This is a genomic window from Actinomadura sp. NTSP31 (genome assembly GCF_041951385.1).
Taxonomy (GTDB): domain Bacteria; phylum Actinomycetota; class Actinomycetes; order Streptosporangiales; family Streptosporangiaceae; genus Spirillospora; species Spirillospora napierensis.
Genome location: NZ_JBGNUT010000002.1, coordinates 281,685 through 511,357 on the forward strand (window position 1 = coordinate 281,685; position 229,673 = coordinate 511,357).

195 protein-coding genes and 2 pseudogenes (2 of these 197 cut by a window edge) are annotated in these 229,673 nt (G+C 74.2%); 90 read left to right on the forward strand and 107 right to left on the reverse strand.

From position 1 onward, the window contains the following. The 4 genes and pseudogenes from ACA514_RS04140 to ACA514_RS04155 all read right to left on the reverse strand — a co-directional run. Nucleotides 1-1,813, reverse strand: the 5' end (the start) of a protein-coding gene (locus ACA514_RS04140) for a type I polyketide synthase (RefSeq protein ID WP_375039629.1). Its footprint begins 3,728 nt before the window's first position; the window shows 1,813 of its 5,541 coding nt (coding positions 1-1,813); the start codon lies at nt 1,811-1,813; its stop codon lies beyond the left edge, outside the window. Beyond that, a complete protein-coding gene (locus ACA514_RS04145; RefSeq protein ID WP_375039630.1) occupies nt 1,810-3,531 on the reverse strand; it encodes a fatty acyl-AMP ligase in 1,722 nt (573 codons plus the stop codon). Before ACA514_RS04145 ends, ACA514_RS04140 begins: the two co-directional genes overlap by 4 nt. A 201-nt stretch (nt 3,532-3,732) precedes the next feature. After that, nucleotides 3,733-3,894, reverse strand: a pseudogene (locus ACA514_RS04150) (IS5/IS1182 family transposase); the annotation flags it as partial. Nucleotides 3,895-4,142: 248 nt separating this feature from the next. After that, entirely contained in the window at nt 4,143-5,477 is a 1,335-nt protein-coding gene (locus tag ACA514_RS04155; RefSeq protein ID WP_375039631.1) for an MBL fold metallo-hydrolase, read from the reverse strand. A gap of 97 nt (nt 5,478-5,574) precedes the next feature. Between ACA514_RS04155 and ACA514_RS04160 the strand changes: the two genes are divergently transcribed. The 3 genes and pseudogenes from ACA514_RS04160 (at nt 5,575) to ACA514_RS04170 (ending at nt 8,264) form a co-directional block, all read left to right on the forward strand. Then, on the forward strand, nt 5,575-6,231 hold the full coding sequence (locus tag ACA514_RS04160; protein ID WP_375039836.1) for a TetR/AcrR family transcriptional regulator: 657 nt from the start codon (nt 5,575-5,577) through the stop codon (nt 6,229-6,231). Nucleotides 6,232-6,640: 409 nt separating this feature from the next. After that, nucleotides 6,641-7,018, forward strand: a complete 378-nt coding sequence (locus tag ACA514_RS04165) for a hypothetical protein (protein ID WP_375039632.1) — start codon at nt 6,641-6,643, stop codon at nt 7,016-7,018. An 80-nt stretch (nt 7,019-7,098) separates the two neighbouring features. Further along, nucleotides 7,099-8,264: pseudogene (locus tag ACA514_RS04170) on the forward strand (IS3 family transposase). Between the two features lie 919 nt (nt 8,265-9,183). On the opposite strand, the gene ACA514_RS04175 reads toward ACA514_RS04170, so the two are convergent. Then, nucleotides 9,184-10,809 (reverse strand): acyl-CoA dehydrogenase family protein, encoded by a 1,626-nt coding sequence (locus tag ACA514_RS04175; protein ID WP_375039633.1) that lies wholly within the window; start codon nt 10,807-10,809, stop codon nt 9,184-9,186. Nucleotides 10,810-11,000: 191 nt separating this feature from the next. Here ACA514_RS04175 and ACA514_RS04180 point away from each other — a divergent pair, with 191 nt between their 5' ends. Next, nucleotides 11,001-11,717: a DUF1707 domain-containing protein gene (locus ACA514_RS04180; protein WP_375039634.1), complete on the forward strand. Its 717-nt coding sequence runs from the start codon at nt 11,001-11,003 to the stop codon at nt 11,715-11,717. 24 nt (nt 11,718-11,741) lie between these two features. Here the strand turns inward: ACA514_RS04180 and ACA514_RS04185 are convergent, their stop codons facing one another. The 5 genes from ACA514_RS04185 to ACA514_RS04205 all read right to left on the reverse strand — a co-directional run bounded on the left by ACA514_RS04185 (nt 11,742) and on the right by ACA514_RS04205 (nt 15,408). Beyond that, complete coding sequence (locus ACA514_RS04185; protein WP_375039635.1) at nt 11,742-12,017, reverse strand: hypothetical protein; 276 nt, start codon at nt 12,015-12,017, stop codon at nt 11,742-11,744. An 83-nt stretch (nt 12,018-12,100) separates the two neighbouring features. Then, on the reverse strand, nt 12,101-12,847 hold the full coding sequence (locus tag ACA514_RS04190) for a sirohydrochlorin chelatase (protein WP_375039837.1): 747 nt from the start codon (nt 12,845-12,847) through the stop codon (nt 12,101-12,103). A gap of 11 nt (nt 12,848-12,858) precedes the next feature. Next, nucleotides 12,859-13,569: a phosphoadenylyl-sulfate reductase gene (locus tag ACA514_RS04195; protein WP_375039636.1), complete on the reverse strand. Its 711-nt coding sequence runs from the start codon at nt 13,567-13,569 to the stop codon at nt 12,859-12,861. Then, on the reverse strand, nt 13,566-13,727 hold the full coding sequence (locus ACA514_RS04200; RefSeq protein WP_375039637.1) for an Insertion element protein: 162 nt from the start codon (nt 13,725-13,727) through the stop codon (nt 13,566-13,568). The genes ACA514_RS04195 and ACA514_RS04200 overlap by 4 nt, the downstream gene beginning before the upstream one ends. Before the next feature lie 13 nt (nt 13,728-13,740). Continuing rightward, nucleotides 13,741-15,408 (reverse strand): nitrite/sulfite reductase, encoded by a 1,668-nt coding sequence (locus ACA514_RS04205; protein WP_375039638.1) that lies wholly within the window; start codon nt 15,406-15,408, stop codon nt 13,741-13,743. A gap of 835 nt (nt 15,409-16,243) precedes the next feature. Between ACA514_RS04205 and ACA514_RS04210 the strand changes: the two genes are divergently transcribed. The 3 genes from ACA514_RS04210 (at nt 16,244) to ACA514_RS04220 (ending at nt 19,202) form a co-directional block, all read left to right on the forward strand. Continuing rightward, nucleotides 16,244-17,335, forward strand: coding sequence for a YihY/virulence factor BrkB family protein (locus ACA514_RS04210; protein ID WP_375039639.1), 1,092 nt, complete (start codon nt 16,244-16,246; stop codon nt 17,333-17,335). A gap of 55 nt (nt 17,336-17,390) precedes the next feature. Continuing rightward, nucleotides 17,391-18,422 carry a phosphotriesterase gene (locus tag ACA514_RS04215; protein ID WP_375039640.1) on the forward strand — a complete coding sequence of 344 codons (1,032 nt, stop codon included), beginning with the start codon at nt 17,391-17,393 and terminating at the stop codon, nt 18,420-18,422. 69 nt (nt 18,423-18,491) lie between these two features. Further along, nucleotides 18,492-19,202 (forward strand): phosphoribosyltransferase, encoded by a 711-nt coding sequence (locus ACA514_RS04220; protein WP_375039641.1) that lies wholly within the window; start codon nt 18,492-18,494, stop codon nt 19,200-19,202. Between the two features lie 216 nt (nt 19,203-19,418). On the opposite strand, the gene ACA514_RS04225 is transcribed toward ACA514_RS04220, so the two are convergent. From ACA514_RS04225 to ACA514_RS04240, 4 genes are all read right to left on the reverse strand, one after another. Beyond that, a complete protein-coding gene (locus ACA514_RS04225) occupies nt 19,419-19,715 on the reverse strand; it encodes a WhiB family transcriptional regulator (RefSeq protein WP_021600082.1) in 297 nt (98 codons plus the stop codon). A 185-nt stretch (nt 19,716-19,900) separates the two neighbouring features. Beyond that, on the reverse strand, nt 19,901-20,803 hold the full coding sequence (locus tag ACA514_RS04230; RefSeq protein WP_375039642.1) for a sucrase ferredoxin: 903 nt from the start codon (nt 20,801-20,803) through the stop codon (nt 19,901-19,903). Nucleotides 20,804-20,986: 183 nt separating this feature from the next. Continuing rightward, entirely contained in the window at nt 20,987-22,540 is a 1,554-nt protein-coding gene (locus ACA514_RS04235) for a glycerol-3-phosphate dehydrogenase/oxidase (protein ID WP_375039643.1), read from the reverse strand. Further along, nucleotides 22,537-23,145: a TetR/AcrR family transcriptional regulator gene (locus tag ACA514_RS04240; RefSeq protein ID WP_375039644.1), complete on the reverse strand. Its 609-nt coding sequence runs from the start codon at nt 23,143-23,145 to the stop codon at nt 22,537-22,539. Before ACA514_RS04240 ends, ACA514_RS04235 begins: the two co-directional genes overlap by 4 nt. Nucleotides 23,146-23,237: 92 nt before the next feature. Here ACA514_RS04240 and ACA514_RS04245 point away from each other — a divergent pair, with 92 nt between their 5' ends. The 7 genes from ACA514_RS04245 (at nt 23,238) to ACA514_RS04275 (ending at nt 30,765) form a co-directional block, all read left to right on the forward strand. Next, on the forward strand, nt 23,238-24,824 hold the full coding sequence (locus ACA514_RS04245) for an FAD-binding oxidoreductase (protein ID WP_375039838.1): 1,587 nt from the start codon (nt 23,238-23,240) through the stop codon (nt 24,822-24,824). Between the two features lie 5 nt (nt 24,825-24,829). Then, the gene (locus ACA514_RS04250) at nt 24,830-25,738 is read left to right on the forward strand and encodes a diacylglycerol/lipid kinase family protein (RefSeq protein ID WP_375039645.1); all 909 of its coding nucleotides are present in this window, start codon (nt 24,830-24,832) and stop codon (nt 25,736-25,738) included. Between the two features lie 166 nt (nt 25,739-25,904). Next, nucleotides 25,905-26,117 (forward strand): hypothetical protein, encoded by a 213-nt coding sequence (locus ACA514_RS04255; protein ID WP_375039646.1) that lies wholly within the window; start codon nt 25,905-25,907, stop codon nt 26,115-26,117. 10 nt (nt 26,118-26,127) lie between these two features. Continuing rightward, nucleotides 26,128-26,526: a YccF domain-containing protein gene (locus tag ACA514_RS04260; RefSeq protein ID WP_375039647.1), complete on the forward strand. Its 399-nt coding sequence runs from the start codon at nt 26,128-26,130 to the stop codon at nt 26,524-26,526. A 193-nt stretch (nt 26,527-26,719) separates the two neighbouring features. Continuing rightward, nucleotides 26,720-28,234, forward strand: coding sequence for a metallophosphoesterase family protein (locus tag ACA514_RS04265; RefSeq protein WP_375039648.1), 1,515 nt, complete (start codon nt 26,720-26,722; stop codon nt 28,232-28,234). A gap of 177 nt (nt 28,235-28,411) precedes the next feature. After that, a complete protein-coding gene (locus ACA514_RS04270; protein WP_375039649.1) occupies nt 28,412-28,933 on the forward strand; it encodes a DUF4234 domain-containing protein in 522 nt (173 codons plus the stop codon). Between the two features lie 116 nt (nt 28,934-29,049). Further along, entirely contained in the window at nt 29,050-30,765 is a 1,716-nt protein-coding gene (locus tag ACA514_RS04275) for a bifunctional 3'-5' exonuclease/DNA polymerase (RefSeq protein WP_375039650.1), read from the forward strand. Here ACA514_RS04275 and ACA514_RS04280 read toward each other — a convergent pair. Beyond that, on the reverse strand, nt 30,747-31,457 hold the full coding sequence (locus ACA514_RS04280; RefSeq protein WP_375039651.1) for an SGNH/GDSL hydrolase family protein: 711 nt from the start codon (nt 31,455-31,457) through the stop codon (nt 30,747-30,749). The two genes, ACA514_RS04275 and ACA514_RS04280, sit on opposite strands and share 19 nt — an antisense overlap. Nucleotides 31,458-31,468: 11 nt before the next feature. After that, on the reverse strand, nt 31,469-32,857 hold the full coding sequence (locus ACA514_RS04285; RefSeq protein ID WP_375039652.1) for an MFS transporter: 1,389 nt from the start codon (nt 32,855-32,857) through the stop codon (nt 31,469-31,471). Nucleotides 32,858-32,965: 108 nt separating this feature from the next. Here ACA514_RS04285 and ACA514_RS04290 point away from each other — a divergent pair, with 108 nt between their 5' ends. After that, nucleotides 32,966-33,598, forward strand: a complete 633-nt coding sequence (locus ACA514_RS04290) for a TetR/AcrR family transcriptional regulator (protein WP_375039653.1) — start codon at nt 32,966-32,968, stop codon at nt 33,596-33,598. A gap of 7 nt (nt 33,599-33,605) precedes the next feature. Here ACA514_RS04290 and ACA514_RS04295 read toward each other — a convergent pair whose 3' ends face one another. The 10 genes from ACA514_RS04295 to ACA514_RS04340 form a co-directional block, all read right to left on the reverse strand. After that, nucleotides 33,606-34,868 (reverse strand): flavin-dependent oxidoreductase, encoded by a 1,263-nt coding sequence (locus tag ACA514_RS04295; RefSeq protein ID WP_375039654.1) that lies wholly within the window; start codon nt 34,866-34,868, stop codon nt 33,606-33,608. Between the two features lie 14 nt (nt 34,869-34,882). Then, nucleotides 34,883-35,719, reverse strand: coding sequence for an ABC transporter ATP-binding protein (locus ACA514_RS04300; protein WP_375039655.1), 837 nt, complete (start codon nt 35,717-35,719; stop codon nt 34,883-34,885). Between the two features lie 26 nt (nt 35,720-35,745). Beyond that, entirely contained in the window at nt 35,746-36,549 is an 804-nt protein-coding gene (locus ACA514_RS04305) for an ABC transporter permease (RefSeq protein WP_375039656.1), read from the reverse strand. Continuing rightward, entirely contained in the window at nt 36,546-37,322 is a 777-nt protein-coding gene (locus tag ACA514_RS04310; RefSeq protein ID WP_375039657.1) for an ABC transporter permease, read from the reverse strand. The genes ACA514_RS04305 and ACA514_RS04310 overlap by 4 nt, the downstream gene beginning before the upstream one ends. Then, entirely contained in the window at nt 37,319-38,305 is a 987-nt protein-coding gene (locus tag ACA514_RS04315; protein WP_375039658.1) for an ABC transporter substrate-binding protein, read from the reverse strand. The genes ACA514_RS04310 and ACA514_RS04315 overlap by 4 nt, the downstream gene beginning before the upstream one ends. A 217-nt stretch (nt 38,306-38,522) precedes the next feature. Further along, entirely contained in the window at nt 38,523-39,356 is an 834-nt protein-coding gene (locus ACA514_RS04320) for an ABC transporter ATP-binding protein (RefSeq protein WP_375039659.1), read from the reverse strand. Nucleotides 39,357-39,361: 5 nt separating this feature from the next. Further along, entirely contained in the window at nt 39,362-40,969 is a 1,608-nt protein-coding gene (gene mdlC, locus ACA514_RS04325) for a benzoylformate decarboxylase (RefSeq protein WP_375039660.1), read from the reverse strand. Beyond that, nucleotides 40,966-41,814 (reverse strand): ABC transporter permease, encoded by an 849-nt coding sequence (locus ACA514_RS04330; RefSeq protein ID WP_375039661.1) that lies wholly within the window; start codon nt 41,812-41,814, stop codon nt 40,966-40,968. Before ACA514_RS04330 ends, mdlC begins: the two co-directional genes overlap by 4 nt. Then, nucleotides 41,811-42,620, reverse strand: coding sequence for an ABC transporter permease (locus ACA514_RS04335; RefSeq protein WP_375039662.1), 810 nt, complete (start codon nt 42,618-42,620; stop codon nt 41,811-41,813). The genes ACA514_RS04330 and ACA514_RS04335 overlap by 4 nt, the downstream gene beginning before the upstream one ends. Before the next feature lie 21 nt (nt 42,621-42,641). Continuing rightward, nucleotides 42,642-43,622, reverse strand: coding sequence for an ABC transporter substrate-binding protein (locus tag ACA514_RS04340; protein WP_375039663.1), 981 nt, complete (start codon nt 43,620-43,622; stop codon nt 42,642-42,644). A 785-nt stretch (nt 43,623-44,407) separates the two neighbouring features. Between ACA514_RS04340 and ACA514_RS04345 the strand changes: the two genes are divergently transcribed. The 5 genes from ACA514_RS04345 (at nt 44,408) to ACA514_RS04365 (ending at nt 50,404) form a co-directional block, all read left to right on the forward strand. Further along, a complete protein-coding gene (locus tag ACA514_RS04345) occupies nt 44,408-47,887 on the forward strand; it encodes a nitrate- and nitrite sensing domain-containing protein (RefSeq protein ID WP_375039664.1) in 3,480 nt (1,159 codons plus the stop codon). Beyond that, nucleotides 47,884-48,333, forward strand: coding sequence for a roadblock/LC7 domain-containing protein (locus ACA514_RS04350; protein WP_375039665.1), 450 nt, complete (start codon nt 47,884-47,886; stop codon nt 48,331-48,333). The genes ACA514_RS04345 and ACA514_RS04350 overlap by 4 nt, the downstream gene beginning before the upstream one ends. A 30-nt stretch (nt 48,334-48,363) precedes the next feature. Then, nucleotides 48,364-48,810: a DUF742 domain-containing protein gene (locus tag ACA514_RS04355; RefSeq protein ID WP_375039666.1), complete on the forward strand. Its 447-nt coding sequence runs from the start codon at nt 48,364-48,366 to the stop codon at nt 48,808-48,810. 40 nt (nt 48,811-48,850) lie between these two features. After that, entirely contained in the window at nt 48,851-49,468 is a 618-nt protein-coding gene (locus ACA514_RS04360) for an ATP/GTP-binding protein (RefSeq protein ID WP_344268580.1), read from the forward strand. 138 nt (nt 49,469-49,606) lie between these two features. Then, nucleotides 49,607-50,404, forward strand: coding sequence for an SGNH/GDSL hydrolase family protein (locus tag ACA514_RS04365; protein ID WP_375039667.1), 798 nt, complete (start codon nt 49,607-49,609; stop codon nt 50,402-50,404). Here the strand turns inward: ACA514_RS04365 and ACA514_RS04370 are convergent. After that, nucleotides 50,401-50,841 carry an STAS domain-containing protein gene (locus ACA514_RS04370; RefSeq protein ID WP_375039668.1) on the reverse strand — a complete coding sequence of 147 codons (441 nt, stop codon included), beginning with the start codon at nt 50,839-50,841 and terminating at the stop codon, nt 50,401-50,403. The genes ACA514_RS04365 and ACA514_RS04370 overlap by 4 nt on opposite strands. A gap of 154 nt (nt 50,842-50,995) precedes the next feature. On the opposite strand from ACA514_RS04370, the gene ACA514_RS04375 reads away from it, so the two are divergent. Further along, nucleotides 50,996-54,604 (forward strand): AAA family ATPase, encoded by a 3,609-nt coding sequence (locus ACA514_RS04375; protein WP_375039669.1) that lies wholly within the window; start codon nt 50,996-50,998, stop codon nt 54,602-54,604. Nucleotides 54,605-54,668: 64 nt separating this feature from the next. On the opposite strand, the gene ACA514_RS04380 is transcribed toward ACA514_RS04375, so the two are convergent. After that, a complete protein-coding gene (locus tag ACA514_RS04380) occupies nt 54,669-56,609 on the reverse strand; it encodes an ABC transporter ATP-binding protein (protein WP_375039670.1) in 1,941 nt (646 codons plus the stop codon). Nucleotides 56,610-56,871: 262 nt separating this feature from the next. On the opposite strand from ACA514_RS04380, the gene ACA514_RS04385 reads away from it, so the two are divergent. From ACA514_RS04385 to ACA514_RS04410, 6 genes are all read left to right on the forward strand, one after another. After that, complete coding sequence (locus ACA514_RS04385; protein WP_375039671.1) at nt 56,872-58,032, forward strand: LCP family protein; 1,161 nt, start codon at nt 56,872-56,874, stop codon at nt 58,030-58,032. A gap of 55 nt (nt 58,033-58,087) precedes the next feature. Then, nucleotides 58,088-58,384: a hypothetical protein gene (locus ACA514_RS04390; protein WP_344268457.1), complete on the forward strand. Its 297-nt coding sequence runs from the start codon at nt 58,088-58,090 to the stop codon at nt 58,382-58,384. 122 nt (nt 58,385-58,506) lie between these two features. Continuing rightward, nucleotides 58,507-58,665: a hypothetical protein gene (locus ACA514_RS04395; RefSeq protein ID WP_344268455.1), complete on the forward strand. Its 159-nt coding sequence runs from the start codon at nt 58,507-58,509 to the stop codon at nt 58,663-58,665. Nucleotides 58,666-58,836: 171 nt separating this feature from the next. Then, nucleotides 58,837-58,998, forward strand: coding sequence for a hypothetical protein (locus tag ACA514_RS04400; RefSeq protein WP_285917825.1), 162 nt, complete (start codon nt 58,837-58,839; stop codon nt 58,996-58,998). Nucleotides 58,999-59,061: 63 nt separating this feature from the next. Beyond that, complete coding sequence (locus tag ACA514_RS04405) at nt 59,062-59,550, forward strand: glutathione peroxidase (protein ID WP_375039672.1); 489 nt, start codon at nt 59,062-59,064, stop codon at nt 59,548-59,550. A gap of 86 nt (nt 59,551-59,636) precedes the next feature. Next, nucleotides 59,637-60,551 (forward strand): oxidoreductase, encoded by a 915-nt coding sequence (locus ACA514_RS04410; RefSeq protein WP_375039673.1) that lies wholly within the window; start codon nt 59,637-59,639, stop codon nt 60,549-60,551. A 76-nt stretch (nt 60,552-60,627) separates the two neighbouring features. On the opposite strand, the gene ACA514_RS04415 is transcribed toward ACA514_RS04410, so the two are convergent. The 4 genes from ACA514_RS04415 to ACA514_RS04430 all read right to left on the reverse strand — a co-directional run bounded on the left by ACA514_RS04415 (nt 60,628) and on the right by ACA514_RS04430 (nt 66,570). Beyond that, the gene (locus tag ACA514_RS04415; protein ID WP_375039674.1) at nt 60,628-61,170 is read right to left on the reverse strand and encodes a methylated-DNA--[protein]-cysteine S-methyltransferase; all 543 of its coding nucleotides are present in this window, start codon (nt 61,168-61,170) and stop codon (nt 60,628-60,630) included. A gap of 74 nt (nt 61,171-61,244) precedes the next feature. After that, entirely contained in the window at nt 61,245-63,899 is a 2,655-nt protein-coding gene (locus tag ACA514_RS04420) for a DUF6493 family protein (protein WP_375039675.1), read from the reverse strand. Continuing rightward, nucleotides 63,896-65,278 (reverse strand): SWIM zinc finger family protein, encoded by a 1,383-nt coding sequence (locus tag ACA514_RS04425; protein ID WP_375039676.1) that lies wholly within the window; start codon nt 65,276-65,278, stop codon nt 63,896-63,898. The genes ACA514_RS04420 and ACA514_RS04425 overlap by 4 nt, the downstream gene beginning before the upstream one ends. A gap of 50 nt (nt 65,279-65,328) precedes the next feature. Further along, complete coding sequence (locus ACA514_RS04430) at nt 65,329-66,570, reverse strand: hypothetical protein (protein WP_375039677.1); 1,242 nt, start codon at nt 66,568-66,570, stop codon at nt 65,329-65,331. A 64-nt stretch (nt 66,571-66,634) separates the two neighbouring features. On the opposite strand from ACA514_RS04430, the gene ACA514_RS04435 reads away from it, so the two are divergent. From ACA514_RS04435 to ACA514_RS04450, 4 genes are all read left to right on the forward strand, one after another. Continuing rightward, on the forward strand, nt 66,635-67,900 hold the full coding sequence (locus ACA514_RS04435; RefSeq protein ID WP_375039839.1) for a citrate/2-methylcitrate synthase: 1,266 nt from the start codon (nt 66,635-66,637) through the stop codon (nt 67,898-67,900). Nucleotides 67,901-67,970: 70 nt separating this feature from the next. Continuing rightward, on the forward strand, nt 67,971-68,327 hold the full coding sequence (locus tag ACA514_RS04440) for a hypothetical protein (RefSeq protein ID WP_375039678.1): 357 nt from the start codon (nt 67,971-67,973) through the stop codon (nt 68,325-68,327). 94 nt (nt 68,328-68,421) lie between these two features. After that, nucleotides 68,422-68,772, forward strand: a complete 351-nt coding sequence (locus ACA514_RS04445; RefSeq protein WP_375039679.1) for a DUF3817 domain-containing protein — start codon at nt 68,422-68,424, stop codon at nt 68,770-68,772. Nucleotides 68,773-68,876: 104 nt separating this feature from the next. Next, nucleotides 68,877-69,803, forward strand: a complete 927-nt coding sequence (locus ACA514_RS04450; protein WP_375039680.1) for a GNAT family N-acetyltransferase — start codon at nt 68,877-68,879, stop codon at nt 69,801-69,803. Between the two features lie 777 nt (nt 69,804-70,580). Here ACA514_RS04450 and ACA514_RS04455 read toward each other — a convergent pair. Further along, nucleotides 70,581-71,765 carry a PucR family transcriptional regulator gene (locus tag ACA514_RS04455; protein ID WP_375039681.1) on the reverse strand — a complete coding sequence of 395 codons (1,185 nt, stop codon included), beginning with the start codon at nt 71,763-71,765 and terminating at the stop codon, nt 70,581-70,583. A 151-nt stretch (nt 71,766-71,916) separates the two neighbouring features. On the opposite strand from ACA514_RS04455, the gene ACA514_RS04460 reads away from it, so the two are divergent. The 3 genes from ACA514_RS04460 (at nt 71,917) to ACA514_RS04470 (ending at nt 75,068) form a co-directional block, all read left to right on the forward strand. After that, entirely contained in the window at nt 71,917-73,197 is a 1,281-nt protein-coding gene (locus tag ACA514_RS04460) for an MFS transporter (protein WP_375039682.1), read from the forward strand. An 11-nt stretch (nt 73,198-73,208) separates the two neighbouring features. Beyond that, nucleotides 73,209-74,489, forward strand: a complete 1,281-nt coding sequence (locus ACA514_RS04465) for an alkyl sulfatase dimerization domain-containing protein (protein ID WP_375039683.1) — start codon at nt 73,209-73,211, stop codon at nt 74,487-74,489. A 165-nt stretch (nt 74,490-74,654) separates the two neighbouring features. Then, on the forward strand, nt 74,655-75,068 hold the full coding sequence (locus ACA514_RS04470) for a DUF6461 domain-containing protein (RefSeq protein WP_375039684.1): 414 nt from the start codon (nt 74,655-74,657) through the stop codon (nt 75,066-75,068). A 505-nt stretch (nt 75,069-75,573) separates the two neighbouring features. On the opposite strand, the gene ACA514_RS04475 is transcribed toward ACA514_RS04470, so the two are convergent. From ACA514_RS04475 to ACA514_RS04490, 4 genes are all read right to left on the reverse strand, one after another. Then, complete coding sequence (locus ACA514_RS04475; protein WP_375039685.1) at nt 75,574-76,080, reverse strand: NUDIX hydrolase; 507 nt, start codon at nt 76,078-76,080, stop codon at nt 75,574-75,576. 93 nt (nt 76,081-76,173) lie between these two features. After that, entirely contained in the window at nt 76,174-76,392 is a 219-nt protein-coding gene (locus ACA514_RS04480; RefSeq protein ID WP_375039686.1) for a hypothetical protein, read from the reverse strand. Nucleotides 76,393-76,731: 339 nt separating this feature from the next. Beyond that, nucleotides 76,732-77,289, reverse strand: coding sequence for a dihydrofolate reductase family protein (locus tag ACA514_RS04485; RefSeq protein WP_375039687.1), 558 nt, complete (start codon nt 77,287-77,289; stop codon nt 76,732-76,734). 190 nt (nt 77,290-77,479) lie between these two features. Continuing rightward, a complete protein-coding gene (locus ACA514_RS04490) occupies nt 77,480-78,400 on the reverse strand; it encodes an NmrA family NAD(P)-binding protein (RefSeq protein ID WP_375039688.1) in 921 nt (306 codons plus the stop codon). A 79-nt stretch (nt 78,401-78,479) separates the two neighbouring features. Between ACA514_RS04490 and ACA514_RS04495 the strand changes: the two genes are divergently transcribed. Continuing rightward, a complete protein-coding gene (locus ACA514_RS04495; protein WP_375039689.1) occupies nt 78,480-78,911 on the forward strand; it encodes a winged helix-turn-helix transcriptional regulator in 432 nt (143 codons plus the stop codon). A 145-nt stretch (nt 78,912-79,056) separates the two neighbouring features. On the opposite strand, the gene ACA514_RS04500 is transcribed toward ACA514_RS04495, so the two are convergent. Further along, the gene (locus ACA514_RS04500; protein ID WP_375039690.1) at nt 79,057-79,731 is read right to left on the reverse strand and encodes a hypothetical protein; all 675 of its coding nucleotides are present in this window, start codon (nt 79,729-79,731) and stop codon (nt 79,057-79,059) included. A 578-nt stretch (nt 79,732-80,309) separates the two neighbouring features. After that, a complete protein-coding gene (locus ACA514_RS04505; protein WP_375039691.1) occupies nt 80,310-80,909 on the reverse strand; it encodes a TetR/AcrR family transcriptional regulator in 600 nt (199 codons plus the stop codon). A gap of 178 nt (nt 80,910-81,087) precedes the next feature. Between ACA514_RS04505 and ACA514_RS04510 the strand changes: the two genes are divergently transcribed. From ACA514_RS04510 to lon, 4 genes are all read left to right on the forward strand, one after another. Beyond that, nucleotides 81,088-81,954, forward strand: coding sequence for a polysaccharide deacetylase family protein (locus tag ACA514_RS04510; RefSeq protein ID WP_375039692.1), 867 nt, complete (start codon nt 81,088-81,090; stop codon nt 81,952-81,954). A gap of 197 nt (nt 81,955-82,151) precedes the next feature. Next, the gene (gene sigJ, locus ACA514_RS04515) at nt 82,152-83,069 is read left to right on the forward strand and encodes an RNA polymerase sigma factor SigJ (protein ID WP_375039693.1); all 918 of its coding nucleotides are present in this window, start codon (nt 82,152-82,154) and stop codon (nt 83,067-83,069) included. A gap of 4 nt (nt 83,070-83,073) precedes the next feature. Further along, entirely contained in the window at nt 83,074-84,252 is a 1,179-nt protein-coding gene (locus ACA514_RS04520) for an FAD-dependent oxidoreductase (RefSeq protein ID WP_375039694.1), read from the forward strand. A gap of 285 nt (nt 84,253-84,537) precedes the next feature. Continuing rightward, nucleotides 84,538-86,934, forward strand: coding sequence for an endopeptidase La (gene lon, locus ACA514_RS04525; protein ID WP_375039695.1), 2,397 nt, complete (start codon nt 84,538-84,540; stop codon nt 86,932-86,934). A 54-nt stretch (nt 86,935-86,988) separates the two neighbouring features. Here lon and ACA514_RS04530 read toward each other — a convergent pair whose 3' ends face one another. Next, nucleotides 86,989-88,632, reverse strand: coding sequence for a GMC oxidoreductase (locus tag ACA514_RS04530; RefSeq protein ID WP_375039696.1), 1,644 nt, complete (start codon nt 88,630-88,632; stop codon nt 86,989-86,991). Nucleotides 88,633-88,869: 237 nt separating this feature from the next. Here ACA514_RS04530 and ACA514_RS04535 point away from each other — a divergent pair, with 237 nt between their 5' ends. After that, entirely contained in the window at nt 88,870-89,343 is a 474-nt protein-coding gene (locus ACA514_RS04535; RefSeq protein WP_375039697.1) for a VanZ family protein, read from the forward strand. Between the two features lie 66 nt (nt 89,344-89,409). Here the strand turns inward: ACA514_RS04535 and ACA514_RS04540 are convergent, their stop codons facing one another. Then, nucleotides 89,410-90,948, reverse strand: a complete 1,539-nt coding sequence (locus tag ACA514_RS04540; protein ID WP_375039698.1) for a nitroreductase/quinone reductase family protein — start codon at nt 90,946-90,948, stop codon at nt 89,410-89,412. Nucleotides 90,949-91,128: 180 nt separating this feature from the next. Here ACA514_RS04540 and ACA514_RS04545 point away from each other — a divergent pair, with 180 nt between their 5' ends. The 8 genes from ACA514_RS04545 to ACA514_RS04580 all read left to right on the forward strand — a co-directional run bounded on the left by ACA514_RS04545 (nt 91,129) and on the right by ACA514_RS04580 (nt 99,587). Continuing rightward, on the forward strand, nt 91,129-92,127 hold the full coding sequence (locus ACA514_RS04545) for a Gfo/Idh/MocA family oxidoreductase (RefSeq protein WP_375039699.1): 999 nt from the start codon (nt 91,129-91,131) through the stop codon (nt 92,125-92,127). Continuing rightward, on the forward strand, nt 92,124-92,975 hold the full coding sequence (locus ACA514_RS04550; RefSeq protein WP_375039700.1) for a TIM barrel protein: 852 nt from the start codon (nt 92,124-92,126) through the stop codon (nt 92,973-92,975). Before ACA514_RS04545 ends, ACA514_RS04550 begins: the two co-directional genes overlap by 4 nt. Then, the gene (gene iolC / locus ACA514_RS04555) at nt 92,972-93,928 is read left to right on the forward strand and encodes a 5-dehydro-2-deoxygluconokinase (RefSeq protein WP_375039701.1); all 957 of its coding nucleotides are present in this window, start codon (nt 92,972-92,974) and stop codon (nt 93,926-93,928) included. Before ACA514_RS04550 ends, iolC begins: the two co-directional genes overlap by 4 nt. Then, entirely contained in the window at nt 93,925-94,782 is an 858-nt protein-coding gene (gene iolB, locus ACA514_RS04560; protein ID WP_375039702.1) for a 5-deoxy-glucuronate isomerase, read from the forward strand. The genes iolC and iolB overlap by 4 nt, the downstream gene beginning before the upstream one ends. Further along, entirely contained in the window at nt 94,779-96,629 is a 1,851-nt protein-coding gene (gene iolD, locus ACA514_RS04565) for a 3D-(3,5/4)-trihydroxycyclohexane-1,2-dione acylhydrolase (decyclizing) (RefSeq protein WP_375039703.1), read from the forward strand. The genes iolB and iolD overlap by 4 nt, the downstream gene beginning before the upstream one ends. Before the next feature lie 62 nt (nt 96,630-96,691). Beyond that, complete coding sequence (locus ACA514_RS04570) at nt 96,692-97,693, forward strand: sugar ABC transporter substrate-binding protein (RefSeq protein WP_375039704.1); 1,002 nt, start codon at nt 96,692-96,694, stop codon at nt 97,691-97,693. Then, nucleotides 97,690-98,742, forward strand: coding sequence for an ABC transporter permease (locus tag ACA514_RS04575; protein WP_375039705.1), 1,053 nt, complete (start codon nt 97,690-97,692; stop codon nt 98,740-98,742). The genes ACA514_RS04570 and ACA514_RS04575 overlap by 4 nt, the downstream gene beginning before the upstream one ends. Then, nucleotides 98,739-99,587, forward strand: coding sequence for an ATP-binding cassette domain-containing protein (locus tag ACA514_RS04580; RefSeq protein ID WP_375039706.1), 849 nt, complete (start codon nt 98,739-98,741; stop codon nt 99,585-99,587). The genes ACA514_RS04575 and ACA514_RS04580 overlap by 4 nt, the downstream gene beginning before the upstream one ends. A 33-nt stretch (nt 99,588-99,620) precedes the next feature. On the opposite strand, the gene ACA514_RS04585 is transcribed toward ACA514_RS04580, so the two are convergent. From ACA514_RS04585 to ACA514_RS04615, 7 genes are all read right to left on the reverse strand, one after another. Then, nucleotides 99,621-100,382, reverse strand: coding sequence for a phosphotransferase (locus tag ACA514_RS04585; RefSeq protein WP_375039707.1), 762 nt, complete (start codon nt 100,380-100,382; stop codon nt 99,621-99,623). Nucleotides 100,383-100,430: 48 nt separating this feature from the next. Beyond that, nucleotides 100,431-102,119 (reverse strand): serine/threonine-protein kinase, encoded by a 1,689-nt coding sequence (locus ACA514_RS04590; protein ID WP_375039708.1) that lies wholly within the window; start codon nt 102,117-102,119, stop codon nt 100,431-100,433. A 66-nt stretch (nt 102,120-102,185) separates the two neighbouring features. Beyond that, nucleotides 102,186-105,548: a hypothetical protein gene (locus ACA514_RS04595; RefSeq protein WP_375039709.1), complete on the reverse strand. Its 3,363-nt coding sequence runs from the start codon at nt 105,546-105,548 to the stop codon at nt 102,186-102,188. 41 nt (nt 105,549-105,589) lie between these two features. Next, nucleotides 105,590-108,724, reverse strand: coding sequence for a chromosome partitioning protein ParA (locus ACA514_RS04600; RefSeq protein WP_375039710.1), 3,135 nt, complete (start codon nt 108,722-108,724; stop codon nt 105,590-105,592). Beyond that, on the reverse strand, nt 108,721-109,377 hold the full coding sequence (locus tag ACA514_RS04605; protein ID WP_375039711.1) for a hypothetical protein: 657 nt from the start codon (nt 109,375-109,377) through the stop codon (nt 108,721-108,723). Before ACA514_RS04605 ends, ACA514_RS04600 begins: the two co-directional genes overlap by 4 nt. Continuing rightward, entirely contained in the window at nt 109,374-110,180 is an 807-nt protein-coding gene (locus ACA514_RS04610; RefSeq protein ID WP_375039712.1) for a hypothetical protein, read from the reverse strand. The genes ACA514_RS04605 and ACA514_RS04610 overlap by 4 nt, the downstream gene beginning before the upstream one ends. A 2-nt stretch (nt 110,181-110,182) precedes the next feature. Then, complete coding sequence (locus ACA514_RS04615) at nt 110,183-111,388, reverse strand: hypothetical protein (protein WP_375039713.1); 1,206 nt, start codon at nt 111,386-111,388, stop codon at nt 110,183-110,185. 198 nt (nt 111,389-111,586) lie between these two features. Here ACA514_RS04615 and ACA514_RS04620 point away from each other — a divergent pair, with 198 nt between their 5' ends. The 3 genes from ACA514_RS04620 to ACA514_RS04630 all read left to right on the forward strand — a co-directional run bounded on the left by ACA514_RS04620 (nt 111,587) and on the right by ACA514_RS04630 (nt 118,030). After that, nucleotides 111,587-115,267 (forward strand): LuxR C-terminal-related transcriptional regulator, encoded by a 3,681-nt coding sequence (locus tag ACA514_RS04620; protein ID WP_375039714.1) that lies wholly within the window; start codon nt 111,587-111,589, stop codon nt 115,265-115,267. 94 nt (nt 115,268-115,361) lie between these two features. Next, nucleotides 115,362-116,867 carry an AMP-binding protein gene (locus ACA514_RS04625; RefSeq protein ID WP_375039715.1) on the forward strand — a complete coding sequence of 502 codons (1,506 nt, stop codon included), beginning with the start codon at nt 115,362-115,364 and terminating at the stop codon, nt 116,865-116,867. A gap of 245 nt (nt 116,868-117,112) precedes the next feature. After that, nucleotides 117,113-118,030, forward strand: coding sequence for an AMP-binding protein (locus ACA514_RS04630; protein WP_375039716.1), 918 nt, complete (start codon nt 117,113-117,115; stop codon nt 118,028-118,030). A 285-nt stretch (nt 118,031-118,315) separates the two neighbouring features. On the opposite strand, the gene ACA514_RS04635 is transcribed toward ACA514_RS04630, so the two are convergent. The 7 genes from ACA514_RS04635 to ACA514_RS04665 form a co-directional block, all read right to left on the reverse strand. Further along, entirely contained in the window at nt 118,316-118,987 is a 672-nt protein-coding gene (locus tag ACA514_RS04635; RefSeq protein WP_375039717.1) for a response regulator, read from the reverse strand. After that, on the reverse strand, nt 118,984-120,246 hold the full coding sequence (locus tag ACA514_RS04640) for a sensor histidine kinase (protein WP_375039718.1): 1,263 nt from the start codon (nt 120,244-120,246) through the stop codon (nt 118,984-118,986). The genes ACA514_RS04635 and ACA514_RS04640 overlap by 4 nt, the downstream gene beginning before the upstream one ends. A gap of 1 nt (nt 120,247) precedes the next feature. Then, nucleotides 120,248-120,982 (reverse strand): ABC transporter permease, encoded by a 735-nt coding sequence (locus ACA514_RS04645; RefSeq protein WP_375039719.1) that lies wholly within the window; start codon nt 120,980-120,982, stop codon nt 120,248-120,250. Nucleotides 120,983-120,995: 13 nt separating this feature from the next. Then, nucleotides 120,996-121,910: an ABC transporter ATP-binding protein gene (locus ACA514_RS04650; RefSeq protein ID WP_375039720.1), complete on the reverse strand. Its 915-nt coding sequence runs from the start codon at nt 121,908-121,910 to the stop codon at nt 120,996-120,998. Nucleotides 121,911-122,094: 184 nt separating this feature from the next. Continuing rightward, the gene (locus tag ACA514_RS04655) at nt 122,095-123,528 is read right to left on the reverse strand and encodes an aldehyde dehydrogenase (RefSeq protein WP_375039721.1); all 1,434 of its coding nucleotides are present in this window, start codon (nt 123,526-123,528) and stop codon (nt 122,095-122,097) included. 122 nt (nt 123,529-123,650) lie between these two features. Then, nucleotides 123,651-124,085: a deaminase gene (locus tag ACA514_RS04660; protein ID WP_375039840.1), complete on the reverse strand. Its 435-nt coding sequence runs from the start codon at nt 124,083-124,085 to the stop codon at nt 123,651-123,653. A gap of 7 nt (nt 124,086-124,092) precedes the next feature. Then, nucleotides 124,093-124,779, reverse strand: coding sequence for a RibD family protein (locus ACA514_RS04665; RefSeq protein ID WP_375039722.1), 687 nt, complete (start codon nt 124,777-124,779; stop codon nt 124,093-124,095). 264 nt (nt 124,780-125,043) lie between these two features. On the opposite strand from ACA514_RS04665, the gene ACA514_RS04670 reads away from it, so the two are divergent. After that, nucleotides 125,044-126,174: an exonuclease SbcCD subunit D gene (locus tag ACA514_RS04670; protein ID WP_375039723.1), complete on the forward strand. Its 1,131-nt coding sequence runs from the start codon at nt 125,044-125,046 to the stop codon at nt 126,172-126,174. Next, the gene (locus ACA514_RS04675; protein WP_375039724.1) at nt 126,171-129,194 is read left to right on the forward strand and encodes an AAA family ATPase; all 3,024 of its coding nucleotides are present in this window, start codon (nt 126,171-126,173) and stop codon (nt 129,192-129,194) included. The genes ACA514_RS04670 and ACA514_RS04675 overlap by 4 nt, the downstream gene beginning before the upstream one ends. Before the next feature lie 3 nt (nt 129,195-129,197). On the opposite strand, the gene ACA514_RS04680 is transcribed toward ACA514_RS04675, so the two are convergent. Then, nucleotides 129,198-129,989, reverse strand: coding sequence for an SAM-dependent methyltransferase (locus tag ACA514_RS04680; RefSeq protein WP_375039725.1), 792 nt, complete (start codon nt 129,987-129,989; stop codon nt 129,198-129,200). 147 nt (nt 129,990-130,136) lie between these two features. Beyond that, nucleotides 130,137-130,505 (reverse strand): PH domain-containing protein, encoded by a 369-nt coding sequence (locus ACA514_RS04685; protein ID WP_375039726.1) that lies wholly within the window; start codon nt 130,503-130,505, stop codon nt 130,137-130,139. 248 nt (nt 130,506-130,753) lie between these two features. Between ACA514_RS04685 and ACA514_RS04690 the strand changes: the two genes are divergently transcribed. Continuing rightward, nucleotides 130,754-130,951, forward strand: a complete 198-nt coding sequence (locus tag ACA514_RS04690; RefSeq protein WP_375039727.1) for a hypothetical protein — start codon at nt 130,754-130,756, stop codon at nt 130,949-130,951. A 73-nt stretch (nt 130,952-131,024) separates the two neighbouring features. Beyond that, nucleotides 131,025-131,777, forward strand: coding sequence for a hypothetical protein (locus ACA514_RS04695; protein ID WP_375039728.1), 753 nt, complete (start codon nt 131,025-131,027; stop codon nt 131,775-131,777). Here ACA514_RS04695 and ACA514_RS04700 read toward each other — a convergent pair. Then, nucleotides 131,702-132,814 carry an Lrp/AsnC family transcriptional regulator gene (locus ACA514_RS04700; RefSeq protein WP_375039729.1) on the reverse strand — a complete coding sequence of 371 codons (1,113 nt, stop codon included), beginning with the start codon at nt 132,812-132,814 and terminating at the stop codon, nt 131,702-131,704. The two genes, ACA514_RS04695 and ACA514_RS04700, sit on opposite strands and share 76 nt — an antisense overlap. A gap of 127 nt (nt 132,815-132,941) precedes the next feature. On the opposite strand from ACA514_RS04700, the gene ACA514_RS04705 reads away from it, so the two are divergent. The 7 genes from ACA514_RS04705 (at nt 132,942) to ACA514_RS04735 (ending at nt 142,538) form a co-directional block, all read left to right on the forward strand. Continuing rightward, the gene (locus tag ACA514_RS04705) at nt 132,942-134,501 is read left to right on the forward strand and encodes an ABC transporter substrate-binding protein (RefSeq protein WP_375039730.1); all 1,560 of its coding nucleotides are present in this window, start codon (nt 132,942-132,944) and stop codon (nt 134,499-134,501) included. Beyond that, nucleotides 134,501-135,520, forward strand: coding sequence for an ABC transporter permease (locus ACA514_RS04710; protein WP_375039731.1), 1,020 nt, complete (start codon nt 134,501-134,503; stop codon nt 135,518-135,520). Before ACA514_RS04705 ends, ACA514_RS04710 begins: the two co-directional genes overlap by 1 nt. Beyond that, nucleotides 135,517-137,391, forward strand: coding sequence for a dipeptide/oligopeptide/nickel ABC transporter permease/ATP-binding protein (locus ACA514_RS04715; RefSeq protein WP_375039732.1), 1,875 nt, complete (start codon nt 135,517-135,519; stop codon nt 137,389-137,391). The genes ACA514_RS04710 and ACA514_RS04715 overlap by 4 nt, the downstream gene beginning before the upstream one ends. Beyond that, the gene (locus ACA514_RS04720) at nt 137,388-138,197 is read left to right on the forward strand and encodes an ABC transporter ATP-binding protein (RefSeq protein WP_375039733.1); all 810 of its coding nucleotides are present in this window, start codon (nt 137,388-137,390) and stop codon (nt 138,195-138,197) included. Before ACA514_RS04715 ends, ACA514_RS04720 begins: the two co-directional genes overlap by 4 nt. After that, on the forward strand, nt 138,194-139,456 hold the full coding sequence (locus ACA514_RS04725) for an amidohydrolase (RefSeq protein WP_375039734.1): 1,263 nt from the start codon (nt 138,194-138,196) through the stop codon (nt 139,454-139,456). The genes ACA514_RS04720 and ACA514_RS04725 overlap by 4 nt, the downstream gene beginning before the upstream one ends. Continuing rightward, on the forward strand, nt 139,453-141,018 hold the full coding sequence (locus ACA514_RS04730) for an amidohydrolase (protein ID WP_375039735.1): 1,566 nt from the start codon (nt 139,453-139,455) through the stop codon (nt 141,016-141,018). Before ACA514_RS04725 ends, ACA514_RS04730 begins: the two co-directional genes overlap by 4 nt. Before the next feature lie 107 nt (nt 141,019-141,125). Then, on the forward strand, nt 141,126-142,538 hold the full coding sequence (locus ACA514_RS04735) for an amidase (protein ID WP_375039736.1): 1,413 nt from the start codon (nt 141,126-141,128) through the stop codon (nt 142,536-142,538). A gap of 68 nt (nt 142,539-142,606) precedes the next feature. Here the strand turns inward: ACA514_RS04735 and ACA514_RS04740 are convergent, their stop codons facing one another. Further along, a complete protein-coding gene (locus tag ACA514_RS04740; protein ID WP_375039737.1) occupies nt 142,607-144,340 on the reverse strand; it encodes a glycoside hydrolase family 6 protein in 1,734 nt (577 codons plus the stop codon). Between the two features lie 262 nt (nt 144,341-144,602). Here ACA514_RS04740 and ACA514_RS04745 point away from each other — a divergent pair, with 262 nt between their 5' ends. Continuing rightward, entirely contained in the window at nt 144,603-145,649 is a 1,047-nt protein-coding gene (locus ACA514_RS04745; RefSeq protein ID WP_375039738.1) for a LacI family DNA-binding transcriptional regulator, read from the forward strand. Between the two features lie 35 nt (nt 145,650-145,684). Here the strand turns inward: ACA514_RS04745 and ACA514_RS04750 are convergent, their stop codons facing one another. From ACA514_RS04750 to ACA514_RS04775, 6 genes are all read right to left on the reverse strand, one after another. Beyond that, a complete protein-coding gene (locus tag ACA514_RS04750; protein WP_375039739.1) occupies nt 145,685-146,005 on the reverse strand; it encodes a GroES family chaperonin in 321 nt (106 codons plus the stop codon). A 10-nt stretch (nt 146,006-146,015) separates the two neighbouring features. Continuing rightward, nucleotides 146,016-146,924: an NAD-dependent epimerase/dehydratase family protein gene (locus ACA514_RS04755; RefSeq protein ID WP_375039740.1), complete on the reverse strand. Its 909-nt coding sequence runs from the start codon at nt 146,922-146,924 to the stop codon at nt 146,016-146,018. A gap of 62 nt (nt 146,925-146,986) precedes the next feature. Then, on the reverse strand, nt 146,987-147,814 hold the full coding sequence (locus tag ACA514_RS04760; RefSeq protein ID WP_375039741.1) for a serine protease: 828 nt from the start codon (nt 147,812-147,814) through the stop codon (nt 146,987-146,989). Nucleotides 147,815-147,831: 17 nt separating this feature from the next. Beyond that, on the reverse strand, nt 147,832-148,788 hold the full coding sequence (locus ACA514_RS04765; protein ID WP_375039742.1) for a DMT family transporter: 957 nt from the start codon (nt 148,786-148,788) through the stop codon (nt 147,832-147,834). Between the two features lie 123 nt (nt 148,789-148,911). Then, a complete protein-coding gene (locus ACA514_RS04770; protein WP_375039743.1) occupies nt 148,912-149,679 on the reverse strand; it encodes an SDR family NAD(P)-dependent oxidoreductase in 768 nt (255 codons plus the stop codon). Nucleotides 149,680-149,703: 24 nt separating this feature from the next. After that, nucleotides 149,704-151,161 carry a flavin-containing monooxygenase gene (locus ACA514_RS04775; RefSeq protein ID WP_375039744.1) on the reverse strand — a complete coding sequence of 486 codons (1,458 nt, stop codon included), beginning with the start codon at nt 151,159-151,161 and terminating at the stop codon, nt 149,704-149,706. 199 nt (nt 151,162-151,360) lie between these two features. Between ACA514_RS04775 and ACA514_RS04780 the strand changes: the two genes are divergently transcribed. Continuing rightward, nucleotides 151,361-152,836: a DUF4132 domain-containing protein gene (locus tag ACA514_RS04780; protein WP_375039745.1), complete on the forward strand. Its 1,476-nt coding sequence runs from the start codon at nt 151,361-151,363 to the stop codon at nt 152,834-152,836. Nucleotides 152,837-152,881: 45 nt separating this feature from the next. Here the strand turns inward: ACA514_RS04780 and ACA514_RS04785 are convergent, their stop codons facing one another. After that, on the reverse strand, nt 152,882-153,547 hold the full coding sequence (locus tag ACA514_RS04785; RefSeq protein ID WP_375039746.1) for a DNA-binding response regulator: 666 nt from the start codon (nt 153,545-153,547) through the stop codon (nt 152,882-152,884). Nucleotides 153,548-153,635: 88 nt separating this feature from the next. Between ACA514_RS04785 and ACA514_RS04790 the strand changes: the two genes are divergently transcribed. Together ACA514_RS04790 and ACA514_RS04795 are read left to right on the forward strand one after the other, a co-directional pair. Then, the gene (locus tag ACA514_RS04790) at nt 153,636-154,502 is read left to right on the forward strand and encodes an oxidoreductase (RefSeq protein WP_375039747.1); all 867 of its coding nucleotides are present in this window, start codon (nt 153,636-153,638) and stop codon (nt 154,500-154,502) included. A 68-nt stretch (nt 154,503-154,570) separates the two neighbouring features. Next, nucleotides 154,571-155,128 (forward strand): PadR family transcriptional regulator, encoded by a 558-nt coding sequence (locus ACA514_RS04795; protein WP_375039748.1) that lies wholly within the window; start codon nt 154,571-154,573, stop codon nt 155,126-155,128. 16 nt (nt 155,129-155,144) lie between these two features. On the opposite strand, the gene ACA514_RS04800 is transcribed toward ACA514_RS04795, so the two are convergent. Further along, nucleotides 155,145-156,131, reverse strand: a complete 987-nt coding sequence (locus ACA514_RS04800) for a diacylglycerol/lipid kinase family protein (protein WP_375039749.1) — start codon at nt 156,129-156,131, stop codon at nt 155,145-155,147. Nucleotides 156,132-156,295: 164 nt separating this feature from the next. Between ACA514_RS04800 and ACA514_RS04805 the strand changes: the two genes are divergently transcribed. Together ACA514_RS04805 and ACA514_RS04810 are read left to right on the forward strand one after the other, a co-directional pair. Then, nucleotides 156,296-157,240, forward strand: coding sequence for an alpha/beta hydrolase (locus ACA514_RS04805; RefSeq protein ID WP_375039750.1), 945 nt, complete (start codon nt 156,296-156,298; stop codon nt 157,238-157,240). A gap of 17 nt (nt 157,241-157,257) precedes the next feature. Continuing rightward, nucleotides 157,258-158,166, forward strand: a complete 909-nt coding sequence (locus ACA514_RS04810; RefSeq protein WP_375039751.1) for an amidohydrolase family protein — start codon at nt 157,258-157,260, stop codon at nt 158,164-158,166. Nucleotides 158,167-158,170: 4 nt separating this feature from the next. On the opposite strand, the gene ACA514_RS04815 is transcribed toward ACA514_RS04810, so the two are convergent. Genes ACA514_RS04815 through ACA514_RS04825 form a run of 3 tightly spaced genes read right to left on the reverse strand, consistent with a single transcriptional unit; the run spans nt 158,171 to nt 160,670 of the window. Next, nucleotides 158,171-159,187, reverse strand: a complete 1,017-nt coding sequence (locus tag ACA514_RS04815) for a cation diffusion facilitator family transporter (protein WP_375039752.1) — start codon at nt 159,185-159,187, stop codon at nt 158,171-158,173. Beyond that, entirely contained in the window at nt 159,184-159,573 is a 390-nt protein-coding gene (locus ACA514_RS04820) for an ArsR/SmtB family transcription factor (protein ID WP_375039753.1), read from the reverse strand. The genes ACA514_RS04815 and ACA514_RS04820 overlap by 4 nt, the downstream gene beginning before the upstream one ends. Nucleotides 159,574-159,596: 23 nt before the next feature. After that, on the reverse strand, nt 159,597-160,670 hold the full coding sequence (locus ACA514_RS04825) for a DUF6777 domain-containing protein (RefSeq protein WP_375039754.1): 1,074 nt from the start codon (nt 160,668-160,670) through the stop codon (nt 159,597-159,599). Nucleotides 160,671-160,802: 132 nt separating this feature from the next. On the opposite strand from ACA514_RS04825, the gene ACA514_RS04830 reads away from it, so the two are divergent. Beyond that, nucleotides 160,803-162,599, forward strand: a complete 1,797-nt coding sequence (locus ACA514_RS04830; protein WP_375039755.1) for a protein kinase — start codon at nt 160,803-160,805, stop codon at nt 162,597-162,599. Here ACA514_RS04830 and ACA514_RS04835 read toward each other — a convergent pair whose 3' ends face one another. The 6 genes from ACA514_RS04835 to ACA514_RS04860 all read right to left on the reverse strand — a co-directional run bounded on the left by ACA514_RS04835 (nt 162,600) and on the right by ACA514_RS04860 (nt 170,846). Next, nucleotides 162,600-163,742, reverse strand: coding sequence for a VWA domain-containing protein (locus ACA514_RS04835; protein ID WP_375039841.1), 1,143 nt, complete (start codon nt 163,740-163,742; stop codon nt 162,600-162,602). Nucleotides 163,743-163,804: 62 nt separating this feature from the next. Next, nucleotides 163,805-166,099, reverse strand: a complete 2,295-nt coding sequence (locus ACA514_RS04840; RefSeq protein WP_375039756.1) for a DUF5682 family protein — start codon at nt 166,097-166,099, stop codon at nt 163,805-163,807. Next, complete coding sequence (locus ACA514_RS04845; protein WP_375039842.1) at nt 166,060-167,142, reverse strand: AAA family ATPase; 1,083 nt, start codon at nt 167,140-167,142, stop codon at nt 166,060-166,062. Before ACA514_RS04845 ends, ACA514_RS04840 begins: the two co-directional genes overlap by 40 nt. 23 nt (nt 167,143-167,165) lie before the next feature. Next, nucleotides 167,166-168,746 (reverse strand): DUF5691 domain-containing protein, encoded by a 1,581-nt coding sequence (locus tag ACA514_RS04850; RefSeq protein ID WP_375039757.1) that lies wholly within the window; start codon nt 168,744-168,746, stop codon nt 167,166-167,168. Further along, nucleotides 168,743-170,041, reverse strand: coding sequence for an SWIM zinc finger family protein (locus tag ACA514_RS04855; RefSeq protein ID WP_375039758.1), 1,299 nt, complete (start codon nt 170,039-170,041; stop codon nt 168,743-168,745). Before ACA514_RS04855 ends, ACA514_RS04850 begins: the two co-directional genes overlap by 4 nt. 61 nt (nt 170,042-170,102) lie before the next feature. Continuing rightward, nucleotides 170,103-170,846, reverse strand: coding sequence for a M50 family metallopeptidase (locus ACA514_RS04860; protein WP_375039759.1), 744 nt, complete (start codon nt 170,844-170,846; stop codon nt 170,103-170,105). A 360-nt stretch (nt 170,847-171,206) separates the two neighbouring features. On the opposite strand from ACA514_RS04860, the gene ACA514_RS04865 reads away from it, so the two are divergent. The 4 genes from ACA514_RS04865 to ACA514_RS04880 are packed head-to-tail and all read left to right on the forward strand — an operon-like array spanning nt 171,207 to nt 177,667. After that, on the forward strand, nt 171,207-173,369 hold the full coding sequence (locus tag ACA514_RS04865) for a hypothetical protein (protein ID WP_375039760.1): 2,163 nt from the start codon (nt 171,207-171,209) through the stop codon (nt 173,367-173,369). Further along, on the forward strand, nt 173,369-174,352 hold the full coding sequence (locus ACA514_RS04870) for an AAA family ATPase (RefSeq protein ID WP_375039761.1): 984 nt from the start codon (nt 173,369-173,371) through the stop codon (nt 174,350-174,352). Before ACA514_RS04865 ends, ACA514_RS04870 begins: the two co-directional genes overlap by 1 nt. A 1-nt stretch (nt 174,353) precedes the next feature. Further along, nucleotides 174,354-175,484 (forward strand): DUF58 domain-containing protein, encoded by a 1,131-nt coding sequence (locus tag ACA514_RS04875; protein ID WP_375039762.1) that lies wholly within the window; start codon nt 174,354-174,356, stop codon nt 175,482-175,484. Continuing rightward, a complete protein-coding gene (locus ACA514_RS04880; RefSeq protein ID WP_375039763.1) occupies nt 175,481-177,667 on the forward strand; it encodes a DUF3488 and transglutaminase-like domain-containing protein in 2,187 nt (728 codons plus the stop codon). Before ACA514_RS04875 ends, ACA514_RS04880 begins: the two co-directional genes overlap by 4 nt. Here ACA514_RS04880 and ACA514_RS04885 read toward each other — a convergent pair. Then, nucleotides 177,573-178,286: a hypothetical protein gene (locus tag ACA514_RS04885; RefSeq protein ID WP_375039764.1), complete on the reverse strand. Its 714-nt coding sequence runs from the start codon at nt 178,284-178,286 to the stop codon at nt 177,573-177,575. The genes ACA514_RS04880 and ACA514_RS04885 overlap by 95 nt on opposite strands. Nucleotides 178,287-178,303: 17 nt before the next feature. Between ACA514_RS04885 and ACA514_RS04890 the strand changes: the two genes are divergently transcribed. Together ACA514_RS04890 and ACA514_RS04895 are read left to right on the forward strand one after the other, a co-directional pair. After that, nucleotides 178,304-178,498, forward strand: a complete 195-nt coding sequence (locus tag ACA514_RS04890) for a hypothetical protein (RefSeq protein WP_375039765.1) — start codon at nt 178,304-178,306, stop codon at nt 178,496-178,498. After that, nucleotides 178,495-179,445 carry a threonine/serine dehydratase gene (locus ACA514_RS04895; protein ID WP_375039766.1) on the forward strand — a complete coding sequence of 317 codons (951 nt, stop codon included), beginning with the start codon at nt 178,495-178,497 and terminating at the stop codon, nt 179,443-179,445. The genes ACA514_RS04890 and ACA514_RS04895 overlap by 4 nt, the downstream gene beginning before the upstream one ends. Before the next feature lie 34 nt (nt 179,446-179,479). Here the strand turns inward: ACA514_RS04895 and ACA514_RS04900 are convergent, their stop codons facing one another. Beyond that, entirely contained in the window at nt 179,480-181,147 is a 1,668-nt protein-coding gene (locus ACA514_RS04900) for a protein kinase (RefSeq protein WP_375039767.1), read from the reverse strand. Between the two features lie 378 nt (nt 181,148-181,525). Between ACA514_RS04900 and ACA514_RS04905 the strand changes: the two genes are divergently transcribed. Both ACA514_RS04905 and ACA514_RS04910 read left to right on the forward strand, forming a co-directional pair. Continuing rightward, nucleotides 181,526-183,040 (forward strand): hypothetical protein, encoded by a 1,515-nt coding sequence (locus ACA514_RS04905; protein WP_375039768.1) that lies wholly within the window; start codon nt 181,526-181,528, stop codon nt 183,038-183,040. 88 nt (nt 183,041-183,128) lie between these two features. Then, nucleotides 183,129-184,271 (forward strand): CaiB/BaiF CoA transferase family protein, encoded by a 1,143-nt coding sequence (locus ACA514_RS04910; RefSeq protein WP_375039769.1) that lies wholly within the window; start codon nt 183,129-183,131, stop codon nt 184,269-184,271. Nucleotides 184,272-184,319: 48 nt separating this feature from the next. Here the strand turns inward: ACA514_RS04910 and ACA514_RS04915 are convergent, their stop codons facing one another. Both ACA514_RS04915 and ACA514_RS04920 read right to left on the reverse strand, forming a co-directional pair. Then, complete coding sequence (locus tag ACA514_RS04915) at nt 184,320-184,700, reverse strand: cupin (protein ID WP_375039770.1); 381 nt, start codon at nt 184,698-184,700, stop codon at nt 184,320-184,322. Then, nucleotides 184,697-186,139 (reverse strand): MFS transporter, encoded by a 1,443-nt coding sequence (locus tag ACA514_RS04920; RefSeq protein ID WP_375039771.1) that lies wholly within the window; start codon nt 186,137-186,139, stop codon nt 184,697-184,699. Before ACA514_RS04920 ends, ACA514_RS04915 begins: the two co-directional genes overlap by 4 nt. A 55-nt stretch (nt 186,140-186,194) precedes the next feature. Here ACA514_RS04920 and ACA514_RS04925 point away from each other — a divergent pair, with 55 nt between their 5' ends. Beyond that, nucleotides 186,195-186,854 carry a TetR/AcrR family transcriptional regulator gene (locus tag ACA514_RS04925; RefSeq protein WP_375039772.1) on the forward strand — a complete coding sequence of 220 codons (660 nt, stop codon included), beginning with the start codon at nt 186,195-186,197 and terminating at the stop codon, nt 186,852-186,854. A gap of 262 nt (nt 186,855-187,116) precedes the next feature. Then, nucleotides 187,117-187,974 (forward strand): esterase/lipase family protein, encoded by an 858-nt coding sequence (locus ACA514_RS04930; protein WP_375039773.1) that lies wholly within the window; start codon nt 187,117-187,119, stop codon nt 187,972-187,974. Between the two features lie 58 nt (nt 187,975-188,032). Here ACA514_RS04930 and ACA514_RS04935 read toward each other — a convergent pair whose 3' ends face one another. The 7 genes from ACA514_RS04935 to ACA514_RS04965 form a co-directional block, all read right to left on the reverse strand. Continuing rightward, on the reverse strand, nt 188,033-189,172 hold the full coding sequence (locus tag ACA514_RS04935) for an acyl-CoA dehydrogenase family protein (RefSeq protein ID WP_375039774.1): 1,140 nt from the start codon (nt 189,170-189,172) through the stop codon (nt 188,033-188,035). A 34-nt stretch (nt 189,173-189,206) separates the two neighbouring features. Continuing rightward, nucleotides 189,207-189,899: a TetR/AcrR family transcriptional regulator gene (locus ACA514_RS04940; protein ID WP_375039775.1), complete on the reverse strand. Its 693-nt coding sequence runs from the start codon at nt 189,897-189,899 to the stop codon at nt 189,207-189,209. A 39-nt stretch (nt 189,900-189,938) separates the two neighbouring features. Beyond that, entirely contained in the window at nt 189,939-191,192 is a 1,254-nt protein-coding gene (locus ACA514_RS04945; protein WP_375039843.1) for an aspartate aminotransferase family protein, read from the reverse strand. A 69-nt stretch (nt 191,193-191,261) separates the two neighbouring features. Next, complete coding sequence (locus ACA514_RS04950; protein WP_375039776.1) at nt 191,262-191,921, reverse strand: GntR family transcriptional regulator; 660 nt, start codon at nt 191,919-191,921, stop codon at nt 191,262-191,264. Between the two features lie 16 nt (nt 191,922-191,937). Next, on the reverse strand, nt 191,938-192,720 hold the full coding sequence (locus ACA514_RS04955; protein WP_375039777.1) for a maleate cis-trans isomerase: 783 nt from the start codon (nt 192,718-192,720) through the stop codon (nt 191,938-191,940). A gap of 51 nt (nt 192,721-192,771) precedes the next feature. Beyond that, nucleotides 192,772-193,533, reverse strand: coding sequence for an Asp/Glu racemase (locus tag ACA514_RS04960; RefSeq protein ID WP_375039778.1), 762 nt, complete (start codon nt 193,531-193,533; stop codon nt 192,772-192,774). 16 nt (nt 193,534-193,549) lie between these two features. Further along, on the reverse strand, nt 193,550-194,032 hold the full coding sequence (locus ACA514_RS04965; RefSeq protein WP_375039844.1) for a DUF3830 family protein: 483 nt from the start codon (nt 194,030-194,032) through the stop codon (nt 193,550-193,552). 259 nt (nt 194,033-194,291) lie between these two features. Between ACA514_RS04965 and ACA514_RS04970 the strand changes: the two genes are divergently transcribed. Together ACA514_RS04970 and ACA514_RS04975 are read left to right on the forward strand one after the other, a co-directional pair. After that, nucleotides 194,292-195,311 (forward strand): D-2-hydroxyacid dehydrogenase, encoded by a 1,020-nt coding sequence (locus tag ACA514_RS04970; RefSeq protein WP_375039779.1) that lies wholly within the window; start codon nt 194,292-194,294, stop codon nt 195,309-195,311. 5 nt (nt 195,312-195,316) lie between these two features. After that, nucleotides 195,317-196,723: an amidase gene (locus ACA514_RS04975; RefSeq protein WP_375039780.1), complete on the forward strand. Its 1,407-nt coding sequence runs from the start codon at nt 195,317-195,319 to the stop codon at nt 196,721-196,723. Here the strand turns inward: ACA514_RS04975 and ACA514_RS04980 are convergent. Next, a complete protein-coding gene (locus ACA514_RS04980) occupies nt 196,710-197,723 on the reverse strand; it encodes an alcohol dehydrogenase catalytic domain-containing protein (RefSeq protein ID WP_375039781.1) in 1,014 nt (337 codons plus the stop codon). The two genes, ACA514_RS04975 and ACA514_RS04980, sit on opposite strands and share 14 nt — an antisense overlap. A 159-nt stretch (nt 197,724-197,882) precedes the next feature. Here ACA514_RS04980 and ACA514_RS04985 point away from each other — a divergent pair, with 159 nt between their 5' ends. Then, complete coding sequence (locus ACA514_RS04985; protein WP_375039782.1) at nt 197,883-198,578, forward strand: TetR/AcrR family transcriptional regulator; 696 nt, start codon at nt 197,883-197,885, stop codon at nt 198,576-198,578. A gap of 59 nt (nt 198,579-198,637) precedes the next feature. On the opposite strand, the gene ACA514_RS04990 is transcribed toward ACA514_RS04985, so the two are convergent. Both ACA514_RS04990 and ACA514_RS04995 read right to left on the reverse strand, forming a co-directional pair. Beyond that, on the reverse strand, nt 198,638-200,005 hold the full coding sequence (locus ACA514_RS04990; RefSeq protein ID WP_375039783.1) for a hypothetical protein: 1,368 nt from the start codon (nt 200,003-200,005) through the stop codon (nt 198,638-198,640). Nucleotides 200,006-200,063: 58 nt separating this feature from the next. Next, nucleotides 200,064-200,717, reverse strand: a complete 654-nt coding sequence (locus ACA514_RS04995; RefSeq protein ID WP_375039784.1) for a TetR/AcrR family transcriptional regulator — start codon at nt 200,715-200,717, stop codon at nt 200,064-200,066. A gap of 70 nt (nt 200,718-200,787) precedes the next feature. On the opposite strand from ACA514_RS04995, the gene ACA514_RS05000 reads away from it, so the two are divergent. Further along, entirely contained in the window at nt 200,788-201,234 is a 447-nt protein-coding gene (locus tag ACA514_RS05000) for a VOC family protein (protein ID WP_375039785.1), read from the forward strand. Continuing rightward, the gene (locus ACA514_RS05005) at nt 201,231-202,256 is read left to right on the forward strand and encodes an aldo/keto reductase (protein WP_375039786.1); all 1,026 of its coding nucleotides are present in this window, start codon (nt 201,231-201,233) and stop codon (nt 202,254-202,256) included. Before ACA514_RS05000 ends, ACA514_RS05005 begins: the two co-directional genes overlap by 4 nt. A 40-nt stretch (nt 202,257-202,296) precedes the next feature. Here ACA514_RS05005 and ACA514_RS05010 read toward each other — a convergent pair whose 3' ends face one another. The 4 genes from ACA514_RS05010 to ACA514_RS05025 all read right to left on the reverse strand — a co-directional run bounded on the left by ACA514_RS05010 (nt 202,297) and on the right by ACA514_RS05025 (nt 207,657). After that, the gene (locus tag ACA514_RS05010) at nt 202,297-202,959 is read right to left on the reverse strand and encodes a DUF1707 domain-containing protein (RefSeq protein ID WP_375039787.1); all 663 of its coding nucleotides are present in this window, start codon (nt 202,957-202,959) and stop codon (nt 202,297-202,299) included. A 108-nt stretch (nt 202,960-203,067) separates the two neighbouring features. Further along, nucleotides 203,068-205,344 carry an FdhF/YdeP family oxidoreductase gene (locus tag ACA514_RS05015; protein WP_375039788.1) on the reverse strand — a complete coding sequence of 759 codons (2,277 nt, stop codon included), beginning with the start codon at nt 205,342-205,344 and terminating at the stop codon, nt 203,068-203,070. Between the two features lie 114 nt (nt 205,345-205,458). Beyond that, the gene (locus ACA514_RS05020) at nt 205,459-206,544 is read right to left on the reverse strand and encodes a S1C family serine protease (protein ID WP_375039789.1); all 1,086 of its coding nucleotides are present in this window, start codon (nt 206,542-206,544) and stop codon (nt 205,459-205,461) included. Between the two features lie 135 nt (nt 206,545-206,679). Further along, nucleotides 206,680-207,657, reverse strand: a complete 978-nt coding sequence (locus ACA514_RS05025; protein ID WP_375039790.1) for a phosphotriesterase — start codon at nt 207,655-207,657, stop codon at nt 206,680-206,682. Nucleotides 207,658-207,757: 100 nt separating this feature from the next. On the opposite strand from ACA514_RS05025, the gene ACA514_RS05030 reads away from it, so the two are divergent. Next, nucleotides 207,758-208,387: a TetR/AcrR family transcriptional regulator gene (locus ACA514_RS05030; protein ID WP_375039791.1), complete on the forward strand. Its 630-nt coding sequence runs from the start codon at nt 207,758-207,760 to the stop codon at nt 208,385-208,387. A 14-nt stretch (nt 208,388-208,401) separates the two neighbouring features. Here ACA514_RS05030 and ACA514_RS05035 read toward each other — a convergent pair whose 3' ends face one another. The 9 genes from ACA514_RS05035 to grpE all read right to left on the reverse strand — a co-directional run bounded on the left by ACA514_RS05035 (nt 208,402) and on the right by grpE (nt 221,744). Beyond that, complete coding sequence (locus ACA514_RS05035) at nt 208,402-209,304, reverse strand: LLM class flavin-dependent oxidoreductase (protein WP_375039792.1); 903 nt, start codon at nt 209,302-209,304, stop codon at nt 208,402-208,404. 19 nt (nt 209,305-209,323) lie between these two features. Further along, entirely contained in the window at nt 209,324-210,562 is a 1,239-nt protein-coding gene (locus ACA514_RS05040) for a multidrug effflux MFS transporter (protein ID WP_375039793.1), read from the reverse strand. Then, nucleotides 210,555-211,163, reverse strand: a complete 609-nt coding sequence (locus ACA514_RS05045; RefSeq protein WP_375039794.1) for a malonic semialdehyde reductase — start codon at nt 211,161-211,163, stop codon at nt 210,555-210,557. The genes ACA514_RS05040 and ACA514_RS05045 overlap by 8 nt, the downstream gene beginning before the upstream one ends. Nucleotides 211,164-211,288: 125 nt before the next feature. Further along, nucleotides 211,289-213,040 (reverse strand): hypothetical protein, encoded by a 1,752-nt coding sequence (locus ACA514_RS05050; protein WP_375039795.1) that lies wholly within the window; start codon nt 213,038-213,040, stop codon nt 211,289-211,291. Nucleotides 213,041-213,044: 4 nt separating this feature from the next. Then, the gene (locus tag ACA514_RS05055; protein WP_375039796.1) at nt 213,045-215,369 is read right to left on the reverse strand and encodes a hypothetical protein; all 2,325 of its coding nucleotides are present in this window, start codon (nt 215,367-215,369) and stop codon (nt 213,045-213,047) included. Between the two features lie 2 nt (nt 215,370-215,371). Beyond that, nucleotides 215,372-216,628 carry a hypothetical protein gene (locus tag ACA514_RS05060; RefSeq protein WP_375039797.1) on the reverse strand — a complete coding sequence of 419 codons (1,257 nt, stop codon included), beginning with the start codon at nt 216,626-216,628 and terminating at the stop codon, nt 215,372-215,374. After that, complete coding sequence (locus tag ACA514_RS05065; protein WP_375039798.1) at nt 216,628-219,288, reverse strand: hypothetical protein; 2,661 nt, start codon at nt 219,286-219,288, stop codon at nt 216,628-216,630. The genes ACA514_RS05060 and ACA514_RS05065 overlap by 1 nt, the downstream gene beginning before the upstream one ends. Nucleotides 219,289-219,301: 13 nt before the next feature. After that, nucleotides 219,302-220,885, reverse strand: a complete 1,584-nt coding sequence (locus tag ACA514_RS05070; protein WP_375039799.1) for an Hsp70 family protein — start codon at nt 220,883-220,885, stop codon at nt 219,302-219,304. Nucleotides 220,886-220,892: 7 nt separating this feature from the next. Further along, a complete protein-coding gene (gene grpE / locus ACA514_RS05075; protein WP_375039800.1) occupies nt 220,893-221,744 on the reverse strand; it encodes a nucleotide exchange factor GrpE in 852 nt (283 codons plus the stop codon). A gap of 181 nt (nt 221,745-221,925) precedes the next feature. Here grpE and ACA514_RS05080 point away from each other — a divergent pair, with 181 nt between their 5' ends. Both ACA514_RS05080 and ACA514_RS05085 read left to right on the forward strand, forming a co-directional pair. Then, nucleotides 221,926-222,564, forward strand: coding sequence for an ACT domain-containing protein (locus tag ACA514_RS05080; protein ID WP_375039801.1), 639 nt, complete (start codon nt 221,926-221,928; stop codon nt 222,562-222,564). 110 nt (nt 222,565-222,674) lie between these two features. Next, a complete protein-coding gene (locus ACA514_RS05085; RefSeq protein WP_375039802.1) occupies nt 222,675-224,216 on the forward strand; it encodes an AMP-binding protein in 1,542 nt (513 codons plus the stop codon). A 51-nt stretch (nt 224,217-224,267) separates the two neighbouring features. Here the strand turns inward: ACA514_RS05085 and ACA514_RS05090 are convergent, their stop codons facing one another. Next, a complete protein-coding gene (locus ACA514_RS05090; protein ID WP_375039803.1) occupies nt 224,268-225,188 on the reverse strand; it encodes a carbohydrate kinase family protein in 921 nt (306 codons plus the stop codon). 72 nt (nt 225,189-225,260) lie between these two features. Between ACA514_RS05090 and ACA514_RS05095 the strand changes: the two genes are divergently transcribed. Genes ACA514_RS05095 through ACA514_RS05105 form a run of 3 tightly spaced genes read left to right on the forward strand, consistent with a single transcriptional unit; the run spans nt 225,261 to nt 227,204 of the window. Further along, nucleotides 225,261-225,905: a class II aldolase/adducin family protein gene (locus ACA514_RS05095; protein WP_375039804.1), complete on the forward strand. Its 645-nt coding sequence runs from the start codon at nt 225,261-225,263 to the stop codon at nt 225,903-225,905. Nucleotides 225,906-225,938: 33 nt separating this feature from the next. After that, complete coding sequence (locus ACA514_RS05100; protein WP_375039805.1) at nt 225,939-226,742, forward strand: enoyl-CoA hydratase; 804 nt, start codon at nt 225,939-225,941, stop codon at nt 226,740-226,742. A 39-nt stretch (nt 226,743-226,781) separates the two neighbouring features. After that, nucleotides 226,782-227,204 (forward strand): TIGR03668 family PPOX class F420-dependent oxidoreductase, encoded by a 423-nt coding sequence (locus tag ACA514_RS05105; protein WP_375039806.1) that lies wholly within the window; start codon nt 226,782-226,784, stop codon nt 227,202-227,204. Here the strand turns inward: ACA514_RS05105 and ACA514_RS05110 are convergent. The 3 genes from ACA514_RS05110 to ACA514_RS05120 form a co-directional block, all read right to left on the reverse strand. Continuing rightward, nucleotides 227,201-228,001 (reverse strand): alpha/beta fold hydrolase, encoded by an 801-nt coding sequence (locus ACA514_RS05110; protein ID WP_375039807.1) that lies wholly within the window; start codon nt 227,999-228,001, stop codon nt 227,201-227,203. The two genes, ACA514_RS05105 and ACA514_RS05110, sit on opposite strands and share 4 nt — an antisense overlap. Nucleotides 228,002-228,107: 106 nt before the next feature. Continuing rightward, nucleotides 228,108-229,106, reverse strand: a complete 999-nt coding sequence (locus tag ACA514_RS05115; protein WP_375039808.1) for an ADP-ribosylglycohydrolase family protein — start codon at nt 229,104-229,106, stop codon at nt 228,108-228,110. A 15-nt stretch (nt 229,107-229,121) separates the two neighbouring features. Next, nucleotides 229,122-229,673 carry the 3' portion of an AraC family transcriptional regulator gene (locus ACA514_RS05120; protein ID WP_375039809.1) on the reverse strand. 255 nt of this gene lie beyond the right edge of the window, so only the last 552 of its 807 coding nucleotides appear in the window; the start codon falls outside the window, past its right edge; the stop codon is at nt 229,122-229,124.

Consider the following 229,673-nt stretch of genomic DNA (forward strand, 5'->3'; position numbering starts at 1 on the left):
GAGCGCGCAACCGCGACAGCGCTTCGGGCACGGAACGCGCCACGACCGCACCGCGGACCCGGCCGGAGCACCTGCGCGACGACGTGTGCTCGACATCGTGAAGGTCCACCTCGCCGGGCACGTCCTCGATAAAGGCGGCCAGCCGCTCCGCCGCCTCGGCGAGGCGATCGCGGTCAGGGGCGCCGAGGAGCAGCCGTACCGGTGCTCCTTCCCGGTCCACCCCGCTCACCGGGGCGGGCGAAGCCGACTCGACAACGACGTGCGCGTTCGTGCCGCCGAAGCCGAACGAGGAGATTCCGGCCATCCTGCGGCCCTCGGGGCGTGGCCAGGGCATGTCCCGGCTCACCACTTCGATGCCGAGTCGCGCGAAGGGGATGTGCGGATTGGGGCGGCCGAAGTGCAGGTTCCTCGGCAGACGCCGGTGCCAGAGCGCCAGAACGGTCTTGATCAGGCCGGCGATCCCCGCGGCGGCCTCCAGATGCCCGATGTTCGTCTTGACGGATCCCACGTACAGTGGTCGCTCCGCGGGGCGTCCGGCGCCGAGGGCCTCACCCAGCGCCCGCGCCTCGATCGGGTCGCCGAGCAGGGTACCGGTGCCGTGCGCCTCGACGAAGTCGACGTCGCCAGGCGCGACACCGGCGTCGCGGCAGGCGCGGCGGATCACCTCGGCCTGCGCCTCCGGCCGCGGGGCCATGAGACCGTTGGACCGGCCGTCCTGGCCGACGGCGGAACCGCGGATCACCGCGAGGACCCTGTCCCCGTCCCGCAGCGCGGACTCCAGCCTCTTGAGGACCACGACGCCGCAGCCTTCGCCGCGGACGTAACCGTCGGCGTCGGCGCTGAACGCCTTGGAACGGCCGTCCGCCGCCATGGCGCCGGCCCGGTCGAAGGCCGCCGTGATCGTCCCGGAGAGCAGCACGTTCACACCACCGCAGATCGCCGTCTCGCATTCGCCGGAGCGCAGGCTCCGCACGGCGAGATGGACCGCGACCAGCGACGACGAGCAGGCCGTGTCGACGGCCATGCTCGGTCCGCGCAGGTCCAGGGAGTACGACAGCCGGTTGGCCGCGACGCTCATCGCCGAGCCGGTGAGGGCGTGCGGCTCGGGCGCCTCCGCCGAAGAGGGGGCGAAGAGCGCGTGCGCGTGCTCGTTGGAGGAGATGCCCACGAAGACGCCCGTATCGGTTCCGCACAGGGCTTCGGCCGCCAGACCCGCGTGCTCCAGCGCCTCCCAGGAGACCTCCAGCAGCAACCGCTGCTGGGGGTCCATGGCGGCCGCCTCACGAGGTGCGATGCCGAAGAACCGGTCGTCGAATCCGTGCACGTCGTCGAGGAGGCCGGCCCACGAGCCGGTGCCGAGTGATCCGCTGAAGCGGCTCTCGGGGACGCGGCGCACGGCCTCGCCTCCCTCGGACAGCAGGCGCCAGAAGGCGTCGGGCCCGTCGGCTCCGCCCGGGAACCGGCAGCCGATGCCGATCACAGCGACGGAGTCCGTACCGATCGCGCCGCCGCGGGACGGCCCTTCGGCGGGCCGCGCGGCGGCGGGGGCCGACACAGCGGGGGCCGACACGGCGGCGGGCGCGCTCGCCAGCCACGATGCCAGTGCCGCGATGGTGGGCTGCTCCCAGACGACCGTCGCGGGCACCTCCAGGCCGGTGAGCTCTTCCAGTTCTCCGGAGAGGGCCACGGCTTCTTGCGAGGAGAGCCCGAACTCACTGAACGGACGGTGCGGGTCGACTTCGCTCTGCGCGAGCCCGCTGATCTCACCGAGCCTGCGGGTGAGCCAGTCGGTGACTTCCTGCCCGCCGGTCAACGGTCGGCCTCCGGCGCGATGTGACCCGCCAGGTATGCGCGGCGGCATGCCCCGCGCGCGACCTTTCCGCTGCTGGTCACGTTCAAGGTGCCCGGACGGACGACGTCGAAGGCGAGCAGGGTCGTCCCGTGTCGTTCGCTGACCGCGGCGCGGACGCGCGCTTCCAGGGCTCGGATGTCCCGCTCTGCGGACGGGGCGCGCCCCGTGCGCTCGGCCACGACGACGACTCCCGTGCGCCCGTCCCGCGTCACCTCGAAGGCGGCCATCCTGTCAGGACGCAGGTCGGGCGCCGTCTCCCGGATCGTTGCCTCGATGTCGTCGGGATAGTGGTTGCGGCCGTCGACGATGATCAGGTCCTTCAGCCGTCCGCTGACGAACACATCGCCGTCGTACTCGAACCCGAGGTCGCCGGTCCTCAGCCAGCCGGGGACACCGTCCAAGACGGCTCCAAAGGTCTCCGCGGACTCCTCGGCCCGTGCCCAGTAGCCCTGGGCGATGTTCGGCCCGCGCAGCCAGATCTCGCCGACGTTTCCCGGGACGAGAGGCTCGCGGGTGTCGGGATCTACGATGCGTACCTGCTGACCGATGGGCCGGCCGCAGGACACCAAGGAGACGGTGTCCTCGGAGGCCGGCTGCGCGACGCCCTTCTCCAGGGCCTCGCGGGAGAAGTCGCGCGCTGTGGGGTGGCCGCCCGTCTCGGTCGTCGCGGCGAAGACGGTTGCCTCTGCCAGCCCATAGGACGGTCGTAAGACCTCCGGCGTCACCCCGTGCGGTGCGAATGCCTTGGTGAACCGCCGTAAGGTCTCCGCTCTGACCCGCTCGCTGCCGTTCAGGAACACCTTCACCCGGCTCAAGTCGACATGGGTCTCCTCCGGCTGGACCCGCCGCAGCAGCAGGTCGTAAGCGAAGTTCGGCGCAGCCGTGTACACGGGTCCGGGCCGCGACAACAGCGACAGCCAACGCGCCGGCCGCTTGAGGAACGAGACCGGGTCCATGAACTCGGAGGAGAGACCGGTGACGAGGGGCACGCATACCGTCAGCACGAGACCCATGTCGTGGTGGAGCGGCAACCAGCCGACGCACGTCCCATCCTCGGTCGCGCCGAACGCTTCCACGAGTTGGCGGACGTTTGCGATGACGTTGGCGTGGCTGACCATTACACCTCGCGGCGAACGGGTCGACCCGGAGGTGTACTGCAGGTAGGCGAGGTCGCAGTGGCGTCCCTCGAAGCCCTCGCCCCAGCGGGCATAGTCGCCGTCGATCGGAACGATCTCCCTCGGCGGGGGCAGCGTGCCATCGCTGAGCAACTCGGCGGCGTCGCGAACGTCCTTTCGCAGGACCAGCCACACCGTCGGCTCGCAGTCCCGCAGAGCCGCGCCCAGCCGCTCATTGGACGACAGTGATGTCGGAGCGAACAGCGGCACGGCGATGCACCCGGCATACATCGCGCCGATGAACCCGATCACGTAGTCCAGTCCCTCTGGCGCGAGGATCGCGACCCTTTCTCCCGGGTCGGCGACCATCGCCAGGCGGCCGCCGAGGCTCCTGGCGGACTCGATCGTCTGAGCCCTGGTCAGCCGCGAGCGGGCCTCTTCCCCCCCGGGGCCGAAACGTACATGGCTGAACAGCGGACGATCGGGATCCGCAGCCGCTTGCGTTGCGGCATGCCGAATCAAGCTGCCGTCAGCAGTTCCTGACCATGGTTGCGGGCGGTTCATGGCATCAAATCCCGTCCAACGAGGGGGGTGTAGATCGCACAGGCCGGCCGGCGCCCACGATCGGGAGCCAGAAAACAAGATCGCTTGTTAATTATGCAACTCCTCTTCATAAAGTCGCGTCTCCTTCGGCATCACCTGCCGAACTTAATCAGGCAATGTCGACAACATGAGGTGTTTAAGTTTCGTCCTGCATCTGTGGTGTCAAGTGCCCCGCCAGCAGACAGTGGCCCCGCCGGTGAGACGGCGGCTCATCAGGTCGATCATTGCGACGTGGACCATGGCTTCGGATCGGGTCGGCAAGGCGTCGTAGTCGCGTGCCAGGCGGCGGTACAACATCAGCCAGCCGAACGTGCGCTCCACCACTCAGCGCCGCGGTAGCGGCGTTAGGCGGCGGTGGTGACGATCGTTCCCGCACATGCACCGCGCCGTGGTCGAACGCGGCCGGGTCCCGGCGCACCTGCGGTCGTGGGCGGCGTTCTGGCCGACCTACCGGCCCGTGGACATCGGCCCTCCGCTCGCCGGGTGGCCCGGTGCATTTCTGCAACGGGGCCCCTCGGAACTGTGCGTGCCACTCGTCGCGGTACACGGCTCGAGCAAGCTCCGAAGGGCGATTAGGGCTGACTGCGAAGCGCCCCTGCGTTGGCGGGTGCGGTGCCCACGGTGGCAGGAGGTGTGAACAAGGCGAGTTTGGTCACGGTCCGGTGAACCGGGTCGGCCATGATGCATGAGATCGGGGGATTGCGGTGGTTGCTCGGCGCCTGGCCGAGGCGGCGCGGGCCAACCCCGCGCTGCGCGTCGTACGCGTCGAGGGCGCGGGCCACGCGATGGTCGCCGAGCGGTCCGCCGAGCTCACGAAGCTGATCACGGACTTCGCCGACACCGGCCGGCCGCGGCGGGGTGGGGTGGGCTGACCAGGGAGTCCGCCGCCTCCGCGACCTCTTTGACTCCGCAGGGCCTGCCTCGTAGAGGCGGTAGGTGCTCAGGACGTTGAGCCGGTGCAGGTGGCGGCACAGCTCCAGCATTCCGCGCCGGGCGAGCTCAGGCGGAACGTCGTAGGCGGCTATGGCCGCCGCCAGGGCGGGATCGAGATCGTCGGCCCACGGGTCGGTGCAGGCGGCCTCGGTCTCGGCGAGCGTACGTCCCGCCTCCACGGACGCGGCGACCTCGTCGTGCAGGCGTTCGAGGTACGCGACGAGCGCGTCGATGGCGGCCGGGCCGTCGCCCATCGGCCCGTGGCCCGGCACGATGGTGCGCAGCTCGGGTAGCGCCTCCCTCATCCGGCGCAGTGAGCCCACATACGGCTCGGGGCCGCCCTGCATGAGCATGTGGGCGACGCCCGCGTGGCCGAGGAAGTTCCCCGTCCAGGCGGTGCGCGTGTCGGGGATGTACACGATCGTGTCGCCGGGGCCGTTGCCCGGGCCGAAGTGCCAGAGCTGGACGGTGCGGCCGCCGAGGTCGATCTCGGCGAACGAGTCGAAGACCACGTCTGGGGTGCGCCAGCGGGTCACCGTGTCGAGCAGCCCCTCGTCGCCGTGCATGTTCCCCGACCGGACCTTCTTCTCGTAGTCCAGGTCGGTCATGTTCTCCTTGTTGAGCCGCGACGAGACGATGACGACGTCCTCGGGAAAGCCCATGTTCCCGAACGTGTGGTCACCGTGGTACGTCGTGTTGGCCAGGTAGCGCGGCGGCCGGTCGGTGAGCCCGCCGGCGAGGGCCCGGATGCGCGTGGACACCTCGGGCGTGATCCCGGCGTCGACGATGAGAGCGGCGTCGCGGCCGGCGACGAGGCCGTTGTTGTCCTTCGGCGGGAGGGTCGCCATCAGGGCGTACACGCCGTCGGCGAGGCGGTGCGGCGCCAGTGTGAGCCCCCTGGGAGACAGGTTCGGGCCCTGGTAGCCGTCGGGCCGCTCGGCGATCTCGCGGGCCGGGATGGGTGGCTGGGACATCTCGATCACTCCTCGTGCTCCGGAAGCCCGTCGTAAACTAATCGATCGATCGATTATTTTCAAGGGTGGTGATCGGTGATTGGATGTGAACGTGAGCATGACCACCAACGACCGGCCCCGACGGGGGCCGGGGCGTCCGGCGAAGTCCGAGGCGGGCGACACCAAGGCGGCACTCGTCGACGCCGCGCTCCGGCTATTCGCGCAGAACGGCTTCGCGGGCACCTCGATCAGGGCCATCGCGCGGGAGGTCGGGCTGAGCGAGAGCGCCTTGTACGCCCACTTCCCGAGCAAGAAGGCGATCCATGAGGCGGCGATGCGCGTGGCCGGGCCCTTGGTGGCGGTGGTCGCGCTGGAGGAGACGCCGGCCGGGGCAGGCCCGGCGGAGTTCATCCGCGCGTTCACCGACCGGGTCGTCACCGCCTGGGACACCCCGCGGGCTCGGCAGGCCATCGGCCTCGCGGTGCGGGACGGACTGATCCACGACGACGGGCTCAAGGAGGGCATCGATGGGGCGCTCCGCGGCCTCGCCGGAGTGTTCGCCCGCTGGATCGAGGAGGGGCGGATCCGCGACGACCTCGGCTCGCCGGAGGACCTCGCCTATGCCCTGCTGGCGCCGATCGCGCACGCCCGGCTCATGGGGTTGCACGGCGAGGCCACCGCCGGGCAGCGGGGCGACGCGCGCCGCCGGATGACCGCCCACGCCGAGCTGTTCGCCCGGGCCGTGACGGTGCCCCCCTCCGGCGGGGACCGCTGAGTCTCAGCGGCCGCTGCGCACGGGTCGGCCGGGGACCCCGACTCGCATAGGCGACCAGGGCGGCGGGCTCGGAGGGGCCGCCCGCACCTCCTCCTGCGGAGCATGGACTGGTACCTCTCCAGGATCGACGTCGCACGGGAGACCGCCCGCCGGCAGGGATACGGGGGAGTCCGCTGGCCCAAGAGCTCCGGACCGGACGGCCGGGAGAGCCCGGCGGACATCGGGCCGCTGCTCATCTGGCAGCAGCCCCACCCGCTGTACCTGCTGGAACTGCTCTACCGCGCCGTCGGCGACCAAGACCGGGAACCGCTGCTGGAGAAGTTCGGCGACCTGGTGCAGGAGACCGCGCGGTTCATGGCGGACTTCACCGAGGAACGCTCCGGGCGTTCACCACCTGCCCGCGCCGCTCGTGCCCGCGCAGGAGTTCTACGACGCGCGCACCACCGAGGACCCCACGTTCGAGCTGGCCTACTGGTGGTGGGGCCTGGAGATCGCGCAACGCTGGCGCGAGCGGACCGGATCCCCGCGCGACGCGCGGTGGCAGGACGTCCAGGAGCGCCTGGCCCGCCCGCACCAGATCGACGGGCGTTACACGGCGATCGCGACCGAACCCTATCTGCGGCGCGACGACCATCCGGCCATACTGTGCGCGCTCGGCATGGTGCCCGCCTCGCCCCTGATCGACGCCCCGGTGATGGAGACGACGCTCCTGGACGTCTTCGAGAACTGGCAGTGGCCGACGGCGTGGGGCTGGGACTTCCCCGTCATGGCGATGACCGCCACCTGAGCCGTACCGGGTTCGGTGAAGTCCTTGATGTGCCCCGTGTTCGGTGGGGTCGGCTTACTGGAATCCTCATGTCTTTGATCATGAGGAGAGACGCAGGATGCCCAGGAGCTATCCCCCCCGAGTTCCGTCGCAGGGTGCTGGACCTGGTCAGGGCCGGACGGCCGGTCCGGCAGGTGGCCGCGGACCTGCAGATGCCGAGCCAGACCATCTACGTATGGCTCCGTCAGGACCGCATCGATGCCGGTCTGGAGCCGGGGCTGACCTCGGCCGACCAGGCCGAGCTGGTGGCGGCCCGGCGCCGGATCGCGCAGTTGGAGGACGAGCTGGCAGTGACGCGGCGGGCGATCGAGTTGGTGAAGCAGGCGGTGCCCCCAAAAGACGGTTCGAAGCGATCGCGGTGATGGCCGGCGAGGGGCTGCCGATCAAGGTGTGCTGCCGGGTGCTGGGCGTGTCGGAGTCGGGGTTTCACATGTGGCGCAAGCGCCCGCCGTCACCGCGGGCGATCCGGCACGCCTGGCTCACCGAGCAGATCCGCCGCGTGCACGCCGACTCCCGCGGCACCTACGGCGGCAAGCGCGTGCACGCCGAGCTCACCCTCGGCCTGGGCATCGCCGTCGGGCACGGAGCAGTGGAGATGTTGATGCGCCGCGCCGGCCTGCGTGGTCTTCCCGGCAGCCGGCGGCGGCGCCTGATCCACCAGACGCCGACCGCGGCCGACCTGGTGGATCGCCAGTTCGCTCGCAGCGAGCCCGATGAGCTGTGGGTTACCGATATCACCGAGCATCCCACCCGGGAGGGCAAGGTGTACTGCTGCGTGGTGCTGGACGCCTTCTCCCGCAAGGTGGTCGGCTGGTCGATCGACTCCGCGCAGACCGCGACGCTGGTCACCAACGCGCTCGGCATGGCCATCCAGAACCGCCGACCCGCACCCGGCACCATGATCCACTCCGATCACGGGGTTCAGTTCACCTCCTGGGCCTTCACCGAGCGCGCCAAGGACTCCGGCCTGGTCGCCTCGATGGGTTCGATCGGAGACTGCTTCGATAACGCGGTGATCGAGTCGTTCTGGGGCCGGATGCAGGTCGAGCTCCTCAACCGGCAGCGCTGGCGCACCCGGATCGAGCTCGCCAACGCGATCTTCGAGTACCTGGAGATCTTCCACAACCGCCGACGCCGCCACAGCGCCCTGGGGATGCTCAGCCCAGTCGAGTACGAAAGACTTCACTCAGCCCAACTGCTCGCATGAGATTCCGGTATCCCGACACCACGGATCTCGGGACACATCAGGCTTCACCGAACCCGGTACGGCTCAGTACGCGCCGTACCGGGAGTCGCCGTGGGGACAACCCCCGCGTGCGCGGGGAGCACCCCAACAAATCCGATGACACCCGGCCCCTCCCGGGACCACCCCCGCGTGCGCGGGGAGCACACGGTCCCCGTGGTGTGCACGGCGTGCACGGCGGGACCACCCCCGCGCGGGGATGGTCCCCACCCTGGGCCGCCGAAGAACCACCGCTCGCTCTGCTCCCCGCGCAAGCGGGGATGGTCCCCGGCAGATGTAGGTGGACGCGGACGGGAGGGTCTGCTCCCCGCGCACGCGGGGATGGTCCCGTGACACCGAGCCGTGTCGACGACGGGTGAAAACTGACCGCCAGGCGGCGACGAAAGTATCCCTAGGTAATGGTGATCGCGGGGTCGAGGCTTTTTTGGGGAAGGGTTTGGAGGCTGGCGCTGGCTTGATGTAGCCGGTCACGGGTCGCGTCACGCCGGGTCGTGGTCTGTTAAATGACAAACCTCGAGTGCGGTGGAGATAGCCGTCTTCCTCCGGCGTCTCGGACGTCACGGTCCTCGTGGCCGCACTGTACCCCGTCTGGTCCACACTGCAGGCTGAGGAACGCGTACTGGACCAGCGGCGGGGCCAGCGCCGGGTCGGCCATCATCGCCGAGGAGAGCAGGTCAGCCGCCACAGCATTATCCGTTGCGAACGCCAAAGGCCCCCGGTGACCTGCTGCATATCGAGTGGCACTGGGTTGCTCTGGACGCCATTAGTTAAAGGCGGCGGCTGTCCACTAGCCGATTCGTTAGCGGATGATCTTGGTCGGATCGGTCGTGGTCGGGCTCGTGCGGGGCTTGGCTGGCCTGGAGCGCTGATGTTGAGTGGAGGCTCAGCCGAGTTTCGGGGTGGCGCGGTCGATGATCGGGGCGAGGTCCAAGCCGGGCGGGAGGGTGCCGAAGGCGGCGCCCCAGTCGCCGGCGAGGCGGGTGGCGCAGAAGGCGTCGGCGACGGCCGGGTGACCGTGCCTGACCAGCAACGATGCCTGCAGGACGAGTGCTAGACGCTCGGCGACGTGGCGGGCGCGGTACTCGATCGTGGCGGTGTCGGCGAAGCTCTCCTTGGCGTCCTTGATGGCGGCGTCGAGGCGTGGGTCGGCTCCGCGAGCGAGCCCGACTTCGTCGAAGAACGCCTCCAACGTCTGCGGCTGGCCTAGGGTTGCACGCAGGAGATCGAGTGCGGCCACGTTGCCGGAGCCCTCCCAGATGGAGTTCAGGGGGGACTCGCGGAAGAGGCGCGGCATGCCGGACTCCTCGACGTAGCCGTTGCCGCCCAGGCATTCGAGGGACTCGGCGGCGTGCGCCGGCCAGCGCTTGCAGACCCAGTACTTGCCGACCGCGAGGCCGAGCCGCTTGAACGCGGCCTCGGACGCGTCGCCGCGCACCGAGCGGTCCGTGGCGCCGGCGAGCCGCGTCATCAGGACGGTCGCCGCCTCCGACTCGATCGCGAGGTCGGCCAGGACATTGCGCATCAGCGGCTGGTCGATGAGGTACTCGCCGAACGCCTTGCGGTGCGCGGCGTGGTGCACGGCGGTCGTGACGCCCTGGCGCATGCCCGCCGCCGCGCCGATCACGCAGTCGAGCCGGGTCATGTTGACCATCTCGATGATGGTGCGGACGCCGCGTCCCTCGTCGCCGACCCGGTACGCGACCGCGTTCTCGTACTCGACCTCGGACGAGGCGTTGGACTTGTTGCCGAGCTTGTCCTTCAGCCGCATCAGCCGGAGCGGGTTGAGCGTGCCGTCGGGCAGTACGCGGGGGACGAGGAAGCAGGTCAGGCCGTCCGGCGCCTGGGCGAGGGTGAGGAACACGTCGCACATCGGGGCGCTGGTGAACCACTTGTGGCCGACGAGCCGGTACGTGCCGTCCGGCTGGGGTGCGGCCTGCGTGGTGTTGGCGCGGACGTCGGAGCCGCCCTGCTTCTCGGTCATGGACATGCCGGCGAGCAGCGCGTTCTTGGTGAGCGGTGCGCGCAGCCCGAAGTCGTACTCGGGCCTGGCGAGCAGCGGCTCGTACTGCGCGGCCAGTTCGGGGGACTGGCGCAGGGCGGGGACGGCGGCGTACGTCATGGAGATCGGGCAGCCGTGCCCGGCGTCCACGCGCCAGGTGTAGAACTTGGCGGCGCGCGCGACGTGCGCGCCTTCGCGGGGGTCGGCCCAGGGGGCGCCGTGCAGGCCGTGCGTGACCGCGACGGTCATCAGCTCGTGCCACGCCGGGTGGAACTCGACCTCGTCGATGCGGTGCCCGTAGCGGTCGTGGGTGCGCAGGACGGGCGGGTTCTCGTTGGCGAGGCGTCCCCATTCCTGGGCGCGCTCGGTGCCCGCCAGGCGGCCCAGCTCGTGCACGTCCGCGGCGGCCCAGCCGGCGCCCTCGCGCTCCAGCCCGTCGAGGAGGGCGGGGTCGTCGGCCAGGTCGTGCCCGGTGAGCGGGGGGACCTGGTTGAACACCTCGTGGGTCACTGCGCTGCTCCTGTGCTGCGGAGGGACGGGGCGGGGACGCCCCCGGACGCAGCATACCGAACCGGGTTCGGGGTAGTTGAAAGATTGATCATGCCCTGCCGGGGCCGGGCGGGGCATCCTCCTGAAGGGGTGGGACGATCTCGTCCGCGCGGCGGATTGTCCATGCGGCCCGGGGGCATAACTTCGAGACCATGAGTCAGTCCAGTCCGCAGCAGGGGCGGCCCTCGCGTCCGAGCCCTCCGCGGCAGCGGCGACAGGACCTGCACCCCGCGCGGCCCGGTGTCGATCCCTCCGGGACGACCGCCGTGCCCGGCGCGGTCCGGGCCTCCGACGCCGAGCGCGAGACCGTGGTCGAGCGGCTGCGGGTGGCCTCGGTGGAGGGGCGGCTGACCTTCGAGGAGCTCACCGAGCGCACGGAGGCCGCCTACGCGGCCGTCACCCGCACCGATCTCGAGCACATCACCGCCGACCTGCCCGGCATGGGCGCGCCCGGCGCCAATCTCGCGCCGCTGCAGGTCAAGCGGCGGTTCAGCGCCGTCATGGGGGACTGCAAGGAGCGCATCGTCGGCCGCATCGACGGCCCGCTGGAGGCCGTGTCGGTGATGGGCGACGTCGAGCTCGACCTGCGCGGCGCGCAGGTCCCCACCGGCGAGGTGCACATCGCGGCCACCGCCGTGATGGGCGACGTGAAGATCATCGTTCCGGACGGGGTGGCCGTCGAGCTGATGGGCCACGCCTTCCTCGGCGACCGCCGCGTGCAGGTGCGCGAGCCCTGCCCGGGCGAGCGCATGCCCGTCGTCCGGGTCACCGCGAACGCCTTCATGGGCGACGTCAAGATCGTGGACGACGAGCATCACGCCCCGATCCGCGGGGCCGTCGCGTCCTGGTGGCGCGACCGGCGGTCCTGACCGCCGGCCGCGGGCGGGATCGGTTCAGCGGGAATCGTCGGTGCGCTCCGCCTCGCGGACGCCCGCCTCGTCCGGGGGCAGCGCGTCGGGGTGGCCGGAGCGGACGCCGGGCGTGCCGGTGCCGCTGATCGCGTCCTCCTGGCGGGCGTCCCGCTCCGCAGGCTCCTCTCCCGGCACGCTCGCCGGGACGGGGGTGCCCTGAACCGTGCGGCCCCGCGCGTCCGACCCCTGGTTCACCGGCGCGAAGCCGCGGTCGTGCGTCGTCTCGGGCTCGTGTCCTGCATCCTCACGCTCGTCCATGCGGGGCCGCATACCCGGAGCCGGACGCGCCGAACGTGGGAGACCGCCGTCCGTGTCAAGCGCGCGCCGGGGCCCGCCGCGGCTCAGACGGCGGTGGCGGTCCGGCCCTCGGCCGAGCGGACGGCCAGAGCCTCGTCGTAGCGGCGGACGACCAGCTCGGCGACCTCGGGCGCCGCGCCGAGCACCGGCGCGACCGCCGAGGCGCCGGCGGCGAGCGACTCGGCGCGCACCTTGTCCGCGAAGTAGCCGGGCGCCAGGAAGTACGACGCCACCGCCACGCGGGGCGCGCCCGCGTCGCGCAGCGCCGCGACCGCCTCGGCGGGCGTCGGGCGGGACGCCGACGCGAACGCCGGAACGACGCCGCGCCACCCGCGCGAGCGCCACTCGCGCGCCAGCCGCCAGATGGTCGCGTTGGCGGAGGGATCCGACGACCCGGCCGCGACCAGCACCACGGCGGTGCCGGGGTCGCCCGCCTCCACGCCCGCCTCCGCCAGGCGGCGCTCCAGCGCGCCGGTCAGCAGCGGATGCGGGCCCAGCGTCGCGGCGGTCCGCAGCGCCAGCCGGGGCCACCGCGCCCGCACCCGGTTCAGCACGCCCGGAAGGTCGGTCTTGCTGTGGTAGGCGGCCGTCAGCAGCAGCGGCAGCACGACCGCCTCGTCCGCGCCGTCCCCGGCCAGCGCGTCCAGCGCCCGGTCGGGGGCGGGCGGCGCGTGGTCGAGGAACGAGGCCTGGACGGGCAGCCCGGGACGCAGCCCCCGGACGGCCGCCAGCAGCTCGGTGACGGTCGCGGCGGCACGGGGGTCCCTGCTCCCGTGCGCCACCGCGACCATCGGGACGGCGCTCACAGGTGGATGCCGCACTCGGTCTTGCCCAGGCCGGCCCAGCGGCCGCTGCGCGGGTCCTGGCCGGGGGCGACGGGACGGGTGCACGGCTCGCAGCCGATCGAGGGGTAGTCATCGTAGTGCAGCGGGTTGATGATGACCCCGTTGTCCTCGATGTAGCCGTCCATCTCCTCCTGCGACCAGTCGAGGATCGGGTTCACCTTGACCATGCCCCGCTTGCGGTCCCACTCGACGACGCGGCGGTTGCGGCGGCTGGCGGTCTCGTCCCGGCGGATCCCGCTGAACCAGGCCATGTAGCCCTCCAGCGCCCGGCCGAGCGGCTCCACCTTGCGCAGGTGGCAGCACAGGTCGGGGTTGCGGCCGTAGAGGCGGGGGCCGAGCGCGGCCTCCTGCTCCTCGACGGTGCGGGACGGCGTCACGTTGATGACGTTCACCGGGTACACGGCCTCGACCGCGTCGCGGGTGCCGATCGTCTCGGCGAAGTGGTAGCCGGTGTCGACGAACAGCACGTCGATGCCCGGCTTCACCTTCGACACCAGGTGGATCAGCGCGGCGTCGGACATGGACGAGGTGAGGCAGATGCGGTCGCCGAAGGTGGCGACGGCCCACCGGATGACCTCCAGGGTGGGCGCGCCCTCCAGCGCCTCGGCGGCCGATTCGACGATGTCCTCGAGGTCGAGCGTCGGTCTGTCGGTCTCCAGCAGGGTCATCGGGACTCCTTGGTCTCGTGGGCGGGTCCGACACCCAGGAACGTCAGCTGGAAGGAGCGGGCGCAGTCCGGGCAGAACCACGCCCCGTGGCCCTCGAGGGGCTCGAGCTTCTCTTCACCGCAGTACGGGCAGTAGAACGGCGCGGCACGTTCGCTCATTCCGGTCTGCCCGTTACTTGAGGTCGGCTTCGTCGGCGCGCTGCGCCCAGGCGGCGAACGTCTCGCCGTCGGCGCGCTGCTCGTCGAACCTGCGGACGACCCGCTCGACGTAGTCGGTCAGCCCGGCCGACGTGGTCTTCAGGCCGCGGACCTTCTTGCCGAACGAGGCGCCGAGCTGCCCGCCGATGTGGATCTGGAAGCCCTCCACCTGGTCGCCGTTCTCGTCCACGACCAGCTGGCCCTTCAGCCCGATGTCGGCGACCTGGATGCGGGCGCAGGCGTTCGGGCAGCCGTTGACGTTGATCGTCAGCGGCTGGTCGAAGTCCGGCAGGCGCTTCTCCAGCTCGTCCATCAGGTCCATCGCGCGCTGCTTGGTCTCGACGATCGCGAGCTTGCAGTACTCGATGCCGGTGCAGGCCATCGTCTGCCGCCGGAACGTCGACGGCCGGACCTGCAGGTCGTGCTTGGCCAGCTCCTCGGCGAGCGCCTCGGTGTTCTCCTCCGGGACGTCCAGGATGACCATCTTCTGCTCGATGGTCGTGCGGACCCGGCCCGAGCCGTACCGGTCGGCCAGCGCGCCGATGGCGCCGAGCATCTCGCCGTTCACGCGGCCCACCCGCGGCGCGAACCCCACGTAGAAGTTCCCGTCCTGCTGCGGGTGGATCCCGACGTGGTCGCGCTGGGCGCGCGCCGCGGCCGGCTCGGGGCCGTCCGGCAGCGCGTAGCCGAGGTAGTCCTTCTCCAGGACCTCGCGGAACCTCTCCGCGCCCCAGTCCTTCATCAGGAACTTCAGCCGGGCGCGGCTGCGCAGCCGCCGGTACCCGTAGTCGCGGAAGATCGAGGTGACGCCGTGCCAGACCGCGCTGGCCTGCTCCGGCTTCACGAACACCCCGAGGCTCTGCGCGAACATCGGGTTGGTGGACAGCCCGCCGCCGACGAACACTTGGTAGCCGGTCTCGCCCGCCTCGTTCACGACCCCGACGAACGCGATGTCGTTGATCTCGTGGACGGTGCAGTGCGCGGTGCAGCCCGACAGCGCCGTCTTGAACTTGCGGGGCAGGTTGGAGAACTCCGGCGAGCCGATGTAGCGGTCGTGGATCTCGCGCAGCTGCGGCGTCGCGTCGATGACCTCGTCCGCCGCGATCCCGGCCAGCGGGCAGCCGATGATGACGCGCGGCACGTCCCCGCACGCCTCCGTGGTGTGCAGCCCGACCGCCTCCAGCGCCTCCCAGATCGCCGGGACGTCCTCGATGCGCACCCAGTGCAGCTGGACGTTCTGCCGGTCGGTGATGTCGGCGGTGCCGCGCGCGTACCGGGTGGAGATGTCGGCGATGGTGCGCAGCTGCGGCCCGCTGAGCTGGCCGCCGTCGATGCGCACCCGCATCATGAAGTACTTGTCCTCGAGCTCCTCGTCCTCGAGGGCGCCCGTCTTGCCGCCGTCGATGCCCGGCTTGCGCTGGGTGTACAGGCCCATCCACCGGAACCGGCCGCGCAGGTCGGCGGGGTCGATGGAGTCGAAACCGGTCTTGGAGTAGACGTCGATGATCCGGCGGCGGACGTTGAGCCCGTCGTCGTTCTTCTTGTTCTCCTCGTTCTTGTTGAGCGGTTCCCGGTAGCCGAGGGCCCACTGGCCCTCGCCCTTCTTGCGCTTGATCGCGGGTGGCACGGCTCGCGTCCTCATCTGTGGTCGTGAGGGACGCGTAGCGCAGCGGCGCTCTGAGGCAGCCGGCTCGACGCTGAGCAGGATGGAGTCAAAGGTGACGCCGATGCACCACGCGCCCGGCTGAGCAAGGGGGCGTGGTCTGGGGCGTCAGCGACAGATCGCGCTGCGGACGCGGAGGAAGTCGACGTGCCGGCGCTTGGCCAGCAGCGGGTCCGCAGCAGTCATGCCCAAACTCTGACACGGCATCTCGCGGGCTGTCCAGTGACGTCCGGAATGTGGGCGAGTGAGAAGTGTCATCCCTGCCGCTTCCAGTTCACCCGAGGCTCCGCGCCCTGCGTCGCGCCCTGCCCGTCCGGCGAGCGGCTCCCGGGGGCGGGCCCGGACGGCCTCGACGGCTCCGACGGCGTCGCGGGGGCGGCCTTGTGCTGGCAGTCGCACCACGACCCGCCACGGCACTCCCCGTGGTGGCGTTCGCGGCAGGACTGGCATATCACCCTCCTATTGTCACCGATGCGCATCGATGCTCGCGCACCGCCATAACGATCTCGGGCGGTACGGCCGCCGGTGCCGTCGAAACGGGTATGAGCGGGGGATCGGCAGGCGGCCCGGAGCCCGCGCCCGCGGGCGCCCGGACCGCGGAGCGAGCGGCGGAGGGGACCGGCGCGCGACGCGCGGAGCGGACCACGGAAATGGGCGATGCGGAATCTTCCGGGCGGCCCACGCTTTACGGTGGGGCGCTGTGACCACCGTCTCGGACGCCGCAGGCGACTCCCCGACAGACTCTCCGGCGGAGGACTCCGCCGCCGGCGCGGCCGGGAACCATGCGGCTCCCGATCTTGGGCATACCGCTCTCGTGCGTCCTGACCACGCCGCGCGCCTCGCCGCGGGCTCGGCCGCGCGCGTCCGTGCCGCGGCCGCGCGGGTCCGCGCGGCCGCCTGCCGCGCCTGCAGGGCGTTCTGCGCGGCGCTGGGCGTGCTGGCGCGGTCCGGCGGCCCGGTCGGCTGGCGGCTGGTCCGGGGGACGGCCGTCGGGGCGTTCCGGTACCGGGTGACCGGGCTCTCGGCCGAGATCGCGTTCTTCGCGCTGCTGTCGCTGCCGCCGCTGGCCCTCGGGCTGATCGGCACCATGGGCCACTTCCGCGGCGTGATCGGCCCGGAGACGATCGCCGACATCCGCGGCCGGGTGATCGAGAACGCCCAGACCGTGCTGACCGACAACGCGGTGAAGACGGTCGTCGTCCCGCTGCTCGACGACGTGATCCGCGGCGGCAGCCCCGACATCGTGTCGATCAGCTTCGTGCTGTCGCTGTGGGCCGGCTCGCGGGCGGTCAACGTCTGCATCGACACGATCACGATCGCCTACGGGCTGTCCGGCATCCGCGGCGTCATCCGCACCCGCACGCGCGCGTTCGTCCTCTACGTCCTCGCGCTGATCGCGGGGCTGGTCATCGTCCCGCTGCTGGTCGCCGGGCCCACACTGGCGCGACAGGCGGTGCCGGAGAGCGCCACGCTCGTCCAGGTGCTGTACTGGCCGGTCCTGGTGGGCCTGTCGGTGCTGTCGCTGGCGCTGCTCTACCACCAGAGCGTCCCGGTGCGGACGGCCTGGTGGCGCGAGGTGCCCGGCGCGCTGCTGGCGCTGGTGATCTGGGTCGTCGGCAGCCTGTTCCTGCGGATCTACCTGAGCGGGTCGCTGAGCGGGGTGTCGGTGTACGGCTCGCTGGCCGCCGCGATCGCCGTGCTGGCCTGGCTGTACGTGGCGGCGCTCGCGGTGCTGATCGGCGCGACGCTGAACGCCGAGATCGACCGGCTGTGGCCGAGCGCCGGCACCGCGCGGGCGCGCGCCGTGCAGGAGGCGCGGGCCCACCCCGAGGAGCACGGCGAGGACGGGGACGGCGAGCGGGGCGGCCCGGGCGCGACCTCCGTCGACGCCCGGGACGAATGGTAAAAACTGCCACGATTACGGCTCTGAAAAGGCCAAACATGTCGTAGCCTCGCTTCCCATGACCCCCCGAGAGGACACCGGCCGGCTCCGGACCGTGACCGGCACGATCGCGACGTCCGACATCACCGGCCCGGTGCTCTCCCACGAGCACCTGCAGATGGACCTGCGCTGGCCCGCCCGTCCCCAGCAGGTCGACTCGGACCCGGCGCGCTGGCTGGACGAGGAGAAGGGCGTCCAGCGCGAGCTGAACGCGCTGCGCAAGGAGCACGGGCTCGGCCTCGTGGTCGACCTGACCTGCTCGGGCATGGGACGCAACGCCGCCGCGCTGGCCCGCATCAGCGCCGGCTCCCGGGTCGCCGTGGTCGCCGGGACCGGCGTGTTCACCGAGCCGTTCCACCCCGCGTTCGTCCGCGAGGCCCTCGCGGCCGGCGCGGGTCCGGGTCGCTCCGGGGGGACGGCCCCCCATGCGCCCCGGCAGGAGTTCGAAGGGCAGTCCGGCGTCGACCGGCTGGCCGAGCGGCTGCTCGCCGAGATCGGCTTCGGCCTGGACGGCACCAACGCGCTGCCCGGCGTGATCGGCGAGATCGGCACCTGGGGGGAGGCGCCCACCGAGGCCGAGGAGCTGTGCCTGCGGGCCGCCGCCCGCGCCGCCCGCTACTCGGGCCTGTCGGTGGCGACCTACGGCCGCGCCGGCGTGGCCCAGCTGGAGATCCTCACCAGCGCCGGGCTCGCCCCGGACCGGGTCGCGGTCGGCCAGCAGGACCGGGTGGACGACCCCGGCCAGCACCGCAAGATCGCCGAGACCGGCGCCTACGTGTCGTTCGGCACGCTCGGCCTGGCGGGGGAGGACCACGAGGCGGTCGGCGCCCGGGTGCGCGCCGTCATGGACCTGCTGGAGGCCGGGCACGCCGAGCGGGTGCTGCTGAGCACCGGCGTCTCGCGGATGGAGCAGATCGTCCGGTACGGCGGCGCGGGCTACGGCTACCTGTTCGGCACCTTCCTGCCCGCGCTGCGGGCGGCGGGCGCCGACGAGGCGACCCTCGACACGATCCTGCGGGCCAACCCGCTGCGCTGGCTCACCGCCGGCTGAATCCCGGTGCGCACCGGCGGGTAGGGCCCCCAGGGAGTTCTTCCGCGACCCCGGGAGGGGGTGCGCCGAATGTCTTGGCACAGGACGAAGCAGCCGGCCGCGCCGGACGAGGCCGTCGCGCTGCCCTACGCCGACCGCGCCGAGGCGGGCCGGGTGCTCGCGGCGCGGCTCGCGCCGATGGGGCTGGACGGCGCCGTGGTGCTCGCGCTGCCGAGGGGCGGCGTCCCGGTCGGCCATGAGATCGCGCGGCGCCTGGAGTCCCCGCTGGACGTGCTGGTGACCCGCAAGATCGGGTTCCCGCCGCAGCCGGAGCTCGGCGTGGGCGCGATCGCCGAGGGCGGCGAGCCGGTGTTCGACCGCGGGCTGCTGGACCGGCTGGGGCTGACCGAGGACGACATGGCCGCCACGGTGCGCGCCGAACGCGCCGAACTGGACCGGCGCGTGGCGGCCTACCGCGGCGGCCGGAGCCTGCCGGACGTCGCAGGCAGGGCGGTGGTGGTCGTGGACGACGGCCTGGCCACCGGAGGCACCGCGCGCGCCGCCGTACGGGCCCTGCGCGGGCGCGGGCGCGGGCCGTCCCGGCTGGTGCTGGCGGTGCCGGTCGGCGCCGAGGAGACCGTGCGGTCGCTGGCGGCCGAGGTGGACGACCTGGTGGTGCCCGCCGCGCCCGCGGACTTCCGCGCGGTCGGCCAGTGGTACCGCGACTTCGGTCAGCTCACCGACCGCGACGTGACCGGGTGGCTGGAGCGGGCCGGGAATGGGCCCCGCCAATCTCGGTGAAAAAGCCACGCGGACGCGTCCGGTGCGGTAAAAGCGACCGGGCAATTCGGGGGCGTCGCAACACAGATGTGATGCACATGTGACGAACGCCCCGGGCCCGGCCGTCGAAGGCCGGGCCCGGGGCGGACGCAAACGGCCCCGCTGGGCGGGGCCGAATCGTTTACCGGTGGCGTGCCGGGGTGCGCGCTGGGAGCGTTGTGGCGTGCCGTGCGGCGGTCAGGCTGCGTTGGCGCGACGCATGCGACGGCGACGCTCGGAGGCGCGCTCGTCCTCGTTCAGACCGCCCCACGTGCCGTACTTCTCGGGCCGGGACACCGCGTAGTCCAGGCATTCCGTACGGACCGGGCAGCCCATGCAGATCTGCTTGGCCTTGCGCTCGCGAATCTCTCGCTCGGGCTGGCGCTCGCCGTCGGGGCCGAAGAAGAGCACGAGGTCTTCCCCCCGGCACGCCGCGGCGTCCTGCCAGCCCCAGCTGGGACGAGGGAGGTTTGCCTGCCGACGTACCTGAGCCATGGAACACCCACCTTGATTGGTTTCGAACAATTTCGGGACATGGACGCATCGACGTGCTTCGGGTGACATGAGTCAGAAGCGCCGAATGTTCCAACGTCTGGAGTTGCCGCTCTGTTCCCCGCCCGGTTACTCCGGAAACCTGGGGCCGTGCGACAGGGAGACCCTCGAATGGGGCCTCCGAGAGATTACACGAGGGCCGCCTCGTTGAGAAGGGTGAGTTCCGTAACAGCGTAGGTTCTCAGGTTCTCGGCGCACCCCGGACCGCACGCGGGCGGCTCGACGGCCTCCAGGACGACCCGGTAACGGCTCTCCTGGACGGTGACGAGGGTTTCGTAGCGGGATGTCCCGGTGACCGACTCCACGGTCACGGTGTCCAGTTCGAGGTTCCCAGTGTGCGCGCGGACGAAATGCTCCGCGGCCTGCGCCGGTTCCGGGTGCCCGGCGCGCCCGCGCAGCCGGTCGAGCACGACCTCGCCGCGCAGGTACCCCTCGATCGCGGCCACGGCCTGGGCCTCGTCGAGATCGCCGTAGTAGAGCCCGTGTGGAAGACATACCAGATTCGCTGCGAAACGGTCACCGCCGACATGGGTGGTTTCCCAGACAAGACGGTCAAAACGTCGGGCCAGGGACCGGGCCAGCGGCGCGCCCGTGCGCGCGCAGCAGGCGTTGTGCCGCCCGTGCGTGCAGACCAGCAGCACCGGCTCGGCGAGGCGCTCGCCGAGCCCCGGCGACCGGCCGGCGGCGAGCGCGGCCAGGTCCAGCCCGGCCAGCTCGCGCGGATCGGCCAGCTCCCGCCCCTCGATCCACGCGTCGCGGCCATGCGAGAACCCGGCGTAGACCTGGATCGGCGGGGTCGCCCGGCGCCGTCCCGGCCGCCGGATGAGCTGCGGCCGCACGCCGGCCGCCGGCGCGGCCCGCACCGCCTCGGCCACCGGTCCCGGAGCGGTCAGATCGGCCACCCGCTCGGGCCAGGGGCCCGGGTGCTCGATCAGCAGCCAGGCCCGCGCCTTGGCGGTCGCGCTCGCCAGGCACGGCAGCTTGCCGGTGTGGCTGCCGGGGCAGTGCCCGCAGGCCTTCCCGCGCGTCACGTGTGTCCCCCCGAGCCGGTCTTCCGATCTCTGCCGATTAGGTAAGGGTAACCTAAGCTACCCCGGTCGAACCAGTGGGGTCCCCGAGACTCCAGTGTAATTCGGGATGTATCGGGGCAGTTCGGGCGCGTCTGTGCGTCCTGAGCAACCCCTGAGGAGCCCCTGTGCGGCCGCTGCGGGGCGTCAGTGCAGCGCGGTGCGGGGGAGCAGCGACTCGGCGGCGGGCAGGGCGGCGGCGCGGTCGGCGGGCACCAGGCCGATGCGGGTGCGCCGGTCCAGCAGGTCCCCGGCGTCCAGGGCGCCCTCGTGCAGCGCCCCCCACGCCAGTTCGGCCCCGAGCACCGGCAGCCCCGGGACGACCGGCTCCAGCAGCGCCGGATCGTCCTTCCCCAGCGCGGCCAGCAGCGGCGCCTCCGTCCCGTAGCGCTGGACGAGGCGGCGCGGCGCGTCCAGCGCGTCCAGCCGGTCGCGCGGGGCGGCGCCGACCAGCGGCAGGGAGGCCGTGCGGCTCGGGCCCGCGGGCAGGCCGCGGCCCGCGACCGCGGCGTCCACGGCGTCCTGCGCCATCCGCCGGTACGTGGTCAGCTTGCCGCCGACGATCGTGACGACGCCGTCCGGCGAGGTCAGCACCGCGTGCCGGCGGGACAGGTCGGCGGTGGCGCCGCCGTCGCCGGCGTCGAGCAGCGGGCGGAGGCCGGCGAACGCGCCGAGCACCTCCGAGCGCCGGACCGGCACGTCCAGCGCCGAGCCCAGGATGTCCAGCAGGAAGCCGATCTCGCCGGGCGTCGGCTCCGGCACGTCGGGGATCGGGCCGTCCGCCGGCTCGTCGGTGAGCCCCACGTAGACGCGGCCGTCGCCCTGCGGGATCACGAGCATGAACCGGCTGCCCGCTCCCGGGATCGGGACGTGCATCCCGGCGGACAGCCCGCGCAGCGACTCCGCGCCCAGCACCAGGTGGGTGCCCCGGGACGGCCGCAGCCGCACCCCGTCCACCAGCCCGCCGGCCCAGACCCCGGCCGCGTTGATCACCGCGCGGGCCCGGACGGTGATCTCCCGGCCGGTGACCTCGTCGCGGACGAGCGCGCCGTCGCCGGTCAGCCCGACCGCGCGGCAGCGGGTCAGGATCCGGGCGCCGTGCGCGGCGGCGGTCCGGGCGAGGGCGGTGACCAGGCGCGCGTCGTCGGCGAGCTGCCCGTCCCAGGACAGCAGGCCGCCGCGCAGCCCGTAGGGGCGCAGCGCGGGCGCGAGCCGCAGCGTCTCCACCGCCGACAGCCGGCGCGGGCCGGGCAGCACCGCGCGGGGCGTGCGGGCGGCCAGCCGGAGCGCGTCCCCGGCCAGCAGCCCCGCCCGCGACACCATCGCCCGCGACCGCGGCACCAGCGGCGTCAGCGGCAGCACGAACGGCAGCGCCCGCACCAGGTGCGGCGCCGTCCGGCACATCAGCACGCCGCGCTCGACGGCGCTCTCGTGCGCCACGTCCAGCTGCCCGGACGCCAGGTAGCGCAGCCCGCCGTGGATCAGCTTGGAGCTCCACCGGGACGTGCCGAACGCCAGGTCGTGCGCGTCGATCGCGGCGACCGACAGGCCCCGGGACGCGGCGTCCAGCGCGGCGCCGGCGCCGGTCGCGCCGAGCCCGACGACCAGGACGTCCACCACCTCGCCGGGCAGGGCGGCGAGTTCGCGTTCGCGGCGGCCGGCGTTGAGGGACGAGCGGAGCGGGGCGGGGGCGGCGGTCACGGGGCGAGCATCCTGTCCAGGATGTGGCGGAGTTCGGCGTCGAAGGCGTCGGCGGGGAGCTCGGGGTCGGTCTCGTCGATGACGATCTGCGCGGACAGCCCGAAGGACTGCACGACCAGCAGCAGCGCGCGGGCCTGCCGGCCCGGGTGGCCGGCCCGGACCGTGCCGTCGGCGTGCCCGGCGGCCAGCGCCTCCTCGAACAGCTCGAGGAAGGCCTGCTGGCTGGCGCCGCAGCGGTCCAGCAGGTAGGGCAGCAGCGCCTCCGGGTCGACCTCGACGATCTTGCGGAGCAGCGGGTGGTCGCGGAACGTGCGCACGCCGGCGACCAGGCCCTCCACCAGCCGGGGCCGGACGGGGCGGCCGTCGTCGGGGGGCTGCATCGCGGTGCCGATCGCGGTCCACTCGCGGGTCATCAGGTCGGCCACGATCGTGCGGACGTCCGGCCAGCGGCGGTACAGCGTCATCCGGGAGACCCCGGCGCGGCGGGCGATGTCGGTGAGCGTGGTGCGGCGCACGCCGACGGCCAGCACGCAGTCGCGGGCGGCGTCCAGCACGGCGTCGTCGGCGGTCCGGGCCGCCGACCTGTTGTGACGATTCGACGTCATATGTCACAGTGTAAGGCACGGCAACGCGGTGCCGGCGAGCGGCCCGCCGAAGGGGAGGCGCCTTGACGACCAGGACGGGGCGGACGCGCGACATGCTCTGGAGCGGCTGGGGCGACCCGGCCGAGGCCGCGCCGCTGCCGGCGGCGGTGGTCGGGCTGCTGCGCGACCTGCTCGGAGTGAAGACCGGCGACGCGGCGCCCGTCGCCCTCGCGGACGTCGAGGTCGCGGCCCCCCGGCTCACCGGCGGCGACCTCGCCGCGCTCGCCGATGCGGTCGGTGCGGAGCACGTCCGCACCGACGCCGAGGCGCGCGTCCGGCACACCCGCGGCAAGTCGACCCCCGACCTCGTGCGCATCCGCGCCGGCGAGGCGTCCGACGCGCCCGACGCGGTCGTCCTGCCCGGCTCCCACGACGAGGTCCTCGCCGCGCTGCGGGCCTGCGCGGCGCGGCGGATCGCGGTCGTCCCGTTCGGCGGCGGCACCTCGGTGGTCGGCGGGCTGGCGCCCGAGGGGGTGGACGCGTTCGTCGCGCTCGACCTGCGGCGCATGGACGCCCTGGTCTCCGTCGACGAGGTCTCCCGCACGGCCGTCATACAGCCGGGCCTGCGCGCGCCCCGCGCCGAGGAACTGCTCGGCGAGCGCGGCTACACGCTCGGGCACTTCCCGCAGTCGTTCGAGTGGGCGTCGATCGGCGGGTTCGCCGCCGCCCGGTCCAGCGGGCAGGCGTCCGCCGGATACGGCCGGTTCGACGACATGGTCGTCGGGCTCACCGTCGCCACCCCGGAGGGCACCCTCGACGTCGGCCGGGCGCCGAAGTCGGCCGCCGGGCCCGACCTGCGCCAGCTCGTCCTCGGCTCCGAGGGCGCGTTCGGCGTGATCACCTCGGTGACGGTGCGGATCAAGCCCGTCCCGCCGGAGAAGGCGTACGAGGGCTGGCGGTTCGCCTCGTTCGCCGACGGCACCGCGGCGCTGCGGCGGCTCGCCCAGGACGGGCCGGCGCCGGTGGTGCTGCGGCTGTCCGACGAGACCGAGACCATGATCGGCCTGGCCGACCCCGCGGCGATCGGCGGCGGCTCGTCGGCCGCCGGCTGCCTCGCCGTCCTCGGCTACGAGGGCACCGCCGAGGAGATCGCCGAACGCCGCGCCCGGACCGCCGCCGTGCTGCGCGAGGCGGGCGGCGAGCCGCTCGGCGCCGAACCGGGCGAGAAGTGGGCGCGCGGCCGGTTCAACGCCCCCTACCTGCGCGACTCGCTGCTCGACGCCGGCGCGTTCGCCGAGACGCTGGAGACGGCCGCGTTCTGGTCCGCCGTCCCGGACCTGTACGAGGCCGTCCGGTGCGCGCTGATCGGCGCGCTGTCCGGCGCGGGCACGCCGCCGCTGGTCATGTGCCACATCTCGCACGTCTACCCGGCGGGCGCGTCCCTGTACTTCACGGTCGTCTCCGCGCAGGGCGAGGACCCCGTCGCGCACTGGGACGCGGCGAAGCGGGCCGCGTCCGACGCGATCATCGACGCGGGCGGGACGATCAGCCATCATCACGGCGTGGGCACCGACCACCGCGACTGGTACGCCCGGGAGATCGGCCCGCTCGGCGCCGAGATCCTGCGGGCCGTCAAGCGGCGGCTCGACCCGGCCGGGATCCTCAACCCCGGCGTCCTCGTCCCGCCTCCCGGGGAGTAGCCGCCATGCCGCACCAGACGCCCGAGACGCCGCCGCGCGCCTTCACCGCGATCGTCAACCCGGCCGCCGGCGGATCGGCGTCCGCGTCCTCGCTGATCCCGCTCGCCCGGCTGCTGCGCGAGGCCGGCGCCGACGTCGCCGTCGAGTACAGCCGCGGCCTGGAGCACGCGCACACGCTCGCGCGCGGCGCCGCCGAGGCCGGCCGGACCGTCCTCGGCGTCGGCGGCGACGGCATGGTCGGCTGCGTTGGCGGCGCGCTCGCCGGCACCGGCGCGGTTCTCGGCATCGTGCCCGCCGGGCGCGGCAACGACTTCGCCCGCCAGCTCGGCGTCCCGTCCGATCCGGAGGAGCTCGCCGCGCTGCTGCTGCACGGGGAGCCGCGCGCGGTCGACGCCATCGAGGCCAACGGCACGCCCGTCCTCGGCAGCGTCTACGCCGGGGTGGACGCCGTCGCCAACGCCAACGCCAACAAGACCCGGCTGCTGCGCGGGTCGGCGGCCTACTACGTCGGGGCGCTGCGCGCGATCGCGTCCTGGCGGGCGGCCGACTACCGGGTGACCGTGGACGGCGAGGAGCACCGCCGCGAGGGATACACCGTCGTCGCCGCGAACTCCGGCTACTACGGGTTCGGCAAGCACATCGCGCCGGACGCCCGGGTGGACGACGGCCTGCTCGACGTGGTGCTCATCCGGCACGCCCCCCGGACGCTGTTCTTCGCGGTGATGCGGGAGCTGGCGGACGGCACCCACGTCCGGCGGCCGCAGGTGGAGGTGCTGCGCGGCCGGGAGGTGCGGATCGAGCTGGCCGGGCCGCCCGGCCGGACGCTGCCCTACGGCGCGGACGGGGAACTGCCCGGCGTGCTGCCGGTGACCGCGAAGGTGATGCCCGGCGCCCTCCGCGTCCTGGCCCCCTGACCGGCCGCGCTTCCGTCCCCGCAGAAATGCCTGGTGACCTGCGCGGACACGATGGTCCCCGGTTTTTGGACCTTCGTTTGGGGCGGTTTACACGCCCATTACGGCCCTCCGTATAACGTCAATTACGTCCCGCTTTCGGGACCTTGGGGCCGTCTGTGGAGGCATCATGAGAAGGCGATCACTCGCCGTTCTGGGGGGACTCATGATGGCCACGGGCGCCCTCCGCGTGGTGGCGCCGGCGTCTCTGGGGGTGGCGCCGGCGCCCACCACGGTCCGGTTCCGGTTCGGCGCGGCCCGCCCCGTCCCGATCCGGAGCCTCACCGCGCCCGCCCCGCGCCGCCCGGCGGTTCCCACCGCGGCGCGGGCGGCCGGCCTCTAGGGTTGGGCGGGTGCGCACCCTCCTCAACCTCATCTGGCTCGTGCTGTCCGGCTTCTGGCTCGCGATCGGGTACGCGATCGCCGGGATCATCTGCTGCGTGCTGATCATCACGATCCCGTTCGGCATCGCCTCGTTCCGGATCGCGATGTACACGCTCTGGCCGTTCGGGTACACGGTGGCGCGCCGCGCCGACGCCGGCGCGGGCTCGGCGATCGGCAACGTCATCTGGGTGATCGTGGCGGGCTGGTGGCTCGCCCTCGGGCACCTGTTCACCGGCATCGCGCTCTGCGTCACGATCATCGGCATCCCGTTCGGCATCGCCAACTTCAAGCTGATCCCGATCTCGCTGCTGCCGCTCGGGCGGGAGATCGTGCCGTCCGGCGACCCCCACCGCTTCGGCGCCGCCTGACCGGCCCGCCCGCCAGGTCCGCCCGCCCGGCAGGTCCGCCCCCGACCGGTCCGTCCGGCAGGTCCGGCAGGTCCGGCAGGTCCGTCCCCGACCGGTCCGCGACACGCTCGGCGCCACGCGGGCCGGTTGCTTGACGGCCGAGACCGCTCCGGACAATCTGTGCACACCCCCTCACTCCCGCCGGAGGCCCCCCGTGTGCGCCGAGCAAGCCGCCGCCCCCGAGAACTCCCGCGTGTCCGAAGCGGGCGCGGGATGGGCGTGCGGCCGGCCGGGCACCTTCCGGGACCTGCTGCCCGAGCAGGTCCCCGACTTCTCCTGGCGCCGCCCGAAGATCCTCTGGCGGTCCCGCAACGACGTCGTGGCGCGGCTGTTCGGCGACCCGTCCAACGCCATCCGCCGCCGGGCCGTCGCCGCGCTCCGCGAACGCGGCACGCCCGCGGCGTTCACCGTCCACCGCTCGGAACCGGAGTTCTCGTTCGTCCTCATGGGCGACACCGGCGAGGGCGACCGGTCGCAGTACGCCGTGGTGCCGCCGCTGCTGCACGCCTCCGCGGGCACCGACTTCATGGTCGTCGCCAGTGACGTCATCTATCCGACGGGCGACGCGGGCGACTACCCCGAGAAGTTCTACCGGCCTTACCGGGACTATCCCGCCCCCATCTACGCCGTCCCCGGCAACCATGACTGGTACGACGGCCTGCGCGGCTTCCTGCACGTCTTCTGCGGCCTGGACGGCGACTGCTCGCCCCAGTGGCGGGGCGTGCTCGCGTTCGTCCCGCGCCTGTTCTGGCGCCGTTCCGGGGAGGTCGACCAGCGCGAGCTGGCGGAGGCCCGCGCGCTCTACCGGGGCGGCCCCGGCCAGCAGGCCGTCCAGCCCGGGCCGTACTGGGCGATCGACACGCCCTCGCTGCGCATCATCGGCATCGACACCGGGATCACCGGCGGCATCGACCGCGAGCAGGGCGAGTGGCTGCGCGAGGTGTCCGCCGGGCCCAAGCCGAAGATGCTGGTCACCGGCAAGCCCCTGTACGTGGACGGCGAGCACCACCCCGGGCCCGTCGAGGGCGGCGGGACGGTCGACGAGATCGTCCGCGACCCGGCGCACCACTACGTGCTCGCGGTCGGCGGCGACATCCACAACTACCAGCGCTACCCGGTGAAGGTGGACGCGAGCGGGCGCGTCGTCCAGTACCTCGTGGCGGGCGGCGGCGGGGCGTTCATGCACGCGACGCACACCATCCCGCGCGCCGACGTGGTGGAGGAGAAGGACTTCCGCTGCTACCCGCTGCGCGGCGACTCCCTGTCGCGCTACAGCCAGCTGTACGGGCGCTGGCTCCGGATGCCGGGGCTCTTCGATCTCACCCCGGAGGAGGCCACGGCCGTCATCCGGTCGCGGGTGGGCATCGAGCCGGGCCGCGGTTACGACGGGCTCCAGCCGTCGCGGCGTGCCCGTTTCGTCGCCTCCGTTCTCGGTGTTCCGCGCGGCGGCCGGCGCCGTTCCCGGTTCCTGCGGCTGCCGGTGCGCCGGATGCCGCAGCGGTTCCGCTCGGAAATGGCCGACTGGGACAGCCCGCCGTTCTTCAAGAGCTTCCTGCGCCTGGACGTGACCGAGTCCGCGATCCGGATCCGGTGCTTCGCGGCGACCGGCTGCGGCGACCACGAGACCGCGCCGCCGGTCGAGGACGAGGTGACGATCGCGCTGCACTGAGGCGCATGGGGCGGGCCGGTCGGGCGGCGGATTGGAGAATTCGCCAGAATGTCGACAAAATGCGTCGTGTTGCCCCCCGACGTGCTCGAATGCCGTTACAGTCTCAGCTCACCGCACCGGTGACCGGTAACGGACGGTCGGCCGATGAAACGACCGCGTCCACAGGAGAGCGACTCGATGAGTTACCCCCAGCAGGGTCAGGGCCAGCCTTACCAGCAGCAGCAACAGCAGCAGGCCTACCAGGGCGGCTACGCGCCGGCCCCGGCACAGCAACAGCAGCAGCAGGCCGTCGCCCGCGGCGCCGGCTACAACATGAAGCGCCGCAACCCGGTCGGCGCCTGGCTCGGCCTGCCGATCATCACGCTCGGCGTGTACGGCCTCGTGTGGACCTTCAAGGTCCACGACGAGCTCTACAAGTACGACCAGCGCACCGGCGACGCCGCCACCAACGCGCTGCTGTCGATGATCTTCGGCTTCGTCACCCTCGGCATCTGGCCGCTGGTCATGTGGTGCAAGCTCGGCGGCCGCATCGCCCAGGCGCAGCGCGCCGCGGGCCTGCCCGCCACCTGCAGCGGAGGCATGGGCTTCCTGCTCGGCATCTTCGGCTTCGGCGTGCTGTACTACCAGCTCCAGCTCAACAAGGTCACCGACCGCTACGGCGACACCCCCGCGGGCCAGCAGGTCTCCCTCGTCGCGTGACCTGACCTCGACACCCCGCGAGGGGGGCCGCGGCCCTGGCCCCCTGGGAACGACGACGACCCTCCTCCGCCACCGCGGAGGGGGGTTTTGTCGTGGGTACGCGCGAGAATGGGGGCGTGAGGGTTGCGGTGGCCTCGGACGGCGGAGGCGGGGGCGAGCTGCGGCCGCTGGCCGAGGACGGCACGCCCGCCGGAGCGGCGTACGCCGTCGCCGACCTGGTCGGCGAGATCGCCGCGCGCGAGCGGGCGGACGCGCCGCGGTGGGTGTGGGCGTCGACCGCGCGGCTGTATCCCCGGCTGGTGGAGGCGGGCGTGCGCGTCGCCCGCTGCCACGACCTGGAGCTGGTCGAGAACCTCCTGCTGGGGCACGCGGGCCGCTACGGGGAGCCGCGCTCCGTCCGCGCGGCCTCGGCGCGGCTGCGCGGGGAGCCGGTCCCGCCCGATCCGCCGCCCGCGCAGGAGGCGTCCGCGCAGCCGTCGCTGTTCGGCGACGACGGGGACCGCGCGTCGCCTGCCGACGATCTCGGGCGGATCGTCGAGGTGCACGCGGCGCAGCAGCGCGCCGCCGCCGGGCTGGCCGGGTTCGCGCTGCTGGCCGCCGCCGAGTCCGCCGGGGCGCTGGTGGCCGCCGAGATGGGCTTCGACGGGCTGCCGTGGTCGGCCGCCGAGCACGACGCGCTGCTCACCGAGCTGCTCGGCCCGCGCCCGTCCGGCGGGCTGCGCCCGCGCCGGCTGCAGGACCTCGCCGACCGGATCAACACCGCGTTCGGGTCGCGCACGCACGTCAACCCCGACTCGCCCGCGCAGATCCTCAAGGCGTTCGCGGCGGCGGGGCTGCCGATCCCGTCCACGCGCGCGCACGTGCTCAAGGGCGTCGACCACCCGGCCGTCCCGCTGCTGCTGGAGTACAAGGAGCTCGCCCGGCTCCACACCGCGCACGGCTGGGCATGGCTCGACACATGGGTGAGTGAGGGGCGGTTCCGGCCCGAGTACGTGGTGGGCGGCGTGGTGTCCGGGCGGTGGGCGACCAACGGCGGCGGCGCCCTGCAGATCCCGCGGGTGCTGCGCAGGGCCGTGGTAGCCGACCCCGGATGGTGCCTGGTCGTGGCGGACGCCGCGCAGCTCGAACCGCGCGTCCTCGCGGCCCTCGCGGGCGACCGCGCGTTCGCCGACGCCGCGGCCCACGGCGACCTGTACGAGGCGCTGTCGGACGCGTTCCGCTCGGACGAGGCCACCGGCGGCCTGCCCGCGCGCGCGAAGGCGAAGCTCGCGCTGCTGTCGGCGATGTACGGCGGCGGGACGGGCGAGGCCGTGCAGCTGCTCGGCGTGCTGAAGAGCCGGTTCCCCGACGCGTTCGAGTACGTCGAGGCCGCCGCCCGCGCGGGGGAGCGCGGCCGGCTCGTCCGGTCGCTGCTCGGCCGGACCTGCCCGCCGCCGTCGGCCGGCTGGCGCGAGCTGACCCTGGCCGGCGACGACGACCGCGACGCGCCCGAGGCGCCGCCGGGCGGCGGGCGGCGGTCCGCGACGGCGGCGCAGGCGCTGCGCAGCCGGGGCCGCTTCACCCGCAACTTCGTCGTCCAGGCGACGGCGGCCGACTGGGCCCTGGCGCTGCTCGGCTCGCTGCGCCGCCGCCTTACCGCCCTCGGCCCGCCGCGCCTGGTCTTCTTCCAGCACGACGAGGTGATCGTGCACGCCCCGGCGGAGCTCGCGGACGCCGTCACCGAGGCCGTCCGCGCCTCCGCCGAGGAGGCGCGGAGCCTGCTGTTCGGCGCCACGCCGGTCGTCTTCCCGATGGAGGTCGCGGTCGTCGACCGCTACGCCGACGCCAAGTGAGCGGCGAGCGCGCGGATGGTGTTCGCGGCCGCGAACGCGTGGCCCCGCGCGTTCAGATGCAGCTGGTCGCCGCTGTAGATGCCGGGGTCGGCCGCGACCGGATGGCCCGGCGGGTTGTCGACGTGGCAGGCGCCGTGCTCCGCCGCCACGTCGGCGGCCAGGGCGTTCAGCCGCCGGGTGCGCGACGACATGACCTCGCGGTAGCGGGACGGCCCGAGCCCGGCGGCGGTGATGTCCAGCAGCCCGATCGTGACGACGTCCGCGCCGGCGGACCGGAACGCTCCGACCATCGCGGCCAGCTCGCGGCGCACCTCGTCCTCGTCGAAGTGCGGGCGGAGCATGTCGTTGCCGCCGGCCACCACGAACGCGAGGTCGGGCCCGAAGTCCAGCGCCGGGCCGAGCTGGCCGGCCCTGACCCGCGCGGCGACCAGGTCGCGGCGGCCGAGGTTGAGCGCGGTGAACCCGCCGGTCACGGCGCCGAGGGCCTCCTCGACGCGGTCGGTCCACGACAGGTCGCGGTAGCCGGGGACCGGGTCGCGGACGCCCTCGGCGACGCTGTCCCCGATCGTCGCCATCCGCTTCCAGGGCGCGTCGGCCAGCAGCGCGGCGGCCTCGGCGGCGGGCAGGACGGCCGGGTCCGTCCATTCGGTCAGCATCTGGGCCGGTGCCCCGGTCGGCGTCGTGTCGGTCATGTCGTCTCCTATCAGGACGAGGTGGGCCGGACGGTCAGGAACGCTCCCGCGAGCGCGGCGCCCGCGGCGGCGAGCGTGCAGAACAGGTAGACGGCGGTGTAGTCGTCGTGCACCGCCCGGTCCGGCAGCAGCGCGGCGAGCGCGGCGATGCCGAGCGCGCCGCCGAGCTGGCGGGCCGTGGTGTTGAGGCCGGTGGCGCCGGCGAAGCGCTGCGGACCGGCCGACAGCGCGGCGGCCGACGCGGTGCCGGTGGTGAGCATCCCCATGCCCGTCCCGGCCACCAGCCCGAGCGGGAGCCAGAACGTGAGGAAGTGCGGTTCGGGCGGGAGCCCGGCGACCGCCCAGACCCCCGTCGCCACCATGATCAGCGCGCCTCCCGTCACGGCGGGGCGGACGCCGATGCGCGCGGTGAGGCGGCCCATCGCGATCGCGGCGGCGGTGGCGGTGAACGCCCCGGGCGTCGAGGCGAGACCGGCCTTGAGGATCGAGTAGTGCCACTGGCCGGTCAGGTAGAGCACGCCGAGCAGCAGCCAGGAGTACAGCGCCGTCCCGTACAGGAACGAGGCGGTGTTGGCGAGGGCGAACCCGCGCTCGCGCCACATCCGGATCTCCAGCGCGGGCACCGGATGCCGCGCCGACCGCCACAGCGCCAGGCCGGTCAGGACGGCGCCGCCGAGCAGCAGCGCGAGCGTGCGGGCGTCGGTCCAGCCCCAGTCGCCCGACTGGGTCACGCCGAGCGCGATCCCGCCGACGCCGGCGCCGAGCAGGACCGTCCCGGCGAGGTCGGGCAGCCGTCCGGCGGTGCCGGTGGCGCGCGGCAGCCGCAGCCCGCCGAGCAGCATCGCCAGGCCGAACGGGACGTTGATGACGAACAGCGCACGCCAGCCGAACTGGTCCACCAGGACGCCGCCGAGCCCGGGGCCGACGGCGGCGGCGAACGCGCCCGCCGCGCTCCACAGGCCGATGGCGCCGGCGCGCCGCCCGGCGGGGGTGTCGTGCAGCAGCAGCGCGAGGGACGCGGGGATCATCGCGGCCGCGGTGGCGCCCTGCACGCCGCGCGTCGCGAGCAGGACGGGGACGTTCGGCGCCGCCGCGCAGGCCAGCGAGGCGAGCGTGAACAGCCCGGTGCCCCACAGGTAGAGCGAGCGGCGCCCGGCCAGGTCGGCGAGCCGGCCGGCGGGGGCGAGCAGCGCGGCGAACAGCACCGCGTAGAGGGTGACGACCCAGGTCAGCCCGGACAGCGAGGTGCCGGGGAAGTCGGCGTGCAGGTCGGGGACGGCGAGGTTGGCGACGGTGGCGTCGAGCATGGCCAGGAACGTCGCGCCGGCGGCGAGCCACGGCACGGCCCGCCGGGTGCCCGCCGCGGCGGGCGGCGCCGCGGTGGTCTCTGCGGTGGTCATGGGGGAGTGCCTCCAAAAAAAGAACGAACGGTCGTACAATCTTCTTCGGAGGCCGCTCCCGTCAAGGGGTTCGCGGCGTTGACTTTGAACGAACGGTCGTGCAGATTAATGGGCGTGAGCACCGACGGACGGCTCCTCAAGGGGGAGCGGACGCGCACGGTCATCCTCGGCCGGGCCGCCGACATCGCCTCGGCCGAGGGCCTGGAGGGCCTGTCGATCGGCCGCCTCGCCACCGAGCTGCGGATCAGCAAGAGCGGCGTGTTCACGCACTTCGGCTCCAAGGAGGAACTGCAGCTCGCGACCGTCGCCAAGGCCGTCGAGGTGTTCCGCGAGCACGTGGTCGCGCCCGCGCTCGCCGTCCCCGCGGGGCTCGGCCGCGTCCGGGCCCTCCTGGAGGCGTGGCGGCGCTACCAGCGGGAGCCGGTCTTCCCCGGCGGGTGCTTCTTCCACTCGACGATGGCCGAGTTCGACGCCCGCCCGGGCCGGGTCCGCGACGCCATCGCCGCGTCCCAGCGCGACTGGCGCGGCTTCCTGGAGCGCTGCCTGCGCGAGGCCCGCGAACGCGGCGACATCGACGCGTCCGCCGACGTCCCGCAGCTCGCCTTCGAGCTGGACGCCCTCTGCCGCACCGGCGCCGGGCACGCCCTGCTCCACGACGACCCGTCGCTGTACGACCGCGCGACCCGCGCCGTGGAGGCCCGGCTGGCGGCCGTCACCACCGGCGCCGGCCGCGAGCGCTGAGCGGGCGTCAGCGCACGACGCTGTAGGACGGCCGGCCGTTGAGCGTCTCGGCGTCGATGAACGACGTCCTGCGGTAGGCGCCGGTGAGCGTGGTCAGCTCCTCGGGCGTCAGGACGTCCTCGATGGCCTCGAAGCCGTCCGGGGCGCGCTCGCCGACCATCCGCAGGATCCGCTCCGCCGGCATGTCGCGGCAGGCCAGCACGACCGCGTTCACCGTCTCGCGGCGCGCCCGCTCGTAGCCCAGCAGCCCCTCGCCGGGATCGGCCGCGCGGGCCAGCTCGTACGCCAGCACGCGCGCGTCCAGGACGGCCTGGGAGCCGCCGTTGGAGCCGATCGGGTACATCGGGTGCGCGGCGTCGCCGAGCAGGGTCACCCGGCCGAACGTCCACCGGTCCAGCGGCTCGCGGTCCACCATCGGGTACTCGAGGATCTCCGGGGACGCGGCGATCAGCGCCGGGACGTCGAGCCAGTCGAAGGTCCAGTCCGCGAAGTGCGGGAGGACGTCCTCCAGCCGGCCCGTCCGGTTCCAGTCCGCGGCCGTCTCCAGCCGGTCGCCCGGGAGCTTGACCTCGGCGACCCAGTTCAGCAGGGCCTTCCCGCGCCGCTCGGCGCGCATCGAGATCGGGTAGACGACCATCTTGGACGCCGCGTTGCTGCCCGCGACGGCCAGGGTCCGGCCGGTGAGGAACGGCTCGGACTCGGTGACGCCGCGCCACATCCGGATGCCGTTCCACAGGGGCGCGGGCTCGTCCGGGTACAGCTGCGCGCGGACGGTGGAGTGCAGGCCGTCGGCGCCGACCAGCACGTCCGCCCGGACCGTCTCGGCCGTGCCGGACGTCCGGTCCAGCAGCCGGACGCGCACCCCGGCGCCGTCCTGCTCGAAGCCTTCCAGCACCGTGCCGGTGCGGACGGCGTCCTTGCCGAGCCGGGACAGCACCGTGTCGAGCAGCGCCATCTGCAGCTCGCCCCGGTGGACGGAGTACTGCGGCCAGTCGTAGCCGAGGGCGCGGCCGCGCGGATCGGCCCAGATCCGCCCGCCGAACCGGTCGAAATGCACCATTTCCGCGGTGGGGACGCCGATGTCGGCGAGGTCCTCGCCGAGGCCCAGCTCGGTGAGCTCGCGGACCGCGTGCGGCAGCAGGTTGATGCCGACGCCGAGCGGCCGCAGCCGCCGCGCCGCGTCCACCACGAGCGCCTCGATCCCGGCCTCGTGCAGGCTCAACGCGGTGGTGAGCCCGCCGATCCCGGCCCCGGCGATGAGTACGCGCATGCACTCATGATCTCTTATCCGGCGCCCGTCTCCGGTTGGTCGTCCGGATCCGGCCCGCCGGCCGCGGCGAGCCCCTCCGCGGGCGCGGCCCCCGGGACCCGGGCGCCGCCGCGGACCAGCCGGCCGACCTCCGCGCGCAGCCGGACGAACTCCGGCAGGCCGCGCGTCTCGATCTGGTCCCGGGACGCGGGCAGCCCCACCGGGATGTCGGCGTGCACGCGGGCCGGCGACCGGTTCAGCACGACGACCCGGTCGCCGACGTAGACGCTCTCGTCGATGTCGTGGGTGACCAGCAAGATCGTGATCTTCGCGGCCCGGTGCACCTGGAGCACGAGGTCCTCCAAATCCTCCCGGGTCTGCGCGTCCACGGAGCCGAACGGCTCGTCCATCAGCAGCAGCGACGGCCGGTAGGCCAGGGCCCGGGCGATCGACACGCGCTGCTGCATGCCGCCCGACAGCTGCCAGGGGTACTTGCGGGCCGCGTCGTGCAGGCCGACCGAGTCCAGCGCCTTCTCGGCGGCGGCGCGGCGCGCGGCCCGGGACCCGCCGCGCCGGCGCAGCGGCATCGCGACGTTGTCGCGGACGGTCAGCCAGGGGAACAGCGAGCGGCTGTAGTCCTGGAACACGACGGCGAGGTCGGCCGGCACGCCGTCGACCGGCGCGCCGTTCATCTCCAGCGTGCCGCCGGTCGGCCTGATCAGCCCGGCGATGCAGCGCAGCAGGGTGGACTTGCCGCACCCGGACGGGCCGACGATGCTAAGCAGCTGGCCGTCCGGGACGGTGAGGTCGAGCCCGTCGAGCGCCGTCTGCCCGCCGGTGTAGGTGTGCGTGAGGCCGGTGATCCGGAGCATCGCGGACGCCTTTTCTGTGGAGGGGGTCAGTTCGTCAGCCGCTGCGCGCCGGCGTGCCAGGCGAGCAGCCGCCGTTCCAGGAGCATGAAGACGCCGTTGAACAGCAGGCCGAGGACGCCGAGCATGACGATCCCGGCCCACATCGTCGGCGGCTCGAAGGCGCGCTGGGCGTCCAGCAGCTCGGCCCCGATGCCGGTGGTGCTGCCGACGATCTCCGACAGCACCATGAGGATCAGCGCGAACGACAGCGCGACGCGCAGCCCCGCGAAGATCTTCGGCGCCGCCGCCGGCAGGATGATCATCAGCAGCCGGCGGGGCCGGGAGACGCCGAAGACGCGGGCGGTGTCCAGCTGCAGCGGCTCCACCGAGCGGACGCCGTCGGCGGTGTTCAGCAGGACCGGCCACACCACCCCGAACGCGATCGTGACGATCTGCATGGTGGTGCCGATCTTGAACACGACGATGAAGAACGGCAGCAGCGTCGGCGGCGGCACCGCGCGCAGGAACTGCAGCACCGGGTCCAGCAGGTCGTTCAGGACCCGGGACCGGCCGATCGCCGCGCCGAGCGCGACCCCGGCCGCGCCGGCGGCGGCCCACCCGACGAACAGGTGGGCGAGGCTGCTGGAGAAGTCGTCCACCGCGTTCCCGTTCAGGAACGCCCGCGAGGCGGGGCCGGAGAACCACACGTCGTGCAGCGCCTCGACGATCTTCGTGGGCGGCGGGAAGTACGTCTCGTCCAGCACCGACGTGGCGACCTGCCACACCACCGCCGCGAGCGCGACGAGCCACACCCGCTCGGCGAGCCCGCGGACCGGCCGCGCGGCCCTCATGCGATCCCCTCGACGCGGGCGGTGTGCCAGCGGAACGCGACCCGCTCCAGCCCGAGCAGCGCGGCGTTGGCGAGCAGCCCGAGCACTCCGGCCCAGCAGGCGCCGGCCAGCATCAGGTCGGTGCGCCCGCCGCCCTGCTGCGTCTCGGCCAGGTAGATCCCGATGCCGTCGTCCCCGCCGATCAGCAGCTCGGTGCTGATCAGCACGACGAGGGCGACCGAGGCGGCGATCCGCACCCCGGTGGCGATGAACGGGGCGGCGCTCGGCAGCGACACCCGCCACAGCACCGACGGCGCCGAGAACCCGAAGCCGCGCAGCGTGTCCTTGGCCACCGGGTCGACGTCGCGCAGCGCGTACAGGGTGTTGATGAGGATCGGCCACAGGCAGGCGTAGAAGATCAGCGACAGGTTGGTCCGCGCGGGGGTGCTGAACACCAGCGCGGCGAGCGGGATCAGCGCGACCGACGGGACGGGGCGGCACAGCTCGACCAGCGCGCGGGACGCGGTGCCGAGCAGCGGCACCGACCCGAGCAGCACGCCGAGCGGCACCGCCGCGAGCACCGCCAGCAGCAGCCCGAACAGCCATTCGCGCACGGTCGCGCCGACGTCGGTCAGGAACTCGCGGTCGACCGCGAGCCTGCCGGCCTCCTTCAGCACGGTCGAGGCCGGCGGAAGCGAGGTCTCGTCCACGAGGCCGGAGCGGCTGACGGCCTCCAGCACGCCGATCACCACGACCACCCCGGCCGCGCCGAGGACGATGCGGCGAGGGGTCATGAAGTCGGGGCCAGCAGCAGCGGCTTCACGTCCATCTTCTTGCCGATGTACCCGAACTGCTGCATGACGTCGGGCACGCGCTGCAGGCGGGTCGCGTCGAGGGACGTCGGGTAGGTGCCGTAGCTCATGCTCGCGGCGACCTGGGCGTCGATCCCCTTGGCGTAGGTGGGCACGATCTGCTCGACGAGCTTGCGGTCGGCGGCCATGCCCTCGCCCCTGACCAGCGCCTGCCGGAACGCGGCGACCGTCTTGGGGTTCTTGTCGGCGAACCTCGCCAGGGCGGCGTAGCCCGCGATCGGGAACTGCGCGGTCGGGCCGCTGGACAGGTCGGCGATCATCCGGGCGCCCATGGTCCGCTGCATCTGGGTGCCGAACGGCTCGATCGCCTGGACGGCGTCGACGCTCTTGTTCTTCAGCGCCGCCTCCATGTTCGGCGGCGGGATCTCGACGAAGTTCTTGTCCTCGTCGAGCGCGACGCCCTGCGCCTGGGCCGCCGCCCGCACCAGCAGCGTGCTGACGTTCCGCTTGGTGTTGACGCCGATCTTCTTGCCGGTCAGGTCCTTGATCGTGCGGTACGGGGAGTCGCCGCGCACCATCAGCGTGTGGGTCTTCGGCGCGCCCTGGAAGCCGTCGGCGACGACCTTCGGCTTGAACCCCGGGTCCTTGGACGCGGCGGTGAACAGCGACACGTAGTTGCCGAAGGTGATGTCGAGCTGGCCGCTCCTGAGCAGCGGGATGGCCTCCGCGCCGCCGCTGACGACCCGCGTCTTGACGGTCAGTCCCGCGGCCTTGAACAGGCCCTTCTGGATCGCGATCTGCAGCGGCGCGGTGTCGGCGATCGTCATGGTGCCGACGGTGATCGTGGACTCCTCGAGCCCGGTTGCCGATTTCTTGTCGTCCGAGCCGCCGCACGCGGTGGCCGAGAGCGCGACCGCGACGGCGAGCGCGCCGCCGAGGGCGGCGCGGGGGAGGGGGGCGGGCATGGGCGACGCTCCATTGCGGGAGGGGCGGCCGGCGGATAACTGATCTTTCGATGAGTGCGGGGAGCGTAGCGCATCGCCTGCCGGATCGCGGGAGAAATGAGGCGTATGTAGCGATATGAGGAGAAAATTGTGAACAGAATTGTTCCGCCGTTTCGGTGCGCGGAAAGCACGGGACCCCGGCCGCGCGATGCGACCGGGGTCCCTCGGGGCGTGCGCGCTACTTCTTCGCGGGCTCCTTCACGGAGGCGCCGTCATCGGCCGCAACGGCCTCCGCGTCGGCGGCGTCCGCCGGCTCGGAGTCCTTGACGACGCCGCGGACCAGGCGTCCCACCTCGGCCCTAAGCCGCACGAACTCCGCGTCGGCCCGGGTGCCTATCTGGTCGCGGCCGGCCGGCAGCGTGACGGGCAGCTCCGAGCGGACCCGGCCGGGGTTGCGGGCGAGCACCACGACCCGGTCGCCCAGGTAGACGCTCTCGTCGATGTCGTGCGTGACCAGCAGGATCGTCATGCCCTCGGCCCGGTGCACCTGCAGGACCAGGTCCTCCAGGTCCTCGCGGGTCTGCGCGTCGACCGAGCCGAACGGCTCGTCCATCAGCATCAGCGCCGGCCGGTAGGCCAGCGCGCGGGCGATCGACACCCGCTGCTGCATCCCGCCCGACAGCTGCCACGGGTACTTGCCCGCCGCGTCCTTGAGCCCGACCGACGCGAGCGCCTCGACGGCGCGGGCGCGGCGCTCGGCCTTGCCGAGCCCGCGGCGGCGCAGCGGCAGCGCCACGTTGTCGCGCACCGTCAGCCACGGCAGCAGCGAGCGGCTGTAGTCCTGGAAGACCACGGCCAGGTCGTCGGGCACGCCGTCGATGGGCGCGCCCTTCAGCACGACCTTGCCCTCGCTCGCCGGGATGAGCCCGGCGATGCAGCGCAGCAGCGTCGACTTGCCGCACCCCGAAGGCCCGACGATCGTGACCAGTTCGCCCTCGCCGACCTTCAGGTCGATGCCCTCCAGGACGCGGTGCGCCCCGTAGGAGTGGCCCAGTCCGGTTATCTCCAGCATCGTGATCACAGTACCTCGGGCTCGTCGTACATTGCGGCGTTATCGGCCGCAACGCGCACGCTGACGATGAAGGGCCCGTCGTGGCCGAGGGCCTCTTCCAGCGCGGCGTCCACGTCGGCGGCGCCGGCCACCGCCCGGCCGGGGCAGCCGAGCCCCCGGGCGAGCGTGACGAAGTCGATGCCGGAGATGTCGGCGCCCGGGATCGAGTCCAGGCCGATGCGCCGGCCGAGCCCCCTGATGGCGCCGTACCCGCCGTTGTCGAGGACGATCACCGTCATCGGCAGCCGGCGCTGCACGGCCGTCCACAGCGCCTGCACCGAGTACATGATCGCGCCGTCGCCGAGCACGCAGACGATCCGCTCGCCGGAGGAGGCGAGCGCGCGGCCGACCCCCATCGGCAGGCTCCAGCCGAGGACGCCGCTGCCCATGGTGAGGAACGAGCCGGGCCTGCCGAACGGCAGCCGGGCGTGGAACATGTCCCGGTGGCTCGGGATCTCCTCCACGACGACGGCGTCCTCGGGCAGCCGCTCGCGCAGCGACTCGATCACCAGCGCGGCGTCGATCGGGTCGGAGACCTGCGGCGGGGAGAGCCGCTCCCGCGGCCCGGGCACCGGCCGGTCGGCCTTCTCGACCAGTTCGAGCAGGCCCGCCACACCCGCGCGGACGGTGGTGAGCACGCTGGTGCCGACCGGCGCCCACGCGGTCTGCGACGGGTCGCAGTCGAAGTGGAACAGCCGCGCGCCCTCCGGGATGTACGGGCCCTCGCTGTGCACGTGGTAGTTGAACACCGGCGCGCCGAGCACCAGGACGACGTCGTGCCCCTCCAGGCGCGCCGCGAGATGGTCGCGGACCGGCGGCAGGAACCCCTGGAACAGCGCGTGGTCCTCGGGGAAGCCGGACCGCCCCGACAGCGGGCTGATCCACACCGGCGCGCAGGCGCGTTCGGCCAGCTCCACCACGAGGGACGTCGCGTCCTCGTCCTCCACGCCGTGCCCGACGACGATGACGGGGCTCTCGGCGCCGTTGAGCGCTTCGGCGGTCTCCCGCAGCCCGGCGGGGTCGGGCGCGAACGCGGTCCGCACCTCCCGGTGCGGGATCGGCTCGGCCGGCTGGTCCCAGTCGTCCTCGGGCACCGACAGGAAGACCGGGCCGCGCGGCGGGGTCATCGCCACCCGGTAGGCCTCCGCGAACGCGGCCGGGACGTCCTCGGCGCGCGCCGTCTGCCTGCTCCACTTCACGTAGGGGCGGGGGAAGGTCTCGGGCTCGTCCGCCCCGAGGAACGGCCGGGTCGGCAGCATCGCCCGGGTCTGCTGCCCGGCGACGATGACCATCGGGATCCGGTCGCGGTAGGCGTTGAACACCGCGCCGAGGGCGTGCCCGACGCCGCCCGCGGAGTGCAGGTTGACGAGGGCCGCGGTGCCCTTCGCGAGGGCGTGGCCCGCGGCCGCGCCGACCGCCACGATCTCCTGGAGGCCGAGGACGTAGTCGAAGTCCGCCGGGAAGTCGCGGAACATCCGCAGCTCGGTGGAGCCGGGGTTGCCGAAGACGGTGGTCATCCCGGTCCTCCGGCAGAAGTCGAACACCGCGTCCCGGACGGTGAACTCCGTCGTCATTGATCCGCCTTTCGCGCGCCGCGGTGCCAGCGAAGGACCCGCCGCTCCACCGCGAGCAGAATCGTGTTGAGCAGGTAGCCGAGGATGCCGAGCAGCACGATCACCGACCACAGGGTCGGCAGGTCGGACTGGCTCTGCGCGTTGGTCAGCTCGAAGCCGAGGCCGTCGGACGTGCCCGGGAGCAGCTCGGAGAAGACCATGAGGATCAGCGACAGCGACAGCGCCAGCCGCAGCCCCGCGAAGATCTTCGGCAGCGACGCGGGGAGGATGACGAACCTGATCCGCTCGAACGCCGACAGCCGGAACGCCTCGGCCGTGGCCATCTGCATCTGGTCGACGCTGCGCGCCCCGTCGGCGGTGTTGAGCAGGATGGGCCAGATGGCGCTGAAGATGATGGACGCCACCTGCATCTGCGTGCCGAACTCGAAGAGCACGATGAACACCGGCACGAGGGTGGGCGGCGGGATGACCCGCGCGAACTGCAGCAGCGGCTCCAGGTAGGCGAGGACGCGCTCCGAGCGGCCGAGCGCGATGCCGAGGACGACCCCGGCGACGACGCACACCGCCAGCGAGAACGCCATCCGGGCCAGGCTGGGCGCGATGGAGTCGCCGGCCTCGGCGTTCAGGAACAGGTGGGTCGGCGGGCCGGAGAACCACAGGTCCCGCATCCGCTCGGCGATCTTCGAGGGCGGCGGGAAGAACGGGCTGTCGGAGGCGCGGGTCGCCGCCTCCCAGCAGGCGACGAGGACGGCCAGGGGCAGCCAGCGGTGCAGCAGCCCGCGGGCCAGCCGGCCGGCCCGCCCGCCGCGCCGGGCGGCGGGCGCGCTGAGGGTCGCCGCCGTCACGATGCACCACTCCTTTGCGCCTTGTGCCAGCGGAACGCGCGGTTCTCGGCCTGCACCAGCAGGGTGTCGATGACCAGGCCGAGGCAGCCGGCCCACAGCGTCCCGGCGAGGACGTCGCGGGAGCCGTCGGGGGCGGTGCCGGCCTGGGCGATGAACATGCCGAGGCCGTCGCCGAAGCCGGAGAGGATCTCGGTGCCGACGGCGAGGATGAGCGCGATCGAGGCGGCGAGCCGCACGCCGGTCGCGATGAAGGGGGCGGCGCTCGGCAGCGAGACCCGCAGCAGCACCTGGAGCCGGCCGAACCCGAAGCTGCGCAGGGTCTCCTTGGCCGTGGGGTCGACGTCGTCCAGTCCGTACATGGTGTTGAACAGGATGGGCCAGCTGCAGGCGTAGACGATGAGCGGCACCTCCATGTTGAGCCCGGAGCCGAGCACCAGCCCGGCCAGCGGGATCAGCGCGACGGAGGGGATCGGCCGCAGGAACTCCACGATCGCGCGGACCGCGGTGTTCACCGCCGGGACGCTGCCGAGCAGCAGCCCGAGCGGGACGGAGATCGCGATGGCGAGGAGCATCCCGAGCGCCCACGCGGTGAGCGTCACCCGCACGTTGAACAGGAAGGTGGAGTCGCCGAACAGTTCGAGCGCGCGGCCGGTGATGCTGGAGGCGGGGGGCAGATAGGAACGGTCCACGATGCCGGCCCGCCCGAGGGCCTCGCTCGCCAGGAACAGGACCGCCACCCCGGCGGCCCCCCGCGCCCACCTGCCGGGGCGCGAGAGGCCGCGGGGCGGCGTCGTCTGGTTGGCCATGGGTGAATCAGCGTCCCGCCGTCACGACGTCGGCTGGAAGAGGATCGTCTTCAGGTCCGGCTTCTGCTGGAGCAGCTTCTCGGTGCTCATCAGGTCGACGATCCGCTGCATGCGCGTGGCGTTCAGCGAGGTCGAGTAGCCGGGCATGGTGATCACCTTGGCCACCTGGGCGTCGATCTTGGAGTAGCTCGGCAGCACCTCCTCGACGCGCTTGCGGTCGCCGGTCGCGATCTTCTGCGCCGCGATGATGGCGCGCTGGAAGGCCGCGGCCGTCTTCGGGTTCTTCTTGACGAAGTCCTGCGTGCTGACGTAGCCGCTGATCGGGGTGTCGGTGATCGGCTCGGTGCCGCCGTCGACGGCGACCCGCGCGCCGAGCTTCTTCTCGGTGTCGGAGGAGAAGGGCTCCACGGTGTGGATGGCGTCGACCTGCCCCTTCTCCAGGGCGGTGGCCATCTGCGGGAAGGGCACCTGGACGTACTTGACCTTCGACGGGTCGGCGTTGTTGGCCTTGAGGATCGCGTCCAGCGTGAGCGACTGGATGTTGTTCAGGATGTTGACCGCGACCTTCTTGCCCTCCAGGTCCTTGGGGGACTTGATCGAGGACTTGGGCATGACCAGCACGTCCATCATGTGCGAGGTCATGGTGGTGCCCTCGGCCAGGATGCTCAGCTTGAGCGCGCCCTTCTCGTTGGCCTGCAGGAACGAGACGTAGTTGGCGCCGGAGATGACGTCGACCTCGCCCTTGGAGAGCGCGGGCAGGGCCAGGGTGCTCTGCGCGATCGGCTTGATCTTGACGTCCAGCCCCTCCTTCTGGAAGAGCTTCTCCTTCTGCGCGATGTAGACGGCGGCGCTGTCCACGAGCGGCAGGGCGGCGACCGTCACGGTCTTCTTCTCGAGTCCGTTGCCGCCGCCCGAGTCGTCCGAGTCTCCGCAGGCGGCGGTGAGGGACGCGACCAGGGCGAGGGCGCTGAGCAGCGCGAAAAGACGTCTGGATTGCCGCATGGGCACTCCTTAACTCAACAGGGGGAAGTTGCTTCGGCAGGGATCGGGCAAAGCAGGGCATGTGAGCCAGGGGGAACGACTGCAGCCACCACTCCCGCCGCGCCTGAAGATCACGTGCGTCGGGAGAGTATCGCGGACTAGGCGTCTTGGGGGGTTTGGCTCCGAATTGCGTGACTCTCTTGTGTCCTGGCGAAGGCCGGCGGCCGGCGCCGGGCGGAGGGTGTCTCCGCTGGTGGGGACGGTGGCCGGGGGCCGGATCGGCGGGCTCGCGGCGGACCGGCCCTACCGCCGGGTAGGCGTTCCGCATGGCGTTCGATATGGCGTCGAATAAGCGCCGCATTCCCCTTGTTTTACGGGGTTCCCGCGCTTGTTGTGACAATCCATCGCCAGTCGAATGCGGAGTGTGAGCGGGTCGTGGGACGCCGGTCGGGCGGGGCGGCCCGATCGGGGGATGGGCGCGGGAGGAACAGGTGAGGTTACGGTATGCGATTGCCCAATTACAGAACGTCCGGGCGCGGAGAGTGACATTCCATACTCGCGGAAACGGACATATAGGCATGAACCTACGATTGCCGCATTGGTCCCTATGGTCTCGCATATGGTCCTTTGCGGCCTATCCGTGGATGTGCTGCAATGTCGTGCGCCGGAGGTGGAGACGATGTTGCTTTAACCCTTCGCGCCGATGGGGCTACGGAGTGTGTGCGGCATCGTGAGGGAGAGGGTGTTGACGGCGGATGCAACCAAGCGACGTGGGTCGCGACCGTGCTCGGCCTGGTGACGTCGAGGTGCGGTCGGACCAGCCGGCACGGCCAGAGCGCCCGCCGCGACCGGGCGGGCGGCTCCGCCTGCGCAACTGGCGGGTCCCGCAGCGCCTGATCGTGCTGATCCTGGTCCCCACGCTCGCCGCCGTCGTGCTGGCCGGCCTGCGGATCTTCGACTCGGTCGGGAAGGCGCAGAGCTACGGCCGCGTCGAGCACATGGCGGAGCTCGGCGAGGGCATCGCCCAGTTCGTCCAGGAGTTCACCGCGGAGCGCGACGAGGCCGTCGAGTACATCACCGCCGGCCGGCCGGCCTCCATGCAGCCGGCCCTGCAGGCCCAGCAGCGGCGGACCGACGCGCAGGTCGTGCCGGTGCGCACGGCCGCGTCCCGCATCGGCGGCTCCTACGGGTCCGAGGCCGTCCGCGACGCCACCGGGGTCGACAGCCGGCTCGACGGCGTCAAGGCGCTGCGCTCCCTGGTGACCGGGACCAAGGTCCCGGCCTTCATCGTCCTGCAGAAGTACACCGACTCCGCGCAGGAGATGATCGCCGTCCTGGACGGGATCTCGCAGAACGTCGCCGACGACCGGCTCGCGGAGTCCAGCCGGGCGCTCGGCGCGCTGGCCCGCGCGAAGGAGGCCGTCTCCCGCGAGCGCGCCATCCTGCTCATCGGCGCGCGGGAGGGACGGCTCGTCACCGACGAGCTGAACCAGCTCACCGCGGCGCGCGCGCAGGAGGACAGCGAGCTCGCCGCCTTCCGTGACTCCGCGTCCCTGGAGCAGACCCAGCGGTACGAGGACACCGTCGTCGGTCCCAAGATCGACCAGGCCCGTGACGTGCGGCAGCGGGTGATCGCGGCGGCCGGCGCGAACGGCGGCGTGCTGCCGAGTGCGCTGCGCTCCACCCGCGCGGCCAAGACGATGCGCACCGCGATGACCTCGATGGTCGACCAGATGCGCCAGGTCGAGCAGCGGCTCGCCGCCGAGATCCGCGCGCACAGCGACGAGCAGGGCACGTCCGCGCGCAACGCGACGATCCTCGACTCGGCGCTCGTCGCCGTGCTGCTGGTCATCGTGCTGCTGATCACCATCGTGATGGCCCGGTCGCTGGTGCGCCCGCTGCGCCGGCTGCAGTCCGGCGCGCTGGAGGTCGCCAGCACCCGGCTGCCCGGGCTGGTCGACCGGCTGCGCGACCCCGAGGCGGCCGCCGGCGGCATCGAGGTCGCCCCGATCGAGATCGACTCCACCGACGAGATCGGCCAGGTCGCGCGCGCCTTCGACGAGGTCCACCGCGAGGCGGTCCGGCTGGCGGCCGACGAGGCCGTGCTGCGCGGCAACATCAACGCGATGTTCGTCAACCTGTCGCGGCGCAGCCAGTCGCTGATCGAGCGGCAGCTGAAGCTGATCGAGGAGCTGGAGCAGAGCGAGCGCGACGAGGAGCAGCTCGGCAGCCTCTTCCGCCTGGACCACCTCGCCACCCGCATGCGCCGCAACTGCGAGAACCTGCTGGTCCTCGGCGGCCAGGAGCAGGCCCGCCGGTGGAACAAGCCCGTCCCGCTGATCGACGTCGTCCGCGCCTCGCTGTCGGAGGTCGAGCAGTACGAGCGGGTGGCGCTGCGCGTCCAGGGCGACATGACCGTCGCCGGGCCCGTCGTCAACGACCTCGTCCACCTGCTGGCCGAGCTGGTGGAGAACGCCCTGGTGTTCTCCTCCGAGCACACCAAGGTCACCGTCTCCGGGCAGCTGCTCAGCGGCGGCGGCTCCATGCTGCAGATCACCGACAACGGCGTCGGGATGTCGCCGGAGGAGCTGGAGCAGGCGAACTGGCGGCTGGCGAACCCGCCCGTCATCGACTTCTCCGCCGCCCGGCGCATGGGCCTGTTCGTGGTCGGCCGCCTGGCCGTCCGGCACGGCATCCGGGTCGAACTGCGGGCCGCGCAGGGCGGCGGGCTCACCGCGTTCGTCGTGCTGCCGGACGCGGCGGTCACCCCGGGCGAGCCCGCCGGCGTCGGCGTCGGCGCGCGCGGCCTCGGCGCCCGCGACAGCGGCGCCCACGGCCAGCTCGCCGCGCTCACCACGACGGGGGCCGAACCGCCCTCCGCCGGTTCGAGCGGCGCGTTCCGCCAGGACGACTTCGGTACCGCCGCCGGGCTCGGCGCGGGCACCGGCGGCAACCCGATGGTCGGCCACACCGGTCCGCTGCGGCCGCTGCGCGGCGCCACCGGGCCGCAGCCGGCGATGGGCGCGCCCTACCCGCCGGCCGACGGCACCGGGGGGCAGTCGCCCCTCTCGACCGGGCCGCTGACCCCCGCCGCCGGAACCGGGGCGCACGCGGCCGGCACGGGGGCGCACGCCGCGTTCCCGAACACCGGCCCGCTGCCCGCGGTGCCGCCGCCCCCGCGCGAGCCCGCGGACGCCGCGCCGCCGGACGACCCGTACGGCGTCCCCGGCGACCGGCCGGCGCCGCGCGACCTGCCCGTCCGGCGTCCCGGCGCCCAGCTGCGCGGCCGGCAGGCCGACAACGGGCCGCGGGACAACGTGTTCGAGCCCCCGAGCGAGCGGACGCAGCAGCCCCCGGCCAACGGGTTCCGCGACGCGGCCGACCGGCGCACCGGTCCGCTGCCCGTGGTCCCGGAGGCCCAGCCCGTGGTGCCCGAGCCGGGCGCCCGGCGCCAGCAGATCCCCTGGGAGACCGGGCCGCTCGAGCAGGTCCCCGGGGAGGCCGGGCCGCGGGGCGACGGCTCCCGCAACGGGGCGCCCGCCGGCAGGCGCGGCGGGGGAGAGCCGCAGCGGCCCCGGGACGCCGTCCCGGAGCACCGCGGCGCCGACCCGTCCGGCTACGAGCAGAACGGCTACGAGCGGAACGGCTACGACCAGGGCGGTTACGAGCAGGGCGGCTACGACCAGGGCGGCTACGACCAGGGCGGCTACGAATCGAACGGCTACGAGCAGGGCGGCTACGAGCAGCCCGCTCCCGCCGCGCGGCAGGCGCCGCCGGCCGCGTCCGCCGGGCCCCGGCGGCCGCGCGTGCCGGAGCGTTCGCCGATCTTCGACGCGATGCAGTCGGAATGGTTCCAGCGCCGGACGGGAGGGGACGTGGGCGAGGATCCGGTCAAGGGCTGGGAGTCTCCGGCGGACGAGGGCTTCCGTGCGGCCGAGGCCGCCCGCGAGCCCGTCGCGAGCAGCCGCACGCAGGTCGGGCTGCCCAAGCGCGTCCCCGGAAAGAACCGCATTCCCGGGGCGGTGGGCCGCACCCCGGCCGCCGCGGGCGGGCCGCCCCAGCCGGCGGCGCAGCCGCCGGCGGCCGCGGGACGGACGCAGCCGGTGCCGCGCCCCGGCGGGCCCGTCCAGGACCAGCAAGCGTCCGGCCAGTCGGCCGACGTCGTGCGCAACCGTTTCGCGAGCCTGCAGCGCGGCGTCCATCGGGGCCGCAACGAGGCGCGGGGCGGCGGCACGTCAGGTGAGGTGCCGTCACAGGGTGACGGCGAGACAGGAGGCACCCGGTGAGCGGGCAGGATCTCAACTGGTTGGTGACGAACTTCGCGGACCGTGTCGCGAAGGTCGCGCACGCCGTCGTGGTCTCCTCCGACGGATTGCCGATGGCCTACTCCTCGGGCTTCCCGCCCGAGCGGGCGGACCAGCTCTCGGCGATCGCCTCGGGGTTGATGAGCCTGACCCAGGGCGCGGCGAAGATCTTCGACGCGGGCGGTGTGAACCAGACGGTCGTGGAGATGGACCGCGGCCTGCTGTTCGTCATGTCGATCGCGAACGGGTCGGTGTTCGCGGTGCTGGCGGCGCCCGACTGCGACCTCGGGCTCGTCGCGTACGAGATGACGCTGCTGGTGGAGCGGGTGGGCCGGGTGCTGACCCCGGCGCTGCGCGCGCAGGAGCAGCAGCAGCCCTACGGCGGCCCCTCGGTGACCGAGATGGGCGCCGGGCCCGCCCGCTTTTGACCGTGACTGACTCTGACGGAGGTCGGCGACATGGATCGAGGCAGTCCCTTCGGAGGCGGTCCGGGGGTGCCGGGGCGCTGGTCCGGTGAGCCGCGCTCGGTGCAGGACAGGCCGGCCGGGCGGGACGAGGGCGACACCAGCTCGCTGGTGCGCCCGTACGCGGTGACCGGCGGGCGCACCAAGCCGCGCTACGACCTGGCGATCGAGGCGCTGGTCACCGCCGCGCCCTACCCGCCGCGCGATGTGTCCATGCTGACCCCGGAGTACCGGGCGATCATGGACCTGTGCCGGTCGGCCCGCTCGGTGGCCGAGGTGTCCGCGCTGCTGCGGATGCCGCTGGGCGTGGCCCGCGTGCTCGTCGCGGACATGGCCATGGAAGGGCTCCTGCGCCTGCACCAGTCGACCCCCACGACGGCCGGCGGCCAGCCGGACCTCCGCTTGCTAGAAAGGGTGCTCAGTGGCCTTCGGAAGCTCTGACCAGGTCCCGCCCCCGGGGCCGCACGGACCCGAGGCCGAGCTGACCTCGGTAAAGATCGTCGTCGGCGGCGGGTTCGGCGTCGGCAAGACCACCTTCGTCGGGTCGGTCTCGGAGATCATGCCGCTCACCACCGAGGCGGTGATGACCGCGGCCAGCGCCGACGTGGACGACCTGTCGGCCGTCCCGGACAAGACGACCACCACGGTCGCGATGGACTTCGGCCGCGTGTCGCTGGACAGCGAGCTGATCCTGTACCTGTTCGGCACCCCGGGGCAGCACCGCTTCTGGTTCATGTGGGACGACCTGGTGCGCGGCGCGATCGGCGCGGTCGTGCTGGTCGACACCCGGCGGCTGGAGGACTGCTTCGCGGCGGTCGACTACTTCGAGGAGCTCGGCCTGCCGTTCGTGGTGGGCGTCAACGGGTTCCACGGCGAGTTCCAGTACGCGGTCGAGGACATCCGCGACGCGCTGTCGATCAGCGCGCACGTGCCGATCGTGCAGTGCGACGCGCGCAGCCGCGAGTCCACCAAGCAGGTGCTGATCACGCTGGTGCAGCACGCGATGTCGGTGCACGGCGTCGGCGCGCAGGCCGCCGCGCCCGCGCCGCCCGCCGCCCCCGGCGGCCAGCTGGGCTCGGCGTCGCCGAGCTGGACCTGACGCCGGCCCGGATCCCGGGCCGGCTCCGCCGCCCCCGCCCTGGCCGGCCGGTGTCGGATGTCCCACACCGCCCGTGGTTACGGTCGCGTAGATTGTGTGCACGATGCATGATTGTCCGACGTGACCGACATTGAACGAATGCCAGGGCTTGCGATGGACGAACTGGAGAAGATCCGTACGTACGTGGCCATCGGCGACAGCTTCACCGAGGGCCTGAACGATCCCTACCCCGGCGAGAACGACCGTTTCCGCGGCTGGGCCGACCGGCTCGCCGAGCATCTGGCCGAGCACGGCCCGGGCCTGCGCTACGCCAACCTCGCGGTGCGCGGCAAGCTCGTCCGGCAGATCGTGGACGAGCAGGTCCCGCGGGCCGTCGAGCTCGCGCCCGACCTCGTGACGTTCTGCGCGGGCGGCAACGACATGATCCGGCCCGGCGCCGACCCGGACGCGCTCGCGGTCGTCTTCGACGACGCCGTCCGGCGGCTGCGCGCCACCGGCTCCCGCGTGGTGGTCTTCACCGGCTTCGACACCCGCGGGATGCGCACCGGCGGCCGCATCCGCGGCAAGGCCGCCACCTACAACATGCACCTGCGCGCCATCGCCGACCGCCGCGGCTGCTCGGTCGTCGACCTGTGGTCGCTGCGGATCTTCAACGACCCGCGCGCCTGGTACGAGGACCGGCTGCACCTGTCGCCCGAGGGGCACCGCCGCATGGCGCTGTTCGTCGCCGGCGTCATCGGCGTCCCGGTGAAGGAGGACTGGCGCGAGCCGTGGCCGCCCCCCGAGCCCGCCGACTGGCTCTCCTCGCGCCGCGAGGACCTGCACTGGGCCCGCGCCTACCTCCTCCCGTGGATCGGCCGCCGGGCCACCGGCCGGTCCTCCGGCGACGGCCGCGCCCCCAAGCGCCCGGCTCTCACGGAGCTCGGCGAACGCTAGCGGGCGGGCCGGGAGGACCCGTGCCGCGCGGCCGGGGGGCCCGGGGGCTCGTCCCCCCGGTCGAGCTCGCGGGCGGGGTTCGGGGCGGCCGCGCGGTCGTCCGCCGACAGGGCCGCCTCGAGCGTCGCCTGGACGGGGATGCGGCGGTGCAGTCCGGTGATCTCCAGGGTGCGGCGGACGATGGGACGGGGGCCGGCCAGGGTGAGGCTGCCCCCGGCGGCCGTGGCCGCCTTGTAGCAGCCGACGATGACCGACAGGCCCTGGGAGTCCATGAACTCCAGATCCGCGAGGTCGAGGATGAGGTGGTCGCCGTGCTCGCGGCGCGCGGCGTCCAGGCGCCGGCGCAGCTCGTCCGAGCCGGCGATATCGAGCTCGCCGCGCAGCCGCACGACGGCGCGGCCGGCGTGCGAGCGGGCGGTCACTTCAAGCGGTGGCACCGGGGGGTTCCCCCTCCTGTCAGCAGGCGTCCGCCGGCACGGGTGCCCGGGCAGACGTTTTCCATATGACAACTATCGCCGAGGAGAGGCCGTGTGCCAACCCGGCGCGACGGGGTGTGCGTGATCGCGCCGGGTCGTAGGGTGCTTGCCAGACGTGACGTCGCCCCCCGCCGCAGAGGAGAAGGACCAGGTGCGTTCCCCCCGGCTGCCGGACCATCTCGAGCTGCTGCTCACCGAGGAGCCCGTGCTCGACGTGTACGCCCACGGACCATGGCGCGTGCCCGACGGGCTTTACGAGCGGATGCGGGAGCGGGCGGTCGCCTACAACGCCGACCCGCGGGCGGCGCTGCTGTCGCGGCGGCTGAGCGACTTCTACGGCGAGGGGACGAGCGCGGCGGGCGCCGAGCAGTGGTCGCTGCTGACGTTCCTGCTCGGCGCGTCGGCGGTGCGCGGCGGGTCGCGCGGGGACGTCGACTACGAGGTGCTGTCGGACTTCCTGGCCACGCCGGAGCCGGCCGTCCGCGATCCGGCCGCGTGGTTCACCCAGGGCGGGCGGTGGCGCCCGCCGGGCCTGTGGCTGCCCGAGCCGGCCGGTGACGACCGCGAGCTGCGCACCGCGATGCTGACCCTGGCCCGCGACGGGCTCGACGTCTTCGACGGCCTGGAGCCGCTGGAGCGGCGCCGCCGGGCGCTGATGGGCCTGTTCGACCGGCGGGCCGCCGACCCGGAGCTGCTCGAGCTGGACCTGACCGTCCCGCAGGAGCGGCTGGAGGAGCTGTGGGCCGCCGGCCTGACCGACGAGGAGCTGGCGGCCCTGCCGGAGCTGTCCGGGCCCGTCGGATACCTCGGCTGGGCGTGCGAGGGACTGGACGCCGCGCACGCGCGCTTGGCGGAGGCCGTCCTGGACGGCGACGGCGCGGACGCCGCACTGGCCAAGGTGCTGCTGGCGGCCGAGGCGACGTCCGTCCCCGCGGAGCTGTCGGTCGCGCTGGGGATCGACCGCTACCAGGCGCTGGAGGAACGGTTCCGCGCCGTCCGCGGCGGGTTCTCCGTCGAGGCGTGGCAGCAGGACGTGCGCGCCTGGCTCGCGCGGGGACTGGTCGCCGGCGAGGCGGACGCGGCGCGGGCCTGGCTGGACATGGCGGTCCGGATCACCGGCGCGGTGCAGGGCCTGCCGGACGCGGCGACGAGCCCGCGCTGCCGCGTCCCGGTGCGCCCGTTCCAGTCCGATCTGCGACGGTTGTTCGCGGCGCGCCGCGTCGCCAACCCGCTGGTCGCCGTGTTCGCCCCGGACGCGCCGGGCGAGACCCGCCCGGAGGACTCGCCCGCCCCCGCCGAGGCCCCCGACGACGCGCTGGTCGGGCAGCCGGAGCTGGCGCGGGCGGTGCAGGACGCGCTCGCGGCGCGGCTCGCGGGGGAGCGGCCCGTCCGGCTGCTGATCGCCGGGCCGGAGGGCACCGGCAAGGGGACCGCCGCCGAGCTGCTGGAACGGCGGCTCGCCGCGGGCGGCGCCGTGCGCGAGGCGCTGTGGATCTCCGACCAGGTGTTCGCCTCGCTGAGCGTGAGCGACGCCGCCCTCTGGCTCCAGGCCCGCGTCCGCGACTGCGTCGAGGGCCGGATGCTGCTGGTCATCGACGACCTGGAGCGGCTGGTCACCTACGAGCGGTGCGGCGCGGCGGCGGTCGAGGAACTGCGCCGGCTCATGGCCCGCTCGCCGCGCCTCGACGTCGTCGCGCTGTGCCGCACGGGCGGCGACCGGCGGCTCTTCGACGCCAACCCGGCGCTCGTCCGGGCCTTCGACGTGGCCCGCACGCACGACTTCGCCGACGGCGACTTCGCCGAGCTGTTCACCCGGGCCGTGCTGGCCCGCGGCGCCGCGGTGCCCGCCGACGTCGCCGCGACCGCCGGGGTCCTGCTCAGCCGCACGCCGCCGCTGCTGAACCTGCGCGGCGCGCGGCTGGCCGAGCACACCGCGGCGCAGTGCGTCGCGTCCGCGCGGGCCCGCGCCGGCGGCGGCGACCCGGAGGTCACCGCCGCGGACCTGCCGCAGCGGCTCATCCCGGGCCGTCCCGCCGAGACCGACCCGTTCGCCGAGCTCGCCGCCTGCGCCGGGATCGCGCCGGTCAAGCGGGAGGTGGACGCGCTGGTCGCCGAGGCCAAGGCGGCCCGGCTGCGCCGCGAGGCGGGGATGGCGCTCGCCGCCCGCCCGCGGAACCTGGTCTTCACCGGCAACCCGGGCACCGGCAAGACGAAGGTCGCGCGGATCCTCGGCCGGATCTACGCCGGGCTCGGCGTCCTGTCGTCCGGGCACATGGTGGAGGTCGAGCGCGCCGACCTGCTCGGCGAGTACGCCAGCGAGAGCGTGCTGCGGGTGCGCCGCGCCGTGGAGCAGGCGCTCGGCGGCGTCCTGGTCGTCCGGGACGCGCACGCGTTCGTCGCGGCGGCCGTGGACGCCGCGCGCGGCCGGGAGGTCCTGGACGTGCTGCTGACCACCGTCCAGGCGCACACCGACGACCTCGTGGTGGTGCTCACCGGGCCGCAGGCGGAGATGAACGGGCTGCTGAAGTCCCATCCCGACCTCGCCGCGCTGTTCCCCCGGACCGTGCCCTTCCCCGACCTCACCGACGACGAGCTGGTGCAGGTCTTCGCCGCCAAGGCCGCCGACGGCGGGTTCACGCCCGCCCCCGGCGTGCTGGACAAGGTGCGGGCGCTGGCCCAGGCCGCGCCGCGCGACCACGGCTTCGGCAACGCCCGCATCATGATCCACCTGCTGGACCGGGCGGTGGCGATGCAGGGCCGCCGCGTGCTCGCCGACGGGATCGTCGACGAGACCGAGTCGCTCGACGAGATCCTGCCCGAGGACGTCCCGGACACCCTCGGCCGCGGCGGCGGGGACGTCTCGGCCGACCCGCTCGGCGAGATCGGCCGGCTGATCGGCCTCAAGGACATCAAGCGGCAGGTGGACGCGCTGGTCGCCGAGGTCCGCGCCGAGCAGATGCGCCGCGACGCCGGCGTGCCGCTGACCGTCCCGACCCGGCACATGGTGTTCATGGGCAACCCGGGCACCGCGAAGACGACCATCGCCCGGCTGATCGCGGCCGTCTACGCGCGGCTCGGCCTGCTCTCGTCCGGGCACCTGGTCGAGGTGACCCGCGCCGACCTCGTCGCCGAGTTCATCGGGCAGACCGCCCCGCGGGTGCGCGCCGCGGTCGAGCGGGCCCTCGGCGGCGTGCTGTTCATCGACGAGGCGTACGCGCTGACCTCGGCGGGCGGCGGCGACCAGCGCGACTTCGGCCACGAGGCGATCGCCGAGCTGCTGCGGCTCATGGAGGAGCACCGCGCCGACCTGGTCGTCATCGTGGCCGGCTACGACGCGGAGATGGAGCGCTTCCTGAAGTCCAACCCCGGCCTGGAGTCGCGCTTCCCGCAGATCCTGCGCTTCCCCGACTACTCCGACGACGAGCTGGTCACGATCTTCGAGCTGATGGCGGCGACGGCCGGCTTCACCCTCGCCGCCGGCGTGCCCGCCGCGCTGCGCCGGCTCGTCGCCGCCCAGCCGCGCGGCTCCTCCTTCGGCAACGCCCGCCTCGTCCGCAACCTGCTGGACGCCGCGATCTCCCGCCAGGCGCAGCGCATCACCGCCGCCCACGACGAGGACCCCGCCGCCACCGACCCGGCCGAGATCCGCCTCCTCCGCCCCGAGGACCTCCCCGAGAGCCCCCCGGCCGACACCGACCCCAACAGATTCGGCCCCTACCTCTGACACGCACGACCTCGACACCCGGTCACGGGCGGGCACGTGGAGCGCCAGCGGAGCGGGAAACGGCCTACCGACCGCGACGGGAGGTTCCAGGGGGGTCGTCCCCCCTGGGCAGATAAGCGCGGGACTGGAGGGTGTAGAGGTCGGCGTAGAGGCCGCCCTGCGCCATGAGGGCGGCGTGGTCGCCCTCCTCGATGACCTTGCCGCGCTCCAGGACGTAGATGCGGTCGGCGAAGCGGACGCTGGCGAGGCGGTGGGTGATGAGCAGGACGGTGCGCCCGGCGGCGTGGTCGCGGATCCGGTCGAACAGCAGGTGCTCGGCGCGGGCGTCGAGGCTGGCGGTGGGCTCGTCGCAGATCAGCAGCGGGGCGTCCCGGTAGAAGCCGCGGGCCACGGCGAGCCGCTGCCACTGGCCGCCGGACAGCTCGGCGCCGCCCTCGAAGCGGCGGTCCAGGAGGGTGTCGTAGCCGCGGGACAGGTCCGCGACGACCTCCTCGGCGCCGGACGCGCGGGCGGCGGCGAGCACGCCGGGGTCCTCCGGTTCGCCGGTGCGGTGCCGCGGCCCGCGGCCCATGGTGATGTTCTGCCGGGCGGTCATGGGCCAGTGGGTGTACTCCTGCGCGATGACGGCGACGCGGCTCCACACCTCGTGCGGCGGGACGGCGGTGAGGGGGACGTCGTCCCAGAGGACCTCGCCGTGGTCGGGGTCGTAGAGGCCGGCCATGATCCGGGAGAGGGTCGTTTTGCCGGATCCGTTCTCGCCGACGAGCGCGACGACCTCGCCGCGGCGCATCTCCAGCGAGACGCCGCGGAGCGACGGGGCGTCCGAGCCGGGGTAGGTGAAGGTGACGTCGCGGACCCGGATCCGGGCGAACGCGGCGGGCAGGCCGGCGGGCAGGTCGGTAGGCAGGTCGGGGCCGCGCGGCGGGAGGGCGCGGTGCGGGATCCTGGCCTCGGCGGCGTCGCAGAAGGCCAGGTAGTCGCCGAAGTACAGGCCCTCCTCGTAGCACTGGTTCACCGCGAACACGAGGTTGGCCAGGGACGTCTGCCCGCTCCTGATCGCCAGGACGGCGGTGCCGGCGACCGCGAGCGGCACCCAGCCCCGCCACAGCATCAGCCCGAGCGCGATGTAGACGCCGGCGGTCGCGACGCCCTTCAGCACGTCCCCGGTGATCTTCACGTAGGTCTGCCGGCGGGCCAGGTCGAGCTCGACGCGGCGCTGGTGGGCGGCGAACCGGTCGTACTCGGCGAGCAGGAACGGCCGCATGGTGAACGCGCGGACCTCGGCGGCGTGCCGCCGCTCGGTCATCAGGCCGGACAGGATCCACTTGCGGCGGGCCACGCCGACCAGCGCGAGCATCGTCGCGTAGCGCATCCGGGCGCTGCGCACCGACGCCCAGCCCTCCGGCACCGCGGTCAGCAGGAGCAGCGGGAGCAGCAGCGGGTGCAGCACGCCGAGGGTGCCCGCGGCGGCGGCCATGCCGACGGTGCCGGTCAGGACGTCCACGGCGTGCTGGACGACCTGCGGCGCGGCGTTCATGCCGCGGGTCTCGGCGCGCTGGAGGTCGTCCAGGAACGTGGAGTCGTCGAGCGCGGTCAGGTGCGCGGCCGTGGTGGCCTCGTAGAGCCGCAGCTCGACCAGCCGCTGGACCTGCGGTTCCAGCCGGGCCTGCGTCCAGCCGGCGGCGGCCTGGAGCCCGGACCGCAGCGCCGCCGAGGCGGCGACGAGCGCCAGCGACGGCAGCGCGTCGCGGACCCGGCCGGGCGTCGGCCCGGCGCTGAACAGCGCGGTGAGCACGCCGGTCGTGGCGAGCAGCCCGAACGCGGTGAACATCCCGGCCGCGACGTTGAGGGAGACCGTCGCGACCGTGTCCGCGCGGCTCGCCCGCCAGGCCAGCCCGGCCGCCTGCGCGATCACCGCCGGGAGCCGCCGCGCGACGGTGCCCAGCCCGGTCTCGGCGAGCTCGCCGTCCCTGGCATGCCAGACGTGCGCCGAGAGCTCCGGCATTTCGCGATCGGGCCGGTCGTCCGGGTCCGTGCGTTTCGCGGGCGGGAGGTGCCGCTTGCCCGCCAGAAGGAGGATCTTTTCGGCAAAACGTAGTACCGCGCCCATGCGCCGCCCTCCGCACGTATGTACCGCCGAAGGGCAGTGTGCGCCTTTAGGGGGACGTTGTCCGCTTCATATGTCACATAGCGTGGTGATTTGGAGCTGTGGACAATCATGCGCCGGATGGACGCGGCACGCCGCCGCTTTGTCTAAGGTCTACGGCATGACCGATGGCTGGCCCGAGGGTTGGGCGCGTAGGAAGGACGACGGCGTGGCCCGCGACAGGCAACACTCCGTACGCGCGGAGCACCCGCACGCCGCCTACGGGCGCGAGGCCTACGGCGACCCCTACGACGAGCCGTACTCGGGCGACCAGCTCGCCGGAGGCCGGGTGTACCCGGACGGCCCGGCGGGCGGGCCGCCCGCGCGGCGGCGCCGGCGGCGCCGCTGGCCCCGGATCCTCGGCGTGCTCGCCGCCGTCCTGGTCCTGCTGGTCGTCGGCGGCTACTTCTACCTCGACTCGCGGCTCGAGCGGGAGTCGGTCCTGGTCGACTACGCGGGGCGGGTCGGCGACACGCCCGGCACCAACTGGCTGATCGTCGGCTCCGACAGCCGCAAGGGCCTGGACAAGTCGGCCCAGAAGAAGCTCCACACCGGCTACGCGGCCGGGCGGCGCACCGACTCGATGATGCTGATGCACTACGGCGCCGGCGGCACGTCCCTCGTCAGCCTCCCGCGCGACTCCTACGTCCCGATCCCCGGGCACGGCTCGAACAAGCTGAACGCGGCGTTCGCCTTCGGCGGGCCCAAGCTGCTCGCGCAGACCGTGGAGAAGGCCACCGGCGTCCACATCGACCACTACGCCGAGATCGGGTTCAACGGGTTCGTGGGCGTGGTGGACGCCGTCGGCGGCGTCAACATCTGCGTCAAGGAGGACCTCAAGGACCCGAAGGCGGGCATCGACCTCAAGGCCGGCTGCCAGAACCTCAAGGGCAGCGACGCGCTCGGCTACGTCCGGAGCCGCCACTACGCCCGCGCCGACCTGGAGCGCGTCGAGCACCAGCGGCAGTTCTTCGGCGCGCTGATGAAGAAGGCCTCCAGCCCCGCGACGCTCCTCAACCCGTTCCGCAGCGTCCCGCTCGCCCTCCACTCCACCAGCAACTTCCTGGTGGACGACGGCGACCACCTGTACGACCTGGCGCGGATGATGTGGGCGATGCGCGGCGTCAGCAACGGCGGCGTGACGACCACCGTCCCGGTCGGCGGAACCGGGTCCTCGCCGAGCGTCGGCTCCTACATCACCTGGGACAGGACGAAGGCGGCGAAGCTGTTCGGCGCCCTCAAGCAGGGGCAGCCCATCCCGTCCGACCTCGTGCAGAAGTGAGACCCGGGCCCGTCCGCGCCGCCGGTCGCGGGCCCGGCTTGGTTAGAGTCGGGGCATGGCGGATGTGACGCCCGAGGGCGAAGAGGTGGACGACCTGTCGGCGCTGTCGTCCAAGGAACTCCACGACCGTGCGATGGACCTGGCCAAGGAGCGCCGCGACGTCGGCTTCCTGTGGGATCTGCTGCGCGCCATCCCGGCGGCCGCGGCGGCCACCGGCGAGGTCGACCGCGCGGAGTTCGATCTGTTCCACGGGCTGTCGCTGCTGCGCGAGTTCACGCACGCGGGCGAGGGCGACGTCGCCGACGCCCTCCGGCCCTTCTACATCGAGTACCTCGCCGGCCGCGCCGGCTGAGCGGCGTCCGCGCCCCGTCCGGGCCAAGCGGACATGACCTTGTCTTTACCTTCGCTTGATCTCCCTGCACCCCCCCTTGGGCACTACTCTCTGTAGGCATCTGACCGCAGAGGGTGGTTGTAGTGAACAAGAAACATCTGAAGGTGGGCTCTCTCGCCTTTGTGGCGTGGTACGTCATCAGCAAGCCGGAGGGGGCTGCGGGCCTGGTCAACAACGCGCTGAGCGGGCTCGGGAATGCGGCCGTATCGGTGTCGCACTTCATGAACGCCATCTCCACCTAGCGGACGCTCCTCAGGCCCCGTGCCCGCGGCGGGTACGGGGCCCGTCTTCGCGCGCGGTGACCAAGCACTGCCCGTCACGCCACAGTAAAATCCTGCTTTGCGAGAAGACGCGGCTGGGCATCATTGGATCGGGTCAATGTGTCGCTGCGCTACAACAGGGACGGCGTACGGATGAAGAAGAACCTCCGCTATGTGGCCATCGCCTTCGTCATCTTTTACCTCCTGAGCTCACCCCGGGACGCGGCCGGTTTCGTCAACAACGCGTTCACCCAGCTCGGACGGGCCGGCGACCAGGTCGCCGCGTTCGTGTCCAGCCTGGACCTGTCGCCGTGACCCGGTGCGTCCGGGTGGGCGTCCCCGCGGCCCGCGGCGGGGTGATCGCCTAGTATCGGCCACATGTCTTTCTTCGACGTGGAGATCCAGGGTCTGCAGGGCGGGTCGGCGGACCTCGGACAGTACCGGGGCAAGGCCGTGCTCGTCGTCAACGTCGCCTCCAAGTGCGGCCTGACCCCGCAGTACGCCGGCCTGGAGCGGCTGCAGGAGCGGTTCGCCGGGCGCGGCTTCACCGTCCTCGGCGTGCCGTGCAACCAGTTCATGGGCCAGGAGCCCGGCAGCTCCGAGGAGATCGCCGAGTTCTGCTCGGCGACCTACGGGGTCACCTTCCCGATGACCGAGAAGGTCGAGGTCAACGGGGACGGCCGGCACGCGCTGTACGAGGGCCTCGTCGGCACCCCCGACGCCGAGGGGCACACCGGCGACATCCGGTGGAACTTCGAGAAGTTCCTGATCGCCCCGGACGGCGCGGTCGCGGCCCGGTTCGCCCCGCAGACCGAGCCCGAGTCCGCCGACGTCGTCGCCGCCGTCGAGAAGAACCTCCCGGCCTGACCGGCGGTGTGATTCGCGCCACACGGGTTGTCGCTATTGCATCGGGCGTCTAACTTGTGAGGTCGCGATATGACGTGGAGGTGCCCATGAGCGGGTGGACGGCGGCCGACATCCCCGATCTGCACGGCCGGCGGGCGATCGTCACCGGGGCCAACAGCGGCATTGGCTACCACACCGCCCTGCAGCTGGCCCGGCACGGCGCGGCCGTCGTGCTGGCCTGCCGCAGCGCCGAACGCGGCCAGGCCGCCTTCGACCGGATCAGGGCCGCCGCGCCCGGCGCCGACCTGACCCTCGGCGCCCTCGACCTCGCCGACCTGGCGTCGGTGCGCGCGTTCGCGTCCCGGTACGGCGACGCGCCGCTCGACATCCTGGTCAACAACGCGGGCGTCATGGCGCTCCCGCGCCGCACCACCGCCGACGGCTTCGAGATGCAGTTCGGCACGAACCACCTCGGGCACTTCGCGCTCACCGGCCTGCTGCTGCCCGCGCTGCGCGGCGCCGCGTCCGCCCGGGTCGTCACGGTGACCTCCGGAGCCGCCTGGAGCGGCCGGTTCCGCTTCGACGACCTGCAGGGGGAGCGCCGCTACAGCAAGTGGGGCGCCTACGGCCAGGCCAAGCTCGCCAACCTCGTCTTCGCCCGCGAGCTGGACCGCCGCGTCCCCGAAGTCACCAGCGTCGCGGCCCACCCCGGCTACGCCGCCACCAACCTCCAGGAGGCCGGCCCGAAGATGACCGGCAACGCGGTCGCGCAGAAGGCCATGGGCCTCGCCAACGCCGTGGTCGCCCAGCCGGCCGCCGCCGGCGCCCTGCCGTCCCTCTACGCCGCCGTCGCGCCGGACGCCGAGGGCGGCGCCTGCTACGGCCCCCGGGTCCTGCAGTTCCGCGGCAGCCCCGTCAAGGTCGTCACGCCGCCCCAGGCCGCCAAGCCCGGCCTCGGCGACCGCCTCTGGCAGACCTCCGAGTCCCTCACCGGCATCACCTACACCCCCACCCCCGCCTAACCGACCGGGCGGCTCGCCGGGCCGTTCGAGGTCGCGTTCGATCCCGCCGTGCTCACCGGGCCGCGCCGGCGGGAGGTCACGGGGCGCGGGTGAGGTCCCAGTCGAGGGTGGCGGGGAGGGCGCCTTCGAGGGTGAGCAGCCAGCGCTTCACCTCGACGCCGGAGCCGCCGCTGTAGCCGCCGAGCCCGTTCGAGGCGACGACCCGGTGGCACGGGACGATCAGCGGGATCGGGTTGCTCCCCATCACCTGCCCGATGACCTGGGCGTGGACGCCGGTCTCGCTGCGGTCGCCCAGCTCGCCGTAGGTGACCGTCCGCCCGTAGGGGACGGTGTCGTACAGCGTGCTCAGCACCTGCCGCTGGACGTCGCCCGTCAGCCGCCAGTCGATCGGCAGCTCGAACGTCTTCAGGTCGCCGGCGAAGTAGTCGCGCAGCGCCGCGAGCGCCGGGTCGAGCCGGCCGGGCGCGTCCACGACGGGCAGGCCGGTCTTGCGGGCGGCCCGCTCGCGCGCGGCGGGGGTGTCGCGGAAGTCCAGCGACACGATCCCCGTCTCGGTCTCGCTCACGAGCAGCCGCCCCAGCACGGTGTCGACCGTGCCGAACGCGAGGGTCTCGGTCATCGTCGGGTGCTCCCTTCCGGTTCGTTCAGCCTGCCACGCGGGTCCGACATTCACATCAACACCGGGGCGGGCCGTCAGGTTGCGGCCGTGAGGGTCCGGTGCAGCCGGGCGGCCTCCTTCACCAGCCGGCTCGACCCGCCGCGCCCGGCGACGGCCTCCAGTGCGGGGATCGCGCCGCGCGCACCGAGCGTCTCGGCCGTGCGGGTGCCGAGGGCGAGCAGGTCGGGGAGGCCGGTCGGGGCGCGTCCGCCCGGCGCGGGAAGAACCTCGGGCAGTGCGGTGGCGATCGTCGACCAGACGTCCGCGTGCGCGCCGGCGTCGGCGGCGGTGCCGAGCGCCTTCACGACCCGGCCGAGCTTGATGCGGTCGGCGGCGGTGAGCCTGCCGATCGCGGCGCCGGTCTCGGCGGCGGGCATGACGCCGCGCGCGCTTAGGGCGAGCAGGGCGTCCACGGCGTCGGTGCGATGGCGTTCGTGCCGGTTGGCCAGGGTGAAGGCGAGCAGTGTCCCGGTGGCGGCTCCGGCGGGCCCGTCGGCCTCCGCGAGGGCGAGCATCGTCGGGCCCTGCAGCCAGTTCTCGTCGGTCATGCGCGCCTGGTACGGGACGAGGTGGGCGGCGGCGATCTCCCGGTGCGACGGCGTGATCCCCGGCCACCGGGCGAAGAACGAGGAGTACGTCGGCCGCCCGAGGTCCCGCCAGCCCTCTTCGGGAAAGGCGCACAGGCGCGCGACGTCGGTGTCTCCGGGCATGGCGACGGCCGACAGGACGCGGGACGGGAGGCGGAGCGCGCGGTCGCCGAGGGTCGCCTCCGGCTCTGCGAGGATCTCGCACCGGACGTCCGGGTCGGCCGGCGGTCCCTCGGCGAGCCATGCGGCCATCGCCTGCCCGGCCTCGGACGTCAGGCCCTTCGCGCGGGCGGCGGCGGCCGGGTCGATCTCCCGCGGGACGCGGAGCATCGCCTGCGCCAGTTCCGCCCGGCCCGGTTCGGCGCCCGCCGCCTCCAGCCGTTCGAACCGTCCGACGAGCACGTCCGGGTCGAGGTGGCCGGAGGCCGCGGTCGGCGTCGCCAGCAGCACCGGCGCCGTGCCCACGGCGGCGGCGATCTCCCGCCCGCGCAGGGCGAGGAACCGGTCCATCTGCGGGTCGAAGACGGTCCCGCCCTTGCGCGTCCAGCCCTTGACGAACGCGGCGAGCGCCTTGATCAGCCCGCCGGTCGACTTCGGGACGAGGAGGCACCGGACGGCGAGCAGCGGCCAGTTGTCCTCGTGGTGGTTGCCTATCGGCACGTCCGGATTCGCCAGCCAGGGCATCGTGGTCACCACGGGACGCATGGCGTTCCGGGCGGCGTCGATGTCCTCGTAGGCGAACTCCACGAGCGCGGCCAGGAAGCGTTCGACCGCGATTCCGTCCGGGTGCTCGGTGCGCAGCAGGGCGTCGAACTCCCCGGCCAGATCGGAGAGGGAGCCGATCGGCGCGGGCATCTCGCGCGGGACGAACGGGGGCGGCCCGCCCGGCGCCGCGGCCTCGGTGCCGGCGTCCACCGCGCCGAACGATGCGCTGATGGCGGCGCGCAGGTCGCCCGGCAGCCCGGCGGCGGCGTTCCGGACCTCTTCGCGGGCCTCGGCCGACGCCCTGCCGGCATGCTTGACGGCGATCTTGACGGCGCGTTCCCGCAGGTCGAGGACGTCGGACGAGAACACGGCGGTGACGGCGCGGAGCGTGGCGTCCACCCGGTCGCGCTTGCGCGCCGTCCGGTCGGCCCAGCTCAGGCCGGCGCGGACCAGCTTGTTCTCCGGCCGGAACAGCACCGCGCCCGCCGCCTCCTCGAACAGCGGCTCGCCGACCAGCTCCAGCCCGTCGGCCCGGCGGACGGCCCGCAGCGCCAGGTCCGCGACCGTCGACGGCGCGGACGGCAGCAGCCGGGCGTAGTCGCGCACACGCGCGGCGACCTCCTCGTCCGCGGGATCCAGGAGCTCGTGCAACTGCGCGAACCAGCGCAGCTCGTGCGGCGTGCCGCCGCGCAGGAACCGCCGGACGCAGCCGTCGAGCAGCGTGTCGCGGGCGATCCGTCCCGTGGCGGCCAGCTCGGCCAGCGCGTCGGCCCAGGTTCCGCGATCCCCGGCCCACGCCGCGGTGCTCCGGTCGAACGCGAGGGCGGCGCCGACGCCGTCCGCCTCGAACAAGCGGGGGACGAGCGCGTCCAGGAACGGGTCGTCGGCGAGGGCCGTCGGGTCCGCCCCGCCGCTCACCCACATCACGACGAAGGCGTCCGCCGCCGGGGGCGCGGCGTCCGCCGACAGGGTGAGGCCCGCCGCCATGTGCCACCGCGGCAGCGCCTCCTCCGAGAAGTCGGTCACCCGGATGCGCTCGGCGATGCGGCGGCCGGCGTCCGCCCGCCACTCCGCCGGTCGGTGCGCGGTGACCGCGTCCAGGTCCCGGCGCAGCCGGGGGCCCTGGGAGCGCATCCACCACGAGTCGAACTCGCGGCGGCACAGCCAGGCCGCCACGGCGGCGGCCCCGCCGATCGTGCCCGCCCCGGCCAGCATCAGCGGCTGGTGGAAGCCCCTTTCCAGGTCTCCCCACCGGGTCGCGTCGCGCATCTCCTTCAGCCGGCCGGGGAGCCGGTCGGCGACCTCCTTGCGTCCTGCCGTGTCGAGCTCGGAGACCAGGGCCATGACCCGGCCGGTGTCCTTGGCGTCGATCGCGTCGCGGATCTCGTCCCAGCTCATCGCGCCGCCTCCGCGTCCAGCCCGGCGAGGAGCTCGCCGTCGCGCCGGACGATCGTGGCCGCGAGGACGTGCTTGCACGGGCCGCGTTCACCCCGGTGATCGAACCACCACGGGCACGTGCAGGTGACCCGTTCCTCCTCGAACCGGACGCGGCGCTCGCCGCCGTCGGTGGCCACGACCGCCGTGCCGTCGCCGGTGAACCGGACGGCGCCGGTCTCGACCAGCGCCCTCGCCGACCGCAGACGCGGGTTGAGCGCGGCGACGCGCGCCGCGTCGTAGGGCAGCTCGCGGTGGAAGAACGCGGCCTCGGCGGTGTCGAAGCCGACGCGTCCGGACGTGCCGAGCTGCGTCAGCGCCGCCCTCGTCCGCTCGAGCGACAGGCCCGACCGCTCGGACAGCAGGTCCGGGTCCACGCGCGGTTCGAACGACAGCAGCGCGCCGACCAGGTCGGCGTCTCCCGCGACCTCGTCCGCCGCCAGGGCGTCGAGGACCGCGCCCTCGCCGGAGAAACCGCGCGCATGCTCGGGCGACAGCGTCAGGAAGTACCGCATCCCGGGCAGCTCAAGCTCCCACACGCTCGCCACCGGCCCGCTCGCCGCGGCGACGGCCGGCCCGTACGCGCGCAGCGCGCGGGCGAACCGCAGCAGCGGGAGCATGGTCCGCAGCCGGTCCGGCCCGGCCAGGCACACCGCCCCGGGCGCCGGACGCGACGACAGCCGCAGCGTCCGCCCGGCCGGCACCGCCCACAGCGCCCCGCGCTGCCGGGCCGGCAGCGACCGCAGGAACCGCACGGCGTCCGGGCCCTTCAGCTCGGCCCGCGGATCGAACCCGGCCGTGATCACCTGGACCTCGGCGAACCCGCGCAGCCACCGCTCGGGCAGCGGCACCTTCTTCTCCACGACCGCGCCGTCCAGCGTGGTGACCGCCAGCTCCTCGGCACCGACCGCGAGGTGCAGCGGGTCGGACCCGCCGACGCGGGCGAGGGCCTCCCGCAGCGGGCCGTTGACGTCCACGTTGGTGGTGCCGCGTTCGAGCACGTCACCGTCCAGCGCGGGTTCCAGCACGTCGAGCCGCGCGTAGACGCCGCCGCACGCGGAGAACGACTCCATCCGCAGCCGGTCGCCGTTGCAGGTGACCACCGGGTCGCGGAATCCGGTGGGGCGCGGCTGGAAGTAGCGGGTCTTCGCCACGTCGGCCAGCGCGATCAGTGCCGCCGCGGCCGGCGCCGCCTCGGTGAGCACCCCGCTGAAGAAGTGCGGATGGGCCCGCGGCCCCATGCTCGTCGTCCCCCCGGACGTCGACAGCCCGAGAAGGCCGCCGTCCAGCCCGGAGGGACGCGTGTAGGAATACGCCTGTGTCGCCGCAGCACCGCTCGCCATGCCTCCACAAGGTAGAGATCACCGACGACAAAAGCGCTGGAACGGGCGAATCACTCGATGGCGCCCGGGAACAGAAGGGCCAGTTCGCGGGGGTATTCGGCGATGAGGCGGAGTTCGTCGTCGGTGAGGGGCCGGCTGGTCTGAGCGTTGCAGAGCTGGACGAGCTTGAAGGACAGCTCCTCGTCGACGGGTTCGACACCGAGACCGTCCATGACGTGCCGGAATCCGGCCTTGCCGCCGTACTCGCCCGTCAGGACGACCCGGCCGCGCCGGGCGTGCCAGTCGTCGGGGAACGGGCCGAGGGTCTCCTCGTCGTACAGCTCGTAGTTGCCGTGGTCCTTCAGCGCGCCGTCGGCGTGGATGCCCGACTCGTGCGCGAAGGCGTTCCGCCCGACGCCGACCTGGTTGTAGGGGAGCGGCTGGCCGAAGGCGTAGCCCGCCCACAGCGCGAAGCGGCGCGCCCACGACAGGTCGATCGGGTCGCCGATCTCGGCGCCGGTCAGCTGCGGGTCGAAGGCGTGCCGGAACGCGAGGATGGTGGACAGCAGGTCGGCGTTGCCGGAGCGTTCGCCGATGCCGTTGACGCAGGTGTTGATCCAGGCGTCCTGGCCGGCCTGCAGGTCGCCGAGCGCGCCGTGGACGGAGTTGGCGACGGCGAGGCCGAGGTCGTTGTGGCAGTGCGTCTCGACCGGCATGCCGACGGCGGAGGCGAGCTTGGCGAAGCGCTCCCGGATGCGGTCCGGGGTGTCGCCGCCGATGGTGTCGCAGTAGCGGACGCGGTCGGCGCCCGCCTCCTTGGCGGCGAGCGCGAACTCGGTGAGGAAGCCGTCGTCGGTGCGGGAGCCGTCCTCGGCGTTGACCCCGACGGTCCGCGCGCCGCCCGCCTTGGCGGCGCGGACGGCCGCGGTCATCTCGCGGATGACGGCGTCCCGGTCCAGCTTCCCGCGGAACTTGTTCGCGAGCATGTAGTCGGACGTGGAGATGGACAGGTTGTAGTGCGCGAGGCCCTTGCCGCCGGCCCGGACCTGGACGGCCTTCTCCACGTCCTGCGGCACGCCCCGGCACCAGCCCGACAGCCGCAGGTCGCCGAACGCGCCCGCCTCCGCCAGCGCGATCTGCGCCCGGACGTAGGGGACCTCGTGGAACAGGAACGGGAAGCCGATCTCGGACTGCGCGACGCCGAGCCGTCCCAGGTAGAAGTTCACCATCGTCTTGCCGAACTTCGACAGCCCGGTCCGGGCCGTCTGGACGCCGTCGCGGTTGCTGACGTCGAGGAAGTGAATCTGTGGCATGCCCTCAGATTGACATCGGGATCCATATGTATCAATATTGATTAAAATCAATGTCGATGAGGTGATGATGGGCGCGGACGACCAGGTGGCCGGGTGGATCGACGCGGCGGCCGCCGCCGAGCGGCTCGGTGTGAAGCCCGCCACGTTGTACGCCTACGTCAGCCGCGGCGTGCTGCGCCGGCGGCACGCCCCGGACGGCAGGCGCAGCCTGTTCGACGCCGCGCAGGTGGAGGAGCTGGCCCGGCGCGGGAAACCCCGCCGCGGGCCCGGCCCGGGAGAGCTCGCGATCGAGTCCGCGATCACCGCGCTCGGTGGCGACCGGCCCTACTACCGGGGCCGCGACGTCCTCGGCCTCGCGGAGTCCGGCACGTTCGAGGACGTCGCCGGCTGGCTCTGGACGGGCCGCGACGGCGCGGGGGAGGAGCCCTGGCGGGCGCGGGACGAGGGCGTCGCGGCGGCCGTCGCCGCGCAGTCCGGCCTGCCCGAGGGGCTGCTCCCGCTCGACCGCCTCCAGCTGATCGTCGCCGCGCTCGCCGCCGCGGACCCGCTCCGCCACCACCTGGACCCGGAGGGCGTCACCGGCACCGCCCGCTCCCTCATCGCCGGCCTGGTCGAGGCCCTGCCCGCCGTGAACCCGCGTCCGCGACTCGCCGAGGAGGGGGTGGCGGCCCGGTTGTGGGGGAGGCTGTGCCCGCGCCCGCCGGAGGCGGGGACGCTGCGGGCGCTGGAGGCGGCGCTGATCCTGCTGGCCGACCACGAGCTGGCGGCCTCCACGCTGGCGGCGCGCGTGGCCGCGTCGGTGCGCGCCGACCCGTACGCCGTCGTCGCGTCCGGGCTCGGCGTGCTGAGCGGGCCGCTGCACGGCGGCGCGTCCTACGGGGCGGAACGGCTGCTCGCGGAGGTCGCCGCCCCGGCCTCGGCCGCCCAGGTGATCGGCGGGCGGCTGCGCGCCGGCGAGCGCGTCCCCGGCTTCGGACACGTGGTCTACAAGTCGGGCGACGGACGCGCGACGCTGCTGCTGGACCTGGTCCGGGCGGCGGCGCCGGGCCACCCGCGGCTCGCCGCCGCCGAGGCCGTCCTGGACGAGGCGTCCCGGCGCCGGCTGCCCACCGCGAACATCGACTTCGCCGTGGCGGTGCTCGGCGCGGTCGCCGGATTCGTCCCGGGCGCGGGGGAGGCGGTGTTCGCCGTCGCGCGCACCGCCGGATGGATCGCGCACGCCCTGGAGGAGTACGGCGGGGCGCACCCGCTGCGCCCCCGCGCCGTCTACACCGGGCCGCCGCTCCCGGACGCCGCGTCCGCACCGCGCCGGCCCGGGCGGAAACGGTGACCGCCGCCGCGTCCGCGGCCATCCGGGGGTTGTGCGCGGCCGGCGCGGGACCGGGGGTACGCTCGTTGACGTGCGACGGTTCCTCACCCCCGGCTGGCTCGGACTGCATGCGATCGCGGTCCTGCTGTGCGGCGCGTTCATCGGCTTCGGCTGGTGGCAGTACGACCGCGCCCAGGCCGGCAACGACCGCAGCTGGGCGTACACCTTCGAATGGCCGATCTTCGCGATCTTCGTGATCGTGATGTGGATCAAGATGATCCGCGACGAGAAGGCCGGCGTGTCCCCGGCGCCCAGGGTGATCGAGGAGCCGGCCGAGGCCGCGGTCAAGCGCGAGATCATCCGGCAGCAGGAGGAGGAGGACCCCGCGCTCGCGGCCTACAACCGCTACCTCGCGCGGCTCAACTCCCAGACCGACCGGCGCGGCTGACCCGCGCCGCCCGGCGGGCGGCGCCGCGGCCGGCGCGGGGCCGTCCGATGTGTGCGGGCCGCCGGAAGCGGCCGGCCGAGGAAAGGTGTGAACTGTGGAAGGCGCGGTGACCCGGTACCGGATCCTGGCCCTGCTCGTCGGCAGCCTGCTGGTGCTGCTGGTGATCGGCATGATCCTGAAGTACGGTCGGACCGACATGCCCGCGATGGCGGGCATCGTGGCGCCCGTCCACGGGCTGTTCTACATGGTCTACCTGGTGGCGGCCTACGACGTGTGGCGGCGGGCTGACTGGCCGCTGAGCAAGATGGTGCTGATCGTGCTCGGCGGCGTCGTGCCGCTGATGACGTTCTGGGTCGAGCGCAAGGTCGTGACCGAGGCCCGCCAGGTGCGGCCCGCCGGGGCGGCGGAGCCCGAGCCGTCCGGAGCCGACTCCTCCCGCGCCTGACACCTCCCCGCGCCCGGTTCGCCCGGCGTTCGATCCCCCGAGGGCTGGATCATCCGTCCCCCGCGGAGTAACGTTTGACTGAGTCAAACGTGGGAGGTGGCGCGATGGCGGCGTCCGCGGCGGAGGTCGGCACGGTCCGCGGGTTCAACCGGTTCTACACCGGGGTGATCGGGGTGCTCGGCGAGGGGCTGGTGCGCTCGCCCTACTCCCTGACCGAGGCCCGGGTGATCTTCGAACTGGCGCAGCGGGAGGACACCGAGGTGCTGGCCCTGCGCCGCACGCTCGACCTCGACCCCGGCTACCTCAGCCGGATGCTCACCCGCTTCGAGAACGACGGCCTGGTGGTCCGCGAGCGCGCCCCCGGCGACGCCCGCCGGCAGGTCGTCCGGCTCACCGGGCGGGGCCGCGAGGTGCAGGCGATGCTGGACGAGCGGTCCAGCGCCGAGATCAGCACGCTGCTGGAAGGCCTGTCGGAGGACGACCGGCGGCGCCTGCTGGCCGCGATGCGCACCGTCCAGAGCGTCCTCGGCGACCATGCCCGCGCGGACGGCTTCGCCCTGCGCCCGCTCGCCCCCGGCGACCTCGGCTGGGTGGTGGAGCGCAACGGCGCCCTCTATGCCGAGGAGTGCGGCTGGGACCGTACCTACGAGGCCCTCGTCGCCCGGGTCGTGGCCGGCTACGTCGAGGACCACGACCCGGAGCGGGAGAGCGCGTGGATCGCCGAGACCGCCGGTGGCGACCGCGTCGGCGCGGTCTTCTGCGTCCGGCGCGAGGACGACGTCGCCCAGCTGCGCCTGCTGCACGTCGAGCCCGGCACCCGCGGCATGGGCGTCGGCGCCGCGCTGGTCGGCGAGTGCGTCCGGTTCGCCACCGAGGTCGGGTACCGCGAGCTCATGCTGTGGACGACGGCGCTGCAGCGCCCCGCGCACCGCATCTACGAGCGGGCCGGGTTCGTGCTGGAAGAGGAGGAGCCGCCGGTCGCCCGCTTCGGCGACGTGGTGCACGGGCAGGTCTGGCGCAAGAAGCTCTGACCTGCCGGGGTAGGCCCGTTCCGGAGCGCGGCCGCCGGAGCGGGGGCCTGGGAACGAACCGAGGCCCGTGAAGGCGCTCTTGCCTTCACGGGCTCGGTCCCGCAGCGATCCCTTACTGCGTGTGGGCGGCCGGGACGGGGGTCGGACGGAGTTCCGGCCGCCTGGTGCACCGGCGTAGCGCCGGCTTCGATCAGGGCTGATTCCCACCTCCCTCCCGAGCCCGGCCGGACGGGGGCGTGACGGCCCGTCCGGCTTCAGGAGGCGGGCACCACGAGGGCGCCCGGACGGACGGGGGCGTTGGGGCCGGGCCGGCGGCGCAGGTCGGCGGGGCCGCCGGCCCGGCGGTGAGGGGCGCCGGCGCCGCGGGGGCGTACGGCACCGGCGCCCGGTGTTGGTCGCGACGGGAGGCCCGGACCGGTCCGGTGCGGCCGAGGACCCGAGGTGTGTCGCCGCGGCCGGCCGGCAGGGCGCGCGTCGGGGGACGCCGCGTGCCCTGCCGGCCGATCACGGGAACGCCCTCGGCCGCGCCGGCCGGGCCGTACGGCGGACGGTGCGCCGGATCGGTGGGACGCTGCTCACGCTGTGTGCCGGTCATTGCCCACCTCCCCGATCCGACCTGGGACTTTGCCGTCCCAGTGGTCTGCCGTTCACCCTGTGTCACGAACTCGTTGCGGTAAGTACCCGCACGTCATGCGGGCGTAAACCGGGGGTGCCCAAAGAATCATGATCGTCTGGAGGTCTTTGCCGGGGCATTGCCCGCTGACAGGCCGGCGGTCCCTACGCCCGGCCGCCGCGGCCACGGAGCGTGAGCGCGGTGGCGCACAGCAGCATGCCGCGCGTGGTGCGCGGATCGGCGCCGACGAGGCGGGCGATGCGGGCGAGCCGGTTGTCGACGGTGTTGGGATGCACGGCGAGCGCGGCGGCCGCCCGGCGGCGGTCCATGTCGCCGTCGAGGAACGCGCGGAGCGTCTCCAGCAGTTCGGGGTGGGCGTCGAGGGGGTCCAGCGCGGCGGCGACGACGCGGCCGCTGTCGCCGGGGCCGGTCAGGTGGTAGTCGAGCAGGACGTCGCCCAGCTCGTACACGCCGGCGGGCCGTCCGGTGGCCTGCGCGATGCCGGCGATCCGGGCGGCCTGCCGGGACGCGTCCGGGACGTCCGCCGTGCCCTGCGAGCGGGCCGCGCCGGCGATCACGGGCACGTCCGGGGTGCCCGCGCCGACGAGGAGCCGCGCCAGTTCGGGCAGCCGCTCGGCCGCGTGCGACGGCAGCAGGACGCGCACGCCGCGCTCGTCCGGCAGCATCAGCGGTGTGCCCTCGCCGAACCCCTCCAGGCCCGCGCGGATCCGCCGCAGCACGCGGCGCTCCGCGACGCCCGCGTTCGCCGGCCCGTCCTTGAGGCGCAGGTCGAGCACCAGATACGCGTCCGCGAGAGGGATCCCGTACCGGGCCGCGGCCGCACCGGCCGCCTCCCCGGCGAGCAGGGCCCGCGCCACGTCGCGGACGGCCTCGCGCCGCTCGTCCAGCAGCGCCGCCCGCTCCGCCTGGTACGCCTCGGTCACCGCGACGACGACCCGGTTGGTGCCGCGCAACTGGAGGCGGGCCAGCATCAGCAGCGCGTCCGTCTCGTCGGGGCGGGCCTCGGCGACCAGTGCGTCCCAGATGACCTCGGCGCCGATGTGGTACGTGGTCAGCAGCGTCGCCAGGGGGACGCCCTCCTCGGCCCGCTGCGCGGCGCGCTCGCGGAACAGGCGCAGATCGTCCCGGTCGACGGGGGTGCCGGCGGCCATCCGCAGGAACTGCCGGATCGCGTACCGGGCGGTCGCCGCGATCTCCAGGTCCCGCATGTCCGCGGGCAGGTCGGCGTAGTCGGGGATCGCGGCGAAGCGCCGCTCCGCCAGCTCCCGCGCGAGCCGGTTCACCTGCCCCTCGCAGCGCGCCGCTAGCTCCGCCGCGGCCCGCCGCACCCGCTCCTCCTCGATGGCGACCTCCCTGCCGCTGATTGTGACATGTCACAGCCGAAACGGACGAACGCGGGAGAAACGCCGGTTGCCGCCGCGCGCCGCCGGGCGGAAGGGTGATCCGTACCACCCCGCCGTCCGAATGGAGCCCCGTCGCATGGTGGATCCGCCCGCGTCGTCCCGCCGAGCCCGGACGATCCTGGTGCTGCTCGTCCTCTTCATGATGATCAACTTCATGGACAAGACCGTCCTCGGGCTCGCCGGCAAGCACGTCCGGGACGACCTCGGGCTGTCCGACACCGAGTTCGGCTCCCTCGGCAGCGCCTTCTACCTGCTGTTCAGCGTGTCCGGCATCGTCGTCGGCCTCCTCGCCGACCGGGTGCCCGCGCGCCGGCTGCTGGCCGTCCTCGTCGCGGTGTGGAGCGTCTCCCAGCTCGCCGCCGGGCTGCCGGCGGCCGGGCTCGGCGCCCTGCTGGTCACCCGGGTCACGCTCGGCGCGGCCGAGGGCCCCGCGTTCGCGACCGCCAACCACACCGCGTTCGGCTGGTTCCCCGACCGGGAGCGCGCGCTGCCCGGCAGCCTGCTCACCGTCGGCGGCGCGGCCGGCGTCGCGATCGGCGCGCCGCTGCTGGCGGTCGTGGTCACCCGGCTCGGCTGGCGCGCCGCCTTCGCCCTCACCGGCGTCCTCGGCGTGCTGTGGCTGCTCGCCTGGCTCGGCCTCGGCGGCGAGGGCCCGTACGCGTCCCGCGCCGGGACCCCGGCCGACGGGCCCCGCGTCCCCTACCGGCGGCTCCTCACCCGCGGCACCGTCCTCGGCGGCCTCGCGGCGGGCTTCGCCGGGTTCTGGACGATGGCCGTCGCCGTCACCTGGCTCCCGCAGTACCTGCAGCGCGTGCACGGCATCGAGCTGGAGAAGGCGAGCCTGATCGCGGCCGGGACGCAGGTCGTCGGCATCGGGTTCATGCTCGCCGTCGGCTACGCCTCCACCCGGATGATGCGCGCCGGCCGGACGAGCCGGACCGCGCGCGGCGTCCTCGGCGGCGCCGCCGTCGTGACCTCCGGCCTCGCGACGCCGCTGGTCACCCGGGTCGGCGGGGGAGCGGGCCTGATCCTCGTCATGATGATCGCCTTCACCGTCGGGAACGCGTTCTTCGGGCTGATGCAGGCCGCGCTGTCCGAGCTCGTCCCGGCCGCCCGGCGCGGCGCGCTGCTCGGCATCGTCACCGCGGCCGCCTCCACCGCCGGCGCGTTCGGCCCGCTGCTCACCGGCGCGATCGTGGACGCCGCGGCGACCGAGGCGGCCGGCTTCCGGCACGCCTTCGACCTCGGCGCCGCCCTGATGATCTGCGGCGGGCTGCTGGCCGCCGCGCTGATCCGCCCGGCCCACGACCGCGCCTCGCTCGACGCGCCCCCGGCGCCCGCCGTGCTCACCCACTGAAAGGAAGCATCATGGACATCAAGGACTACGCGGACAAGGTCTGGCTCGGCACGGCCGACGACAGCATCGTGCACACCGGCATGGGCGGCTCCGGCGTCATCGAGATCGCCGACGGCCTCGGCTGGCAGCCCGGCTTCGGCAACGTCATCGCCTTCCGCAACGCCGGCGAGCTCATCCTGTTCGACACCGGCAACCAGCTCACCGCCGCGAAGCTGCACGACCGCATCCGCGCCTGGACGCCCGACCCGCTCACCCTCGCCTTCTACTCGCACGGCCACATCGACCACGTCATGGGCATGGGGCCGTTCGACGCCGAGGACGGCCCGCGCACCCAGGTCGTCGCGCACGAGCTCGTCCGCGACCGCTTCGACCGGTACGTCCTGACCGCCGGCTACAACTCGGTGATCAACCAGCGCCAGTTCCAGGCCCCCGACCTGCGCTGGCCCACCGAGTACCGGCACCCCGACGTCACCTACCGCGACGCGCTGACCGTCACCCGCGCCGGCCTCACCTTCGACCTCTTCCACGCCAAGGGGGAGACCGACGACGCCACCGTCGCCTACGTCCCCGAGTACAAGCTGCTGCTGCCCGGCGACCTGTTCATCTGGCTCACCCCCAACTGCGGCAACCCGCAGAAGGTGCAGCGCTACCCCCGCGAGTGGGCGCACGCCCTGCGCCGCATGGCCGCCCTCGGCGCCGAGATCATGATGCCGTCGCACGGCGCGCCGATCTTCGGCGCCGACCGGATCGCCCAGGCGCTCATCGAGACCGCCGAATGGCTGGAGAGCATCATCGACCAGACCCTCGCCATGCTGAACGAGGGCCGCCGCCTCGACGACATCGTGCACGCCGTCGCCCCGCCCGCGCACCTGTCCGACCGCGTCTACCTGCAGGCCAAGTACGACGAGCCCGAGTTCATCGTCCGCAACCTCTGGCGCATGTACGGCGGCTGGTACGACGGCAACCCCGCCCACCTCAAGCCCGCCCGCGACGCCGAGGTCGCCCGCGCCGTCGCGTCCCTGGCCGGCGGAGCCGCCGAGATCGCCGACGCGGCCCGCCGCGCCGCCGCCGGCGGCGACCTGCGCCTGGCCGCCCACCTCGCCGAGATGGCCGTCCAGGCCGACCCGGACGACGCGTCCCTGCACGAGGCCCGCGCCGAGGTCTACGCCGCCCGCGCCGAGTCCGAGCCGTCGCTCATGGCCACGGGCGTCTTCAAGTGGGCCGCCGACGAGTCCCGCCGCGCCACCGGCCAAAAGGAAACCCCCGCCACCCTCGGCAAACTCATCTCCTGACCCATCCTGGAGGGAGACGCCGTGTGTCGCGGCGTCCCCTTCGTGCCAGGTGACGGCGCGCAGAACGGGAGTGGGCCGGCCTTCCGGACTGTCGGCCATGCCTGTTAGCAATGCGCCGTGACGAATCCGATTTCCTGGTCCGACCTGCTCGGCATGTCGGCATCGGTGACCCTGATCGAGACCCGGGACGTCGATGCCGTGGCACGCGCGTACGGCGGCCGCCTGAACGAGGCGCGCCGCGGCGGCCTCGACGAGCTCGGCGATTCCTTCGACGAGGCGGGTCCGCAGGTCGCGGTCCGCCGGGTGGGCGACTGGGTGATCGCCGTCGAGGACAACGGTCACCAGGGCTCCCGGCGTGAGGTGCTGCGCCGTCTCGCCTTGGATGCGCGGGCCGTCAACGTGTACTGGTATCCCGACAATCCAGGCCGCTTCGCTTACGCCGCCGGCGGCCGAGTGCTGACGGCATTCGAGTCGACGTGGCCGGAGCGGCGGAGTGGTGCCGACCCGGACCGTTTCGCCGAGGAGATCGCCGGAATCCCATGGGACGACCCGGCGATCGGCTGCGCGGCGAATTCCTGATCGTCCCGATCACGGAATGGGAGGACGATCTGCCGGACGAGAACTTCCTCGGCGAGGTCGACTCACTGTCCTTCGACGAGCCGCTCATCGGCCACGCCCTTCGTCACGCCGGCACCCCGACCCTGCGCCGGACCGCTCTGGCCGCAGCCCGGTACGCGGCGGAAGCGGTCGGTGCGCTGGAACTTCCAGAGGTCGCCGCCGCGCTCGCGGGACGTCCTGCCGACCTCGGCGCACTCGTCCGCGCATTGACGGACGAGTGGCAGAGGACGCGCGACGGCATGCCGCGCGTGAAGGCCGTCGAGGCGGTGAGGGCGGCGGACGGTCCGAACCCGCTGGCCTCCGCGTACGGCGCGGTCTCCGCCGCCCGCTCCGCCCTCCTCTTCGCCGATCAGCCGTTCGACGGGTTGCGCGTCGTCGTCCCTCGGCCTGCCGCTGCCGGGCCTGGGCGGAACCGTCCAAGCCCCGGGCGTGCTCGCACTCGCGGAACGGCTGACGGGTGTCGCGCTCACCCCGGAGTCTCTGGACGAGCCGCACCTCCTGGTGCCGCTCGCAGGCTGAGCCGGGCGAGGGTGGTGTCGAGGGGCTGGGCGCCGGCGGGCGGCGCGGTGGTGGTGTCCCACCAGCGGATCGCGCTGATCTCGTCGTTGGGGACGAACCGGTGGCGGGCGGTGACCTGCCCGGCGTAGACGGCGGCGTACTCGTCGCGGGCCGGATCGACGAGGCGGAAGCGGGCGTGGCCAACGAGAGCGAGGGCGGGCAGATGCAAGCCGGTCTCTTCGCACAGTTCCCGGACGGCCGCTTGCAGGGAGCTCTCGCCGGGGTCGATCCGGCCGCCCGGAAGCTCCCATTGGCGGCGGTGTCGGTCGAAGACCAGGGGAACGGACGTTCCGTGGCGGACGACGACCAAGGCGGCGGGCATCGGAGCGTCGCTGGGGACCTCGGAAGTGGAAACGGCGGGCAGGAACGCGGTCAGGGCGTTGCCCTCCGCATCCACCGCCAATGCCCGGCCCATGGGAGACAGGGTAGGCGGCGCCCGTTCCGGACGAAGGCTTCCTTGCGGATGGTCGGCGATTCCGGTGGCGCCGCCGACCGGCTGGTCGATGTTCTAGGCATTGAGGGGCGTCTCGCAGAGAGCGCAGACGTAGTGGTCGTCTTTGACGATGTTGCTTTGGCCGCACTGAGGACAGCGGCGGAAGACGATGGGCCGGGTGAACGCGGCCGGGTGGTCGACGCCGGCCCGGTCGAGCGCCGCCGCGACGGCCGGCCAGGAGATGACATCGGGGCAGTACCCGGTCGACTGGTTGCTGATCTCGCCGACGATCAAGCGGCCATGCTCGCGGACGAAGGTGATCTCGCCCGCGCTCAGGACGGGCTCGCCGCCGGCGCACGCGACGTGCTCGCTCCGCCGCGGAGCGAGACGCAGAGTGCCGGTCAGGTCGACGACGAAGGTGAAAGGCTCCGTTCGATCTTCCTCGGGCTGCCGTGCCAGCCAGCCGGCGAGGTCGTCGTGGGAGGTGATGCCTTGCCCGCGGCGGTCGGCCGCGACCTGCTCGAGAATCTCCGCGGGCCCGACGTAGCCGTAGTGCGTCAGGCCGCCGAGGAGGTGTCGGGCATCGACCGATGGTTGTTGCCCGCACCCGCTACGGCGCCAGGAGGAGGACCGTCATCCTGCCGTCCTTCCGTATCGCGTGAGGACGGCGGCGCCGGCCTGCTCGGCCGACAGGCACTCCAGGTACGTGGGCGGGCCGTCGGTGGGGAAGAGCCGCTCGCCGGTGCCGAGGACCGTGGGGAAGGTCAGGAGCCGGTACTCGTCGATCAGATCCTCGGCCATCAGCGCGCGCACGACGCTCACGCTTCCAGTGACGATCACATCGCACCGCTCGCGTTTGACGGCGTCCACCAGGCTGCCATCGATGACCTGGGAGTTCCCCCACGCCGACGCGTCGGTCAGGGTGCGGGAGGCGACCAGCTTCCGGGCGGCGTTCATTCGCGCGGAGAACGGGTCGTCGCGTCCCGGCCAGAGCCGCGAGAACAGCTGCCAGGTCGTCCGCCCCAGCAGCATCACCCCCTCGTCCAGGGTGCTCCCGAGCCGGAACTTGTCCCCGGCGACCGTCTCGGGGCCGTGCCGGAACGCCCAGCCGCCGGTCGGCGTGCCCCCGAACCCGTCCGGGTCGGACACGATTCCGTCCAGAGTGATGAACTGAATGACGATGACGCTCACGATGGACGTCCCTTCGGTCGATGCTCAGCCGTATGTACCGGCGGCACCGACCCGACTCATCGCCTTCGGCGGAACTCGTCGACGGAAATCTTCTCCGGCAGGCCGAGCGCCTCGAACACGCTGCCGGTCTTTCAGGCGCACCGCGCGGAAGGGCCGCGCGGTGCGCCGACGCGTTCGGGGCCGTGGCTGATCAGGTCGCTTGCAGCGGGCGGGCGGTGACCGACCGGGACCGGAAGCCGCCCGCCTCGACCGCCTTGACGAGGAGGTCGCGGACGGACCGGGGCTCGGTCTTCAGCAGGCCGGTCAGGTCGGTGTCGCGGGCTTCCATGAAACCCGCGTTGATGTTCGCGAACAGCGAGAGGGAGTGTCCGGCCTGGTAGGGCTCAAGGCCGAAGGCCGCCAGCCCTTCCCGTGTTTCGCCGAGCGGGATCGGCCGGTAGTCGACCGGACGGCCGAGCGTCTCGGTGAGCATCTCGGCGATGTCCAGGCCCCCGACCGCCGTGACCCCCTCCAGTTCGTACGTCTTCCCGGCGTGACGGCCGCGCCCGCCCGCCGCGAGGTCCTCCTGCGTTTCGGCCGCGACGCGGACCGCCACGTCCGCGAGATCCTCCCTGGCGACGACCGACACCCGGCCCGCCCCCAGCGGGGCGGCGAAGACACCGGTCTCGGCGGCGGAGGCGGCGCCCATCACCGCCAGCCCCACCGGCGTCTCGGCGTACAGCCCGTTGCGCAGGACCGTCACGTCGAACGGCGCCGCGGCCAGGCGCGCCTCGGTCCAGCGGTGCGCCAGCGCGAGCGACGTCAGCTCGCCCGAGCCCGCCAGGCTCGTGTAGACGACATGCCGGACCCCCGCTGCGGCGGCCGCGTCGACCACCGCCCCATGACGGGCCAGGACCACGTCGTCCTCCGCGTACCCGGCGGAGACGAACACCAGCACGTCGACGCCCTGAAAGGCTCCGGCCAGGCTCGCGGGGTCGTCGAAGTCGACCCGGCGAGCGGTCGAGCCGCCGCCGGAGCTGGTGCCCGCCGCCACTTCGAGGCCGTCGACCGCGGACAGGCCGTCCAGGATCAGGCCGCCGAGCGACCCGGAAACACCGGTAACGAGAATCATCGGGACACTCCCTGCGTTGATCAGTGAAAGCAGTTCCGAGGATCCGCGCAAATCGGCGGAGCCGTAAGGAGGCATTCTGATGTCGGTCACGAACACCGCCGTAAGTTCCCAGGTCGACGCGCTTCCCGGGCCTTGCGGCGATGACGACTGCGGTATCCGGGACGTGCTCGACCGGCTCGGCGACCGATGGTCGGTCCTGGTCGTCGTCGAGCTGTCGAAGGGCGTGCGGCGGTTCGGCGAGCTCGAGCGGGCGATCCCGGGGATCTCGCAGCGCATGCTGACGCTGACCACCAAGCGGCTCTGCCGGGACGGCCTGGTCGAGCGGACCGTCTACCCGACCATCCCGCCGCGGACCGACTACCGCCTCACCCCGATGGGGCGCAGCTTCTCCGACGCCGTCCAAGCCCTCGCGGACTGGTCACGCGATCACAAGGAGGCCCTCGGCGACGCCCGCGCCCGCTGGGACGCCGAGGCCGCCGACCCGAACGTGCCCACTGCACGGGCCAGGTAGGTGCGGACGGGGCCAGGCCCGCGCGGACGGCCACGGCAACTACCGAACCGGGGGCGCGGCCGGGCGTCGAAGGCCCTGCGGCGCCGCCGATTCGCGGGCCGTGCCGGCTAGGGCCGGCCGGCGGGGGCTCGGCGCCGGTGCGGGGTCAGGCGGTGGTGCGGGTGATGGTGACGGCCGGGTCCAGCTTGAAGTCGCCGGTGAGGGCGAGGGTGTCGCCGGTCTTGACGGTGCCTCCGAAGCAGCCGGCGGTGACATTGGAGACCGTGCCGCTGGTGAGCTTCAGGGTGTGGGTGCTGTTGGTGTAGGTCGCGGCGAACTTGTTGAGGTAGATGGCGCAGTCGGGGGTGCTGAACGCCACGGTGATCGGAATGCCGTCGGTGTTGGCGGCGGTGAGGGCGGTGGTGCCGGTGGTGGCGTTGTAGCCGGTCGCGGTGTAGTCGATGGTCCCGAAGGCGGGCGTGCCGCCGAAGAAGGTGCTCCGCGTGCCCTGGGAGTCCGCACATGTGCCGAACACGCTGCCGGTCTTGACGACGACCGGGGTGGCGGCGGTGGACGTCAGCTTGGGAACGTGGCCGTACTGCCCGGCCCCGGCGCAGGTGAACAAGGTCTTGCCGGCCGCCGTGCGCAGTGTCACGTCGGCGGTGGACTTGAAGGCGGTGTCGGCGGTGGTGGTGACGCGCCAGGTGCTGGTGGCGGCGTGCGCGGCCGGTGCGGCCAGCGCCAGGGGCACGGCGGCCGCCGAGACGACGGCCGGCAGGGCGCGGAGGGCGCGCGAGCGGCGCGGGGACGTGGCGCCGGAGCGCGAAAAAGTGGAAGGCATGGGGGGTGAAGCCTCCTTGGGGCCGCCTGGAGCGACCAGGGCGCCCGAAGATCAACGAGCGGACGAGGCCACGGTAAAACGATCATCGGTCAAGATCAATACGTGGTTCGGGGCCAATGATCGAAGGCCGTCACCGTGCGCCGCGCCGCCGCTCCGGTGTCCGTTCTGACGCGTGCGCTTTGACGGACCTCATCGCCGATTATGCGTGGGCGACGCTTCGGAATGCGGACGCTTATGATCGCGGCATGGCGTCCGATGCCTTTGATTCGTCCAGCGCCGTGTCCGGCGAGACGGCGGCCGGGGGGCGCGCAATGTCCCGGCTCGTCGCGTGGCTGACAGGGTGGTGGCTCGCCAGCCCGCTCCCGTCGTCGGCCTCGTGGTGGCGTCGACCGGGCGGCGACGCCGGGCGTGCGGGCGCTTCGCCCTGATGGGGTGGAGCAGATTCACCCCAAGGATCGAGAAAGCCATGGCGGGAATGAGCAGGTAGAACAACGCTCTCTGTTTTCCCTTGCTCCACCGCGCCGCTGGACCTTGCACGCGGAGGGGACAGCGAGAGGAGCCCTTGACGTGGATCCTGCTCAGCGCGGCCGCAGCCCGCGCAGGGCGAGGTCGGCGACGCTTTCGGTGAACGCCTCGTCGTGCGGGCCGGGCGCGACCAGGAGGCGGTAGTACAACTGGGCGTAGATGAGATCGATGGCGCGGTACGGGTCGATGTCGGGGGCGACCTGTCCTTCGTCCTGCGCGCGGCGGATCCGGACGGCGACCCGGTCCCTGGCGGGACCGATGAGGCGGTCTCGCAGTTCGATGGCGAGGTCCGGGTCGTGCTGGGCCTCGCCGACGAGCCAGGCCAGCACGGGGCGCGAGTCACCGATCGCGCCGAGCCAGGAGTCCTTGACCATTCGCTTCAGGTCGGCTTCGAAGTCGTCGCTCTGCGCTGATTGGAGGTGCTTGAAAAGCCGGTCCTCCAGGCGCTGTGCCCAGGCGTCCAGGACGACCGCGCCCTTGGACGGCCACCAGCGGTAGATCGTCCGCTTGCCGACGCCCGCGCGCGCCGCGATGCCCTCGATGCTGACCTTCGCCAGGCCGCTCTCGCTGGCCATGGCCAGCGCGGCCTCGAGTATCGCGGCGGTCGCCTGAGGGTTGCGCCGGGCGGGATCGGGCGTGTGCGGAGGGCTCATCTCACCTCGTTTCCATTGGCCCCTCAAGCTACCGCACCCGGGAGACGATCCGGTCCGTGTTGACAGCGCCTCGGTGCACTGCCGTATCGTCCGGAGAGCCGAACCGGTCCGTATCGCGATACGGACCGGTTCGGATCCCGCGCGAGGTGAGCGGGACCCCCCTCCGGAAAGAGATCTCATGCGCAACGAGCTCTACGACTACAGCCCGATCACCGAACGCCCGCCCATCGCCTGGCCCGGAGGGGCCCGCGTAGCGTTCTATGTGGGGCTCAACGTCGAGCACTTCGTGCTGGGCAAACCGTCCACCAGCATCAACCAGGGGACCGCGGAGCTCGTGCCCGACCCGCTGAACCACGGTTGGCGCGACTACGGCCCCCGGGTGGCGATCTGGCGGATGATCGAGGCGTTCGACCGCCACGGCGTACGCCCGAGCGTGCTGCTCAACTCCGACGTCGCCGAGCAGTACCCGCAGATCATCGAGGCCGGCACCGCCCGGGACTGGGCCTGGCTCGCGCACGGCAAGAACAACTCCACCGTGCAGCCCGAGGTGGAGGCGCAGGAACGGGCGTACCTGACCGACGTCGTCGAGACCATCGAGAGGGCCACCGGACGGCGTCCCCGCGGTTGGCTGGGACCGGCCCTGAGCGAAACGTTCCAGACTCCGGCGCTGCTGGCCGAGCTCGGCCTGGACTACCTGCTGGACTGGACCAGCGACGACCAGCCGTACCGGCTGAACGTGCCCGGCATGATGAGCGTCCCGTACACCCTTGAGCTCAACGACCTGGGGCTGTTCACCGCCCACTCCATCAGCGGCCCCGACTTCGTGCAGATCGTCAAGGACCAGCTCGACCAGCTGTACGCCGACTCCGAGCACAGCGGGCGGGTCATGGCCCTGGCCCTGCATCCGTTCGTCACCGGCCAGGCGTTCCGCCTGAAGTACCTCGACCAGGCGCTCGAGTACGTCGTGAACCACCCTGGCGTGTGGAACACCACCAGCGACGACATCGCCGCGCACTACGCCGCCACCGCCGGCCAAGCGACGTGACGCCGGCCAGGACACCACACTTCATCAATCCCGGGCCCTGATTCCTGTAGCAGAGGAACCCCGCGCGAGCGGAGGAGTGGTCGCCGTCGCCGCGCCGCCTACGTCCCGCAGCCGCCTGAAGGGACGGCCGGAAGCACGGCGGCCGCACCGGGCCGTTACGGTTTCCCGTGGTGGCATCGCGGGACGGGAGGCGTGCCGTGGATGGTGAGGAGGACGGGTTCGCCGCCCATCGTGACCTGATGATGGGGGTGGCCTACCGCATGCTCGGCCGGGTGACCGACGCTGAGGACGTGGTGCAGGAGGCGTGGCTGCGCTGGTCCAAGGTCGACGCGGAGGCGGTGGCCGATCCGGAGGCGTTCCTGGTGAAGGTCACCACCCGGCTGGCCATCGACCGGCTCCGCCGGGTGCGGGCCGCCCGCGAGACCTACGTCGGGGAGTGGCTGCCCGAACCGCTCCGCACCGTGGACGACGCCGCCGATGACGTCGTCCGTGCCGAATCGGTGTCGCTGGCGTTGCTGGTGGTCCTGGAGACGCTGTCGCCGCTGGAGCGCGCGGTGTTCGTCCTCCGGGAGATCTTCGGGTTCCCGTACGCGGAGATCGCGGCGACGTTGGACAGGGCCGAACCGGCGGTGCGGCAGCTCGCGTCCCGCGCCAGGGCGAACGTGCGCGCCCGGCGGCCCCGCTTCGACGTGGACCCGATCGTCCACCGCAGGGTCACCGACGCGTTCGTCGGCGCCTGCCTGAACGGGACGCTGGACGGGCTGCTGGCCCTGCTCGCCCCCGACGTCCGCCTGATCGCGGACGGCGGCGGCGAGGCCCTGGCGCCGCGCCGGGTCGTCACCGGCTCCGAACCGGTGGCGCGTTTCCTGCTGCGGGTACTGCGGCTCCGGCCGGGGTTCTTCGACTCGGTCGGGGTGGACGCGACCGCGCCGATCGGGTTCCGGCCGGCCACCGTCAACGGCCTGCCCGCCATCCTGCTCACCGCCGGAGAGCGCGTCGTCGTCTGCTTCCAGCTGGAGGTCACCGACGGCGCGATCAGCGCCTGCTACCTCATCGTCAATCCACGGAAACTCACCGGAGTCCTGTCACAGGACGGCTGGGCGCTGCGTCCTTGATCGCATGACGCGCATCAGTACCACCACCACCACCATCATCGGCGGCGGCATCGCCGGTCTCACCGCGGCGATCGCCTGCGCCGAACGGGGCGCGGACGTCGTCCTGCACGAAGCTCACGCGACCCTCGGCGGACGGGCCCGTTCCACCGCGTCCCCGTACATCGCGAACGACGGAACCCACGCCTTCTACTCCGACGGCGCACCCTGGCGCTGGCTGGCCGCTCGCGGCCTGGCCGGTCCCGCCGCACGGCTCCTGCCGCAGCACCTGGCCGGCCTGCGCTTCCGGCATTCCGGGCGGGTACGCGTCCTGCCGCCGGTGTCGTTCGTCCGGATGCTCACCCTCGGGCGCCGTCCGCTCGCCCCCGCCGACCAGGACTTCCGCACCTGGGCGACCCACCGGTTCGGGACGGAGGCGTTCGAGGCGGCCGCGGGCGTCCTGGGACCGGCCACCTACACCGCCGACCCGGGCGCGCTGTCCGCCGAGTTCGCCCACCAGCGGCTGCTGCGCGTCGCGCGGGCCGGCTACCCCGCCACGCGTTACCCGCGCGGCGGCTGGGGCGCGGTCGTCGACCGCATGGTGCGGCATGCACGTGGGCTGGGCGTGCGCATCCACACCTCGTCCCGGGTCACCGAGCTGCCCGAGGACGGCCCGGTCATCATCGCCACCACCCTGGCCGCCGCTCGTGGTCTCCTGAACGACGACGCCTTGGCCTGGCACAGCGGGCACGCCGTCCTGCTCGACATCGCCGTCCGGCCGGCGCGCACGGATCGCTTCCTGCTGTTCGACCTGGACGAGGGCGGATTCCTTGAGCGTGTCAGTGGAATCGACCCGTCCATGGGGCCGCGGGGCGAAGCGCTGATCCAGGCCGCGATGCCGGTCCGTCCCGGGGAGTCCAAGACGGGGGCCTTGCGGCGGCTCGAGGACCTCTTCGACCTCGCCCTGCCCGGCTGGCCTGATCGCCTGACCTGGCGGCGCGACCAGGCCGCCCTGCACCGCACCGGTGCGCTCGACCTTCCCGGCCGATCCTGGCGTGACCGTCCCGCGATCGACCGGGGGGACGGCCGCTACCTGGCCGGCGACATGACCGCCGCCCCCGGCTTCCTGGCGGAGGTCTCCATCACCAGCGCGCTCAAAGCCGCCCACCTCGCGACCACCCGCGGAAGGCCCGGTCCGTCGCGCTGAGGATGCGCGTCGGACGCACCGCGACCGGGCGTTCCACGACCACGTCCGGGGGCGCCGGCGCGGGCGGAATCGCAAGCTTGGTCCGAACGTTGCACGACCACCCGCGAGTTCGCGCGGACGGGACGGCGGGCCGGCCCGACGCTGATCGCTGAGAGCGAACGTTGCTGAGGAAATTATTAGTTGCTCCGTTTTCTTGAGTGTGTATGACTCAACTTGATGTTGGGTTCCCGGGCGACCGGGACGGTCCCTCCCGAGGGGGCCGCGACGACGGACTTGGAGCTGAGCATGAGCGAGACCCTGACGCTGCCGGTGCTGCCCCTGGACGACGGGGCCGTTCTGCCGGGCATGGTGGTGCCCCTCGACCTGTCCGAGAGCGGCGAGGTCCGGGCGGCCGTCGAGGCCGCGAAGGCGGTGGCGCAGCCCAAGGGGCCGGGCATCCGGTCGGCGGGCAAGCCGCGGGTGCTGCTGGTGCCGCGGGTGAACGGGCAGTACGCCGGCGTGGGCACGCTCGGCGTCATCGAGCAGGAGGGGCGGCTGCCGGGCGGGGAGCCCGGCGTGGTCGTCCGCGGCGTGCAGCGGGTGCGGATCGGGACCGGGACGACCGGACCCGGCGCGGCGCTGTGGGTCGAGGGCGCCGCGATCGAGACGCCGCCGGCGAGCGGGCGCGCGCAGGAGCTGGCCAAGGAGTACAAGGGCCTGGTCAGCGCGATCCTGCAGAAGCGCGGCGCGTGGCAGGTCGTGGACGTCGTGCAGCAGATCGACGACCCCTCGACGCTGGCCGACAACGCCGGGTACGCGCCGTACCTGACGACCGAGCAGAAGGTCGAGGTGCTGGAGACGATCGACGTCGTCGAGCGGCTCGAGCTGGTCATCGGCTGGACGCGCGACCACCTCGCCGAGCTGGACGTGGCGGAGACCATCCGCAAGGACGTCCAGGAGGGCATGGAGAAGACGCAGCGGGAGTTCCTGCTGCGGCAGCAGCAGGAGGCCATCCGCAAGGAGCTGGCCGAGCTGAACGGCGACCCCGCCGACGAGGAGGACGACTACCGGGCCCGGATCGAGGCCGCGAACCTCCCGGAGAAGGTGCGCGAGGCGGCGCTGAAGGAGGTCGACAAGCTGGAGCGGTCGTCCGACGCCTCGCCGGAGGGCGGCTGGATCCGCACCTGGCTGGACACCGTCCTCGACATCCCGTGGAACGAGCGGACCGAGGACGCCTACGACATCGCGGGCGCGCGCGAGATCCTGGACGCCGACCACGCCGGGCTCGACGACGTCAAGGAGCGCATCATCGAGTACCTGGCCGTGCGCAAGCGGCGCGAGGAGCGCGGCCTGGGCGTCGTGGGCGGGCGGCGGAGCGGCGCCGTCCTGGCGCTGACCGGTCCTCCCGGGGTCGGCAAGACCTCGCTGGGCGAGTCGGTCGCGCGGGCGATGGGCCGCCAGTTCGTGCGCGTCGCGCTCGGCGGCGTCCGGGACGAGGCGGAGATCCGCGGTCACCGGCGCACGTACGTGGGGGCGCTGCCGGGCCGGATCGTCCGCGCGATCCGCGAGGCGGGCTCGATGAACCCCGTCGTGCTGCTGGACGAGGTCGACAAGGTCGGCGCGGACTACCGGGGCGACCCGACCGCGGCGCTGCTGGAGGTCCTCGACCCCGAGCAGAACCACACGTTCCGCGACCACTACCTGGAGGTCGAGCTCGACCTGAGCGACGTGCTGTTCCTCGCGACCGCGAACGTGGTGGAGGCGATCCCCGGGCCGCTGCTCGACCGGATGGAGCTCGTCCAGCTGGACGGCTACACCGAGCACGAGAAGGTCACCATCGCCCGCGACCACCTGCTGCCGCGCCAGCTCGACAAGGCCGGGCTGGAGGCGTCGGAGGTGACGTTCGGCGACGACGCGCTGCGGCTGCTGGCGGCGGAGTACACCCGCGAGGCGGGCGTCCGGTCGCTGGACCGGTCGATCGCGCGGGTGCTGCGGAAGGTCGCGGCGAACGTGGCGCTGGAGAAGGCGGCGCTGCCGGTCGCGATCGGCGCGGACAACCTGAAGGACTACCTGGGACGGCCCCGGTTCACCCCGGAGGTCGAGCTCAGCAGGTCGGAGCGGCGGACGGGCGTGCCGGGCGTCGCGACGGGCCTGGCGGTCACCGGCGCGGGCGGCGACGTGCTGTACATCGAGGCGTCGCTGGCCGACAAGGAGACCGGCGACACCGGCGTGACGCTGACCGGGCAGCTCGGCGACGTCATGAAGGAGTCGGCGCGGATCGCGCTCAGCTACCTGCGCTCGCGCGGCGCGGAGCTGGAGCTGCCGGTCGGCGACCTGAAGGACCGCGGCGTGCACGTCCACGTGCCCGCCGGCGCGATCCCGAAGGACGGCCCGAGCGCGGGCATCACCATGACGACCGCGCTGGCGTCGCTGCTGTCGGGGCGGCCGGTCCGGTCGGACGTGGCGATGACCGGCGAGGTGTCGCTGACCGGGCGGGTGCTGCCGATCGGGGGGCTGAAGCAGAAGCTGCTGGCCGCGTCCCGGCTCGGCATCACCACCGCGATCGTGCCGAAGCGCAACGAGCCGGACCTCGAGGACGTCCCGGCCGAGGTGCTGGACACCATGACGGTCCACGCCGTCAGCGACGTCCGGGAGGTGCTGGACCTGGCTCTCGAGCCGGCCACCACGCCCGTGGCGGTCTGATCGGGGAAGGGGAACGCCCGCACCGGAGCTCTCCGGTGCGGGCGTTCCGCGCTGTCAGGCCAGGTCGGTCTTGATGATCTTCTCGATGTTCCGTTCGGCGAGCGCGGTGATCGTGACGAACGGGTTGACGCCGGTGCTGCCGGGGACGAGCGACCCGTCGACCACGTAGAGGCCGGGGTGGCCGGGCAGCCGCCCGTAGCCGTCGGTGGCCTGGCCGAGGACGCAGCCGCCGAGCGGGTGGTAGACGAAGTCGTCGCCCCAGACCTTGCTCGGCCCGAACATGTCCGACCGGTAGACGGTGACCGCCTTGCTGTTGATCTTGTCGAAGACGCGCTTGGCCGCGTCGATCGACGGCTGCGTCCAGGACGACTGCCACGACAGGTCGACCTTGCCGGTGCCGGAGTTGAACGTGAACCTCGCCCGGTTCGGGTTCTTGGTGATCGCCAGGTACAGGCTGACCCACAGCTCCGTCCCGGCCGGGAACGGGGCGATCTCGGCGAAGACCGGGCCGTTCGGGTCGCTCCAGTTGTCGATGCCCATCGCCGGGATCGTGGACTGGTCGGCGCCGGTGGTGTCCCAGATGTGGTTGGCGCGGGCGACCATCACGTTGCCGTTGTTGCCCCATCCGGCGCCCACCGCGTCCGGCAGGTTCGGCAGCCGTCCCTGCGCCTTCATCGCCACCAGCAGCTTGGGCGTGCCGACGCTGCCCGCGGCGAAGAACACCCGGTCCGCCGTGACCGTCTTGCGCGCGACGGTGTTGCCGGCGGTGTCGATCTGCGTCATCTCGACCGTGTAGCCGCCGCCCGGGGCCGGCGCGACGCCCGTGACCGTGTGCAGGGGGCTGATGCTCAGCCGCCCGGTGGCGGCCGCCGCGGCCAGGTACGACTTGTCCAGCGAACGCTTGCCGTAGTTGTTGCCGTAGATGACCTCCTGGGCGAGCGCCGACTTGGGCTTGGTGCCGGCGTCCTCCTGCTTCATGTAGGCGAAGTCGTAGACGTTGGGGACGAACGTGGTCCCGAACCCGGCCGCTTTGGCACTGTCCCGCCCGACGCGTGCGAACTTGTACCACTTCGTGGACTCGAACCAGGACTGGTCGATCGTGGTGACGCCGAGCGCGGCGTTCGCGCGCGGGAAGTACGTGCCGTACATCTCGTCCGCGTTGACCGACGGCAGGATCTCCTCGAAGTACGCGCGCTTGGGCGTGACGGCCATGCCGCCGTTCACCAGCGAGCCGCCGCCGACGCCGCGTCCCTGGTAGACGCGCGTGTGGGCGAACGCCTCCGAGTCGAGGACGCCCGCGTACCGGTCGATGTTCTTGTTGGCGTCGACGCCGAGGAAGTACCCGACGGGCTGGTCGGTCCGGGTGCGTAACCAGAACGAACGCCCGTCCGGCTTGAGCAGCGTGCTGAAGACCTTCCCGTCCGACCCGGGCGACGTCCAGCTCTGCCCCATCTCGACGATGTGCGTGGGGACGCCCGCCTGGGTCAGCCGCAGCGCCGCGACCGCGCCGCCGTACCCGCTGCCGATGACCAGCGCCGGCACCCGGTCGCCGTCCGCGATCGCCTTCCCCGGCGCGGCCGCGGCGGCCGTTCGCCACGACGGCAGGAGCAGTGCCCCCGCCGCGAGCCCCGTACCGGCGAGGAACCGGCGGCGGGTGATTCCCGAATCGACGGCATGCTGCCGCCCATGACCGGCCATAGCGCAACCTCTCTCACTGATGACGTTCCGTGAGGGAGCCTCGCGCCGGGCACCCGCGACCGGTGTGACACCGATCACGCCGAATGATGCGCGTGCTCGGTCCTCCCTGTCAACGCCCGATTTCGGCGCGATTCGGACATGCCCTAACCGGTTACCGGGCCCCTCGCGACGGTGTCCGTAATCCGCGGCGCGCTTAGCCGGCGGTGGAGCGGGGACCAGCGCCAGATGTTGGTGGAAATGTGGCAGCCGGCCGAACGCGGCGAACGGGTCCCCTGGTACGTCGTCGCACTGCGCGCGATCGTCGTGATGATCGCACTGACCATTCTCGGCGTCTTCTTCTATTTCGCGTTCCGGCTCACGCTGACGCCGGTCCACGACCGCGGCCAGGCCGGCGGGAACCTCCACCCCGGGCGCTCGCTCCGCTTCTATCTCGACCGTCCGACAAAGGAGGCGTTCCTGCAGATCGGCGGGAACGTCGCGCTCCTCGCGCCGCTCGGCGTCCTCTTGCCGATCGTCTGGAAATCCCTGCGCGGCCCCCTCCGCCTCGCCCTCCTGACCGGCGCGTTCTCGCTGGCGATCGAGACCGTCCAGGGCGCCGTCGTCATCGGCCGCGCCTTCGACGTCGACGACGTCATCCTCAATGTCGCCGGAGTGCTGATCGCCTACTTCCTCATCGGCCGCCGTCTTTCCAAAAAGGTCCGCGGCTCCTGAGCTCCGAATTCGCATTCTGCTTTCGCCGCCCGCCGGCGACGGACCATATCGGCCGTCTCGGCGCGTTCAGCGGGGGGTGAGGCGGAAGACCCTCAGCTGGCGGTCGGCGCGTTCGACGTAGCGGTCGTAGACGGGCCAGACCGCGGTGAGGCGGGGCCAGGCCTCGGCGCGCTCGGCGTCGTCGAGGAGGTGCGCCGTCACGGGGATGTTGCGTCCGCGGAAGCTGACCTCGGCGTCGGCGTTCTTGATGAGGTTGCCGGTCCAGGCGGGGTGCTTCTCGCGGCCGAAGTTGGACCCGACCACGAGCCAGCCGCCGCCGTCGGGCAGGCAGGCCAGCGGCGTCTGCCGGCGCAGGCCGCTGACGGCGCCGGTGGTGGTGAGGACGAGGCTCGGGACGAGGAGCTGGCCGAGCAGCACCCGCCCGCCGGTCAGCCGGTGCAGGGCCCGGTCGATGGGCGGGACGATCTTCGGGCCGACCTTGGCGAACCAGCCGGCGCCGGAGATCCGCTGGAAGACCGGGCCCAGCGTCCGCTGGATCAGCGGGCCCGCGGTGCGCTGGAGGAAGGTGGGGGCGGGCATCGCGTGCTCCCGGGGGGCGAGCCGGCCGGCCCGGCGCGGGGCGAGATGGCCGCTCCCGGCCAGCCAGCGCAGGCTGTCGGCGACGCTCTCCTCGACGGGGCGCAGCGTGAGGTCGAGGGCGTCCAGGATCGGGCGGTCGTCGGTGGGGACGAGCGTGACCATGAACTCGGCGGCGTCGCGGGTGAGCGGGTAGTCGAACGGCCGGACGCGCTTGGCGGCGTCGAGGGCGGAGCCGAGCGCGAGCATCGCCCGGCTCGGCACGCGGATCCGGCGGCACTTCACGCCGGTCAGCGAGTCGCAGAGGTCGGCCAGCTGCGGCCAGGTGAGGTAGTGGCCGCCGAGCACCCAGCGGCTCGGGCCCTCCCGGGACTCGACGGTCCGGGCCAGGGCGGTGCCGAGATCGCGGACGTCGACGACCGACACGCCGCCGCCGGGCAGCGGCCACAGCTTGCCGAGCGCGCCGGCGAATCCCTCGTTCAGCGCGTCGAGGTGGGGCTGCTCGGGACCGCAGACGCCGCCGGGGTACACGATCGTCACCGGCGCGCCGTCGTCCTGGAGGCCGCGGACGTAGGTCTCGGCGGCCAGCTTGGACCTGCCGTAGTCGGTGCGGGGGCTCGCGAGCGCCGAGTCGGCGGTGATGACGGGCCCGGACGGCGGGACGAAGACCCCGATCGTCGACACGTGCACGACGGGGCCGAGGCCGCGGGCGACGGCCCCGCCGATGACGTTGCGGGTGCCGGTGACGTTGACCTCGACCAGGTCGCCGTGGCCGCCGGTCACGCCGATCGCGGCGGCGGCGTGGATGGCGGCGTCGCAGCCGTCCAGCCCGTCGGCCACGGCGTCGGCGTCGAGCATGTCGCCCGGGACCAGCTCCACCTTCTCGGCCTGGACGCCGATCGCCTCCAGGACCTTGGCCGCCTTGCCGGGGTCGCGGACGAGCGCGCGCGGACGGTGCCCGGCGGCCAGCAGCGCTTGGACGGTGTAAGAGCCGACGAACCCGGAGGCGCCGGTGACGAAGACCCGCATGGACAACAAACTAGCGCTTGGTGTTCGCGGTGCGACAGCCCGGGGCCGGGTGCTCGACAGGCTAGTCGGCCGGGTTTCGGACACTTCATTTACCGGCGGCGCGCATGCCCGGCCGTTGACGGCCTCTGGAACGCTCCAGCACACTCGGGACTCACCTGACCGCCGACCGGGGAGGGCTCCATGAGGATCGGACTGGCCGGCGCGGGGCGCATCGGTGCGCGCCACGCCGCGGCACTGTGCGCACTGCCCGAGGTCGAGGAACTGGTCGTCGCCGACGCGGACGCGGCCCGCGCCCGCGCCCTGGCGGCCAGGCCGTCCGTCCGGGCCGTGGAAGAGGTCGCGGAGCTGTTCACCGCAGGGCTGGACGGGCTCGTCGTGGCCGCCGCGACGGACGCGCACGCCGACCTGGTGGAGCGGGCGCTCGCGGCGGGAATGCCCGTCTTCTGTGAGAAGCCGCTCGCGTCGGATATTGATGGAACGTTCCAAATCGTCGCGTCCGCGAAGAAGGCCGGGGTCCCGGTGCAGGTCGGGTTCCAGCGCCGGTTCGACGCCGGGAACGCCGCCGCCCGCGAGGCGCTCGCGTCCGGGCGGCTCGGCTGGCTGCACACCGTCCGGTCGTGCAGCTTCGACCCGGCGCCGCCGCCCGCCGAGTACGTCCCGACCTCCGGCGGGCTGTTTCGCGACTGCGTCATCCACGACCTCGACCTGATCCGGTTCGTCACCGGCCGGGACGTCGTGCGGGTGATGGCGTCCGGCGCCAACCGCGGCGAGGACTTCTTCCGCGACAGCGGCGACGTCGACACCGGGTCGGCGCTGCTCGTCCTGGACGACGGGACGCTCGCGCAGGTGTCGGCCACCCGGTACAACGCCGCCGGATACGACGCGCGGCTCGAACTGTTCGGCTCCAAGGACAGCATCGTCGCGGGCCTGGACGAGCGGACGCCCGTCACGGCGGTGCCCGAGCACGGCGAGGAGCCCAAGGACCCCTACGCCGGGTTCCTGGAGCGCTTCTCCGACGCCTACGACGCCGAGTTGCGCGCCTTCGTGGACGTGGTCGCCGGGCGCCGCGCCAGCCCGTGCCCGCCGGAGGACGCCCTAGAGGCGTTCTACCTCGCCGAGGCCTGCGAGCTGTCCATGCGGGAGGGCCGCATCGTCGGGGCGGAGGAGGTGCGGCGATGAGGATCGCGGGCGCGCCGATCTCGTGGGGCGTGTGCGAGGTCCCCGGCTGGGGCCACCAGATGGCGCCCGCGCGGGTACTGGCGGAGATGCGCGACCTCGGTCTCGCGGCGACCGAGCTCGGCCCGGACGGGTTCCTGCCGGCGGCGCGGGACGAGCGGGAGGCGCTGCTGTCGTCCTACGGGCTGGGGCTCGTGGGGGCGTTCGTCCCGGTCGTCCTGCACGACCCGGACCGCGACCCGATGCCGGAGATCGAGCGGGCGCTCGACGGCATGGGCGGCGTGCTCGTGCTGGCCGCCGCCACCGGGCTGGACGGCTACGACGGGCGGCCCGCCCTCGGCACCCGGGCCTGGGCGACGCTGCTGTCCAACCTCGACGCGATCACCGCGCGGGCCGCGCGGCGCGGCCGGCTCGTCGCGCTGCACCCGCACGTGGGGACGGTCGTGGAGACCCGGGCCGATGTCGAGCGGGTCCTCGGGGGCAGCGCCGTGCCGCTGTGCCTGGACACCGGGCACCTGCTGGTCGGCGGCACCGACCCGGCGTGGCTGACGCGGTTCGCCGCGGCGCGGATCGCGCACGTCCACCTGAAGGACGTCGACGCCGCGCTCGCCGCCCGCGTGCTCCACGGCGAGACGGCCTACACCGACGCGGTGCGCGGCGGCCTCTACCGGCCGCTCGGCGAGGGGGACGTTGACATCCGCGACATCATCGCGACCCTGGAGGGCGCCGGATACGGAGGCTGGTACGTCATGGAGCAGGACGCCGTGCTGACCGCGGAGCCGCCGCCGGGCGCCGGGCCCTGCGACAACGTCCGCGCCGGCCTGGACTACCTCGCCGGAGTCGCCCGATGACGTACGACCTGATCACGATGGGCCGGGTGAGCGTGGACATCTACCCGGACCAGGTGGGCAGGCCGCTGGAGGACGTGGAGTCGTTCGGGAAGTACCTCGGCGGCAGCCCCACGAACGTCGCGGTGGCGGCGGCCAGGTACGGCCGCCCCACCGCCGTGATCACCCGCACCGGCGCGGACCCGTTCGGCCGGTTCGTCCGCAGGGCGCTGAGGGAGTACGGGGTGGACGACCGGTTCGTCGCGGATGTCCCCGGCCTGCCGACGCCGCTGGCGTTCTGCGAGATCTTCCCGCCTGACGACTTCCCGCTCTACTTCTACCGCTACCCGAAGGCCCCCGACCTGGAGATCCACCCGCACGAGCTGGACCTGGACGCGATCGGGCGGGCCCGAGTCGTGTGGGCGACGGTGACCGGGCTGTCGCAGGAGCCCAGCCGCGAGGCCACCCTGCTCGCACTCGGCGCGCACACCGTGTCCGCCACGACGGGGCACACCGTCATCGACCTCGACTACCGGCCCATGCTGTGGGCCGATCCGGCGGAGGCGCCGCGCTGGGCGGGCGAGGCCCTGGAACGGGCGACGGTGGCGGTCGGCAACCTGGAGGAGTGCGAGGTCGCGGTGGGGGAGCGGGAGCCGGAGGCGGCGGCCCGCGCGATCCTCGACCGCGGCCCGTCCCTCGCCATCGTGAAGATGGGGCCGGACGGCGTGCTCGCCGCGACCCGCGAGCGGACGGTGCGGGTGCCGCCGGTCAAGGTGGACGTGGCGAACGGGCTCGGCGCGGGCGACGCGTTCGGCGGCGCCGTCTGCCACGGCCTGCTCGCCGGCTGGGACCTGGAACGGGTCATCGCGTTCGCGGGCGCGGCCGGGGCGATCGTCGCCTCCCGCATCGCGTGCTCGGCCGCGATGCCCACCGAGGACGAGGTCGACGCGCTGCTGGCGGAAGGGGCGGTCGGATGAAGCATCACCTGCCGGCGGGCACCGCCGTGGAGGGACCCTACGGGGTCGCGGTGACGCCGGAGTCGGCGGGCTGGGCGCACACGGCGCTGCGCGTCCTCGACCTGCCCGACCCGGGCGGCCACACCTTCGGCACCGGCGACTTCGAGATGATCGTCCTGCCGCTGGCCGGGTCGTGCGCGGTGGAGTGCGACGGCGAGCGGTTCGAGCTGGAGGGCCGCGCCGACGTCTTCAGCCGGGTCGGCGACTTCGCCTACGTGCCGCGCGACGCGCGGGTGACCGTGCGGGGGCAGGGCCGGTTCGCGCTGGCCGCGGCCCGCTGCCAGGCGCGCCTCGAACCCCGCTACGGGCCGGCCGAGGACGTCCCGGTCGAGCTGCGCGGCGCGGGCCCGGCGAGCCGGCAGGTCAACAACTTCGGCACGCCCGAGGGGTTCCCGTTCGCCGAGAGGCTGATCGCCTGCGAGGTGCTCACCCCGGGCGGCTGCTGGTCGTCGTTCCCGCCGCACAAGCACGACGAGGAGGGGCCGGACGAGGCGGTCCTCGAAGAGATCTACTACTTCGAGGTCGCCGGGGACGGCATGGCCTACCAGCGCGTCTACGGTACGCCGGAGCGGCCGATCGACGTGCTGGCGGAGGTGCGCGGCGGCGACGTCGTGCTGGTCCCGCACGGCTGGCACGGCCCGTCGATGGCGGTGCCGGGCCACGACCTGTACTACCTGAACGTGATGGCCGGGCCGTCGCCCGAGCGCGCGTGGCGGATCTGCGACGATCCCGCGCACGCGTGGATCCGCGACACCTGGCAGGGGCGGCCGGTCGATCCGCGGCTGCCGCTCACCTCGGCGAAGGGACGGTCATGAGGCTCACGGTCGGGCAGGCCGTCGTCCGATTCCTCGCGGCGCAGTGGTCGGAGCGGGACGGCGCGGAGCGGCGCTTCTTCCCCGGATGCTTCGGCATCTTCGGCCACGGGAACGTCGCGGGAGTCGGGCAGGCGCTGCTGGAGTACGGCGAGGAGATGCCGTACTACATGGCCCGTAACGAGCAGGCGATGGTGCACACCGCGTCGGGATACGCGCGGATGAGCGACCGGTTGTCGACATTCGCGTGCACGACGTCCATCGGGCCGGGCGCGACGAACATGGTCACCGGTGCGGCGCTGGCCACCATCAACCGGCTGCCGGTTCTGCTGTTGCCCGGCGACATCTTCGCGACCCGCCCGGCCAATCCGGTCTTGCAGGAGCTTGAGGACGCCCGCTCCTACGACGCGTCCGTCAACGACTGCTTCAAGCCGGTGTCGAAGTACTGGGACCGCATCAACCGTCCTGAGCAGCTTCCCAGCGCGCTGATGGCGGCGATGCGCGTCCTGACCGATCCTGCGGAAACCGGTGCCGTCACCTTGGCGCTGCCCCAGGACGTCCAAGCGGAGGCGTACGACTGGCCGGACGAGCTGTTCAGGCGCCGTGTCTGGCGCATACCGCGCACGCTCCCGGAGACGGCCGCGCTGGACGAGGCGTCCGCCATCCTCCAAGCGGCCGAACGCCCGCTCATCGTGGCGGGCGGCGGCGTCATCTACTCCGGCGCGACCGACGACCTGCGCGCCTTCGCCGAACGAACCGGCATTCCCGTAGCGGAGACGCAGGCGGGCAAGGGCGCCCTGCCCTGGGACCACGAACGTTCGGTCGGCGCCATAGGCGCGACCGGCACGACCGCCGCGAACGCGCTGGCGCGCGACGCCGACGTCGTCCTCGGCATAGGAACCCGCTACAGCGACTTCACGACCGCGTCCCGCAGCCTGTTCGCCAACCCGCGCGTGCGGTTCGTCAACGTGAACGTGGCGCGGTTCGACGCCGCCAAGCTCGCGGCCACGATGGTCGTGGCGGACGCCCGCGAAGGCATCCGGGGCCTGAACGCCGCGCTCGCCGGCTACGCCGTACCGGACGCCTACCGGCACGAGGCCGCCACCCTGATGGCCCGCTGGAACGCCGCGGTGGACGGGGCGTACGCCCCGCAGGACCGTCCCCGCCCCGCCCAGTCGGAGGTCATCGGCGCCGTCAACGAGGTGAGCGGCCCGCGAGACGTGGTGGTCTGCGCGGCCGGGTCGATGCCGGGCGACCTGCACAAGCTGTGGCGGGCGAGCGACCCCAAGGGCTACCACGTCGAGTACGGCTACTCGTGCATGGGCTACGAGATCGCCGGCGGGCTCGGCGTGAAGATGGCCGACCCGTCCCGCGAGGTGTTCGTCATGGTCGGCGACGGCTCGTACCTGATGATGGCGCAGGAGCTCGCCACGGCCGTCGCCGAGGGCGTCAAGCTGGTCGTCGTGCTCGTGCAGAACCACGGGTTCGCCTCGATCGGGAACCTGTCGGAGTCCGTCGGCGCGCAGCGGTTCGGCACCCGCTACCGCGCCCGGACCGGCACCGGCCTGGACGGCGACCCGCTCCCGGTCGACCTGGCCGCCAACGCCGCCAGCCTCGGCGCCGACGTGCTCCGCGCGTCCGGCGCCGCCGACCTGCGCGAGGCGCTGCGCCGGGCCCGCGAGAGCGACCGGACGACCGTCGTGCACATCGAGACCGACCCGCTGCTCGACGCCCCCGGCAGCGAGGCGTGGTGGGACGTCCCGGTCGCCGAGGTGTCGGCGCTGGACTCCACCCGCGAGGCGCGCGGCCGATATGAGAAGGAGGTCTGGTCGCGCCGCCGCCATCTGTGATCGACTCTCTGGTCCCGGTTCACCTTCTCGGGGAAGAAATGGAGAGCGTCCGTATGACAGGCGTGTTCGCGCGAACGTGGTCCAAGGGCCGTGCACCCGTCAGAGGCCTGGCGGTGCTGGCCGTCGCGGGGATGCTGACGCTCGGCGCGTGCAGCAGCTCCGGCGGAAAGAAGGCCGAGGACAAGGCGACCGGCGGGGCGGGACCCCGGCTGAAGATCGCCATGGTCACCCACTCGGGCGCCGGCGACACCTTCTGGGACATCGTGCAGAAGGGGGCGAAGGCCGCCGCCGCCAAGGACAACGTCCAGTTCCTGTACTCGGCCGACCCCGACGGCGGCAAGCAGGCCCAGCTCGTCCAGACCGCGATCGACCAGAAGGTCGACGGCATCATCGTCACCCTCGCCAAGCCCGACGCGATGAAGGACGTGCTGGCCCGCGCCGCCGCCGCGAAGATCCCCGTCGTGTCGATCAACTCCGGCGCCGAGGACTCGGCGAAGCTCGGCGCGATCGCGCACTTCGGGCAGGACGAGTCGATCGCGGGCGAGGCCGCCGGCGAGCAGCTGGCGAAGACCGGCGTGAAGAAGGCGCTGTGCGTGGTGCACGAGCAGGGCAACGTCGGCCTGGAGAGCCGCTGCGCCGGCGCGAAGAAGACCTTCTCCGGCGACCTGCAGAACCTGTACGTGCAGGGCACCGACATGCCGCAGGTCAAGTCGTCGATCACCGCCAAGCTGCAGGCCGACAAGGGCATCGACGGGATCCTGACGCTCGGCGCCCCGATCGCCGCGACCGCCGTCGACTCGGTCAAGGAGACGAGCAGCAAGGCCAAGGTCGCCACGTTCGACATGAACAAGGACCTGATCGCCTCGATCAAGTCCGGTGACATCGCGTTCGCCGTCGACCAGCAGCCCTACCTGCAGGGCTACGAGGCCGTTGACGAGCTGTGGCTCTACAAGACCAACGGCAACGTGCTCGGCGGCGGCCGGCCCGTGCTGACCGGACCGGCGATCGTCACCAAGGACAACGCCGCCTCGCTGGAGGCCTTCGCCGAACGGGGCACCCGGTGACGCAGACGGTCGCCGAGCCGCCCGCGGCGGTACCGGACGAACGGCTGGCCCGGCAGTCGCCGCTGCGGCGGCTGCTGGGCCGGCCGGAGTTCGGCGCGCTGCTCGGCGCGGTCGCGGTGTTCGTGTTCTTCTCGCTGGTCGCCGACGCGTTCCTGCAGACCGACTCGTTCTCGACCGTGCTGTACGCCAGCTCGACGTTCGGGATCATGGCGGTCGGGGTGTCGCTGCTGATGATCGGCGGCGAGTTCGACCTGTCCGCCGGGGTGATGGTGACGACCGCCGCGCTCGTCACGGCGCTGGTCAGCTACCAGCTCACGCTGAACCTGTGGGTCGGCGTGGCCATCTCCCTCGTCGTGACGCTGGCGATCGGCGCGCTGAACGGCCTGCTCTACATCAGGACGGGCCTGCCGAGCTTCATCGTCACGCTCGCGACGTTCTTCATGCTGGCCGGGGCGAACCTCGGCGTGACGAAGGCGGTCACCGGGAACGTCGCGTCCGACTCCGTCCGGGACATGGACGGCTTCGAGAGCGCGCGGAAGGTCTTCGCGTCCGACGTCGGCATCGGCGGCGTCAACGTCAAGATCACGGTGTTCTGGTGGCTGCTGTTCGTCGCGGTCGCCACCTGGATCCTGCTGCGCACCCGCGCCGGCAACTGGATCTTCGCGGTGGGCGGGTCGGCCGGCAGCGCCCGCGCGGTCGGGGTGCCCGTCGCCCGCACGAAGATCGGCCTGTTCATGGGCGTGGCGTTCTGCGGCTGGTTCTCCGGGATGCACCTGGTGTTCGCGTTCGCCACCGTCCAGTCGGGCGAGGGCGTCGGCAACGAGTTCAACTACATCATCTGCGCGGTCATCGGCGGCTGCCTGCTGACCGGCGGATACGGGTCGGCGATCGGCGCGGCCATCGGCGCGTTCATCTTCGGCATGGTGAACAAGGGCATCGTCTACGCCGAGTGGAACCCCGACTGGTTCCGGTTCTTCCTCGGCGCGATGCTGCTCATCGCCACGGTCGTCAACCTGATCGTGCGGCGCAGAGTGGAGCGGTCGACATGACGGAGGCGAAGGACGCGCCGCTGGTCAGGCTGGACGGCGTCGGCAAGAACTACGGCAACGTCATCGCGCTGCGGGACGTGCGCCTGGAGGCGTCGGCGGGTGAGGTGACCTGCGTGCTCGGCGACAACGGCGCGGGCAAGTCCACCCTCATCAAGATCATCGCCGGGCTGCACCGGCACGACCTCGGCAGCTACGAGGTGGAGGGCGAGCCGGTGGCGTTCTCCTCGCCGCGCGACGCGCTCGACCGCGGCATCGCCACGGTCTACCAGGACCTCGCCGTCGTCCCGCTGATGCCGGTCTGGCGGAACTTCTTCCTCGGCTCGGAGAAGCGCAAGGGGTTCGGCCGCATGGACATCGGCTTCATGCGCCGCACCACCAAGGTCGAGATGGCGGCGATGGGCATCGACCTGCGCGACGTCGACCAGCCCATCGGCACGCTGTCGGGCGGCGAGCGGCAGTGCGTGGCGATCGCCCGCGCCGTCTACTTCGGCGCGAAGGCCCTGGTGCTGGACGAGCCGACGGCCGCGCTCGGCGTCAAGCAGGCCGGGACCGTCCTGCGCTATATCGTGCAGGCGCGCGAACGCGGCCTCGCGGTCGTCTTCATCACCCACAACCCGCACCACGCCTACCCGGTCGGCGACCGCTTCCTGATCCTCAACCGGGGCCGCCCGATCGGCTACCGCACCAAGGCGGAGATCACCCGGGAGGAACTGACCGCGCTCATGGCGGGCGGCGCCGAACTGGAGGAACTCGCCCACGAGCTGGACGCCGCCGCGTCCGGCTCCGGCAGGGCCGCCGCGAGGCAGCTCGCCGAGGGGGCCGAGCACCTCCCCGGCACCGACTGACCGAGGTGCGCGGCCTTCACCGCGCGTCCGGTCTCAAGCGCGCCAGAACGACGGCGGGAGCGTCCGGACCTCCGCGGCGGCCTGCTCCAGCCCCTCGGCGAACGGCCGCAGCGCCGTCTGGCCGCCTTCGACCAGCTGCCGGATGATGGACGCCTGGCGGAGGGCCCGCCCGATGACGACCTCTGCGAGAGCACTGCGGTCACCGTCGTAACCGTAGGCGTCCAGCAGGACGTGCAGGCGCCGCGACCGGTCCTCGAAAGCCGTGAACCCCTGGAACTCGGCGACGTGCCGGGCGTGCAGCGGCACCCAGGTCAGCATCAGATGAGCCAGGTCGAACTCCCGCGACGAGGGCGCGGCGGTGTCCCAGTCGACGAACCCGACGAGACCGCCGTCGTTCCACACCGCGTTGTAGGGCGAGGCGTCGTGATGGCCGATGACCAGGCCGGGCCGCCACGTCCCGGCGAACCAGGTCGCGTCATCGGGCGGGACGAAGCTCGCCGTGGCGTCGTGCAGCCTCCGCATCCACGCGGCGCTCTGCCGCAGCGCCTGGTCCGAATGCGGCCACGCCGGCCACGGGTGACGCTCGCCGATGGTGTCGCCGTGCAGGAACGTCAGGACCTCGCGGCCTCGCTCGTCGAAGCCCAGCACCCGCGGAGCGCCCTCGAACCCGGCCGCTTCCAGATGGCGCAGCACCGCGTGCACGGTGGAGGTCCACCGATTCGCCGGCCGGTGGACGGTGTCGCCGATCCGGACCCCGCCGACGTGCCTGCCTCCGGGCAGCCGTTGCTCTTCCACCCAGGCGTTGTATCCCGCGGCCCCCGGCCCGCGCACCAGGTTTTCGCGTCAGGTCCAGGTCGCCTTTGCGAGGATCTTGTCGAGGTCCGGGGTGTTCCACTCGTCCAGGATGAGGAGCTTGGGCTCCGCCAGGTACCAGAGCCGCTGGACGTAGGTCACGCTGGTGGGCTTGAACTGCTCGGCGCCCTGCAGGACGAGGCAGTGCATGCGCCACTCGCGGTACTGGGCCGTCCGCGTCCCGACTCGGGCGGTGCCCGTGCGGACGGGCTTGGCCCGGTCCGCCTCGGTGCCGATGCCGTTGAGGTCGCCCCGGTGCGGGCAGGTGCGGAAGGCCTCGGTCTCCGGCCCCCAGGGCCCGGCGAGGGAGAAGTTCTCCCAGCCGGTGGACGCGTCGTTGCGCCACGGCTCGCCGATCACCACGAATCCCGGGCAGTTGTTCTGGTAGAGCTTCTTGCCCTTGTCCACTCCCGGGTAGTGGGCGATCGTCGACGGGGAGCACGCGCCGGGGGAGTTCACCCAGTAGTCGCCCTTCGGATCGCCCGGCAGTTTCGTCAGCGGGGAGAGCTTCCAGCTCACCGGGGCCGTGATCGAGAGCGTGCCGAACGACATCCGCTGCCCGGAGGGCGTGGGCGTCGGCGTGGCCGCGGCGGCGACGACGTGGTCGCGGTCGGGGCGGGTCACGGCGTAGACGCCGACGCCGGCGGCGGCGGTGCCGGCGATCGCGGCGCCCGCGATCGCGACGCCCGCCTTGCCGCCGACCGCGGACAGCAGCCCGCCCGAGCCCGTCGCGGCGCCGCCCGTCCCGGTGGCGCCCGCGGCGCCGGCCGCCCCGGCTCCGGCGCCCGCCGCGCCCGCCCCGCCGGGGATCAGGCCCGCGGCGGCGAGGGGGAACAGCGCGGCGAAGGCGGCGGCGGCCACGGCCAGGGTGCGGACGGCGCGCTGCTCCCAGTCCGGGCCGTAGGCCTGGACGGCGATGCGGTCGAGTTCGCCCACGAAGTGCGCGGCGCCCGGCGGGCGGTAGGCGGGGTCCTTCGCCATCCCCTGGAGCACCAGCGCGCGCAGCGGCTCGGGGACCTTCTCCGCCGGGACGGGCGCGGTGGCGTGCTTGCCCATCAACGCCACCCGGTCGTCCGCGCCGTAGGGCCGTTCACCGGTCACGCACTCGTAGAAGACGCAGGTGGCGGCGTAGACGTCGGTGGCCGGGCCGGCGGGGTCGCCGCGCCATTGCTCGGGCGCCATGTAGGCGGGGGTGCCCGACCGGTCGCCCTCTCCGGTCCACACGGCGATGCCGAAGTCGATGAGCTTGCTGAGGCCGTCCGCGCGCACGACGACGTTGGCGGGTTTGTAGTCGCGGTGGACGACCCCGGCGGCGTGCGCGGCGGCCAGCCCGCGCAGCGACCCCTTCAGGACCAGCAGCGACGCCTCGGGGCCGAGGGCGCCGTGCTCGGCCAGGACCCGCTTCAGCGAGACGCCCTCGACCGCCTCCATGATCAGTGCGGTGCCGTCCGCGTGCTCCACGAGCCGGTAGAGCCGCGCCACGTGCGGGTCGTCGACCCGGCCGAGCATCCGGGCCTCGTTGCGGAAGGCGTCCTTGGCGCCGGGGTCGGCGTCGGCCGGCAGGTACTTGATCGCGACGGGCGCGCCGGTCCCGCGGTGCCGGGCCAGCGCCACCCGGCCCTGCGCGCCGCGGCCGAGCTCGCGCACCTCTTCGAATCCGGAAACCCGCCACTGCGTCACCGGGCGCTCCTCATGGTCGTTCCGATCGATCCACCCGTGTGACGCGGCGGGCCGGTGGAAGGTTGGTCATTCCCGTGCGGTGAGGATGCCCCTCGCGGTGAACGCGACGTCGGCCTCCGGGTGGGCGCGCAGGGCGCGGAGCACGGCGCGCCACGCGCCGGGCCAGCCGGCGCGCGGCGCGTGGCCGCCGGTGAGCGCCGCGGCGAACAGGCCGCCGGCGAGGTCCCCGCGTGCCGTGAGGCGTTCCGCGTGCGGGAGCACGTCCTCGGGGTCCGGGGCGTCGTCCGGCACGCCGATGTACTCCGCGAAATCGTCGTCCCAGTCGTCGTCCCTCCAGGGGACGAGGGCCTCGGCGACCTGCCGGGCGGCCAGGACGCCGCCGGTGCAGCGGTCCGCCAGGGCGTCGAGGGCGGTGGACGCGCCGGGCGCGTCCCAGCGGAACGTCGCGGCGGCCAGCTCCCCGGCGAGATGGCCGGGGAGGCGGCCGTCGAGGGCGGCGATGGCGCGGGCGGCGGTGTCGCGGTCGCGGCTCGCCGCGTCGCGCACGGCGCCGACCAGCGCCGACAGCCGCTGGAACGCGGGCAGATCCCGTTCGGCGCCGGCGTCGGGCTCGTCCGGTGCGGCGGCCAGTCCGGCGGCGGCCGTGCCGAGCTCCGGCGCGCCGAACCCGTCGGCGACGCAGCGGACCAGCGCGTCCAGGGCCGGCCGCCAGCCGTGCGCCGCGCCGAGGTCGGTGACGAGATCGGCCAGCACGGACGGGGCGTCCGGTGCCCACGGCGCCCACGGCGGGACGTTCGGGATCGCGGCGTCGCGGGCCTCGGCGTCGTCAGAGCGGGCCACCCGCAGGACCAGGGTGGCGTAGAAGCCGCGGAAGCGCTCCTCGACGCTCAGCGGCGGTGCGCCGAGCACCTGGCGGGCGAGGTCGCGCGGGCCGCCCGCCGCCTCGGCAAGGATCCGTCGCGCGGCGTCCTCGGCGAGGTAGGGGCGGACCGCCGAGACGATCGCGGCGCGGACGTCCCGGTGCTGGCCGGGGTCGTCCCACGCGGCGGCGACGAGGCCGAGAGCGTCCGGGACCCGGTTGCGCAGCAGGATGCGCAGTGCCTCCTTGCGCGCGGTGATCTTCCCCTCCCGCAGTGCGGGGCCGAGCGTCGCCGCAAGAGCCGACGGACGGACGAACCGGGCGGCGCGGGTCATCGCGTACATGGCGACGTGCGCGTGGTCCGTGGCGGCGTGCACGAGCAGGTCCGGCAGCACGGCCTGCGGGGACGCCGTCCATGGCACCGCGGTCAGCGCCGCCCGGCAGAGCCCGTCGTCCGCGGAGGCGAGGTAGGGGCGCAGCCGCGCCGCGTCCACGCCGGGGACGGTGGCGATGGCCCGGACCGCGCCCTCCCGCGCGTGGCCGGGCTGCGTCTCGTCGTCGGCCACGCGGGTGAGCAGGCCGAGGAAGGCGGCGCGCTGCCGGGACGTCCAGCGGCGCATCCATGACGGCTCCATGCGCGGGACGTAGGCGACGTCCGCGCGCTGGAACCGCCCGGACGGGGCGCTCCCGCCGAGCACGAGGCCGAGCAGGTCGGTGCGCTCGCGGGCGATCGTCGCGAGGACGGCCGGCACGGCGACGGCCGAGGCGTCCTTGGCGATGACCCGCTCGACGCGTTCGGCGCGCGCGCCCGGGGGAGCGAGCCACAGTTCGACCGCGTCCCGCAGGACGGCGTCGCTGCGGGCGTCGAGCGCGGCCTCCAGCGCGTCCTGGAGCGGCCGGACGTGGTGCGCCCGGCGGCCCAGCGCGCGCACGAGCAGCAGCGCGAGCCGGTGGTCGTCGCGGCGCGCGCCCGCCTCCAGATAGGGCGCGAGCGTCGCGGCGAGGCGGTGCTCCTGGCCGTGCCGCAGGGCGCGGTCGAGGCGTCCGAGATGGACCGCGCCGGCATGGCCGATGAGCCGCTCGACGAGGTCCAGCCCGAACACGACCAGGTCGGCGTCGTCACGGATCGCGCCCTGCCGGCAGAACGCGGCGGCGATCCGGCCGAGCGCCTGCCGGGTCATGTACGAGCAGTCGCGGGCGGCCAGCGCGTCGTCGGCGAACCGCCCGACCGCCGCCGCGTGCTCGGCGCGCAGCAGCCCCTCCGGGACGTTCGCGAGGGCGTTCAGCGCCGAGTACCGGACGGGGTCCTGCTCGTTGCGCAGCCGGACGAGCGACTCCAGCGTCGCGGTCAGCGTGCCGGGATCGCGGCTGCGGCCCGCGCACGCGATGAGCAGCACGTATCCGGCGGCGCGGTCGTCGGCGTCCGGACGGCGGGTCAGCGCCTCCAGGACCGGCACCGCCTCCTCGTACGGCAGGAAGGCGTTGACGCTCCGGTAACGCGCCGGTGTCTCGGCGATGCGGGCCAGCCGCAGCATCCGCCGCGCCTCCCGGATCCGGACCGCGTGCGGCAGGACGTCCAGGAGCGGCTCGTCCAGTTCGGCGGCCGACAGGTCCACGCCGGCCATCGCCGCGTCGAACACGTGCTCGCGGCGGGACGGCGGGAACGCCTTGAGCAGCAGGCGAAGCGCCGAGCCGTCCTCGCGGACGGCACGGGCCACCCGTGCCGTGCCGTCGTCGTCCAGTTTCGTCAGCCGGTCCCGGACCGACCTGCGCACCAGCAACCGCCGCAGCGATCCCCGGTAACGCTCGGACGTCAGCAGCCGCAGCATGCGGGTCGGCTCGGCGTCCAGCAGCAGTCCTGCCTTCGCGTCGAGGGCGATCGGCAGGCCCCGGCCGGTCCCGTACCGCTCCAGCAGGCCGACGACGCGTCCGGGTTCATGGTTCGCCGCTGCCGCCACACCGGTCCCGTGCAGGGCCCACCAACCGGCGCGAAGCCAATCGCCCGCCTCCGCGAGCCGTCGTTCCGCATAGTCCAGCATGACGCCGGGGTGTGCGCCGCCTAGGGACGCCCAGTTCGGGACGGCGCGCGCTACCGCGTCGATCCGTTCCGCCACGACCTCGGTACTGCAGGTGGGCAGCAGCGCAGCGGCCTCCTGCACGCCCCAGCGGTCGGCGACCGGTCCCACGAGCGCGTCCGCCAGGTCCGTGCGCCACCACTTGCGGACCGCCTCGTAGATGGCCGCGCGGATCGCCGCCGGCGCGTCGCCGAGCCTGGCGAGGAACGGCTCCGGGCCGTCCCCGTAGCGGACCGCCAGCCGGATCGCCGCGCACGCCAGGTCCGCGTCAGGGTCGCCGGTGGCGCGGGCGATGTGCGCCAGCGACGCCCCGTCCCGCACGGCCGCCGCGACGAACAGTGCCAGCGACCGCTCGTAGTGACCGCGCCCCGCCAGCTCGTCGATCAGCGCCGCGAGCTCCGGCGTGCCCGCTTCGGCGCGCAGATCCGCCAGCCGGCGGCAGCGCTCCCCGAACGGCAGCGGTTCGACTTCGGCCAGGAGTTCGTCAGCGCGCATGGCGGGCATCCTGCCGGACCGGCCGACCGGCTTCACGCCATTTACGACGCTTCGCCGGGCATTTCCGGCTCCGCCCGTGCCCGGGTGACCGCCTCCGCCAGCTTCCGGACGCGCGGCTCGTGCTCGTCGTAGCCGACGACCACGGGCGGCTCGTTGTACGGCATCGTGTCGGACGAGCGGCGCAGCTTCACGTACTGCCCGCACGCGTCGATCGCGTACGGCTCCATGTCGTCCTGCAGCGCGCCGATCACCGTGATGCCGTGCGTCTCGCCGATCTTGCGGAACAGCGCGACGGCCTCCTTGCGGTGCTCCTTGCCGAGGTTGCGGCCCAGCTCGTCCAGCACCAGGCAGAGCCGCCCGCCGCCGGAACTGGCCAGCGCCGCCGCGCACACCAGCTTGACCGCCTTCTCGTCCATCAGCGCGGTGTTGGCGCGCCGGTTGTAGGGGACATAGCGCTGACCGTCCGAACGCCGCCACTTCGGCGTCACCCGCCAGCGCCACTCCTGCTCCGGATCGCCCGGTTGCTCCGGAGTCGGGAAGTCGAGCGTCGCGCCGTAGCCGCCGTAGGTCACGTCCAGCTTCTCGAACTCCTCCGACACCCGCTGGAGGCGCGCGCGGATCGCGGCGGTCAGCGCCGTCCGGTGCGCCTCCGCGGCGCCCGCCGCCTCCAGCGCGCCCTTGCGCGCCTTCTCCAGGTCGGCGCGGCGCCCGGACAGCTGCACCTCGATCTGCCGCCGCTGATGCTTCTCGTAGTCCTCCTGCCGGCGCAGATAGCCCTCCAGCGACTTCGCCAGGCGCGGGAACGTCGCCTGCTCGCGGTCGGTGCGGCGACCCTCGCCCTCGGCGCGCTCGCGCAGCAGGAACCGCGTCTCCTCCGGCATGTCCTCATCGGACGGGCCGTCCGGGAACACGCGCCGCATCGCCTCCGACAGGTGCTTCTCCGCCGTATGCCACCACTCGGCGGGCGTCCACGTCGCCTCATCGTCGTCGAGGCCGGACAGCCACTCGGCGGCGCCCTCCCGGGACCCGCCCCACTCCCTCTCCAGCTCCTCCAGCCCGAGCGCCGCCCGCCTGCCGGCCAGCTCCGCGCTCTTGCGCCGCACCTGGTCGCGCTCCCGGTCGTGCGCCTCCTTGCGGCCGCGCAGCCGGTCGACCTCCAGCGCCCGCGTGTCCGCCTTCGCCTGGAGCCGCCGGACGGCCTGCTCCGCCGATCCGAGGCGCGGCCCCAGCTTCGACTCGCTGCTCGCCAGCTCCTCCAACTGCGCGCGCAGCTCCGCCATCCGCGCGTGGACGGCGTCCAGCTCGTCGGCCGCGCGCGCGCCCGTGAGCCGCCGCCCCGCCCGCGCCACGTCGGCGGCCGCGTCGGACGTCGCCTGCCGCGCGTTCTCCAGCGCCTCCTTCGCCGCCTCCAGCGCGGCCCGCGCCGCCTGCACGCGCGCCACCCGCCCGGTCACCGGCTCGGGGAAACCGCCGACGACGACGACGCCCCTCGCGTCGCCGACGAAGGAGCCGAAGAAACGCGCCAGCGGCAGCGCGCACCGCACGCCCTCGGGATGGCCCGCCGCGGCCTCACCGCCCGGGTCCAGCTCCCCGTCCGCCGGGACGATCATCGAGCCGGGCAGGCCCTTCAGCGCGCCGACCGCCGCGTCCAGATCCGCCGTCCCGACCACGACGGCCTCCCGGTACGGCCACAGCGCCGCCTCCCACCGCTCCCGGACGTCCGCCGCCAGCTCCACCGCGTCCAGCAGGCCGACCGCCGCGATCCCCGCCCCGGCCAGCGCCCGGATCTGCGCGGGCGCGCTGCTCTCGCCCGCCTCGGCCTCCGCCAGCGACCGCTCCGCCCGCGCGACCGCGCCGCGCGCCATCCCGAACTCCTGCTGCGCCTCGTCCCGGCGCGCCTCCGCCACCGCCAGCTCCGCCTTCGCGGCGGCGCCGTCCCGGCCGTCGGCCTCCCGCCGCCGCTCCTCCAGCGCCGACACCTGCCGGCGCAGCTCTTCCAGCCGGTTGCGGGCGACCGCCTTGTCCGCGCCCAGCTCGTCGGCCTGCCCCTTCAGCTCGGCCAGCGCCGCGCCCGCCTCGCCGAGCCGCGCGTCCAGCGCACCGCCCGTGAGCTGCTCGATCTCCCGATCCGCCGCCTTCGCCGCCGCGGCCAGCTCCGCGGCTTCGGCGCGCAGCGCCTCCTGCTCGGCGGCGTGCGCGGCGTCGGCCCCGGCCGCGTCCGCCAGCAGCCGCGCCTGCCGCGTCCGCCAGTGCCGCATCGCCGCCGCGACCTCCTCGCGGGCGCGGTCGCGCCGGTCGAAGGTCTTCAGCATCGCCGCCGCCTCGCGCTCCCACTCCGCCAGCCGCTCGGACGCCTCCGCCGCCTTGCCGCGCTCCCGGTGCTCCTCCGCGCGCGACTTGCGCTCGGCCTCCAGCTCCCGGTCCAGCCCGGTCAGCGCCGCGATCGCGCTGAAGATCCGCTCCGGGCTGATCTCGTTCAGCGGCTGCGACAGCAGGTTCGTCGCGACCTTCGACCGCACCGACGTCGACAGGAACGACACGCACCGCACCTGCCCGCCGTACAGGACGCGGCCCAGGTCCTTCGCCACAAGGTCGCGGCGGCCGGCGCTGCGCGGCAGGCTCGCCCACAGCCGGTCGGCGAGCGCGACCCGCCCCGCCTCCGACGGCGCCGACGCCAGGTACACGCCCTCCTGCCAGCGGATCTCCAGGTGGGGCGCGTCCACGTTCACCCGCAGCCACACCGTCACCGCGGTCTCGTCTTCGGTGCCGCCGTCGGTGTCGTCTTCAGTGTCGGCGTCGGTCTGGACCGGCTCGGCGTAATCGAAGACGCCGACGATGTACCCGTGATCGGCGCTCGCCCACTGGCTGTCGCCCTGCGCCGCCAGCTCCGCGTTGAACAGCAGCTCCGCCACCGCGCGCGCGCCCGACGCGAACCGCCACTGCTCGTCGCCCAGCAGCGCCGTGATCGCCGCGATGAACGAGGACTTGCCGGCGCCGTTGGAGTCCTTCGGGCCCTGCCCCGCCACCACGATCAGCGTCCCCGGCACGGTCGGCACCGGATGCGTCGACAGCCGCGAGATGTTCACCGCCTGCACCGCCACCAGCGTCCGGTCGCCGACGACGTTCTCCGCGTCCCGGGCGGGCCCCGGCACCAGCGGTTCCAGCACGGCCGTCATTCGCTCTCCCCCTGCTCGCGTTCCCGGCCCCGCCGCCGCGCCCGGATCGCCGCCGCCAGCGGCGAGTCCGGCCCGGCGGCGAGGATCAGCTCCTCCTGCAGCCGCCTGCGCGCCGCCGGGGTCAGCCGGTGGAACTGCGGCCCCGGCACGAACCCGCCGGAATCGTCCGCACCCGCCTTGACCTGCGACACCAGCCCGGCCAGCCGCAGCCGCCGCAGCGCCGCGTCCAGCTCCCCGACGGGCAGCTGCGTCCGCCGCCTCAGCTCGTCCACCGGCGTCGGATACGGCGACAGCCACGAGTCGTCCTCCAGCAGCCCCGCCGCCCGCGGGATCGCCACCGAATGGATCAGCACCAGCGCCAGCACCGCCCGCTCCTGGACGGGCGGCACGCAGTCCCCGTCCTTCGCCAGCTCGGCCGCGACGTCGTCCCGGTAGCCGGAGATCCACGACGTCTGCTCAGACCGGACCAGCGTCCGGCCGCTCAGCGCGAGCATCTCCCCGACCGTCCGCCGCAGCGCCGGCTCCCGCAGCGCCGGGAACCGCACCTCCGGCACCGGCTCCGCCGCGTGCTCCACCGCCATGTACGCCGCGACCAGCTCCGCCCGCCGCCGCTCGTCATAGCCGCGCAGCAGCCCCTCGAACAGCTCGCTCACCGCCGCTCCCCGGGGCCGTCCCCGCCGCCGGGCGCCCCGTCCGCCGTGTCGCCGGGCGCTGCGTCCGCCGCGTCGCCGGGCGCTGCGTCCGCCGCGTCGCCGGGCGCTGCGTCCGCCGTGCCGCCGGGCGCCGCGTGGGGCGGGTTATCCACAGATGAAGATTTTTCCGCCGTTGGTGCCGGAGGTGCGGCAGTCTCGGTCACGAAGGGTGATCTGAACACCACAGGAGGCGCGGATGACGCATGTTCCCTCACCGGCTCCGCCGGGTCCGCCGACGGTTCCGGGCGCGGGGGTTCGGGAAGGCGGTGCATCAGGGTGCGCAGGGACGACAGGCTCTGCTCGGCCCACAGCGAGACCCGGGGGCCGGGACGCACGGTGCCGCCCCCCTCGCCGGCGCCCTCGTCCAGGAGCAGCCACCCCGTCTCGGCCAGCCGGCGCAGCTCCCCGGTGGCCCAGCGGCGCGCGAGATCGGCGTCGCCTCGCGACATGCCCGCGTAGACGTCCAGGACGGCCGCGACCGTGGACGGCGCTCCCGGCCACGGCGCGTCGTCCAGCCGGGTCCAGCAGCAGCGCAGCGCCGCCGCCAGGACGCGGCGCGCCTGACCCGCGCGGTCCAGCGGCATCGGGGCGGTCTGGTACTCCTCCAGAAGGGCGGGCGTGGCGCCGTCCGGCCAGACCGGCAGCAGCCACACGCGGTCGCCGTCCGCGGCCGCGGCCGTTCCGGCCGGGACGGGATCGGCCGCGGCGACCGACGGGGCGCCGAGCACACGGGCCCGCGCCCGCGCGAGTACCTGCGGGTCCACGGTCACGTCCTCTCGAACCAGCCGGGCGACACCCAGGTGGGCGCGCCCTCCGGGCGGACGTCCAGCCCGTCCGACCAGACGAGCCGGTAGGGCAGCTCGGGGTGCAGATGCGCCGAGGACAGGTCGGCCAGGGTGCGCCGGGCGGTCACCCAGTCCTGCGCGAGGACGTCCTGCACGGCGACCCGGTCGCGACCGCGCAGCACCTCCTCGGCCATGGCGCGGAGCCGTTCCATCGCCGTGACGTCGGAGCCGGTGTCGGACGACAGGCCCCGGTCGGGCACGGACGGGCGCGGCGGCGCGGGGCGCGGGGGCGTCGCGCGGGGCCCGTCCTCCACGGCGGTCACCACGGCGGACGGCTCGTGCCACGGGGCGGCCGCGTCGAACACGAAACCGTCCAGCACCGCCGCCAGCTCCTCGCGGCCGGCGGTGCGGGCGAAGGTCCGCCACGTCTCCGGCGGAAGGAGGGTGAGATTGCGGGTCGTGCCGGCGGAGTCCGACAGGCGCGCGGCCGCGCGGCGGGACGCGTCGCCGTAGGCGTAGATGGCGGCGCGCAGGTCGGTGCACGTGCGGTCGAGCTGCGGCCACCGCCGCAGGATCGCGCCGTGCAGCCGCTCGGCGCGCAGCAGGATCTCCTCCGTGCCCCACAGCTTCGGGGCCTGCTCGCGCAGCTCCTCGATCGTCCCGTTGGTGAGGGTGACGAGCTCGACGCTCCACAGCCGGAACGCGCGGGCCAGGCCGTCCGCGCCGTCGCGGGCCTGCTCCGGCGTCATCCGCGGGTCGGCGACGTTGAGCTGCTCCAGCGCGAGGAGCCGGTGCATCTCGCTCTGCCCGCCGTCCAGCATCATGCGGCGGACGAACATCAGCCCGACCACGCTGGTGAACGAGGCCCGGTAGCGCAGCTGGTTCGGCTTCGGGAACACCTCCCGGACGGCGCCGAGCCCCTTCAGCACCCGCAGCCGGTTCTCGAACACCTCCGCCGGGTAGCGGCGGCACACGTACCGCATCTGCTCGCGGCTCAGCCCGTCCTCGCCGGCGTCGGCGAACGCGGCGAGCAGCGTCTCGGCGACGTCCACCAGCTCGGGGTCGTCCACCACGGCGCCGCTGTCGCGGGCCAGCGCCGCGAACATCTGCCGGTACACGCCCAGCACGGCCTCGCCGACCAGCACGTCGTCGAGGCTGGCGGCCGCGTTCTCGGAGGTGGTCGACACGGCGCACTACGGTACGGCCCCGCGGCGCCCAGGGTGGAATCGGCGGCGGGAACGCCCGCGAAACCGGCACCGCGAAACCGCAGACGTCGCACGCACGGCGATGACACACTCACAGAGCGACCAGGACGTCGCGGGCCGCGCGCCGCAGCAGGGCACGGAACCCGCCGGACCGGACTCTTCGGACATGGCAGGAGAGGCATGACCGAGCCGAACCCTCCCACGGGCCCGAACCCTCCCACCGGGCCGAACCCTCTCCCGAGGACGAACCTCCCCGCCGAGCCCAACGCCTTCGTCGGCCGCGAGCGCGACGCGGCCGACCTGCGCCGCCTCCTGGAGGGCATGCGGGCGGTCACGCTGTGCGGCGCGGGCGGCATCGGCAAGACGCGGCTGGCCCTGCACGTCGCGCGGACGATGCTCGACGCCCATCCCGACGGCGTCTGGTTCGTGGACCTGGCCGGCGTCCGCCCCGACGGCACGCCCGAGCCGGTCGCGCGGCGCGTCGCGGCGGTGCTGGACGTGGCGGAGGAGGACGGCCGCCGGACGGCCGAGACGCTCGCCGACGCGCTGCGCGGGCCGTCGGTGCTGATCGTCCTGGACAACTGCGAGCACGTCGTCGAGGAGTGCGCGGAGCTCACCGGCCTGCTGCTGGCGCGCTGCCCGCGGATGCGGGTGCTGGCGACCAGCCGCGAGCCGCTGCGGATGGCGGGCGAGAACGTGTGGCGGGTGCCGCCGCTGGAGCCGCACGAGGCGGTGCGGCTGTTCACCGACCGCGCCCGCGCGGCCCGTCCCGGGTTCGACGTGACCAGCGGCGTCGAGGACGTCACGCGGGCGCTGGACGGGATGCCGTTGGCGCTGGAGCTGGCGGCGGCGCGCGTCCGGGTGCTGTCGGTGGAGCAGATCGCCGGCCGGCTCGCCGACCGGTTCCGGCTGCTCAGCGCCGGCGACCGGACCGCGCCGCCCCGGCAGCGGACGCTGCGCGCGGCGATCGACTGGAGTCACGACCTGCTCGGCGAACGGGAGCGGACGCTGCTGCGCCGGCTGTCGGTCTTCGCGGGCTGGACCCTGGAGGGGGCCGAGCACGTCTGCGCCGACGCGGCGCTCCCCGCCGAGGACGTCCTGGACCTGTTGACCGCCCTGGTCGACAAGTCGCTGGTGGCCGTCGTGGGGGAGATGGCGGGGCAGGTCCGGTTCCGGCAGCTCGACAGCATCCGCGAGTACGCGGCGGAGCGCCTCGCCGAGGCCGGCGAGGAGGAGACGTTCCGGATGCGGCACCGCGACACCGTGCTGGAAGCCGCGGAAGAGGACGGCAGGCTGGCGGTGGCGGAGCTGCCCGGAGCGTGGGCGGACCGGGTGGCGTTGTTCCGCCGGTACGACGCGGAACTCGGCAACGTCCAGGCGGCGCTCACCTTCTCGCTCGACCGCGGCGACATCGAGAAGGGCCTGCGGCTGTGCACCGCGCTGCGCACCTTCTGGATCGTCCGGGGACGCGTCGCCGAATGGGCCGACCGGATGGACCGATTCCTCACCCGCTCCCACGGCACCGGCGCCCGCACACTGGGCCCGGCGCTGGCGGGCCGCGCGCAACTGGCCGCCGGCGGGCGCGACGCCGCGCAGGCGGCCCGGTACGCGGAGGAGGCGCTCGCGCCCTGCCGAACGGCCGGAAACGCCATCATGACCGCGTCGGCGCTGGTCACGCTGGCCGAGTCGCTGGCCCGCGCGGGCCGGTTCGAGGACGCGGCGCAACGCCTGGACGAGGCCGACGCGATCGCCGCCGGACCCGGCCACGAGTGGGTCCGCGCGTACGCGCGGATCACCCGCGGCTACCTGCTGATCCGCCGCGGCCGCCTGCGCGAGGCGCGCGAGCACCTCGACGCGGGCGCGACGCTGATGCGGGGGATCGGGCAGCTGTGGGGCGCCGCGCACGCCATCATCGGCCTCGGCCGGCTGGCGGAGCTCCGCGGCGACCCCGCCGCCGCCCGCGGCCACTACGCCGAGGTCCTGCCGATCCTGGCGGAGATCGGGGCGCGTCCGGAGATGGCCCGCGCGCTCGCCGGCATCGGCCGCGTCGCGCTGGAACAGCGGGACGCGGCGTCCGCGCGGGAGGCGCTGTCGCGGAGCCTGTCCCTGAGCCGCTCGTCGGGCATCCGCCTCGACGTGGCCCGCGCCCTGGAGGCCTTCGCCGAACTGGTCGCCTTCGAGGGCGACGCGCGCGCGGCGGTGACGCTCGCCGGCGCGGCGTCCGCGCTCCGCGAGGCCACCGGCCGCCAGCCCGGCGCCGGCGCCCGCCGCGAGCGCATGCTCGAACCGATCCGCCGCCGCCTCGGCGAGCCCCTCGTCGCCCAGTTCTGGGGCGAAGGCCGCGCGATGCCCCCCGACGACGCCGTCGACTACGCCCTCCACGCCGGAAACCTTCCGCCCCTCCGCCGCCAAACTGAACCACCGACCGCCGTCCCCGACACACCCCACCCCCCGCCGCCTACCCACAGCCACCCGCCCCGTCCCGAACACAGCCCGCCCCACCCCTCACTCCCTGGCGAGAAGCCGGCAACGGCCAGGCCACAGACGCCCACCCCTGCTCCCGGCATAGGCGCCTCCGGCTCGCCCCGGTCGGAGCAGGACGCCGGTGTCCCATCGAGCGCGGCCGAGGCAGCCGCGGGCGGCACGGGGTCGCCGTCCGCTGCTTTGGGCGCGAGCGCCTCCCATCTTGAACACGGCTCGCCTCGCTCGGAGCAGGATGCGGGTGTCCCATCGAGCGCGGCCGAGGCGGCCGCGGGCGGCACGGGGTCGCCGACCGCTGCTTCAGGCGCGGGCGCGTCCCGCCTTGGGCACGGTTCGCCCCGCTCGGAAGAAGACACGCGTGTCACGTCGTCCGAGGAGGAAGTGGCCTCGGCCGCGCCGGGATCGTCCGCCTCAGCTTCCGGCGCGGGCGCCTCCCGCCTTGAGCACAGTTCAGCTCGGTTGGAGGGGGAGGGGCGTGTCTCGTCAAGCACGGAGGACGCGGTCTCGGCCGGGCATGGATCACCCGCTACTGCTTCCGGCCTGGGCGGCTCCCGTTTTGACGAGAGTTCGTCTCGGTCGGAGGGAGAGGCGCGTGTCACGTCGTCTGGAAAGGAGGCGCCCGCTGGGCAGGGGACGCCCGCCTCTGCTTCCGGTGGGGGGCGCCCTCGGGTGGCGGAGACGGCCCGGCCTGAGCCAGAGGGGTACGAGCCGGTGAACGGGGAGCGGAGCGCCACGGACGCGGTCGGATCTGGTTCCGCAGCCGGGCGGCAATGGGGTGAACGTTCGGCCTGGTCCGAGCGGGATGGCGGTACGCCGGGGGGCGAGGAAGAAGGTTTGGCGGACACCTTCGGTGGGTCTGGCTTTGAAGCGGGGTACGGAGCGCCGCCTGCCGGTAGCCGGGGTGGGGGTTGGCCCGGCGGCGGTAGTCAGGAGGCCGTTGACGGGGACAGGTGGTCCCAGGCCTTCCACGTGGGGGAGAGAGCGAGTTCTTCGGGCGCGCTGAGGCAGACCGAGCGGGACGCCCGGTCTGCCGAGGACGGCGGCGGGCGGTCTGTACCTGGTCCAAGGGGGCGGGACGTCGGCAGAGGCGAAGTGGGAGGTCATGCGGGGGAGGTCGCAGAGCCGGTGCGGCCTGCAAGGGACATGGGCACGGGCGGCGTTGCCCGGCCGCTCACGCCGCCGAGCACCTTGACGGGCCGGGAGCGCGAGGTCGCGCGGCTGGTGGCGCGGGGGCTGACCAATCGCGGGATCGCGGACGAGCTGGTGATCAGTCCGGCGACCGTGGCGCGGCACGTGACGAACATCCTCACCAAACTGGGGTTCTCGTCGCGTGCGCAGATCGCCGCATGGGTCGTCGACACCCTTCCGCCGGAGGACTGAGGGTGTGTACACACCTCGGGGGGAGGGTGAATACGACTCCGCCTGCGTAGTCCGGCGCATGTGCTGGACGCGGCGTCCAACATAGCGTCGGCGCATGATCTCCAACGGTGTGGACGCGGCCGCCGCGTTTCCCGGTGCGACGGTGACCCGGGCCGTGTTCTGCGGCGCCGGCTCCGATCCCGCCAAGGCCGCCCGTCCCGCGGTGGCGGACGCGTCGTCGGGGCGTTCGCTGTCGTACGGGGAGCTGGCCGCGCGGGTGGGGGCCGCCGCGTCCGGGCTCGTCCGGGAGGGGGTGCGGCCGGGGGACGTGGTGGGCCTGCATCTGCCGGGCGGGCCCGAGTTCGTCCTGGCCTTGCACGCGGTCACCGCCGCGGGTGCCGTCCCGTTCCCGGTGGGCGGGCGTCCGGCCGCCGAAGTCGCGCGGCTGCTGGAGGACGCGGGAGTCCGGGCGGCGATCACGTGGCCGGGGCTCGCCGGCGAGGTCCGCGCGCCGGACCGGCGGCTGTTCTGCTTCGGCGCGGAACCCGGCACCGAGCCGTTCGCGACGCTGCTCACCGGGCCGCCTGCTTCGGTTCGCCTCGACCCGTCCCGCGCTCCCGCGCTCGTCGCCTGCACCGGCGGACCGCCCGGGCCGGTCCGGGCGGTCCGGCTCACCCATGCCGAGGTCGTCGCCGGGCTGGTGCGGGTCGCCGAGGCCGGCATGATCGGCAACGCCGACATCGTGCTGACCGCGCTGCCGCTCAGCGACGTCCTCGGCCTGAACGGGGTCCTGAACCCGGCGCTCCGGCTCGGCGCCACGGTCGTCGCCTTCACCGGCGGCGGCCGTCACGACCTGCTGCGTGCGCTGCAACGGTGGCGCGCGACCGTGGCGGTGCTGCCGCCCGCGCTGGTGGAGGCGCTCGGCCGCGATCGCGCGGTGGCCCGCTACGACCTGGGGACGCTGCGCGCCGTGGTCGCGGCCGGCGGGCCGCTCGCCGCCGAGGACGCCCGCGCCGCCGCGGCCCGGTTCGGCTGCCCGGTCCGACAGGCGTACGGCCTCGCCGAAGCCGCCGGCATCACCCACCTCAACCTGCGCGCGGCGGAGGAGGGCACCCTCGACTCCGTCGGGCGCGGGCTGCCCGGCGTGGTGTGGCGCGTGGTCCATCCGCGGACCGGCGCCGTCCAGTCGTCCTACCAGCCGGGCGAGCTGTGCGTACGGCTGCCGGTGGCGCGGACCGCCGCCGTCCCCGCCCGCTGGCTGCCGACCGGTGACTCGGCGTTCGCCGACGACCACGGCCGGGTGTTCGTCCTGGGCCGGGTGGGGCGCGGCCCTGCCGAGCCGCTCGCCGAGCCCGGCGCGGTGCTCGCCGCGCATCCGGCGGTGTCCGACGCCGCCGTCGTGCCCGTCCCCGACGACGATTTCGGCCTCGCCCCGCACGGGTTCGCCGTCGTCACCGACGAGACCTCGGAGGCTGATTTGCTCGCCTACCTGGAGACCCACGTCGCCGAACGCGGCGGAATCGTGACCGTGCACATCGTCGCCGAGATCCCCCGCGAGCCCGACGGGCGCGTGCGGCGCCGCACCCTCCTCGACCGCGCCGGCCTAGGCCGCCTCCCCTGACCCCGCCACGCACAAGGCAACCCACGACTGCCGCCTCGAGGGCGATCCCGCCATGGGCGCGGCGCCGTGTCGGCGTCGGGCTTGGTTTGTGCCGGGGGCGTGGCCTGTGGCCCGGCGGTCGGGGGACCGTCCCTTGTGTTCGGGGGCGGCGGTGGGTGTGCAGTGGGGTGGGCGGGGCGGGCTACATATGTGTCTACACAGTTCTTTGGATGTGGTCGGGGTAGGGCGCGGCGTACGGTCGCCGCATGCTGGACGGAGAGACCGGTGCGGTCGGCGTCACCGAAGCGACGGTGACGCGGATGGTGCTGGCGGCGATGCGGGCGGACGGTGGCCGGACGGCGGTCGTCGACCGCGGGCGGGAGTTGCGCCGCGCGTGGTTCGCGGAGGCCGTGCCGGTGGCGGCGCGAGGGTTGCGGTGGCACGGGGTGCGGGCCGGCGACGTCGGGGCGATCCACCTCGCCGACGCCTGCGACCTCGCGCTGGCCGTGCACGCGGTGGGCGCGGCCGGTGCCGTGCCCGCCCCGCTGCCGCCGGACGCGTCCGCCGAGGACCTCGCCGTGATGATGACCGAGGTGGGTGCGCGCTTCCTGCTGACGGGCGAGGAGACCGCCGCGCGGTCGCTGGCGGCGGCGGACGCGTCCTACGTGCGGCAGGCCTTCGCGTTCGGGGACGTTCCGGGCGCGACCCCGTTCGGCCGGCTGCTGGAGACCGGCGTCGGATCCGGCGAGTCGCCGCCGCCCGATCCGCTGCGTGACACCGCCCTGCGCCTCGCCGGTCCCCGGGAGGACGTCACCCACGCCGACCGGCTCGCGGATCACTACCGTCTCGGCGGCGCGGTCGCGCTCGGCGAGGACGACGTCCTGGTCTGCTGCGGATCGGACGTGCCGGTGCGGACGTGGATCGGTCTCATCGACCTGTGCCTGGTCCAGGGCGCCGCGTTCGCGGGGGTGCCGGAGCCGGACGCCCGCGACCTGCTCGAGGCGATCCTCAAGTACGACGCGACGGCGGTCGTCGTCAGTCCCGCCAAGCTGCGCGCGCTGGCCTTCGATCACGGTGCCGTCCCGATGCCCGGTGTCCGGGTCCTGGTGACCGGCGCGCCGTCCGCCGAGGCCGCGCACGCCTGCCGGGCCCGTCACGGCTGGACGGTCTCACCGCTCTCCTGACCCGCGGAACCGCCCGCGGTACCGCGAGCCCCGCCCGGCTGGATGCCGATGGCATTGCGAGGGCCGTCCGGGGGTGTTGATGGTCTTGTGAGGCTCGTCCCGGAGGACGGTGACGGCGCTGCGAGGGTTGTCCGGGGGGCGGTGGCGGCGGTGCGAGGGTTGTCCGGGGGATGGTGGCGGCGTTGCGAGGGGAGTCCGGGGAGGCGGCGCTGTGAGGGGTGTTCGGTGGGACGCTGCGGCGTCACGCGGCTGTCTGGTGGGGCGGTGACGGCGCCGTGGGGGTGGTCAGGGGGATTTCGGGTTGGGGCGTAGGAGGCCGCGGTCGAAGGCGGCGGCCACCGCGGCGGCGCGGTCGTTGACGCCGAGCTTGCCGTAGATGTGGAGGAGGTGGGTCTTGACGGTGGCCTCGCTGATGAACAGCCGGGCGGCGGTCTCCCGGTTGGTGCCGCCGCGCGCGATCAGGCCGAGGACCTCCAGTTCCCGCGGACTGAGCGGCTCCTCGCCGCGGGGCGGGGCCGGGCGGGCGGCGGTCCGCATCCGGCTCATCAGCCGGGCGGCCACCGACGGGGACAGCACGGACTCGCCGCGCGCGGCGGCGCGGACGGCGCGGAACAGTTCGTCCTGCAGGGCGTCCTTGAGGAGGTAGCCGGTCGCCCCGGCCTCGATCGCGGGGAGCACGTCGCTGTCGGTGTCGTAGGTGGTCAGGACCAGCACCCGGGCGGGCAGGCCGCGCTCGGCCATCCGGGTGATCGCGGTGACGCCGTCGGTGCCTGGCATCCGCAGGTCCATCAGCACCACGTCGGGACGGAGCGTCTCGGCAAGCCGGACCGCCTCGGCGCCGTCGGCGGCCTCGGCGAGCACCTCGAAGCCGGGGTCGCCGGTGAACATGCCGCGCAGCCCGTCGCGCACCACGGGGTGGTCGTCGGCGATGAGCAGCCTGATCACGGGGCCGGTCACGCGGGGTCTCCCACCGGGACGGCCGGCACGCTCGCCGAGATCGCGGTGCCCGCGCCCGGTTCGGACTCGATCGCCAGGGTTCCGGCGACGCGCGCGACGCGGCGGCGCATCGCGGTGAGGCCGTAGCCGCCTGCGGCGGTCGGCGCGACCCGGTCGGGCGCGAACCCGGCGCCGTCGTCGCGGACGTCCAGGGTGATCAGGTCGCCCATGTACGACAGGGTCAGCGCGACGCGGGACGCCTTGGCGTGCTTGGCGACGTTCGCCAGCGCCTCCTGGGCGGTGCGCAGCAGGGTGCCCTCCACCTCCGGATGCATGATCCGTACCGTACCGGTCGTGCTGACCTCGGCGGGGACGCCGTGCAGGGCCGTCCAGCGGCTCGCGACGTCGGCGAGCGCGTCGGGCAGCGCGGAGTCCTCCAGCGGCTGGGGCCGCAGCGCCTGGACGGACCGGCGCGCCTCGGCGAGGCTCTCGCGGGCCATCTGCTGGGCGATGTCCAGGTGGCGCTTCCAGTCGGCGTCCCGGGCGCGGGCCTGCTCGGCCGCCTGGAGCTGGGTGACGACGCCGGCCAGGCCCTGCGCGATGGTGTCGTGGATCTCGCCGGCCATCCGCTGCCGCTCGTCGTGCACGCCGGCCTCGCGGGCCTGCGTGAGCAGCTGGGCGTGCAGTCCGGCGTTCTCCTCCAAGGCCGCCTCCAGCCGCGCGTTCGCCTCGGCCAGCTCGGTGATGATGGCCTTGCGCTGCTGGGTCTCCTCGTCGCCGCGCCAGGCGAACAGGCAGATGCCGCCCGACATCAGCGCGTTCACGGCGAAGATCAGCAGGTAGAGGGGCCAGGACCGGCCGTCGACGCCCCCCGGGCCGCCCATCTGGGCCAGCGCGGCGAGCGCGGCGCAGACGAACACGCCGACGAACCGCACGCGCGGTTTCAGGTAGAACGCGTGCACGTACCCGGTGACGATCGCGAAGCCGTACATCGGGTTCAGCGCGATCAGCGTGCCGAGCAGGCAGACCAGCACGGGGTAGTAGACGCCCACGTGGACGCGGGGCCGGTCCGGCCACTGCGGGTGCAGGGTCGCCATCCAGGCGATCCAGCCGGCCGTCGCCGCGGACAGCCCCAGCTGCAGGGCGACCCTGCCGGCCGACCCGTGGCCGGCCAGCAGGGCCAGCACCGTCGCCAGCGCCAGCGAGACGAACGGGAGGATCCGCAGGACCGACTGCTCGCGCCGTTCCCAGAGGTCGAACCCGGACTGGTGCTCCCGCACGTCACTCCCACCGGAAGAGCCGGGCGGCGCCCCCTGTGGCGACCACCGCGTACACCGCCATTATCACCAGCTGGTAGGGGTGCGGGGTATGGCCCATCCAGGCGTCGCGCATCGTCCTGATGCCGGCGCCGAGCGGGGTGAGGTCGCAGATCCGCTGCAGGGTGTGCGGCATCTGGTCGTAGGGGATGTACACGCCGCCCAGGAACATGCTGGGGAAGAACAGCAGGGCGCCGACCGCGTTGCCGGCGCGCCCGTTCGGCACGACGGCGCTGACGAGCGAGCCGACCGCCAGCAGCGCCAGCAGGCACAGGACGGCGGCGAGCAGGAACCACCCGAAGCCGCGCGGCACGGGGGTGCCGAACGCCGCCGCGCCGACCACGATCATGATCGCGGCGGTCACCGCCGCGGCGCCCGCGTTGATCGCCAGCTGGGCGGTGAGGAGCGCGGACGGCCGGACGGGGGTGGCGCGCATCCGGCGCAGCACGCCGCGCTCGCGGTAGTCCGACAGCACGCTCGGCAGCATGATGAGGCTGAGGATCGCGAACGCGATGCCGGTGCCGAGGACGGCCATGTACTCGGTGGTGGTCTCCCCGCCGAGGTCCTTGGACGGCTGGTCGGCGTCCGGCATCAGCCCGAACCCGAACAGCAGCGCGAGCGGGAGGGCGACGGCGAACAGCGGGGTGAGCACTTCGCGCATCCGCATCCGGAACTCGACGGCGAGGATCTTGCTGAACATGGCGGCGGCTCCTTCAGTCGCGGGCGGACGGCCCGCCGGTCAGGGCGAGGTAGGCGTCGTCGAGGGTGCGCTGGTCGATGCGGAGTTCGGCGACGACGATGTGGTTGCGGGCGAGCGCGGAGGTGACGGCGGTGGCGAAGTCGCCGTGGCCGGTGACGGTCACGTGCGCGCCGGACCGCCGGACGTCGGTGACGCCGGGCAGGCCGGCCAGCAGCGCGAGGTCCAGCTCGTCGACGGGGCGGAACCGCATCCGACCGCCGCCTCCGGTGGCCTCCTCGATGAGCCGCCCGGGGGTGCCGGTGGCGACGATGCGGCCGCCGTCGAGGACGGCGAGCCGGTCGCACAGCTCCTCGGCCTCGTCCATGAAGTGGCTGATGAGGACCACGGTGACGCCGTTCTCGCGGATCCGGCGGATCAGCTCCCAGGTGGCGCGGCGGGCCTGCGGGTCCAGGCCGGTGGTCAGCTCGTCGAGGAATGCGACGCGGGGCGCGCCGACGAGGGCGAGCGCGATGTACAGGCGCTGCGCCTGCCCGCCGGACAGCCTGCGGACGCGGGCGTTGCGCTTGTCCTCAAGGTTCCACTCGGCGAGCAGCTCGGCGGGGTCGCGCGGGGAGGAGTAGAAGGAGGCGTACAGCTCCAGCGCCTCCCGGACCTTGATCGATCCGGGCAGCCCGGTCTGCTGGAGCTGGACGCCGATCAGCTCGTGCAGTCTGCGGCCGTCGGCCCGCGGGTCCAGGCCGAGGACGCGGGCGGTGCCGCCGTCGGGCCGGCGCAGGCCCTCCAGGCACTCGACCGCGGTGGTCTTCCCGGCCCCGTTCGGGCCGAGGATGCCGAAGATCTCGCCCTCCTCGACGGAGAACGACACCCCGTCCAGGGCGATGTGGCCGCCGTACCGCTTGGTGAGGCCGTCCACCTCGATGATCGCCAACGCGTGCTCCTCGGGTCGTCTCGCTGCGACCTCAAGGCTCGCGGAGCGGGGCTCGCGCGCACATCGACCGACCGGCGGTGGGGCGGCTGATCCGGTGCATCAACCGATCGGTGGACGGGCTGAGACGCGGCGTGGCGCCCCCGTGAAGGCGCACCCGGGGGCGGCACGCGGGTCCGGGGAGGCGTCAGGAGGGACGCGGGATGGACTTGTGCTCCAGGTAGGCGTTCAGCCCCTCGGGGCCGAGCTCGCGGCCCAGGCCGCTGTTCTTGAACCCGCCGAACGGGGTGTTCGGGTCGAGGCTGTAGAGGTTCACGCCGCAGCTGCCGGTGCGGATGCGGCGGGCGACCTCGACGCCGTGGTCGACGTCGCCGGTCCAGACCGAGCCGCCGAGGCCGTAGTCGCTGTCGTTGGCGATCCGGATCGCGTCCTCCTCGTCCTCGTAGGGGATCAGGACGAGCACCGGGCCGAAGATCTCCTCCTGGGCGATCCGCATGTCGTTGCGGACGTCGCCGAACACGGTCGGGGCGACGTACCAGCCGCGGTCGTGCGGGCGGTTCAGCCCGCCGGTGATCACCTTGGCGCCCTCGTCCTGGCCGATCCGGATGTAGTTCTCGACGCGCTCCTGCTGCCGCTTGGCGACCAGCGGGCCGATCTCGCTGGAGTAGTCGGCCGGGTCGCCGACGGTGAGGCCGCCGACCATGGCCGCCAGGGCGTCGGCGACCTCGTCGTAGCGGCGGCGGGACGCCAGGATCCGGGTCTGCGCGGCGCACGCCTCGCCATTGTTCATCAGCGAGGCCATCTTGAAGCCCTCGATGGTGGACGCGAGGTCGGCGTCGTCCAGCACGATCGCGGCGGACTTGCCGCCGAGTTCGAGGGTGACCCGCTTGAGCTGCTCGCCGCAGACCGCGCCGATCTTGCGCCCGGCGGCGGTGGAGCCGGTGAAGGACACCTTGTCGACGCCGGGGTGGGCGACCAGGTGGGCGCCGGCCTCGCGGCCCGCCGGGACGATGTTGACGACGCCGTCCGGGATGCCCGCCTCCTTGATCCACTCGGCCAGCAGGTAGCTGTCGAGGGGCGTCTCGGGGGACGGCTTGGCGACGACGGTGCAGCCGGCGATCAGCGCGGGCGCGAGCTTCAGCATCAGCGTGAACTGCGGGACGTTCCACGGGACGATCGCGGCGACGACGCCGACCGGCTCGCGGGTGACGGTGACGGGGCCGAGCATGCCGGGCCGCTCGTCCTCCCAGGCGTAGGTGCCGGCGAGGTCGACGTAGTACTGCAGCACCATCTGCGGGATAGCGGCCTGCCCGAACACCGAGAACAGGATCGGCGAGCCCATCTCCGCGGTGACGAGGTCGGCCATCTCCTGCTGGCGCTCGGCGTAGATCGCCGACAGCTTGCCGACCTTCTCGGCGCGCTCGGCGGGCGTCATCCGCGGCCAGGGGCCCGCGTCGAAGGCGCGCCGGGCGGCGGCGACCGCCGCGTCCATGTCGGCCTCGGTGCCGTCGGGCACCCGGCCGATCACCTCCTCGGTGTGCGGGGAGATGACCTCGATGGTGCCGGTGCCGGCCGGTGCCGTCCACTCGCCGCCGATGAACAGCCGATCGTGCTCGCGCATGCTGAAGTGCCTCCTGCCGGGGGGTCCGCGGAGCGTCCGGAGCGCACCCGTGACCGAATGCTTGCTTGGCTCAGCATGGCATGCGGTTCCGGGGGGTTGGCAAGAGAAATGAGACTAGAGTCTCATCCGGCGAGCAGATGGGCGTTCGGCTCCCGCGCCGCACCCGCCAGCTCCGGCAGTTCGACCAGCTCCACGCCCGCCGCCGCGAGGATCTCCGCGCCCGTGCCCGCCGCGAACAGCGACGGCTCCCGCCAGGCGAACACCACCCGGCGCGCCCCCGACGCGACGATCAGCTCGGCGCACGGCCGGGGCCGCGACGCCCGGTTCCCGCACGGCTCCAGCGAGCTGTAGACGGTCGCGCCGCGCAGCACCCCGCCGCTCTTGGCGATGGCCGCCTCCTCCGCGTGGTCGTGCGGGTCGGCCTCCCGCGAGTGGCCGCGCGCGATCTCCCGGCCGTCCGCGTCGACGATCACCGCGCCCACCGAGAACGCCGTCGACGACGGCGGGCACAGCGTCGCCAGGTCGCACGCCAGCGCCAGCCAGCCCGCGTCGTCCATGATCGCGTCAGCCACGCCCGCCCCCCGCCAGGTAGCGCAGCAGCGCCAGGTCGCCGATCCGGGTGATCTCCGCCAGCCGCATCGGACGCTCCGGCGACTGCGGGAACACCCCGGGCCGGACGAACCGCGGCGCCGAAGGGTCCCCGATGAGGAACGGCGCCACGACCAGCTGCAGCTCGTCGACCAGCCCGGACGTCAGGAACAGCGTGTGGACCGCGCCGCCGCCCTCCACCATGAGCCGCCGCACGCCCCGCGCCGACAGGTCGGCCAGCACGGTCCCGAGCTCCAGCGGCTCGCCGGCGTCGACGACCTCGCCCGCCCCGTCCAGCCGCCCCGCCAGCTCCGCGGCCGTGCCGGACGGCGCGTACACCAGCTTCGGCGACTCGCCCGTGGTGAAGAACCGCGCGCCCGGATCCAGGTCGCCGCTCCAGGTCAGCGTCACCTTGGTGAGGTCGGGCGGGATGCCGCGCGCGGCCCGCCGCTCCCGCCGCGCCAGCGAGCGGATCAGCAGCTTCGGGTCGTCGGCCCGCACGGTCCCGGCGCCGACCAGGATGGCGTCGCAGCCGGCCCGCACCGCGTCGACCCGGTCGAAGTCCGCCGCGCTGGACAGCCGCAACCGCTCCGGCCCCGCGTCGTCGATGTACCCGTCCACCGACATCGCGCAGCTCAGCAGCACGTAAGGACGATCACTCACCCGCCCAGCCTAGGACCCGCCACAAACCCCCCGCCCGCGGCCCGCCCGCCCCGCCCGGCAAGCCGCGACCACCAAGCGAGCGCGCTACCTGACCGGCGGGGCGAAGCCGGAGGCGAGCCCCGCCGGGAAGCTCGCGAAGCGAGGTCGCGCTCGCCCGATCACGGTCAGGGGCGAGCCGCCAGGCGAGCCCCCTGGACCGGGATTGCGACGACACGGCGTTTCTGCGCGGGATGTGTCGGAGGGGACGCCTATGGTTGCTGCGACATGCGAATCCTGCACACCTCCGACTGGCATCTCGGCAGATCGTTCCACCGCGAGGACCTGCTGACCGCGCAGGCGGCGTTCGCCGACGACCTCGTCGCGACCGTCCGCGAGCAGCGGGTCGACTGCGTGCTGGTCTCCGGTGACGTCTACGACCGGGCGCTGCCCGGCGTCGACGCGGTGAAGCTGTGCGACGAGACCCTGGCCCGGCTCGCCGCCCTGACCCGGGTCGTGCTGATCGCCGGCAACCACGACTCGGCGCGCCGGCTCGGCTTCGGGTCCGCGCTGATGGACGCGTCGGGCGTGCATGTCCGCACCGACTTCGCCCGGGTCGGTGAGCCCGTCGTCATCGGCGACGCGGCGATCTACGGCATCCCGTACCTGGAGCCCGAGCTCGTCCGGCATCCGTGGGAGCTGGACGAGCGCAGCCACGCCGCCGCGCTGACGGAGGCGATGCGGCGGGTCCGCGCGGACGCGGCGGAGCGTCCGGGCCTGCGCTCGGTGGTGCTCGCGCACGCGTTCGTGACCGGCGGGGAGAGAAGCGAGAGCGAGCGCGACATCTCGGTCGGCGGCTCGTCGCAGGTGTCGGCGTCGGTGTTCGACGGCGTCGACTACGCGGCGCTCGGCCATCTGCACGGCAGCTGGGTCATCACCGACCGCGTCCGCTACTCCGGTTCGCCGCTGGCGTACTCGTTCTCCGAGGAGCACCACGTGAAGGGCTCCTGGCTCGTCGACCTGCGCGAGGACGGCGTCTCGGCGGAGTTCGCGGAGGCGCCCGTCCCGCGCCGCGTCGCCCGCGTCCGCGGCCGGATCGACGACCTGCTGACGGGCTCGCGGTTCGAGGAGTACGAGGACCGCTGGCTGCAGATCACGCTGACCGACGAGCGGCGCCCGTCCGCCGCGATGGAGCGGTTGCGCCGCCGCTTCCCGCACACGCTCGTGCTCGGCTTCGAGCCCGAGGGCGGCGGCACCGACAACGCCCGCACCTGGTCCGAGCGGGTCCGCGAGCGCTCGGAGCTCGACATCGCCGGCGACTTCGTCGCCGAGGTCACCGACGGACCCGCGACCGACGCCGAACGCGACCTGCTGCACGAGGCGTTCGAGCACTGCCGCCGCAAGGAGGCCCTGGCGTGAGGCTGCACCGCCTGGAGGTCACCGCGTTCGGGCCCTTCTCCGGGACGGAGACGATCGACTTCGACACGCTGTCGGACGCCGGGCTGTTCCTCATCCAGGGCCGGACGGGCGCCGGCAAGACGAGCATCCTCGACGCGGTGTGCTTCGCGCTGTACGGGCAGGTGCCGGGGGTGCGCAACGCGGTCAAGGGACTGCGCAGCGACCACGCGGCGCCCGGCGCGGGGCCGCGCGTGGTGCTGGAGACCACGGTCCGGGGCCGCCGGCTGCGCGTCACGCGCTCGCCGGCGTGGGAGCGGCCGAAGCTGCGCGGGTCCGGCACCACGACCGAGCACGCCAAGGTGGTCCTGGAGGAGTTCGAGCACGGCGGCTGGACGGGCCTCACCACGCGGCTGGACGAGGCCGGCGACCTGATCTCCCGGCTGCTCGGGATGAACGCCGCGCAGTTCTGCCAGGTCGCGCTGCTGCCGCAGGGCGAGTTCGCGGGGTTCCTGCGCGCGGGCGCTGACGAGCGCCGCAAGGTCCTGGAGCGGCTGTTCGCGACCGAGGTGTTCACCCAGGTCGAGAAGTGGCTGGCCGACCGGCGCGCCGCGACCGGGCGGGAGGCGGCCGAGCTGGCCGCCGCCGCGTCCTCGATCGCCGACCGGATCGCGGAGGCGACCGGCGCGGCGCCGCCGCGCGGGGAGCGTCCGGCGGTCCCGGCGCCGCGCCGCGGCGACCAGGTTCCCGAGCCGGCCGCCGACATCGACGCGCTCCCGGTGTGGGCGGCGGAGCTGGCGGGCGGGCACGACGACGTCCGCGCCGCCGCCGAGGAACTGCGGGACGAGGCGGCCGGCGCCGTGCGGGCCGCGCGCGAGGCGCTGGACGCGGGGCGCGCGCTGGCGGAGCGGCGGCAGCGGCACGCCGACGCGCTCGCGCGCCGCGACGCGCTGGCCGCGCGCGCCGAGGAGCGGTCGCGGCTGGCGTCCGGGCTCGACGCCGCCGCGCGCGCCGACCGGGTCGTCCCGCTGGTGCGGGCCGTCCAGGACCGGCACGCCCGCGCCGGGCAGGCGCGCCGGTGGGCCGAGGAGACCCGCTCCCGGGTCGCGGCGCTGCTCCCGCCGAACGCCTCGGAGGACGTCCTGGCGAAGGCCGAGCGGGCCCGCCGCGACGAGACGGCGAAGCTGGCGGACCGCCGCCAGGAGGCCGCGCGGCTCGGCGAGCTGGAGGCCGAGCGGGCCGAGCTGGCCCGCGAGCTGGCGCGCCTGGAGCCCGAGGAGGCGCGGATCGCCGCGGCCCTCGCGGAGCTGCCGGGCGTCGTCGAGGCGGGCCGCGCCGAGCTGGACGAGGCCAGGATCGCCGCGGCGGGGCGGCCGGGCGCCGAGGCCGCGGTGGCCGACGCGCGGCGCCGGCTGGACGCGGCGCACCGCCGCGACCGGGTCGGGCACCTGCTCGAGGAGGCGGAGGCCGCCCACCGCGACGCGGTCGACGCCGCGCAGGACGCCCGCCAGCACGTCCTCGACCTGCGGCAGGCGCGGCTGGACGGCATGGCGGCCGTCCTCGCCGAGGACCTCGAGGACGGCGAGCCCTGCCGGGTCTGCGGCTCCACCGAGCATCCGGCCCCGGTCACCTCGCTCGCGCTGATCCCGACCGAGGAGCAGGTCGACCAGGCGCAGGAGGCCGCCGACCGGGCCCAGCACGACCGGGAGAACGCGGCACGCCAGGTGGAGGCGCTGCGCACCGAGCGCGACGGCCTCCTGGAGACGGTCGGTGAGCTGGCCGCCGAAGCGCTGGCCGAGGAGCTGGCCGAAGCCGAGGAGGCGCTCGCGACCGCGACGGCCCGCGCGGCGGAGGCCGACCGGCTGGAGTCCGTCCTGCACCGCACCGAGCAGGAGCTGGAACGCGTCCGCGACGCGCAGCACGGCAACGTGCAGGCGCTCACCGCGCACCGCACCCGGCGCGCCGAGCTCGACGCGGAGGAGGCGCGGCTGCGGGACGCGCTGGACGAGGCCCGCGGCACCGACCCGACCCTGGAGGCGCGCATCGACCGGCTCGGCCGGGAGGCGGACGCGCTGGCCGAGGCGATGGACGCGCTGCGGGAGGCCGACCGCGCCGCCGAGGAGCTCGCCGCCGCCCGCGCGCGCGCCAAGGCGACCGCCGAGGAGGAGGGCTTCCGCACACCGGACGAGGTGGAAGCCGCCGCGATGCCCGACGAGGACCAGGCCGCGCTGCGCGACCGGCTCCGCCGCTTCGACGACGAGGAGGCCCTCGTCCGCGACCTGCTCACCGACCGGACGCTGGCCGAGGCCGCCGCCGGGCCCGCCCCCGACCTCGCCGCCCTGGACACCGCGCTGGCCTCGGCCGAGGCCGCGCGGGGCGGCGCCGCGTCCGCCGCGGACCGGGCCCGGCACCGCTGCGAGCGGCTCGCGCGGCTGCGCGCGGACCTCGGCGCCGCCGTCCGCGCGTGGCGCCCGGCGGCGGAGCGGCACCGGGTCGCCGAGCGGCTCGCCGGGCTGACCTCGGGCAAGCACGCCGCGAACCGGCGCTCGATGTCGCTGTCGGCGTACGTGCTGGCCGCCCGCCTGGAGCAGGTCGTGGCCGCCGCGAACGAGCGGCTCGGCCGGATGTCCGGCGGCCGGTACGCGCTCGTGCACACCACCGACAAGGCGGCGGGCGACCGCAGCCACGGCGCGGGCGGGCTCGGGCTGCGCGTCGCCGACGCCTGGACCGGCCTGGAGCGCGACCCGGTGACGCTGTCGGGCGGCGAGTCGTTCATCACCTCGCTGTCGCTGGCGCTCGGCCTCGCCGACGTCGTCACCGCCGAGGCGGGCGGCGCCGAGATCGGCACGCTGTTCGTCGACGAGGGCTTCGGCACCCTCGACGAGGACACCCTCGACGAGGTGATGGACGTGCTGGACGGCCTGCGCGACGGCGGCCGCGCGGTCGGCATCGTCAGCCACGTCGTGGAGCTGCGCGGCCGCATCCCGGCGCAGCTCCGCGTCACCAAGGAGCGCACCGGGTCGACGGCCCGCGTCAGCGTCTGAGCGTCAGGGTTTCCGGGCGACGCCCGCCAGCAGCCAGCCCGTCGCGGGCTCGTGCGGGCGGTCCGGGCGCCACTCCGGCGCCGGCACGAGCCCGGGCTCGGCCAGCTCCAGGCCGTCGAAGAACCCGGCGATCCGGGACCGCGGGCGGGAGGTGAACACCAGCCCGGCCGCGGTGACGATCTGGTCCTGGAGGGCGCGTTCGCAGGACGTCATCACGTCGTCGGTGAAGTCGCAGATCGCCAGGTGGGAGCCGGGTGCCATCGCCTCGGTGAAGGCGCGGACGATGCCGTCCGGGTCCTCCTCGTCGCGGATCGCGTCGAGCACCGCGGTCATCAGCACGCCGACCGGGCGGCGCAGGTCGATGAGCGCGGTGACCTCCGGGTCGGCCAGGACCGCCTGGGGCTTGCGGACGTCGCCGTGCACCGCCGTCGCGTTCGGCACCGCGTGCAGCAGCGCCTGGTAGTGCACGACGGCGACGCGGTCGCTGTCGACGTAGACGACCCGGCCGTCGGGGTCGCGGGCGTGCACGACCTCGTGCACGTTGCCCTTGCCGGGCAGGCCGCAGCCCACGTCGAGGAACTGCCGGACGCCCTCGTCCAGCATGTGGCGGACGGCGCGGCGCAGGAACTTGCGGTTCTCGCGGGGCAGCAGCCGGGCCGCCCGGAACGAGCCGAACACCTCGATGGCGACCTCGCGGTCGGCGCAGTAGTTGTCCTTGCCGCCGAGCGAGTAGTCGTAGATGCGGTTGAGGGCCGGGCCGTTGAGGCCGGACCGGGGCGGTGGGCGGTCTGTCATGGTGTCCCCTCGACTGGGAGCGGGGGTGGGTCGAGGAGGTTCCAGCCTAATGGATCGCGATCACCGTCCGCAGGTCCCGCGTCGCGGAAAGCCACCATGGGGAGGTGATTCTCGGAAGACCGCCGTCCGGCCCCGGCCCGGCCGTGCTCAGCGCGAGATGAAGTCCAGGATCACGTTGTGCACGTGGTGGCTCTTGTCGGTGCCGCGGAACTCGACCTCGTAGCCGATCGTCCCGACGTTGATCGCGATCGTGCCGGAGGAGAAGTAGGGCCCGGCCCACGACTTGCTGCTGACCACGCTGACCGAGGTGATCTTGGAGTAGGGGATGCTGGTGATCGCGTACTTCTTGCCCGCAAAGCTCTTGTCCTGGATGATCACCCGGCGGTCGGTGAGCCCGACGAACCCGGTGCCGGTGCCGATCGCGTCGTAGACCGCGATGACCTGCTCGCCGGGCAGCAGCCCGCTCTCGATCTGCTTGAGCTGGCCCGACCTGTCGTGCTCGACCTCGTCGCCCATGTCCGTCCTCCGTGCTCGTGGGTGGTCCGACCCGTTTCGACGAGCGTAGACCGCCGGACGTTCCGCACGCCCGCCTTCGATCAGGCGCCCGGCTCCCGGCCGCCGCATGTGCGGGACGGTGTGGACGGCGGCACATTCCGGCCGGGCGCGTTAGGTCCGGCCCCGGGCGGGCACACCTCCCGACACCCCCGGCCGCCGATCATGACCGACCAGGAGAACGCGGCGGCCACGTCCCCCCGGAGGCTGTCGTGCGCGTCGGAACGGCCATCGTCCTCATCTGGCTGGTCATCGGCGCCATCGCCGCAGGCCAGCGGCACTACTACGACGACCGGAAGGCCAGCTGCGCCAAGGCCGGCACCATCGTCGTCACGATCCTGGCGGGCCCGCTCAACTACGTGGGCGCGAACCCGAAGGTGCACTGCAAGACGCCGGAGCCGAGCAAGTAGCCGGCCGCGTCCGCGACCGCGCGTTCACCTGGGGCCTGCCCTGGCTTTGCGCGGGACGGGGAACGTGCCCGGCATGGGCGCGTGGTTCACCAGGGAGATCGCCGACACCGGGCGGCTCCGGCTGTTCTGCTTCTTCGTGGCGTTCATCGCGGCGTTCCTGTTCATCCGGTTCAGCGTCCGGATGATCCGCAAGCAGGTGCGGTGGTGGCCGGGCAACGTCACGCCCGGCGGGCACCACGTGCACCACGTGGTGTTCGGGCTCGTTTTCATGTGCGTGGGCGGGGTCGGCGGGCTGGCGGTGACCGACGACTCCTCGGGATGGGCGGCGGCGGCCGCCGCCGTCTTCGGCGCGGGCACGGCCCTCGTCCTGGACGAGTTCGCGCTCGTCCTGCACCTGAAGGACGTCTACTGGACCGAGCAGGGACGGCTGTCGGTCGAGGTCGTGTTCGTGACGGTCGCGCTGTGCGGGCTGCTGCTGCTCGGGCTGCGCCCGCTGGGAGCGGACGAGCTCGGCCACCGGGGCCAGACCGAGGGCGGCTGGAACATCGCCGGGGTCCTGGTGTTCGACCTCGGCCTCGCGGTCGTCGCGCTGCTCAAGGGGAAGACGTGGACGGGGCTGATCGGGCTGTTCATCGGGATCGTGGCGCTGGTCGGCGCTATCCGGCTGGCCCGTCCCGGGTCGCCGTGGGCGCGGCGCCGCTACCGGCCGGGCTCGCGCAAGGAGCGGCGCGCGCTGGCGCGTGAACGCCGCTACAGGCGTCCCGTGGAGCGGCTCGCCGGCGCGGTGGGCGACTTCGTCGCGGGCCGCCCCTCCGGCAGGGACTGAGGCCGCTGGCCGGACGGCCGGCCGAGGACGGCGGGCGAGGTCTGCCGCGGGTCCAGGGGGACGCAGCCGACGCTGCGGCCCTCGCCGTCCAGCAGCCGGCCCACCCGCTTGACCCATTTCAGCGTCACCGACTGCTCCACGATCCGGATCTCCGGATACAGCGAGGCGAGCCGGGCCTGGAACGCCGCCAGCTCCCGCATGCCGTGCACCCACACGTTGACCATGAGGTTCGCGCGCCCGACGACCGAGCAGACCATGCGGGCCTCGCGCATCGTCGCGATCGCGTCGGCGACGGCCCGCAGCCGCGGCGGCGGGACGTTCAGCCACAGCATGCCGGTCACCCGCCAGCCGGCCAGCCAGTGCGCGGCCTCGCAGCGCAGCACCGCCCGCCCGCTGGACAGCATGCCGGTGAGCGCGCGGCGCACCCGCGCCTCCGACAGGCCGAGCTCGGCGGCGAGCGCGGCGTGCGAGCGGCGGCCGTCCGGGGCGAGCGCGAGCAGCACCGCCACCTCGTCCTCGCGCAGCGGCCCCGGCTCCTGCCCGCCGCCCGCCGCCGCGCCGCGCTCCAAATCCCGTCGCTGGTCCTGGCTGAGCGAGTCCAGCCGCCACCGGCTGGCCTCGCGGTGCAGCCGGTGGCTCAGATGCGTGCGGGTGAACGTCACGCCGTCGATGCGGCCGACCCGGTCCAGCACGTACTCGCTGACGGCCGCCACGCTCATGGCGCTGACGGTCAGCAGCAGGTCGCGGTTGCCGGTGGTGTGCTCGACGCTGCCCGCGCAGGGGTCGGCGGCGACCTCCGCGGCGATGCGCTGGTTCGCGCCGGGCAGGCAGCCGACCTCGACCAGGGCGAACGCGCCGTAGTCCAGCTGCGACGGGGCCGCCGAGGAGGTCACCCACGCCTCGCCGGACGCGCTGAGCCGCGCCCACCGGCGCGACAGCGTGGCGGCGTCGACGCCGAGCGGGCGGGCGAGCCGCGCCCAGGGCGCGCGGGGGTCGTGCTGCAGCGCGTTCACCAGCGCGAGGTCGAGCTCATCCATGCGACGGATTCGTGCGCGTCAAGGGGCGTTCGCCGAGCATTCGTGCAATCTACTCGATATTTCACGGCCACCCCGATTCTGGTCTGCGTCGCTCCCACCTTCGTTCCTCGCCCCCCGGGAGAAGTCCATGGTTCGAACCCGCTCCGCCGTTCCCGCCGCGCTGGCGGCCGCGGCGGCCCTCATCGCCTCCGGCTGCACCACCTCGTCGGAACCGTCCGCGGGCGGCGGCAGCGGCCCGTTCCGGTACGCCGTGACGTCCGACGCCAACACCTTCGACCCGGCGCTCGGCACCGCGGCCACCGACTACTCCTTCGCCCGGATGCAGTTCGGCAACCTCGTCTACCGGGACGCCGGCCAGTCGCTCGTGCCGGGCCTGGCGGAGAAGTGGACCGCCGAGCCCGACGCGGCCACCTTCACCCTCCGCGCGGGCCTCACGTGCTCGGACGGCAAGCCGCTGACCGCCGGCGACGTCGCCGCGTCGCTGCGCCGGTGGGCCGACCCGAAGACCGGCGCCGCCGGGACCGGGCTGGCGTTCGGCCCCGGCGCCAAGGTCACCGTGGCGTCCGACGACGCGGCCCGTACGGTCTCGGTCAAGCTGGCCAAGCCGTGGTCGGACCTGGTGCCCGCCATGTCGATGACCAACGCCGGCATCGTCTGCCCGCCCGGCCTCAAGGACCCGAAGGCCCTCAACCAGGGGCCCGTCCCTGGTGCGGGCACCGGCCCCTACACGCTGACGGACGCGCAGCGCGGCCGGCAGTACACCTTCAAGCTCCGCGACGGCTACAACGCCTTCCCCGCCTATAAGCAGGCGAAGGTGCCCGCGGGCGAGCGCCCGTCCACGGTGCGGCTGTCGATCGTGTCCAACGAGAGCACCCTGGCCAACCAGCTCAGCACCGGTGAACTGGACTACGCGGCGTTCACCGGGCCCGACGCGGCCCGGTTCGCCGGCGGCGGCTACCACGTCCACGTCCAGCCGCTGCTGCGGATGTTCGCCGTGTTCAACGAGCGCAAGGGCCACCCCGGCGCCGACCCGGGGTTCCGCAAGGCGGTCGCGCAGGCCCTCGACCCGGGCGCCTTCAACAAGGTGTACGGCGGCAAGGGCGAGGTGATGAAGAGCTGGAGCGACAGCACCAGCCAGTGCGCGAACACCGACGGCTCGATCGTCACCAAAACCGACCCGGCGGCGGCGAAGAAGGCGCTGAACGGCGCCTCCCTGAAGCTCAGCGGGACGAACGGCGTCGCCGGCGGATCCGGCAACACCTACGTGCAGGAGGCCCTGCGCGCCCTCGGCGCCAAGGTCACGCTGCGCAACGTCGACAACGCCACCTGGGCGTCCGACGTCCTGGCCAACAAGGGCGACTGGGACGTCACGGTGATGGCGCACCTGAACTTCCAGGCGACGCTCACCGCGGGCGCGATCCTGCTCACCGGCCCGAACCCGCCCGAGGGCCGCAACTTCGGCGGGATCCGGAACGCCGGCTTCGACGCCGGCTTTGGCAAGGCCATGGCCACCACGGACGAGGCCGGCAAGTGCGCGGCGTGGGGTGCGGCGCAGAAGGCGCTGCTGGAGCGCGACGACGTGGTGCCGCTGTCCACCGTGCCCGTCGCGTTCGTGCTCGGCAAGAACGCCGACGCCGTCGTCACCGGCGGCGCCGTCGACCCGACCTCCTTCCGGGTGCAGGGCTGATGACGGCCGCCGTGCAGGAGGCCCCGGCCCCGGCCCCGTCGCCGGGCAGGGCGGGCGGGCGCGTCCGGAACCCGTGGACCGGGTTCCTGGCGCGCCGCCTGGCCGGGCTGGCCGGGGTGCTCGTCACCCTCGTCGTCGTCACCTTCCTCATGGTGCAGCTGATCCCGGGCGACCCCGCGCGGGCGCTGGCCGGGACGGACGCGACCGGCGCGCAGGTGGCGCGGTTCCGGCACGAGCTCGGGCTGGACCGCTCCCTGCCCGCGCGGTTCGGCTCGTACGTCTCCGGCCTCCTGCACGGCGACCTCGGCACGTCCTTCCAGACCCGCGAGCCGGTCGCGGACGTGATCAGCGGGCGGCTGCCGTTCACCGCCGAGCTGGCGTTCCTGGCGATCCTGCTCGTGCTGGCCGTCGCCGTCCCGCTCGGGATGGGCGTCGCCGTCGCGACCCGCGGCGGGCGGCGCCGGCGCCTGGACGCGGCGTTCACCTTCCTCACCGGCCTGGTCGGCGCCACCCCCGAGTACGTCCTCGGCACGCTGCTGGTCCTGGTCTTCGCGATCTCGCTCCACCTGCTGCCCGCCGCCGGCGCGTCCAGCCTGTCCGCGCTGGTCCTGCCGGTCGTGGCGGTGGCGCTGCCGTCGACGTGCGTGCTGGCCAGGATCGTCCGGCGGGAGGCCGCCGTGGTGCTGAACCAGGACTACATGCGGACCGCGCGCGGCCGCCGCCTGCCGCCGCTCGCCCTGTACGCGCGGCACGCCCTGCCGAACCTGCTGACCAGCACGCTCACCATGGGCGGGCTGATGCTGACCGCGATGCTCGGCGGCACGATCATCGTGGAGAGCGTGTTCGCCTGGCCCGGCCTCGGCGGCCGGGTCGTGCAGGCGATCATCAACCGCGACTATCCGGTCATCCAGGGCACCGTGCTGGTGCTCGGCATCCTCGCCGCCCTGCTCAACCTGCTCATCGACGTGCTGCTCGGCCTGCTCGACCCGCGCACGCTCACCGCAAGGAGCACCTCGTGATCCGCTCGTCCCGGGGCCTCGCCGCCGGGCTGGCCGGGCTCGGCCTCATCGCCGTCCTCGCCGTGATCGCCCCGCTGGTCTGGGGCGGGGACGCGACGCACCTGTCCGGCGCCGCCCGCGAGGGCGCGTCCGGCGGCCACTGGCTCGGCACCGACGCCCTCGGCCGCGATGTGCTGGCCCGCACGCTCGTCGCCACCCGCCTCACCCTCGTCATGACCCTGGCCGCCACCGCGATCGCCGGGACGATCGGGATCCTGCTCGGCACCGCCGTGTGGGTGGCGGGCCGGCGCGTGCGGGAGGCCGGGCTGCGGCTCATCGACGTGATGGTGTCCTACCCGGCCGTAATCCTCGCGCTGGCGGTCGCGGCGATCCTCGGCGCGGGGACCGTCGCGGCCGTCGTCGCGATCGGCGTCGCGTGGAGCCCGGCGTTCGCGCGGCTCACCGCCAACCTCGCCGCGTCCGTCGCCGGCCGCGACTTCGTCGCCGCGGCACGGCTGCTCGGCGTCCCGCCGCACCGGATCCTCCTGCGGCACCTGCTGCCGAACATCGCCGAGCCGCTGCTGGTGCTGCTGTCGGTCGCGTTCGCCGGGACGCTGACGGCGCTGTCGGGCCTGTCCTTCATCGGGCTCGGCGTGCAGGCGCCGTCCTACGACTGGGGCGCGCTGCTCAACACCGGTCTGGACGCGCTCTACACCAACCCGGCGGAGGCGCTCGGCCCGGCGGTCGCGATCACGCTGACCGGCGTGCTGGCGAGCTTCGTCGGCGACGGGCTCGCGGCGGGCGCCGACCCGCACCGCATCGGGATCTCCGGCCGCCTGAAGAAGGCGCCGGCACCGGAGGCCGCTCCGGCGGCCGTGACCGGGGACGACGGGGCGCTGCTCACCGTGGACGGCCTGCGCGTCTCGTCCGGGGGCGTCGACCTCGTGGACGGCGTGTCGTTCACCGTCCGGCCCGGCGAGATCGTCGGGGTCGTCGGCGAGTCGGGGTCGGGCAAGAGCCTCACCGCGATGGCCGTCGCCCGGCTGCTGCCCGACACCGTCACCGCCGGCGCCCGCGCCCTCCGGCTGGACGACCTGGACCTGCTCGCCGGCGCCGCGCCCGACCGGCTCGCCACCGAGATCGGCGTCGTCTACCAGGACCCGGCCGCGTCGTTCAACCCGGCGCTGCGCATCGGCGGCCAGCTCACCGAGGTGCTGCGCCGGCACCGCGGGCTCGACCGCCGGGCGGCCCGCGCGCGCGCCGCCGAGGCGCTGGAGTCGGTCCGGATCACCCGCCCGGCGGCGCGGCTGCGCCAGCACCCGCACGAGCTGTCCGGCGGGATGCGCCAGCGCGCCATGATCGCGTCCGCGCTGCTCACCGGGCCGCGGCTGCTCGTCGCCGACGAGCCGACCACCGCGCTCGACGTGACCGTCCAGGCCGAGATCCTCGACCTGCTGCGGGAGGCCAACCGCCGCGACGGCACCGCGATGCTGTTCATCTCGCACGACATCGGCGTCATCGCGTCCCTGTGCCACCGGGTCCTGGTGATGTACGCGGGACGCATCGTGGAGGAACTGCCCGTCGACGACCTCGCCGCCGGACGCGCCCGCCACCCTTACACCCGCGCGCTGCTGGACGCCACGCCCCGCGTGGACGCGGCCGGCGAGGAAGCGCTGACGACGATCCCCGGCCGCCCGCCCGCGCCCGCCGACCGTCCCGCCGGATGCGCCTTCGCGTCCCGCTGCGCGCTCGTCATGCCGGAATGCGCCGAGGTGCTGCCCGCCGCGATCCCCGTCGGCGCCGGCCACCGGGCCGCCTGCCACGCCCTCGACCAGGACGCACCGGACAGTAACGCACCCGCCGCCGGCACAGTGGAGGAGAACGCCTCATGACCCTCCCGATGGAGAAGGCCCCCGCCGCCGGACCGGCCGCCGCGAAGCTCGCCGCCGAACACGTCACCGTGGTGTTCGGGCACGGGCGCCGCGCCCACACCGTCCTGGACGACGTCGGCCTGGAAGTGCCGGAGGGCACCACGGTCGGGCTCGTCGGCGAGTCGGGATCCGGCAAGTCGACGCTGGCCAAGGCCATGGTCGGGCTCGTCCGCCCCCGGTCCGGCCGCATCCTGCTGGACGGCGCGGAGGTGTCCGGGCTGCGCGGCGCGCGGCTCACCGCGGCCCGCCGCCGCATCCAGCTGATCTCGCAGGACCCGAACTCCTCCCTCGACCCGCGGATGCGGATCGGCCGCGCCCTCGCCGAGGCGATCGACCCGCGCCGCGCCGACCCCCGCGCGCACGCCGACCAGATCGCCGGCGGGCTGGAGATGGTCGCGCTCGAACCCGACGCCGCCCGCCGCTACCCGCACGAGTTCTCCGGCGGCCAGCGGCAGCGGATCGCGATCGCCCGCGCGCTCGTCGCCCGGCCCGAGGTCGTCGTCGCCGACGAGATCACCTCCGCGCTGGACTGCTCCATCCAGGCCGAGGTGCTCAACCTGCTCGCCCGGCTGCGCGGCGAGCTGCGGCTGACGATGCTGTTCATCTCCCACGACCTCGCCGTCGTCCGGCACGTCAGCGACACCGTCGCCGTCATGCACCGCGGCGTGATCGTCGAGCGGGGCGACATCTACGCCGCCCCGTCCCACCCCTACACCCGACGGCTGCTCGCGAGCGCGCCGTCCCTGCCGCCGAAGGAGACCCGGTGACCAGCCGCGCCGCGGAGCAGACCCGCGACACCCTCAGCGACCTCGGCGAGCACGCCGCCGGCCTCGGGGAGCTGTACCGCGACCTGCACGCCCAGCCCGAGTTGTCCTGGCAGGAGCACCGCACCGCCGGGATCGCCGCCGCCCGCCTGCACGCCGCCGGGTACAAGGTCGCCGAGGGCGTCGGCGGCACCGGCGTGGCCGGCGTCCTGCGCAACGGGGACGGCCCGGTCGTGCTCGTCCGCGCCGACATGGACGCGCTCCCCGTCACCGAGCGGACGGGCCTTCCCTACGCCAGCACCGTCCCCGGCGTCATGCACGCCTGCGGGCACGACATGCACGTCACCTGCCTGATCGGCGCCGCCGAGGCGCTCGCCCGGCGGACGGCGCTCTGGTCGGGGACGCTGCTGGCCGTCGCGCAGCCGGCCGAGGAGCTCGGCGAGGGCGCGCTGGCGATGGTCCGGGACGCGGCGTGGCGGGGGCTGCCGCGCCCGGACGCGGTGCTCGGCCAGCACGTCGGCCCGTCCCCGGCCGGCACGATCGTCCACCGGCCGGGGCTCATCATGTCCGCGGCGACGACGGTGGACGTGCGGATCTTCGGCCGCGGCGGGCACGGCTCGTCCCCGGAGACCTGCGTCGACCCGGTCGTCACCGCCGCGCACCTCGTCACCCGGCTGCAGACGATCGTGTCGCGGGAGGTGTCGCCGCGCGAGCCGGTCGTCGTCACCACCGGCATGGTGCGCGCCGGCACCAAGGCCAACGTGATCCCGGACGAGGCGCACGTGGCACTGAACTTCCGCAGCCAGTCCGCGCGGGTCCGCGACCAGGTCCTCGCCGCGATCCGCCGCATCGCCGAGGCCGAGTGCGCGGCGTCCGGCTGCCCCCGGCCGCCCGAGCTGACCGTCTCCGGCGACTTCCCGCTGACCGTGAACGACGCCGCCGCCGACGCCCGCGTCTCCGCCGTCCACACCGAGCTGTTCGGCGCGGGGGCCGTGATCGAGCACGGCCCGCTCATGGGCAGCGAGGACTTCTCGGTCTTCGGCTTCGCCGAGCACAACGGCGGCACCGCCGTCCCGTCCGACTTCTGGTTCTTCGGCGGCACCCCGCTGCAGACCTGGCTGGACGCGCCGGGGGAGAGCCCGGAGGAGAAGCTGGCGGTGATCCCGGGCAACCACAGCTCCCAGTTCGCGCCCGACCCGGAGGCGTCCATCCAGGCGGGTACGACCGCCCTGACCGGCGCGGCCCTGGCGTACCTGTCATGACGGCCGACCTCATCCTGCGGGGCCGGATCGTCACCATGGACGACGCCCCGCCCTTCGCCGGCGCGCTGGCGGTGCGCGGGGAGCGCGTCCTCGCCGTCGGCGACGACCGGGACGCCCTGGACGGCCTGCGCGGCCCCGCCACCCGCGTCATCGACGTGGACGGCTGCGTCCTGCCGGGATTCGTCGAGGCCCACGGCCATTTCCTGGGCGACGCGACCGTGCAGAGCCCCGCGCTGGTCGACATCCGCCCGGTCGTCCTGCCCACCGCGGACGAGGTCCTGGCCGCCATCAGTGAGGCCGTCGCCACCCGCCCGGTGACGGTCTGCAACGGCTGGGAGCCGCTCCTGCAGAAAGGGCTCCCCGAGCCGACCCTTTCGTGGCTCGACGGTCTCGCGCCCGCATCGCCGCTGATCATCATGCACAATTCCGGCCACGCGGTGTTCTTCAACTCCGTGGCCATGCGCCAGGCCGGCCTCACCCTCACCACGCCGGATCCGCCCGGCGGGCGTTTCAGCCGGAACAGCGCCGGAGAACTGGCCGGCGCCGCCTATGAGCCCGCCGCGATATCCATGGTCACCGGACATCTCCGCGAAGGCGTCACCGACATCGCCCCGTCGCTGCTGGCGCAGAGCGCGAGAATGAACGCGCGCGGCGTGACGATGATGAGCGAAATGGCCTTCGACCCGAGCGCCCGGCCGCTCCTGGAGAACGTCCCGCTCACCACCCGCCTGCGCCTCTACGAAGTGTCGACGCCCGCTTTGGAAAGCGACGTCGAGCCGGGCACCGGCGACGACATGATCCGCCAGATCGGCATCAAGACCTGGGCGGACGGCTCACCGTGGACGGGCAATCTCGCCGCGTCGTTCCCCTACCTGGCGACCGGCGAACGCCACGCCCCCAATTACAGCGACGCCGAACTGCTGGAGATATCCCGGGCCTATTACGCCAGGGGCTGGCAGCTGGCCTGCCACGCCAACGGCGACGACGCCGTCCAGCAGGTCCTGGACGCCTGGGAGCGGATGCTCGGCGGCCGTCCGGACGACCGGCGCCTGCGCATCGAGCACGCCAGCTCCATGCGTCCCGAGCAGTTCGAGCGCGCCCACGCGCTCGGCATCACGTGCAGCCTGTTCCCGGACCACATCTACTACTGGGGCGAGGTGCTGAACGAGCTGTTCGGCCCGGACGTCGCGGGCCGCTGGGCGCCGATCGGCACCGCCCTGAGCACCGGAATGCGCGTCTCGCTGCACAACGACTCCCCGGTGACCCCGGCGAACCCGCTGCACAACATCGCCGTCGCCGCGACCCGGATGTCCCGCCAGGGCCATGCGTTCGGGATCGGCGAGCGGATCGGCGTCCGGCAGGCCCTCCGCGCCCAGACCATCGACGCCGCCTGGCAACTGCACGCCGATGACGTCACCGGATCCCTCACGCCCGGGAAGTACGCGGACCTCGCCATCGTCTCCGCCGACCCGACCCGCGTCCAGCCGGAGGAGATCGAGCACCTGACGGTGGACGCGACCTTCCTCGCCGGCCGCCAGGTCCACGGCGACCCCCTCGACTGACGGCGGCCGGAGTTCCGGCCCATGACATACCGACTGGTCGGTATTAGTGTGGGCGATGTTCCGGTGCGCCACCGGACGGAAACCGCCGCCGGCCAGGGGAAGGTGCGATGACGGAACTGCACGAACTCAGCGCACTCGAGCAGGCCGCCGCGGTGCGGGCGGGAGAGGTCGCCCCCGTGGAACTCGTGCGCCATTACCTGGCGCGCATCGAGCGGCTGAACGAGCGCTACGGCGCGTTCGTCACCGTCACCGGAGAGCGGGCGATCGCGCAGGCCGAGGCGATGACCGGCCGGCCCGGGCGCCCCACGCCGCTGTCCGGCGTGCCCACGGCCATCAAGGACCTGACCCCGACGGCGGGCGTGCGCACCACCTACGGCTCGCGGGCCTTCGCGGACCACGTCCCCGACCGGGACGCGCACGTGGTGACGCTGCTGCGCCGCGCCGGCATGATCAGCCTCGGCAAGACCAACACCCCCGAGTTCGGGCTCTGCTGCTACACCGACAACGACCTGGCCGGCCCGGCGCGCAACCCCTGGGACCGCGCCCGGACGGCCGGCGGGTCCAGCGGCGGCGCGGCCGCCGCCGTGGCGCTCGGCCTCGCGCCCGTCGCGCACGGCAGCGACGGCGGGGGCTCCATCCGGATCCCCGCGAGCTCGTGCGGCCTCTTCGGGCTCAAGACGTCCCGGGGCCGGATCAGCGCCGGCCCCGACGGAACCGACGTCAGCGGCCTGAGCGTGCAGGGCCCGCTGGCGCGCACCGTCCGGGACGCCGCCGCGATGCTCGACCTGATGGCCGTCCCGATGCCCGGCGACCCGCACTGGGCGCCGCCGCTCCCGGACGGCGAGACCTTCCTCGGCCACGCCGGCCGCGAGCCCGGGCGGCTGCGCATCGGCCGCTACGCCGAGCCCGCGGCACCCGGGGTCGACGTCGACCCCGCCTGCGTCGAGGCGTGGGAGCACGCCTCCCGCGTCCTGGAGGGCCTCGGTCACGAGGTCGAGGACATCCCCGCGCCCTTCGACCCCGAGGTCTTCGCCTTCTTCGTCACGGTCTGGGGCGTCCAGTCGCTCGCCCACGGCGTCGACGCGGACGCCGAGGAGAAACTGCGCCCGGTCACCCGCGCCTGGCGCGAGTACGGCCGCCCGATCGACGGCGCCGGCTTCGCCGCGGCGGTCGGCGGCATGCAGCGCGCCGCCCGCGCGTCCATCGAGGCGACGGCCCGCTACGACGCCGTCCTCACCCCGACCCTTGCGGCACTGCCGCAACCGGTGGAGTTCTTCGACGAGAAGGACACCGAGCCGCTCGACAACCTCCGCCGGCAGCGCGCGTTCACCGTGTTCACCGGCGTCTACAACATGACCGGCCAGCCCGTCGCCAACCTGCCGCTGCACCGCACGGGCGACGGCCTGCCGGTCGGCGTGAGCCTGGTAGGACGGCCCGCGGGCGAGGCCGCGCTCCTCGCCCTCTGCGCCCAGGTCGAGGCCGCCGCGCCGTGGCACCGGCACCGGCCGCCGGAATGGTGAGGCCCCGCAGGACGGCGAAGGGCCCGGCCGCCTGAGGGCGGCGGCCGGGCCCTTCTGTGAGCGCTCCCTTACGGGAGGGCCGGGTAGGCGTTCTTCAGCAGTTCCTGGAACTGGGCCGAGAACCAGTGCCCGGCCAGCGGCGCGTTGGGCAGCGCGCCGGTCGGGTTGTTCCCGTTGCGGGGGTTGCCGGTGTACGTCGGGTCGCACATGCGGTCGAAGCCCTTGCCCTCGTTGTTGTCGACGGGCTGGCTGGCGCCGTCGGACTCGCCGGGCGGCTTGATCCACACGTAGGCGTCGATCCCGGTCGCCGGGTCCGCCGCCGGACGCTCACCGAGGCCCGCGCCGCTCTGGTTGCACCAGTTGCCGGCGTGGATGCGGCGGTCGATCCGGCCGCCGTTGACGTAGTCGTCCACCGAGGTCAGCGGGCCCGGGCCGGCCGGGCGGGCGGATCCGCCCCAGCCGTTGCGCGAGGTGTCGATCAGCATGCCCAGGTGGGAGTCGAAGCCCGCGCCGACCAGGGCGGTGCGCAGCGCCTGCGCGTACGACTGCTCGTCCACGTAGTTGTTCCAGTCCACCCACTTCGACTGGCGCACGGTGGTGCCGTTCACCGTGTCGGTGACCTTGAAGTACGGCTCGTGCGCGGCCGAGTAGTTGGCGGTGTTGGTGATGAAGCCGTGCACGTTCGCCTTGCCGCCGGACGCGTCGGCGACCTGGGCGAACAGCTGGACCGTCGGGTTGAAGTTGCTGTCCCAGCCCAGCCAGGCGTGGTGGCCGGCGTCCACGTAGTTGTAGACGTTCGGGATGGCGCCCAGCTTCTTCAGCGCGTACGCCACGCCGTTGACGTAGTTGCCGTTGGCCTTCATGGCCGCGCACGCGTCGGTGGACCCGGCCGTCCCGCCCGCGTTCGTGACGAGGTTCGGCAGCGAGTCCGGCTCGACGACCGTCACGATGCGCAGGTTCGCGTACTTCTGATCGCTCATGATGGCGGCGATCGGGTCGATGTACTGCGCCTTGTACTTGTCGATGTCGGTCGGGCCGAGCTCGCCGTTGGAGGCCAGGGCGGCGCAGTCGCGGCCGGGCAGGTCGTAGACCACGAACTCCGCGGTGGTGGCGCCCTCCTTCAGCGCCTGGTCCAGGTGGGCGCGCAGGCCCATGCCGCCGTTCACGCCCTCGATGGCCGCGATCCGGTCCAGCCATACGGCGGTCGGCTGGTTGGAGATCCTGCTCCCGCCCGGTTCGGCGGCCGCGAGCGCCGACCACTCGGGGTTGACGTACTGCTTCGCGCCCGCGAACGGGTTGTCCACCCGGCCGCCGGGCGGCGGCGAGGTCGGCGGCGGGGACGTGGGCGGGGGAGAGGTGGGCGGGGGACTGGACGTCCCGCCGGTGCACGTCTCGCCGTTCAGCTTGAACGACGCGGGCGCGGCGTTCGTCCCGGAGTAGGTCGCCTGGAAGCCGGGGGTCACGCTCGCGTTGGTCGCCAGCGAGCCGTTCCAGGAGGCGTTCTTCACCGTGACGTGCTGCCCGCTCTGGCCGAACGTGCCGCTCCACCCGCTGGTGACCTTCTGGTCGCCGGCGAAGTCCCATTCGAGCGTCCAGCCGTTGAGCGCGTCGCCGAGATTGGTGACCGTGGCGGTGGCGGTGAAGCCGCCGCCCCAGTCGTTCTGGACGTAGTCGACCTTGCAGCCGGCGGCCGCGCCGGCCTCCGCCTGCGTGAGCACGACCGCGCCGGCGGCCAGCAACGCGGCGGCCGATCCGGCCGCCAGGCCGCGGCGCACGGCGGGGCGCACCGATGGATGTCTCATCCGGGTCCTCCTCGATCCAGTGCCTTATGGGAGCGCTCCCATTTTCAGGGCCGAACGCGACCGTAGATCGCCGCGCACCGCCCCGGAAAGCCTTCTTCCACGGTTTTCACGAATCGCGCGGCGCGGGTTGAAGGCGGCGTTCGCCGGGTGTCAGGCGGCCCTTGACACAATGGCGCGCCGACCCGATTCTTGGGAGCGCTCCCATTACTCCCACCTCCCCGGCCGGCCCCCCGCGGCCGGGACACCCGAAGGGAGTGCGCCGTTGACGATCACCGAACCCGCCGCCGGTCCGCTCGCCGCGGAACCGCCGGGCCGCGCGCCCACCCTGGCGCAGGTGGCCCGGCTGGCCGGCGTCTCGCCCGCCACCGCCTCCCGTGCCCTGACCGGCTCGGCCCACGTCAGCCGCGCCGCGCTCGACCGGGTCGAGGAGGCCGCGCGGCACCTCGGCTACGTGCCGCGCCGCCCGTCCCCGCCGGACCGCCGCTCCCCGGGCGCGGTCGCGGTGGTGGTGTGCGACGAGGGCGCCCGGATCTTCGCCGACCCGTTCCACGCCGGGCTGCTGTGGGGCGTGCGGCGCGAGCTGGGCGGCCGCCGCCCCCTGGTGGTGCTGATGGCCGGCACGCCGGGCGAATGGGAGGCCGCCGCCGACTACCTGCGCGGCGGCCGCGTCGAGGGCGTGCTGCTGGTCGGCGCGCACCCCGACCGGCGCGCGTGCGTCCTGCGCGCCGCCGCCGGGGCCCCGGTCGTGCTGGCCGGACGGCCGCTCGACGACGCGGCCCTGCCCTACGTGGACGCCGACAACCGGGGCGGGGCGCACGCCGCCGTCCGGCACCTGCTGGCCTCCGGCCGGCGGCGGATCGCCACCATCGCGGGCCCGGCCGACATGGCCGCGGGCGTGGACCGGCTGGCGGGCTACCGGATCGCGGCACAGGAGGCCGGGATGGACGTGGCCGGGCTGGTCGGGCACGGCGACTTCGGCCGGCTGTCCGGCGAGCACGCCATGAGCCGGTTGCTGGAACGCCGTCCCGGCATCGACGCGGTGCTGGCCGCCTCGGACCTGATGGCGGTCGGGGCGCTGCGCGCCCTGCGGCGGGCCGGGCGGCGCGTCCCGGGCGACGTGGCGGTCGTCGGGTTCGGCGACGCCCCGGTCGCCCGGCAGGTGCGGCCCCGGCTGACCACCGTCCGCCGGCCCGCCGAGGACCTCGGCGCCCGGCTCGCCCGCGAGCTGCGCGCCTGCGCCGGCGGCCGGCCGCCCGGCGACCGCGGCGTGGTGCTGCGGACCCGGCTCATCGTCCGCGAGTCCGCCTGATGCGGTACTCGTTCTCGGGCAGGTCCCGCGCCGGGTTACAGGTAGAGGCCGGTGCCGTGCTCGGGGCGCTCGCTGGCGATCGCGTGCAGGTCGCGTTCCCGCATGACCAGGTAGTTCTCGCCCTGGATCTCGACCTCGTACTGGTCCTCGGGGTGGAACAGGACGCGGTCGCCGACCTTGACGGTCCGTACGTGGTGCCCGGTCCCGCACACCTCGCCCCAGACGAGCCGGTTGCTCTGGTCGACGGTCGCGGGGATGACGATGCCGGCGGTGCTGCGGCGCTCGCCGGCGTCCTTCTCGACCTTGATCATGACACGGTCGTGCAGCATCTGGACTTCGAACTTCGGGTCGGACACGCTGGAGAGTTTATCCGCCCGCGCGGGTGAGAGCGGACCACGAGCTCCGGATGATCTCCGGGAGGGCGGACCGCTCCGGCCGCCAGCCGAGGCCGGCGCGGATCGCGGCCGGGTCGCAGACCAGCACCGGCGGCTCCGGCCGCGGCGGGCGGCGCAGCGTCGGGACGGGCCGCCCGGTGACCTCCTCGACCGCCGCGACCACCTCGTGGACGGCGGTCCCGGCGCCGCTGCCGACGTTGTAGAGCCGATCCTCCCCGAGGCCCACCGCCTCCAAGGCGCGGACGTAGGCGGCGGCGAGGTCGTCCACGTGCAGGAACTCGCGGACGGCCCACCCGTCGCCGTTGATCTCCAGCCGGGGCGCGCGGCCGGCGGCCACCGCGAGCGCCTTGGGGATCAGCCGGGTCTCGTCGGGGTCGGCCCGGCCGTCCACCGAGCCCGCGACGTTGAACGTCCGCAGCACGACCGCGCCGATCGCGCCGGTCCGGGCGTGGTAGCGGACGGCCTGCTCGGCGGCCAGCTTCGACGCCCCGTACGGGCTGGACGGCGCGGTGCCCTCGGTCTCGGGGATCGGCTGGCGCTCGGGCGTCCCGTAGACCGCGGCCGTCGACCCGAACACCACCCGCGCCCCGGCGGCGGCGCGCAGCACGTTGACCGTCCCCTGCACGTTGGCGGTGAAGAAGCGCAACGGCTCCTCGAACGACTCGCGGACGCGGGTGAGGGCCGCGAGATGGCAGACCCCGTCGTACGGCCCGGCCGGCAGGGACGCGGGGTCGAGGACGTCGCCGCGGACGGGCCGCACCCCGTCCGGCAGCGCGGCGTCCCGCCGTACCAGGCCGTCGACGTCGTGCCCGGCGGCGACCAGCCGCCGCCCGACCGCGTACCCGATGTAGCCCGCCGCCCCCGTCACCAATACGCGCATGGGTCACAGCATCGCCGGAGGCGGGGCGGCGGCGCCAACCGCTGCCCGCTTCCGGCCGCCGGTCAGGGCAGGTCGGTCACGCGGGTGTAGGCGCCGGGATAGCCGGGCTTGGCGCAGCCGTATCCCCACGAGGTGAGGCCGATGACGCGGCCGTCGGCCAGCAGGGGGCCGCCGCTGTCGAACAGGCAGCTGTCGGCCTTCGGCGATCCGGCGCACACGTTGTCGGACGCGGTGTAGTCGTCGCCGTAGGCCTTCTCGCAGGCGTCGTCGCCGGGCAGCGGCACCGTGACGGCGCGCAGCCGGGTGTTGAAGAAGTCGGTCTCGGACGTGGTGCCCCAGCCGGCGACGACGCCGCTCTGCGCGGACCCGGGGGCGGCGAGCGTGACGGTCGGCCGGTTCACGCGCCGAGCGAGCGTCAGGACGGCCAGGTCGTGGTGGCTGGCCGTCGTGCCCTTGAACGAGGTCTCGCTGTACTTCGGATGCAGCCGCAGCGACTTCACCGAGACGGTCTCGCCGCCCTTGCCGGTCAGGTCGTCGCGGCCGAAGGTGACCTTGATGAGGCCGGGCGCCCCGCGCAGGAACGACACGCAGTGCCCGGCGGTGAGCAGCTGGTCCGGCTTGATCAGGACGCCGCCGCAGAACTGGCCGGCCGGGCGGACGAAGAACGCCGGCGAGCCGACGGCCCCCAGCCACGGGTAGGAGGCGGCGGCGGCGGGCGCGCCGCCGACCACGGCGGACGCGGGGGAGGCGGCGAGGGGCAGCAGGCAGGAGCCGAGGGCGGCGGCCGCGAGCGCGGCCGTGCCGAAGGCCCTGCCGGATCGCGGTTTCCGGGCGGAGGCCCCGCGATGCCGGGGAGCCGCCTCCAGAGGCGAACGGGAGGGGAGGGCCATTCCGGCAATCTAAGGGATCACGGCATGGCGCGCACGCCCCTGCGGCGCGCGGCCCGCGCCGGCAGGGCCCCGGTGACGCCCGGCTCCTCGTAGCGGGGGAAGGTCACCAGCGCGACCAGCGCCAGCAGGAACCCGCCCGCACGCAGCAGGAACGGCAGGGTGTCCCGGGGCCAGTCCTCACCGAACAGGACGGTGCTGCTGACGATGAGGTAGGTGCGGCCGATGACGGTCAGCACGACCGCGACGATCGCGATGCGGCAGCGCTGCAGCGCGATCTGCAGCTGCCCGAGCGCGATCGCGGCGAGCCCGAGCGTGAGGTACGGGTAGGCCGACTCCAGGACGGCGCGCACGCTGCCGGTGTCGGCGTAGACGATCGAGATGCCGCGGATGCCGGCCTCGGCGAGCCCCGCGCAGGCGCCCGCGCCGATGCCGTAGGCGACCCCGGCGAGCTTGCGGGCGTGCCGGCCGCCGGCCCGCCGGTCCCCGACCAGCCACACCAGGCCGGCGACGATCACCGCGGGCGCGCAGATCGCCAGCATCGTCCACGGCGCGCGCACGGTGCCGAGCAGCGTGGCGTCCGCCGCGGGCGTGCCCTCGCTCGTGGCCGACAGCCCGATCAGCACGGTCGCCAGCACGAACAGCGCGACGCTCGCCCACTCCCGCAGGCTCAGCCGCTCGCCGAGGAACCAGACCGCGTACCCGACGAGGCCCACGAGGCTGACCGCGAAGATCGGCTGTGCCAGGGCGAGCGGCATCTCCTGGAACGCCACCACCTCGTAGCCGAGGCCGAGGAACAGCAGCAGCCCGCCGCCCAGCCAGACCGGGTCGGTGAGCATCAGCCGGGCGACGTGGAACGGGCGGCTGCCGCGCAGCGGCTCCATCCGGCGCGCGGACAGGCGGAACACGAGGAAGGCGATGTAGTAGACGGTGGTCGCGATCAGAGCGAGGGCGGCGTAACCCAGGTCGTGACCCATCAGGGGACCTCTCGGCGGATCGGGGGTGGGCGGAACCGGGGTTCCGCGCGCCTGAGAACCGCCGGAAGTCCAACATGCCGTGCCGGACTCCGTGTGACAAGACCGTGACGGTTGACTACTTGATCAATCGTAGTTTCGGCCGGTGTCGGACGACAGCCGCGCGACCAGCCCGCGGGGCACCAGCCGGCTGAGCCCCACGATCGCCTTGTACTGCGCGCCGGGCACGCTCAGCTGCGCGCCGCGCCGCAGGTCGCGCAGCGCCGCGTCGACGACGTCGGCGTCCTTCAGCCACATGAACCCCGGCAGGCCGGACATGTCCATGTTCGCCCGCTGGTGGAACTCGGTGTGCGTGAAGCCGGGGCACAGCGCCATCACCCGGACGCGCCCGCGCGAGCGGCCCCGGATGTCGGCGGCCGCGCCCTGGCTGAAGTTGACCACCCACGCCTTGGACGCCCCGTAGGTGCCGCGCGTCGCGAACGCGGCGACGGACGAGACGTTGATGATCCCGCCCCGGCCCCGCTCCAGCATCCCGGGCAGCGCCGCGTGGGTGAGCCGCAGGACGGCCTCGCAGTGCACCTTCAGCATGGTGATCTCGTCCGACACCGGCACGTCGAGGAACACGCCCTTGTGGCCGAACCCCGCGTTGTTGACCAGCAGGTCGACGTCCTTGCGGGCGCGCTCCTCGGCGGCGGCGAGGCCCGCCTCGGTGGACAGGTCCGCGGTCAGCGTCTCGGCGCGCACCCCGTACCGGTCGCGCAGCTCGTCGGCGGCCCGCTCCAGCCGTTCGGTGTCGCGGGCCAGCAGGACCAGGTCGAACCCGTCGGAGGCGAGGCGGCGGGCGAACGCGGCGCCGATGCCCGCGGTCGCGCCGGTGATGAAGGCGGTCGGCATGCCTCCGAGCCTAGGACCCGGCGGCTACCGGGCGGTAGCACGGCGCGCTGTGAAATGGCGCGGGTCGGGGCGGCGGGTGGCGTTGCGGTAGGCGAAGGTGAAGCCGGGCCAGTTGTTGACGACCTTGCCGTCCGCGGTCATGTACCAGCTCTGGCAGCCCGCCTCCCACACCGTCGAGCGCAGCCGCTCCCGCATCTCGCGGGTGAACGCGTCCTGCACGTCGGGCTTCACGTCGATCCAGGCCAGGCCGTGCCGGCGGAGCGCCTCCACGCAGCCCAGCACGTACCGGAACTGCGACTCCAGCATGTAGATGATCGAGTTGTGGCCGAGGTTGGTGTACGGGCCGTACAGCAGGAACAGGTTGGGGAAGCCGCTGACGGTGATGCCGAGATGCGCCTGCGCGCCGTCCCGCCACGCCTCGTTCAGCTCCAGCCCGTCCCGCCCGACGATCTTCATGGGGGACAGGAAGTCGGTGGACTGGAACCCGGTCGCGTACACGATCACGTCCACGTCGTAGTGCGCGCGCGCCGTCGCGACGCCGGACGGCGTGACGCGCTCGATCGGGTCGGTGATCAGGTCGACGTTCGGCCTGCCCAGCGCCGGATAGTAGGTGTCGGACAGCAGGATCCGCTTGCATCCCATCCGGTACCCGGGGACGAGCCGGCCGCGCAGCGCCGGGTCGGCGACCTGCTCCTCCAGGTGCTTGCGGAACCCCTTCTCCATGAGCCCCATCAGCTTCGGGTACTTCACGAAGCCGAGGGCGCGCGACTCGAACATCGCGTAGATCCGGGCGCGGCTCAGCGCGTACGCGCCGGGCACCGCCTTCAGGACGGACTTCTCCCACGCCCGGTACGGCCGGTCCGGCTTGTCGACCACGTAGGGCGCGGAGCGCTGGAACAGCCGCAGCTCCGCCGCCTCCGCCGCGATCTCCGGGACGATCTGGATCGCGCTCGCGCCCGTCCCGACCAGCGCGACGCGCCTGCCGCGCAGGTCGGTGCCGTGGTCCCAGCGGGAGGAGTGGAAGCTCGTCCCGGCGAACGACTCGCGGCCCTCGACCGGCGGCAGCGCGGGCCGGTTCAGCTGCCCGCACGCCGACACCAGGACCCGCGCGTCCAGCTCGCCGGTCGTGGTGGACACCCGCCACAGCGCCGCGTCCTCGTCGAAGCGCGCCTCGGTGACCTCCGTGCCGAACCGGATGCGGTCGAGGACGCCGTACTTGCGCGCGCAGTGCCGCAGGTAGTCGAGGATCTCCGGCTGCGGCGGGAACCGGCGCGTCCAGTCGGTCTTGCGCTCGAAGGAGAAGGAGTACAGGTGGGAGGGGACGTCGCAGGCGGCGCCCGGGTAGGTGTTGTCGCGCCACGTCCCGCCGAGGCCGTCGGCCTTCTCCAGGATCACGACGTCGTGCACGCCGGCCCGCCGCAGCCGGATCGCCATCCCGATGCCGCCGAAACCGCTTCCGATGATCACCACGCTGTGCGCCATGGGCCGTCCCGAATCTCGTTCTGTCCCGGTCTCCCCGAGCGTAGGTGACCCCAAGGTCACTGACCAGACGCCGCATCGCCGGTTCTGCCCGCCCGGATGCCGGGGGCACCGGCGAGACGATCCCGCGCCAGCCGCCACCCAGCCGATGATCCTTACCGAACGGCCCGGTTCCGGCGCGCGAATCTGCCAAGATCACGACATGCTCGACGACCTCCGGGCGCACCTGACCGCGCTCGACGGCCCCTGGCCCGCCCGCAAGCGGCCCGCGAGGAGGCGGCCCGCGGCGACGTGGACCGCGCCCGAGACGGACCCGCCCCGCGACGACGGCGCGCCGGGCGGTGGCGACGTGCCCGCGCACGGCCTCGGCCGGGACGGGTCCCTCGCCCGCGACGTCGGCGGGTACCAGGCCGTCCTCATGATCGAGGACCCGCTGACCGTGCGGCTGGCCTATGTCGGCGCGGACGGGTACCCGCTGCCGACCGTCCCCGGCGCCCTCAAGGTCCCGCACGCCGCGGAGGTCAGGGAGCTGAAGGCGCTCGCGAAGGACGTGCGCGGCACCCTCGCCGGCGAGCGGGCCCGCGCCGAGGCGCTGATGGCGGACGAGCGGGCCTGGCGGCACGGCCCGTGGCGGCGGGAGTGGCTCGACCATCCGGTCAGCGGCGCCGTGGCCCGCGGCCTGATCTGGGAGTTCCAGGACCCGGACGGGATCTGGCACGCGGCGACGCCGGGGGAGAGCGTCCTGGTGACGGTGGACGGGCGGGCGCTGCCCGTCCCGGCGGACGGCGCGCGGGTGCGGCTGTGGCATCCGGCGCGGGCCCGGCCCGCCGCGGTGCGGGCCTGGCGCGACTTCGTGATCGACAACCGGATGGTGCAGGCCTTCAGGCAGGCGTTCCGCGAGGTGTGCGTCCTCGACCCGGACGAGGCGGGGGCGGCGCGGTCCGACCGGTTCGCGGGGCACATCGTCCGGTACGCGCGGCTGCGGGAGCTGTTCCGGGACCGCGGCTGGCGCCCCGACCACCGGGGCCGGCCGCACGGCGGCCTCCAGCCGGCCGCGCGGCGCGTCCTCGGCGGCGGCTGGCGCGCGGTGCTGCGCTACGACCCCGCCGACGCCGCCGGGCAGCCCGAGCACGTGATCACCGGGGAGGTGCGGTTCGAGCACCGGGACCGCCGGCACTGGAGCCGCGCGGGGCTCGCGGACGCGCCGCCGCTGGTGTTCAGCGAGGCGATGCGGGACGTCGGGCTGTTCGTGGACGGCGCCTCGATCGCCGCCGACCCCGACTGGCCGGACGGCGAGGACCGCCATCACCTGCACTACCGCCGGGAGGCGGCGTTCGGGCGGCCGGGCGCCGCCGCCGAGGTGCGGCGGGCCGTGCTGGAGCGCGTCCTGCCCCGCACGAGGATCGCCGGCCGGTGCTCGCTGGACGGCCGCTTCCTGGTCGTCCGGGGCGAGCTGCGCACCTACCGGATCCACCTCGGCACCGCGCACGTGCGGATGGACCCGGACGGCGCGCGGCTGCGCGTGGTGCCGTCCCGCCGCGTCGGGCAGTCCGGGCTGTTCCTGCCGTTCGAGGACGAGCGGCTGTCGCTGATCGTCAGCAAGGCGGTGCTGCTCGCCGCCGACCACAGGATCGCCGACGAGTCCGTCCTCGCCCGGATCAAGGGAGGCGCCCGATGATCGCCGTGGCGTTCCGTGCCGAAGCCGCGACCGGCAGGCGGCCGGTCAGCCCAGCAGGCCGAACTCCTGGGCGCGCAGGCCGGCCTGGAACCGCGACCCGGCGTCCAGCAGCGTGAGGATCTCGGCGACCCGGCGCCGGTAGGTGCGCAGCGACATGCCGAGCTGCCGGGCGGCGGCCTCGTCCTTCAGCCCGCCGGCGAGCAGCCGCAGGATGTGCCGGCTCTCCCCACTGAGGGCGGGCGGCCGCTCGCGCCGGTAGTCGGCGAGGTCGGCGGAGGTCTCCCAGGTCGCCCAGAACAGCGACACCACGCCCTTCACCACGCTCGGCGACCGGACGACGGTGTACTCGCGCACGCCCTGCTCCGGCGGCCCGGCGAGGATCGCGGTCCGGCGGTCGACGATGATCGTCTCGTGCGGCAGCGGCGTCGTGCAGATCCGCACCCGCACCCCGGCCCCGGCGAGCCCGATCAGCTCCCGCTCGGACTCCTCGTCGGCGAGCGCGGCCGGGTTGTACAGCTTGTAGGTGGCGACGCCGGGCGCGGTCCGGTGCCGGCCGGCCACGATCGCCTCCCGCGCGCCGGGCATCGCCCAGGTCTTCCGGTCCGTCGCGGCGCACACGAACTCCTCGCGCGCCAGGAACAGCCGCCACGCCCGCTCGGTCAGCTCCCGCTCGCCGCGCAGGACCACGTTCCGGTCCATGTCCACCGTCATCACCACCAAGTCTGCCACGCGGGACGGGGGCTGGCAGCAAGCTGCCACCGGATCGCCGGGCCCGCATCGCCGCAGCACAGTGGGACGCATGACGACACCGACCAACGATCACTTCGACATCGGCGGCGACCTGCGGGTCAAGCGGATGGGCTTCGGCGCGATGCGGCTGCCCGTCAGCACCCTGGGCGGCCCCGCCAACGACCGCGACACGGCCCTGCGGGTGCTGCGCCGCGCCGTCGAGCTGGGCGCCGACCACATCGACACCGCCGCGTTCTACTACCACCAGTCCGGCCTGGCGGCGAACGAGCTGATCCGCACGGCCCTGTCGCCCTACCCCGACGGCCTCGTCATCGCGACGAAGGTCGGCCCGTCCCGGGGGCCGGACGACCTGCACCCGACCGGCCAGCTCCCCGCGTCCGGACTGCGCGCCGAGGTGGAGCGCAACCTGCGCGAGCTGGGCCGCGACAGCCTCGACCTGGTGTACCTGCGGGTGGGCAACGTGCAGGAGCCGGACGACGAGCCGATCGGCGAGCGGTTCGAGATCCTCGCCGGGCTCCGCGAGGAGGGGCTCATCCGGCATCTCGGGGTGAGCCACATCACCGCCGCCCAGCTCGCCGAGGCCCGCGGCATCGCGCCCGTCGCGGCGGTCCAGAACAGGTTCGACATCACCCGGCCGGCGGACACCGCGATGCTGGAGACCTGCGAGCGCGACGGCATCGGCTACGCCCCGTACTTCCCGCTCGGCGGGTTCGGCATCCCCGACGACGACCGCGTCAAGGCGGTCGCCGCCCGGCACGGCGCCACCGTCCCGCAGGTGCTGCTGGCGGGCCTGCTCGCCCTGTCCCCGGTGATGCTGGCCATCCCCGGCACCGGCTCCCCCGCCCATCTGGAGGAGAACATGGCCGCCGCGGGCCTGCGCCTCACCGCCGAGGACCTGGCCGCGCTGCGCGGCTAGCCGGTGCCCGCGGCGCCGCCGGCTCCGCGCACGCTCTACCCTGAACGTCGGCTCGTTCAGGAAGGGTGATGATGTCGGCGACGCGGCTGCTGGTCCTCGGCGGGGTGCGGCGGTTCGGCAGTGCCCACGGGTACGAGGTCCGCCGGGAGCTGATCTCCTGGGGCTCGGACGAGTGGGCCCACGTGAACCCGGGTTCGATCTACCACGCGCTGCGGCAGCTGGCCAAGGAGGGCCTGCTGCTCGCGCACGACGTGGAGGAGAGCGACGCCGGGCCGCCGCACACCGACTACGAGATCACCGACGCGGGCCGCGAGGAGTTCTTCCGGCTGCTGCGCTGCGCGATCTCGACGGTGGACGTCCGGCACCCGGAGATGCTGACGGCCGGGCTCGCCTTCCTGGCCGAGCTGACCCGCCCGGAGGCGATCGAGCTGCTCCGGCAGCGGCTGGACGGCCTGGCCGCGCGGCGCGCCAACGTCATGCCGCTGTACGAGGCGCCGGCGGACCCCGCGCACCTGCACGAGCTGCTCGGCTGGTGGGTGCACTCCGCCGACTCGGCCGTGCGGTGGACGCGCGGCCTCATCGAGCGGCTGGAGGCCGGCGACTACGTCATGGCCGACGAGCGCTAGCCCGCCTCCGCACGGATCAGGTGTCGTCGAACGTCCGCGGGACGATCACGCGCAGCGCGTTGCCGTGCAGCCGGATCGTCACCGGCGTCCGGCCGCGGACCTCGCCGTCCACGTCCACCCGCATCGGCGGATCGGTCTCGATCTCCACGCGCGGGGTGGTGAGGAACGCGTCCTCGTCCAGGCTCCGCCACGGGCCGGTCAGCACGTGCCGGGCCGTCGCCGACGCCAGCCGCAGCCGCCGCTCGTCGCCGAGCCGGTAGACGGCCAGCAGCCGGTCGTCGGGGCTGGCGTCGCGGGCGATCCGCTGCCCGCTGTGGTGCGCGCCGTTCGCGATGTTCAGCTGGTGGGTCCGGACGGTGCTGGTCTCCCCGCCGACCGTGATGCGGGCGGTGAACGCCTCGTGCCGGGGCAGCAGCCCGGCCGCCGTCAGCGCGTACGCGGGGCGGCCCAGGAACCGCTTCAGCAGGTGCGGGACGCGCCCGGCGACCTGCACCGACAGGCCGAGGCTGACCATGTTGGCGAAGATGTGCTCGCGGTCGGCGCCCGGCCCCTCGCCCTGCGGGTCGCCGGTGCTCTCGAACCAGCCGACGTCGACGTCGGCGACCTTCCCGCCGCCCGGCCCGCCCAGCGCCACGGTCGCGACCGCGCCGGGCAGGTCCAGCGGGAGCTCCAGGCTGCGCGCGAAGTTGTTGGTGGTGCCGAGCGGCAGCACCCCGAGCGCGATGTCGCGGTGCGCGAGGTGGCCGACGGCCTCGGCGACCGTCCCGTCCCCGCCGCCGACCACGACCAGGTCGGGCTCCAGGGCCAGCACGTCGCCGAACAGCTCGCGCAGCCGGGTCGGATCGGTCACCGGGAACACCTGGGTGAAGGCGATCCCGGCCTCGTCCAGCAGGCGGCGCGCCCGGCCGTACAGCCGGCGGCCCCGCCGGGACCGCGAGTTGATCACCAGTACCGCGCGGCCGCCCTTGCCGATCGCCGACTCCAGCTCCGCTTTGCTCCGCATCTCGACTCGGTCGCCCTCCACTCGTTCGCGCCACCCTACCCGGCGGCCCCCGGGCAGTCCGGGTCCGCTGCTTTATAAACCCATTACTTCGAGTTGAAACATGGCTGGAAGTGGGGACATTACCGGTGAACCACAGCTGAATGACCGGGGCGGAAAATATGTCCATGGCCACCGGGGGCGCCGCCCCGTCCGCAGCACCCGCCGACGACGGCGCGACCGTGGTCGGCGAGCACCGGCCCCGCCGCCGGGTCCTCGACCTGGCGGTCCGCTCGCCCGTCCTCGCCGAGCCCGCGCACGCCCGGCTGCTGCTGCCGCCGGGCTGGTCACGGGACGCCGCCCGGACGTGGCCGGTGCTCTGGCTGCTGCACGGAGCCGGCGCCGGGCACACCACCTGGACCGACCACGGCGACATCGAGGAGCTGGCCGGCGGCGCCGAGGTGATCGTGGTCATGCCGGACGGCGGCCGCTGCGGGAATTACACCGACTGGTGGAATCGCGGCGACGGCGGGTCGCCGAAGTGGGAGACGTTCCATCTCGCCGAGCTGCGGCAGATACTCGAACGCGGATACCGCGCCGGAACGCAGCGCGCGGTCGCCGGGAATGGGACCGGCGGGATGGGCGCGCTCGCCTACGCGGCCCGGCACCGCGGCCTGTTCCGCGCCGCGGCGTCCCTCAGCGGGCCGGTGCACACCCTGCACCGCGACCCGCGGGGCCTCGACGTCGCCGACCTGGTCGAGCTGGCCGTCGCGATCGCCGAACCCGCCCGCGACTGGACGGACGTGTGGGGCGACCCCGACGAGCAGCGCGTCGTGTGGCGGCAGCACAACCCGTTCGACCTCGCCGACCGGCTCGCCGGCGTCCGGCTGCACGTCAGCGCCGGCGACGGGCGGCCCGGCCCCTTCGACCGGGTGCCCCACCGCGGCCTGTCCGCGGCCGGCACCGACGTGGTCGAGGCGCTCGCCGGCACCGTCTCCCGCGAGTTCGCCGGCAAGCTCAAGAAGCTCGGCATCCCGATCTCCACGCACTTCTACCGGGGCACGCACACCTGGCCGTACTGGCGCCGCGAGCTGCGCGCCGCGCTGCCGGCCCTGCTGGGCGCGATCGGCTGAGCGGCTAGGGTCGGGGCGTGACTGAACCCCGTTCGGATTCGGCGGTCCCCGCGTTCTGGCAGGCGCTCGGGCTCCCCGGCATCGTCGACGCGCACGTCCACTTCATGCCGCCGCGGCTGATGAGCGCGGTCTGGGCCTACTTCGACGAGGCCGGGCCGCTGATCGGCACCGAATGGCCGATCCGCTACCGCGACTCGGAGAAGGAGCGGCTGGAGTTCCTGCGCGGCCTCGGCGTCCGCGCGTTCACCGCGCTGGTGTACCCGCACCGGCCCGGCATGGCCGAGTCGCTGAACGAGTGGGGCGCCGAGTTCGCCCGCCGCGTCCCCGAATGCCTGCAGACCGCGACGTTCTTCCCCGAGCCCGGCGTCGCCGGCTACGTGCGGCGCGCCCTGGAGTCCGGTGCCCGCGTGTTCAAGGTCCACCTCCAGGTCGGCGGGTTCGACCCCCGGGACGAGGAGCTGGAGGAGGTGTGGGGCATCCTCGCCGACGCCGGGGTGCCCGCGCTCGTGCACGCCGGATCCGGCCCGGTCCCGAACGGGTTCACCGGGCCCGGGCCGTTCGGCGGCGTGCTCGCCCGCCACCCCCGGCTCACGGCGATCATCGCCCACCTCGGCGCCCCCGAGTTCGGCGGCTTCTTCGACCTCGCCGACCGCCACGACGGCGTGCACCTCGACACGACCATGACGTTCACCCGGTTCGGCGGGCTGGGCGCGTTCCCCGCCGCGCTCCTGCCCCGGCTCCGCGACCTCGGCCTGCAGGGCCGGATCCTGCTCGGCACCGACTTCCCCAACATCCCCTACGAGTACGCCCACCAGCTGGAGGCGCTGGCCGGCCTCGGCTTCGGCGACGACTGGCTGCGGGCCGTCTGCTGGGGCGCCGCCGACACGCTGTTCGGTCTCACGGCCCGGGTGCCGGGGCTTTCGTGACCTCTCACCAGTGGTCGCAGGGGGCGGTGCCGGCGTGCCGGTGCGGCTGGTCGGCGTCGCCCACGTGCCGGGGGCCGTGCGAGTCCTCGCAGTGGCCGTGCCGGGACGGGCCGTCCAGGTGGTCGACCTCCAGCGTCGTGTGGGTGATCCCGTACGCGTCGCGCAGCAGCTCCTGCATGTCGCGGCGGACGGCGTGGCAGTCGCCCTTCGCGTCCACCAGCACGTGCGCCGACAGCGCCGGATAGCCCGACCCGACCTCCCAGACGTGCAGGTCGTGGACCTCCTCCACGCACGGCCGCTCCGCCAGCCGGGCGCCCAGCTCGGACGGGTCGATGCCCGCCGGGGCGGCCTCCATCAGCACCCGTCCCGCGTCCCGCAGCAGCCCGTACCCGGCCTTCAGCATCAGCGCCGCCACCACCAGCGAGGCGATCGCGTCGGCGCGGGCGAACCCGGTCGTCCACACCACCAGGCCCGCGATCGCGGTGCAGACGAACGCGAACAGGTCGTTCAGGATGTGCTGGAACGCGCCCTCCACGTTCAGGCTCGTCCGGTTCGCGCGGCTCAGCAGCCAGCTCGCGCCGAGGTTCACCACGATGCCGGCGAGGGCCGTCCAGAACACGAACCGCCCGTCGACGTCCGGCGGGCCGATCAGCCGCCGGACGCCCTCGTAGACGAAGAACGCCGCCAGCAGGATCAGCGTCAGCCCGTTGAGCTGCGCGGACAGGATCTCGGCCCGGCGCATCCCGAAGGTGAAGCCGCCCTGCGGCGGGCGGGCCGCGATCCGCATCGCGACCAGCGCCAGCACGATCGCGAACGCGTCGGTGAGCATGTGCGCGGCGTCCGACAGCAGGGCCAGCGACCCGGCGAGCAGGCCGATCGCGACCTCGCCCGCCATGTAGGCGAGGATCAGCGCGAGCGCGCCGCCGAGCAGCCTGCGGTCCGCGCCGGCGGAGACGCCGTGCCCGTGGCCGTGTCCATGCCCGTGGCCCTGCTCCGGCTCGTTGCCCGGCTTCGCGGTCATGGGCCCTCCTCCCCGTGGCCGACGTGGGCGAGGGCGAGATCGAGCAGCATCCGGACGTGCGAGTCGTCCAGCCGGTAGTAGGCCATCCGGCCCGCCCGGCGGACCCGGACGACGCGGTTGGCGCGCAGCAGGCGCAGCGCGTGCGACACCGACGACTCCGACTGCCCGCAGGACGCCGCGATGTCGCACACGCACATCTCCCCGCCCTCGAGCAGCGCGGTGATCACCCGGAGCCGGCCCGGGTCGGACAGCAGCCCGAACACCTGCGCCAGCTCCGCGACCGTCTCCGCGCCCGGCATCGACGCGGAGACGGCGGCGACCTTCGCGGCGTCGACCACCCGGACGGCGCACGCCTCCGCGGGGACGACATCTGAAGCACTGCTCATATGAGCAAATGTATCAGGAGTGCTCAGAGGGCCGCGGGCGACCCCTCCGGTCCGGTGGGCGGCGCCATGGAGATCACCGGGCTCTGCTGCCCGTCGCCGGGCGTCCCGGTGCCGGTCCCGCCGTCACCGGTGCCGTCGCCCGTACCGGGCGTCGTGCCGGTGCCGGGGTCGACGCCCGGAGACACGCCCGTTCCCGGCGATTCCAGCCCCGGCTCCCCGGATCCGGGCGTCTGCGGCCCCGGCGACCCGGAGTCCGGCGGCTCGCTCCCCGGAGGCAGCGTGCCCGGAGACCCGCCGCCCGAATCGGTCGGCGCCGGCGAGTCGCTCGGCGGCGCCGTCTCCTCCGGCGGCGGCGGCATCGGCGGCCCGTCGTCGGGTCCCGTCGTCGAGCGCGGCCGCTCGAACCCCGTCGAGCCGCCCGGGTCGACGAGGACGAAGACCACGATCGTTCCCAGCCGGGAATCCCGCGGCCGGATCCGCGTCACATTGTTCTGCTCGAATCCCGGCCACTTCTGGCCATGATACCGCGCGTGCGAAGTTTTGATCTTGTTTTCCGGCCGGGTCAGCGGATTACCGCAATTGCACTTCACCGTGGGAACGCCGTAACCATTGACCAGAACCCCCATTCCGGCCTGCAGGACGGCGGCCCCGCTCGTCGCCCGTCCGTCCCGGTAGCCGTGGTTGGTCACCAGCGTGTCGGTGCGCAGCAGCACCGGCGTCAGCCGCGACACATACCGCGGGATGTCGCTCACCGGGATGCCCTCCACCCCCGCCCACGCGCGCGCCTTGTCCGGGTTGGCCTGCAGGAACGCGATGAGCTTGCGCTGGTCGCAGCTCGACGCCAGGCGCGTCCCGCCGTACAGGCCGGGCGTCCCGCCGTCCGTGGTCCCGCCCCGGGCCGGGCGTTTCGCGACGCCCGTCCGGTCCGTGTTCGACACCAGCGTGTAGGGGTCGCGGCCGGGCGAGCCCACGGTCAGCCGGGTGATCGTCGCCCCCGCGTCCCCGCAGCCCGCCAGCGTCCCCGCCGCCAGCACCAGCACCGCGGCCGCCGCGGCCGTGCCCCGCCCCCGCTTTATCAATGAATTGATCTCAGGCATGCGTCGTCTCTCCCGCTCCGGGTTCTGCGAACCTATACTCTTGGATGCCGGGCGGCGCTGATTAGTGCCCGGCAGGATAAAGAATTCTCGCGCCGGCCGGGGGCCGGTATTGCGGACCTGACGGGGGTCACAATGGCGAGCCCGCTTCCCCTCACCGCCGCCGATCCCACCCGCCTCGGCGGTTACGAGATCCTCGGCCGGCTCGGCACCGGCGGCCAGGGCGTGGTCTACCTCGGCCGCCCCGCCGGCGCGGACCCCGGCGCGCCGTCGCGCGTCGCCGTGAAGCTGCTGCACGCCCAGCTGCTCGGCAACGACGCCGCGCGCGCCCGGTTCGTCCGCGAGCTGGCGCTGCTGCGGCGGGTCGCCGGGTTCTGCACCGCGCAGATGCTCGCCGCCGACATGGACGGCGACCGCCCGTACATCGTCAGCGAGTACGTGCCGGGCCGTTCGCTGCGCGAGTTCGTGCAGGAGCAGGGCCCGCGCACCGGCGCCGGCCTGGACCGGCTGGCCATCGGGACGGTCACCGCGCTCACCGCGATCCACCGCGCGGGCGTGGTGCACCGCGACTTCAAGCCGCAGAACGTGCTGATGGGCCTGGACGGCCCGCGCGTGATCGACTTCGGCATCGCCCGCGCGTTCGACGCCGGCGCCACGCTGACCAGCCAGGTCGTCGGCACGCCCGCCTACATGGCGCCGGAGCAGTTCGCCGGCCGGGTGTCGCCGGCCACCGACCTGTTCGCCTGGGCGGCCACGCTGCTGTTCGCCGCCACCGGCCGCGACCCGTTCGCGGGCGGCGCGCTGCCCGCCGTGATGTACCGGATCATGCACGAGACGCCCGACCTCGGCGCGCTGCCGGGCCCGATCGCCGAGATCGCCGCGGCCTGCCTCGCCAAGGACCCGAAGGCGAGGCCCACCTCCGAGAACGTGCTGCTCCGCCTGCTCGGCGACCGCGCGCACCCGCCGCACCCGCGCCTCGACCTGCCCGCCGGGCCGTCCGCCGGGCCGTCCACCGGGCCGTCCACGGGGGCGCTTCCCGAACCCCCGACCTCCACCTGGACCACTCCCGCCGGCGCCGGATTCGCACCCGCCGCCACGGGATCACCGCCCGCCGTGCAGGACGACTCGGGCGCACCGCCCGGCCTCGCGTCGAACGGCGCCTTCCCGTCAGACGGGCCTGCCGGGGGATGGGCGCCCGGGATGCCGGGCACATCGGCCGCGCCGACCGCCGAAGCGCACCCCGGCGGGTACCCGCCCGGAGCGGTGGCACCGGGTGGGCCTGGCACGGGGCACGATCAGGCCGCGGATCCCGTGACCAGGACCGCGTACGCGCCCGGCCGTACCGACGGCTCCTGGAGCGGGCCCACACGCGGACCCGGTCGCGACGCCGGCCGGCCCATGTCCGGCGCCGGACGAGGCGGCTCGCCGCCGGAGCCGCCGTGGGCGGGGGCCGCGTACCCGGGGCCGGCGGCGGGGAGCGCGGTGCCGGTCGCCGGCCGGCAGGGGGCGGGCACGCTCCCGGCTCCGGCCGGGGCTCCGGGCGTGCCGGTGCGGACGTACCGGCGGCTGCGGCGGGGTCCGGGCGTCGTCACCGGGCTGCTGCTGGCGGCGCTGCTCGCCGTGCTGGACGTCGCCGCCCTCGCGATCCTGATCGCCCGGCCGGCGCTCAGCGCCGGGCACCGCGGCGGGCTGCTGCCCGTGGTCGCCGCCTCGTTCGCGCTGCTGGCGGTCGTCACGCTGGTCGCGGTGATCGTCGCGTGGCGGGGCAGCCGGGCGGCGGCGTGGACGGTGCTGGCGGCGCGGGTCGCCCGGGTCGCGATGTGGGCGGCGTGGGGCGCGCTGGTCAGCGTGCAGCCGGCCGCGCTCGCCGGGCACGCGGCCCTCACCGCCCTGGTGGTGCTCCTGCTCGCGCAGGGGCTGTGGGCCTCGTGATCACCGGCGTTCGGACCACTCCTTGAGGTCGCGGCGCTCGATCGCGGCGGCCATCAGGTCGGGGAACGCGTCGGGGGTGCAGGCGAACGCGGGGACGCCGAGCGCCGCCAGGGCCGCCGCGTTGTCGTGGTCGTAGCCCGGCGCGCCGTCGTCCGACAGCGCCAGCAGCACCACGACCTGCACGCCCGCCGCCGTCAGCGCCGCGACGCGCTGCAGCATCTCGTCCCGGGCGCCGCCCTCGTACAGGTCGCTGATCAGCACGAGGATCGTCTCGCCCGGCCGGGAGATCAATCCCTGGCAGTACGCGACGGCGCGGTTGATGTCGGTGCCGCCGCCGAGCCGGGTGCCGAACAGCACCTCGACCGGGTCGTGGAGCTGGTCGGTGAGGTCGACGACGGCGGTGTCGAACACCACCAGCGACGTCCGCAGCGACCGCATCGAGGCCAGCGCGGCGCCGAACACTCCGGCGTACACCACCGACGCCGCCATCGAGCCGCTCTGGTCGACGGCGAGCACCACGTCCCGCTGCACGGCCTGCCGGCGCCGCCCGTACCCGATCATCCGCTCCGGCACGAGCGTGCCGTGCTCGGGCAGGTAGTGCCGCAGGTTGGCGCGGACCGTCCGGTTCCAGTCGACGTCCGCGAGCCGCTTCGGCCGCAGCACCCGCGCGGACCGGTCGAGGGCGCCGCCGACCGCCGAGCGGGTGCGCTCGGCGAGCCGCCGCTCCAGCTCGCCGACGACCTTGCGGACCACGGCCCGCGCCGACTCCCGGGCCTTGTCCGGCATGACCTTGTTCAGCGACAGCAGCGTCCCGACCAGGTGCACGTCCGGTTCGACGGCCTCGAGCATCTCCGGCTCCAGCAGCAGCCGGGTGAGGTCGAGCCGCTCGATCGCGTCCTTCTGCATCACCTGGACGACCGTGGACGGGAAGTAGGCGCGGATGTCGCCGAGCCAGCGGGCGACCGACGGCGCGGAGTCGCCGAGCCCGGCGCCGCGGCGGCCCGGGCGCGGCCGGTCCCCGGCGGCGTCCCCGGCCCCGTAGAGCTTGTCCAGCGCCGCGTCCATCCGGGCGTCGTCGCCGGCCAGGCCCACGCCGGTGCCGTCGGCGCGCTCGCCGCCGAGCACCAGCCGCCAGCGCCGCATCCGCTCCCGGTCGCCGTCCGCGGCGCCCTCGTCCGGGGCGCCTTCGTGCGCGGTCTCGTCGTTCACGGGGCCTCCCAGCCGAGGACGCGCAGGGCGGTGGCGACCGCGGGGGCCGCGCGCTTGTCGTCCACGTCGCCGCCGGCGGGGCGCGGCGGCGGCGCATCCGCGCCGGCGCGGCGGACCCGCTCGCCGATCGCGCGCCGCTCGGCGGCGGCGTACGCGCCGAAGGTGCGGCGCAGCAGCGGCAGGACGCCGGTGAACGCGTCGCCGGGCAGCCCCGACACCCAGCCGTCGACCAGCCGGAGCAGCTCCTCGTCGTGCACGAGGACGAGCCCGCCGCCGGACAGGAACCCCTCGACCCACGCGGCGGCGCGGGCGGGCGCGGCGCCCACCGACACGGCGCGGGCCATCCGGGCGGGGACGTCGTGGAGGCGGCCGGCGTCGAGCAGGAGCCGGGTGACGCGGCCTTCGAGCAGGCCGTGCAGGGTCTCCGGCCGGGCGATCAGGTTCTCCAGCGCGGCGCGCCAGCGGTCCAGGTGGCCGTCGTCGGCGAGCAGGGCGAGGGCGCCGTGGACGGCGTCGACGTGGCCGAGGAAGTCGCGGGCGGCGTCGTCGTCCAGCCCCGACACGGCGGGCGGCAGGCCGACGCAGACCCGGACGACCAGCCCGTCCACGACGGTGCGCAGCGGCCCGGTCGCGGTGCCGCGGACGTCCCCGTAGCGCAGCGCCCGGACGAGCGCGGGCAGCGCCGCCATCAGGTGCGCGACGTCGGTGTCGAGCGCGGCCCGGTCGGCGAGGGCCCGCATCACGGTGGGCAGCGCGTCGCCGAGGTCGGCGAGCAGGCAGCGCTCCGCGACCGAGGTCAGCTCCGGCAGCGCCCCGGCCTGCGCCGCCATCGCCTCGGCGCGGGCCGTGGCCGCGTCCCGCACGGTCGTGCCCCACGCGCTCGCCTCGATCAGCTCGACGTCGAACTCGGGCCGCCACGCCAGCGTCCACGTCTCCCGGAACGTGCCCTTGGACCGGCTCTCGGCGGGGACTCCCCAGTCGACGTCCAGCAGCCGGAGCCGGTGCAGCAGCCGGCTGCGCTCCAGGTCGGTGGGTTTGCGCAGGTCGAGGTCCTGCTCCTTGTCGAGCGCGGACGGTTTGAGCCGCAGCCGCCGCTGTTCGGCCTGCAGGTCGCGCTGGAGCGGCACCATCGGCGTCCGGTCTGGGACGGCGCCGAGCCGCTCCCCGACCACCATCCGCTTGCGGATCAGCTCGACGGGCAGCTCGGCGCCCTCGCACAGCACCGCGCGGGTCGCCTCGGTGACCTCGTCCAGCCCGGCCAGCGGGCGGCCGCGCAGCGCGGCGAGCGTCTCCGCCAGCCGGACGGCCTCGATCACGTGCGCGGACGAGACGTGCAGGTCCTCCTCGCGCAGCACCCGCGCGGCCGCGGTGAGCCACCGCTCGATCGGCCGGTCCGGCGCCGCGAACAGGTGGTGGTACCAGCCGGGGGAGCGGACGCCCGCGCCGTAGCCGGAGCGGCCCGCCAGCCGCCCGTGCGTCCACGGCACCCACGTCATCGCGATCCTCGTCTTCGGCAGCCCGCGCAGCGTCCGGTCGTCGTGCGTCGCGGGGACCTTCGCGCGCAGGGCCGGGACGTGCCAGGCGCCGCAGACGACCGCGACCCGCTCGAACCCCTCCTTGACGGTGCGGCGCACCGTCCGGCGCATGTGCGCCTCGCGCTGCTCCTCGCGCGGGTCGGCGCGCGAGGGCTCCACGGCGTCGCGCAGCTCCGCCATCGCCTCGGCGATCGCCGGGAACGGCGACGGGCCCTCGTGGCGGTGCTCGACGACGTCGTCCCACCAGCGTTCGGCGTCGTCGTAACCGGCGGCCTTCGCCAGCGTCCCGAGCGGATCGAGCCGCACGTCCTCCTCCGGCCGCTCGCCGTCGTCCCGTGCCGGCCGCTCGTCCTCGTCCCGCTCCGCCGGGACGAGCTGGTTCGCGGCGGGAAGGTCGCAGAACCGGACGGCCGCGCCCGCCGCCAGCCCGTACCGGATCGCCTGCCACTCCGGACTGAACTCCGCGAACGGCCAGAACGCGGCCTTGCGATCGCCCTTGTCCGCAGCGCCACCGGACGGCCCGGCGGGGGAGTAGGCCAGCAGCGCGACCGGCGGCACCATGCCGGCGTCGCCGGCCAGCTCCACGATCGCGTCGGCCTCCGGCGGGCCCTCGATCAGCACCGCGTCCGGACCGAACTCCTCCAGCGCGCCGCGCAGCGCCCGCGCGGAACCCGGCCCGTGATGGCGGATCCCGAAGACCTCGACCCGTCCGGCCGTCAAGACACCTCCCGGCAGGCGCGGTAGAAGTCCCGCCATTCCGGCCGGTCCCGCACGACGGCCTCCAGGTACTCCTGCCACACCACCCGGTCCGACACCGGGTCTTGGACGACGGCCCCGACGATGCCGCCCGCCACGTCCGCCGCGCGCAGCACCCCGTCGCCGAAGTGCGCCGCGAGCGCCAGCCCGCTGGTGATCACCGAGATGGCCTCGGCGGTGCTCAGCGTCCCGCTCGGCGACTTCAGCTTGGTGCGGCCGTCGGCGGTCAACCCCGAGCGCAGCTCCCGGAACACGGTGACGACCCGGCGGATCTCCTCCAGCCCGGCCGGCGCCTGCGGCAGCTCCAGCGACGCGCCGATCCGGTCCACCCGCCGCGCGACGATGTCGACCTCCTCCTCGGCGGTGTCGGGCAGCGGCAGCACCACCGTGTTGAACCGCCGGCGCAGCGCGCTGGACAGCTCGTTCACGCCCCGGTCGCGGTCGTTCGCGGTCGCGATGACCGTGAACCCCTTGCGCGCCTGCACCTCGGTGCTCAGCTCGGGGACCGGCAGCGTCTTCTCCGACAGCACCGTGATCAGAGCGTCCTGCACGTCGGACGGCATGCGGGTCAGCTCCTCGATCCGCGCCACCGACCCGCGCCGCATCGCCCGCATCAGCGGGCTCTCCACCAGCGCCTTCTCCGACGGGCCCTCCGCCAGCAGCCGCGCGTAGTTCCAGCCGTAGCGGATCGCCTCCTCCGCCGTCCCGGCCGTGCCCTGCACCAGCAGCGTCGAGTCGCCGCTGATCGCCGCGGCGAGATGCTCCGCCACCCACGTCTTCGCGGTGCCGGGCACGCCGAGCAGCAGCAGCGCCCGGTCGGTCGCGAGCGTCGCCACCGCGACCTCCACCAGCCGCCGCCGGCCCACGTACTTCGGCGTGATCACCGTGCCGCCGGGCAGCTCGCCGCCGAGCAGGTAGGTGGTGACGGCCCACGGCGACAGCCGCCAGCCCGGCGGCCGGGGCCGGTCGTCGTGCTCGGCCAGCCGCGCCAGCTCGCCGGCGTACTCCTGCTCGGCGTGCGGGCGCAGCACCCCGGCGGGCACGGGGTCTCCGGTCACGGGTTCGGTCACTGGGCGAGCTCCTTCAGCATCTCTTCGCGGAAGCGCAGGGTGGCGATCAGGGCGGTCACGGCGCGCGGGACGGGCCGTTCCGGCTCGTCGGGCGGGCGCCGCGCGGTGAGCTCCTCCAGCCGGGACGCGGCGGACGGGTCGAGCCGCTGCTCGGCGAGCCGGCACAGCTGGGTGAGGGCGTGCTCGTCGCGGCGCCCGCCGGGCGCGCCGCTCCGCCCGGCGGACGCGGCGAGCGTGGCGACCACGGCGGCGGCGAGGTCGCCGGCCCAGGGCCCGGGCACCCGCTCCAGGACGAGCAGCATGTCGGACCGGCCCTCCACCCAGCGGATCAGGCCGGCCGCGGCGGCGTCGCGCTCGCCGGCCGGCAGGACGGCCAGCAGGTCGGCGAGCGCGCCCGGCTCGTCCACCATGACGCCGCCCTTCAGCAGCGCCCGCGCCCACGCCGTGTCGTGCTGCTTCAGCGCGGCCCGCGCCCACCCGATGTGCACGTCGCGCGCGTCGCCCGCGTCGTGGTGCGGGGACGGCTCCCCGGCGGCCGTCCCGATGGGCAGGCACACGATCTCCATCGGCGGCAGCCCGAACAGGTCCGTCCAGGTGCCGAGCGGGGTGCGGGCGAGGATCTCGCGCAGCCACGCCGCCCGCGTGCCCACCGGGCCGCCGCCGCCTCCGGGCGCGAACGATCCGCTGGGATGGAACGGGACGCCGTCGCGCGCCATCTCCTCGTCGTGCGCCTTGGGCGGCTCCACCATGATCCATGTCTGCTCGCGGCCCCGCACGGTGCGGACCCGCGGGGTGAGGCAGGCGCGGGCGCGCTCGGCCATCCGCCGCCCGTACGCCGAGCCGGGCAGCCGCGCGAGCAGGTCGGCGGCGAGCTGCCGGACGTCCTTGCCGCGGTCCTCCAGCGCCGCCTCCAGGAACTCCTCGTCACCGGGCGACAGCCCCGCCCGGAACGTCGCCAGGAACGCGGCGCGGTCGGGCGCCGGCTCCTGCGCCCAGGTCTCCCGCAGCGCCTCGCGGGCGGCGGCGGGGCCGGTGCGGCGCAGCCCGGTCAGGTACGCGGCCCGCTGGTTGCGGGTGCCGGTCCGCCACACCTCGGCGCCGCCCGGATCGTCGCCCGCGCCGACCAGGTAGGCCCAGTCGGTGTTGCGCAGGGCCAGCCAGACGCCGCGCCGCCCGGCGGCCCGGGTGATCGACGGGCGCAGCATCCGGTCACCGCGGCCCCGCTCGAGCAGTTCGGGCAGCAGCCGCGGCGGCACCCGCAGCCCGCGCGCCGCCGCCGCGTCCAGCCACTCCGGCAGCACCTGGACGTGCTCGCCGCGCAGGATCAGCCCGAGCCGGGCGGCCGCCGCCGGCGGGACGACCGGCGCGTCCTCGGCGGGCGCCGGGGCGATCAGTTCGGGGGCGCCGTGCCCGGGCAGGCGGCCCGCCCGCCGCGCGACGGTCAGCACCGCCGCCTGGTCGAGCAGCCGGCCCGCCTTGTCGCCGTCCCGGCCGCCGGGCGCCTCGGGCAGGACGGGCGGGTCACGGCGCTCGGTGCCGAGGAGCGCGGCGGTGACGTGCTCGTTCCAGCCGCTCACAGCAGCACGCCTCCCTCGTCGGCCTGCCAGACGGCCAGGGGCCGCAGCCCCTCGGGCGTCCATTCCCCGGCGAACGTGACGGGCCCGCCGCCGGACACCGCCAGCAGCCGCCACGGGTCCGCCATCCGCAACGGCAGCGAATCGCCCGCCTCGTCGACCACGTGCAGCCCGTTCCCCTGCGTGCGCGCGAGACGCACGCCTTCCAGTGTCGCGGGCCAGCGTTCCAGCCAGGGGTCGTTCGCCAGCGCGGCGGCGTGCTCGTCCAGGAACCCGGCGACGGACGTCCCGGCGGGCGCCGCCGCGACGGCGGGGCCGTGGCGTTCGGCGACCAGCGCCCGCAGCGGCTGGGCGCCCGGGTAGAAGGCCAGCTCCGCGTCCACCTCGGTGCCCACGACCAGCGACGCGTCGAGCGGCGCGCCGGGCGCGGCGAACGACAGCACCAGCGCGGGCCGCCCCGTCTCCCGGCCCCGCAGCCACACCCGGCGCGTGGTGAGCTGGTCCTGCGCGGTGTCGCGCGACCCGGTCGCGCACCAGCGGTCGCGGACGCGCTCGCCGTCGCGCACCACCTCGTCCTGCGGGACGGTGAACCCGACCCGGGAGCGGACGGTGTCGCGCAGCCCGGCGGGCAGCGCGGCACGCCGCCCGTAGGCCCGGACGAGCAGCCGCAGCAGCGCGTACTCCTCCAGCAGCCGGTCGGGCCAGCCCGGCTGCCGGGGGATCGCGGCGAGCGCCCTGACCTGCCCCGACAGCGCGCCGGCCTGCGCGTCGACGAGCCGCCGCGCGGCGTCGTCCCACAGCCCGTAGGGCGCCTTCTCCGCCTGCGCGAGCCCGTGCGCCACCTGGTCGCGCAGCCACTGGTCGAGCTCGGCGAGGCCGTCCTCGACCCGGCGCTCGCGCCGCTCGACCGTCTTCGGGTCGCGCGCCTTCGCGGCCGGCGCCGCCGTGCGCTCCTGCGCCCTTCCGGCCCGCTCGCGGCGCTGCCCGACCCACTCGGCGGCCCAGCCGGGACGCGCGCCGGACGCGACCGTCCCGTCCGACCAGAGGAGCAGCAGGCCGAGGACGTGCTTGCACGGGATCTTGCGGCTCGGGCACGAGCAGCGGAACGCCGGCCCGGCCAGGTCGGCGCACGCCCGGTAGACGCTCGCGCCGCTGCCCTGGCACTCGCCCCAGACCGCCTCGTCGTCGCAGCCCGTCCCGCCCCACCGGGCCGGCCAGGCGATGCCCTCGGCCGCCTTCGCGGACGCCGCGTCCGGCGCCAGCCCGGCGACCCGCCCCCGATCCCATCGACCGCTCACACCACGAAACTATCCGCCTGGTCCGACAATCCCCGCGTGACGTTCCTGCGCGGCGGCCGGGTCACCGGCCGAGTGCGGGCAGGTGGACGGAGACGTCCGGGAACAGGAGCGCGCCGCCGGCGAGGAGGGCGACGAGCGCGGTGGCGCCGAACAGGCTGACCCAGGCCAGGCCGGGCACGCCGGTGAGGTGGGCGAGCTGGTCGGCGTCGGAGCTCGGCGCCATGTGCCGGGTGCGCATCCGCTGCAGCTCGACCACCGGGCGGGTCGCGGCGAGCAGCAGGAACCAGGCGGCCAGGTAGGCGAACCCGGCCTGCACCTCGGCGCCGCCGAACCACGACACCAGGAAGACGACCGCGCCGGTGGCGACCACCGACAGCGCGCCGTAGGCGTTGCGGATCATCACCAGCATCGCGGCGAGCAGCGCGAGGGTGAACCAGAGCATCAGCGTGATGCGGCCGCCGGCCAGCAGCAGCGCGAAGAACAGGCCGAGCAGCGGCGGCGTCACGTAGCCGGCCATCGCGGTGAAGATCATGCCGGGGCCGTGCGGCTTGCCGCGCGAGACCGTGACGCCCGAGGTGTCGGAGTGCAGCTTGATGCCGTCCAGCTTGCGGCCGGTGACCAGCGCGACCAGCGCGTGCCCGCCCTCGTGCGCGATCGTCACCGTGTTGCGGGCGACCCGCCAGGTGGGCCCGTGCAGCACCGCGGCGAGGGCGACGGCGCCGACGAGGACGACCAGCCACCACGGGGGGTCCGGCTGCGTTCCCGTCACCCGGTTCCACAGGTCGGCGATGCTTGCGTGTTCCACGTCCACCTCGGGGGTCGTCGTCGGGGAGATGCCCAACATTAGGACGTCGCGGATAACGTTCGCGTTCGGTTAGGTACGCACCGAACACGGCGGTTGCGGGCCGCCGCCCGCCCCGCGCCGCGGCTACTCGCGGGTAACCCCGGCGATATCGCGATTCGCCAGGTCGGATGTGACGAATCCCCTTACGGTGTGACCCGCACAGTCGTTAGGGTGCCCATCGCGCCGAGGTTCCCAGGCTCTTCCGGCGCAGGGCCCCCGCCCGCCGGCGCCGTCGGCGGCGCGGCGGGGACGGCGCCGGCCGCAAGGTGCCACCGCGAGTTCCGGAGCGGGTGGCCCCGGTGCGACGAGAGGTGACGGGGATTGAGCGGGGATCGATCCCCCGCGCGGGACGCGGGCCCGCGCGGGTTTCTCAGGCATTTCCGGCGCGACCGGTTCACCGGCCAGCTGGCGATCGGCCTCGCCGGCGTGCTCTGCGTGAGCGCGCTCGTCTACGGGGTCGGGACGGCGAGCGCCAAGTACCGGCTCGCCGACGTCGGCGCCTGGTTGAACGCGAGCGCCAAGGGCCTGGTCGTGCACGCCAACGGGCTGGCCGGCAAGGTCGACGGCAAGGCGGCCGTCGTCCCGCAGATGCGCGGCCACCACATCAAGGTCGTCCAGGACGGCGCGACGGTGCTGCTCGTCGACACCGACACCGGCGTGGTCAGCCGGATCGACCCGTCCCAGCTGAAGATCACCACGAGCCGGGCGGCGGGCGGCGCCGGCCTGCAGGTCCTCGCCGGCTCCGGCACCGCCTACACCATCGACTCCGTCAAGGGCCTCGTCCAGCGGATCGACCCGGTGAGCCTCGCGCCGATCGGACCGTCCGCCACGCTCACCGCGCCGCTCGGCCAGGCCGGCATCGACGGCGCGGGGGGCCTGTGGGTGCCGGTCCCGCAGAACGGGCAGGTCGTCCCGGTCCGCAACGGCCGGCCGGCGACGCCCGTGACCGCCGGGCGCGCCGGCGACCGGCTCGCCCTCACGATCGCCGCCGGGACGCCCGTCATCGTCGACAGCACCTCCGCCGCGGCGCTCGTCGTGCGGCCCGAGGGCGTCCAGCGCGTCACCCTGCCCGCACAGGTCTCGAAGGCCCCCGACGGGGTCCGGGTCCCGCCGGTCGCCGACGGCCAGATCGTCCCGATCCTCGGCGCGGGCGGCTCGCTGTACCTGCTCGACGCCGGCGCCGGACGGGTCGAGTCCGTCGCGCTGCGCGTCCCGCACCACGCGTTCGAGGCGCCGCACGTCCTCGGGCCCCGCGTCTACCTGCCCGACCGGACGGCCGGGCGGCTGCTGGTGTTCAACACCGACCGGGGCGCCTGGGAGGCGCCGATCACCGCGTCCCGGCCCGGCGGCACGATCGAGGTCATCACCCGCGACCACATGCTCTGGGTCAACGACCCCGAGGGCTCCACCGCGCTCGCCCTCGACCCGAACGGCGCGATCAAGCACGTCCAGAAGTACGCCGACCACGTGCCGGGCGGCGCCCGCCGCCCCCTCCCCGTCCGCGCCGGCCCCGGCGACGGCAACGGCAACCGGAACGGCGGCGGCCCCGGCCACGGCGGCGGCGACCCCCTCCCGCCGTCCGGGCGGCCCCCGCGGCCGCCCGCGAAGCAGGACCCGACCGCGCCCGACCCGCCGACGCCCATCGCGTCCGGCGACAACGGCTCGATCAAGGTGCGGTTCACGCCCGCCGTCCAGCCGCAGGGCGTCTACCCGGTCGGCCGCTTCGTCCTGCTGGGCGCCGACGACCGGCCCGTCAAGGGCGCGACGCCCGCGCAGTTCCCGGGGAGCGCGCAGAGCGGCACGTTCACGGTCGGCGGCCTCGAATGCGACGGCACCACGCACCGCTTCAAGGTGGCGGCCGAGTACAAGGGCAAGAACGGCGGCACGGCGTACAGCCCGTCCGGCGTGGTCGGCGCCACCGCCTGCACCGCCCCCGGCCCGCCCACCGCGCTCAAGGCGGCCGGCGTCAACCACGGCGCCCAGCTGACCTGGGCCAAGGCCGCCGGCTACGACGTCACCTACGTGATCGGTTCCCCGTCCGGGACCACCACGACGACGGGCACATCGAAGACCGTCACGGGCCTCACCAACGGAACCACGCCGATCACGATCACTGTGACCTCGCACAACGGAGCGGGCGACTCGACGCCGGTGAGCACATCGGTCACCCTCGACCCGGCTCAGCACACCAACGTCTACAACGGCCACCACAACGACAACACGACCACGACCCTGCATACGGCAGCAGGCTTGAACGCGCCGGACGACGGCAAGTTCCCCCAGGGATTCACAGGGTCGGTGACCGTCATCTGCCAGGTTCAGAGTGATTCGGTCACCGACCTCAACGACCCCAGCCTCAAGAGCGGCATCTGGGACAAGATCAACTACGGCGGGCGGGAGCGCTGGGTCAGCGACCTCTATGTGACGACGCCGAATTCCGATGCCGGGGCCTTCTCCTCGCCGACCGTCTGGGGGTGCACCTGATGACCGAGAACGCCGCAGCGGATCCCGAGGCGCTCGCGGGGCGGTTCTCGCAGATGTTCGCGGCGCTGGTGCAGAACATCGAGCGGGTCGTCCGCGGCAAGCGGGAGAAGGTGGAGCTGGCGCTGGTCTGCCTGCTGGCGGAGGGGCACCTGCTCGTCGAGGACGTGCCGGGCGTCGGCAAGACGACCCTCGCGCGGGCGCTGTCGGCGTCGGTGGAGGCGCAGTGGGCGCGCATCCAGTTCACCCCCGACCTGCTGCCGAGCGACATCACCGGGGTGTCGATCTACAACCAGGGGACGAACGGGTTCGAGTTCCACGCCGGGCCGATCTTCGTGAACCTGGCGGTCGCCGACGAGATCAACCGGGGGTCGCCGAAGACGCAGTCGGCGCTGCTGGAGGTCATGGAGGAGCGCCGGGTGACCGTGGAGGGGACGCCGCATCCGGTGCCGCGCCCGTTCATGGTGATCGCGACGCAGAACCCGGTCGACATGGACGGCACGTACCCGCTGCCGGAGGCGCAGCTCGACCGGTTCCTGATGCGCATCTCGATGGGGTACCCCGACCATGAGGCGGAGGTGGCGCTGCTGGCGGGCGCGCCGACCGGCGCGATGCTGGACCGGCTGCCGCCGGTGCTGGGCCGCGAGGACCTCGCCCGCATGATCGACTTCGCGCAGCGGCTGCACGTCGCGCCGCCGCTGTACGACTACGTGGTCCGGGTGGTGGCGGCGACCCGCGACCACCCTGACCTGCGGCTCGGCGCGAGCCCGCGGGCGAGCGTGGCGCTGCTGCGCGCGGCGCGGGTGCGGGCGGCGGCGGCCGGCCGGTCCTACATCGTCCCGGAGGACGTGAAGGTCCTGGCGGCGCCGGTGATCGCGCACCGGCTGATCGTGGCGCCGGAGGCGGAGCTGCGCGGGCGCACCGGCCCCGACGTGGTCGGGGAGGCCCTGGCGAACGTGCCGACACCGCAGGCCGCAGGGGTCTGAGGTGCTGACGCCGCTCGGATGGGGGACGGCGGCCGCGTCGGCGGTGCTGTACGCGGCGGGCTGGTGGCTCGGCTACCCGGAGCCGGCGATGCTGGCGGTCGCGGGGCTCGCGGCGGTGGCGGCGGCGGTGCTGTGGACGCTGCCGGGCCCGAAGCTGACGGTCCGCCGGGACATCGCGCCGGTGAGGGTCGCGCGCGGCGATCCGGCGGTGGGCGTCCTGCACGTGACGAACGAGGGCCGCGCCGTCCGCGGGCTCAGCGCGCGGGACGCGGCGGGCCCGGCGGACGTGGCGGTGGACGTCCCGAGGCTCCGCGCGGGCGGGACCCGCAGCGTGACCTACCGGCTGCCGACCGGGCGGCGCGGAGAGATTCCGGTGGGGCCGCTGCGGCTGGTCCGGGCGGACCCGCTGCGGCTGGCGCGCCGGGTGCGCGAGTACGGGACGCCGCGCACGCTGCTGGTGCGGCCGCGGACGGTGCCGCTCGCCCCGCTGCCGTCGGGCCGCGCGCACCATCTGGAGGGGCCGACCAGCGACCGGTCCCCGGCGGGGACGGCGACGTTCCACGCGCTGCGCGAGTACGTGATCGGCGACGAGCTGCGGCACGTCCACTGGAAGTCGTCGGCGCGGACGGGGACGCTGATGGTCCGGCAGCTCGTGGACGCGAGCCTCCCGGTGACGACGGTGGTGCTGGACGCGCGGCCGGAGGCGTGGCCGGAGCCCGACGACTTCGAGCTGGCGGTGGACGCGGCGGCGTCGGTGGCGGCGGGCGCCGCGTCGGCGACCTTCCCGGTGCGGGTGCTGACCGGGGCGGGGCCGGTGGCGGACACGCGCGGCGGGCCGGGCGACGCCGAGGCGCTGCTGGACCGGCTCACCGCCGTCGCGACCGAGCCGGGCCCGCGGTCGGCGGTGGACGCGGCGCGCCGCGTCCCCGCGGGCGGTTCGCTGGTCGTGATCACGCGGGACGGCGGCGACCTGGGCCGGGTCGCGTCGGTGCGGAGCCGGTTCGACCGGGTCGTGGTGCTGCGGGTGCGGCCGGAGCGGCCCGCGCCGGCGCCGGCCGGCGTGCACGTGGTCGACGTCGGTGACCTGGACGGCCTCGCGGAGGCGTGGCGGCGGATCGGGAGCGCCCGGTGACCCGGTACGCCTCGCTCGCCGTGACGGCGTGCCTGTGCGCCGTCGCGGGGCTGGCGTTCCAGCGGGTGTTCGGGCTCGGGCCGGTGCTGCCGGTCGCGGTGGTCGCCGCGGTCGTTCCGACGGTGCTCGCGGGCCTGCTGTCAGGGCCGCGCAAGGGCGGGCGCCCGTGGCCGCTGTGGACGTCGCTGGTGCTGACCGTGGTCGCGTGGGCGGGCACGGCGGCGGTGACCGTGCTGCGGCCGGCGCTGGGCGACGGGACGTTCCCGCAGACGCTGCGGGAGGGGGTGCTCGGCTCGTGGAAGTCGATCCTCACCACGCTGCTGCCCGCCCCGGCGAAGCCCGAGTACCTCGTCCTGGTCCACGCGCTGGTGTGGCTGGCGGCGTTCGCGTCCGCCGAGATCGCGCTGCGGACGCCGCTGCGCGCGCTGCCGGCCGTCCCGCCGCTCGGCGTGTGGGCGGCGGCGCTGCTGCTCGGCGTGGACGGCCCCGGTTCTAACCTGCCGCTCGCCGCCGCCACCGTCGTGCTGGTCGCGGTGCTGGTCCTCGTCCGCGCGGACGGGCCCGCCTCCGGCCCGGCCTGGCGGCCGCTGCTGGCCGGGCTGCCCGCCGCCGCCGTCCTCGGCGCGCTCGCGCTGGCGCTCGGCCCCGTCGTGCCGGTCAGCGCCGACCCGTACGACCCGCGCGAGCAGGTGCAGGCGCCGCCGCCGCAGCAGCGCGACAGCGTCAGCCCGCTCGACCGCGTCGGCGGCTGGCTGCTCACCCCCGACCAGGTCATGTTCACCGTGCGGTCGAAGCGGACCGAGATCGAGCGGCTCGCCGTCCTCGACGCCTTCGACGGCGTGACCTGGACGTCCACCGCCCGGTTCGTCCCGACGGGGAGCCGGGTGCCCGAAGGGCCGAAGCCGCGCAAGAAGCACGGGGTAGCGCAGCGCGTCACGATCGGCGCGCTGCCGGGCGTGTACGTGCCCGCGCCGGACCGCCCCCGCGAGGTGGACGGCCTCGGCGTCGTCGTCGACCCGGCCGGCGGCGCGCTCGCCGCCGCGAAACCGCTGCGGCCGGGGCAGGCCTACACGGTCTCCTCCGAGGTCCCCGAGTGGTCGGCGGACGACCTGGCCGGCGCGGGCGTCGCCGACGACGCCGAGGCCCGGGCCGACCGGCGGCTGCCGTGGGGGCCGGGCGCGACGAGGCCGCCCGTCCAGCTCGCCGAGTTCCGCGGGTTCGCGCAGGCCGCGACGCAGGGCGCGGCGTCCCCGATCCAGAAGGCGGCGATGCTCGCCGAGTACCTCAAGCGGTACGCCAGGTACGACGTGACCGCGCCGCCCGGGCACGGCTACCGGCAGCTCGACTACTTCCTCGGCGAGGGCCGGCGCGGCACGCCCGAGCACTTCGGCACCGCCTACGCGCTGCTCGCCCGCACGCTCGGGCTGCCGTCCCGCGTCGTCGTCGGCTTCGACGGAGGGAACCGCTCCGGCGACACCGTCCAGTACCGGTCCGGGGACGTGATGGTGTGGCCGGAGGTGAAGTTCGCCGGGCTCGGCTGGGTCCGGTTCAACCCGCTGCCCGACAGCGCGCGCCGCTCCAAGAGCAACGACTCGGTCGCGGCGGGCGAGACGGAGAAGAAGCTCGAGCAGGCGCAGAAGAACGCCGCCTCGCAGACGCGCGGCTCCGGGGCCGGCAAGACCCCGCGGAAGACGCCGCCGAAGCCCGCCGCCGCCCATGACGCGCCCGCGCCGTGGTGGGTGTTCGCGTCGCTCGCCGTCGCCGCCCTGGTCCTGGCCTACCTGCTCGCCGTCCTACTGGCGCCCGCGCTGCGCAGGCGGCGCCGCCGGACGGGCGAACCCGGCGACCGCATCACCGGCGCCTGGCACCAGGCGCTCGACCACCTCGCGGACGTCGGCCTGGCCACCGCCCGCACGCTGACCGCGCACGAGGTCGCCCGGTTCGGGGCGTCCGCCGTCGGCGAGGACGCCCGCGGCCACCTCGGGCCGCTCGCCGAGCTGGTCGACCGCAGCCGCTTCGCCCCGGCGCGGCCGGACCCGCGCGCCGCCGAGGAGGCCTGGCACCACACCGATCGGCTCGGACGCCTCGTCACCGCGAGGGCGGGCCGGCTGCGCCGGCTGCGCCGCCGCCTCCACCCCCGCTCGCTCCGCGGCCGCCGCGCGGGCGCGCGGCGGGGAGGCTGACGGCGATCTCGCCGCCGAGCACCGCGCCCGACTCCAGGGCGAGGTCGTCGCCGCTCCAGAACCGTCCCGGATCGAACCAGTTCGGGCGGCGGCCCTTCGGGAGCAGCCCCATCGCCTGGTACGTCACCGCGACGATCTCCGCGCAGAACGCCGTCTCCAGGTCCGGGTCCCGGTCGGCCGGGCGGCGGATCGGGACCCGGCCGCGCAGCCACCGGGACGCCAGCCGCGACGTGGACGGGAACGGCGTGCCGTCCAGCCGGGCCACCGCGCGCAGCGCCGCGTCCTCCATCGCCCGCGACGGCGGCGGGTCCAGCTGCCGCAGCCAGGCCCGCTGCCCGTACCGGTCGCCCCAGGTCAGCACCGCGGCGCGCAGGTCGTGCAGCTGCGCGCCGCGCCGGTGGCCGCCCGCCCACAGGTCCGGCAGCGAACGGCCGAGCTCGGCGTGCCACATCAGCGGCGGCAGATCGTCGATGACCAGGGACATGCCGACGTGGTTCACCGGGCTGTTGGTCGTCATCTGGATGGCGCGGTCGGCGACCGTGCGGCCGCGGAACAGCCACACGTCGCCGGTGCGGGTGAGGTCGGCGGCCTGGTCCAGGGTGATGCTCGTGCCCGGCATGTCGATACCGTAGCCGCATGCGGTGGTGGAGAAGGGCCGGCCTGTGGAAGGCGCTGGGCATCGCGGGGTTCCTCGGCGTGGCGGCGACGGGGGCGGTGGTCGTGCGCTCCGAGCGGCGGCGCCGCGCCTACACGCCGGAGGAGATCCGGAGCCGGCTGCACGAGCGGCTGGACCAAGCAGCGGGAGACCGGGCGGCCGGAGACGGGTCGTGACGCCGGTGCGGCGGGTCCGTGTGCCCGGTGCGGTCGACCTGGAACTCGCGTGGGAGGCCGTGTCCGGGGTGCTCGCGCCGACGCCGGTCGTGGCGTCCGGGCTCGCGCCCGGCGCGCTGCTGAAGCTGGAGACCCTCCAGCCGACCGGGTCGTTCAAGGTGCGCGGCGGGCTCGCGGCCGTGGCGGCGCTGCCGGACGGGGAGCCGGCCGTCACCGCGAGCGCGGGCAACCACGGCCTCGGCATGGGGTACGCGGCGGCGCGGTGCGGCGCGGACGTGACCGTGGTCGTGTCGACGCGCGCGTCGCGGGTGAAGGTGGACAGGATCGGTGCCTATCCGGTCCGGCTCGTCCAGCACGGCGACACCTATGACGAGGCGGAGGCGCACGCGCTGACGCTGCCCGGCCGCTACGTCTCGCCCTACAACGACCCGGCGGTCATCGCCGGGCAGGGCACCATCGGCCGGGAGCTGGACGCGCAGCTGGACGGGGAGCTCGGCGGGCCGCTCACCGTGATCGCGCCGGTGGGCGGCGGCGGGCTGCTCGCCGGGCTCAGCCTGTGGGCGCGCGGACGCGGCGACGTGCGGGTCGTCGGCGTGGAGTCGGCGGTGTCGCGCGGCGTGTCGGCGTCGGTGCAGGCCGGGCGCGTCGTCGAGGTGGAGGTCGGCGAGACGTTCGCCGACGGGCTGCCCGGCAACCTGGAGGCCGGCTGCGTGACGCCGGAGGTGATCGGGCCCGGCGCGGTGCTCACCGCCGTCACCGACGCGGAGATCCGCGCCGCGCTGCGCTGGCTGCACGCCGAGCACGGCCTGGTCGCCGAGGGCGCGGGCGCGGCGGGCGTCGCCGCGGTGCTGGCCGGGAAGGTCGAGGTCACCGGGCGTCCGGTCGTGGTGGTGTCCGGCCGCAACATCACGGTCCCGACGTACGTGGACGTCCTGGCGAACGCCTGAGATCCGGGACCTCGTCGCCGCCCGTCCGGAGCCGCTACGGCGCGGTGCGCGGACCGTGGACGCACACGGGTTGCGACCACGCCACGTCCGGGGCCTTGCCCTGGCGGAGCCGCACGACCGCGCCGACCTTGAAGCAGTAGCGGGCCTTCGGCCGCAGGCCGGGCACGGTGAAGGACCGCGCGTTCGCCGGGGCCGACTGGACCGCGGCGGTCCCGGCCGGCTGCCGCCGGACGAGCAGCGGCAGCCCGCGTGCCGCCTCCGGCAGCGTCCAGGTGAGCACCGCCGTGCGGCCGGCCGGCCGCACGGCCAGGCGGCGGGGACGGGCGGCGTTCAGCTGCGCGGCGGTCGGCGGCTGCTCCGCGCCCGCGCCCTGCTGCCCCGCGCCCTGCTGCCCCGGCGCGGCGGGCGGCGGGCCGCTCGTCGTCTCGTTCGGAGCGGGCGGGTCCCCGCCGTCGCCTTGACCGGACAGGGCGAGCGCGCCGACGCCCAGCGCCGCGCCGCCGGCCAGCGCCACCGCCGCCGCGATGATCAGCCCACGGCGGGGGCCGTTCTGCGGCGGTCCCGCCGGGAGGTCCTGCGGTGGCGGCGCGGGCGCGGTGTGCGGTGACGTGGCCGAGCCGTTCGGCTGGGGGCCGGTGGTCTCCCGCCCGCCGGCCGGCCACGCGGCGGCGGGAGGCGGGGACGGCGGCGCCGGAGACTCGGCGGGCGGTTCCGGGGTGGTCGGCGCCCAGTCCGGCACCGGCGGAGGGCCCGAACGCTCCGGGAAGGACAACCGGGACGGATGCGAGCCGGACGACGAGGAGTCCTGCAGCGGCAGCGCGGACCGCGAACCGGTCGGCTGCGGCAGGACCGACACGCCGGTGGCCGCCACGTCCGTCATCGGCAGCCCCAGCTCGCCCTGCACCTGCTGCAGCGCCTGCGCGAACTCCACCGCCGAGCCGTGGCGGTGCTCGGGCGCCTTCGCCATCGCGCGGCCGATGACCTCGGCGACCGCCGGAGGCACGTCCGGGCGCGGGATCGGCGGGGGCGGGTCGTTCAGGATCCGCAGCATCAGCGGCGCGATGCCCTCGCCGGGCGGCCCCTTGAACGCCGGGCGCCCGGCCAGCAGCTGGTACAGCGTCGAGCCGAGCGAGTAGATGTCGGCGCCGACCCCGGGCGGCCTTCCCTCCAGCACCTCCGGCGCGGCGTGGTGCGGGGTGAACGCCTGGGTGTGCGTGGCGTCGAACGAGTCGACCAGCCGGGCGATGCCGAAGTCGGCCAGCGCCGGCTCCCCGTACCGGGAGACCAGCACGTTCTGCGGCTTGACGTCGCGGTGCAGCACGTCGGTCTCGTGCGTGGCGGCCAGGGCGCCCGCCATCTTCACCCCGATCCGCAGCGTCTCGGCGACCGGCAGCGGCCCCTCCCGCGCGAGCCGGTCGGTGAGCGCGCCGTGCTCGAAGTACTCCATCGCGATGTAGGGGCGGCCGGAGCGGGCCGTCCCGGTGTCCAGCACGGTCACGATGTTCGGATGCCCCGACAGCCGTCCGGTGATCTTGCATTCGCGCTGGAAGCGGCGCATCGCGGCGTCGTCGACCGAGCTGATCGACAGCACCTTCAGCGCCACCATCCGGTCCAGCCGCTCCTGGTGCGCGCGGTAGACCACGCTGAAGCCGCCCTCGCCGACCTGCTCCAGCACGCGGTAGCCCGGGACGTCCTCGGTCATGGGCGGGGGGTCCTTCTCCTGCTCGTCCGGTGGTGCGCACCATCGCGGCGGGGGCGCGAGCGGCGGCCGGGGAGTCCCCGGAGGCCAACAGCGTAGTACGGGGACGAATCGGGCGCGGGTGGTCTCGCGTCACCGCGCCCGCGCGCGCCCGCCTCTCGCCGCTTCCGTACCGAAATGGCGCGACATTTCTTTTGGCCTTCCTCATCGTTGCCCCAATTCCGCTCCACCGCGCGGCGGTGCCGCCTAACCTCGGTCTTCGCGATGCGAGGAACGCCGCGTCAGGAGAAGGGGGAGCAGCCCGCCGTGACGGAGGATGTCATTGCGAGCCGGGTGCGGGAATCGCCGCCCGCGAAATCGGATTACGGAAATCTCGTCCGGATGGCGTATTTCGTTCTGCCGGGCCGCGGGAAGCGCGTCTACCGGCTGGCGATCGCCCGCCGGATCGTGGACGGCACCGCCCGCGGGCCCCGCGACCGCACCGCGCCCGGCCTCGCCCGCCGCCGCACCCGCGTGCTGCGCCGGGCGCTGCGCCCCTCCCGCCGGCTGCAGATCGGCCTCGGCCCCTGGCTGCGCGCGCTGCCCGCGCGGCTGCCCGACCCGGCGCTGACCGCCGCGCTCGCCGAGCTCGACCCGCACGTCCGCGTCGCCTACGTGCTGCTGCGCATCGAGGGCCTGCCCAAGTACGCCGTCCGCGACCAGCTCCGGGAGCTGCGGGTGCGCGACCCGTGGGCGGTCATCGACGCCGCCTGTGCCGTGGCGATCCCCGTCCCGCGCCGCGCCGAGCGCTTCGACCCCGCGCACCTGCGGCCCGTCCGGACCCGGTCCGTGCTGCCGCTGGCGACCGCCGCCGTCCTCACCGCCGGGCTGGTCGCCGTCCTGGCCCACACCGGTTCGAGCGGCCCCGGCGGCACCCGCCCCGCCGCCGTCCGCGACCTGCGGCTCGTCCCGGCGGCGCCGTCCGCCCGGGCCGGCGGGGCGCGCACCCTCGACGCCTGGCCCGCGCGCGGCGACCTCACCGGCGACCGGGCGTTCCTCGACCGCGCCGCCGCCGCATGGGCCGCCGCCAAGGGCGACCGCGAGCCCGGCGGCCGCACCGCCCAGCTGCTCTACGCCGGCCGCGCCGGCGGCGCGCCGCTCGCGCTGATGCGGCGCGGCGACCGCATCGCCCGCTACACCGCCGCCGGCCTGGACGTCGCCACCGCCGGCACCGACCCGTCCGCCCCGATCGCCCTCGGCGGCGGACGCTACCTCCTCGCCCCCGGGAACCCCGCGCCCCGGGCCCTGGACGGCACCGGCCTGCCCGTCCGGGACGGCGTCGTCGCGCCCGCGCCCGCCCGCACGCCCTGCGGCCGGGGCCCGCTGTTCCACCTCGGCGACCGCACGTTCGGCGACCTCGGCGGCGCGCGCGCCGCCGTCCTCACCTTCCACTCGCCCGCCTACGAGCCGTCCGGACGCCCGTCCCCGCCCGCCCGCCTCGGCCCCGGCGCGCTGAAAGCATGGAGCCGCCTCGGCTGCCTCGGACCGGCGCGGCATCGGCCGGTCACCGGCGCGATGGCCTGGAACTTCTGGTCCGGGACGCTCCCGCACGGCGGCGCGTCCGCCGACTGGTTCTGCACCCGCACCGCCTACGCGGACGGCGCTGCGGACGGCACGTCCGCGCTCCTCGCCCGCAAGGCCTACGCCACCGGCGCCTGCGACGCCCGGCGCCCGGTGGCCGGCACCTGGTGGCAGGCCCCGTCCGGCCGCTGGTACTACCTCGCCGCCGCCGGAGCCGGGCTCGTGCCGCGCGCGCGGGGGCCGATCGGCACGCCCGCGGTCGCGCACCGGCTGCTCGTCGCCCCGCCGGAGCGCCGCCCCGGCGCCCCGGTCGCCCTCACCGCCGCGCCCCGCTGAACGGGGCCGGTCAGAAGCCACTTACTCCGGTCGGGCACACTAGGGTTACCGAACGGGATTCAGGGTGTCGGGCCGAAAGGGGTCGCAGATGGGCAAGGGGCCGCTCTCCGGAGTACGGGTGATCGAGCTGGCCGGGATCGGGCCCGGGCCGTTCGCCGCGATGCTGCTGGCCGACCTCGGCGCCGAGGTGATCCGCGTCGACCGCGCCTCCGCGGTGCGCGGCGAGGCCGCCGGCGGCACCGACTTCAGCAACCGCGGCAAGCGGTCGATCGGCGTCGACCTCAAGAGCGAGAAGGGCAAGGAGGTCGTGCTCCGCCTCGCCGAGAAGTCCGACATCCTGCTCGAGGGCTTCCGGCCCGGCGTCACCGAGCGCCTCGGCCTCGGCCCGGACGACTGCCTCGCCCGCAACCCCCGCCTCGTCTACGGCCGCATGACCGGCTGGGGCCAGGAGGGCCCGCTCGCGCAGACCGCCGGCCACGACATCGGCTACATCGCCATCACCGGCGCCCTGCACGCCATCGGCCGCGCCGGCGGCCCCCCGCAGGTGCCGCTGAACCTGCTCGGCGACTTCGCCGGCGGCAGCATGTACCTCGTCGTCGGCGTCCTCGCCGCCCTCCTGGAGGCCAAGACCAGCGGACGCGGCCAGGTCGTCGACACCGCGATCGTGGACGGCGCCGCCCACCTGTCCACCTTCATCCACGGCTTCCTCGCCGGCGGCATGTGGCAGGACCAGCGCGGCGTCAACTTCCTCGACACCGGCGCCCCCTGGTACGACGTGTACGAGACCGCCGACGGCGGGCACATGGCGGTCGGCGCGATCGAGCCGCAGTTCTACGCCGAGTTCGTCCGCCGCCTCGGCATCGACACCGAGGGCCTGCCCGACCAGCAGGACCGCGCCGGCTGGCCCGAGCTGCGCGAGCGCTTCGCCGCCGCGTTCAAGGCGAAGACCCGCGACGAGTGGACCGAGGTTTTCGTGCCCAGCGACGCGTGCGTGGCGCCCGTCCTGTCGATGAACGAGGCCAAGGAGCACCCCTTCAACACCGCCCGCGACGTGTTCCCCGAGCGCTCTGGCCACCGCCAGCCCGCTCCCGCGCCGCGCTTCTCCCGCACCGCCACCGACACCGACGGCCTGCCCGTCCTGCCCGGCGGCCAGACCCGCGCCGTCCTGGAGGACCTCGGGTTCGAGGACGTCGACGCCCTCCTCGCCGACGGTGCCGTCGCCCAGGCCTGACACCCGCGAAGGGCGCCCGGCGGGAAACCCGCCGGGCGCCTTCGCGCGTCAGCGCCTTTCCTGTCGGGAGCCGCGCCGCAGCGTGATGGACATGACGTCGCTCGGGCCGTCCAGTTCCAGGCGGTGCCAGCGGCCCCGGGGCACGATCACCGCGCTGCCCGCCGGGAGCCGGACCATCTCCTCCTCGCCGCCGGGCTCCTCGGGCTGGAAGTACATGCGGAACCCGCCGCCGGCCAGGCAGCAGACCGCCTCCTCGGCCGCCGGGTGCACCTCCCAGTGGTCGGAGTGGACGTCCGCGTCGGTCTCGACGTGGAACGCCGCCACCTGCCAGCCGCCGTCGTCGGTGGTCATGCGGCGCACGGCGCTGTTCACCCCGCCGTCGGGGTAGAAGTTGAGGGCGAGGGCGAACATCTCGATCGGCTGCGTCATGACGGTGTTCCTTCCAGTCGGTTCTCCGCCGGAGCGGCGGACGGTACGGGCGCGGCCTTCCGTCGGTGGGGGAGTGCCAGCGCGACGAGCGCGGCCAGCACGAACAGGGCCGCTGAGACGGTGAGGCTCAGCGCGTAACCGCCGTTCAGGGCGGACGGGGACGTCGCGTCGCCGGTGCGGTGGGCGGCGACCGTGGCGAGGGCGGCCAGGCCGACGCAGCCGCCGAGCTGGCGGGAGCTGTTGAGCAGCCCCGAGGCCGTCCCGGCCTCCCGCGCCGCGACCCCGGTGGTCGCCGCGGCGGCGACCGGGGCGAGCACGAGCCCGATGCCGACGCTGCCGACCACCGACGGGCCGAGCACGTCGGTGACGAAGCCGCCGTCCGGGCTGATCCGGGTGAACCAGGCCAGGCCCGCGGCGGCGAGCAGGCTGCCCGGCACCAGCGCCGCGCGGGGCGAGCGGTTCCCGGCGACCCGGGTCGCGAGCAGCGTGCCGAGCACGACGCCCGCCGAGAAGGGCAGGAAGGCCAGGCCGGTCTCCGCGGCGCCCATGTGCAGCACCTGCTGCATGTAGAGGGAGACGAAGTAGAACGCGGCGAACTGGCCCGCCGCCGCCAGGAAGACGATCAGGTTCGCGCCCGCCACCCACCGGCCGCGCAGCAGGCCGAGCCGGACGATCGGCGCGCGGACCCGGGCCTCCACGGCGACGAAGGCGGCGAGGAGCAGGGCGGCGGCGCCGAGGCAGGCGAGGGTCGCCGGGGCCGTCCAGCCGACGGCGTCGGTGCGCACCACGCCGAAGACCAGCAGCCCGAACCCGGCGGTCGCCAGCACCGCGCCGGGGACGTCCATCCGCTCGCGCGGGCCCGTGCGCGCGGGGGCGGCCACGCCCGCCGGGACGAACGCGAGGGTGAGCGCGACGAAGGGCAGGTTGACCAGCATCACCCAGCGCCAGCCCGCGTACTCGGTGAGCACGCCGCCCGCGAGCACGCCGAGGGCGCCGCCCGCCGCGTTCATCGCGCTCCACACGCCGAGGGCGCGCACGCGCGCGCGGCCTTCGGTGAACGTGGTGGTCAGCAGGGCCAGCGAGGCCGGTGCCGCCGCGGCGGCGCCGAGGCCCTGGCCGGCGCGCGCCGCGACGAGCTGCCACGGCGCCTGGGCGAGCCCGCCGGCGAGCGAGCACAGCCCGAACACGAGCAGGCCGAGGACGAACATCCGGCGCCGTCCGTACAGGTCGCAGGCCCGGCCGCCGAGCAGCAGGAACCCGCCGAAGGCGAGTGCGTAGGCGTGGACGACCCAGGACAGGTCGACCGGTGCGAAGCCGAGGGCGGTCCGGATCGCCGGGAGTGCGACGTTCATCACCGCCATGTCCAGCGCGAAGACGAACTGGGCGACGCAGGCCGCCGCCAGCACCGCCCCGGGGCGCGCCCGTTCTTTTTTATACATGTATAAAAACTAACCGGCGGCGGCCCCGGCTGTCGAGTCCGCGATGATGGGGGGCATGCCGCAACCGTCCGCCCAGCGGGGCAGGCCGCCCCGGATCTCCCGCGCCGAGATCGTCGAGACCGCGCGCCGGATCGTGGACGAGGAGGGCGTCGACCGGCTGACGATGCGGCGGCTGGCCAAGGAGGTCGGCAGCACGCCGATGGCGCTGTACCACCACGTCCGCGACAAGGAGCAGCTGCTCGTCCTGCTGCTGGACGACTACGCCGAGCGGATGGCGCGCGAGCCCGAGCTGCCCGCCGACCCCCGCGAGCGCGTCGTGGCGGCGGCGACCGCGATCCGCGGGACGCTCGCCGCCTGCCCCTGGATCGCGGAGGTGCTCACCGCCGACGACCTGCTGTCGCGCTCCGCGCTGTGGTTCGTCGAGCAGATCCTGGGCGGCCTGGAGGACTGCGGGCTGAGCCCCGAGCGGGCCGTGCACGGGTACCGGGCGATCTGGTATTACACCGCCGGGGAGATCATCGTGCGGGCCGCGGCGGCGCGGCGCCGGGCCGGCGACGAGCGCCCCACCTACCGCGAGCGGGTGTTCGCCGGCATCGACCCCGCCGAACTGCCCCGCCTCGCGCAAGTCGCGGACCGCTGGACGGCGCTGACCGCGCAGGACACCTACGCCGACGGCCTCCGCGCGCTGGTGGACGGGCTCGTCGGCGCACCGTAGCGAGGCGCCGGACCGCAGGTCGGGACGCGTGCGCGCGGCCCCGATTGTGAGTCGCCTGACAATTCCCTCGGGGCAACTGGCGAGTCTTGCTACAAGACCGAGCGGTAAAGCCGCCGTACCTTGTCAGCACCTCAGGTGATCACGCGGCGCCGCACCACCCCCAGATCCCACCCCCGACCCACGACGATTCGCGGCCGGATCCCGCATTACCGCTGCACGGGTTCCCGGCGCTTTTCGGCGTGCCCGCTTTAGGGAGATGACCATGCGTTTCAGGCGACTCAAGTCCTGGGCCGTCATCGCCGCGGCGATCCCCACCGCCATCGGGCTGACCTCCGTGGTCGCGCCCGCGGCCCACGCGGAGACGAGCCCGGACGGCGCCAACGACTGGAACTGCAAGCCGTCGTTCCTGCACCCCCGCCCGGTGGTGCTGGTGCACGGCACGTTCGAGAACATGGCGTTCAACTGGCAGAAGCTCTCGCCCGCGCTGAAGAAGGCCGGATACTGCGTCTACGCGCTCAACTACGGCGGCGCGAAGGACGCCCCGATCCAGGGGACCGGCGAGATCGCGGAGTCGGCGGGCCAGCTCGCGACGTTCGTCGACAAGGTGCTGGCCTCGACCGGCGCGTCCAAGGTCGACATGGTCGGCCATTCGCAGGGCGGGATGATGCCCCGCTACTACCTGAAGTTCCTGGGCGGCGCGGCGAAGGTCAACAAGCTCATCGGCATCGTCCCCTCCAACCACGGGACGAACCTGGACGGGCTGGTGGAGCTCGGCAGCCTGCTCGGCATCACGCAGGCCGTGGTGAAGGCCGCGCCGTCGGCGGGGGAGCAGATCACCGACTCCGACTTCCTGAAGAAGCTGAACGCCGGCGGCGACACCGTGCCGGGCCCGCAGTACATCGTGCTGTCGACCAAGTACGACGAGGTCGTCACGCCCTACACCTCGGAGTTCCTGAACGGCTCCAACGCGCAGAACGTGCTGCTGCAGGACAAGTGCCCGAACGACACCAACGCGCACGTCGGCATCGCCTTCGACCCGGTCATGATCAAGTTCGTGGAGAACTCGCTCGACATCTGGGGCCCGTACTGGCCCATCGACTGCGGCAACCCGCTCGGCTGACCTTTCCGGAGAAGCGGCGCCCGGCGGGACCCCTTTCGCCGCCGGGCGCCGTTCCGTGCTAGAGCCCGAGCCGTTTGCCGACGATCTCGTTCATGATCTCGTTAGTGCCGCCGCCGATGCCGAGAATGCGGGCGTCGCGGTAATGGCGCTCCACTTCCGATTCCCGCATGTACCCCATTCCGCCGTGCAATTGGACGGCCTCATGGACGACGTGCTCGCACGCGTAGACGGCGGTGTTCTTCGCGTACGCGGTCTCGGTGAGGACGTCCTCGCCGGCGGCGTGCCGTTCGGCGACCGAGCGGGTGTAGGCGCGCGCCACGTCCACCTGCCGCGCCATTTCGGCGACCTTGTGCCGGACGAGCTGCCGGGACGACAGCGGCCGGCCGAACGTCTCGCGGTCCCGGATCCACTGCAGGGTGAGGTCGAGGCAGCGCTGCGCGGTCGCGTACGCCTGGACGGCCAGCGAGAGCCGTTCGGTGACGAAGTTCTGCACGATCTGCAGGAACCCGCCGTTCTCCTCGCCGATCAGGTTCGCGGCGGGCACCCGGACGTCGGCGAAGGCGAGCTCGGCGGTGTCGGAGCACTGCCACCCCATCTTGCGCAGCGCCTTGGAGACGGTGAAGCCGGGCGTCCCCTTCTCGATGACGATGAGCGAGATCCCGCCGAAGCCGGGCTCACCGGTGCGGACGGCGGTGGTGACGAAGTCGGCCCGCACGCCGGAGGTGATGAACATCTTGGCGCCGTTGACGACGTAGGAGTCGCCGTCGCGGACGGCGGTGGTGCGGATGCCCGCCACGTCGGATCCGGTGCCGGGCTCGGTGACGCCGAGCGCGCCGATCTTCTCGCCCGCCAGGACGGGCCGCGCGAACCGGTCGATCAGGTCCTTGTCACCGGAGGCGATGAGGTGGGGGAGTGCGATGCCGTGCGTGAACAGGGACGCCACGACCCCGCCGGACCCGCCCGCCTGGATGATCTCCTCGGCGACGATCAGCGCGTCGAACAGCTCGCCGCCCGAGCCGCCGGCCTCCTCGGGGAACCCGGCGCCGAGGATGCCCGCCTCGGCGGCCCGGCGGTGCAGGGACCGGGGCAGCTCCCCGGCGTCCTCCCACTCCGGCAGCGAGGGGACGATCTCCCGCGCCGTGAAGTCGCGGACGAGCTCGCGCAGCGCCGCGCGCTCGGGGGTCTGCCAGGGGTTCAACGCGCCTCCTCGTGATTAGAACGAGGTTCGGAATCTAGCAGGCACCGCGGCGCGCCCCGGTGCGCAGGTCGTCCAGGCCGGGCGGCGCGGGCAGGTCCCCGGCCGGGATGCCGGTCAGCTCGCGGACGTGCCGGCGCAGCACCGTCCGCATCTCCTCCGGGCCGGTGCTCTTCGGCTCCAGGACGGCGTGCAGGGTCAGCCCGTCCACCAGCGCGTGCACCCGCGCCGCCTCGGCCTCGATGTCCAGGCCGGGGCGCAGCGCGCCGGCCCGGTGGGCGTGCCGGAGCGCGTTCGCGGCGGCCGAGCGCAGGTCGCCGTGCATCTCCCCGGCGAGCGGCCGCAGCTCGGGCCGGGTGCGGGCGCCGACGACGAACGCCAGCCACACCTCGGCCTCCTCGCGCCGTCCTGCGTCCAGCGGCAGCAGCTCGGCGAACAGCGCCTCCAGCGCGGCGGCGTGCTCGGCGGGCGGGGCCGCCGGGTCGGGGACGGCGAGCCGGCCCGCGCGCAGCCGCATCCGCTCGCCGGCCCGCTCGGCGAAGTACCGCATCGCGAAGATCATGATGTCGGCCTGGCCGCCGAAGTAGTGCCGGACGGAGCCGATGGCGAGGCCGGCCTCGGCCGCCACGTTGCGCAGCGAGGCCTGCTCCAGGCCGTCCCGGCGGGCGACGCGGAAGACGGCCTCGGCCACCTCGCGGCGGCGGGCCTCGGGATCGACGATCTTCGGCATCCCCCTTTTATAGCACGTCCGTGCTACTTCGGTGCGGGCCTAGCCGAGGGCGTCGGCGACGGCCTTGGACCACAGGGCCAGGGCGTCGTCGACCTGGGAGGCGTCCACCACCAGCGGCGGGATCATCCGGACGACGTTGCCGAACGCGCCGCAGGTGAGCAGCAGCAGGCCGTGCTCGGCGGCGGCGCGCTGGGCGCGCTGGGCGGCGGCCGTGTCGGGCCCGCCGTCCGGCCCGGTGAACTCGCAGGCCTGCATCAGCCCGAGCCCGCGCACGTCGCCGATCTCCGGACGGCCGGCCGCGACCTCGCGCAGCCCCTCGTTCAGCCGGGCGCCGAGCACGGCGGCGTTCTCCACCAGGTTCTCGTCCCGGATGACCTCCAGGGTGGCGAGCGCGGCGGCGCACGCGACCGCGTTGCCGCCGTAGGTGCCGCCCTGCGAGCCCGGCCACGCCTTCTCCATCAGCGCCTCCGGCGCCGCGATGGCCGACAGCGGGAACCCGCTGGCCAGGCCCTTCGCGGTGATGAGCACGTCGGGACGGGCCGCCGAGTGCTGGTGGCCCCAGAACCGGCCCGTCCGGCCGTATCCGGTCTGCACCTCGTCCATGACGAGCAGGATCCCGTGCCGGTCGGCGCGCTCGCGCAGCCCCTCGAGGAAGGCGGGCGGCGCCGGGATGTAGCCGCCCTCGCCGAGCACCGGCTCGACGACGAACGCGGCGGTGTCGGACGCCGGGCTGGACGTGGCGAGCGCGTAGTCCAGCTCGCGCAGCGCGAAGCGGGTCGCCTCGTCCTCGTCCCACCCGTACCGGTAGGCCTGCGGGAACGGCGTGACGGCGACGCCCGGCATCACCGGGCCGATACCCGCGCGGAACTTCGGGCCCGCGGTGGTGAGGGCGGCGGCGCCCATCGTCCGTCCGTGGAAGGAGCCGTGGAAGACGACGATGTTCTGCCGCCCGGTGGCGTGCCGGGCGAGCCGGATGGACGCCTCGACCGCCTCGCTGCCGCTGTTGAGGAAGAACAGCGAGTCCAGGCCGTCCGGCAGGACGTCGCCGAGCGCCTCCACCAGCCGGAGCAGCGGCCGGTGCATCACCGTCGTGTACTGGCCGTGGATCAGCGTGCCGACCTGCTCCCGCGCCGCCTCCACGACGCGCGGATGGCAGTGCCCGGTGTTCGTGACGCCGATGCCGGCGGTGAAGTCCAGGTAGCGGCGGCCGTCGGCGTCGTAGAGGTGGACGCCCTCGCCGCGTTCGGCCAGGACGGGGGTGGCCTGCTTGAGCAGGGGTGAGAGCTGAGCCATCGCGTCCTCCGGTAGATTGTCGACAATCTGCACGCTAGGTCCCTCGGGACCGGTTGTCCAGGGCGGCCGCTACGAGGTGCGCAGCCGCTGGATGGAGTCGGTCATGTGCTCCTCGATCAGCTGGAGCAGCCGCTCCTCCTCGCCGTCCCCGATCGCGTCCACGAGGCGGCGGTGCTCCTCGACCAGCTCCGCGGGCTCGGGGTACTTGTCCTGCAGCGCGTTCAGGCACATCCGCGTCTCCACCAGCAGCGTGTGCGCCATCCGCTCCAGCCGGGGGCTGCCGGACGAGCTGACCAGCACCTCGTGGAACGCCTGGTCGGCGTCGCTCATCGCGACCCGGTCGCGCTCGCGCGCCGCGTCGATCAGCGCCTCCAGGGCCTCGGTGAGCCGGGCGACCGCCTCACCCCGGTTCCGCTGCATGATCAGCCGGCAGGCGGACCGCTCGATCGCCAGCCGGGTGAGGTAGACGTCCTCGACGTCGCCCTCGTCCATGCTGATCACGAACAGGCCGCGGTGCGGCTCGCTGAGCAGCAGCCCCTCCTGGACGAGGCGCTGCATCGCCTCGCGCAGCGGGCCGCGGCTGATGCCGAGCCGCGCGGCCAGCTCCGCCTCGCCGAGCTGCGCGCCCGGCTCCAGCGCCCCGTACATGATCGCCGAGCGCAGCTCGTCGGACACGATCTCGACCGTCGACCTGCGCGGGACGGGTTCCAGCTCACCCAACCGGCCCATCGGCGGGCCCCTTTCGTCATAGCTGCCAGGGATCTCCTCCCGGCGCCGGGGCGGGCGCGGCGAACAGCCGGCCGAGGCCGGCGCGCGGCGCGAGCCCGGCCGGGCCCGCGGCGAGCCGCAGCCCCTCCCACACGCTCACCTGGTTGGCGGTGAGCACCGGCTTGCCGACCCGCTCCTCCAGCTCGTCGAGCCAGCACACGGTGTGCAGCGCGGTGTCGGGCACCAGCACCGCCTCGGCGTCGGGATGGTCGTTGGCCGCGACGAAGGACAGGACCTCCGCGCGGCCGAGGGTGCCGACCTCGGCGGCGGTGACGATGCCCCGGCAGGACAGCGCCACCACCTCGATGCCGGCGTGGCCGAGGAACGCGCCGAACCGCTCGGCGACGTCGGCCGGATAGGTCGCGGCCACGGCGACCCGGCGCAGCCCGAGCGCGCGGGCCGCGTGCACGAACGCGAACGACGTGCTGGAGGCGGGGACCCCCGCGGCGTCCCGGACGCCCCGGACCTGCGCGGCGGCCCCGTCCCAGCCGAACACGAAGCTGCCGCTCGTGCACGCCCACACGGCGGACTGCACGCCCATCGCGCGCAGCTCGCGGGCGCCGTCACCGAGCACGTCGTCGCCGCCGATGTCGAGCAGCGCGTCCACCCGGTGCGCGTCCTCGCGCATCAGCGTGTGCACCACCGGCAGGCTGACGCCGCCCGCCCCTGAGCTCCGCAGGGCGCGCTCGATGGCGGGGTAGTCGTCCTCGGCGCTGTAGCCGGGGTAGAGGAACCCCGCGGCGTGACCGTTCTGCTGCATGTTGTCGACAATCCTACCTTCATCGATCATGCCGTTGCCGATCATGGCGGGTCAGGCGGCGGTCGGGCGGCTGAGCTGGACCAGCGACTGCCCGGCACCGGCCGCCGAGCGGCCCATCGCGCGCAGCGCCGAGCACATCGTGACCTGGTTGGCGGTGAGCACCGGCTTGCCGATCATCTGCTCCAGCGGGGCGATGATGTCGTAGGTCGGCACGTTGGTGCAGCTGATGAACACCGCCTCGGCCTCCGGCCGGTCCACCGACGACACCGCGCTGACGATCTCGCCGTAGCCGACCTTCCAGATGTGGCTGAGCAGCCCCATCCCGACCGACGACACCACCTCGATGCCGTACTCGCCGAGGAAGGAGACCAGCCGTTCGGTGACCGCGTCGATATAGGGCGTCACCACCGCGATCCGGCTCGTGTCCAGCAGCCGCAGCGACTCCACCAGCGCGCCGGAGGTGGTGGCCGCGGCGGGCGCGCCCGCCCCGACCATCGTCCGGTGCAGCGCCAGCTCGCCCGCCTTGCCGCGGACGAAGCTGCCGGACGCGCAGGCGTAGGCGACCGCGAGCGGCTCGGGGGAGAGCACGTCGCGGGTCGCCTGCCGGACGATCGAGTGGTCCGACAGCGCCGAGGCCATCTCGACGGTGACCGGCACCGGCACGTACGGCAGCCGGGTCATGAACAGGGACACGTCGTCGGGCGTCCACCGCCACAGCTCGCGGTCGAGCGCGAAGTCGAACGGCGCGACCACGCCGATGCCCTGCTGGGCGACCAGCTCGGGCCCGACGACCAGCGTGGGGTCGAATGTCATCTGCGCGGCCACCGCTCTAGGACTCGTGCCGGCGGTAGACCAGGCGCTCGCCGACGGCACCGGACCGCCAGACGTCGTTGCACGCCTCGGCCATCCGGTCCAGCCCGTCGACGATCGTCGCGTACACGTTGCCGGGCACCCAGCCGACGTCCCCGTTCAGCAGCAGGTTGTTGCGGCCGTAGAAGATCGCCAGATCGATGACGCCGGGCAGCCCGTGGATGTTCTTCTCCTCCTTGAACGCCCGGTCGAGCATGCCGCCCGGGAAGGAGAAGTACACGACGTCGCCGGGGATCGGTGTCACGGTCGGGTTCTCCAGCCCGACCTCCTCCTCGGCGAACCGCTCCACCATCGTGTAGACCTCGTTGCGCGCGTACTTGGCGTGGTAGGCGTCGCCGCCGAGGGGCAGGGCGCGCCATACCGCCTCGCAGGTCCGCGGCGCGTCCTTCTCCAGGAGCTCGGCGACGCAGGACACGCCGCGCTTCTCCAGTGCGATGGTCATGAGCTTGGGCATGCCGGACCTCCCCGTGGACAGGGGTGGGCGAGAGCGTCGCCACCCGAAAGGACTCTTGCGTTAGAGCGCTCTGGGACCCGTCCTGGCCTTGGGCTATACGGTTGCGACGGTCTTGCAGCACGATCAGCGCGGTCACCTGGTACGTCGACCTCGTTGATTGTTGACAATCCTACGAAGCGTTCCTAGCGTGTCAATGCCCTCCCGCGTTGCCATCCCGTAAATTCCCGAACCCCGAAAGTGACCGCCGATGGAGCATGGTCCGCACGCGCCCGGTGAGCCGCCCCGCGTGGTGGTGCTCCAGGGGGACGTCCCGCCGCCCGGAATGCAGGCCGCCGAACGCCTCGCGCACGTGGTGCGGGTGCGCGAAACACGGCTCGCGGACGCCCTTCCCGGCGCCGACGCGCTGTTCATGTGGGACTTCTGGTCGGACGCCCTCGCGGCGGCGTGGCCGCCCGAGGGCGGGCCGCGCTGGGTGCACATCGCCAGCGCCGGCGTCGACCGGCTGCTGTTCCCGGCGCTGGTCGAGGGCAACACCATCGTCACCAACTCGCGAGGCGTCTTCGACGAGCCGATCGCCGAATACGTCCTCGGGCTGGTGCTGGCCTTTGCCAAAGATTTGCCCGGCACGGTGCGGCTGCAGGACGAGCGGCGCTGGCGGCACCGCGAGACCCAGCGGATCACCGGCGCCCGCGCGCTCGTCGCCGGGACCGGCCCGATCGGCCGCGCCATCGCCCGCCGGCTGTCCGCCGCCGGGCTGCGGGTGTCGGGCGCCGGCCGCACCGCCCGCGCCGATGATCCCGACCTCGGCGTCGTCCACCCGATGGAACGGCTGCACGACGCGCTGGAGGAGGCCGACTACGTCGTGCTCGCGGCGCCGCTCACCCCGGACACGCGCGAGATGATCGACGCCGCCGCGCTCGCCCGGATGAACCCGGCCGCGCGGCTGATCAACGTCGGGCGCGGGCAGCTGGTGGCCGAGGACGACCTGGCCGGCGCGCTGCGCGCCGGCCGCATCGCGGGCGCGGCGCTCGACGTGTTCGCCGACGAGCCGCTCGCGCCGTCGTCCCCGCTGTGGGGCCTGCCCAACGTGATCGTCTCGCCGCACATGTCGGGGGACGTCGTCGGCTGGCGCGACGAGCTCGTCCGGCTGTTCACCGACAACCTCGACCGCTTCGTGCACGGCCGCGAGCTGCGCAACGTCGTCGACAAGCGCCTGGGCTACGTGCGCCCGGGGGCACCCGTCCAGTACGCCGAACCGAGGGGGTAACCGCCATGACGGACGCGGCCGACCTGACCGCCGTCGAACTGCTGGAGGCGTACCGGGCGGGAACGCTCTCGCCCGTCGAGGCCGCCGAGGCCGTCCTCGCGCGGATCGACCGGGACGACCCCGGCCTCAACGCGTTCTGCCTGCTCGACCCGGACACCACGCTGGAGATGGCGCGCGCCTCGGCCGAGCGCCGGCGGCGCGGCGAGACGCTCGGCGCGCTCGACGGCGTGCCCGTCTCGATCAAGGACGTGCTGCTCACCCGCGGCTGGCCGACGCTGCGCGGGTCCACGACGATCGACCCCGCCGGCCCGTGGGAGGAGGACGCCCCGTCCGTCGCGCGGCTGCGCGAGCAGGGCGCCGTCTTCGTCGGCAAGACCACCACGCCGGAGTTCGCGTGGAAGGGCGTCACCGACAACCCGCTCACCGGCGTGACCCGCAACCCGTGGGACACCTCCCGCACGCCCGGCGGGTCGAGCGGCGGCGCGGCGGCGGCCGTCGCTGCGGGCATGGCGCCGCTCGCGCTCGGCACCGACGGCGGCGGCTCGGTGCGCATCCCCGCCGCGTTCACCGGCACCTTCACCATCAAGCCGACCTACGGCCGGATCCCGCACTATCCGGCCAGCCCGTTCGGGACGCTCGCGCACACCGGCCCGATGACCAACACGGTCGCGGACGCCGAACTTCTCCTGGACGCGGTGTGCGGCGCCGACGGCCGCGACTGGTCGTCCCTGCCGCCGCCCGCCGCCCCGTTCGGCGGTGCGCCCGGCGGGCCGGGCCCGCACGACCTGACCGGCCTGCGCGTCGCCTTCAGCCCCGACCTCGGGTTCGCCCGGGTCGACCCGGAGGTGGCCGCGTCGGTCGCGGCGGCGGCCGAGGTGTTCACCGAGCTGGGCGCCAAGGTCGAACAGGCCGACCCCGGGTTCGGTGACCCGGTCGCCGACTTCGAGGTGCTCTGGTTCGCCGGCGCCGCGAAGGTCGTCGAGCACCTCACCGGCGAGCAGCGCGCCCGCCTCGACCCCGGCCTGCGGGACGTCTGCGAGCAGGGCGCCCGGTACTCGGCGCTGGAGTACCTGACCGCGACCGCGCGCCGCATGGAGCTCGGCCGGATCATGGGCCTGTTCCACGAGCGCTACGACCTGCTGCTCACCCCGACCATGCCGATCGCCGCGTTCGAGGCCGGCGTCGAGGTCCCGCCGGGGTCGCCGTCGCCGCGCTGGACGTCCTGGACCCCGTTCACCTACCCGTTCAACATGACCCAGCAGCCCGCGGCGAACCTGCCGTGCGGGTTCACCGCGGACGGCCTGCCGGTCGGCCTCCAGGTCGTCGGCGCGCGGCACGCCGACGCCCTGGTCATGGCCGCCTGCCGCGCCTTCGAGCAGGCGCGGCCCTGGAGGCGGTTCAGCCGAAGGTGATGACGGAGCGGCCGTGGTGGCGGCCCTCGGCCATCGTGCCGAGGACGCCGGGCGCCTCGTCCAGCGTCACCGGGGTCACGTCGGGGAGGATCCCGTGCGCGGCGGCGAACGCCAGGGTGTCGCGCAGGTCGTGCGGGGAGCCCGACGGGCTGCCCATCACGCGCACCCGGTTCATCACGAGCGCGCCGGGCGGCACCGCGAGGTTCTCGGCGCCGACGCCGAGGATCAGCAGGGTGCCGTCCGGGGCGACGCCGCCGAGCGCGGCCTGCGCGGGCGCGGTGCTCGGCGTGGTGTTGACGATGACGTCGGCGCCGCCCCAGCCGCGCAGCGCGTCGGCCGGGTCCTGCTCGTCGCCGGCGACGTAGAGCTCGGCGCCCCGCCGGCGCGCCTCGTCCTCGGCGCGGCGCGACCGGGACACCACGGCGACGCGGGCGCCCATCGCCGCCGCGAACCGGATCACCATCTCGCCGACGCCGCCGGTGCCGAGCACCGCGACGCGGGACCCGGCCGTCGCGCCCGCGTGCCGCAGCCCGTTGAACGCGGTGATCCCGGCGCACATCAGCGGTGCCGCCGCGACCGGGTCCAGGCCGTCCGGGAGCGGGGTGACGAACCCGGCGCGGGCGATGTAGTACTCCGAGTAGCCGCCGTCGTCGGTGATGCCGGTGACGCGCCGCGGCGCGCCGGTGCACAGGATCTGGTCGCCGCGCACGCACTGGTCGCAGCGGCCGCACGAGCCGTAGATCCACTGGCCGCCCACCGGCGTGCCGGGCTCGGGCCACTGCACGCCGGGTCCGAGCTTGGCGACGACCCCGCTGATCTCGTGCCCCGGCACGGTCGGGAACCGTGCGAACGGGTAGTTCCCCTGCATCAGGCCGACCTCGGAGAAGCACATCCCGCAGGCGGTGACCTTGACCAGGATCTCGCCCGGCCCCGGCTCCGGCACCTCCCGCTCGACGACCTCCAGCGGCTTGCCCTGCTCGGTGAGAACGGCGCTGCGCATGTCGCGCTCCTCTCGTAGACGGAAGCGGCCGATCCCGACCGCTGAAACCAACGATATACCCAACTCTGTAGTGACGCTATATCGGCATCGGGTCTTCTCGCGGTCTTCCCATGTCAGCCGACTTAACGACGCTCGGCAGAGTTCTGTAGCATCGATGTCGTGGGCGTGCAGAAGGACACCGACGGCCGGGACCGGATCCTGCGGGCGGCCGCGCGGCTGATCGCGGAGTCCGGCGGCGAGCCCGTCTCCACGCGCGCCGTCTGCGCCGCCGCCGGCGTCGGCGCGCCGACCCTCTACCACCACTTCGGCGACAAGCAGGGCCTGTTCGACGCCGTCGCCGCCCAGGGCTTCGAGGAGTACCTGGCGGGCAAGCGCGCCATGGCCGCGTCCGGCGACCCGGTCGAGGACCTGCGGCACGGCTGGGACGTGCACGTCGAGTTCGGCCTGACGCACCCGGCCATCTACGCCCTGATGTACGGGACGCCCCGCACCACGCCCGCCGTGGACGAGGCGTACGCCATCCTGCTCGGCCTGGTCGGCGCCATCGCCCGCGCGGGCCGCCTCCGCGTCCCGGTGGAGGCCGCCGCCCAGGTGATCCAGGCCGCCAGTGTCGGGGTCGTCCTCTTCCTCATCGCGAACGGGGACGACGGCGGCGGCCTGTCGGCCCGCACCCGCGAGGCGGTCCTCGCCGCGGTGACCGTCACCGCCGAACCGCCGGACGGCGCCGACCCGCGCGACTCCCGCGCCGCGTCGGCGGTGGCCCTGCGCGCCGCCCTGTCCGCCGACCCGCCGTCCGGCCTCAGCCCCGCCGAGGCCGCCCTCCTCGCCGAATGGCTCGACCGCCTCGCCGGCTGATCCTCCGGGCGTGCGGCCGCGGCGAGCGGCGCAGCATCGGAATGCGGACTGCGGGGTCGTCAGGTCCTTGCCGCGGGGAGGCGTAGCCGGACGACCGCCGACCGGTAGTTCGTGGCGTCGCACTTGCCCGCGCTGGACGGACAGGAGTCGACGGCGATGTACAGGTAGCCGTTCCCGACGGAAAGCGCCTTGGCGCCGGCGGTGACGACGGACAGGTCGCCGTCGCGGTCGACCTGGTAAATGGTCTGCTGAGCGCTGCGCAGTGAACCGCGGAAGTCCCGCTGCGACGCGGTGAGGTCACCACCCCACCGGAATCTCGTGGAGATCTCGGTCGTGTCGTTGCCGGGCAGTGGCCGGCCGGCACCGTAGTAGAGGTCGCCGGTGGCCCGGTCCACCGCGATGCTCGCCTCGTGGTCCCCGTCGTCGACGGCCGCGCCTTCGACATGTCCGTCGATCGCCTTGCCGAACGGCTTGAACGGTGAGTCAGGACGTTTGAGGGAGGCCGTGTTACGGCCCGCGACGACGGGAAATATCCGTTCCGTAGCGGTGGCGATCGTCAGTATGCCGTGACCGGTGTGCACATAGAGGCTTCCGTTGTTCCACGCCAGCGGCGTGACGATGGAGCTTTCGGAAATGTAGGTGCTTTCTGCGGGGCCGCCGGTCTCGGGGGCCAGAAGATTCGGATCCTCTTTCGGTACCTGCCGGCCAGGGCGTAGCGGCCTGCCGGCGATTCTGGTGACCCGGCCCGATTGCAGACGATGGATGAGAACCGAATTGCGGTCGTCCTGGAGGTCGCTGAAGAACACGGTCCCGTCGCCGCCGACCCCGACTCCCAACACCTGGTAGGCGGAGAATCGCCGCACGGGCACCTCGTCCGCCACCACGTGGCTGCTCACTCCGGTGGGGCGGCCTGACGGCTTGACGATCTCGGAGGCCCGCCCGTCCCTGGTGACCTTCCACAAGCCTGCTTCTTCCAACGCGAGGTAGAAGCCGCCGTCCGGCGCGGCCGCCGCCTGGAGCGCGGCGTTGCCCGACACCGCGTCGACACGGTCGAGGGCGGGAACGCGCACCCGCTCGACGGCTCTGCCGGGGCCGGCCGTCCAGAGTTCGAAGCCTTGGCGATCGCGAGTGAACAGGGCGACGTTCCCGCGCTCGTCGGTGGTCATGGTCTGCAGTTTCCCGGCCACTTCGCGCCGCGGTCCCGTGCCGGTGCCGGCGGTCCCGCCGCCCAGCACGAACTCGACCGATACGCGATCGGGAGAGCCTCGGAACGCGAGGACGGCGACGGCCGCCGCCGCGACGACGACCGCGGCGAGTGCCGCGAGAATCCAGCGGTGGCGCGCCAACGTGCGGATCTGGATGACGGCCTCCCGTGCCTCGCTCGCCGTCCCGGCCTGGTGGCGCGGCTGTGGCGAAAGCGCCGACATCTTACAGCTTGTCGTAGTTACGGCTTCGCCGAGATGGCCGTGCGACCGGGGCCCCGGTTCACTCGGATGGCGGACGGGGCGTGTCGTCGCCGTAGAGGGTGGAGGTCCAGGCGTTGGTGAGGACGTCGATGAGGACCTCCTCGTCGTCGAACGGCGGGACTCCGGCCGCGGCGAGGTAGTAGAGGCGTTCGCCCATCCAGGTCAGCGACGCGGCCACGGAGCGGGTGTCCAGCGAGCCGAGGCGTTCGCGGGCGCGGGGGTCGGACTCGATGCGGGCGGCGGCGGCGTCGGTGAACAGGCCCATCTGCTCGAGCCACAACTCCCGCAGCCCCTCGTCCGACCCCCAGCTCTCCACGATGGCCATGAGCACGCCGGCGTTGTCGCGCCAGAGGCGGGCCCCGTCGGCGACGCCCGACCGGAGTGCGGAGACCGGGTCCTGCTCCTCGTCGATCCAGGGCCGCGCCGCCCGCTGCCCCTGCGCGACGGCCTCGCGCACCAGTTCGCCGAGCACGGCCTGCTTGCTCGGGAAGTAGAAGTAGAAGCTGGCCCGGGAGACCCCTGCGGCGGCCAGGACGTCGGCCACGCTGAGACCGTCGAAGCGCCGCTCGCGCAGCAGCTCGCGCGTCGCGGACAGGATCCGTTCCCGCAGCTCGGCGGACGCCGGGGGCGATCCGGATCGGCGGGCGGAGCTCACGGGCCGTCTCGAAGGCATGCCCCTCATCATAACCGTGTACGTACATTATGTATGGACACAGTGACCAGACACGCTGTATGGTCACCCCGTGACTCAGATAGCGATTCATTTGGTCGTCGACGACCCGGACCAGGCCGCCTCCTGGTACACCGAGGCGCTCGGAGCACGGGAGACGAGCCGCCTCACGCTTCCCGGCGGCCCCACGCTGACCGTGGAACTCCGGCTCGGCGACACGGTCCTCGCGGTGGCGGGGGAGATGCCCGAGCGGGGCATGCGCACCCCGGCCGCGCTGGGCGGCTCGCCCGCCGCGCTGCACGTCGAGGTCGCCGACGCCGACGCCGCCTCGGCCCGGGCGCTGGCGGCCGGGGCCACCGTCTTCGAGCCGGTGCACGACGCGTTCTGGGGCGACCGCACCGGCCAGTTCCTGGACCCGTTCGGGCACCGCTGGGCGCTGGACCAGCACGTGCGGGACGTGCCGCCCGAGGAGATCGCCGTCCGGGCCGCCGAGCTCTTCGGCGGATCGGCGCCGGCATGAGGTACCGCACCCTCGGCACGAGCGGCCTCCGGGTCTCCGAGCTGGTCCTCGGCGCGATGACGTTCGGGGAGCAGGGCGGGGTCGGCGCGCCGCTGCCGGAATGCCGGCGGATCCTCGACCTGTACGCCGAGGCCGGCGGCAACATGATCGACACCGCCGTCAACTACCGCGACGGGGCGAGCGAGGAGTTCCTCGGCGAGCTGCTGGCCGGCCGCCGCGAGTCGTTCGTGCTCGGGACGAAGTACACCGTCTCCCGCGACCGCGCCGACCCCAACGCCGCCGGGAACCACCGCAAGAACCTGCGCGCGTCCCTGGAGACGAGCCTGCGCCGCCTGCGCACCGACTACCTGGACGTGTTCTGGGTGCACATGTGGGACCGGCACACGCCGCTGGAGGAGACCATGCGGGCGCTGGACGACGCGGTGCAGGCCGGCAAGGTCCTCTACGTGGGCGTCTCCGACGCACCGGCCTGGGTCGTGGCCCGCGCCAACACGCTGGCGCAGTGGCACGGCTGGAGCCCGTTCATCGGGCTGCAGGTCCCCTACAGCCTGCTCCAGCGCGACATCGAACGCGAACTGCTGCCGATGGCCGAGGCGCTCGGCCTGGGCGTCACCGCGTGGAGCCCGCTGGCGGGCGGGGTGCTGTCCGGCAAGTACGCCCGGCCGGAGTCCGCCGCCGGCGGCCGGCTGGCCCCGGGATCACTGTCGGCCGGGGACCACGCCGTCGCCGGGGTCGTCCAGGACGTCGCGGGCGAGCTCGGCGCCACGCCCTCGCAGGTGGCGATCGCCTGGACGATGACCCGCTCCCGCGCGATCCACCCCATCGTCGGAGCGCGCACCGCGGACCAGCTCCGCGACAACCTCGCCGCCGCCGACCTCGTCCTGCCGCCCGAGGCCGTCACGCGCCTGGAGGAGGCCACCGGCTTCACCCTCGGATTCCCGAACGACTTCATCGCCCAGACATCCCCGTGGGTCTTCGGCTCCGCGCTGATCGACCAACCCGTCACCACGATCGCGCGGTAGCCGTACGCCCGCCGGAACCGGGGACGGCTCCGCGCGAGGTTCAGGAGCCGTCCTCGCGCTTCCTCAGTTCCTTGCGGAGCTTCTTCTCGTGCCGGCGGGCCCTGCGCTTGACGTCGACGCCGCCCCAGAACGCGAAGCCCCTGACGACCACCGTCGGGGAGCCGGGCGCCCCGACCCCGCTCGCGCCGTGGTCGAAGCCGCCCATGACGCCGATGCCCTTGACGTGCACCGTGATGTCCTCGGGCGCGACGATCTCCACGCCGCCCATGACGGCGAACGCCCGGATCGTCACCCGCTCCCCGGTGAACCGGGCCTCGCGCAGGTCGATCTTCCCGCCGCCCCAGAACGCGAACGCGAGGAACGAGCGCGGGACGTTCCACACGCCGGACCGGGTGAACCCGCTCATGATCCCGATGCCGGACGCCCAGGACGGGGCACCGTCGACCGGGCGCCAGTCGGTGCCGGTCTGGGGCGCGGGCACGGCGGACGCTCCCACCGCCGGCAGGTCGCGGGTGAGCGGCTCCAGGTCGGCGTAGGTCTTGGCCGCGTACACCGCGTCCAGCCGCTCGTCGAGCTCGTCGAGCGTGAGCCGTCCATCGCCGGCCGCGTCGCGGAGCACCTGCGCGACCCGGTCCCGGTCGGCGTCGCCGGCCCGCATCTCCGGCGGGCCGGGCGTACCGGCATGTTCCGGCAGGTTCGTCATGTCCTGAGCCTAAACCAGCGGGGCCGCGGCGGTCGCGCCTCGCGAGACTACGTCACGGCGACTACGCCATCGCGATGACGCCGGACGGCTCGCGCGTGTGGTGGCCGGTCAGGCCGGTTCGAGCCGGACGACGACGGACTTGGAGGTCGGGGTGTTGCTGACCTCGGCGGTGCTGTCGAGCGGGACCAGGACGTTCGTCTCCGGGAAGTAGGCCGCCGCGCAGCCGCGCGCGGTCGGGTAGGCGACGACGCGGAACGCCGGGGCGCGGCGCTCGACGCCGTCGGACCACTCGGAGACGAGGTCGACCGTCGCGCCGTCGGCGACGCCGAGGTCCGACAGGTCGGCGGGGTTGACGAACACGACGCGGCGGCCGGCCTTGATGCCGCGGTAGCGGTCGTCGAGGCCGTAGATCGTGGTGTTGTACTGGTCGTGGCTGCGGACGGTCTGGAGCAGCAGCCGGCCCTGCGGGACCCGCAGCACCTCCAGCCCGTTCACCGTCAGGTTCGCCTTGCCGGTCGCGGTCGGGAAGCGGCGCTCGTCGCGCGGCGCGTGCGGGAGCGTGAAGCCGCCGGGCTCGCGGACGCGGGCGTTGTAGTCGGCGAAGCCGGGGACGACCCGGGACACGTGGTCGCGGATGACGTCGTAGTCGCGTTCCATGGCGTCCCAGCCGATGTCCGAGCCGGGGAGCGCCGCCCGCGCGAGGCGGCAGACGATCGCGACCTCGGAGAGCAGGTGCCCGGAGGCGGGGGCGAGGCGGCCGCGGGAGGCGTGCACCATGCCCATCGAGTCCTCGACGGAGACGAACTGCGGCCCGGCCGCCTGCTCGTCGCGCTCGGTGCGGCCGAGCGCCGGCAGGATGAGGGCGAGCTCGCCGGTCACCGCGTGCGAGCGGTTCAGCTTCGTCGACACCTGCGCGGTCAGCCGGCAGGAGCGCAGCGCCCGCTCGGTGACGGCGGAGTCGGGGGTGGCGCGGACGAAGTTGCCGCCCATGCCGAAGAACACCTTCGCCTTGCCGTCGCGCATGGCGCGGATCGCGTCCACGGTGTCGAGGCCGTGCTCGCGCGGCGGCTCGAACGAGAACTCCGCGGCGAGCGCGTCGAGGAACTCCGGCTTGGGCTTCTCGTAGATGCCCATCGTCCGGTCGCCCTGGACGTTGGAGTGGCCGCGCACCGGGCAGACGCCCGCGCCGGGACGGCCGATGTTGCCGCGCAGCAGCAGGAAGTTGACGACCTCGCGGATCGTCGGCACCGAGTTGCGGTGCTGGGTGAGGCCCATCGCCCAGCACACCACGATCCGCTTCGAGGCGAGCACGTCGCGGAGCGTCGCGTCGATCTCGGCGCGGGGCAGCCCCGTCGCCTCCAGCACGTCGTCCCAGTCCAGGCTGCGGACGTGCTTCTCGAACGCCTCGAAGCCGTGGGTGTGAGCGGCGAGGAACTCCCGGTCGAGGGCGCCCGGCTCGTCCGACTCCACGAGCATCCGGTTGAGCGCCTGGAAGAGGGCGAGGTCGCCGTTCAGCCGGATCTGCAGGAACCGGTCGGCGAGCGCGGTGCCGCGCCCGGTGACGCCGGACGGCCGCTGCGGGTTCTTGAACCGCATCAGCCCGGCCTCGGGCAGCGGGTTCACCGCGACGATCCGCGCGCCCTCCTTCTTGGCCCGTTCCAGCGCCGACAGCATCCGCGGGTGGTTGGTGCCCGGGTTCTGGCCGACGACGAAGATCAGATCGGCCTTGTACAGGTCCTCCAGATGCACCGAGCCCTTGCCGATGCCGATCGTCTCGCCGAGCGCCGACCCGGACGACTCGTGGCACATGTTGCTGCAGTCGGGCAGGTTGTTCGTGCCGAAGGCGCGGACGAACAGCTGGTAGGCGAACGCGGCCTCGTTGCTGGTGCGCCCGGAGGTGTAGAAGACGGCCTCGTCGGGGGAGCCGAGCGCGTTGAGCTCGGACGCCAGCAGCCCGAACGCCTCGTCCCACGACACCGGCTCGTAGTGCTCCGACCCCGCGCGCTTGATCATGGGCTCGGTCAGCCGGCCCTGCTGGCCGAGCCAGTGGTCGGAGCGCTCAGCCAGCTCGCCGACGGTGTGCGCGGCGAAGAACTCGCGGGTGATGCGGCGCGTCGTCGCCTCCTCCGCGACGGCCTTGGCGCCGTTCTCGCAGAACTCGGCGACGTGCCGGTGGTCGCCCTCGGGCCAGGCGCAGCCCGGGCAGTCGAACCCCTGCTTCTGGTTGACGCGCAGCAGCGTCAGCGCCGTCCGGCGGACGCCCATCTGGTCGTAGGACTGCTTCAGCGCCGCCGAGACCCCCGGCACGCCGGCCGCCCACGTCTTCGGTTTCGACACCCGCATCCCGGTGTCGTCGAAGTCGTCGGCGGGCGCCTGGCGGGTCATCGTTCACGTCCTTACGATCGGGTTGCCTCCACTGTCGCACGACGCGGCCCGCCTCGCGCCGGCGAGTCGCGTCCAATGGAAGCGGCCGCGGACCGCCGGCGCCGGAAGCCCGGCCTACTGCGGCGGGCCGTCGGCCAGGCGGAGCGTGGCCGCCATGCGGGCGCCCTGGGCGGTGAACCATTCCAGCCGGACGGTGTCGCCGGGATGGTGGGCGAGCATCAGGCCGGTCAGCGTGGTGGGCGAGTCGACGACGGCGCCGCCGAGGGAGATGATCGTGGCGCCGGTGGGGACGCCCGCCTCCTCGGCCGGGGTCCCGGGGACGACCTCGACCACCTGGGCGCCCTGGGAGGCCCCGGCGCGGACCTTCACCCCGAGCATGGCGGTCTGCCCGATGTGCACGGTCGCCGACGCCTGGCCGCGGGCGATCTGGCGGGCGATCGACAGCGCCCGGTCGGACGGGATGGCGTAGCCGCGGTGCGTGCCCTTCTGCTTGGACTTGCCGACGGTGAACGACGCCGACGCGGCGGTGTTGATGCCGATGACCCGGCCGCGGGTGTTCAGCAGCGGGCCGCCGGAGTCGCCCGGCCTGATCGGCGCGCTCGTCTCGATCATGCCGGTGAGCCGCTCGGAGGTGCCGTCGCTGTCGTCGCGGGCGGTGACCGTCTGGTCCAGGGAGGTGACCTTGCCGGTGACGACCGTCGGGGTGCCGCCCTTGCCGCCGGCGTTGCCGACCGCGGTGACCGGGTCGCCGACGCCCGCCGAGGACGGGTCGCCGAACACGGCCGCCTTCAGCTGCGACGCCCCGTACAGCCGGATCACCGCGATGTCGCTCTGCCGGTCGTACCCGACGATCTGGGCGGTGTAGGAGCGCCGGTCGTCGGTGTCGGTGCCCTTGATCGTCGTGGCGCCCTGGATGACGTGGTTGTTGGTCAGCACGAGCCCCGAGGGGTCCATGACGATCCCCGTCCCGGCGGCGCGGGTGCTGTTCAGCCCCTGCTCGGTGTCGATGTTGACCACGCCGGGGCGCCGGCCGCTCGGCTTCTCGTGCTTGGCGACGGGCGTCTTGACCGGCGGCGGGACGTCCTCGGGCCCCGCGCCGCCGTCCAGCGCCTGGCAGCCGGGCGCGACGAGGAGCAGCAGCGCGGCCAGGACCGTGGGGATCGCGGCCCGCAGCCCGCGACGCTCGAAGACCTCGTTCACCGGCGCCTCCTAGCAGTTTCCTCCCATGATTCCCGATCCAGGGGGATTAGTCCTTGACCTCTCCCCGAGCGGCGGATTCCGCCTGCTCGGGGAGGGGGTGGACCAGGGCCGGGTGGGCGGCGCCGGGGCGCGCCGTCAGCGGGTGAAGTAGCGGCGCGGGTTCTCGACGAGCATCTGGTCGATCTGGGCGTCCGGCACGCCGGCCCCGCGCAGCGCGGGCAGCACGTCGTCGCTGATGTGCCGGTAGTTCCAGTTCGGCGCGAACGCCGGCACGGTCGCGGGATCCGGCCCGAACCAGTCGATGAAGCAGCTCGCGTCGTGGCTGAGCACCATGCGGTCGGCGTAGCCGCGCTCGCACAGCGCCGCGACGGTGCGGACCCGGTCCGCCGTCGGGTTGATCACGTCCAGGCCGAACCGGTCCATGCCGAGGATCGCGCCGGTGTCGGCCAGCTCCATCAGGTAGTCGAGGTCGTTGCTGTCCCCGGCGTGCCCGACGACGACCTTGCTCATGTCGACGCCCTCCTTGGCGAGGATGTCCACGACCGTCCGGCCCGCGTGGATCGAGCTCTCGGTGTGCACGGTCACCGGGGCGCCCGTCTCCCGGTGCGCCCCCGCGACGGCCCGCAGCACCCGCTCCACGCCCGGCGTGAGGCCCGGCGCGTCCATCGCGCACTTGAGGAACGCGGCCTTGACCCCGGTGTCGGCGATGCCCTGGGTCAGGTCGCGCACGAAGTAGTCGATCATCGGTTCGGGGCCGCCCAGCAGCGTGCCCGGGCCCTGGTGGTGGAACTGGAACGGCAGGTCGTTGTAGGTGTAGATGCCCGTGGCGGCGATGATGTTGAGCTCGGGGACCTGCTCGGCGATCCGCTGGATGCGCGGGATGTAGCGGCCGAGGCCCCACACGGTGGGGTCGGCGATCGTGGTGATGCCCCGCGCCGGCAGCTCGCGCAGCTTGGCCACCGCGTCGGCGACCTTCTCGTCCTCGTCCCACCAGTCGCCCGCGCCGTAGTTCTCGACGTGCTCGGCGCTGAGGCAGAAGACGTGCTCGTGCATGTAGGTGCGGCCCAGGGCGGCGACGTCGACGGGTCCGCGGACGGTCTCGACTGCGGGCATCAGGAACTCCCTCGATCCAGGCGGGACGGGTGCATACCGACCGGTCGGTTTCTGGCAAGCTATGTCCGTGGACGCTGACGCGTCAATGGGAGGAACGCCGATGACCGAGACCCAGCCTACGGGCGCCCTGGCCGAGGGCGGGGCGGATTCCGCGCCGGTCCGGCGCAGCCCCGTGGAGCGGCGCATCCTGGACGCCGCGCTGCGGCTGTTCGCCGAGCGCGGCTTCGACGGGGCGTCCGTCCAGGGCATCGTCGAGGCCGCCGAGGTCACCAAGGGCGCCCTCTACCACTACTTCGACTCCAAGGACGCGCTGCTCTACGAGATCTACCACTCGCTGATCGCCCGGCAGCTCGCCGACCTCGACGCCGTCCTCGCCGAGGGCCTCGCGCCGCGCGAGGCCGTCCGCAAGGTGCTGACCGGGCTGATCCTCAGCACCGCCGAGCACATCGACGAGGCGAAGGTGTTCGGCCGCGAGTCGCACCGGCTCGACGACGTCCGCATGCACGCCGTCCGCGCCGACCGCCGCCGCTACCACAACACCTTCCGCGCCCTGGTCGAGCAGGGCAAGCGGGACGGCTCGTTCACCACCCCGACGCCCGCCGACACCGTCACGATCGTCGCGCTCGGCATGGTCAACCAGCTCCCGCGCTGGTACCGCGCCGACGGCCCGAAACCCGCCGCCGAGCTGGCCGCCGAGGTGGCCGACTTCATCCTCGCGGCCCTCGACTGACGCCTCGGGCCGGGCTAGCGGCGGGTCTGCAGGGGGAGGGCGGCGTCGCGGAGGTCGGCGAGTTCGGCGTCCCAGTCGGCCGGCGCGGACAGCGGGGCCAGCACGAACTTCGACAGGCCGGCCTCGACCAGCCGCTTGAGGTGCGCCTCCAGGCCGTCGAGGTCGGGGACGACGTCGGCGGGGTCGGCCGGGCCGCTGACCCTGCGGACGCGCGCGAAGCGGGCCGCGGCCTCCTCCGGCAGCGGGCCGCGCCGGTAGGGGACGACGGCGCCGAAGTGCTCCTCCTCGATCTCGCGCCCGGCGGCAGCGGCGGCCTCCTGCACCGCGATCCGGCCGCGCTCGCCCTCCGCGGGCGTGGTGAACGCGGCGAGCCAGCCGTCCGACAGCCGGCCGGTGCGGCGCAGCTCCGCCTCCGACGTCCCGCCCATCCACACGTCGAAGCCGCCCTTGACCGGCCGCGGCTCGATGCGGAGCCCGTCGTAGCGGAAGCGGGGCCCGTCGTGGGTGACGGCGTCGCCCGCCCAGAAGCGGCGCAGCAGCGGCAGCGCCTCCTCGAAGATCGCGGCGCGGTCCTCCCGGCGGACGCCGAACGCCTGCTGCTCGGCGGGCAGCCGCTGGCCGAGCCCGAACGCGGGCAGCAGCCGGCCGCGCGCCAGCACGTCCAGCGACGCCAGCTCCTTGGCCAGCAGCGCGGGGGAGCGCCCCGGCACCGTCATCACCGCGGTGCCGAGCTTGATCCGGGACGTCAGCGCCGCCGCGTGGGTGAGGACCACGACCGGGTCGAGCGCCGCACCGGACGCCCGCTCCGACACCCACAGCGAGTCGAAGCCCTCGCGTTCGAGGCCGCGGGCGAGGGCGGTCAGGGAGTCCGGGCCGAGCGCGCCCGACGCGGGCGCCATGCCGATGCGAATGATCACGTCCCGACCGTACGCACGGTCAGTTCGCTGACGCAACCCTCCGCGGAGTGATCGCGGCGGCACCGGCGGCGAGCAGGGACAGCACCGCGATCGTGACCGCCATCGGCAGCGCGGTGCGCGGGCCGGCGATCCCGGCGAGCGGCCCGGCCGCCCCGCCGAGCGCGAACTGCGACAGCCCGAGCAGCGCCGACGCGCTCCCGGTGACCTGCGGCGGCCGGTCCGCCAGCGCCAGCGCGGTCGCGTTCGGCATGACCAGCCCCTGCCCGGACGCGACGAGGAACAGCGCCGGCAGCACCGCGGGAAGCCCGCCTCCGGCCGGCACCGCGACCAGCAGGCCGATCCCGCCCGCCGCCACGATCGCCAGCCCGGCCGCCAGCAGCCGGCCCAGCGCGACGCGTCCGGCCAGCCACCCGCTGACCTGCCCGGCCGCGACGATGCCCAGCGAGTTGACGCCGAACGCGATGCTGAAGGCCTGCGGCGACAGGTGGTAGATGTCCTGGAGGACGAACGGCGACCCGGAGATGTAGGTGAACAGCGCGGCGAACGCCAGCGCGAGCGCCAGGCCCGGACCCACGAACGACCGGTCGGCCGCCAGCCCCCGGAACGTCCGGACGGTCGCGCGCAGCCCGCCGGTCTCGCGGCGCCCGGGCGGCAGCGTCTCGCCGAGCCCGGCCAGGACCGCCAGGAACAGCGCGACGCCGATGCCGGTGAGGACGCCGAACACCCCCGGCCACGGCATGACCCGCAGCAGCTGGCCGCCGATCACCGGCGCGAGGATCGGCGCCAGCCCGTTCACCAGCATCAGCGTGGAGAAGAACTTCGCCGCCGCCACCCCGTCGTACAGGTCCCGGACGACGGCGCGCGCGATCACGATCCCCGCCGCCCCGGCCGCGCCCTGCACGACCCGCAGCGCGATGAGCGTCTCCACGTTGGGCGCAGCGACGCACAGCAGCGACGCGGCGGCGTACGCGGCCAGCCCGACCAGCAGCGGCCTGCGCCGCCCGAGCGCGTCGCTCAGCGGCCCGGCGACGGCCTGCCCGACGGCCAGCCCGACGACGCAGGCGGTCAGGGTGAGCTGCGCCTGCATCGCGCCGGTCGACAGGTCCGACGCCACCCGGGGCAGCGCGGGCAGGTACATGTCGATCGACAGGGGCGCCATCGCGGTGAGGGCCCCGAGCACGCCGATCAGCACGACCCGCCGGTCCGCCCGGGCGGCCGTGCCGGCCGGCGCGGCCGCCTTGGCGACGGGGTCAGACAACCTTGACCGCCTGCTCGAAGTCGAGGCGGGGGTTGCGGGGGAACCAGGCGTCGGGGCCGGGCTTGCCGGCGTTGACGACGGCGATGGCGCGCTGGCTGCCGCCGAGGAACTCCTTCTCGACGGCGGCGGCGTCGAATCCGGCCATCGGCCCGGCGGCGAGGCCGGCGGCGCGGATGCCGAGGATCAGGTAGCCGAGCTGGATCGAGGCGTTGAAGCGGGCCATGGCGGGACGGCCGGGGCTGTCGTGCAGGGCCTCGCGGGCGCCCTCCTTGTGCGGGAAGGTGACCGGGAGGTGCTCGTGGAAGTCCTCGTCGGCGGCGACGATGAGGGTGAGCGGCGCGGAGGCGGTCTTGGCCCGGTTGCCCTCGGCCATCAGCGGGACGAGGCGTTCGCGGGCCTCGGCGCCGCGGACGGCGACGAGCCGCAGCGGCTGCGCGTTCATCGCGGTCGGTGCCCACTTCACGAGGTCGTAGATCGCGCGGAGCTGCTCGTCGGTGACGGGTTCGGCGCTGAAGGCGTTGGCGGTACGGGCCTCGCGGAACAGCAGGTCCTGCGTGGCCTCGTCGATGGCGAGCAGTCCTTCGGGCGCGATCGTCGTCATGTCCTCACCTCTCAGTCGGATCGTGGAGCCGCGGTCGGGACGGCTCCGAGAGGCTGTAACCGGATGACGGTACGTTATCTGCCGCGTCAGGAAGTGTGATCCGTCACACGCCGTGGTGATCGGGTTCAGAACGGGAACCGCTCGGCCGCCGCGACGACCGCGCCGGCGACGGTCGCGACGGTGAGCACCGACAGCCCGCACAGCACGGCCCACCGCCCGGCCTGGTAGCCGGCGGGGACGCGGCCGGAACCGCGCCCCCGCACCGGCCAGGGCGCGCGCAGCGGCGCGGTGCCCGGGACCTCCTGCGCGTCGCCGGCGGTGAGGGGGTGGTCGGCGCCGGACGGGGCGGCGGGCGCGAGGCCGGACGCCCAGCCGAGCAGGTCGGCGACCGCCGCGGGTTCGGTGGCCAGCCCGGAGGCGAAGTAGCGGACCTGCCCGGCGACCTGGTCGAGGGTGCGGACGGTGTTGCCGAGCCCGACGCCGCTCAGCCACGCCCGCACGTCCGCGCCCGGATCACCGTCGGGGTCACCGCCGCCGTGGCCGAGGCAGCGGCCGATCTCGGTGCGGACGAGCAGGTCGGTCTTGGTGACGATGACGGCGACGCGCTTCTGCCGGCCGTGGTCGGGGCGGGAGCGCAGGTCGTTCAGCACCCGCTGGAGGGTGTCGGCGGGGTCCTCCTCCGACGACACGGCGGCCTGGTCGACGAGGTCCGCCTCGTCCCGCGTGAGCGCCCGCCGGACCTGCGGGAGCGCGAACGGGTCCACGACGAACAGCAGCGCCTCGCCGTGGTCGAGGTAGCGCAGCGACTCCACCTCGGTCGCGCCGGTGTAGTGCTCGCCCGCCGGGTCGAACAGGTACAGGATGCGGCGGGCGCGGCCGGGCAGGTCGACGTCGACCATGGTGGCGAGCGGCAGTTCCGGGCCGGTCTTGGCGGGCCGCCCGCCGTGCCCGAACTCGCGGATGGCGCCCGCGTACGCCTGCGCGTGCCGCTGCTCCACGAACGCCAGCCGCCCGTGGAGCGACCGGGCGCGCGCGTGCAGCGCCCGGATCCCGAGGAACATGAACGTGGTCTTCCCGGCGGCCGGCCCGCCGACGAACGGCAGCGGCTCGACGCGGACGCGCCCGATGCGCTCGGGCAGCCGCCCGCCGCAGTGCGGGCAGTACGCGGCGAGCCGGAACCGGCCGAGCGGGACGGTGGTGGGCAGCCGCGCGCCGCACCGGCACACGTGCCGGAACGCGCCCGCGGCACCGGGGGACAGGCGCCGGTGCCGGGCGCCGCATCCCGGGCACTCGTACTCGGGCAGGCCGATCCGCTCGTAGCAGAACGGGTGCGGGCAGGTCTGCAGGATCCGCCCGTACGCCATGAAGATCCGCTCGACCGCCGCGAGGACCAGCACGCACGCCAGCCACGCCGCCAGCCCGGCCGCCGCGACCACCCCGTACAGGACGGTCAGCGCCAGCACGAACGCCGCCGCCGGGACGGCCGCCGCCACGATCCCCGCGCACAGCGCCAGCCAGATCGGGAACGCGAAGAACCCCCACAGGCCGCCGAGCAGCGTCCGGGTGAGCCGGACGACGGTGCCGGACGCGGTCCGGTACACCTGCGGCACGACGGTCCGGCTGATCGTCCACCAGTCCCGCCACACCTGGACCAGCAGGTAGTTGCGGTACGCGACCTCCGGCGAGGCGACCGGGGACGGGCCGTCGAGCGCGGACGGGGCGAGCGTGCGGCACGCGCTCAGGTAGTACAGGCCGAGCGCGGCGGCGCCCGCGACGATCAGCGTCGCGGGGAACAGCACCGGGAACACGTACCAGAACCCGAGCCACATCGCGCCGACCCACACGGCGGCCAGCAGCAGCCCGATCAGGACCTGCACGCGCTCACCTCCCCCCGTCCCCGGCGAGGAGGCCCTTCAGCGCGGCGCGCAGCTCCGGGCGGTCCGCCAGGTGCGCGTCGAGCTGCCGGGCGGCGAGCCACCGGGCGGCGGCGGCACGCGCCCACGCCTCCAGCCCCGGTTCGGCGATCCCGCGCGTCCGCAGCCGCAGCGCGATCTCGACCAGGTCGTTGCGGTGCCCGGCGTCGGCGCCGCGCAGCGGGGCGCGGCCGGTGCGGGCGCGGGCGGGCAGCTCTGCCGTCCACCGGTCGGCGATCCGGGCCCGGACCGGCGCGGGCGCCGCGGCCAGCAGCTCCGCCCGGAACGCGGGCGGGCGGCGGCACAGGCGCCGCGCGGCCGCCTCGAACGCCTCGCCGGCCAGCCGCGGCGACGCGTCGCGGGCGCCGGCCAGCGCGCCCATCGCCCGCGCCGCCTCGCCCGGACGACCCGCGGTGATCGCGTCGGCGTACGCGCGGACGGCGGCCGCGTCGGCGCCGGCCCGCCCGTCCGGCAGGACGGATTGCACGCGCGCCGCCAGCCGCAGGGTCTGCGCGTCGGCGAGCGCCTCGCGGCCGAGCCGCTCGAACGTCCGCGACGGCAGTGCCGCCAGCGCCGGGACGTCCGCCAGGTCCTTGCCGAACGCGTCGAGCAGGTCGACGCACTCGGTCGCCGAGGGCGGCGCCGCCCAGACCTCCGCGAGCGCCGCCTCGGCCCCGGCGCCGCCGCCCGCGCGGGCCAGCCGCAGCAGTTCGGCGGTCGCCTCGATGCGGCGGGCCCGGTCGCGGCGGCCGACGGAGGCGAGGACCGGCACCGCGACGGCGGGGACGGCGCGGAGCCGTCCGGCGGCGTGCGCGTAGAGCAGGTCGCAGGTCGCCGGGGTGAGCGCCGCGGCCCGCTCGCGGTCCGGTGCGCCGGCGAGGCCGGCGACGACGCCGTCCAGCAGCGCGTCGCGGGCGCCGGGCGGGCAGGCGCGGTGGGCGGCGGGCAGGTCCGCGGCGCCGAGGCGGGCGCGGCCGGCCGCGGCGGCGGCGAGCTCCTCCGGGTCGACGCGGGCCCCGGCGCGCGCGGCGACCGCCGCCACGGCCGCGACCTCCGCGAGGTCGGGCGCGTCCGCGAGCGCCTGCGACACGCGCGGCTCCAGCCCGCCGGCGCGTTCCGGCAGCTCGGGCATCCGGTCGCGGGCGGCCGGGTCCGACAGGGCGAGCAGCGCGATCCGCGCCGCGCAGTCGCGCGCGACCCCGGTCGCGCCCGCGGACAGGGCCCGCCCGTGGACAGCGAGCGCCAGCTCCAGCCCCAGGGAGGCGGCGCCCGGCCCGAGGTCCCGCCAGACCCATTCCGGGACCTGGACGCCGGGCCGCGCCAGCAGCGCGGCCGCCGCGCCCTCGTCGTCCGCCGTGACGGGCGCGTCGCGCCGGCACAGCGCCAGCAGGGCCGCGGCGCCCTCCAGGACGGCCGGGTCGGGCGGCGCGGCGCCGTCCGGCAGCGCGAGCTCGCCGAGGGCGTCGAGTGCCGGGAAGTCGGCGTCCCGCCAGCACGCCGCGACGGTGCGGGCGAAGCGGGACGTCCCGTCCGTGCCGGTCAGGCCGGTGTGCAGGTCGACGGCCAGCGCGTGGGACGCGTGGTGCCGCACGGCGGCCCACACGTCCGGCGTTGTGCCGACGAGGCGCTGCGCGGCGCCGTCGGGGTCGGCGGTGTAGGTGACGAACGACAGCCGCGCCGCCGCCGCGACCGGCAGCGAGTACGACACCACCGCGATCCACCGCGCGATCAGCTCGACGTCGGCGGCGACCAGCACCACCCGGCCGTGGCCGCGGCCGAGGACGCCGGTGACCGCGTCGACCAGCCGGGCCAGCGTCCCGTACGCGTCGGACGGCCCGGACACCGCGAGCCACGCGGCGAGCGAGTCGGGGTCGAGCGCGGCGCCCGGCGCGAGGTCGTCCAGCTCGCCGAGGTCGGCGTCGCCCGGCAGCGGCGTCCACAGCGGCGCGTGCCACAGCTCGGCGGGCCGCAGCCCCTCCAGCTCCTCGGGTTCGGCCACCACCGCGTGCGCGAAGAAGTTGCCGTACCGGCCGGAGTAGTCGCGGCCCAGATAGCGGCAGCGCAGCAGCAGCGGACGGCCGTCCACCCGGTCGTACAGCAGCGAGACGGGGAACCCGCCCAGCTCCGCGTCGTCGGGGGACAGCGGCGCGTCCGGCGGCGGGCGGTACGACATGTACGGCGTGACGGCGGCGCGCACCCCCTCGGGCAGGCCCGGCGTCTCCGCGACGAACTGGAACCCGGCGCGGCCGGTGGGCCCGCGCCGCGCGGAGGTGTAGTGCAGCTGCCACGCCACGGTCACGAACCTCCGGGCCGGACGCCGTCGAGCATCCCGAACCGGTACAGCAGCCACAGCAGCGGGTCCTCGGCGCGGTGGGGCCGGACGCCGCCGGCGCCGACCCGCCCGTCCTCGGGGACGCCGCCGAGCGCCGACAGCCCGAACAGCGCGTGGTCGGTGTACTGCTGCCCGAGGTAGGTGTCGAGCTGCCCGGCCTGCCAGTCGTGCAGCAGCGCCCGGACCTGCTCGTTCACCGCGTCGCGGTCGTCCAGGTCGAGCACGCCCGCGCCGGCCCGGGACCGCCGCAGCGCCGACTGCCGCAGCAGGTCGGGGCGCAGCGCGTCGATCTTGGTGAGCGCGACCGCGACCGGCACCGGCAGCGGCTCGCCCGGCCGGGTGCCGTGCCGCTGCCGCAGCGCGTCGGTGACCCGCGCGATGATGTTCAGCGGCTCGCTGTCGGGATCGTCGCCGGAACGGGGCTCCGGCACGGTGCCGGAGATCCCGGACCGCGCCCCCGGCAGCTCCAGCGGATCGACCAGGAAGATGATCGCGTCCGCCGCCTCCAGGTAGCGCAGGTGCAGGTCGGTGACCTCGCGGCTGCGCAGGTCCTCGCCGGCGGTGTCGAACAGCACCAGCGCCAGCGACTCGTTGCGGGCCCGCGCGAACCGGCCCTGCAGGAACCGGCCGGGCCGCGTCCGCGTCAGCAGGTACACCAGCGGTTCGCGCGGGCCGGTGGCGGCGCTCGCCGTCGTGGGCAGCAGCCGCCGCTCCTCCAGCAGCGGGCGCGCGAAGTCGCGCTTGTAGCGCTCGATGGTCCGGTCGTCGCAGGCCACGAGCGAGGCGTCCAGTTCCGTGCCGACGCGGTTCATCAGCTCGTGCAGCAGCACCGCGATGTAGGTGCTCTTGCCGGCGTTCTTCGCGCCGACCAGCGCGACGATGCGGCCGGGGGAGTCGCAGTACGCCGACGGCAGCGGGTTGTGGCATTCCGGGCACGCCCGGTTCCCGGTCGGCACCCCGCACGCGGGGCAGTCGGCGCGCCCCTTGCGTCCGGGCGCGGCGAACACCGGCGGCAGCGACGCGCCCGCCGTCGAGCCCGTGTAGGCGGCCAGCTCCTCGTCCAGGACGGGCGCGCAGCCCTGCCGCCGCCCCGCCTGGCCCCGGCAGCGGAACAGGATGCGCTGCGGCGCGACGGACGCGAAGCAGTACGGGCAGGTGACGCCCTGCCGGGGGAAGAGGCGTGCGGACGCGCCGGGCAGCCGGGCGAGGGGTCTGGTCATCACGGGACCTGGAGTCGGCGGATCGGGGGATCGGTGAGGTCGATGACATCATCATCGGCGAAGCAGCGCAGCCAATACGGCCCGGAAGCGCGCGGAACGGCCACGGACAGCTCGCCCGGCACCGGAACCTGCTCCCATGTGCCGAGCGTCTCGCCGTCGCCCGCGCGGTGGGGCATCACCCGGCCGCGCCTCAGCACCAGCGACAGCCGCGCCACCCGCAGCGGCCGGGCGCAGGTGAACCGCAGCGTCAGCGACCGCCGCCACGGCGGGCCCGACCGCTCCAGGTCGTAGCGGACGACGGTGCGCGCCTCGACCTCCGCCGTCACCGCCGGGCCGGTCACCCGCGTGCCGCCGACGGTGCCGGCGGCCGTCACCGCCAGCTCGACCGGCTCGTCCTCGGGGACGGGCAGCCGGACGCCGCCCTGCGTGTCGTAGGCGGCGCGGGTGACGGTCTCGCGCCGCGTCCCCTCGGCCCCGGGGGCGCGGTGCGGGTCGCGGCCGACCCGGTACACCAGGTCGACCTCCGCGACGTCCGGCGGCCAGTCGAATCCGACGTGCACGTGGTCGCCGCGCCGCTCGGCGACGAGGCGGCGCGGCGGCGGCAGGTTCACGTGCCGGTGGTAGGCGCCGATCGCGGCGGTGCCCTCGGCGACCGTGACGGCGAGCAGCCAGCCGCCCGCGCCGGGCCGCACCGCGAGCCCGCCCGCCGTCGGCGTGCCCGCGAGCCGCCGCGTCTCCCGCCGGACCTCCTCCACCGGGACCAGCGCGCTGCGCGGCCACGGCGGCGGACCGGCCGACAGCACCAGCTCGGCCGTCCCGTGCGCGGGCGGCGCGAACCGCACCCGCAGCACGCCCGGGTCGGACGGGTCCGGCTCGGCGTCCAGCTCGTACACCGGCTCGGGCGGCGCGCTCGGCGTCACCGACGCCCGCACGCCCGGCGTGGCGACCTCCAGCCCCGCCCCGTCCAAGTACACCGCGCTGACCCGGTAGTGGTGGGTGCGGCCGTTCGGGACCCGTTCGCGGAACCCCTCGCGGCCCGCCTCGACCGGCGTCCCGTCGCGGACGACGACGACCCGCGCCGCCTCCGGCGGGCACCGCCACCGGCCGGTGACCTGCCCGTCCCCGGACAGCAGCTCGACCTCGCGCGGCTCCGGCCGCACGACGACCGGCCCCGCCACGGCAGGCGCGGCGGCGGCCTCACCGCGCACCGCGACGGCGCCGTAGTACAGCGGCACGTTCACCGGTGGGCGCCCGTCGCGGTCGCCGTCGATCGCCTCGCCGTCGCCGGCTCCGCGCGGCGGCCTCCCCGCCCGCCGCACCAGCCGGTAGCCGACCTCGCCGGCGGTCGACGGCGACGCCTCCCACGACAGCCGCACGCCGGCGCCGTCCGGGTCGACGTCCGCGTGCAGCGCCGGGACCGGACGCGGCGGCAGCCGCCGCTGGTGGTCGCGGGCGCCGGGCAGGTCGCGGACGAGGCGCAGCGCGTCGGCGAGCAGCCGCCACGCCCGGTCCGGGTCGGGATCGGCGGCGGCGGTCTCGCGCAGCCGCAGCGCCGTGTCGAGGCGGTGCCGCGCCTCGGCGGCGAGCACCTCCTCCTCCGGCGGCTCGCCCTGCCCGCCGTCCCGCGCGGCGCCCGGGACCCCGGACGCGTCGGCCAGCTCCGCCGCCGCGAACACCTCGCCCGCGTCCAGCAGCGCGCGCAGCCGCCCGGCCAGGCCGCCGCCCGCGGCCGTCTCCCGGACCACCGCGAACACCAGCCGCCGCGCGTCCTCGGCGTGGACGCCGAGGTCCTCGGTCGCGTACCGCAGCAGCGCCCGCTCGGACGCGCGCTGCCGGAACCGCTCCCGCAGCCGGTCCACGATGTCGTACCGGACGAGCTCGGTGAGGTCGGCGCCCGACCGCAGCGCCGCCAGGATCGTCCCGGCGTGCGTCGTGCTGGTGTCGCGGCTGCGGCGCGCCCACTCCTCGCCGGCGGCGGCGACCACGTCCGCGTCCAGCCGCAGCAGCCCGCCGCGCAACGCCGTCGCGCCGGGCGCGCCCGGCGTCGCGGGCGCGGCGAACCCGTCCAGCACCCGCATCGGGCCGGCGATCCGCGGCCCGAACAGGAAGTCGGCCAGATGCCGCTTGCCCAGCACGCCCAGCGACTCGCGCACCTTCCGGTACGCCGGGTAGGGCGCCGCGGACGGCAGCGCGTCCGGCTCGCGCACGGCGATGCCCTCGGCGGCGGCCAGCGCCTCCAGCTCGGACCGCGCGATCCCGCCCGTCCGGGCGATCGCGTCGACCTCGGCGGGCGCCGCCATCCGCAGGAACCCGGCGGCGTCCGCCAGCCCGGCGCGGGCCTGGGCGCGGCGCCGCTCCGTGCGCTCCCGGCCGCCCGCCAGGCGCTGCTGGAGCGCGCGCATGTCGCCGCGCCCGGCGGCGGTGAACAGCGGCGCCAGCTCGCGGTGCTCGGCCTCCAGCCGGTCGATCAGCCGGCGGTACTTCAGCTGGCCGCGCGCCCGCCGCCAGCACTGGCGCACCTGCTTCACCCGCGCCTCGACGCCCGGCGCCGTCAGCGGGTCGGCCAGCGCGTACCGGACGCGCAGGTCCTCGGGCGGCTGGTCGCCCGCGGCCCGCGCCGGCTCCAGCACCTCCCGCCGGTACTCCTCGTCGAACGTCACCGAGGGCGCCGGATCAGCTCACCTGGACGCGGGAGAGGGCCTTGCGGGAGCGCTCGACCTCCTCCTCCGACATCCCCCCGACGTCCACCTTCAGCTCCAGCCGCTCGCCGGACTCCTTCTCCACCGCGGTCACGTTCAGCAGCCCCGACGAGTCGAGCGTGAACGTCACCCCGATCGGCCAGCCCGCCTTCTTGCCCGGCGGGACGCGGATCTCGCCGGTCGCGATCTCGGTGTTGTCGATCAGCTCGGCGGACTCGACGCTGCCCGCCTGCTCCATCACCCGGACGTCGGCGGAGGTCTGGTCGTCGTAGACGGTGAAGAAGTCCTCGGTGCGGGCCGCGGGCAGCTCCTCGTTGGCGTGCACCAGGTGCGCGACGTGCTCGGCGCCGGAGTCGCGGTCGACCACCACGATCCCGAACGCATGCGAGGCGACCGTGCGGATCTGCCGCCCCGCGATCTGCTTCTGCTGCTCGGCCGACAGCCCGGCGCGGTTCGCCATCTCCTCGGCGCGCTCGGCGTCGCCCTCGCGCATCAGCCGCCGGTAGGTCTCCTCGAACGCGTACAGCGCGGCGCCCTTGGCGACGGCGAGGTCCGGGTCCTGGAGGCGGGGCGACAGCCCGAGCTCGGTCTCCAGCCGCGCCGCCACCACCGGCATCTTCGTCGACCCGCCGACCAGCACCAGGTCGTCGTAGTCGTGCACGCCCTTCTCCGCGGCGGTCGACAGCGTCCGCCCGGTGATCTCGATGGTGCGGTCGAGGAGGTCCTTGGTCAGCTCCTCCAGCTTCTCCCGCGTCACCTCGATCGCCGCGACCCGCCCGGCGTGCATCACCCGGACGGTGTGCGCGGTGCGGGTGGTCAGCGCCTTCTTGGCGTCCTCGGCGTCCCGGCGCAGCTGCTGCTCGGTCTGCTTGTCGTCCAGCGGGTCGCCCGCGTCGGGGTGCTCCGCGCCGAACCGCTCCGCCAGGTACTCCACCAGCCGCGCGTCCCAGTCGGCGCCGCCGAGCTCGTGGTCGCCGTCGGTGCAGATCACCTCGATGTGCCCGGCGCGCAGCGCGATGACGGTCGTGTCGAACGTGCCGCCGCCGAGGTCGTACACCAGGATCGTCCGGTCGGCGTCGGGGTTCAGCACCCCGTAGGTGATCGCGGCGGCGATCGGCTCGGACACGATGTCGATGACGTTCAGCCCCGCGATCCGGCCCGCCTTGCGGGTCGCGTCCCGCTCGGCCGCGCCGAAGTAGGCGGGGACGGTGATGACGACGTCGCGGGCCTCCTCGCCGGTGGTCGTGCGCGCGTCCGTCGCCAGCTTCAGCAGGATGAACGCCGACAGCTCCTCGGGCGTGAAGTCGATCCCGTGGATCGGGCGCGTCACGTCCCGGCCCATGTCCCGCTTGATCAGGCTGACGACGTTGTCGGGCTCCAGCACCGCGGTGTCCTTCGCGGTGGCGCCGACGACGACGTTCTCGCCGCTCTCGAAGTACACCACCGACGGCGTGGTGTCGGTGCCCTCCAGGTTCCGCAGGACCGCCGGCCGCCCCACGTCGTCGATGGAGGCAATGCAGGAGTACGTGGTTCCGAGGTCGATCCCGTAGACAGCCATGTCCCTCTCACCCATCGGTGCCGAGTCGGTTGTTCGTCGTCTCGCCGGGACCGGCCGCGCGGGGGCGGCCGGACCCGGTGCTGACGGCGGGCGCGGTGCCGCGCGCGGTGTCGTCCGGGGCGCCGCCCGCCGTCCTCCCCTCCAGGTGCGCGTCCTCCCGCGCGTCCGCGGTCCCGTTCGCGTTCCGGTCGAGCCGGCCCACCGTGACGGCCGCCTTGCGCAGCACCCTGCCGCTCTGCTCGAAGCCGTCCGCCTGGACCTCGGTCACCGTGCCGTCGCGGGCCGGGTCCGCGACCGCGGCGACGGCGACGGGCCGGTGCCGGGACGCGTCGTACGGCTCGCCGGGGCTGGCGGTGAACCGCTCGGCGCCGAGCCGGGCGAGCGCGTCGGCCACGTCGTCGGCGACGGCGCCGAGCAGCCCGGCGGTGCGCGCCGGGTCGGGCGGTTCGGCGAGCCCCGGCTCGGCCAGCCGGCACGCCTCGCGGCGGGCCTGGTCGTGCAGCCGGTACAGCGCGGTGCGGACGGGCTCCAGCATCGTCTGCAGCTCCCCGCGCCGCAGCCGCTGGTTCTCCTCGTGCAGCCGGTCGATGACCGCCTCCCGGTGCGCGGCGCGCTCGTGCTCGCGGTCCAGCCGCGCGGTCAGCCCCGCCAGGGCGTCCCTGACCTCGGCCTCGAAGGCGGCGCGGCCGTCGTCCTCCGGTTCCGGCTCCGGCGCTGCGGTGGCCCGTGTGACCTGGCCGGCCTCCGTGACCTCCGTGACCTCTGTGGCCTCGGCGGCGCCGTCCGCCACCGGCGGCGTTGCGCCGTCCGTGCCGGAACCGGCCCCGGTGTTGACTGTGCGATCCCCGTCGCTCGACACGTGCAGTCACCTTAATGATGAGGAGGCAGAGGCGATAGGCCTGCGGTTGACCTTCATTGGACTCTAGTTTGACGCCTCCCCGCCATTCCAGCACCGACTTCTTCGCGTCGACACGGATGGGTAACACGTGAGAAACGCGTCTCGCGGAAGCTGGGCGGGACCCATGGAGAAGGAGGTGGCGATGTTGCTGCGGATCCGTGTCCGGCTGCCCGACCGCCCGGGCTCGCTGGGGCAGGTGGCGCGCACGCTGGGCGCCGCGGGCGCCGACGTCGTCCAGATGGCGGTGTTGGAACGCGACAACGGGCGTGCGCTGGACGATTTCACCGTCCTGTGGCCCGCGGGGGCCGGCGTCGAGCGGCTGCGCGACGGGCTCGGATCGGTGCCCGGCGTGGTGATCCTCGGCATCTGGCCGACGGTCGAGCCGCAGGGCGCGTTCCCGGACGCCGCCGTGATCGGCCAGATCGCGGCGCTGCCCGAGCGCGGCGCCGCGACGCTGGCCGACGCCGTCCCGGGCATCCTCAGCGCCGACTGGGCCGGGCTCGCCGAGCTGGGGGAGCGCGACACCGCGGTCCTCGTGCACGCCAGCGTCGGCGGGATGGTGGGCACCGAGCTGCCGGTGCTGCCGCCCCTGCGGCCGCGCGCGTTCACCGCGCCGGACGGCACCGAGTACGCGGTCTGCCCGCTGTCGGCGGGCCGCGCCGCGATCGTCGTCGCGCGGACGGGGGCGCCGCCCTTCCACCGGACGGAGGTGCTGCGGCTGGAGCAGCTGGTGGACGCGGCGGAGGCGGTGCTGGCCACCGATGTCGTGCGGACCTCGTGAGGAGGCTCCGGTGTCCCGGCGGGCACCGGTGTTCCGGTGGCCCCTGGTGTCCCGGGCGAGGTAGTTCTAGAGTCGCATTCTAGGATTTGTCACGTTCCAGGAGGCGACCGATGGCCGAACTGCTCCGCCCGCACGCCGACGCCCGGCCGGACGAGCCCGCGCTGACCGACGAGCGCGGCACCACCACCTGGCGGGAGCTGGACGCCAGGACCGACCGGCTGGCGAGCGCGCTGCGCGGCCTGGGGCTGACCACCGGCGACGTCATCGCGATCCACTCCGGCAACCGCCGCGAGTTCTTCGAGGCGATGTGCGCCGCCGGCCACATCGGCCTGCGCTACGTCCTGGTCAACTGGCACTGGACCGCCGACGAGCTGCGCTACGTCCTCCAGGACGCCAAGGCCCGCGTGCTGTTCTCCGAGGACGCCTTCGGGGACGTCGCGCGCGAGGCGTCCGACGGCCTCGCCCTCACCGCGCGGATCGCGTTCGGCGACCCGGTCGACGGCTTCACCCCGTACGAGGAGTTCCTCGCGACGGGCGCCCAGGAGGAGATCGCCGACCCGTCCACCGGGCTGCCGATGTTCTACACCTCCGGCACCACCGGCCGCCCCAAGGGCGTCACCCGCAAGCTCACCGGCGCCGGCGGGCCGATCGAGAACGCCCGGCTGCTCGGCGACGCGATGGCGGGCGTCCTGCGGATCCCGGAGAACGGCCGCACGCTGCTCGTCGGGCCCGTCTACCACTCGGCGCAGTGGATGTGGTCGCACGTGTTCCTGCTCGCCGGGCGGTCGGTGGTGATGCGCCGCGGCTTCGACGCCGCCGAGACGCTGCGGCTCATCGACGAGCACGCGATCACGAACGTGCACCTGGTGCCGACCCAGTTCGTCCGGCTGCTGCGGCTGGACGAGGCGGCCCGCAAGGCGTTCGACGGCTCCAGCCTGGAGGTCGTCTGGCACGGCGCCGCGCCGTGCGCCCCGGACGTCAAGCGCCGGATGATCGACTGGTTCGGCCCGATCGTGCACGAGTACTACGGGTCCACCGAGGCGTCGGTGAACAGCGTGATCACCGCCTCCGAGTGGCTGGAGCGGCCCGGCAGCGTCGGCCGCCCGCTGCCCACCACCGAGGTGCACATCCTGCGCGAGGACGGCGAGCCCGCCGCGCCGGGGGAGCGCGGCCAGATCTGGTTCCGCTACGCCAGCGGCGACGACGTGGAGTACTGGGGCGACGAGGAGAAGACCCGCTCGGTGCACCGCGCGAACGGGCTGTTCACCACCGGCGACGCCGGATACCTGGACGAGGACGGCTACCTGTTCCTCGCCGACCGGGTCATCGACATGATCATCAGCGGCGGGGTGAACATCTACCCGGCCGAGATCGAGGGCGTGCTGATCACCCATCCGGCCGTCCGGGACGTGGCGGTGTTCGGCGTCCCGGACGAGGAGTTCGGCGAGCAGGTGAAGGCCGCCGTCGAGCTCGCCGACGGCGCCGAGCCGTCCGACGCGCTCGCCGCCGAGCTGGTCGAGCACGTCCGCGCGTCGCTCGCCGGCTACAAGGCCCCGCGCTCGGTCGACTTCGTCGACGCGATGCCGCGCACCCCCACGGGCAAGCGCTACAAGCGACTCCTCCGCGACCCCTACTGGCAGGGCGCCCGTTGAGCCGCGGCGGGTCGTCGTCATCCGGGCCGCCATGACGGCGACCCGCCGCGGTCAGCGCAGCAGGGCCAGGACGGTGTCGAGGTCGGTGAGGCCGGCGTCGGAGCCGAGGCCCTGGGCAACGGTCGCGGCGGCGGCGGTGCCCCACCGGGCGGCCTCCAGGACGTCCTTGTCCCGGCCGAGGGCGGTGATGAACCCGGCGCAGTACGCGTCGCCGCAGCCGGTGGTGTCGACGACCTCGACCGGCAGGGCGGGCAGCCGGTGCACGCCGCCGGCGGTGGCGACGAGGCTGCCCGCCGCGCCGAGCGTGACGACGACCGTGGCCGGCCCCTGGGCGAGCAGGGCGCGGGCGGCCTTCTCCGGGTCGTCCTCGCCCGTCATCGCGGCGGCCTGCTCCTCGTTGGGCAGGAAGTGGTCGACGTGGGGGAGGAACGCGGCGGTGCCCCGCACCAGGTCGGGCATGTTGGACAGCAGGTCCATCGTGACGACCGTGCCGGACGCGCGGGCCGCGTCGAGCGCGGCGAAGAACTCCGGGTCGTTCAGCCCGAACGTGACGTCCGGGCCGCCGAGGTGGACGGCGTTCGCGGCGGCGAGCAGGCCGGGCTCGACCGCGCCCGCGGTGAGGGTGAGGTTCGCGCCGGGCACGTGGAAGCTCGGCCGGCCGCCGTCCGGCCGGATCGGCAGGATCGACGCGCTGGTCTGCTCGGCGGTGCGGCGGACGAGCCCGGTGACGTCCACCCCGTTCCGGGTCATGATCGTCACGAGCAGGTCGCCGAGGTCGTCGTCGCCGATCGCGCCGACCGAGACCACCCGGTCGCCCAGCCTCGCGAGGGCGACGGCGGTCCCGGCGGCGGCGCCGGCGGCGGTCACCCTGATCTGGTCGACGACCACGGTGTCCTGGCCGCCGGGGATGCCCTCGACGGGGCGGGCCAGCACGTCCAGGATGTGCGCTCCGACCGTGACCACTGTTGCCATGCCGGGTCTCCCTCGTGATCGTCAGGGCCGTAGCGTACGACGGGCAGGGCCGAGAACGTGAGAGGGATTCGCATGTTGCTGGAGGACGAGCGGCGCGCGCTGTGCGCGGTGGGCCGCAGGCTGGCCGAGACGGGCCTGGTGACCGGCGCGGCCGGCAACGTCAGCGTCCGGTCGGGGGACCTGGTCGCGGTGACGCCGGGCGGGATGATGCTCGACCGGATGCGGCCGGAGGACTGCCCGGTCGTGAACCTGGACGCCCGGCTCGTGGACGGCGACCGCGCCCCGTCGTCGGAGACCCCGATGCACCTCGCGCTGTACCGCGAGACGCCCGCGGCGGCGGTCGTCCACACGCACTCGACGTACGGGGTAGTAGTGGCGACCACCATGGCCGAGCTGCCGCCAATCCACTACAACACGCTGCTGCTGGGCGGCGTGGTGAAGGTCGCCGAGTACGCCACGTACGGGACGCCGGAGCTGGCCGAGAACGTCCGGGCCGCGATGGAGGGCGGCAAGCGCGCCGCGCTCATGGCCAACCACGGCGGCGTCACGATCGGCCGCGACCTGGACGAGGCGTTCGAGAACGCGCGGCTGCTGGAGTGGCTGTGCGGCGTCTACGTGCGGGCCAAGATGGTCGGCGAGCCGCGGATCCTGACCGACGGCGAGCTGGCGAAGGTGGTCGAGCGAGGCCTCGCGCCGCCGGAGTTCCCGGCTGTGTAACCTAGCGCTTGCTAGGTCACCTGGGAGGTCCTCTTGCCCTTCGTCCTGATCGACAAGCCGCGCCCGCACGTCACGCTCATCACCCTCAACCGGCCCGAGCGGATGAACGCCATGGCGTTCGACGTCATGGTCCCCTTCCGCGAGGCACTGGAAGAGGTGAGCCGCGACAACGACACCCGCGCCGTCGTCATCACCGGCGCCGGGCGCGGCTTCTGCTCCGGCGCCGACCTGGAGTCGCCGGGCGCGCTCCCCGGCATCGACGGGCTGACGCTGTCGACGATCGCGCTGCGCTCGATGGAGCTGCTGGACGACGTCGTCCGCGCGATGCGCCGCGTCCACCAGCCGGTGATCGCGGCGATCAACGGGCCGGCGATCGGCGGCGGGATGTGCCTGAGCCTGGCCGCCGACATCCGGCTCGCCGCCGAGGCCGCGCTGTTCCGCGCCGCCGGCATCAACAACGGGCTGACCGCGAGCGAGCTCGGCCTCAGCTACCTGCTGCCGCGCGCGATCGGCGCGTCCCGCGCGTTCGAGATCATGCTGTCCGGCCGGGACGTGGACGCCGCCGAGGCCGAGCGGATCGGCCTGGTCTCCCGCACCGTCGCCGGCGACAAGCTGCTCGGCGCGTGCTGCGACCTCGCCGAGCGGATCGCCGCGTTCAGCCGTCCCGGCGTCGAGCTGACCAAGCGGTCGCTGTGGTCCGGCCTGGACGCGTCGAGCCTCGACGCGCACATGGGCCAGGAGGGCCTCGGCCAGCTGTACGTGCGGCTCACCACGCAGAACTTCGACGAGGCCATCGCGGCGCGCAAGCAGAACCGCCCGCCCGACTTCAAGGACTGAGGCTGGGATCCGGCGCCGCTGCATGGCAGGCTGCCGCCCATGCCCAGGCTTTCGCCGGACGACGCCCGCCGGCTGCTCGCGACCGCGCCCGTCGCCCGGCTCGCGACCGTCGGGGAGGACGGCCGCCCGCACCTCGTCCCCGTCACCTTCGCCGTGCACCGCGGCTCGGTCTACACCGCGGTCGACCACAAGCCGAAGAGCACCCGCGACCTGCGCCGGCTGGCCAACATCCGCGCCAACCCGCGCGTCGCGCTGCTCGCCGACCACTACGAGGACGACTGGGACCGGCTCTGGTGGGTCCGCGTCGACGGCCATGCCGCCGTGGTCGAGGACGACGCGCGCCGCGCCGAGCCCGTCCGGCTCCTCGCGGACCGGTACGACCAGTACCGGGACCGTCCGCCCGAGGGGCCGGTCATCGCGGTGACCATCGACGCCTGGACGGGCTGGAGCGCCGTCCCCTAGATCCCGGCGTCGAAGGCGCGGACGGCCTCGGTGATCTCGGCGGGGAACTCCACGTGGGGGTGGTGGCCGGCGCCGTCGAGCAGGACGACCTCGCCATCCAGCCGTCCGGCGACCCACTCGGCCTCGGCGGCCGGGTCGGGCCAGTCGATGTCGCCGGTGCCCATGATGACCAGGACGGGCGCGGTGACCTTGTCCAGCCGCGCCTCCGCCTCGGCGTGCGACATGCTCATGTAGGACGCGATGACCTTGCCGCGCCCGTGCTCCTTGAGGTTGGCCTTCAGTTGCGCCGCGTGCTCGTCGAAGTCGGCCGGGCGCTTCGGCTCCCACTTGGGGTAGTACGACATGTACAACGGCACCGCCAGGCCGGGGATCCGGAACAGCGCCATGGTCAGCTTCTGCGCGAGGCCGGCCTTGCCGTCGCGGACGAACGGCGCCGCCAGCACCAGGCCCTTGACGAGCTCGGGCGCCTCGGCGGCGGCGTATACGGCCGCGGCCGCGCCGTTGGAGCAGCCGTAGACCAGGGCCGGGCCGGCGTCCAGGTGCCGCAGCAGCGCCATCAGGTCGTGGGCGAGCGGGGTGCTGCCGTACGCGGGCCAGTCGGCGCTGGTCTCGCCCATCCCGCGCTGGTCGACGGTGACGACGCGGTACCCGGCCCCGACGAGGGCCGGCTTGAGGAACCGCAGCTGCGAGCGCGTGTCGAGCATGGACGGCAGGCACACGATGAGCTGGCCCTCGCCGCTGTCGTCGTAGGCGAGGCGCCCGCCGGGGAGGTCGAGGTACTGCGTCTGGTCGCTCATCGCGCGCTCCGTTGTTTGGTGTAGCTCTATGGCTAAGAACATTAGCTTTCGGGCTACGCGGGGGTCAACCCCTTGTGCGAGGCGGTTTCGCGCGGCCGTCCGGCGGTCAGTCCCAGGCGGCGCCGATCCGGGCCAGCTCGGCCGCGTACTCGATCCGCCCGGCCCACTCCCGCGGCCAGGCGTCCATGCCGAGGCGCGCGCCCGCGAACGCGCCCGCCAGGCACGCGATCGAGTCGGAGTCGCCGGAGCTGGCGGCGCCCCGCCAGATCGCCTCGACGGGCTCGTCCGGGAACAGCAGGAAGCACAGCAGGCCGGTGGCGAGGGCCTCCTCCGCGCACCAGCCCGCGCCGGTGATCTCGCACGGGTCGGACGCGCGGTCGCCCCGCGCGACGGCCTCGTCCAGCCGGTCCAGGACCTCCAGGCACTCGTCCCAGCCGCGCGCGATGAACGTCTCCGGCGCGTCCATGCCGGGCTGCTGCCACAGCGTGCCGAGCCACCGCTCGTGGTAGACGGACCGCTGCTCGTGGCAGCGGGCGCGCAGCGCGGCGGGCAGGTCCGCGGGCGCCATGCCGTCGGCCAGCCATCGGACCGCGAAGGCCGTCAGCTCGCTCGCCGCCAGCCCCGTCGGGTGCCCGTGCGTCATCGCCGCCTGCAACTGCGACGCGCCGGCGCGCGTCTCGTCCGACAGGCCCGGGACGAGCCCGACCGGCGCCACCCGCATGTTCGCGCCGCAGCCCTTCGAGCCCGCCACGGTCGCCTCCACCCACGGCTTCCCCGCGGCCAGGCCCCGGCACGCCCGCAGGCACGTGTTGCCGGGCGCCCGGTTGTTGTCGGGGCTGTTCAACCAGTCGACGAACCGCCGCCGCCACATCGGCGCGATCAGGTCCGGCGTGAACGGGGGGTTCTCCAGCGCGTCCAGGAGGGCGACGCCGACCGCGATCGCCATCTGCGTGTCGTCGGTGACCAGCGCGGGATCGCCGTTCAGCTGCGTCGGCCCGTGCTCGCCGAACCGCCGCCGGATCTGCTCCATGTCGAGGAACTCGGTCGGCGCTCCCAGGGAGTCCCCGTACGCCAGCCCGAACATCGCACCGCTCGCCCGCATCATGGGCGACATTGTTCCTCAGTTCCCGCAAGCTCCCCGATAGCCCCCGGGCGTCATCCCGTAGCAGCGGACGAACCACCGCGTCAGATGGCTCTGGTCGGCGAACCCGGTCGCCGCCGCGACGTCCCCGATCGGCTCGCCGCGCGCCAGCCGGCGCCGCGCCGCGCGCAGCCGCAGCTGCCGCTGGTAGTCGCTCGGCGCCATCCCGTACGCCCGGCGGAACGCCCGGTAGAGCGCGAACCGGCTGCACCCCGCCGCCTCCGCCAGCTCGTCCGCGCCCACATCGTCCAGGTAGGACTCCTCCAGGCGGAGCCGGGCGCGCGCGGCGGCCCCCGACGACGGCCCGACGCGCAGCCGGTCGGACGCGGCCCGGTTCACCATCGCGCCGACCGTCGCGGTGAGCAGCTCGTCCCGCCGCAGCGCCGGGGCACCGCCGAGCAGCGCCGCGTGCAGCGCCCGCAGGTTCCGCGCGAGCGCCGGGTCGCCGACCACCGGGGCGTCGAACAGCGGGAGCCCGGCCGGACGCCCCGCGATGTCGGCCAGCACACCCGCCACCAGCTCCGGCCCGAT

Coding starts and splice junctions, on each gene's coding strand:
- ACA514_RS04145 (WP_375039630.1), bottom strand. CDS start 3,531: ATGAACCGCCCGCAACCATGGTCAGGAACTGCTGACGGCAGCTTGATT.
- ACA514_RS04155 (WP_375039631.1), bottom strand. CDS start 5,477: ATGTCCCAGCCACCCATCCCGGCCCGCGAGATCGCCGAGCGGCCCGAC.
- ACA514_RS04160 (WP_375039836.1), top strand. CDS start 5,575: ATGACCACCAACGACCGGCCCCGACGGGGGCCGGGGCGTCCGGCGAAG.
- ACA514_RS04180 (WP_375039634.1), top strand. CDS start 11,001: ATGAGTCAGTCCAGTCCGCAGCAGGGGCGGCCCTCGCGTCCGAGCCCT.
- ACA514_RS04185 (WP_375039635.1), bottom strand. CDS start 12,017: ATGGACGAGCGTGAGGATGCAGGACACGAGCCCGAGACGACGCACGAC.
- ACA514_RS04190 (WP_375039837.1), bottom strand. CDS start 12,847: ATGGTCGCGGTGGCGCACGGGAGCAGGGACCCCCGTGCCGCCGCGACC.
- ACA514_RS04195 (WP_375039636.1), bottom strand. CDS start 13,569: ATGACCCTGCTGGAGACCGACAGACCGACGCTCGACCTCGAGGACATC.
- ACA514_RS04200 (WP_375039637.1), bottom strand. CDS start 13,727: ATGAGCGAACGTGCCGCGCCGTTCTACTGCCCGTACTGCGGTGAAGAG.
- ACA514_RS04205 (WP_375039638.1), bottom strand. CDS start 15,408: ATGAGGACGCGAGCCGTGCCACCCGCGATCAAGCGCAAGAAGGGCGAG.
- ACA514_RS04215 (WP_375039640.1), top strand. CDS start 17,391: ATGACCCCCCGAGAGGACACCGGCCGGCTCCGGACCGTGACCGGCACG.
- ACA514_RS04220 (WP_375039641.1), top strand. CDS start 18,492: ATGTCTTGGCACAGGACGAAGCAGCCGGCCGCGCCGGACGAGGCCGTC.
- ACA514_RS04225 (WP_021600082.1), bottom strand. CDS start 19,715: ATGGCTCAGGTACGTCGGCAGGCAAACCTCCCTCGTCCCAGCTGGGGC.
- ACA514_RS04240 (WP_375039644.1), bottom strand. CDS start 23,145: ATGACGTCGAATCGTCACAACAGGTCGGCGGCCCGGACCGCCGACGAC.
- ACA514_RS04245 (WP_375039838.1), top strand. CDS start 23,238: ATGCTCTGGAGCGGCTGGGGCGACCCGGCCGAGGCCGCGCCGCTGCCG.
- ACA514_RS04250 (WP_375039645.1), top strand. CDS start 24,830: ATGCCGCACCAGACGCCCGAGACGCCGCCGCGCGCCTTCACCGCGATC.
- ACA514_RS04255 (WP_375039646.1), top strand. CDS start 25,905: ATGAGAAGGCGATCACTCGCCGTTCTGGGGGGACTCATGATGGCCACG.
- ACA514_RS04270 (WP_375039649.1), top strand. CDS start 28,412: ATGAGTTACCCCCAGCAGGGTCAGGGCCAGCCTTACCAGCAGCAGCAA.
- ACA514_RS04280 (WP_375039651.1), bottom strand. CDS start 31,457: ATGACCGACACGACGCCGACCGGGGCACCGGCCCAGATGCTGACCGAA.
- ACA514_RS04285 (WP_375039652.1), bottom strand. CDS start 32,857: ATGACCACCGCAGAGACCACCGCGGCGCCGCCCGCCGCGGCGGGCACC.
- ACA514_RS04290 (WP_375039653.1), top strand. CDS start 32,966: ATGGGCGTGAGCACCGACGGACGGCTCCTCAAGGGGGAGCGGACGCGC.
- ACA514_RS04295 (WP_375039654.1), bottom strand. CDS start 34,868: ATGCGCGTACTCATCGCCGGGGCCGGGATCGGCGGGCTCACCACCGCG.
- ACA514_RS04300 (WP_375039655.1), bottom strand. CDS start 35,719: ATGCTCCGGATCACCGGCCTCACGCACACCTACACCGGCGGGCAGACG.
- ACA514_RS04305 (WP_375039656.1), bottom strand. CDS start 36,549: ATGAGGGCCGCGCGGCCGGTCCGCGGGCTCGCCGAGCGGGTGTGGCTC.
- ACA514_RS04310 (WP_375039657.1), bottom strand. CDS start 37,322: ATGACCCCTCGCCGCATCGTCCTCGGCGCGGCCGGGGTGGTCGTGGTG.
- ACA514_RS04315 (WP_375039658.1), bottom strand. CDS start 38,305: ATGCCCGCCCCCCTCCCCCGCGCCGCCCTCGGCGGCGCGCTCGCCGTC.
- ACA514_RS04320 (WP_375039659.1), bottom strand. CDS start 39,356: ATGCTGGAGATAACCGGACTGGGCCACTCCTACGGGGCGCACCGCGTC.
- mdlC (WP_375039660.1), bottom strand. CDS start 40,969: ATGACGACGGAGTTCACCGTCCGGGACGCGGTGTTCGACTTCTGCCGG.
- ACA514_RS04335 (WP_375039662.1), bottom strand. CDS start 42,620: ATGGCCAACCAGACGACGCCGCCCCGCGGCCTCTCGCGCCCCGGCAGG.
- ACA514_RS04340 (WP_375039663.1), bottom strand. CDS start 43,622: ATGCGGCAATCCAGACGTCTTTTCGCGCTGCTCAGCGCCCTCGCCCTG.
- ACA514_RS04355 (WP_375039666.1), top strand. CDS start 48,364: ATGGATCGAGGCAGTCCCTTCGGAGGCGGTCCGGGGGTGCCGGGGCGC.
- ACA514_RS04365 (WP_375039667.1), top strand. CDS start 49,607: ATGCCAGGGCTTGCGATGGACGAACTGGAGAAGATCCGTACGTACGTG.
- ACA514_RS04380 (WP_375039670.1), bottom strand. CDS start 56,609: ATGCCGGAGCTCTCGGCGCACGTCTGGCATGCCAGGGACGGCGAGCTC.
- ACA514_RS04385 (WP_375039671.1), top strand. CDS start 56,872: ATGACCGATGGCTGGCCCGAGGGTTGGGCGCGTAGGAAGGACGACGGC.
- ACA514_RS04390 (WP_344268457.1), top strand. CDS start 58,088: ATGGCGGATGTGACGCCCGAGGGCGAAGAGGTGGACGACCTGTCGGCG.
- ACA514_RS04400 (WP_285917825.1), top strand. CDS start 58,837: ATGAAGAAGAACCTCCGCTATGTGGCCATCGCCTTCGTCATCTTTTAC.
- ACA514_RS04405 (WP_375039672.1), top strand. CDS start 59,062: ATGTCTTTCTTCGACGTGGAGATCCAGGGTCTGCAGGGCGGGTCGGCG.
- ACA514_RS04410 (WP_375039673.1), top strand. CDS start 59,637: ATGAGCGGGTGGACGGCGGCCGACATCCCCGATCTGCACGGCCGGCGG.
- ACA514_RS04415 (WP_375039674.1), bottom strand. CDS start 61,170: ATGACCGAGACCCTCGCGTTCGGCACGGTCGACACCGTGCTGGGGCGG.
- ACA514_RS04420 (WP_375039675.1), bottom strand. CDS start 63,899: ATGAGCTGGGACGAGATCCGCGACGCGATCGACGCCAAGGACACCGGC.
- ACA514_RS04425 (WP_375039676.1), bottom strand. CDS start 65,278: ATGGCGAGCGGTGCTGCGGCGACACAGGCGTATTCCTACACGCGTCCC.
- ACA514_RS04430 (WP_375039677.1), bottom strand. CDS start 66,570: ATGCCACAGATTCACTTCCTCGACGTCAGCAACCGCGACGGCGTCCAG.
- ACA514_RS04435 (WP_375039839.1), top strand. CDS start 66,635: ATGATGGGCGCGGACGACCAGGTGGCCGGGTGGATCGACGCGGCGGCC.
- ACA514_RS04450 (WP_375039680.1), top strand. CDS start 68,877: ATGGCGGCGTCCGCGGCGGAGGTCGGCACGGTCCGCGGGTTCAACCGG.
- ACA514_RS04460 (WP_375039682.1), top strand. CDS start 71,917: ATGGTGGATCCGCCCGCGTCGTCCCGCCGAGCCCGGACGATCCTGGTG.
- ACA514_RS04465 (WP_375039683.1), top strand. CDS start 73,209: ATGGACATCAAGGACTACGCGGACAAGGTCTGGCTCGGCACGGCCGAC.
- ACA514_RS04475 (WP_375039685.1), bottom strand. CDS start 76,080: ATGGGCCGGGCATTGGCGGTGGATGCGGAGGGCAACGCCCTGACCGCG.
- ACA514_RS04490 (WP_375039688.1), bottom strand. CDS start 78,400: ATGATTCTCGTTACCGGTGTTTCCGGGTCGCTCGGCGGCCTGATCCTG.
- ACA514_RS04495 (WP_375039689.1), top strand. CDS start 78,480: ATGTCGGTCACGAACACCGCCGTAAGTTCCCAGGTCGACGCGCTTCCC.
- ACA514_RS04500 (WP_375039690.1), bottom strand. CDS start 79,731: ATGCCTTCCACTTTTTCGCGCTCCGGCGCCACGTCCCCGCGCCGCTCG.
- ACA514_RS04505 (WP_375039691.1), bottom strand. CDS start 80,909: ATGAGCCCTCCGCACACGCCCGATCCCGCCCGGCGCAACCCTCAGGCG.
- ACA514_RS04510 (WP_375039692.1), top strand. CDS start 81,088: ATGCGCAACGAGCTCTACGACTACAGCCCGATCACCGAACGCCCGCCC.
- ACA514_RS04520 (WP_375039694.1), top strand. CDS start 83,074: ATGACGCGCATCAGTACCACCACCACCACCATCATCGGCGGCGGCATC.
- lon (WP_375039695.1), top strand. CDS start 84,538: ATGAGCGAGACCCTGACGCTGCCGGTGCTGCCCCTGGACGACGGGGCC.
- ACA514_RS04530 (WP_375039696.1), bottom strand. CDS start 88,632: ATGGCCGGTCATGGGCGGCAGCATGCCGTCGATTCGGGAATCACCCGC.
- ACA514_RS04535 (WP_375039697.1), top strand. CDS start 88,870: ATGTGGCAGCCGGCCGAACGCGGCGAACGGGTCCCCTGGTACGTCGTC.
- ACA514_RS04540 (WP_375039698.1), bottom strand. CDS start 90,948: ATGCGGGTCTTCGTCACCGGCGCCTCCGGGTTCGTCGGCTCTTACACC.
- ACA514_RS04545 (WP_375039699.1), top strand. CDS start 91,129: ATGAGGATCGGACTGGCCGGCGCGGGGCGCATCGGTGCGCGCCACGCC.
- ACA514_RS04550 (WP_375039700.1), top strand. CDS start 92,124: ATGAGGATCGCGGGCGCGCCGATCTCGTGGGGCGTGTGCGAGGTCCCC.
- iolC (WP_375039701.1), top strand. CDS start 92,972: ATGACGTACGACCTGATCACGATGGGCCGGGTGAGCGTGGACATCTAC.
- iolB (WP_375039702.1), top strand. CDS start 93,925: ATGAAGCATCACCTGCCGGCGGGCACCGCCGTGGAGGGACCCTACGGG.
- iolD (WP_375039703.1), top strand. CDS start 94,779: ATGAGGCTCACGGTCGGGCAGGCCGTCGTCCGATTCCTCGCGGCGCAG.
- ACA514_RS04580 (WP_375039706.1), top strand. CDS start 98,739: ATGACGGAGGCGAAGGACGCGCCGCTGGTCAGGCTGGACGGCGTCGGC.
- ACA514_RS04595 (WP_375039709.1), bottom strand. CDS start 105,548: ATGCGCGCTGACGAACTCCTGGCCGAAGTCGAACCGCTGCCGTTCGGG.
- ACA514_RS04600 (WP_375039710.1), bottom strand. CDS start 108,724: ATGACGGCCGTGCTGGAACCGCTGGTGCCGGGGCCCGCCCGGGACGCG.
- ACA514_RS04620 (WP_375039714.1), top strand. CDS start 111,587: ATGACCGAGCCGAACCCTCCCACGGGCCCGAACCCTCCCACCGGGCCG.
- ACA514_RS04625 (WP_375039715.1), top strand. CDS start 115,362: ATGATCTCCAACGGTGTGGACGCGGCCGCCGCGTTTCCCGGTGCGACG.
- ACA514_RS04630 (WP_375039716.1), top strand. CDS start 117,113: ATGCTGGACGGAGAGACCGGTGCGGTCGGCGTCACCGAAGCGACGGTG.
- ACA514_RS04645 (WP_375039719.1), bottom strand. CDS start 120,982: ATGTTCAGCAAGATCCTCGCCGTCGAGTTCCGGATGCGGATGCGCGAA.
- ACA514_RS04655 (WP_375039721.1), bottom strand. CDS start 123,528: ATGCGCGAGCACGATCGGCTGTTCATCGGCGGCGAGTGGACGGCACCG.
- ACA514_RS04660 (WP_375039840.1), bottom strand. CDS start 124,085: ATGGACGACGCGGGCTGGCTGGCGCTGGCGTGCGACCTGGCGACGCTG.
- ACA514_RS04670 (WP_375039723.1), top strand. CDS start 125,044: ATGCGAATCCTGCACACCTCCGACTGGCATCTCGGCAGATCGTTCCAC.
- ACA514_RS04680 (WP_375039725.1), bottom strand. CDS start 129,989: ATGACAGACCGCCCACCGCCCCGGTCCGGCCTCAACGGCCCGGCCCTC.
- ACA514_RS04685 (WP_375039726.1), bottom strand. CDS start 130,505: ATGGGCGACGAGGTCGAGCACGACAGGTCGGGCCAGCTCAAGCAGATC.
- ACA514_RS04695 (WP_375039728.1), top strand. CDS start 131,025: ATGGGCGCGTGGTTCACCAGGGAGATCGCCGACACCGGGCGGCTCCGG.
- ACA514_RS04700 (WP_375039729.1), bottom strand. CDS start 132,814: ATGGATGAGCTCGACCTCGCGCTGGTGAACGCGCTGCAGCACGACCCC.
- ACA514_RS04705 (WP_375039730.1), top strand. CDS start 132,942: ATGGTTCGAACCCGCTCCGCCGTTCCCGCCGCGCTGGCGGCCGCGGCG.
- ACA514_RS04710 (WP_375039731.1), top strand. CDS start 134,501: ATGACGGCCGCCGTGCAGGAGGCCCCGGCCCCGGCCCCGTCGCCGGGC.
- ACA514_RS04720 (WP_375039733.1), top strand. CDS start 137,388: ATGACCCTCCCGATGGAGAAGGCCCCCGCCGCCGGACCGGCCGCCGCG.
- ACA514_RS04730 (WP_375039735.1), top strand. CDS start 139,453: ATGACGGCCGACCTCATCCTGCGGGGCCGGATCGTCACCATGGACGAC.
- ACA514_RS04735 (WP_375039736.1), top strand. CDS start 141,126: ATGACGGAACTGCACGAACTCAGCGCACTCGAGCAGGCCGCCGCGGTG.
- ACA514_RS04740 (WP_375039737.1), bottom strand. CDS start 144,340: ATGAGACATCCATCGGTGCGCCCCGCCGTGCGCCGCGGCCTGGCGGCC.
- ACA514_RS04755 (WP_375039740.1), bottom strand. CDS start 146,924: ATGCGCGTATTGGTGACGGGGGCGGCGGGCTACATCGGGTACGCGGTC.
- ACA514_RS04760 (WP_375039741.1), bottom strand. CDS start 147,814: ATGGCCCTCCCCTCCCGTTCGCCTCTGGAGGCGGCTCCCCGGCATCGC.
- ACA514_RS04765 (WP_375039742.1), bottom strand. CDS start 148,788: ATGGGTCACGACCTGGGTTACGCCGCCCTCGCTCTGATCGCGACCACC.
- ACA514_RS04770 (WP_375039743.1), bottom strand. CDS start 149,679: ATGCCGACCGCCTTCATCACCGGCGCGACCGCGGGCATCGGCGCCGCG.
- ACA514_RS04775 (WP_375039744.1), bottom strand. CDS start 151,161: ATGGCGCACAGCGTGGTGATCATCGGAAGCGGTTTCGGCGGCATCGGG.
- ACA514_RS04780 (WP_375039745.1), top strand. CDS start 151,361: ATGCTCGACGACCTCCGGGCGCACCTGACCGCGCTCGACGGCCCCTGG.
- ACA514_RS04785 (WP_375039746.1), bottom strand. CDS start 153,547: ATGACGGTGGACATGGACCGGAACGTGGTCCTGCGCGGCGAGCGGGAG.
- ACA514_RS04790 (WP_375039747.1), top strand. CDS start 153,636: ATGACGACACCGACCAACGATCACTTCGACATCGGCGGCGACCTGCGG.
- ACA514_RS04795 (WP_375039748.1), top strand. CDS start 154,571: ATGATGTCGGCGACGCGGCTGCTGGTCCTCGGCGGGGTGCGGCGGTTC.
- ACA514_RS04800 (WP_375039749.1), bottom strand. CDS start 156,131: ATGCGGAGCAAAGCGGAGCTGGAGTCGGCGATCGGCAAGGGCGGCCGC.
- ACA514_RS04805 (WP_375039750.1), top strand. CDS start 156,296: ATGGCCACCGGGGGCGCCGCCCCGTCCGCAGCACCCGCCGACGACGGC.
- ACA514_RS04815 (WP_375039752.1), bottom strand. CDS start 159,187: ATGACCGCGAAGCCGGGCAACGAGCCGGAGCAGGGCCACGGGCATGGA.
- ACA514_RS04820 (WP_375039753.1), bottom strand. CDS start 159,573: ATGAGCAGTGCTTCAGATGTCGTCCCCGCGGAGGCGTGCGCCGTCCGG.
- ACA514_RS04825 (WP_375039754.1), bottom strand. CDS start 160,670: ATGCCTGAGATCAATTCATTGATAAAGCGGGGGCGGGGCACGGCCGCG.
- ACA514_RS04830 (WP_375039755.1), top strand. CDS start 160,803: ATGGCGAGCCCGCTTCCCCTCACCGCCGCCGATCCCACCCGCCTCGGC.
- ACA514_RS04835 (WP_375039841.1), bottom strand. CDS start 163,742: ATGCGGCGCTGGCGGCTGGTGCTCGGCGGCGAGCGCGCCGACGGCACC.
- ACA514_RS04840 (WP_375039756.1), bottom strand. CDS start 166,099: ATGGCGGGACTTCTACCGCGCCTGCCGGGAGGTGTCTTGACGGCCGGA.
- ACA514_RS04870 (WP_375039761.1), top strand. CDS start 173,369: ATGACCGAGAACGCCGCAGCGGATCCCGAGGCGCTCGCGGGGCGGTTC.
- ACA514_RS04885 (WP_375039764.1), bottom strand. CDS start 178,286: ATGCCGGGCACGAGCATCACCCTGGACCAGGCCGCCGACCTCACCCGC.
- ACA514_RS04890 (WP_375039765.1), top strand. CDS start 178,304: ATGCGGTGGTGGAGAAGGGCCGGCCTGTGGAAGGCGCTGGGCATCGCG.
- ACA514_RS04900 (WP_375039767.1), bottom strand. CDS start 181,147: ATGACCGAGGACGTCCCGGGCTACCGCGTGCTGGAGCAGGTCGGCGAG.
- ACA514_RS04905 (WP_375039768.1), top strand. CDS start 181,526: ATGGCGTATTTCGTTCTGCCGGGCCGCGGGAAGCGCGTCTACCGGCTG.
- ACA514_RS04910 (WP_375039769.1), top strand. CDS start 183,129: ATGGGCAAGGGGCCGCTCTCCGGAGTACGGGTGATCGAGCTGGCCGGG.
- ACA514_RS04915 (WP_375039770.1), bottom strand. CDS start 184,700: ATGACGCAGCCGATCGAGATGTTCGCCCTCGCCCTCAACTTCTACCCC.
- ACA514_RS04920 (WP_375039771.1), bottom strand. CDS start 186,139: ATGTATAAAAAAGAACGGGCGCGCCCCGGGGCGGTGCTGGCGGCGGCC.
- ACA514_RS04925 (WP_375039772.1), top strand. CDS start 186,195: ATGCCGCAACCGTCCGCCCAGCGGGGCAGGCCGCCCCGGATCTCCCGC.
- ACA514_RS04930 (WP_375039773.1), top strand. CDS start 187,117: ATGCGTTTCAGGCGACTCAAGTCCTGGGCCGTCATCGCCGCGGCGATC.
- ACA514_RS04940 (WP_375039775.1), bottom strand. CDS start 189,899: ATGCCGAAGATCGTCGATCCCGAGGCCCGCCGCCGCGAGGTGGCCGAG.
- ACA514_RS04945 (WP_375039843.1), bottom strand. CDS start 191,192: ATGGCTCAGCTCTCACCCCTGCTCAAGCAGGCCACCCCCGTCCTGGCC.
- ACA514_RS04950 (WP_375039776.1), bottom strand. CDS start 191,921: ATGGGCCGGTTGGGTGAGCTGGAACCCGTCCCGCGCAGGTCGACGGTC.
- ACA514_RS04955 (WP_375039777.1), bottom strand. CDS start 192,720: ATGCAGCAGAACGGTCACGCCGCGGGGTTCCTCTACCCCGGCTACAGC.
- ACA514_RS04960 (WP_375039778.1), bottom strand. CDS start 193,533: ATGACATTCGACCCCACGCTGGTCGTCGGGCCCGAGCTGGTCGCCCAG.
- ACA514_RS04965 (WP_375039844.1), bottom strand. CDS start 194,032: ATGACCATCGCACTGGAGAAGCGCGGCGTGTCCTGCGTCGCCGAGCTC.
- ACA514_RS04970 (WP_375039779.1), top strand. CDS start 194,292: ATGGAGCATGGTCCGCACGCGCCCGGTGAGCCGCCCCGCGTGGTGGTG.
- ACA514_RS04975 (WP_375039780.1), top strand. CDS start 195,317: ATGACGGACGCGGCCGACCTGACCGCCGTCGAACTGCTGGAGGCGTAC.
- ACA514_RS04980 (WP_375039781.1), bottom strand. CDS start 197,723: ATGCGCAGCGCCGTTCTCACCGAGCAGGGCAAGCCGCTGGAGGTCGTC.
- ACA514_RS04990 (WP_375039783.1), bottom strand. CDS start 200,005: ATGTCGGCGCTTTCGCCACAGCCGCGCCACCAGGCCGGGACGGCGAGC.
- ACA514_RS04995 (WP_375039784.1), bottom strand. CDS start 200,717: ATGCCTTCGAGACGGCCCGTGAGCTCCGCCCGCCGATCCGGATCGCCC.
- ACA514_RS05005 (WP_375039786.1), top strand. CDS start 201,231: ATGAGGTACCGCACCCTCGGCACGAGCGGCCTCCGGGTCTCCGAGCTG.
- ACA514_RS05010 (WP_375039787.1), bottom strand. CDS start 202,959: ATGACGAACCTGCCGGAACATGCCGGTACGCCCGGCCCGCCGGAGATG.
- ACA514_RS05015 (WP_375039788.1), bottom strand. CDS start 205,344: ATGACCCGCCAGGCGCCCGCCGACGACTTCGACGACACCGGGATGCGG.
- ACA514_RS05025 (WP_375039790.1), bottom strand. CDS start 207,657: ATGCCCGCAGTCGAGACCGTCCGCGGACCCGTCGACGTCGCCGCCCTG.
- ACA514_RS05030 (WP_375039791.1), top strand. CDS start 207,758: ATGACCGAGACCCAGCCTACGGGCGCCCTGGCCGAGGGCGGGGCGGAT.
- ACA514_RS05045 (WP_375039794.1), bottom strand. CDS start 211,163: ATGACGACGATCGCGCCCGAAGGACTGCTCGCCATCGACGAGGCCACG.
- ACA514_RS05060 (WP_375039797.1), bottom strand. CDS start 216,628: ATGACCAGACCCCTCGCCCGGCTGCCCGGCGCGTCCGCACGCCTCTTC.
- ACA514_RS05070 (WP_375039799.1), bottom strand. CDS start 220,885: ATGGCTGTCTACGGGATCGACCTCGGAACCACGTACTCCTGCATTGCC.
- ACA514_RS05080 (WP_375039801.1), top strand. CDS start 221,926: ATGTTGCTGCGGATCCGTGTCCGGCTGCCCGACCGCCCGGGCTCGCTG.
- ACA514_RS05085 (WP_375039802.1), top strand. CDS start 222,675: ATGGCCGAACTGCTCCGCCCGCACGCCGACGCCCGGCCGGACGAGCCC.
- ACA514_RS05090 (WP_375039803.1), bottom strand. CDS start 225,188: ATGGCAACAGTGGTCACGGTCGGAGCGCACATCCTGGACGTGCTGGCC.
- ACA514_RS05095 (WP_375039804.1), top strand. CDS start 225,261: ATGTTGCTGGAGGACGAGCGGCGCGCGCTGTGCGCGGTGGGCCGCAGG.
- ACA514_RS05105 (WP_375039806.1), top strand. CDS start 226,782: ATGCCCAGGCTTTCGCCGGACGACGCCCGCCGGCTGCTCGCGACCGCG.
- ACA514_RS05110 (WP_375039807.1), bottom strand. CDS start 228,001: ATGAGCGACCAGACGCAGTACCTCGACCTCCCCGGCGGGCGCCTCGCC.
- ACA514_RS05115 (WP_375039808.1), bottom strand. CDS start 229,106: ATGATGCGGGCGAGCGGTGCGATGTTCGGGCTGGCGTACGGGGACTCC.